Below are 187,505 nucleotides of genomic sequence, written 5' to 3'. Positions count from 1 at the left end.
CGTCGGTACATTCAGAATGGATAGTGACTGAGACATCGCTTTCGCGAGCAAGCCCGCTCCCACAAGGGGATCTCCATTGTTCAGGAGATTGGGTTATTTCTTGGCGACAATCACTGCCCGCATCGGCGCCGGCAGTCCTTCAATGGTTTTGCTGTGATCCTCAGGATCAAGAAAATCACTCAGCGACTGATACTTCATCCACTCGGTGCCGCGTTGTTCCTCCACCGTCGTGGTGCTGACATCCACGCAACGAATCTCGGTGAACCCGGCCCGTCGCAACCACAACTCCAGCGCCGGTACCGACGGCAAAAACCAAACGTTTCGCATCTGCGCATAGCGATCTTCCGGCACCAGCACTTGATGCTTGTCGCCTTCGACCACCAGGGTTTCCAGCACCAGTTCGCCGCCCTTGACCAGGCAATCCTTGAGCGCCAGCAAATGCTCGATCGGTGAGCGACGGTGATAGAACACGCCCATGGAAAACACCGTGTCGAAGCCTTCAAGGTTCGGCGGCAGGTCTTCGAACGGGAACGGCAGATGCCAGGCGTTTGGCTCGGACAGATAGCGTTGCACCGCCTGGAACTGGCAGAAGAACAGCCAGTTCGGGTCAACACCAATCACGCTGTCGGCGCCGGCACCGAGCATGCGCCACATGTAATAGCCATTGCCGCAACCGACATCGAGGATGCGCTTGCCTTTGAGGTCCAGATGCGGGGCGACCCGCGACCATTTCCAGTCCGAGCGCCACTCGGTGTCGACATGCACGCCGAACAGATCGAACGGTCCCTTGCGCCACGGTGACAGGCCCATCAGCGCGGTGCGCATCTGCGCGCGCGTCTCGTCGTCGCAATCGGTGTCGAGCTTCAGGCCGTTGAGCAAGTCGATTTCGCTTGGCTGAATCTTCGGCAAGGCATCCAGCGCACTCTGCCAGCGCTCCAGATCGCCGTGACCTTTCTCCATTTTCTTGTCGAGTTGTGCCTGCAAAGTGTTGGCCCATTCGGCCAGCGGTGTACCGGCCAGACGGCGGGCGAGGGGGGACAGATCAATCATGGCAAGGCAATCAACGAGGCAAAGTTAAGACACTGGAACCACGGCACGACTTTCGAGAACCCGGCGGCCAGCAGGCGTTCGCGGTGTTCTTCGAGGCTGTCGGGCTTCATGACGTTTTCGATGGCGCTGCGCTTCTGGGCGATTTCCAGTTCGCTGTAGCCGTTGGCGCGTTTGAACGCCACGTGCAGGTCGGTCAGCAGCGCGTGCTCTTCGGCATCGTTGAAACGCAGTTTCTCCGAAAGAATCAGCGCGCCGCCGGGCAACAACGATTGGCGAATGCGCGAGAGCAACGCGGTGCGCTGATCCGGGGCGATGAACTGCAGGGTGAAGTTCAGCGCCACTACCGAGGCTGGCTGGAACTCCAATGCGAGGATATCGCCCTCAACCACTTCAACCGGCAGCAATTCCTGAAACATCGAATCCTGACCGTTGAGGTATTCGCGGCAGCGTTCGACCATCGCCGCCGAGTTATCCACAGCAATCACCCGACACCCGTCGGTGCGCACATGGCGGCGCAGGGCCTGGGTCACTGCACCCAGCGACGAGCCGAGATCATAGAGCACGCTGTTCGGCTGGGCGAATAGCGCGGCGAGCACGCCGAGGTTTTCGACGATGGTCGGGTAACCCGGCACCGAGCGCTTGATCATGTCCGGGAACACCCGCACCACGTCTTCGTTGAAGGCGAAGTCAGGCACCTGGGCCAAGGGCTGGGCGAAAAGGCGATCGGGTTCTTTGCTCACGGCGGTTCCGGCGGTATCGGTGGAAAAGGCCGGCATTTTAGCCAAAGTGGGGCGTAGATGCTTGGGTTGTCTGATAAAACGTGGAAGGGTCGAAGATTGTAGGGCCAGGCTCGGAGGGTAAGCCTGGCCTTCCATTAGCGCTCGCGGGTTACTCGGACTGCACTAGTACGAGGTAAGAGGATTTGCCGGCAATGGTGAGTTCCTGATTACGGAGATCGACACCTTTGAAATCAAAATCTATTTTGTAATGCAGTTTCTCGGCTGTCACCTCAACGACTTCTACCTTGAAGTTTCCGCTTTTGGCGCGGTAATTGTACGATCGGACAAAACCGGGGGTAGTACCCGTTTCAAAGTAATAAACATCATCGAAAGGAAAGTTGGAATCGGTGACGGAATAGGCGCCGGGTTTAATGTTCTTGTCGAATACGAGGACCAGGCCTTTTTTACTTCCTCGTGAATAGTCCGACGCATTCGCACGAGTTACCAGCGCGATTGTATTGCTATCGGGATCTGTTTCGTACGCGACAATCTGGCTCTCGAATCGCACCCTGCCAGACACCGTGGCGATTGTTTCTGCACTAACAGTAATATAGGGGGCTACAGCGTTGGCAGTGACTGAATTTTTACCTTTGAAAAAACTCATTGGATTCTTCCTTGTATTTACATGGTTGGTTGAGTAGCGCCAGATAATAGTAGGGAGAGCCACAAGTGAGGGGGTACTGTCATAGGTGACAGTTTTTTATAACTTTTCGAAATAATTCAAGTGGCAGTTATGATGTCTGGCGGGGATTGTCATGGCTGATGAATGCCGCGGCTGCAATGCCAGATGCGCGACCAGAAACGCGCCGAGGCTTAATACAAACAGGTCGCCCGGCCCTGCCAGCAACACATCACCCAGGCACGAAAAAATCAGAACCAGACTGATTCAGCCCCGATATTCGCCGGGTGGCGCATCATGCAGCCAGCCGAGCAGCGCCAACGCCGGCAGGGGTTTGACCAACAGGCAGAGCAAGGCCGCATGGTACTGACACCGTAGAGAAACGCGACCGCCCCATCAACGCCAGAATCAGCCAGCCTACGATCAGTTCACCGAAATGGCGCAGTCAAAGGTTTCCACGGGCAGCACTTCCGGCGCCCACGGTTGCTGTGAGGTCAGGCGCAGACGCCCGGTGCCGGGGGCGGAGGCCTGGAAGCGCCAGGTCGACACACCGGCAGCGCCGACTACACCTGCATCTTCCGGATTGCTGTAAACCTCGGGACTGAGCGCGCGCAACACGCCGCCCGCCGAATCCTGAATCGCCCAGCGGTAGCCGGTGGTCGGGTTGCTCGGCAGCGTAATGATCAGGTTTTGCCCGGTGCTGAGCCGCACGGGGCATTCGCTTTGTTTTTCCACGGTCACGTTGTGTTTCGGTTGCGTGGCGCAGGCGGCCAGCAAGGAAAGGGCGAGGGGGAGAAACAGGCGAGTGGGGGACATAAGATCAGCAGCTCCGGCGGTAACGACGAACGGCGAGCATAACTGAAGATGAGACAGAATGTGACCAAGCCCGCGCAGGCTGAGGCTACGCGGTCTCGTTTCACCTGGTCGGAGGGCGCTTATCCGCTAACGTCGAGTTCGATCTTTATAGGATCAGTATGGCCAGGAAAATCAAGCTCACAGTCGATTTGATATTTCCTGTTAGGGATGTCCAGGTAGGAAGTGAAAGTTCCCCGCTGGGCGTACTGGGTTCCACCTATGTTGAGGTAGAACACTTGTTGTAAATACTTACCTATCTCGAATACGTGATCATCGTTAGGCGTTAACGAGTCAATGGTAAGGCGGATTGCGTGTTGATTCGGAAACGCCAGCTCTTTTGAACCCTCAATGGTTATGTACTGGCCGTTCGTCACCTCTATATGGTCGACCTCGAAGAGCGGTACGCCCTTTTTAGTTGCTCTGAAATAACCGGGAAGACGCGATTGCCTTGGCATAATGAGTTCCCTCAATGAGTCGCTTCGAGAGGGAAGTTTGAAGGGCGGTCTGACGAGGCGCTACTGGTAGACTTGACAGGTTTTTATTGTTTTTTGCGATAGGTTTCTTCGCATCTGGTTATAGAGATAACAGGGCATTGCCAAGAGGCGATGCCCTGTTTGCATCGGGTTAGAACAAGATTTTCGCCACATCCGCAAACTTCTTCGCGAAGTGCACAGTAATCCCTTCCTTCAGATAATCCGGCAATTCCTCGAAGTTACCCCGGTTCGGCTCCGGCAGAATCAGCTCGAAAATCTTCTGCCGCCGCGCCGCGATCACTTTTTCGCGCACGCCGCCGATCGGCAACACGTGCCCGGTCAGGGTCAATTCGCCAGTCATTGCCACGCCTTTTTTCGGTGGCTGATTACGCGCCAGAGACAGCAAGGCACTGGCCATGGTCACGCCGGCGCTCGGGCCGTCCTTGGGGGTTGCGCCTTCCGGCACATGCAGGTGGACGAAGGCTTCGTCGAAGAACTTCGCATCACCGCCGAACTGCTTCAGGTGCGAACTGACGTAGCTGTAGGCGATTTCCGCAGACTCTTTCATCACATCGCCCAATTGCCCGGTGAGCTTGAACCCACGGTTGAGCGTGTGAATGCGGGTGGCTTCGATCGGTAACGTCGCGCCGCCCATGCTGGTCCAGGCCAGACCGGTAATCACGCCAGTGCCGGACAGCACCTGTTCGTTGCGGAACACCGGGTGGCCCAGTGACGCTTCGAGATCCTTCGGCCCGAGTTTGATCACCGCTTTCGGATCGTCGATCAGTTTCATCACCGCTTTGCGCACCAGTTTGCCCATCTGCTTTTCCAGCTGGCGCACCCCGGCTTCACGGGCGTAACCGTCGATCAAGGCTTTGAGCGCGGTGTCGCTGATGCTCAGGCTGCCCTTGGACACACCGGCCTTTTCGAGCAATTTCGGCCACAGGTGACGCTTGGCGATGGCGACTTTTTCTTCGGTGATATAGCCCGACAGACGAATCACTTCCATGCGGTCGAGCAGTGGGCCGGGGATCGAATCGAGGGTGTTGGCGGTGCAGACGAACAGGACTTTCGACAGGTCCATGCGCAGGTCGAGGTAGTGGTCGAGGAATTCGACGTTCTGTTCCGGATCGAGGGTTTCCAGCAGTGCCGAGGCCGGGTCGCCCTGATAGCTCTGGCCCATCTTGTCGATCTCGTCGAGCATGATCACCGGGTTCATCACTTCGACGTCTTTCAACGCCTGCACCAGTTTGCCCGGCTGCGCGCCGATGTAGGTGCGGCGGTGGCCCTTGATCTCGGCTTCGTCGCGCATGCCGCCGAGGCTGAAACGGTAGAACGGTCGGCCGAGGGATTCGGCGATGGATTTGCCGACGCTGGTCTTGCCCACGCCCGGCGGTCCGACCAGCAGCACGATCGAGCCGCTGATTTCGCCTTTATAGGCACCGACGGCGAGGAATTCGAGGATGCGATCCTTGATGTCGTCCAGGCCTGCGTGGTGCTTGTCGAGGATTTTGCGCGCGTGCTTGAGGTCGAGTTTGTCCTCGCCATAGACGCCCCACGGCACCGAGGTGGCCCAGTCCAGATAATTGCGCGTGACCGCGTACTCTGGCGAACCGGTTTCGAGAATCGACAGTTTGTGGGTTTCTTCTTCGAGGCGTTTCTGCACCTGCGCCGGCAGCACTTTGCCTTCCAGACGCTGCTGGAACTGTTCGAGGTCGGCGCTGCGGTCGTCCTTGGTCAGGCCGAGTTCCTGCTGGATGACCTTGAGTTGCTCCTTGAGGAAGAATTCGCGCTGATGCTCGCCGATCTTGCGGTTAACTTCGGCCGAAATCTCTTTCTGCAGGCGTGCGACTTCGACTTCCTTGCGCAACATCGGCAGGACTTTTTCCATGCGCTTGAGCATCGGCACGCAGTCGAGCACTTCCTGCAACTCGGGGCCGGTGGCCGAGGTCAGCGCGGCGGCAAAATCGGTCAGCGGCGACGGGTCGTTGGGGCTGAAGCGGTTGAGGTAGTTCTTCAGCTCTTCGCTGTACAGCGGGTTGAGCGGCAGCAGTTCCTTGATCGCGTTGATCAGCGCCATGCCGTAGGCCTTGACCTCGTCGGTAGGCTCGGTGGGCTGGTGCGGGTATTCGACTTCGACCAGATACGGTGGGCGGTGGTGCTTGAGCCAGGTCTTGATGCGTACTCGGCTCAGGCCCTGGGCGACGAATTGCAGTTTGCCGTTCTCGCGGCTGGCGTGGTGGACTTTGACCAGCGTGCCGTATTCGGGGAGGGCGCCGGTGTCGAAGTGGCGCGGGTCTTCCTGGGGGGTGTCCATGAAGAACAGGGCCAGGGAGTGGTGTTCGGATTTGCTGACCAGTTCAAGGGTTTCTGCCCACGGTTCTTCGTTGACGATGACCGGCAGGACCTGCGCCGGGAAGAACGGGCGGTTGTGGATCGGGATGATGTAGACCTTGTCCGGCAGGTTTTGCCCGGGCAGCGCCAGGCCGGTGCCGGAGGAGGTGTGTTCGATGTGGTCGGTTTCGTAGTCGTCGTGGTTGTCCGGGCGATCTTGCTGGTCGGTCATGGGGCACCTGCGCAATGGGGTATGGGGTCTTAGATGGGGCAGGGGTGGGGTGGTTTCAATGGGGGGGTTGTGTTTCTGCTTATGTGTTCAGGGTTTGGACAGTTTTTGACTTTGGCTGACCTTGGCGGCCTTTGGGCCGGCCAGGTTCTTGGGGTTTTGGGTGAATATCCGTTTTTTTGGGTGTTGCGGCTGGCGGTTTCGCCCTTACGGCGAGTCACCTTTTCCAGACGCCGAAAAGGTAACCGAAAAGGCTTGCTCCTGCGTTCGGCCCTCGCAGGCTCGGGTTCCTTCGCTGCGGGATCGATCCGGGCGCAGCGTTTCCGGTTTGCTTCGCTGCACCTCCTTCCGCTGTGTCTGGCTGCGCCAAACGGTCGCTGCGCTCCCACGCCCGGATCAATCCCTCCGCTCAGCCTTCCGACGTCGCCCGTGGATCAAGATCAAGAGCGGTACTCGAGCTTGCGCTCATTGTTGAGTGGGGCGGCTTTGCCGCGGGCAGCTGCGCTGCTTTGGCTTTTCTGGGGGAGTGAGCCTGCTTGCGAAGGCGGCCTGACAGCCGACCGATGTCTACCGGACGCACTCGGTTTCATTGTGGGAGCGAGCCTGCTCGCGAATGCGGTGTATCAGGCACCATAACGACTGAATGTGCCGACGCCTTCGCGAGCAGGCTCGCTCCCACAGGGATTTAGCTGTGTGTCGGGGATCGGGGGATTTCGTAGTTGTCCAGCACGCGATTCACCGCCAGTTCGGCCAGCATGATTACTTGCTGGATTGCCAGAATGGTATGCCGCTGCGGGCTGTCCACATAGGCCGCAATGTCACTGGCCATCACACTCGCCGATGCGAGGGATTCGCACGCGTGGGCCAGCAGGCTTTCGTTGTCCTGATCCGGGGTGACCTGGAACATGGTGCTGGGTTTGTGGGATTTGTCAGGGCTGGCGGATGGCTTCAGGTAGTGGTCCAGCGCGCGCTCGGCAGCTTCGTGGAGTTTTTTGGATTCGGGAGATTGATACGGGGAGGTGCTTTCGGTTTCGGGTGGATTGGGTGTTGGTTTGAACATAGTGAAGCTCCGAATGAGAATGGAGCTGCCTGGCTTGCTCGCCGCGACGCGATGCAAGGAGGCAGCTGTACGCGGGTTCGCGGACCGAGCCATTCGGAAACCCGGCATACCCGAAGGTATCCCGCGCACAGCCACCATCAAACCAAGCGGCAAGCGCTTGGGCTGGCGATTATGCATCAAATCGAATGGACTGCTCGGGCCGCGACGCCCGGTCGCTGAATTGGCAGCGACCCTACGAGCCTATCTAGCGCATTTCCCAAGCACAACCGACGCGACCTGTCGGAAAACTCCGCGCAATCACCAGATATGTAGGACAAGCACCTTTCCCACAGTCCGAAATAACCCAATGACTGAACCTGACCTGCTGGCTAGATGGGGTAAGTCAGCTCTTGGACAAGAAACGATCCCCCTCCGGTGAGTTCACGCGTTTCATCACCGTGGCGTGCCTTGCCGGAAAGTTGAAAGTTATCGAGGGAGTAGCGATACAGGCGGGGATTGAGCTGAGTTACAGCAATGCTGGAACAGGATGTCACTTCGTAGTCATAAATCTGGGCACCCCGTTCGGTAACAACATATTCTAAGTAGCCAGAGATTGACGGATCCAGCAAGGTGCGAAGCGAGATAGAGAGTTTTCGTTCGCTCGATGAACCGTGGTTATCTTCGAAAGTGAAACTGTAATCACCAAGCGGGTTGAAAGATGCCGAAATTCTGCTCGTCAGAAAACTTGCCAGATCGACCGGCGTGCCGCCAATGATGCCTTTTACAGCAACGTTAAGCGTACCTCTTACCCAGACTGCCGGGGATGCGTTTGGATTTGTCATTGGGAGGCTCCTTGTGACTGATGTCTTGAGACCTGGAAGTCTGCGGGGGGCGCTCAAAGCGGTGAACTGTCATATCTGACAGGCTTTTATACTTGTTCGCGATGAAACCTGTTGATATGGGTTATAGCGGGGGCAGGGTTGATCCGGGTATGGGTGGCCCTGCTCGCGAAGGCGCTGTGTCAGTCCCGCTCAATATTGGATGTTCCGACGCCTTCGCGAGCAAGCTCGCTCCCACAGGGTTTGAGTTCAGCGTGAAAATCAGGCTCACAAAAAAAGGCGATGCCCCCTGCGGGACATCGCCTTTTCATTACCAGCAGCTAACGCTTATTCCGGCAGTTTGTACGCAATGATGTAGTCACCCATCTTGGTGCCCAGCGAGCCGTGGCCGCCGACAACGAGCAGCACGTATTGCTTGCCGTCCTTGCCGGTGTAGGTCATCGGGGTGGCCTGGCCACCTGCTGGCAGACGCGATTTCCACAGCTCTTTACCGGTATTCACGTCATAGGCGCGCAGGTACTGATCGAGGGTGCCGCTGAGGAAGCCGACGCCGCCGGCGGTGACGATCGAGCCGCCCATGCTCGGCACGCCCAGGGTGAAGCCGATCGGGATCGGCGAGCTGTCGCGGCTGGTGCCGTTCTTGCGTTTCCACACGACTTTGCCGGTGGTCAGGTCGATGCCGGCGACGTAGCCCCAGGCCGGGGCCTGGCACGGTACGCCGAGAGGCGACATGAACGGGTGCATGATTACCGCGTATGGCGCGCCAGTGTTGGGCTGCACGCCAGCGGTTTCGCTTTCGCGCTTGCTGTCGGCGGCGACTTCGGCGCGTGGCACCATTTTCGACACGAAGGCCATGTAGTTCGGGCTGGTGAACAGCATCTGGCGAACCGGGTCGACCGAGACGCCGCCCCAGTTGAACACGCCGACGTTGCCCGGGTAGATCAGACTGCCCTGTTCCGATGGCGGGGTGTACTGGCCCTCATAACGCAGTTCCTTGAACTGGATGCGGCACAGCATCTGGTCGAACGGGCTTGCACCCCACATGGCTTTTTCGGTCAGTTCCGGGGCCAGCAGGTTGAGGTCCGAACGGGCCTGGGTCGGAGCAGTGTGGTCGCCTTTCACGGCGCCTTGCGGAACCGGGATTTCCTTGATCGGGATGATCGGCGTGCCGTCACGACGGTCGAGGACGTACAGGCTGCCCTGCTTGGTCGGAGCGATCAGCGCAGGTTTCACGCCGTCGGCGGTTTTCATGTCGAGCAGGGTTGGCTGGCTGCCTACGTCCATGTCCCACAGGTCGTGGTGGGTGAACTGGTAGTTCCAGCGCACTTTACCGGTGGCCAGGTCCAGCGCGACGATACCGGCGCTGAATTTCTCGGCGCCCGGGGTGCGGTTGCCGCCCCACTGGTCCGGGGTCTGGTTGCCCAGTGGCAGGTAAACCATGCCGAGTTTTTCGTCGACACTGGCCAGCGACCACATGTTCGCCGAGTTGCGGCTGTAGGTTTCGCCCGGGGCCAGAGGCTCGGTGGCGTCTGGCTTGTCGCTGTCCCAGTTCCAGACCAGGTGTCCGTCGCGCACGTCGAACGCGCGGATCACGCCCGATGGCTCGTTGGTCGATTCGTTGTCGGTGACGTGACCGCCCATGATCACCAGATCACGGGTAATCGCCGCGGGCGAAGTGGAGTAGTAGCCGCCGGCGGTGAACGGGCCAATACCCTGGGTCAGGTCGACCACGCCGTTGTTGCCGAAGCCTTCGCAGATTTTGCCGGTGTCGGCATTCAGTGCGATCAGGCGGGCATCAGCGGTCGGCAGGTACAGACGACGCGGGCAGGCCTGAGCAACGGCTTTACCCGCTTCGGAAATCACTGCAGAGCCGGCGTTTTCAGACTTGGCATAAGCCGCTTCGTCGTAGTACGACACGCCACGGCAGGTCATGTGGGCAAAGCCCTTGAAGCCGACCGGGCTCTTGATCTGCGGGTCGAAGCGCCACAGTTCCTTACCGGTGTCCGGGTCCAGTGCCAGCACTTTGCTGTGCGCGGTGCAGGCGTAAATCATGCCGTTGGCTTTGAGCGGGGTGTTTTCGTTGGTCAGCTCGACCGGGTCATCCGCGGTCGGCAGGTCGCCGGTCTGGATGCGCCAGGCTTCTTGCAGCTTGCCGACGTTCTGCGGGGTGATCTGCTTGAGCGGCGAGTAGCGGTCACCGAATTCGGTGCGACCGTAAGCCTGCCAGTCGCCATCCGGCATGGCCGGTGCGGTGCTGGTCATGTCTGCGGTGTCGCGGCCCAGTTCGCCGAAGGTTTCGCCCGGGTGGGTGAACAGGCTGGCCAACGCGGTCACACCGGCCAGGATCACGGCGACGGTCAGACCGCCGGTGCCGATTTTTGCCGGGCCGTTGAGCAGCAGCGGACGACGGAACCACGGCAGCAGCATCACGAAGCCGAGGACAAACCACAGCGCCAGACGCGGCACCAATTGCCACCAGTCCAGGCCGACTTCCCACAACGCCCACACGGTGCTGGCAAACAGTACGATGGCGTACAGGCCCAGCGCCGCGCGTCGGCGCATCAACAGCAGAATGCCGGTCAGGGCGATGCCGATACCGGCGAGCAGGTAGTACAGCGAACCGCCGAGCGTGCTCAGCTTGATTCCCCCGGCCAGCATGGCCAGGCCCATCAGTAACAGCAGGATGCCGAGCAGGCCCGGTAGCAGACGGCCCCGACTCGAAGCACTTTCGGTGCTCATAGTGTGATTCTCCGTGACGTTTATGTAGTCCCGCGCTGTAGTCACTTTAGATGACGATTTGGCGTGGGCATGGTTCAGTTGAAAAACTTGTTCGGCTAACGAAATGCATTTGTGTAGGAGTGAGCCTGCTCGCGATAGCGGTGTGTCAGCCACTGGAGAGGTCGCCTGGAACACCGCTATCGCGAGCAGGCTCACTCCTACAGGAGGTTGCGTATTCTTTAGAACGACGACTGGATCTTGATTCCGCCGATCAGGGCGTCGTCGACGTCGTTCACGCCACCGGGGTGGCGGATGTATTGCAGGTTCGGGCGTACGGTCAGCCAGTTCGCCACGTGCACGCCGTAATACAGCTCGGCGCTGTATTCGGTGTCCTGCGGTGGCAGGAAGGACGGATCGTCGTAGTCGTAGACGGCATTGGCGCGGTTGCTCGCTTCGGCGTTCTTGCGATAGGCCGGGTTGACGTGCACGCGGGCGAGGGCGAAACCGATGTCGTCCTTGGCGCGGGCATCAAACGGGCCTTTGTAGGTCAGGCCGGCCTGCACGTAGTTGTCGATAGCGTTGGTTTTCTTGTCGTGCATCGTCGCGTTGGCGAACAGGCTCAAGCCACGCGAGTTGTCGCTGGCGACGCTGGTGATCTGCTGCTGCACGCCCAGCCACACGCCATGCTTGCTCGACGCGCTACGGTAGGCTTCGCCGCTGAGGGCCGCCGGCTGGCCGTTCTGGTCTTTATAAACGTCAGAGGCCTTGGCGTTGCTGTAGTAGTAGCCGGCGCGGTATTCGCCTGGCAGGCCGTTGAGCTTCGGCGTCCACACCAGTTCGATCGGCAGGATTGCGCCTTGAGTGCCGCTGCCGCTGAGTTTGAAACCGTTGCCGCGATCCAGGTTCGACGGATTCTGCTCATAGGCGCCAACCTGCGCGTACAGCTCCGGCGTCAGGTGATATTTGACCCGCAGCGCCCACTGGCTGACCGGCCAGTTGTACCAGATGCCGCCGACCCAGTTACCGACCTGCGAACCGCAGAAGGCCAGGTTCTGAAAGTCGCAGGGGAAACTGTTGAAATCTTCGCCTTCGCCGAAACGGCCAACCTTGATGTCGAGCTTCTGGTCGAGGAATTTCTGCTGGTACCACATCTGCGTCAGGCGCGTGGTCTGGCCACGGCCCCAGACTTCCTGAGCCGAGGTGAAGCCGCCGACGCGCGGGTCGTTGATGCGGTCGTTGCTGATGTTATTGCCGCTGCGTTTGGTGATGGTCAGTTGAAACTCGGCGTCGTCCCAGCCGAGAATTTTTTGCAGGTCAAGATGCGTGCCGAGGCCGAACTGGTCGCTGTAGCGCGCGGTGCGGTCGTGGTCATAGCCGCCGTGCAGGTTGCTGCCCATTTCGCCGGTGTAATCGAGCTTGAAGTCGTAGCCTTTTTCCGAAAATTCCGTGCGCGTGCCGTTCCAGTCACCGAGCATCCACGGTGAGTCATTGTCGAACGCCGGAGCGGCTTGAACACAGGTGGCGAGGCCCAGGGCGGTGCAGCCGCCAAGGGTGCGCAGGATTGAGATAGCGCTGTCTCGGGGTGAGGAAAAATCAGGCATGGATAAGTCTTTTTTTGGTGTTTTCGGGTGCGATTGCGGCGCTTCAATATGACGCAGGCAGTGAAGCGTTTAAGCAGAAGGGCGGCAGGATAATGATCTGTTACAAAAAGACAAAGGCCTTTTATAAACATGCATCCTTTCGGATTTGGTAACAGTGCGAAAAGATCGCAGCCTTCGGCAGCCCCTACCTTGAAATGCGTACAACCTGTAGGAGCTGCGGAACGCTGCGATCTTTTGACCTTGACCTACATTTGCAGGAAGGCCTTCCACCCGATCAGCCCCTCGGCTAAGGTGCGCGGCTTTAAGCATTTCCACTTCGTCCAAAGGCCCGGCATGAACGAACAATCCCCCGATCCGCTGCACGGCGTGACCCTTGAACAGATCCTCAACGCACTGGTGACTCACTACGAGTGGTCGGGGCTGGCCGAGCGCATCGACATCCGTTGCTTCAAGAGCGATCCGAGCATCAAGTCGAGCCTGACCTTTCTGCGTAAAACCCCGTGGGCACGGGAGAAAGTCGAGCGTCTGTACGTGAAGCTGATGCGCACCAAGCGACCGCTCTGACATGGACAGCGCAAGGCGGCGACGCTTGATCACCTGCCTGGCCGTGTTGGGCTGGACAGGACTGGCGATTCAGCTGTACCTGATTTTTTTCGCACGATTGAGCGTCGGCGCCAGCCTGCTGGGCGGGCTGGTGAGCTTCTTCAGCTACTTCACCATATTGACCAATACGCTGGCGGCGACGGTGCTGACCTGTGCCGTGACTGGTCGCGAATCCGCCGTGCGGCGCTGGTTTCGAAAGCCTTGGGTGAGCAGTGGAATTGCCGTAAGCATCGCAGTGGTTGGATTGGCCTACAGCCTGCTGCTGCGGCATCTGTGGCATCCCGAAGGTTGGCAGTTTGTCTCTGATGAATTACTCCACGACGTCATGCCGTTGCTGTTTCTGGGCTATTGGTGGTGGTGCGTCCCCAAAGGCACGTTGCGCCTGTGGCACTTGCCGGTGTGGTTGGTCTATCCGCTGGTGTATTTCATTTACGCCTTGCTGCGCGGGCATTTGCTTGGCGCGTATGCGTATCCGTTCATTGATGTGGCAGTGTTGGGTTATCCACAGGTGCTGGCGAATGCCGGGGGGATTTTGGTGGGGTTTGTGCTGGTGGGCCTGCTGGTGATAGGTCTGGATCGCCGAAAATCATTGTAGGAGTGAGCCTGCTCGCGATAGCGGTCTGTCATTCACAGTTGCATCAACTGATAGAGCGCTATCGCGAGCAGGCTCACTCCTACAGGTGGAGCATTACTCTTCGTCAGAGCCCTCGGCGCGCCAGTAACCGACAGCCTTGATGAACTGTTCATCCAGCCCATGCTCATCGATCAGCCCACGGCGAATCTGCCGCGAAACCCTGGTCTCGGTTGCCACCCAGGCATACAGATTGCCCTTGGGCACTTGCAACTGTCTGACGGTGGTCAGCAGGTTGTCCTGACCACCTTCGCGCAGCACCCAAATCACGTTGACCTGCGCGGCACTGTCCAGCTTTTGCTGCTCGGCGCCGTTTTCCACTTCGATCACTACCAGCGCCTTGCGATTCGCCGCCAGACCTTCGAGGCGGCGGGCGATGGCGGGCAGGGCGGTTTCGTCGCCAATCAACAGATAGCTGTCGAAAATGTCCGGCACGATCATCGAACCGCGAGGGCCGCCGATGTGCAGAAACTGTCCGGGCTGCGCCTGTTCGGCCCAGGTCGAGGCAGGTCCGTCACCGTGCAGGACAAAATCAATGTCCAGTTCCATTTTTTCCAGATCATAACGACGCGGCGTGTAGTCGCGCATCTCGGGTAACGGCCCGTTGTCCTTGCCGGCGCCGAGTACCAGGGTCTCCAGCGCCGCTGCCTGCTCGGCGTTCTGCGGGAACAGCAGTTTGACGTGATCGTCCGTGCCCAGACTGATAAACCCGGCCAGTTCCGGCCCGCCGAGGGTGATGCGGCGCATGCGCGGGGTCAGGTCGGTGACGCGCAACACTTGCAGCTTGCGTCGTTTGATCTCATGCATCACGCGGTGAATGGTTTGGCTATCGACTGCAGTCATTCGGCTTTCTCCGGGACAGGTTGAACGGCAGGGCCGTCGACGATGGCTTTGGCGGTGTCGTTGAGCAGATCGCGTACACGCAGGATTTCTGCCGCGCTCCAGCGCCCGTGATGCATCTGCAGGGCATGGCGCAGGTTATGCACCGCTTCATGGATTTCCGGCGGGCGGTCGTGGCCGCGCAGCGAGCGCTTGCTGACCTCGATGCGCATGCGCACGCCGTCGAGCGCCACGGCCTGTTCGCTTAACGACAAACGACCGGCGTCGGTGACGCGGTAGCGTTTTTTGCCACCCTCGGCGTCGCCGGCAATCAGGTCGCTTTCTTCCAGAAAGGTCAGGGTCGGGTAGATCACGCCGGGGCTCGGACTGTAGGCGCCATCGAACATGCCTTCGATCTGGCGGATCAGGTCGTAGCCGTGACACGGCTGTTCGGCGATCAGCGCCAATAGCAGCAGTTTCAGATCACCGGGGGCGAACACTCGCGGACCGCGTCCGCCGCGTTCGCGGCCGGGGCGTTTCTCGAAGCCGTCGCGGCCATCACCGTGTTCGCGGTGGGGAGAATGAGGGTCTCTCATTTTTCGCTTTCTCTCGTCGTGTTTAGATACAACTTAAGATATATCTTAAAGCTCGCGCAAGGCCTTTTCCCTCTGATCCGAACGCGCCGGACGAGCGGTGGCCAGCTTGAACGCAACAATTTATTTTCCGAATCAATAATTCTGTGGCGTAACCCGAGAGTTAAAGTTAACGCTCTAGTTGTCGTAGAGCTTGTATTCTAAACAGTGCTAAGTTGGCATGCCTGTTGATTAAAGTTGCTGCATGGTTTTTTTCGGATAACTGTATGTAGGGGATAACTTACAGTTACTTTTGCAAGTCTCTGTTTTTCAGTCTTTTTTCTGGCGGGATCAAAGGAGGTTTGGCTACGCGGTTGTCGGAAGTTGCCTGCTTACATTCCAGAGCTAACAGTCGATGATGCCCCGGCGTTGAAGGTTCGAATTGATTTGTCTCAACTAGAGATACGGTCGGTTGGAACTTTGAATGAACTCCCTTATAGACAGAAACAGGTACTGACCGATGTTCAAGAAACTCGCAATCGCTGCTCCTCTGGCACTGGCCATGGCTTCCACTGGCGCGTTCGCCGCCGGTGAAGCTGCGCACTCCATCAGCCTCGTCGCTCACGTGCCGACCAATGGTTTCTATATCGTTCCAACCGACCCTGATCTGGTCAACAAAGACCAGGACATGAGCTATCAGCCGGCGACCGGCAAGATGCGTGACGTGACCGGTTTCTTTGACGTGCGCAACAACAGCGGTTCGGTTCACGCCAGCCTCGACAGCGTGCCGAAGTTGATCTCCGGTTCGAGCAGCATCGATCTGCAAGTGGCGATCAACAACAAGGTTCTGACCCTGACGCCACAGGAAATCGTCGGTGAGGCTGAATCCGACGTGAACTACCGTGCGCCGCTGAAAATCAGCGCCGTTGGTAGCACTTTCACTCCGGGCGATTACACCGGTGTGGTTGCGATGACTTTCGACGCCGTTCCTCCGGCTGGGCCTTGATCGGCCCATTCGGCCTTCAACCCTGACGGTAGTCAGCGTTTACCGATTGGGGCAGACAGCAATGTCTGCCCCGTCGGACTTCCAACCTTCGTAATCAGAGTAAGAGTTCATGTTCCCGATGACACCCATCGCGGCTGCGCTTGCGCTGTTGTTTTGTGCCAGCGCAGCCGTGGCTTCCAATTCCGCCGGCACCACGCCCCGCAGTCTGCTGGCGCAGGCCAAGGGCTTGCCGGCGGATTTCGAGGAGCACTTCTTTGATGTCCCTCTGGCGGTTCGAGTCGAACTCGATCATCAGCCACTGGGCGAGGCCATGGTGGTGCTGTCGCGCGATGATCGCATCACCCTGCTCGAATTTACCGACACCAGCGAAAACCGCTTTGGCCCCTCCGAGCGGGAAAAATGGGCGAGTGTGCTCAAGCCCGGCGTACCGTTGGGGGCGTGCAGCAGCGCTTGCCCCGAGCAGTTACTGGCGGTGCACTACAACCTGGAAAACTCGACGGTGTCGATCCTCACCGAAAACGCCGAGCGCGACGTTTCGGCCAAGCGCTATTACGAGCAGCCCAACGGCGGCAGCAGTGGCCTGATGGTGCGTAACCAGCTCAACCTCAACGGCGGCCAGGAACAGGATCTGGGCGGGCGCTTCGGCCTGGAGGCTACCGGCAGCCTCGGCAACTGGAGCCAGACGCTGAATCTGCAAGTGGCGCGCCTCGGCGGCCCGGATGACAAGCTTTACCACGCGGTACACGAACTTCACACCCAGCGCGAACTGCAAGGCAGTTTTTTCCGTCTGGGCTATTTCACCCCCAATTCCGAAGGGCTGACGCGCCAACCGCGTACGTTCGGCACCAGCCCCGATACCGCCGTGGGCATCATGTACGGCAGCTCCGACAGTCTGGCCATCAACTCGCCGATGCCCAGCGTGTACCCGATCTACGTCACGGCCAACCGCCAGGGTTCAGTAGAAATCTGGCGCGATGGCCTGCTGATCAATACCCAGTCAGTGCCGGCCGGTTTGCAGACCCTCGACACCCGTCCCTTGCCGGGCGGTATTTATGAAGTGGAAGTGCGCCTGATCGAAGACGGCCAGATCACCTCCACCACCCAGGAGTTGGTGTACAAGCCCAACAACTGGCGCAACCTCGATGACCGCTGGCGCTACAACGTGTTCGCCGGCGAAGAAAGCAAGTTGCTGAGCAACTGGGACACGCAATCCAGTGGCAGTCCGACTGGGGGCGCGGCGATCAATTACCTGCTGCATCCGCGGGTGATTCTTGGGATGTCGGCGCGGCAGATCCGCGAAAAACTGCAATACGGCACGTCCATCGACTGGACGCTGGCCAACCACATCAGCCTGTACGCCAACGTCTACAAGACCGAGGACTACGGCACCGGGCTCGACCTGCAAAGCTTGTACAACTACGGCGCCGGCAGCATCGTGATCAGCCACAACCGCAGCTGGCTCGACACCACGGACACCTACGACACCCTGCCCGATGGCACCCGGGTACGGCCGCGCAATGTGTTTATCGGCCAGACCAGCAATTCGTCGCTGGCGCTCAACCACCGGGTCAACAGCAAGAGTTCAATCAACGCTCGGGTGTCGCACAGTGAGGGCAATGTCGAGGGCTTCGGTGTCGACATGGGCTGGACCCAGCGCACCGAGCTGTTCGGCAGCGATGCCAGCTGGCGCTTGTCGATCTTTGATCGGCCGGGCAGCTACAGCAGCGGCGATGCGCGCAATCGTGGGGTCGACCTGAGCGTCAACCTGGCGCTCGGCGCACCTGGCCAGCAGATCACCGGCAGTATCGGTTCACGCACGGCGCGTGACGGCGCGCGCGACAACAATGCTTCGCTCGGCTGGCGCAGGGATTTCAAAGACCACGTGCTGCAGAACGTGTCGGTCACCGCGCTCACCGACACCTATGGCCTGGGCATGTCCAGCCTGGCGAACTTCCGCACCGACACCGTCGGTGGCGATGGCTTTGTCCAGCGATCGTCCTACAACGGCAATTTCACCGGTGGCCTCAACCTCGACAGCACGCTGGTGATCGGCGGCGAGCAGATGCTCATGACCAGCCAGAGCGAGGTGCGCGGCGCGGGAATGATTGTCGATGTCGAGTCGGACATCGACAACATCCTGCTGCGTGCTGACGATTACAGCGGCGGCAGCGCGGCGTTGAAACCGGGGCGCAATTTCATTCCGATCACCGCGTATCAGAACAGCTCGGTGAGCTTCGATTTCGAGGGCAATAACGTCCCGGCCGCGACCATCGAACCGGCACGTACGCGTTATCACCTGAACAAGGGCGGGGTGGAGTATCGCAAGGTTCGCGTGATGAAAACCCTGACGGTGCTCGGGCGTCTGGTCGATGCACAAGGGCTGCCGCTCAAGGGCCACCACGTGATCAACCATGCCAGCCGCGGCGTGACTGAGGTCGACGGATTCTTCTCGATGGAAATGAACGCCGGCTCGCCGACCCTGGAAGTGCGCCAGGGCAATCAGTTGCTGTGTCAGTTCCGCCTCGACGCCGACAGCCACCGGCGTGAAAACAACGTGTTGATGATCGGCGATTTGCGCTGCACGGCAGACACTCTGGCCGACGTGACCTCCACTGAACAGAAGGCGGGTTGAGTCGATGAAATTGTCCACGAAAGTGCTTGGGGTGTGTCTGGCGCTGGCGATGCCCAGAGCGGAAGCGGCGACCCAGGAAATCCGAGCGTTGTTCCAGCCGGATCCGTCCCAACCGAGCAAAAATGTGTTCGTCAACAAGACACCGAACAGTGGTTACTGCGCGTCGTATCCGGGTGAATGTGAGCAGAACAGCATGTTCAGCATCCAGTTGCCGGTTCAATTGTCGTCCCGGGCCCCCTTGCACCCTGGGGACAGTATTCCGATCAGGGTGCCTGCAAACTGGCGGCAATTGACGGTTACCAATGCCGACACCCAGGAAACCGAAGTGGTCGAGGTGCGCATTACGGGCATCGGGTCCAATTTCATCCTCAGTCATACCGCCGCCGAGCTGACGGGAGAGACCGAAAATCTCGCCGCGCATCAGGCGTTATGGGAGGGTAGCAGTTGGGTCTATGCGCCCGCTCCGTGCCGCTATAGCGGAGTCGGGGTATTCACTGCGACAAGCTATCGTTTTTTCTGGAAAGCACCGGTTGAAGCAGACTGCGCCAAGGTGGCGCGGTTCACCATTCCGCAGATGACGTTCAACACAATGGATTTTGCCTATGAACTGCGCACCCCCGATCCGCTGGGGATGTCTTCCGGACTCTACACCGGGTCGATCAACTACACCCTCGGTCCCGCCGGCGATTTCACTTTCGGGTCATCGTTCACGCCCGATGACAGCAACCTGACCCTGGACTTCGTGCTGGATGTGCAGCACACCCTGAAAGTCGAGCTGCCACCAGGTGGCAATAGAGTTTCGCTGGAACCCGCAGGCGGGTGGGCGCCATGGATCGAGAGCGGGAAAAAACCGACCGAGATTTTTCGCGACCAGCCGTTCTATCTGTCGGCGTCGTCGCGCTTCAAGGTCATGTTGCTGTGCAATTCCCCTGGGGGCAACACCTGCCGGCTGAACAGCCCCAAGGGCAACACGACCGACATTCAGGTGGCCATCACCTTACCGCCGGGCATTACCGGCTCGGGTGGCTACAACGTCACCCGGATGCCATTGCAATACAACAGCTGGGTGGGGCCATTCCAGCCCGGACTGTACGTTGATCGCAAGGTCGGTTCGCTGAACTTCTACATGACGCCGTTTGCTATCAACTTTCTGCTCAAACCCGGCATGAACGACAAGCTGCGCGGCAATATCACCATTATCTGGGACTCGGAAGCGTGAGCGTTCCGGGCTGGCCCTTTTCAATTCTTGTGGAGTCGAAAACGATGAACCGTGTTTTTTTGCTGGGCCTGCTCAGTGTGTTTTGTCTGACCGCGCAGGCCGGTCCGCAGATCAATGTCGGCACCGTGTACGACTATCTGGACGCTGATAAAAGCACCTACCTCAAGCGCGTATTCAACAGCGGTGACGCCACCGCGTTCGTCAAGGTCAACGTGCTGGAGATCATCTACGACGCCAACGGTCAGCCCAAGGAAATCCCGGTGGAGGCCGCCGCCGACGGCGCTTCGCGCAACGGCGTGATGGCCAGCCCGGCGCGGCTGATCGTACCGGCCAAGGGCATGCAGGGTACGCGATTGTTGTACATGGGCGAGCGTGACCGCGAGCGTTACTTTCGCGTGCGGTTCGTGCCGGTGGTGCCGGAAAAGGAAGACGAGTTTGCCGTCAGCGGCGAAGAGCGTGAGGACTACAAAAAGACCCTCACCGCCGGGGTCAACGTGATGACCGGTTTCGGCACGATCTTTTTCGTACGGCCCAAGGATGCGCGTTTTGCCACGGTCATCAATGAAACCGACGAGCGTTATGAATTGCGCAACGACGGCAACACCGTGGTGATCGTCGACGAGTTCAAGAGCTGCTCATTGAGCAAGGAAACCGATTGCGGCGCGACCACCAAGCACCATGTGCTGACCGGCAAGACCTTCTCGTTCGACAAGGAAAAGGGCCGCGAATACCGCTTCTTCCTGATCGAAGGCAACGACAAGAAAAACCTCAGGATCGCCCGCCGCTAAGGCGGCTTTCTATTGATGCAACGGGTAACCAACATGATCAAGCAATGCACCGTCGTCGCGCTGATGGCCGTGGCGGCTCTGACCGCCAGCGCTGCCTGGGCGGCTCGGGAAGAACATACCTTCGAAGTGTCCCTGACCATTCCCAGTCGGCCGTTTTACGTGATCCCGGCAGAACCGGACTGGATTCATCGACCGCAGCGCCTCAACTGGGATTACCCCACCTCCACCTTGAGCAGCGTGCAAAAGAATTTCGACGTGCGCCATGACAGCAGCGCAATCGAAGCGCGGCTGGAGGCCGAACCCTATCTGTCCAATGGCCGCCCCGAGGACGATATCAGTCTGCGCGTGACCTTCAATGGCGTTGAACTGAGTGCGGCGATGACGCCGCGGCAGGTGCTGACCCGCGAAGAAGCGGCGGCGGGCAAACGGGTAATGCTGGAGATCGCCCCGATCAAGCCGGCCGCTGGGTACCGCACGGGTGAGTACGCGGGCAACGTGTTGTTGCTGTTCAACGCCCAGACACCGGATGCGGGATGACGCCCATGGCATTTAACCGACCTACCTGGCGCCGGGCAGCGGCCAGCCAATGCCTGGCGTTGCTGTTGGCGTTGAGCGCCACTGAGGCGCAGGCCGTCAATCAAGAAATACGTGCGATGTTTCAGCCGGACCCCTCACAGCCGAACAAGAATCTGTTCGTCAACCAAACGCCTAACAGCGGGTATTGCGCGATATATCCTGGGAGATGTGAGGTAGCCAACATCTTCAGCATCGAGTTGCCGGTGCGTCACGATTCAACTCGTGCTATCGAGCCCGGCGACGATGTCTCGGTCATAGCCCCGGCAGACTGGCGACGGTTGACGGTAACTCATCAGGACACCCGGGAGACGGAGACAGTCGAGGTGCGTATTACCGGGATCGGCTCCAGATTCGTGCTGAGCGATACCGTAGAGAACCTCACAGGCGTCGCTGCCCCCACAGGGCATGACATCCTTTGGACGTCCCGCAGCGGTTGGCTATATGCCCCGGCACCTTGCGGCGGTAGTGGTCTGGCAGGATACAGCGACACTGCTTATCGTTTTTTCTGGCAAACACCGGTGCAAGCGTTATGTACCAAGACAGCCGCTTTTCGTATCCCGTCAATGTACTTTGAGAAACTCGATTTTGCTTATGAGTTGAGAACCCCCGACCCCTTGGGCATGTCGAGCGGTCTGTACACCGGATCAATCGGATACACCATTGGCCCCAGCGGCGATTTCCAGCTGGGTTCGATGATGGAACCGGATGATGGTGCCCTCACTCTGGATTTCGTTTTGGACGTGCTGCACACCCTCAAAGTCGAAATTCCGCCGGGGGGCAACAAGGTCGTGCTGGAACCCGAGGGCGGATGGCAGGGCTGGCTGGAACACGGCCGCCGGCCGACGCGTCTTTATCGGGATCAAGTGTTCAATATTTCCGCCTCGTCGAAATTCACCATGAAGATCGAGTGCGAGCATGACCTGGGCTTTGGCAACGGCTGCGGCATCATGGACCGCGAGACGGGCTACGTCGGCGCCGTAAACGTCAGCGTCAGCCTGCCCAACGGATTGACCGACAGTTCCGGGCAACCGGTCCGGCGCTTGCCATTGCGCCTGACGCCGAGCAGTCCGTTTCAGCCCGGTATCTACGTTGATCGCAAGCCCGGAACGCTGCATTTCGAGGTCGACCAAAGGGACGTCAACTGGCTGATCGACAACGCCCGGGACAAACCCTACAAGGGCAATATCACGGTGATCTGGGATTCGGAGGTCGGTTAGCCCGGCCAGCCTGAAAGCGTACTGTTTTTTGTTCAACTCCAAGACACCGAGAGAGTGAATCCTGTGGCGAATTCCATTTCGAAATCCCGACCATGGGCGGGTTTGCTGCTGGCGCTGTGGGCCGCTACCGCCGCAGCGGAAGTGCATGACATCGAAGCCACTTTCGAGCCGGACTTTGCCAATCCTCAGCGCAATCAGTTCAAGAACCAGACACCGTCCGAAGGGTTCTGCCGTCAGTTGCCGGCGACCTGTGAATCGTTGGGGCTTTTCAGCCTTATCGCGCAAATACCGTTCACGGCCAATGCGCCGATTGAGGCCAACCACTCCGACCCGCGCAAGGGCGGGATGGCCAAGGTGCCATCCGAGTGGCGCGATGTCATGGTCACCCATGCTTCCGGCGACACCCATCGTGTCCAGTTAAGGATTGCCGGTATAGGACATGAGACCGCTTTACCGCGTCCGGTCAGGGAACTGACCGGCGGAGCATGGTGGGATCAATTGTGGGAAGGCGGGGCCTGGGTTTACGCACCTGCCCCGTGTCTGGGCGTCGGCCGGTCGACGGCCGGTGAATACGGCTACAACAGTTTCTGGCGAGTCCCGGAGGGCGCCGGGGTTTGTAGTAAACAGGCGAAGTTCCAGATTCCGATGTCGATGCGCTATCTCTACTTCGTTTACGGCTATGAATTGCGCACCCCCGATCCCTTGAAAATGGAGGCCGGAACCTATACCGGATCGATCAGCTACACCGTCGGCCCAAACATGGATTTCGACATGGGCGACGTGATGATTCCGGCCGACCCGCTGCTGACTCTCAATTTCAGCCTGAAAGTCACACACACCATGAAGGTCGACATTCCGCCCGGCGGCAATCGTGTGGTGCTGGAACCTGCGGGCGGCTGGCAATCCTGGTTGAATCAGGGCCGCAAGCCGACGCGTTTGCTGCGTGACCAGACGTTCAATATCTCGGCGTCGAGCCGTTTCAAAATGAACCTGCAATGCCAGTACTACAGCAACAACACCTGTGCTTTGTGGGAATCGACCTCCGGCCACTCGGCGCCGCTGGAGGTCAGTGTGACGTTGCCCAACGGCCTGACGGATGGTGCCGGCCAGCCGGTCAACCGCCGTCGGTTGTTGCGTGATGGCAGCGGCACGGAGTTGTTCCAACCGGGTTTTTATCTGGATCGCAAGGTCGGCACTTTGCACTTCGAGGTCGCGCAGGATGCGGTGGATGAAATGATCAAGCCCGGCACTGCCCGAAGCTATTCGGGCAGTGTCACGGTGATCTGGGATTCGGAGGTGGGTTAGCGGAGTGAGTCTTCGCGGCCATGCCATTCGGATTCAGCCGTTGCCGCCATCGTTACCTGAGTATTTGCAGCAGGCCGGCATTGCGAGTCGCTGCCCGGTTGCAGGTAGGGCGTGAGGATCGGCGCCATGCCCTTGAGCACCTGTGTGGGCAGGGCCGAGGTGAATTTGAAGGTCTCCGCCGAGCGCCCCGGCACGAACGCGGTGAGAGTGCCGAAATGGTGATCGCCGATGTAGAACACGAAGGTCGCGGTGCGGTTGATCGACTTCGAACTGAGGATTCTGCCGCCCGATCCGATGGCCTGTATGCGGTTATCACCGGTGCCCGTTTTGCCACCCATGGCCAATGGCGTGCCATCAGCCAGTTTGAAACTGCCGGAAACACGTTTGGCGGTACCGGCATCAACAACCTGTGAAAGCGCTTCACGCATGGCCCTGGCGACTTCGACCGGCATCACGCGCTTGCCGACATGCGGGTCGTTGACCAGGCGGGTTTCATAAGGCGTGCCGGCAGCAAAATGCAGGCTGTCGATGCGCAGCGTGGGCAGGCGCACACCGTCATTGAGAATCGTGCCGATCAGTTCGGCCAGTGCCGCTGGGCGGTCGCCGGAGCTGCCGATGGCGGTGGCGAGTGACGGCACCAAGTGGTCGAACGGATAACCGACGCTCTGCCAGCGCTGGTGAATCTCAAGAAAGGCTTCGATTTCCAGCATGGTGCGGATCCGGCTGTCGCGTGCGCCCTTGTGCTTGCTCTTGAACAGCCAGCTGTAGACTTCCTGGCGCTCGAAGTGGCTGGCTTTGACGATCTGGCTGAACGTCGCGTCCGGATGGTTGAGCAGGTAGCCCATCAGCCACAGATCCAGTGGATGCACCTTGGCGATGAAGCCCTGATCCGGTAGGTCGTAGCTGCCCGGGCCGTAGGAGTCGTAAAGCCTGATCAGGCGATCGTCGGTGAGTTTTTCGTTGAGTTTGCTGCCCTTCAGGTGCGAGCGGACAAAACTGTTGAAGTCTTTCTGATCGGCTTCGGGCAGCAGGTAGCGATGCACGGCGGCCAGGCGGATCGGCGTCGGGCGCATGCCGTCGAGGAAGGTCTCCAGTCGCGCCTGGGTGTCCTTGTTCCGGTACTTTTTCCAGAACTTGAGCAGGAACGAGGTGCCCTCGCGGTCGGCAAAACTGGCCAGGTATTCCTGACGGCGCGGGTCGCGGTCGTCCTTGAGCAGTTCGGCACTGCTGTTGGGGCCGGAGTAGGTGACGTAGCGCACCACGTCGCGCATCAGGCGAATGAACGGAAGGTTGATCGACTCGCGCAGGGCATCGCGCAGGGTCGGCAGACGGCCGTTGTCCTCTTTGCGAAAGTTATTGAAGGTGTGCAAGCCACCGCCGGTAAAAAACGCCTCGCCGGGACTCGCCGAGTATTTGCGGTCCAGCGCTGCGCCAAGCATCTTCGACAGGTCGTGGTCCTTGTTCTGGATCAGGTAATCGAGGACCCAGCGGCTCAGGCGATCCTGCTCGGGAATCTCGACTTTTTTCAGTTCCGGCACGCCCATGGTGGCGTACTTGTCGTGCAGTTCGGCAATGATTTGCAGGTAGGTGGTCAGCACGCGCATTTTTGCCGTCGAGCCCAGTTCCAGTTTGCTGCCTTCGTTGATGTCGAACGGCTGGTCGGTGCTATCGGTCTGCACGCGTACGCGGGAGCCGTCCGGGGTCAGCTCGAACAGGGTGAAGCTGTAGCGCACCTGGGTGGTGCTGGTCGGGGTCAGCAGGCGTTCGCCGAGCAGACCGATTTCGGCGGCGTAGGCCGGGTCGGCGAGTTTTTTCAAGTAGACGGTGGCCTGGCTCTGCAAGTCGCCTTGCAGGGTGCTGGTGGCGGAAAGGTCGAGGCGATCGAGGTCATACAGCGGCCGGTTGAGCATGCTCGCCAGGCGGCTGCGGGCGACGCTGATGCCTTTGTTGGTTTCAATCGGCTGCATCGTCGGCTGGGTCTGCCAGTCGCGGTAGCTGACGGTGCTGGCCAGGGCGGCGTCGGCCAGTGCGCTGTCGATCACGCCGTTCTGCTTGAGCAGGCGCAGGTGGCTGTCGGTGAGGTTGGCGAGCTCCTCGCGGCCCTTGGTCAGGTAGTGCGAAGGGCGGCGCTGGGCGATCATCAGCGAGAGCATTTCGCGCAGGGCCAGGCCTTTGGCGGCCATGCTTTGCGGATCGGTGGCCGGGCTGTTGAGTTGTTCGTTGGCCTTGTTGAAGTCGCTGCCATACCAGACCCGCAACCCTTCGGCCATGCCGTGCACTTCACCATGCCCCGGCACCGCCGACAGTGGCACGCTGTTGAGGTAGTCGCGCACAACGTTCTGTCGGGCGCCGAGGGTTTGCGGGCCATCCTGATAGGCGCGCACGCTGGCGGAGATCATCTGGCGAATCTTTTCGGCGCCCGACACGGTCAAGCCATCCGGTGAATGCCGGTACTTTTCCAGTTGCGTCGCCAGCGTACTGCCACCGGCCGACTGTCCCGGCAGGCGCAGCAACTTCGCCACCTGCGACCACGCGGCCATGCCAAAGCGCGGCCAGTCCACCGCCGGGTTGGCCAACGGTTGTTTCGGGTCGAGCAGAAAGCGGTTTTCGATGAACAACAGGCTGTTGACCACCACCGGCGGAATCGCCGCGAAGCTGGCGTACAGCTGTTGCGGATAGTTGTATTGGTACAACGGCGCGGCGCGGCAATCGGTGATCGACAACCCGGCCTGAATCTTTTCGGAGTAGGGCACGAACAGGCCCTTGTCGGTGTAGCTGAGCAGAGCCGGGGAAAAACGTGTCTGCTCGGTAATCACATAATTGCGTTTGAGCAGCCGCGGCAGAAATTCGTCGAGCGAGCTGTAGCCAAGCCGCAGATCGAACGGCCCGTTGCCTGGATAACGAATCGCTTCGCTGGGGCCGGGTTCAAGCTTGTAAGTCAGCGAAGCGGCGTACTGGCTCAATTCCCGGGACTGAAAACGCGAGGTGCGCATTTCCTTGGACGCAGCCAACCCCACGACGACCGCAATGATCACCAGCAACAACCAGAAAGCCTTCCACCCATGCCGGTGACGGCGGGTTTTTTCAGGAATAGGCGCTTCATCCACACGTTCAGTCGGAACCACAGTTTTACTCGAATCGGTTTGCCACAAAGCGCCCATAGTCGACTGATCCATTCACGCAGATTGATCGGACTTGTCTGAAGCTTAGACGGTGGTTGGCGCGGGTGAAAAAAATGTGAAGGGCGGGGGAGGCGGATTATCTGAATAAAACTGGAACGAACAATTGAACGTAACGATGTATGGATTTATGCAACGAGCCGGTTTTCTCCGTCATGTGAAGATTCACCGCGGCGAGGGGATTTATCCCCGCTGGGCAGCGAAGCGGCCCCAAATCCTGGCAGCAGCGTTTTTGCAGGCACACCGCGTGTAGGGGAGTTGCGACTGCTTCGCAGCCGAGCGGGGATAAATCCCCTCGCCACAGAGATGCAGTGCCGCTCAACGCCTCCAGGCATCTCAAGGTGCTGTCGGTGTGACAAGAGGATTTATGCAACGAGCCGGTTTCGTCGTCATGTGAAAATTCACCGTGGCGAGGGGATTTATCCCCGCTGGGCAGCGAAGCGGCCCCGAATCCTGGCAGCAGCGTTTGTGCAGGCACACCGCGTGTAGGGAAGTTGCGACTGCTTCGCAGCCGAGCGGGGATAAATCCCCTCGCCACAGAGATGCAGTGCCGCTCAACGCCTCCAGGCATCTCAAGGTGCTGTCGGTGTGACAAGAGGATTTATGCAACGAGCCGGTTTCGTCGTCATGTGAAAATTCACCGTGGCGAGGGGATTTATCCCCGCTGGGCAGCGAAGCGGCCCCGAATCCTGGCAGCAGCGTTTGTGCAGGCACACCGCGTGTAGGGAAGTTGCGACTGCTTCGCAGCCGAGCGGGGATAAATCCCCTCGCCACAATAAATTCACTTATTGCAGAGAGCTGTTGCGCTCATAGCCAGCAGGCATCCCAAAGCGGGTAGTCACCGATTTTATCGACCAGTCCGGCTCGCAAGGGATTATTGATGAGGTAGCGGGCGAATGGCTCCCAGTCTTCGCCGTCACGGATCGCGCGGTCATGGTAGCCGGATTGCCACAGCGGTCCGTGACGTCCGGTTTTTCTGTTGACCGCGTGCGTGCAGCGAGCCTTGATAGCGCCAATGACTTCGCCAAGTGAGCCGCTTTGCAACTGCATCAACCAATGAAAGTGGTCGGGCATGACAACCCAGGCGATGGATTGCGCGACACCTAGCTCATGAACCCGGCGCAACTCTGCAACCAATAATCGGCCTGTTTGCCAATCTGAAAATACGGGCCGGCGCTTGTGGATAACAGCGGTGATGAAATAGGCACGCCCCTTTTCAGAGAATCGACCTTGGCGTAGACGGTGGGAATTGGGACGGACTGGCACGTGAGCTTCCTTGCTTGTGTTCCTGGCTTCTCCAAAGGTTAGTGGTTGATTGCTTTGGTTGGCGCTGCAACCGTTGAGTGAAATTTCTGAATCCGCTGGGCGATTTATCGGTGATGAAGCGCAAGGAGAGACACAGCACAGTGAATCAAATGCACTGGGCCTGAGACATGACGCTGCACCATTGCTGTGCAATACTCGGCGCCTTTTTCAGTGGCGAGTCTTCCTACGCAAGGCAGGTAATGCCTTCCGCAAACCGCACTTGTGCCCAGAGTTGTCACTGAATGTTGTGGTTTATAGAGTGAAAAGACCTGCCAAAGGCTTTTTATACTGCACGCCCCGCTGATCTTTCAGGTTGCCCTGCAAGACGCGTCTGCCCACGAAGCCGACGCGGTTTCCTGCCCAGCCAAGGCCTATCGGCCGACGCTTCGAGACCCGGTGGTCATATCCAATAACAAAACGAGGTTGCACCCTTATGCCAGTCGGCAATCATCTGCCTCACGGCGAAACCGCTCAGGGCGGTCCGCTCAAACGCGAACTCGGCGAACGGCATATTCGCCTGATGGCGCTCGGTGCCTGTATCGGCGTCGGTCTGTTCCTGGGTTCGGCCAAGGCCATTGAAATGGCCGGCCCGGCAATCATGCTGTCCTACATCCTCGGCGGTCTGGCGATCCTGGTGATCATGCGCGCCCTCGGCGAGATGGCGGTGCACAACCCGGTGGCCGGTTCGTTCAGCCGCTACGCTCAGGATTATCTCGGCCCGCTGGCCGGTTTTCTCACCGGCTGGAACTACTGGTTCCTGTGGCTGGTAACCTGCGTCGCGGAAATCACCGCGGTGGCGGTGTACATGGGCATCTGGTTTCCCGATGTGCCGCGCTGGATCTGGGCCCTCGCGGCGCTGATCAGCATGGGCTCGATCAACCTGATCGCGGTCAAGGCCTTCGGTGAATTCGAGTTCTGGTTCGCCCTGATCAAGATCGTCACCATCATTGCCATGGTCATTGGCGGCGTCGGCATCATCGCCTTCGGTTTCGGCAATGGCGGCGTGGCGCTGGGGATTTCCAACCTGTGGGCGCACGGCGGCTTCATGCCCAACGGCGTAACGGGCGTGCTGATGTCCCTGCAAATGGTAATGTTCGCCTACCTCGGCGTCGAGATGATCGGTTTGACCGCCGGCGAAGCGAAGAACCCGCAAAAGACCATTCCTGATGCGATCGGCTCGGTGTTCTGGCGGATTCTGCTGTTCTACGTCGGTGCCTTGTTCGTGATCCTGTCGATCTACCCGTGGAATGAAATCGGCACGCAAGGCAGCCCGTTCGTGATGACGTTCGAGCGCCTGGGCATCAAGACCGCCGCCGGCATCATCAACTTCGTGGTGATCACCGCAGCGCTGTCTTCGTGCAACGGCGGCATCTTCAGCACCGGCCGCATGCTTTACAGCCTGGCGCAGAACGGCCAGGCCCCGGCCGGTTTTGCCAGGACATCGAACAATGGCGTGCCGCGTCGTGCGCTGTTGCTGTCGATTGCGGTGTTGCTGCTGGGTGTAGTGCTCAACTATCTGGTACCGGAAAAAGTCTTCGTCTGGGTCACTTCGATTGCCACCTTCGGTGCGATCTGGACTTGGGTGATGATCCTGCTCGCCCAACTGAAGTTTCGCAAAGGCCTGAGCGTCAGCGAACGTGCCGGCCTCAAATACAAAATGTGGCTGTACCCGGTCAGCTCGTACTTCGCCCTGGCGTTTCTGGTGCTGGTGGTCGGCCTGATGGCCTACTTCCCGGACACCCGCGTGGCGCTGTATGTAGGGCCGGCGTTTCTGGTGCTGCTGACGGTGTTGTTCTATGTGTTCAAGTTGCAACCGACTCAGGTGTCGCAAGACACGGCGCGTTCGGTTTCGTAACGTTCAATCGCTGAAAACAGAAAAGCCCCGGTCGTGAGTGAGACCGGGGCTTTTTCGTGAGCGCTGCACAGCGGGGAAAACCAGTGTCAGCACATTGCCAGCCTCACGCGGCTGCCACCTCATTCGGTTCAAAACTGTCCGCCCGCGCCATCTGCCACATCCGCGAATAAAACTCGCCGTTCACTTCCCCACTGAGCAATTCCCCCGGTTTCAAAAACACATGCAACTGCGAAAACAACTTGATCTCGGTCGCCGACATACGCCGCACCAGATGCTTGGCCGAGAGCTGCGACGGATGCTCGAGCCCGGCCGCTGCAAGCATTTCAGCCAAGGCCTTGAGCGTGCTGCGATGGAAGTTGTAAACCCGCTGGGCCTTGTCCGGCACCACCAGGGCGCGTTGGCGCAACGCATCCTGAGTCGCCACGCCGGTCGGGCATTTATTGGTGTGGCACGACTGCGACTGAATGCAGCCAATGGCGAACATGAAGCCGCGCGCAGAGTTGGCCCAGTCGGCGCCGATGGCCAGCACGCTGGCGATGTCGAAGGCGCTGACGATCTTGCCGCTGGCGCCGAGTTTGATCTTGTCGCGCAGGTTCAGGCCGACCAGGGTGTTGTGCACGAACAGCAGGCCTTCGCGCATCGGCACGCCGATGTGGTCGGTGAATTCCACCGGTGCGGCGCCGGTGCCGCCTTCCTTGCCATCGACAACGATAAAGTCCGGAAGAATGCCGGTCTCGAGCATGGCCTTGGCGATGCCCATGAACTCCCATGGATGGCCGAGGCAGAATTTGAAACCCACCGGTTTTCCGCCCGACAGCTCACGCAGTTGCTGGATGAACTGCATCATTTCGATGGGCGTGGAAAACGCGCTGTGGCGTGACGGCGAGACACAGTCTTCGCCCATCAGGATGCCGCGGGTGTCGGCAATCTCTCGGGTGACCTTGTGCTTGGGCAGGATGCCGCCGTGGCCGGGTTTTGCGCCTTGGCTCATCTTGATTTCAATCATTCGCACCTGCGGATTCTGCGCCTGGACGGCGAAGCGTTCCGGGTCGAAACGGCCGTCGCTGGTGCGGCAACCAAAGTAGCCGCTGCCCAGTTCCCAGGTCAGGTCGCCGCCGTGTTCGCGGTGATACGGGCTGATGCTGCCTTCGCCGGTGTCGTGGGCGAAATTACCAAGCTTGGCGCCCTGGTTCAGCGCGCGAATGGCATTGGCGCTGAGTGAGCCGAAGCTCATTGCCGAAATGTTGAAGATCGACGCCGAGTACGGCTGCGTGCACTGCGGCCCGCCGACGGTGACACGGAAACCGTTCGGGTCGCTCAACGGCGCCGGGCGCATCGAGTGGCCGATGAATTCGAAGCCGGACTGATAGACATCGATCAGCGTGCCGAAGGGTTTGTCGGCGGTTTCGTTCTTGGCGCGCGAGTACACCAGCGAGCGCTGGGCGCGGGAGAAGGGCAGGGCATCGCTGTCGGATTCGAGCAGGTATTGGCGAATCTCCGGGCGGATGCCCTCGACCAGATAACGGATATTGCCCAGGATCGGATAGTTGCGGCGCACCGCGTGGCGCGTCTGCACCAGGTCGAAGAGGCCAAGCAGGCTCAGCACAGCGGTGACGGCGGTGATCGGCCACAGCCAGTCATGTTCAAGAAAAGGCAGGCTGGCGAGGGTGAAAATCACACAGGCAGCAAAGAAGGCGTAGCGGCTCAGCAGCGACAGGCTCATACGGTTTCCTTGGTTCGGACTCGAATATTCAGCGAAGATTTTGGGATATACACATTCCCCTGTAGGAGTGAGCCTGCTCGCGATAGCGGTATATCAGCTACAAAAGTTTCGCTGACCTGGCGCCATCGCGAGCAGGCTCACTCCTACAAAAGGCAACAATACCCGGCGCTCAGGCGTTCTGCGCCTGCAGAAAAATCGAAAACAGCTCGGACTGGGACTTGATCCCCAGCTTGCTGTACATGTGTTTCTTATGGACTTTCACGGTTTCCACGGAGATTTCCAGCTTACGGGCGATTTCTTTACTGGAGCAACCGCTGAGCATCAAGCGCCCGACGTCCAGCTCGCGCGCGGTCAATTGTGCGCCCTTGAGCTGTTGCACCGACGCTTCCAGTTGCACCCGCCAGTCTGTCTGCGCAGGCGCGGCGGCGAGGGCCACGGTTTCGTTGATCTCGTATGGCAGGCGTTGGCGCAACAGACCCAGCACCCATGGCTGAATCAAAGACAGCAAAGCGATCTGTTCGCCAGTGAAACGTTTTTCACTGCCCAGCGACAGGCACAGCGTGCGCTCGCCTTCGAGCTGGCAATTGAACTGGATTTCGTCGGCCACCACATTCAGACGAAAGTATCGCTGGTAATACTCGGTCAGCTCGAAATGCTCCGGCGCGACTTCCGAGAGGCGGTACAGGCCGGTGCGCGATTGCTCGCGGCAGGCGATGTAGAACGGGTCGAGCAGGTACAGACCGCGCAAATAATCCTGAAACAACGGATCAGGACTGCCGTCCTCACCGGGGCATTCGGCGAAGACTTGCGGATGCTGGTCGGCACTGAACAGCAGCACCACCCAGCTATCGAACACCACGTACTGCTCGAGCAGACGCACCAGTTGTGCCCAGAAATTCGGCTTGTCGAGTGCGTCGATCAATTGCCCGACGGCGCGGTGCCAAGTGATGTCATTCAACGAAAGTGTCATCGATCTACCCCTATCGGGTTACCCCGGCCGCGTGATTCCCTGGCCGGTTGCTTGCTGCGCATACTGGCCCACAGACAGTCACCGGGCAATCTTTCAAGGCCCGGCGCACATAACAAGGAATGCCCATGAAAGTCGAACTCGCCCAACTGGCGGGCCGTGACCACGACACGGCTTACAACCTCGAACGCGCGCTGGCGGCGATTGCTGCCTGCGCGGCTGATACGCAGATGATCGTATTTCCGGAAACCCACCTGATGGGCTTCCCCAACGCTGAAACCGTGGCGCAGATCGCCGAACCGCTCGACGGCCCGACCGTCAGCGCCGTGCTCGCAGCAGCGCGTGAGCGCGATATAGCGGTGGTCATCGGCATGGCCGAGAGCGACAGCGGGCGCTTCTACAACACCACTTTGCTGATCACCCCCGAAGGCATCGCCCTGAAATACCGCAAGACCCACCTGTGGGCGTCGGATCGTGGCGTATTCGAAGCCGGCGACCGTTACGCCACCTGCGTGTGGAACGGCGTGCGCGTCGGCCTGCTGATCTGCTACGACATCGAATTCCCGGAAACCGCCCGTGCCCTCGCGCAACTGGGGGTGGAATTGCTCATCGTCACCAACGGCAACATGGACCCGTACGGCCCCACCCACCGCACCGCGATCATGGCCCGCGCTCAGGAAAACCAGGCGTTTGCGCTGATGGTCAATCGCGTTGAATCGGGCGATGACGGCCTGGTGTTTGCCGGTGGCAGCGCGCTGGTGGATCCGCTGGGGACGCTGCTGTTCGAGGCCGGACGGGAGGAGGGGCAGTTCAGGGTCGAGCTTGATTTTCAGCAGTTGGCGGTGGCGCGCAAGGATTACCGCTATCTGGATGATCAGCGTCTGAAGTTGCCGGGGGAGAGGGTGGAGAAGGCTTCTGGTGTGCGGGAGCTGCTGATTCCTGCGCGCTGATCCGAATGCTGCGGCGTGCCGGCCGACGTCTTCGCGGGCAAGCCCGCTCCCACAGGGGGGCTGTGCGTACAAAAAATGTGTATTCACTACGGACACTGTCCGATCGTTCCCACGCTCTGCGTGGGAATGCAGCCCGGGACGCTCTGCGTCCCAAGAGCGGACGCAGAGCGTCCATTGAGGCATTCCCACGCAGAGCGTGGGAACGATCAGTCACACCCGACATTTTCGCCGAATCCGGCTCTGCCATAAATCCAATAACATTCGGAGTAAGACGCCCATGGCTCGTTTGCAACGCACCCTTTCGCTAGGGTCGGTGGTGCTGTTTGGCATCGCCTACATGACGCCGATCATTGTCCTCGGCACCTTCGGCATCCTCGCCCAGGCCACTGTCGGCATGGTCCCGGCGGCCTACCTGGCAGCACTGGTGGCGATGTTCTTCACCGCCATGAGTTACGCACGCATGGCCGCCGCTTTCCCGGTGGCCGGCTCGGCTTACAGCTATGTACGCAAGGCAATCAGCCCGAAACTCGGTTTCATTGCCGGGTGGGCGGTGTTGCTCGATTACCTGTTTCTGCCCATGGCCATCTGGTTGATCGGCTCGGCCTACCTGGCTTCGGCGTTCCCGTCGATCCCGCAGTGGATCTGGGTGCTGGCGTTCATCGGCATCACCAGTGCGATCAATATCATCGGCTTGAAACTGGCCAATGGCATCAACGCCTTGCTGATGCTGGTGCAGTTCCTCGTGCTGATCGCGTTCGTTGCGCTGTGCATTCACTACATCGGCGGCGATGCCAGCACGCCGCTATGGTCGATCAAACCGTTCTTCAACGGCGACATGCAGATGCCGCTGATCATGAGCGGCGCGGCGATTGCCTGCTATTCGTTCCTCGGCTTCGACGCGGTCAGTACCCTGACCGAAGAAACCCGCGATCCGCGCCGCACCATTCCCCGGGCGATCATGCTGATCACCCTGATCGGCGGTTTGATCTTCGTCGGCGTCTCGTACTTTGTGCAAATCGCACATCCGTCGTTCCAGTTCGACAGCGTCGATTCGGCAGCCTATGAAATCGCCCGCAACATCGGCGGCGATCTGTTTGTGTCGATCTTCCTCATTGGTCTGATCGTCGGCCAGTTCGCCTCAGGCTTGTCGGCGCAGGCCAGCGGTTCGCGGCTGCTGTTCGCCATGGGCCGAGACGGGGTCTTGCCGAAGTCGTTTTTCGGCACCTTGCACGCGCGCTTCGGTACCCCGGTCAACAGCATTCTGCTGTGCGCGGCAGTGGCGTTGCTGGCGCTGAAACTCGACGTCACCACCTCGACTTCGTTCATTAACTTCGGCGCGTTCCTGGCGTTCAGCCTGGTCAACCTGTCGGTGATTTTCCACTACTGGATCGGCGGCGAGAAAAAAGGTCCGCGCGAGCTGCTGCTGTTTTTGTTCTGCCCGCTGATCGGCCTCGTTGCGGATTTGTGGCTGATGGTCAGCCTCGATCATCTGGCGGTCTGGCTGGGGCTGAGCTGGTTGGCGATTGGCGTGGTGTACCTCGCAGTGCTCACCGGTGGTTTCCGTCGTCAGCCGCCGGAACTGGATTTTCAGGAAGCCGGCTGAATGTGCCTCAAACGGCCAGTCGGTTCTGGCGTATGGGCAGTTCGACACGGAATGTCGTGCCCACGCCCAATTCGCTGCGAACCTGAATATCGCCGCCGTGTTTTTTCACGATGCCGTAAGACAGCGACAGCCCGAGCCCCGTGCCCTGGCCGACCGGTTTGGTGGTGAAGAACGGATCGAAGATTTTCTGCAGCGTGTCCGGCGGAATGCCCGAACCGGTGTCGGCGACTTCGATCCAGACGTTGTCGCCCTCGACGCCGGTGCGCAAGGTAATGGTGCCGCGCTCCGGACCCATGGCCTGCGCGGCGTTGACCACCAGGTTCATGATGACCTGATTGATTTGCGAGGGCAGGCATTCGATGTCCGGCAGAGGCTGGTAATCCTTGACCAGATCGGCCTTGTATTTGAGTTCGCTGGCGACGATGTTCAGGGTCGATTCGATGCCTTGCTGCAGATTCGCCCATTGCCATTGCTGCTGGGTGTCGACGCGGGAGAAGTCTTTCAGGTCCTTGACGATCTGCCCGACCCGGCCGATGCCCTCCTTGGATTCACGGATCAGCAACGGGATGTCTTCAAGGAGAAAATCCAGTTCGGCCGCTTCGCGCTGTTGCTGCAAACGGGCGGCGGACTCGCCGCCCAGGCTTTGGCCGATGCTGTGGTAGGCATCGAACAAGGGGCGCAACTGGTTGAAGTAACCGTCGAGCGTGCCGAGGTTGGAAGAAATGAAGCCGATCGGGTTGTTGATTTCGTGAGCGACCCCCGCCGCCAATTGCCCCAGCGAGGCGAGTTTTTCCGACTGCACCAGTTGCCCTTCCAGTTGTTTGCGCTCGTCGATCTCCCGCTGCAAGTCTTCGCTGGCCTGCTTGAACTGGGCGGTGCGCTGATCGACCAGATGTTCCAGGTGGTGCATCTGCAACGAGGCTCTTTCGGTCATCTGCCATTTGGTCAGCAGCGTGTTGGCCATCTGCTGGACTTCGATGTTGTCGAAGGGTTTTTTCAGGATCAGCAAGCGATCGTGGGCCTGGAGTCGGTCGAGCAGTTCGTCCCAGGAGTAATCCGAATAGGCGGTACACACCACCACCTGTAACTGCGGATCGTGCTGCCAAAGGTGTTCGATGGTTTTCGCGCCATCCCAGCCATCGGGCATGCGCATGTCGACGAACGCCAGTGCATAGGGGCGTTGTTCCTGCAGGGCCTGGATCAGTTTGCCCAGGCCTTCCTCGCCGCCGTAGGCCGAGTCCAGTTCGAACAGCGGCCGCTCGGGCCGGGTCTGGGCGCCAAACAGCGCGGCTTCCATTTCGTCCAGCTCTACCGACTGCGGTGTGGCGGGCATGAGAATCTTGCGAAAATCCTCGTGAATCGACGGCATGTCGTCGATCAGCAGAATGCGGCGGTTCGACAGCTCGCTCATGCGTTCTCCGTGACGGTGATCAAGGGTATCTGCAAGGTGAACAGCGCACCTGTGCCCGGCCCGTCGCTGTGGGCGGTGAGATGGCCGTTCATTTCGATGGCTGCCAGCGCACAGCTGTGCAAGCCGAAGCCGTGGCCTTCCTTGCGGGTGGTAAAACCGTGGGCAAAGATCCGCGTCATGTTCTCGGCGGCGATGCCTTCGCCGTCGTCCTTGACGCTGATTTCGAGAAAGCGCTCATCGACAGTCCTGACGCCCAGGGTCATGGTGCGCGGACGATTGCTCAGGTCCGACATCGCGTATTTGGCGTTGCTGATGAGGTTGATCAGAATCAGCAGCAGACGGTGTTTGTCGCCCATCACTTGCGGCACGTCGTCGTAGGCCTTGACCACGGTGACATGATGCCGGGTCAGCGCGCCGGCGTTCATGCGCAAGGCATCTTCGAGCAACTGATCGATGTACAGCGGCTCGGTCATGCTGCTGGCCCCGGCATAGGACTGCTGGGTAGCGACGATGTCTTTGATGTGGTCGACGCTTTTGCTCATCTGGGTCAACTCGTCGGCCATCTCCTGTTGTTCTTGGGCGATGGCGGTGACCAGTTGATTGAGATAGCCGGGCAGCAGTTTGCCCTTGGCGTCTTCGCTGAGAAATACCCCCAGGTCATCGGGATGGTCATTGATCAACTGCATGGCTTTGCCCAGGCCCTGGGTCTTGCTGCTGCGCAATTTGCGCGCGATCAGGTCAGAAGAAATGTTCACGCTGTTGAGGACGTTGCCGACGTTGTGCAGCACATTGGTCGCAATTTCCGCCATGCCGGCCTGACGGGCCGCGTCGAGCAGTTCGCTCTGGGCATTGCGCAGCTCGCGGGTGCGTTCCTCGACCCGTTGCTCCAGCACATCGTTGGCGGTCTGCAACGCCGCGTTGACCCGGTTGATTTCCGCGAAGCTGCCGATCAGACGGATCGCCAGCCACACCAGCGACAACATCAGCAGCACAGAAAACAGCAGCAGGTAGAAGTGATACTGACGGTCGGTTATCTCGACGCGCCGCTGGTCGCGATCGAGCAGGGTGGTGAGGCTGTCCAGCTGTTCGGCGACGGGGACGGCCTCGATGCTTTCGAGTAACTGATTGACCACCGGCTGCTCCCGGGCAATCAGAGCGATGTGGTTGCTGAGGATTCTGATCGGGGCCTTGAAATCCGCTGGCAGACGTTCGGCGTTAACCGCCAGTTTGTTCAGGCCCAGCTCGATTTCGGCGGCTTTTTCCACAGTGGTGACCTGGGCGTATTCCAGCGTGCTGAGCAGCAGGTCGTAGGTGTCGGTGACGATGTTCTGTTGCTGCAGTTTGTCGAAATCGGACAGCGCGGCGAGTTGCTGCTGAATGTCGTCCTCGGCGGTCGGCAGAAACGCCAGTGAGTTGCGCAGCAGGGCGTTATGCGACTTGAACTGTTCGACCAGGAGGGTCTTTTCCTGCATCGCCTGCAAAAAGGCCTCATGGGCGCCGTTCCATTGCGCCAGGTCGTTGCGACCGTGGCCGGACTCAAGCGAATCGAACTGCGCCCAGAGCCGGTTCATCTCGTTCATCGGCGACACCAGCGGGTCGTAGTTGTGCGAGATCGCTACCCTGGCCTTGAGGATCTCGTTTTCCCACAGCGAGTCCTGCTGCTTGATCTGCCGGATCAGATCCCGCGACTCGGTGTAAGTCATGGTCTGCTCGGAGTTGGACTTGAGGTACAGAAACAGCAGCACCGAGGCCAGCGCCAGGGCTATCAGGGCGAGCAGCAACAGGCTGCGCCGGCGTGAAATGTCGATCATGGCTTGCCCTCCGTCTTGCCGGTCAGGGTCTTGAGAAACTGGATGATCAGGCTTTTGTCTTCAGCGCTGGGCATGCGGCCCAACTGGTACTGGAACATGATATCCACAGCCCGCTCGAGGTCGGGTGCCGAGCCGTCATGGAAGTACGGTGCGGTCAGCGCGACGTTGCGCAGGCTCGGCACTTTGAATACCGCACGATCGGCCTCGTCGGCGGTGACATTGAAACGCCCTTGGTCAGCCGATGTCGGGTTGCCGCGATCGGCGATGTAATCGCCGAACACGCCGAATTTCTGGAACATGTTGCCGCCGATATTCACGCCCTGATGGCAGGCGATGCAGCCGTAATCCTTGAAGCGCTGATAACCCTGTTTTTCCTCATAGCTGATGGCGGAGGTATCGCCCAGCAGGTATTGATCGAAGCGCGAACCGGGGGTCAGCAAGGTGCGTTCGAAGGCGGCCAGCGCCTGCTGGATATTGGCCCGGGTCACGCCGTCCGGGTACGCCGCGGCGAAGTCCCGGCGATAACCGGCGTCGCTGGCAATCCGCTCGATCACGGTCTTCCAGTCGCTGCCCATTTCGTGAGGACTGGTGATGACGATGTTGCTCTGTTCCTCCAGCGTTTCGACGCGACCGTCCCAGAACTGGCGGAAGTTGAGGCTGGCGTTGAATACCGTCGGCGTGTTGACCGCCACGGGTTTGCCGTCGAAGCCCAGTGAGAGCGCTCGGCTGTCGGCACCGTTGTGTTCCAGTTGATGGCAACTGGCGCAGGACAAGGTGTTGTTGACCGATAATCCGGGGTCATGAAACAGCTGTCGTCCGAGGGCCACGCGTCCGGCATCCTGGCGGGGCACCTCGGGCAGCGGTTTGAGCGGCTCGTTCAACGGTTCGGCGATGGCGCTGGCAGCGCCGCCGCTCAGCAGCAGCGCGAGGGCATAGGGCACCAGGCCCGTCGACCGATTCATGGTGCGCTCCACGGTGCACATTCTCCCGATGCCAGCCAGCGGGCGAAGGTATCTGCCGGCAAGGCTTCGCTGAAATAAAACCCTTGGCCTTCTTCACAGTGATGGGCCTTGAGAAAGGCCAGTTGTTCGGCGGTTTCGATCCCTTCGGCGATGACGTTCAACCCCAGGCTCTTGCCCAGGTTGATGATTGCGCTGACCAAGGCGGCGTCGTGACTGTCGCTGCTCAGGCCGCGAATGAACGACTGATCGATCTTCAGCACGTCAATGGGAAAGCGGCGTAGATAACTCAGGCTGGAATAGCCAGTGCCGAAATCGTCGATGGCCAGCCGTGTGCCCAGCGCCTTCAACCGATTGAGCGCGGTCAGGGTGGCCTCGACGTTTTGCATCAGCACACCTTCGGTGATTTCCAGCTCCAGCCATTCGGCGGCCAGGCTGTTTTGTTTCAGCGCCTGTTCGACACCGTCGACGAAGTCGCGTTGGCGAAAATCGATGGGCGAGGTGTTGATTGACAGGCGAATCGGCGGCAGTCCGGCCAGTTGCCATTCGCGCAGCTGACGACAGGCCTCATTCAGCACCCACGTGCTCAACGGCACGATCAGACCAGTGTCCTCGGCCACCGGGATAAATGCCGAGGGATACACCCAGCCATGCCCCGGTTTCTGCCAGCGCACCAGCGCCTCGGCCCCGACCACGCGGGCGCTGCGCAGGTCGACCTTGGGTTGATAGTGCAAGACCAGTTCTTGCGCTTGCAGGGCCCGGCGCAGACCTGATTCGATGCTGTGCTGTTCCCGGGCGTGCTGGTTCATGGCTTCGATGAAAAAGCCGATTTCATCGGGACCGTGTTCCTTGACGTTGCGCATCGCGGTTTCGGCTTTTTTGATCAGCTCGATGGCCTCCAGCCCGTCTTCGGGGTAAACGCTGATGCCCAGGCTGGCGGTAACGCTGACGTCATGCCCGGCAATCGTCTGCGGTGCACGAATGGCCGCGAGCAGTTTTTCTGCGACGCCGTGGGTTTGCTGCGGGTGGTTGATGTCGTTGAGGATCACCACGAATTCGTCGGCGCCGTAGCGAAAGACCGAGTCCGAATCGCGCAGGCAAAGCGTCAATTGCCGCGCGGTGCATTTGAGCATCTCGTCGCCCGCCGGATGGCCCAGGGCATGGTTGATGCGTTTGAAGCGGTCGAGACCGAGAAACATCACCACCAGTTGCTTGTCATGGCGCCGGCAGACCGCCAGCGCCTGACTCAGGCGATCGCCGAGCAGCGTGCTGTTGGGCAGCCCCGTGAGGGCGTCGTATTGCAGCAGGTGCGAGACCTTGAGCAGTTCATGCACCCGCGCCTCGATGGTTTGCTCAAGGGCGAGCATCTTTAATGCCGCGTCCTGCGCCAGTTGCCATTTCCAGGTCAGAGCGTTGGCCATCTGACGGATTTCCAGGCTGTCGAACGGCTTTTTCAAAATCAGCAGTTGATCGCCGAACGCCAGCCGTTCGGCCATGGCTTCCCAGCTGTAATCGCTGTAAGCGGTGCATAAGGCGATTTGCAGGTTCGGATCGACCTGCCAGAGCTGCTCGATGGTCTCCAGACCATCCCAGCCGGGCGGCATGCGCATGTCGATGAAGGCCAGGGCATACGGGGTGCCGGCGGCCAGGGCGCGCTCGACCAGGGCCAGGGCTTCCTGGCCCTGATAGGCAGAATCGAGCTGGAAGGTCAGGTGGGCCGACGGGTGGGTGCCGAACAGCGTCTGTTCCAGTTGCTGCAGATCGGCCGGGTCCTGCGCCTGTGGCGCGAGAATCTTGCGAAAGTCAGCATGGATCGCCGGCGTGTCGTCGATGATCAGAATGCGTCGGTTGGTCTGCGGGAACGGGGTCTTCATGCCTCATTCCCCTTCGGCGGCAATTCGCTGTTGCGCAGCAGTTGCTCCGCCTGTTCGGCGCTGACCGCCTCGCTGAAGTACAACCCCTGCGCGCTGGAAAGTGGCGCTTCGCTCCCCTCAATCAGCGGCGCCTCGGGGGCTGTGTGACCTTCGGTAATGATGCCGATGTCCAGATCCCGGGCGAAGTTGACGATCGCACGCAGGGCGTTGGCGCTGGCCGGATCCCTGCTCGCGCTGTCGATGAACGTCTGAGCCAGTTTGAGGTGATTGACCCGGTAGGTTTTCAGGTAATCGAACGATGAGTACTCGGTGCCGAAGTCATCGATGGCGATGGTCACGCCCAGCTCGCGCAAACGCGGCAACACATCGTTGTGGGTCCACTTGGTCTGCGCCAGCGTGGCCTCGGTGACATCGAAGCGCAGGTCCCACGGCGCGAGTTCCCAGCGTGCGGTGGTGCGCAGTACGTCGTAGATCAGTTCCGGACCGCTTTTGAGTTGCGCCAGGGACAGCTTGATCGCCATCACCGGCGGGGCCACGCCTTCATCGCGCCACAGGCGCATCTGGCGACAGGCTCGGTCGAGGACCCAGCGCCCGAGCGCAATGATCGCGCCGGTGCGTTGCGCCGCCGGCACAAACGCGCTGGCCGGCAGCAGGCCCAGACGCGGATGCTGCCAGACGATCTGCGCCTCCATGCCGAGAATCCGGCGGCTGTGCAGATCCACTTCGGGCGCGTAGTTGAGGGTCAGTTCGTCGCCGTCCAGCGCCGTCAGCAACTCGCTGGCCAGGGTCATGCGTTCAGCCACCTCCCGGGAGATCTCGGCGCAATGGAAGTGATATTGGTTGCGGCCCATTTCCTTGGCGCGGTACAGCGCCATGTCAGCCTGCCCGAGCAGGCTGTCGGGGTCGAGGCTGGCCGCGGTGTAGGTGCTGATGCCGATGCTCACCGACACGTGCAGGGCATTGCCGGCCAGGTGATAGGGCGCCAGCAGCGTGTCGCGGATGTTGTTGGCCATGGCCGCCGATTGGGTCGGGTCGCTGACGTCCAGTTGCACAATCGCGAACTCGTCGCCACCGAGGCGCGCGACCACGTCGTTTTCGCGCACGCTGGCCTTGATGCGCCGGGCGACTTCCTGCAGCAGCAGATCACCCACCGGGTGGCCGAGTGTGTCATTGATCCGCTTGAAGTGGTCCAGGTCCAGATAAAACACCGCGAACGGCGCGGCGCCCCGACGCGCGGCAGCGAAGGCCTGGTGCAGCCGCTCAATCAGCGTCGCGCGATTGGCGAGCCCGGTCAGGCCATCGGAGCGGGCCAGCAAGGCGAGTTTTTCCTCGGCCACGCGGCGCTCGGTGATGTCGAGGATAATCCCCTCGACTTCGAGCAGACGACCGTCATCGTCGCGCACCGGGATATAGCGGTTTTCCACCCAGCGCCAGGTGCCGTCCCCGGTGCGCATACGAAACTCGATCGAAGCGCCCAGCGCGTGCCGGTCAAGGACCCGGGCCATGGCCGCATCGACGCTGGCCTGGTCGTCGGGATGAATCAATGCTTGTGCCCAGTTGGGCGAACGCACCAGTTCTGCCGCCACATGGCCATAACGGGTGATGTTGTGGGAAATGTACATCAGCGGAAACGACGGCTCTCCGCGCAGCCGGTAAAGGATGGTCGGGCTGTTCTGCACAATGATGTTGGCGTCGGACAACTCCCGGGTACGCTCCTCGACGGCTTGCTCCAGCAGGTTCATTTTCAGCGCGGCGTCTTCGGTCATTTGCCATTTGACCGTGAGGGCGCTGGCCATCTGGCGGATCTCGATGGCGTCGAAGGGTTTTTTCAGAATCAGCAGGCGGTCGTTCAGCGCCAGACGCTGGTCGATGTCTTCCCAGGAATAATCGGAATACGCCGTGCACAGCGCGACCTGCAATTTCGGGTCGGCCTGCCACAGCCGTTCGATGGTTTCCAGGCCGTCCCAGCCCGGCGGCATGCGCATGTCGATAAAAGCCATGGCATAGGGCCGCTGATTGGCCAGCGAGGCTTCGATCTTTTCCAGCGCCTGGTGGCCCTGGAACGCCGAATCCAGTTCGAAGCGCAGGGTCGGCGCTGCCGACGGGGTGCCGAACAATAGACTCTCGGTGGCGCCCAGCCCGTCATCGTCAAGCGCGACCGGACTAAGGATCTTGGCGAAGTCCTCATGGATCGACGCACTGTCGTCAACGATGAGTACGCGCCGATTGATCTGCGTAAGTGGCGCGTTCATGCCGTGCTGCTTGCGATTTCATACGCGGTTGTCGTCAAGAGCATCCCTTTCCCTTATTCCCTGGCTTATCAGCGGACGGAACCGTTCACTGTGTTGAGCGTAGTTGGCCGTTCGTCACTTTGCCTGCGTATCCAGGCAGAAGTTTTGCGTGAGCAATCGGCAAAATCATCTAGCCTTGAAAGCAGATGCGGGTCGGTGCCGGGGGCAGAGCGCCGCGTCGTTGACGTCCACTGTTGCGCTTGAGGCCATACCATGGAAGAACAAACCACCTCGACGAGCCAGCGCCCCAAGGTGCTGCTGGTCGATGACGAAGAATCGATTCTCAACAGTCTGCGCCGCCTGTTGCGCGGCCAGCCCTACGATATCCTTTTGGCCACCAGCGGTGCCCAGGCGCTGGAGATACTGGCGCAGCAGCCAGTGGACCTGGTGATGAGTGACGCACGCATGCCGAACATGGACGGCGCCTCGTTGCTGGCGCAGGTCCGTCAGCGCTGGCCGGCGACGATGCGCATCATGCTCACCGGCTATGCCGATCCGACGGCGATCATCAAGGCGATCAACGACGGCCAGATTCACCGCTACATCAGCAAACCGTGGAATGACGAAGAGCTGCTGGTGATTCTGCGCCAGTCGCTGGAACACCAGCATTCCGAGCGCGAACGCCAGCGCCTGGAGCGCCTGGCCCGGGTGCAGAACGATCAGCTCAAGCTGCTCAACAGTACGCTGGAGAAGCACGTCGCCGCGCGTACCGCAGAGTTGCAGCAGACCGCCGACATGCTCGATCTGGCTTACGAAGAACTCAAACACAGCTACGTCACTGGCACCGAAGTGTTCTCCCTGCTGGCCAATCTGCGTCTGCCGCCGGCCAAACAGACCAACCGGCAAATCATCGAACTGGTGCGCGGCTACAGCAAGGCGCATGGCCTGGACGAAGCCACCAGCCGCGACCTGGCCATGGCGGCCGCCCTGTATAACATTGGCAAACTTAGCTGGCCCGATACCATGATGGTCACGCCGTCGGATCTGCTGCACTCCGCTGAGCGCGAGCGTTATCGCGGATATCCGAAGCAGAGCGAATCGCTGTTGATGACCCTCGATCCGATGAAGGATGCCGCGCGGCTGATCCTCCATCATCAGGAGCGCTGGGACGGCAGCGGCTTTCCCGATCGCCTCAAGGGCGAGGCGATTCCGTTCGGCTCGCGCTTGTTGAAACTGGCGGTAGACTTTGTCGAATTGCAACGCGGGCTGATTCTCGAACGGCAGATGAACAGCGACGAAGCGCTGCTCTACCTGCGTCAATACAGTGGCCGTCTGTACGACCCGGAACTGGTCGAGGACTTCATCCAGGTGTGCGCGGCGTTCCTCAGCGACATCACTCTGATCGACCCGGACGTCAAGGTCGTGACCACCCGCGAGCTGACAGCGGGAACAGAACTGGCGCGTAACCTCAACGCCGATAACGGCATGCTCCTGCTCAACGCCGGCAAGGTACTCAGTGCTCCGCTGATTGAAAAACTGATTGCTTTCGAGGCGATGGAGGGCGGCAAGTATCAGGTTTTTGTCAAAGTGCCGCAGGACGAGCCGGGCTTGCTGCAGGCTGAGGGCTGAAGGGCATGACGAGACAGGGGCGGGCGTGGGATCCTTGGTTTTTTTGACCCAGGGACTGTTGTCACCCATGACGCTCGCATCTGTCGCTTCCGCTCAAACTATCCACATCGCCGCCGCGCTGCTGCTGAATGCGCAGGGCCAGACCCTGTTGGTACGCAAGCGCGGCACCACGGCGTTCATGCAGCCGGGCGGCAAGATCGAACCCCGGGAATTGCCGGTGCACGCGCTGGCTCGCGAGCTGGAGGAAGAACTGGGCCTGTGCATCGATCCGGCGCAGGCTGCGTTCCTCGGTGAGTTTGCGGCGCCGGCTGCGAATGAGCCTGGGTATGTCGTCTGCGCACAGATTTTTCAATTGACGATCGATGCCGAGGTTTGCCCGGCCGCTGAAATCGAAGAGGTGATCTGGGTCGACCCGGCCACTGATCCGGCGGTTGACCTGGCACCATTGACACGCGACCTGATCCTGCCGTTTTATCGGCGCTCGCTGACCGCACTCGCCTGATCATTCACGCAAAGGACTTTGCCATGATCCCGCTTCCAGACCTGCTGATTTTCGCCGCTGCCGCGTTGCTGATGGTACTGACGCCGGGGCCGAACATGATTTATCTGATCTCGCGCTCGATTTGCCAGGGCCGCCGGGCCGGGGTGACTTCATTGCTGGGCGTAGTTGGCGGGTTCTTTGTGCACATGTTTGCCGCCGCGGCCGGGTTGACGGCGGTGTTCCTGGCCGTGCCGATGGCCTATGAAGTGCTGAAATGGGCGGGGGCGCTGTACCTGCTGTGGCTGGCCTGGCAAGCGGTGAAGCCCGGGGCGCGTTCGCCGTTCGAGGCGCAACAACTGCCGCCGGACTCGTCACGCAAACTGATCACCATGGGCTTTCTCACCAGTGCGCTGAACCCGAAAATCGCCGTGTTCTATCTGTCGGTGTTTCCGCAGTTCATCAGCCCTGAACACGGCTCGGTGTTCGTCCAGAGCGTTGTTCTGGGGCTGACGCAGATCAGCGTCAGTTTTACCGTCAACCTGCTGATCGCGCTGTTTGCGGCGGGCATTGCCTCCTGGTTCGTGCGTAACCCGACGTGGCTGGCGATGCAGCGTTATTTCATGGGGTTGGTGCTCGGCGGTCTGGCCGTACGGCTGATGCTCGAACAGCGCAGGACGGCCTGAACATGTGGATCGAGCGGCTCGATGCCAGCCATGCCCTGGCGTATCGCGAACGCATGCTTGAAGCCTATGACCGCCACCCGCAGGCGTTCACTTCCAGCGTGCGTGAGCGTGCGGTGATGCCGCTGAGCTGGTGGGAAGGGCGCTTGACCAGCAAACTCGATGTGCTGCTCGGCGCCTTTGACGGCGGCACGCTGGCCGGCATTGTCGGCCTCGCGCTCGAACCCAGGGAAAAGGCCCGCCATAAAGTTACTTTGTTCGGCATGTATGTCTCGACTGACTTCCGCCAGCAGGGCCTGGGTTTCGAGCTGGTACAGGCGGCCCTCCTCGAAGCACAAAACCATGCCGGGCTGAAAGTCATCCAGCTCACCGTCACTGCCGGCAACGATGCCGCCTTCAAGCTGTACCAACGCTGCGGCTTCATCCAGTTCGGCCTGGAACCGCTGGCGGTGCGGGTAGGCGAGGATTACTTCGACAAAATCCACATGTGGCGCCAGCTCTGACACAGCGCTGCTCTTGTTTACTTGTGGGAGCAAGCCTGCTCGCGAAGGGGCCCTGTCAGCCGCCGCAAATGTTGCCTGATCCAGCGCTTTCGCGAGCAAGCCCGCTCCCACAATTTGACCGCATTTCTCCAGTCCAAACGCAAATCCCTTGTAGGAGTGAGCCTGCTCGCGATAGCGTCGTGTCAGCCGCCGCAAATGTTGCTTGGTCCACCGCTTTCGCGAGCAAGCCCGCTCCCACAATTTGACCGCATTTCTCCAGTCCAAACGCAGTCCCCCTGTAGGAGCGAGCCTGCTCGCGAAGGGGCCCTGCCAGCCGCCGCAGATGTTGCCTGACCCACCGCTTTCGCGAGCAAGCCCGCTCCCACAATTTTGACCGCATTTCTCTAGTCGAAACGCGGCCCCCCTGTAGGAGTGAGCCTGCTCGCGATAGCGGTCGTTCAGGCACATCACTATTGACTGACAGATGGCTATCGCGAGCAGGCTCACTCCTACAGGGGATCTTCTGCGCAGCGGTTTCAGCGCACGGCGCTGACGCCATCGAGTGTTGAGAACGAGGTGTCCTTGGCGGTCAGCAGGAAGTCGCGCATGTATGGGGCGTCCAGCATGTCCGTGCGGATCGCTGCGTACAGCGTCGCGAACAATCCTTTCTCGCCCAGGCGCTTGGCCTTCACGTAACCGCGCGAGCTGTATTCGTGCAGCGCCCAGTGCGGCATGCCGCAGACGCCGCGGCCGCTGGCGACCAGTTGCATCATCATCACCGTCAGCTCCGAGGTGCGCACTTGCGCCGGCTCGATGTCGGCAGGTTCGAGGAACCGGGTGAAGATGTCCAGGCGGTCGCGTTCCACCGGATAAGTAATCAGCGTTTCCGTCAGCAGATCGTCGGGCACGATGTACGGCTTGCTCGCCAGCGCATGTTGGTTGGCCACTGCCAGCATGGCTTCGTAAGTGAACAGCGGCACGTAGGTAATGCCGGCGATGTCCAGCGGATCGGAGGTCACCACCAGGTCCAGATCACCACGGGCCAAGGCTGGCAGCGGTGCGAAGGAAAAACCCGAGGCCAGGTCGAGTTCGACTTCCGGCCACGCGTCACGAAACTGATCGATGGTGGGCATCAGCCACTGAAAGCAGCTGTGGCATTCGATGGCCATGTGCAGACGCCCGGCGGTCCCGCCGGCCAGTCGGCTGATGTCGCGCTCGGCGGCGCGCAGCAGCGGCAGGGTGGCGTCAGCCAGTTGCAGCAGGCGCAGGCCGGCGCTGGTGAAGCGCACCGGTTTGGTCTTGCGCACGAACAACGCCATGCCCAGGCGCTCTTCCAGTTCCTTGAACTGGTGGGAGAGCGCCGACTGGGTCAGGTGCAGGCGGTCGGCGGCGTCGACCAGGCTGTCGGCTTCGCGCAGGGCGTGCAGGGTTTTCAGGTGACGGATCTCAAGCACCGCAGGTCTCCATGAGTAGAACTCGTGATCAAGTTCAAGGTGGTGAGTTTGTCTCATGTTGAACCGGCTGTCGATGGCGCAACGTAGTCTCCGGGCCAGTGACCGCTCGGCGCTGTTCATCAAACTGTCACGCAACTGTGGCAGCGCGCTCGCACAAATATCATCAGACTCGCGCTCTACTGGGGTTCTGCGTTTTGGTGTTTTTTCATGCGTGTATTGTTCTTTCTGGCCGCGCTGTTGGTCGGCCTGCCGTCGCTGGCGGCTTCGCGTTGTGATGTGAATGTGCCGACCGAGCGGGTCGACCTGCCGGCGGTGAGCATCGCCTATCAGAGCATCGGCCGTGCCTCGGATCCGGCGTTGCTACTGGTCATGGGCCTTGGCGGTCAGTTGATTCACTGGCCGGACGAAGTGGTTGTGGCGCTGTGTCAGCAAGGTTTTCGGGTCATCCGTTATGACAATCGCGATGTCGGCCTGTCGACCTGGCGCCAGCCTCCGGTCGAAGCCAATCTGACGTTTGAAGTGTTGCGCTACAAACTCGGCCTGCCGGTTTCGGCGCCCTACAGCCTGACGGACATGGCCGACGATGCGCTGGGGTTGATGAGCGCGCTGCAGGTCGAGCGCTTTCATGTGCTGGGCGCGAGCATGGGCGGAATGATCGCCCAGCACATGGCGGCGATGGCGCCGCAACGGGTCGAAAGCCTGACGCTGCTGATGACCACTTCCGGGGCCGCTGGCTTGCCGGCACCGAGTGCGGCGCTGGTGCAGCTGTTGTCGCGGCGCGGCGCACCGAATCGTCAGGTAGCACTGGAACAACAGGCTGATTTGCTCGCGGCACTGGGTAGCCCGGCGGTAAGCGATGATCGCCAAGCGTTATTGCAACAGGCCGCGGCTTCCTATGACCGCGCGTTCAACCCGGAAGGCGTCAAGCGGCAGATCATGGCGATTCTCGCCGAGCCAAGCCGGGTGGCGTTGCTCAATCAACTGCGCGTGCCGACGCTGGTGGTGCATGGCACGGCCGATCCGTTGCTGCCAGTGATGCACGGTGTGCATCTGGCGGCGCATATCCAGGGCAGTCAGTTGAAGCTCATCCCTGGGCTGGCCCATCGGTTTCAGGAGGCGTTCAAGGAACCGCTGCTGGCGGCGGTGTTGCCGTATCTTCAGGCGCACCGTGAGGACACTTCGCACTGGGCGCGGGTCGAGCCGGCGGAGAATAGGAATTTGCTTTAACTGAAAGTTTTGCGGTGATCGTTCGGCCCCTTCGCGAGCAGGCTCGCTCCCACCTTTGCAATGCATTCCCCTGTGGGAGCGAGCTTGCTCGCGAAGGGGTCATCATGGTCGCCAACATTGACCTTAGCTGTGAATACGCACCCAAACGGTCACCAATACAGTCGCCGCCATCAACCACGCGACCGCCGCCACCGCGAGCGACGCCTCCAGCCGCATCCGGTCGACCATCACATACAACGTCGCCAGATAGACGAAGTACGGAATAATCGACCACATCCCAAACACGATCGTGGTTTTCAGATCATCGATCGAGCGGCCCTTGCCAACGATGTAATGGGCAATCAGCGCAAAGGTCGGAAACAGCGGCACCAAACCTGCGATGTAATAGTTTTTGGTCTTCGACAGCGCCGCGATCATCACCACCACGGCGGCGCCCAGCAGGGCTTTGAATATCAGGTCCACGTCGTTCTCGCTTAATGGCTCAGGCCGTATTTTTTCACTTTGTCGAACAGCGTGGTCTTGGCCATGCCCAGTTCCAGGCTGGCCTGGGTCAGGTTGCCGCCGCTGCGTTGCAGGGCGTCGCTGAGCAGATTGCGCTCGAATGCCTCCACCGCTTCGGCGAACGCCAGGCCTTGACCGCCGCTGCCGGCGCCGGACTTCTTGAAGGCCGGCAGACCCAGGGCGAAGCGCTCGGCGACGTTGCGCAGTTCGCGCACGTTGCCGGGCCAGTCGTGGCTCATCAGGTGCGACAGGGTCTGATTGTCCAGCTCCGGCAATGCGCGGTCGAAGCGCAGGGCCGATTGCTGGGTGAAGTGTTCGAACAGTTGCAGGATGTCCTCGCGGCGTTCGCGCAAGGGCGGCAATTCCAGCGTCACCACGTTGAGGCGGTAATACAGGTCGCTGCGAAAGGCCCCCGCTTTGCTGGCTTCGTCGAGGTCGGATTTGGTCGCCGCAATCACCCGGCAATCCACCGCCACGCTCTGGTTTGAACCGAGGCGTTCGAGGGTGCGCTCCTGCAACACGCGCAGCAGTTTGATCTGCAACGGCAGCGGCATGCTTTCCACCTCGTCGAGGAACAGCGTGCCGCCGTCGGCGTGCTCGATCTTGCCGATACGGCGCTTGCCGGCACCGGTGAAGGCGTTCGCTTCGTGGCCGAAGATTTCACTTTCAAAGAGGTTTTCCGGCAGGCCGCCGCAGTTCAGCGCGACGAACTGTTTGCCGTGACGGCGGCTGAAGTCGTGCAGGCAGCGGGCGACCAGTTCCTTGCCGGTGCCGGTCTCGCCCTCGATCAACACGTTGGCCGAGGTGTCGGCGACGTTGGCGATCAGTTCGCGCAGGTTCTGCATCGCCGGCGAGCGGCCGATGATCCGTCCTTCCAGAGAATCGCGTTCGGCCAGTTGTCGCCGCAACGACGAGACTTCGCGGGCGAGGCTGCGTTGCTCGAGGGCACGCCGGGCGACGTCCACCAGACGCTCTGGCGAGAACGGTTTTTCCATGAAATCGTAAGCGCCTTTCTGCATCGCGCCGACCGCCATGGAGATGTCGCCATGGCCGGTGATCAGCACCACCGGCAGGCTGCGGTCGCGTTGCTTGAGGCGGGTCAGCAGTTCCAGGCCATCGATGCCCGGCAGGCGGATATCGCTGATGACGATACCGGCGAAATTATCGCCGACCTGCTCCAGCGCTTCTTCGGCACTGCCCACGCCAATGCAGGGAATGTCTTCCAGGGTCAGCGCCTGCTGGCAGCCGAGCAGCACATGGGGGTCGTCTTCGACAATCAGCACACTGAGTTCGTGGTTCATATTGGCTCGGCAGGTGTAGGGCTTACCAACGGTAAACTGAGGACGAAGGTGGTGCCACCGCTGGCCGGGTGTTCGACACCCAGATGGCCGCCGGTGGCGGCGGCGAGGCTGGCGGAAAGCGTCAGGCCCAGGCCCAGGCCTTGCTCGCCGGGCTTGGTGGTGAAAAACGGTTCGAACAAATGTTTGCGCGCCTCGGCGTCGATGCCGTGACCGTTGTCACGTACGCGCAGGCGATATTTGCCGTTGAATTCTTCGCCTTCGAGCCACAGTTGCGGCTGCGCCTGGGCCTGCATGGCATCGAGGGCGTTGCCGATCAGGTTGAGCAGAATCTGTTCGAGACGGGTCTGGTCGATCTGCAATTGTGCGTCGCTGAACTGCCGGTGCACTTGCAGCGCCGAGGTTTCCAGACGCGCGCCGAGCACTTGCAGCGCGGCGTCGACGGCTTTGCCGAGGCTGGCCTGGCCCTTGTTATCGCCGCGCCGGGCAAAGGAGCGCAGGCTGGCGGTGATCCGGCCCATGCGGTCGATCAGGTCGTTGATGGTCTTGAGGTTGGTGCTGGCGACATCGAGCTGGCCGCGCTCAAGAAAGCGCACGGTATTGCCTGACAACGTGCGCATCGCCGCCAGTGGCTGATTCAATTCATGGGCAATGCTGGTGGACATCTGGCCGATCGCGGCGAGTTTGCCGGCCTGCACCAGTTCATCCTGGGCGCGGCGCAAGGTCTCTTCGGCCTGGCGGCGTTCGCGGATCTGGCTCTTGAGCCGTTCGTTGCTGGCACGCAGATCGGCAGTGCGTTCGGTAATCCGTCGCTCCAGCTGGCTGTTGACTTCCTGCAAGGCTTCGCGGGCCGCGAGGCGGGTGGCGAGGACCTTGCGCCGCTCGTTCCAGGCGATCAGCAGGAAGGCGAACAGGGCGAACGCGACCGCCACCAGAATGCCTTGATTGATCGCCTCGCGGCGCAGGTCTTGCAGCGGCGTGAGCAGGGTGAAATTCCACGGCGTGTCGCTCAGCGGCCGGGTCTGCGCCAGGTAACTGATGTCATCTTCGTCGGACGCCACTTCGCTGTTGGCCGGGAAGGTGAGTTTTTCCACGCCTTCGGACAAGCTCTCGCGGGCCAGCGGTTGCAGCTCATTGAGCGGGAACCAGTAGTACTGCAGACTGCGGGCGAGTTTTTCCTTGACCTCGTCGCTCAGCGGAACCACCGATTTCAGCCGCCGGGCCGGATCGCTGGAAAGAATGATGATGCCGTTTTCGTCACTGACAAAGGCTTCCAGACGCGCGCGCTGCCAGCGTTCTTCCATGGCTTCCAGGCGCACCTTGACCACCGCGACGCCGATGATCTTGCCGTGCTCTTCCAGGCCGTGGGCCAGGTAGTAACCGGGCTCGCCGTTGGTGCTGCCGATGCCGTAGAAACGCCCGGGCTGGCCGCGCACGGCGTCCTTGAAATAGGCGCGGAAGGACAGGTCCTCACCCAGGTAACTGTCGACATCGCGCCAGTTGCTGGTGGCCATGACGCGGCCGGTGGTGTCCATGACATAAATGGCCCGGCTGCGGCTGCGGCGGTTCAGGCCCTCAAGGTAATCGTTGACCGTTTGCCGGTGTTCCGGGGTCGGGTCGGCCAGCAACTGCGGCACACTCGTTTCGAGTTCCAGCAGGCTGGGCAGGTAGGTGTACTTGCTGATTTCGCTTTCGACCGCACGGGCGTGCAACTCCAACTGACGCTGGCCGTTCTCGCCGAGGCTGCGGATGCCGAAGTGCTCACTGGTCCAGAAGCCGATAAACCCCAGGCCGATCATCAGGGCGATGACCAGTGGCGGCAGGAACAGATGACGAATCAGACGGGGCTTCACGGCAAGTGATGGCTTTGCAGCGCGATAGAGGGTGGGGTCGCATTTCATCACAGATGCCTTGGGTCAACCACAACACAAATCTCAGGATCAGCATTGATCCAATGTGGGAGCGGGCTTGCTCGCGAAAGCGGTGGATCAGTCAATGATGATGTTGAAAGTGCCGGCCAATTCGCGAGCAAGCCCGCTCCCACAGTTGGTGAGCGGCGCTGTGTCTTAGTGCTGCAAGATTTTCTCGAGGAAGTGCTGCGCGCGTTCGGAACGGGCGCTGATGTCGCCGAAGAATTCCTCTTTCGGGCAGTCTTCGATGATCTTGCCCTGGTCCATGAAAATCACCCGGTCCGCCACTTTACGGGCGAAGCCCATTTCGTGGGTCACGCACATCATGGTCATGCCTTCGTGGGCCAGTTGCACCATCACGTCGAGCACTTCGTTGACCATTTCCGGGTCCAGCGCCGAGGTCGGTTCGTCGAACAGCATGACGATCGGGTCCATCGCCAGCGCACGGGCAATCGCCACACGCTGTTGCTGACCGCCGGACAGTTGCCCCGGATGCTTGTGGGCGTGCGCCGACAGGCCGACGCGCTCAAGCAGTTGCAGACCTTTTTTGGTCGCCTCTTCCTTGCTGCGGCCCAGCACCTTGATCTGCGCGATGGTCAGGTTTTCGGTGATGGTCAGGTGCGGGAACAGTTCGAAATGCTGGAACACCATGCCCACCCGCGAACGCAGTTTCGGCAGGTTGGTCTTCGGGTCGGCAATCGAGGTGCCATCAACCACGACGTCACCCTTCTGAAACGGCTCCAGCGCGTTGACGCATTTGATCAGCGTCGACTTGCCGGAACCCGACGGGCCGCAGACCACGATCACTTCGCCTTTTTTGACCTCGGTGCTGCAATCAGTCAGCACCTGGAAGTCCCCATACCACTTGTTGATATTTTTGATAGAGATCATACGGCGAACCTTTTTTGCAGTTGCTTGACCAGCCGCGAGGCGGCGAAGCTGATAATGAAGTACACAAGACCGGCGATAATCAGGAACTCGTTGGAGCGGCCGATGATGTCGCCGCTGGCGCGGGAGGCATTGAGGAAGTCAACCAGGCCTACGGTGTAAACCAGCGAAGTGTCCTGGAACAGAATGATGCTCTGCTGCAGCAACAGCGGGGTCATTTTGCGGAACGCCTGCGGCAGGATGATCAGGCGCATCATCTGCCCGTAAGTCATGCCCAGCGCTTGCGCCGCGCCCATCTGACCTTTGGGGATCGACTGCACGCCGGCACGGACGATTTCGCAGAAGTACGCCGCTTCGAACATCATGAACGCCACGATGCACGAGGTGAACGCACCGATCGGCGTGTCTTCGCCGGTGATCCAGCGCAGCACGAACGGCACCGCCAGATAGAACCAGGTGATCACCAGCAGCAGCGGGATCGAACGGAAATAGTTGACGTAGGCGCCAGCGATGCTCGACAGCAGTTTGCTGTGCGACAGACGCATCAGCGCGAGAATGGTGCCGAGAATGATCCCGCCGACCACGCCCATGGCCATCAGCTTGAGGGTCATCACCATGCCGTTCCACAAACCGGGAATGGCCGGGACGATGCCGCTGAAATCGAATTCCATTATTTACCCCCCACGGAAATCAGGCCGGGCACGGCGACTTTCTTCTCGACCATGCGCATCAGCAACATCAGGCTCATGTTGAGGGTGAAGTAGATCAGGGTCGCCAGGGTGAATGCTTCAAACAGGTTGGCCGAGAACTCGGCGGTCTGTTTGGTTTGCGCCAGTAGCTCCATGAGGCCGATCAAGGACGCCACGGAGGAGTTCTTGAACACGTTCAAAAATTCCGAGGTAAGCGGTGGAATGATGATCCGGTAGGCCTGGGGCAGCAGCACGTTCCAGTAGATTTGCGGCAGCTTGAAGCCCATGGCGCGAGCGGCCGATTCCTGGCCACGGGGCAGCGCCTGGATACCGGTGCGCACTTGCTCGCAAACACGCGCGGCAGTGAACAGGCCAAGGCACACGACGACGCTCAGGTAGGCCGAGGTAGTCGGGTTCAGGTCCTGTTTGTACCACTCCTGCATATCCGCGGGCAGCAGATCGGGCACCAGGAAGTACCAGATGAACAGCTGAACCAGCAGTGGCACGTTACGGAACAGTTCGACGTAGCAGGTCGCGATGCCCGACACGATGCGGTTCGGTACGGTGCGCATCACGCCCAGTATCGAGCCCAGCAGCAGGGCGATGATCCACGCGACGATGGCGATGGCGATGGTCCAGCCCAGCCCGGAGATGAACCAGTCGAGATAAGTCTCGCTGCCCACACCGGTGGACTTGAAGAACACGCCCCAGTCCCAGTTGTAATTCATTAGGGTCTCCCCTCGATTCGATCGATGTACAAGTGCCCGCCTGGGGAAATTCCGTTCCCGCCTGATGTGAACATCAGGCACACGCGATCGGCTCGACAGCTACCGGTTCGAGTGTTTCCAAAAAAGTGCCAGCAGGGAGTGACCATCCCCTGAAAAGGCAGGCGCCTCCTCAGGGGATAAGGTTAGTCAGAAATCAGGACTTCTTGTCGTCAGCCGCTTTGTCGGTCGGGTTGGCGATCAGGGTCTTGAGCTCGTCGCTCATCGGGAAGTTCAGGTTCAGGCCTTTTGGCGGAATCGGCTGCATGAACCACTTCTCGTAGATCTTGTTGATTTCGCCCGACTTGTAGGTGGCGACGATGGCGTCATCCACAGCCTTTTTGAACGGGGCGTCGCCCTTGCGCATCATGCAGCCGTAGATTTCGTACGACTGCGCGGTGCCGGTGACTTCCCAATCGGCGGCTTTCTTGGCCTTGGCCGCTTCGCCGGCGAGCAGCGCGTCGTCCATCATGAACGCCACGGCACGGCCCGATTCCAACATCTGGAAGGACTCGCCGTGGTCTTTGGCGGAGATGACGTTCATGCCCATCTGCTTGTCGGCGTTCATCGCCTTGAGAATGCGCTCGGAGGTGGTGCCGGCGGTGGTCACGACGTTCTTGCCTTTCAGATCGTCGAAATCCTTGTATTTGGAGTCTTTCTTGGAAAGCAGACGGGTACCGATTTCGAAGATGCCGACGGAGAAGTCGACCTGCTGCTGACGCTCGACGTTGTTGGTGGTCGAACCGCACTCGACGTCCACGGTGCCGTTCTGCACCAGCGGGATACGGGTTTGTGAAGTCACCAGGTTGTATTTGACTTGCAGGTTGGGCAGGTCGAGGTCTTTCTTGATCGCTTCGACAATGGCCAGCTGGATATCGTGGGAGTAGCCGACCGGCTTGCCGGAAGCGTCGGCGATGTAGGAGAACGGAATGGAGGCGTCACGGTGGCCCAGGGTGATGACACCGGACTCTTTGATCTTCTTCAGGGTGCCGGTGAGCTCGGCGGCGAAAACTGGCGTGCTGATCAGAGCGGCAGCAATGGCTGCGCCCAGGATATGGGGAACGATGCGCATCAAATTTTCCTCGACATTGTTTTTTTTATGGAGCCAGTTTGTCGGCCCTTTTTGTGCTTCGAATGCCTGACGGCTCCTGAAGTGTTGGCACAGCAGGCATTCGTCGAGAGAGTGTAGAGCAGAAGTCGTGCCAGACCAGTCGATAATGGTCAACCAATTGATTTTTAACGTTATTAAAGTTTTGTGGCGGTGTTTTTATGCGGAACTGATCCGGTTAACCGAATCGACCGGAGAGTCGCGTTCGGAAAACCGAATGATCTGTAACGCGCAGTCTCAGCGATCCCGGCTCAAAGGCGTTTCGTGCAAATACAGCCACTTCACCCCGTCTGCCTGCGCCCTCAGGATTGCCACCGACACGCGTGAGTGTTCAGTCCCGTTTAACCGCTGGGTTTCTACGTAGCTCAGAGCCAGTGTCTCGTCCTGCTGCCAGACCGTATGCAAATCGCTGATGTCGATATCAAGCCCTGCCTTGGCGCCCACGGCTCCCCTGAACAGTTGCTCGACCTCGGACCGGTTCAACGGAATCGCCGAGATGCCAACCATGCTGAAGTCCTCGGCAAATGCCTGCATCAACGGCTCGATGCTTGCGGCACCAGTGCCGTCGGCATCGGTGAATACGCGATGAATCAGTTCGTGGACGTAGTGAATACTGTGTATGGCTTGTTCAGCCAGATCGTTGCTCATGGGCACTCCTTTCAGGTTTCAATTGGCGCATCTGAAACAGCGGCAGCAGCCCGACCAGCGCCGCAACCGCGAAGGTCGCGTGATAGGCCTGCGTGGTATCGAACTGCTTGAGCAGCACATTGAAAATCATCAGAAACAGCGCGGCGCCGAGGCTGAAAGACATCTGGCGATTGATGTTCCAGATGACACTGGCCTTGTGCGTATCGCCGCCGGCGAAGTCCATCAGTGAGGTCGTCTGCGCGGTATTGGCACCGATGCCGCCGCCGATCCCCATCAGGCTGTAGGCGATCACGATGACCCACAGATCACCGGGTGCATTGACCAGCACCAACGTGGCGATGCCAGCGCTGTGCAACAACATGCCGAGAATGAACAGGCGCTTGGCGCCGACCCGGTTGTAGACCCTGCCGCAAAGGGTCATCGCGATGAACGCACCAATGGCGTAAAGGATCATGAACATCCCGGTCAGCCTGGCGCTGAAGTGCAGAATGTTCTGCAGGAAGAAAATGCTCATCAGGTTGACCCCGGTGAACACACCCGGAATCGCGTAATAGATAAGAATCGAGGTGCTGAGTTTTTTACTTCTGAGCAAGCTCAACTCGATGATTGCGTTGTTGCAACGGCGGTAGTGCAACAGATAAAGGGCTATGAATATCAGGCCCGCGATGACAAAACCCAGCGCTGCCAACGGCGGATAGTCGCCGCCGTACAGCGACATGCCCATCAACAGGCTGGCGAGTGCCGCGCTGACCAGCAACAGGCCTTTGATGTCGGGTCGCTGAAGATCGGCGGGCTTGCTTTCCCTGATCCAGAACCAGGACAAACCGGCGGCGATCAGCGAAAACGGAATGTTGCTATAGAACACCCAACGCCATGAACTGCTGTCGACGATGATGCCGCCCACGGTGGGTGAAATGGCCGGTGCGATCAGTGCGACGGCCATCACCAGCGTGGATATCTTCGCCCGTTGCTCGCCCTGGAAAAGATTGAACGTCAGCGCCTGTCCGACCGGAATCAACAAGCCACCGCCGATGCCCTGGACGAAGCGCCAGATCACCAGTTCCTGGAAACTGTCGGCCTGGCCGCACATCCACACCGAGCCGCTGAATACCAGCATGGAAACGGTCAGAATTTCACGACTGCCAAAGCGTCCGGCCAGCCAGGTGCTGACAGGGATTATCAAGGTCAACCCGAGGATGTAAGCGTTGGCGACCCATGCCACTGCAGAAGTGCTGACTTGCAAAGTGGCCGATATACTTGGCAATGCGACAGCGGACATAAATATATTTATGCAATCAATAAAGAAGCCGATCAAGAAAATCAGCGCGATCTTGTAGCGATAGTTCATGGTGTATCCCCTTTGCCGCGCAGCATAGGGGCGATGGACTTGAAGTGTCGATACGACTATGCTTAAAACAATGTTTGACAGGATTTAACAGTGAGCCCAACCACCATGTACTCTCACCTTAATCGGGTTCAAACGTTTCTCGCGGTGGTCGATTTTGGTTCTTATACCAAAGCGGCTAATTATCTGAGTATCAGCAAAGCCATGGCCAGCCTGCATGTCAAGGCGCTGGAGGAAGTGTTGTCGGCCACGTTGCTGATCCGCAATACACGTAATATTTCGCTGACGGAAATAGGTCAGGAGTTTTATGAAGAGTTCAAGGGGATTATCGCGGACATTGATAATGCTTTTGACAATGTATTGAAGGGTAATAATCGCGTATCTGGAAAGTTGCGCATAAGTTCCACCAGCGAGTATGGTGAGAAGTTTATTCTGCCGTTGATCCCGTTGTTTACCGAGCACTATCCGGATATTCGCCTGTGCTACAACTTCAACTCTTCGCTGAATGATCTGGTGGCAGAGAAGCTCGACCTGGTCGTTCGCTTGGGTAACTTGGCAGATTCGGCATTCAAAAGCCGAAAGCTGGCGGATTACGAAATCGTATTGGTCGCCACCGAAGGATTTCTCGCCCGGCATGCGGTTCGACAGCCTCAGGATCTGAATGGGGTACCATGGATTGCCAACAGCAATCTGCAGGCGCCGACACAGTGGCGCTTACGTGATGGTCTGGGTGGGGAGATCGAAGTCAACGGCACCAGCCACTTCGAGTCGAATTCCTCCACAGCAATTCGATCAATGACACTGTCCTCGCTGGGCGTGTCGGTACTGCCGGCCTGGGTGGTGGAAGACGATATTGCCAGTGGTCGTCTGGTGCGCCTGCTACCCGGTTACTCGCTGCCCTCGCAATCGATCAATGTGGTCTTTCCAAACACCCCACATCTGCCGCACAAATCGCGGGTTTTCATCGATTTTCTGTTGGTGCATCTGGGGCAGTGAGTTCATCCATCAAATGTCGTCAGGGGGGCTGGATTTTGCGGACACAACAAAAAAAGCCCCTGAATCTCTCGATCCAGGGGCTTTCGTTTGAACGGTGAGATCAAGCCGCCTCGATCTTCCGATTCTGCTCAACCTTGCCCAGATACGACGCCAGCTTCTGCTGCTCATCTGCCGTGGTGAACAACCCGAGCTTGGTGCGACGCCAGAGAATGTCGTGCGCAGTGGTCGCCCACTCTTCGCTGCACAGGTAATCGACCTCGCGGGTGTAGAGCCCGCCGCCAATGTGCTCACCCATGTCGGCCAGGGTTTCCACGCCTTCAAGCATGCGCCAGGTGCGGCTGCCGTAGGTGACGGCCCAGCGCCGGGCGATTTCTGTCGGGACAAAATCGAACTTGTCGCGAATCAGCGCGCTCAAGGCTTGCGGTGTGGTCATGTCTTCGCCGCCGGGCAGGGTGGCGGTGGCCGTCCAGCTCGGGCGCATCTGGGTGAAGAACGGCATCAACTGCGCCATCGCTGATTCGGCGAGTTTGCGGTAAGTGGTCAGCTTGCCGCCGAACACCGACAGCAGGGGCGCTTCTTCGCCGCCGCCAGACAACGCGAGGGTGTAATCGCGAGTGACGGCCGAGGGGTTGTCGGATTCGTCGTTGCACAGCGGCCGTACGCCCGAGTAGCTGTGCAGGATGTCATCGCGGCTGAGCTGCTGCTTGAAGTGGGCGTTGACCACTTTCAGCAGGTAATCGGTTTCCCCTTCGGTGATCGCGACTTTGGCCGGATCGCCGGTGTATTCGCGGTCGGTGGTGCCAATCAGGGTGAAGTGGTTCAGGTACGGAATGGTGAAAACGATGCGCTGGTCTTCGTTTTGCAGAATGTGCGCATGCTCACCTTCGTACAGTTTCGGCACGATGATGTGGCTGCCCTGAATCAGACGAATGCCGTACGGCGATTCCATCTTCAGGTCGTCACGGATGAATTTGGCTACCCACGGGCCGGCGGCGTTGACCAGCGCTTTGGCGGTAATCGAAAACAGGCTGCCGTCGGCGCGTTCCAGGTGCAGATGCCACAGGCCTTTGGCGCGACGGGCGCTGACACAACGGGTCTGGGTGTGCACATGGGCGCCTTTTTCGCGGGCGGCCATGGCGTTGAGCACCACGAGGCGGGCGTCATCGACCCAGCAGTCGGAGTATTCGAAGCCTTTCTTGATTTCACTTTTCAGCGCGCTGTCGGCGCCGAACTTCAGGCTTTTCGAACCCGGCAGCTTTTCGCGTTTGCCGAGGTTGTCATAGAGGAACAGGCCGGCACGAATCATCCACGCCGGACGCAGGTGCGGGCGGTGCGGCAGCACGAAGCGCATCGGCTTGACGATGTGCGGTGCCTTGGCCAGCAGCACTTCACGTTCGGCCAGCGCCTCACGCACCAGACGGAATTCATAATGTTCGAGATAGCGCAGGCCACCGTGGATCAGCTTGCTGCTGGCTGACGAAGTGTGGCTGGCGAGATCGTCCTTTTCGCAAAGGAACACCGAAAGACCGCGACCGGCGGCATCCGCTGCGATCCCCACGCCATTGATCCCGCCGCCGATTACGGCAACGTCATAGATCTCGGAGAGAGGGGGCGTACGCAAGGTAGAGGTGGACATCGGCTGGCCTCGGGCTCTTTTTGGTTTTCGATATTTGAAATCGAACATGAATGTTCATTTGCGAAAATGGTAGCCCATAAAGACGCGCGCAGCCAGTCGACTTCGATTGAAAAAACTCATCGAAGGGCAAAGAAAGGAAAATTTTCGAACATGAAGTGCGCGCAAGGGCGCGCAGGGCGTTAACCGATCGTTCCCATGCTCCGCGTGGGAATGCATCCATCGACGCTCTGCGTCGGCTGTTGGGGTGGGACGCAGAGCGTCCCGGGCTGCATTCCCACGCGGAGCGTGGGAACGAGCTACTAGACGACTTCCAGACGAATCTTGTGCTGGCTCAACAACTGCGCCAACGCCGGCACGGGTTGCTGATCGGTGACCAGGCAATCGATCAGGCTGATCGGCCCCAGTCGGATCATCGCGTTACGCCCGAACTTGCTCGAATCCGCCGCTAGAATCACCTGGCGCGCATTGGCAATGATCGCTTGGCTCACCCGCACTTCCTGATAATCGAAGTCGAGCAGGCTGCCGTCCTCATCGATCCCGCTGATGCCGACGAGCGCGAAATCAACTTTGAACTGATTGATGAAATCGACACTGGCCTGGCCGACAACACCGCCGTCACGGCGCACGTTGCCACCAGTCAGCAGCACGTCGAAGTCATCCTTGGCGCTGAGCATCGAGGCGACATGCAGGTTGTTGGTGATGATTTTCAGGTGGCTGTGATTGAGCAGGGCGCGGGCGATCGATTCGGTGGTGGTGCCGATGTTGATGAACAGCGAGGCGTGATCGGGGATCTGCGCGGCGATGGCTTCGCCGATGCGTTGCTTTTCATCGCGCATCTGGTCGGCGCGCATCGCATAGGCGGTGTTTTCGACGCTGGAATCATAGGCGGCGCCACCGTGGTAACGGCGCAGCAGATTGGCTTCGGCGAGCTGATTGATGTCGCGGCGAATGGTTTGCGGGGTGACTACGAACAGCGTGGCCATTTCCTCGATGCTCACATAGCCGCGTTCGCGGACCAGCTCGAGGATTTGCTGCTGACGGGGAGGCAGATTCATGGGGCTTCCTTTGGGCTGCCGTGCAAAATTTGCCCATGATGCCGCAGGAATCCGCTCCCGACCAGTTAGATGCCTATCTGTTACTCAAGCCTGGCTTATTCAGCGTCCTCACGCGCCCAGTCACGGGTGCGGCTGACGGCTTTTTTCCAGCCTTTGTAGAGTTTCTCTTTCTCGACTTCGTCCAGGCTCGGTTCGAACTCGCGCTCAATCACCGCTTTGCCGCGCAGTTCTTCCAGGCTGCCCCAGAAACCGCAGGCCAGACCAGCCAGGTACGCGGCGCCGAGTGCGGTGGTTTCGCGCATTTGCGGGCGTTCGACCTGGGTGCCGAGGATGTCAGCCTGGAACTGCATGAGGAAGTTGTTGGCGACCGCGCCGCCGTCCACGCGCAGGGCCTTGAGGCGTTCGCCGGAGTCCTGCTGCATGGCGTCGAGCACATCGCGGGTCTGGTAGGCGATCGATTCCAGCGCAGCGCGGATGATGTGGTCGACGCGCACGCCGCGGGTCAGGCCGAACAGCGCGCCACGGGCATACGGGTCCCAGTACGGTGCGCCCAGACCCGTGAACGCCGGCACCAGGTACACACCGTTGCTGTCCTTCACCTTATTGGCGAAGTACTCGGTGTCGTGGGCGTCATTGATGATCTTCAGTTCATCGCGCAGCCACTGCACGGTCGAACCGCCGTTGAACACCGCACCTTCCAGCGCATACGCCACTTCGCCACGCGGACCGCAGGCGATGGTGGTGAGCATGCCGTGCTGCGATTTCACTGCCTTGTCGCCGGTGTTCATCAGCAGGAAGCAGCCAGTGCCATAGGTGTTTTTCGCCTGGCCCGGCTCGACGCACATCTGCCCGAACAGCGCCGCTTGCTGGTCGCCGGCGATACCGCCGATGGCGATGCCGCTCTTGGTGCGCCCATAGATTTGCGAGGAGGCTTTGACCTCCGGGAGCATTTCGCGAGGAATGTCGAGGATCTCCAGCATCTTCGAATCCCATTCCAGCGAATGGATGTTGAAGAGCATGGTGCGCGAGGCGTTGGTGTAGTCGGTGACGTGTACCTTGCCGCCGGTAAATTTCCAGATCAGCCAGCTGTCGACGGTGCCGAACAACAGTTCGCCGTTGCGCGCGCGTTCGCGACTGCCTTCGACGTTGTCGAGGATCCACTTCAGCTTGGTGCCGGAGAAGTACGGGTCGGTGACCAGACCGGTAGTGTCGCGGATGTAGTCTTCGTGGCCATCGCGCTTGAGCTGCTGGCAGATCTCGGTGCTGCGGCGGCACTGCCAGACGATGGCATTGTACACCGGGCGACCGGTGGTCTTGTCCCACACCACGGTGGTTTCGCGCTGGTTGGTGATACCGATGGCAGCGACCTGATCATGATGCAGGCCGGCCTGAGCCAGTGCTTCGACCATCACGGCGCTCTGGGTGGCGAAGATTTCCATCGGGTCGTGTTCGACCCAGCCAGCCTGCGGGTAATGCTGGACGAATTCGCGCTGTGCGGTGCAGACCACGTTCGCATCGCGGTCGAAAATGATCGCGCGGGAGCTGGTCGTACCCTGATCGAGGGCAATGATGTAGTTCTTGTTCTGAATGTCGGTCATGTCGATTGCCTTGGACGAAATAAGGGAGAGTGGGCCGGGGCGCAGGCTCTATCGGGCAGGAGCCGGCGCCGACTGTTTCAAGAAGTTCTTGGTTTGCCGTCAATGGCCGGTTCTGCATCCTTTGTAGCAGGTGTGGCGCCGGTCAGGTGGCGGGCGATCAGCCCGCGATACCCGGCAGCGCCGAGGCAGGCACCGACAATCGGTGCAAAAATCGGAATCAGGAAGTACGGAATATTGCGGCCGCCAGTGAAGGAAATTTCACCCCAACCGGTAAAGAAAGTCATCAGCTTCGGACCGAAGTCACGGGCCGGGTTCATCGCGAAACCGGTCAGCGGGCCCATCGAACTGCCGATCACGGCAATCAGCAAACCGATCAGCAGCGGCGCCATCGGGCCTCGCGGCAGACCGTTGTTGTCATCGGTCAGGGCCATGATCACGCCCATCAGGATCGCGGTGATGATCATCTCGACCAGGAATGCCTGAGCCGTCGAGAGCACCGGATTGGGGTAGGTCGAAAACACCGAGGCCAGTTCCAGGCTGGCGGCCGAGCCGCGAACCATTTGGTGAGTCTGTTCGAAATCGAAGAACAGGTTGCTGTACAGCGTGTACACCAACAGCGCGCCGCAGAAGGCGCCGGCGATTTGCGAAAGAATGTAGAACGGCAGTTTGCGCTTTTCAAAGTCAGCGAAGATTGCCAGGGCGATGCTCACGGCAGGGTTCAGATGCGCGCCGGAAACCCCGGCGGTGAGGTAGATCGCCATGCTCACGCCGACGCCCCAGATGATGCTGATTTCCCAAAGGCCGAAGCTCGCGCCCGCGACTTTGAGCGCGGCGACACAACCAGTGCCGAAGAAGATCAGTAACGCAGTCCCCAGAAACTCGGCCATGCATTGGCCCGAAAGCGATGGTTGCGGTAAAGCAGTTGTCATTGAAAACCTCGGTTTTTGTTGTTGTCTGGCGCCTTGCCGTCACGGCAGGGCGCGATTTTCACCGGGTTGGAATCCCCATTCGTTTCCCGGTTTACTGCTGGGTGCTGCGATGTCGCTGATTCTTGCATTATTCAGATTCGAAAAAATATAGACAAGAAACAAACCTGTCAAAGGTCGAAAGTGAACTACCGGTCACAATAAAACTATTCGCTGGGTGAATGATCAGCGCAGAGGCGCGCCCGAATATGTCTACAGGCCACGGCAATCGCGGCCGGAGATAGAGCCTTTTGCCAAGTGATGCCCTAGAATCGACCGCAGGTTTTTCTCTGATTGCCGGACCCGGAGCTGCCATGACCCCAGCGTTGGACTTGTTGAAAAAAGTTCGTGCCGAACATCGCGTGCACAGTTACGAACATGATCCGAAGGCCGCGTCCTACGGGCTCGAGGCCGCGGAGAAACTGGCGCTTGCGCCGGCCCAGGTGTTCAAGACCCTGCTGGCATCCAGCGAAAAAGGTGAGTTGCTGGTGGCGGTGGTGCCGGTCGTCGGAACGCTCGACCTCAAAGGGCTGGCGCATGCCGCCGGAGTGAAAAAAGCCGAAATGGCCGATCCGGCTGCGGCGCAGCGTTCCACCGGTTATCTGTTGGGCGGTATCAGTCCGCTGGGGCAGAAGAAACGCCTGCGCACCTTCATCGATACCTCGGCCCAGGCGTTTGCGACTATTTATGTCAGCGCCGGTCGACGCGGACTGGAAGTCGAACTGGCGCCTGCGATACTTGCGCAACACACACAGGCGACATTTGCCGACATCGGCCGCGCATAGCCTCGCGCTGTATGCAGAAAATTCGCCGGTTCTGTCACTGGCGCTGAGGTCGCAGTCGCTGCAAGCTTGCGCCAACTCACTCAGGGAGAAAGTCATGCAGCTTGCGTTTCATCAGGTCGACGCGTTCAGCGATCGGCCGTTCAGCGGCAATCCGGCGATGGTTTATCGGCTCGAGGCATGGCTGGCGGATGAGTTGATGCAGAAGATCGCCGCCGAACACAACCTCGCGGAAACGGCGTTTCTGGTGCGTGAGGGCCAAGCCTGGCATATCCGCTGGTTCACCCCGACCACTGAAGTACCGTTGTGTGGGCACGCCACGTTGGCCAGCGCATTTGTGCTGTTCGACATCTATAAGGAAAGCGCCGAGCGCATCGACTTCACCTGCAAGTCCGGCCCGTTGAGTGTCAGCCTCGAAGGCGATCGGCTGTGGCTGGATTTTCCGACGATCGTGCCTTCGGAAATCGGCGTGACGCTGGACGTCGAGCGGGCGCTCGGCGTGGAGGCGGTTGACGTACTCGGTTCCAACGAATTGTTCGTGGTGCTGGACTCGGAGCAGGCCGTGCTCGATTGCAAGCCGGACATGGCGGCGCTGGCGAAACTGCCGTGGCTGGGCGCGATCGTCACCGCGCGTGGGAATCAGCACGACTTCGTCTCGCGCTATTTCGCCCCGGCCATCGGCATCGATGAAGACCCGGTGACCGGGTCGACCCACTGCAGCCTCATTCCGTATTGGGCCAAACGGCTGGGCAAGTCGAACCTGACCGCATGCCAGCGCTCGGCGCGGGGCGGGGAGTTATTCTGTCGGCTGGAGGGGGAGCGGGTGAAGATTGGCGGGAATGCGACGCTGGTGGCCAGCGGCACCCTTCACCTGAGTTGACCGCCATCCATTGTAGGAGTGAGCCTGCTCGCGATAGCGGTTTATCGGTCAACATCTTCGGCGACTGATAGACCGCTATCGCGAGCAGGCTCACTCCTACAGGGGTATGGTGTTTGATCAGAGGCTGGTGCTGAACCGGCGCACGCCGTTCTCAACCACCGGAATCTGCGCCGCGGTGCTGCCGGAGGCCTGGAACAGCACCAGATGATCAGCCGCTACACGAATCCCCACTTGCGCCCCGACCAGATGATCGGCATGGCTGGGGAAGATCGATTCCAGTTGTGCACCGGTCGGCAGTTGCAGGCGATACAACGTTGCCGCACCGAGGAACGTCTTGCCGACAATCTGCGCTTTCAAGGCACTGTCCGGTGCATAAACGATGTCATCCGGACGCAACAGCACATCCACCGCACCGCCAATCGGCCAGGTGTAAGCGCGATTGCCGCGCAGTTCACCCAGTTCCGTCTGCACCGATTCCGGGCTGGCGAGCTGGCCGCGAATGAAATAGCCCTGGCCGATGAAACTGGCGACATAAGGCGTCGCCGGTTCGTGGTAGAGGTTGTACGGCGTGTCCCATTGCTCCAGCCGACCCTCCTTGAACACGCCAACGTGATCGCTGACGGCGAAGGCTTCTTCTTGATCGTGGGTGACGAGGATCGCACTGGTGCCCCGGGACTTGAGAATGTCGCGCACTTCATGGCTGAGCTTGCGTCGCAGTTCGCCATCGAGGTTGGAAAACGGCTCGTCGAGCAGCAGCAGTTGCGGTTCTGGCGCCAGAGCTCGGGCGAGGGCGACGCGTTGTTGCTGGCCGCCGGACAATTCGTGCGGGAAACGTTTGCCAAGGTTTTTCAGGTTGACCAGTTCGAGCAGCTCTTCGGTGACGCGGGTCTTGTCGGGATGCTTGCGGATACCGAAGGCAATGTTATCGGCGACACTCAGGTGCGGGAACAGCGCGTAGTCCTGAAACACCATACCGATGCGGCGCTTCTCCGGTGCCAGGGTAAACCCGGCGCTGGACAGCGTCTCGCCGCCGAGGGTGATCTCACCTTCGTGCACCGGTTCGAAACCGGCGATGGCGCGCAGGGTGGTGGTTTTGCCGCAGCCGGACGAACCGAGCAGGCAACCGATGTCACCGGCGTTGAGGTGCAGATTGAGGTTCTGCACCACACGTTGATCTTGATAGCCGCAAGCGAGGTTGCGCAGGTTCAGCAGTAATTCATGGCTCATGCGTGGTGATATGCCGGTTCGACGAGGAACTCGAGCAGGGCCTTCTGTGCGTGGAGACGGTTTTCTGCCTGATCCCAGGCGACGGAGCGCGGGTCATCAAGCAGGTCGAGGCTGATTTCTTCGCCGCGGTGCGCCGGCAGGCAATGCATGAACAGCACGTCCTCGGCAGCGAGGTCGAGCAGCGCACGATTGACCTGGAACGGGGCGAACAGCTTGAGGCGTTTGGCAGTTTCCTCTTCCTGGCCCATCGAAGTCCAGACATCGGTGCTAACCAGATGCGCACCGCGCACCGCGTCTTGCGGGTCACGGACGATGCTCACGCGATCGCCGGCCCGGGCGACGAACTCGGGGTTGGGCTCGTAGCCTTCAGGACAGGCAACGCGTAACTGGAAGTCGAACTGGATCGCCGCTTCTATATAGCTGTTGCACATGTTGTTGCCGTCACCGATCCAGGCCACGGTCTTGCCCTGAATCGAGCCACGGTGTTCAAGGAAGGTCTGCATGTCGGCCAGCAACTGGCACGGGTGCAGGTCGTCGGACAGGCCGTTGATCACCGGCACGCGCGAGTTGGCCGCAAATTCGGTCAGGGTGCTGTGGGCGAAGGTGCGGATCATCACCGCATCGAGCATGCTCGACATGACGATGGCACAGTCGCTGATCGGCTCGCCACGGCCCAGTTGGGTGTCGCGCGGGGACAGGAAGATCGCCTGGCCGCCGAGCTGGATCATGCCGGCCTCGAAGGAGATCCGGGTACGGGTCGAGGATTTCTCGAAGATCATCCCCAGCACGCGGTTTTTCAGAGGCTCGAACAGTACGCCGCGGTTACGCAGGTCCTTGAGCTCAACGCCTCGACGGATCACGCTGACCAGCTCTTCGGGCGTGCAATCCATCAGGGAGAGAAAGTGCCTTGCGCTCATCATTGACTACCTTTTTGCTACAAACCGCAGATGCTCAAAGCCTTGTTTAACGGAACAACGGGCGAGACCTGCGGCGTAAGCCGCACGGGGCGACGAAATAGGGGGAGGCGCGATATTGACACTAAATGTCGCGTTACGCCAATAGGCTACGGTGTTTGCAGGATTCGCAGGGCGCAGTGCCGTGGCACTTGCGCAAATGAAGCCGGATTCAGTAAAGCAGCGAGCCTCTTTGTACACTGGCCCCGCCGGGCTTGGCAATGCGCCGCGGCGGCGACGGTGTGGCCTTGGTCGGTTTACGGCCACGGCGCCGTGTATTCGCTTGGTCGGATGTTCAGATTGAAACATTTGCTAAAGCAAAGTGCTGGGTTATAAATGACTTTCGAGCGACGCAGGAAGCCTCCGCATGGAATCGAAAGAACAACTGTTAATGGAACTGCTGGGCCACACGGCTCGCTCTCTGACCCATCTCACCGCGTCGGTCACCTCGATGTCGTTCGAGTTGCTGCGCAGTGAAGATGAAGTGGTCAAGTCGGCCGGGCGGCACATGATCGACCGCATGGCGACGATCAGCGCCGGGCTTGATGAGCATTGGCGGTTGATCGGCGAACTCACCGGCGTACACGTCGCCCACGAGCAGATCGAAACCATTCAGGAAATCCAGCTGGCCGCGCCACCCCAGTTGCCACCCAACTGATCGCTCCGGTTTATCGGTGCACCTGATAGCCGTCGATTCACAAGACGAACGTCGCTGGCGCGGGATCAGCGCACGGGCCATAGTTTTGTTCCCGCGGGTGCGATTGCCCGCCCAGAACAAGACAGAGACTGGCCATGACCAAGACTCTTCACCACCGTGCTTGCCACCTGTGCGAAGCCATTTGCGGGCTGACCATCGAAACCACAGAAACCGATGGCAACGTCGCGATCACCTCGATAAAGGGCGATGCCCTCGACACCTTCAGCCGTGGCCACATCTGCCCAAAGGCCGTGGCCCTGCAGGACATCCAGAATGATCCGGACCGCCTGCGCCAGCCCATGCGCCGGGTCGGCAGCGAGTGGTTGCCAATCGAATGGGACGAAGCGTTTGCGCTGGTGGCAGAAAAACTGGCGGCGATTCAAGAGCGGCATGGACAAAACGCGGTGGCGGTCTATCAGGGCAACCCGAGCGTGCACAACTATGGGCTGATGACCCACAGCAACTATTTCCTTGGCCTGTTGAAGACGCGCAATCGTTACTCGGCGACTTCGGTCGATCAATTGCCGCACCACTTAAGCAGCTATTTGATGTACGGCCATGGCCTGTTGCTGCCGATTCCGGACATCGACCACACCGATTTCATGCTGATCCTCGGCGGCAATCCTCTGGCTTCCAACGGCAGCATCATGACCGTGCCGGATGTCGAAAAGCGCCTCAAGGCGATTCAGGCGCGCGGCGGCAAAGTGGTAGTGGTCGATCCGCGACGTAGTGAAACCGCAGCGATGGCTGATCAGCATGTGTTTGTTCGCCCCGGTGGCGATGCAGCACTGTTGTTCGGGATGCTCAACACGCTGTTCAGCGAAGGGCTGGCCCGCGACAGTCACTTGCCGGTCGATGGGCTGGACGATGTGCGCAGCGCCGTGGCGTCATTCACCGCCGAGGCCATGAGCCCGCTGTGCGCGGTGCCTGCCGGGCAGATCCGCCAACTGGCCCGGGATTTCGCTGCCGCGCCGACAGCCGTCTGCTACGGACGCATGGGCGTCTCGACCCAAGCCTTCGGCACCCTGTGCCATTGGCTCGTGCAGTTGATCAACCTGGTCACCGGCAACCTCGATCGTGTTGGCGGCGCCCTGTGCACCGAGCCCGCGGTGGATTTGGTGGCCTCGACCTCGGGCGGGCATTTCAACAAGTGGCAAAGCCGTGTATCGGGGCGGCCCGAGTACGGCGGCGAGTTGCCGGTGTCGGCGCTGGCCGAAGAAATGCTCACCGCCGGTGACGGGCAGATTCGTGCGCTGGTCACTGTGGCTGGCAATCCGGTGCTGTCGACACCCAACGGCCGGCAATTGGAGCAGGCGCTGGATGGCCTCGACTTCATGGTCAGCATCGACCTGTACATCAACGAAACCACGCGGTATGCCGATCTGATCCTGCCGTCGACCTCGGCGCTGGAGAACGATCACTACGACACCACGTTCAATCTGTTCGCGGTGCGCAATGTCACGCGTTTCAATCGTGCAATCCTTGCCAAACCCGAAGGCGCGCTGCACGACTGGGAAATCTTCGTCGGGCTGGCCAAGGCGTTTGCCGAGCGGACCGGCAAGGAACTGAAGCCAACGATGCCGCCGGCGAAAATGATTGATATGGGCCTGCGCATGGGCCGCTACGGCGATGCGTCCGAACAGAAACTGTCATTGGCGACCCTGTTCGATCATCCGCACGGCATCGACCTTGGCGCGCTGAAACCGAATCTGGCCACACGCCTGAAAACACCGAATCAGCGTGTTCAGGCTGCACCGCCGGAAATCCTCGCCGACCTCGCACGCTTTGCTGCCTTGCAGGCGCCGGCAGCCGATGAGCTGTTGATGATCGGTCGCCGCCATGTGCGCAGCAACAATTCCTGGATGCACAACTTTCACCGGTTGGTGAAGGGCAAGCCGCGTCATCAGTTGCTGATGCACCCCGATGATCTGGCCAGCCGGGGGCTTGCCGATGGGCAGCGCGTTCGGGTGAGCTCGCGGGTCGGGCAAATTGAAGTGGAGGTGCTCGCCAGTCTCGACATGATGAAAGGCGTGGTCAGCTTGCCGCACGGTTGGGGCCATGCACGGCCAGGCGTGCAGATGGCGATCGCCAGCAGTCAGCCGGGGTCGAGTGCCAATGACCTGACCGATGAATGCCAGCTCGACGAACTGTCGGGCAACGCTGCATTGAACGGCGTGCCGGTGACGGTGGCGGCGGCTTGAGGATGTCTGTCGGGGAGACCGAGCAGGGCGCTCGGGATTCCGTTACAATGCGCCACCGTGCCGACCCATGAGTCGGAAAGTTCAGCCGAGGTGCTCCATGGATATCATCGAAACGATTAAAGAGCAGATTGCCAACAACACCATTCTGCTTTACATGAAAGGCTCGCCGAATGCCCCGCAATGCGGCTTCTCCGCGAAAGCTGCACAGGCTGTGATGGCCTGTGGCGAAAAGTTCGCTTACGTGGACATCCTGCAGAACCCGGAAATCCGCGCCAACCTGCCAAAGTACGCCAACTGGCCGACTTTCCCGCAACTGTGGGTCGGCGGTGAACTGATCGGCGGCAGCGATATCATGACCGAGATGGCTGCTGACGGTTCGCTGCAAAGCACCATCAAGGCAGCTGTCGAAGCGGCTGCGACGAACAAGTCCGAAGCCTGATTCGCCTCCCTGTAGGAGTGAGCCTGCTCGCGATAGCGTTCTGTCAGTTAGTAAAGTATTGACTGACACACCGCTATCGCGAGCAGGCTCACTCCTACAGGGGGTGTGGTGTTGCTTGAATTGCACCAGCCAATAAAAAGCCCCGCACCTCGAAAGAGGGCGGGGCTTTTTAGTGTCTCGGATCTGGCGAATGTCAGATCATTCTTCGCCCATCTGCGACTGCAGGTAGTTTTCCAGGCCAATCTTGTCGATCAGGCCCAGTTGGGTTTCCAGCCAGTCAATGTGTTCTTCCTCGGACTCGAGAATGTCCTCAAGCAATTCACGGCTGCCAAAGTCGCCGACGGATTCGCAATGTGCGATCGCCACTTTCAGATCGGCGTGGCCGGTCTTCTCGATACGCAGGTCGCACTCGAGCATTTCGCGGGTGTGTTCGCCGATATGCAGCTTGCCCAGATCCTGCACGTTCGGCAGGCCTTCGAGGAACAGGATGCGCTTGATCAGCTTGTCCGCGTGCTTCATCTCGTCGATGGATTCTTTGTACTCATGCTTGCCGAGCTTGTTCAGGCCCCAATCTTCATACATGCGTGCATGCAGAAAGTATTGATTGATCGCGACCAGCTCATTGGCAAGGATCTTGTTGAGATGCTGGATGACTGTAATGTCGCCTTTCATGATCGGAGTCCTGCCCTGTAATAACCGTATATAGAGCAGAGTTTGAGCTTCGTGTTTATAAGTGTCAAACCTAAGTTATTGAATAATAAATGAAAATTAATCGGAATAAGAATGTTTGTGTTCCGCGTCTAGCGTCTAAGCAATTGATTTTCAGGCATAAAAAAACCGGACATAAGTCCGGTTCTTGGAAAATGGGGGATTTACGCGGCAGTAAATTCTACCGGGTAGGGGATCGCGGCCTGGGCGGTTTGCAGCTTGGTCAGGGTTTCGCGCACCACTTCCTTGGCAAGGCAGGCGCATTTGCCACACTGGCTGGCGACGCCGGTGGCCTGGCGAACTTCTTTGTAGCTGCAGCAACCTTCATAGATCGCTTCGCGAATCTGTCCGTCGGTGACGCCAGTGCAGAGGCAAACATACATAAGTAAGAACCGTCGCTGGTTGTGACTCAATTGCGATGGATCTTAATGTTAACGAGAATGATTGTCAAAGTGCTTTCTGAAAGCTTCCCGGCCTGATGGGCCTGTGGCTGACGAACGGTATCGATCGCCATTCGCCCGGTCGCTTGAAAGCCGGTTGATCGGTCCGACAGGGAAAATCCGTTAAGGACAGGCCAAAAACGCAGTGTATGATGGTCGTCCCTTGCGAAGAGGGTTCGTGTCACAGGGCTGTCGCCTGAGGGTGACAGGCTGGCCCGGACCCTGAACTTCAAGTCTTTACACCAGGAGATATCAATGAGCGTACTCGTAGGCAAACAAGCCCCTGACTTCACCGTCCCGGCCGTACTCGGCAATGGCGAGATCGTTGACAGCTTCACCCTGTCGTCGGCCATCAAAGGCAAATACGGCCTGGTGTTCTTCTACCCGCTGGACTTCACCTTCGTCTGCCCGTCCGAGCTGATCGCTCTGGACAACCGCATGGAAGACTTCAAGGCACGCAACGTTGAAGTGATCGCGGTGTCGATCGACTCGCACTTCACCCACAACGCCTGGCGCAACACCCCAGTGAACAATGGCGGCATCGGCCAGGTGAAATACACCATGGCTGCCGACATGAAGCACGACATCGCCAAGGCGTACGACGTTGAATCCGAAGGCGGCGTAGCGTTCCGTGGCGCATTCCTGATCGACGACAAAGGCGTGGTTCGCTCGCAGATCATCAACGACCTGCCACTGGGCCGTAACATGGAAGAGCTGATCCGTCTGGTCGATGCGCTGCAATTCCACGAAGAGCACGGCGAAGTCTGCCCGGCCAACTGGAAAAAAGGCGACAAAGGCATGGACGCTTCGCCAGAAGGCGTTGCCAAGTACCTGACCGAGAACGCTGCCGGCCTGTAAGGCGCAACGTCGAGGCACAAAAAAACCGGCTCAGTGAGCCGGTTTTTTTACGCGCGGGATTTGTCCGACCTCGTTCAGTCGTCGAAATCTTCCCAGCCGCCCATCTGCTTCCAGCGGTTGACGATGCCGCAGAACAGCTCAGCGGTTTTCTCGGTGTCGTAACGCGCCGAGTGCGCCTCACGTCCGTCAAAATCGATGCCGGCGGCCTGACAGGCTTTCGCCAGCACGGTTTGCCCATAGGCCAGACCGGCGAGCGTCGCGGTATCGAAACTGGAAAACGGGTGGAAGGGGTTACGCTTCATGTCCAGCCGCGCAACCGCCGCGTTGAGAAAGCCCAGATCGAAGCTGCTGTTGTGCCCGACCAGAATCGCACGCTTGCAGCCGTTGGCCTTCAATGCCTTGCGAATGCCGCGGAAAATGTCGGTCAGCGCGGTTTCTTCACTGACGGCCATGCGCAGCGGGTGATCGAGCTTGATGCCGGTAAATTCCAGAGCCGCCGCTTCAACGTTGGCGCCTTCGAATGGCTCGACACGGAAGAAATAGGTGTGGTCTGGATAAACGAAACCCTTTTCATCCATGGCGACGGTGGTCGCGGCAATTTCCAGCAAGGCATCGGTGGCCGCGTTGAAACCACCGGTTTCTACGTCGACGACCACCGGCAGGTAACCACGAAAACGTGCTGCCATGGGATGACGCGGGCCGCCGCCACTCTGACCGTCCAGTTCGTCGTCGAAATGGTCTTCACTCACGCGTGTTCCTCCAGCAGGCGCCAGCGCAGTTTTTCACCGGCGCGCAGCGGGATAACGGTCAGCTCGCCAAACGGCAGGCTGGTCGGGGCGGTCCATTCGTCACGAACCAGGGTGATGCGATCGGTGTTCGCCGGCAGGCCGTAAAAGCGCGGGCCGTTGAGACTGGCGAAGGCTTCGAGCTTGTCCAGCGCATTGCGCTGTTCGAACGCTTCGGCATACAACTCGATGGCAGCATAGGCGGTGTAGCAGCCGGCGCAGCCGCAAGCGGCTTCCTTGGCGTGCTGCGCGTGCGGTGCCGAGTCGGTGCCGAGGAAAAACTTTGCGCTGCCGCTGGTGGCGGCGTCGAGCAGGGCTTCCTGATGCGTATTGCGCTTGAGAATCGGCAGGCAGTAGAAGTGCGGCCGAATTCCGCCTACCAGCATGTGGTTGCGGTTGTACAGCAGGTGATGCGCGGTGATGGTCGCGCCGACGTTGGCCGAAGCCTCGTTGACGAACTGCACGGCGTCGCCGGTGGTGATGTGTTCGAACACCACTTTCAGCGTCGGGAAGCGTTCGACCACGCGGCGCATGTGCTCGTCGATGAAAATCTTTTCGCGGTCGAACACATCGACGTCGCCACGGGTGACTTCACCGTGGATCAACAGCGGCATGCCGACTTCGGCCATGGCTTCCAGCGCCGGGAAGATCTTGTCGATGCTGGTCACGCCGGAATCGGAGTTGGTGGTCGCTCCGGCCGGGTACAGCTTGGCGGCGTGCACGAAGCCGCTGGCCTTGGCCTCGCGGATTTCTTCGGGCTGGGTGCGGTCGGTGAGGTACAGCACCATCAACGGCTCGAACTGACTGCCGGCCGGGCGGGCAGCGAGAATGCGCTGACGATAGCCGTCGGCTTCAGCGGCGTTGCGCACCGGCGGTACCAGGTTGGGCATGATGATGGCGCGACGGAAGGTGCGCGCAACATCGGCAACGGTATTGGTCAACACGGCACCATCGCGAAGATGAATGTGCCAGTCGTCGGGACGCAGCAGGGTCAGGCGGTCGGACATGAGGGGATTCCAGGCGGGTCAAACTGAGGCGAATGCTACCGGAAAAGACTCTTGCAGGCACTCGCTATCAAGTTTTGCCGACAGTGTCCGATATCCCGAAGGTATGCCGTAAACATTGTGTGAATCGGTGTTTGTGTTTCACAAGCCAATGGAGCCTCCCGTGCGCCAGCGTTATTTAGCCTTGCTCAGTGTGTTTGCCAGCCTTCCCGCGATGGCGCTGACGTACCAGACCCGTCTGGAGAGCATTGAGTGGACGGTCGCCGGCGACAAGTTCGAATGCCGTCTGACCCAGCCGATCACCGATTTCGGCTCGGGCGAATTCGTGCGCAAGGCCGGCGAGCAGGCGATTTTTCGTCTCAACGCTTATAACGCCATGCTCGGCGGCGGATCGGCAACGCTGCTGGCTGCCGCTGCGCCGTGGCAGCCGGGGCGCGGCGACATCAATCTGGGCAGCGTCAGGCTGGGCAGTGGCAACGTGCTGTTCAACAGCTCGCAATCGCAGGCCGGTGGCTTGATCAGTGGTTTGCTGGATGGCCGCAGCCCGGTAGTGCGCCGCGCGTCTGGCGATGGCCGTATTTCGGAAGTACGTCTGCTTCCGGTGAAATTCAGCAAAGCGTTCAACGATTACCAGACCTGTGTGGCGAAGTTGCTGCCGCAGAATTTTGATCAGATCAAGCAATCGCAGATAGGCTTTCCCGGCGAAGGCGTTGACCTGGACCCGGCCGCCAAGGCCAAGCTGCAAGTCATGCTCGACTATATGAAGGCCGATCCGACGGTCAATCACATCGAACTCGACGGCCATTCCGACAACAGCGGCAATCGGTTGACCAATCGTGAGTTGTCGCGTCGCCGGGCGCTGGCGGTGGTCGATTTCTTCAAGGCCAACGGCATTCAGGAATCACAGATCACCGTGCGCTTCCATGGCGAGCAATACCCCATTGTGCCGAACACCAATAAGGCCAATCGCGCGAAGAATCGTCGGGTCAATGTCAAACTGGCACGCGTGGCACCGACAACGGCCCCGGTTCCAGCACCGCAAGCGAGCACGCCGGCCAGCACCGCAGCGACTTCCTGACTCGCCGGTCATCGTCGCGCTCTCGAAACATTCTGTCGCTTTGTCGTCTTAAGCTGTCGCGCCTCTGTAAATTATCGCGTTTGAGCGGTAGACTCCCCGGCTTTCCGTAGAACCCCGTGGAGTGATGGCATGGCGGACGTAAACAAGGTCGTTCTGGCGTATTCCGGCGGCCTGGACACTTCGGTGATCCTCAAGTGGCTGCAGGATACTTATAACTGTGAAGTGGTGACCTTCACCGCTGATCTCGGTCAAGGCGAAGAGGTCGAGCCGGCCCGCGCCAAGGCCCAGGCCATGGGCGTCAAAGAAATCTACATCGACGACCTGCGCGAAGAGTTCGTGCGTGATTTCGTGTTCCCGATGTTCCGCGCCAACACCGTTTACGAAGGTGAGTACCTGCTGGGTACGTCCATCGCACGTCCGCTGATCGCCAAGCGCCTGATCGAAATCGCCAACGAAACCGGCGCCGACGCCATTTCCCATGGCGCCACCGGCAAGGGCAACGACCAGGTGCGTTTCGAGCTGGGTGCCTACGCACTCAAGCCAGGCGTGAAAGTCATTGCGCCGTGGCGCGAGTGGGACCTGCTGTCGCGCGAGAAGTTGATGGACTACGCCGAGAAGCACGCGATTCCGATCGAACGCCACGGCAAGAAAAAATCCCCGTACTCGATGGACGCCAACCTGCTGCACATTTCCTATGAAGGCGGCGTGCTGGAAGACACCTGGACCGAGCACGAAGAAGACATGTGGCGCTGGACCGTCTCCCCGGAGAACGCTCCCGACACCCCGCAATACCTGGAACTGACCTACCGCAACGGCGACATCGTGGCCCTGGACGGCGTCGAAATGACCCCTGCCACCGTACTGGCGACGCTGAACAAGATCGGTGGCGAGCATGGCATCGGCCGTCTGGACATCGTCGAAAACCGTTACGTCGGCATGAAGTCCCGTGGCTGCTACGAAACCCCGGGCGGCACGATCATGCTGCGCGCTCACCGCGCCATCGAGTCGATCACTCTGGACCGCGAAGTCGCTCACCTCAAGGATGAGCTGATGCCGAAGTACGCCAGTCTGATCTACACCGGTTACTGGTGGAGCCCGGAGCGTCTGATGCTGCAACAGATGATTGACGCTTCGCAAGTCAACGTGAACGGCGTGGTGCGCCTGAAGCTGTATAAAGGCAACGTCATCGTGACCGGCCGCAAGTCCGACGATTCGCTGTTCGATGCCAATATCGCAACCTTCGAAGAAGACGGCGGTGCTTACAATCAGGCTGACGCAGCGGGCTTCATCAAGCTCAATGCGCTGCGCATGCGCATTGCTGCCAACAAGGGCCGCAAGCTGTTCTGAGTGACTCAGACTGACGCGCAATGAAAAAACGGCCGTGTCGCAAGACAAGGCCGTTTTTTTTACAGAATTCTTGATCGGGCTGCCATGGGGCAGTTTTTTTCAGCGATCGAGCGAGCGAGTAATGCTTCATTCCCGCCCCAGCAAGGTCAGTGTTTGCGACCCCAAGTTATAAATGATGCAGCGGGGTGAGCCTTTCTTCGTGTGCTTGATGTGCCGCATTGCCTGCCGCATCCGCGAAACATCCGACGCCTGACTGGACAGAAACACGATGGCATGGGCGGTTTTCTTGTCGGTGTGTCGAATTTTATCCAGCAAGATGTCCATCTCTCTAAAAACATCAACCTCTCGTGCATCAATGATATGCAGATGTCTGACGGCGGCGGGCAGCCGGATATCGTGATGTAAGACCGGACTGCTGCCGGGAGCGAGGTTTGTCGGTGGATCAAGCGAGTTATGGGTTTCGTATGCTTCCTTGCATTGAGTGTTATCGGTTTTTGCGGGCACGATGCGGCTGGTTACTTTGAGCGCATAGTGCCGGACAGTCGGGAGGCCGGTCGCAGATCCTTTCTTGTCGCGTTCATTGTTATCGATGGCCTTCAAGAAATTCTTGTCATTGCCAAAATCAGAAGGTGAATAGAGCGAGCGGTGGTTGAAGTTCAGAGTGATGAAGAACAGGAGCAGCAAGTAAAAAGGAAAACTGATCAGAAACCAGACATAGATTGCACGGTCATGGTGGTCGAGGAACGGCAGGGATACCGCTGCTGATGTTTCTGATATGAGCGCGAAGATGGCAATGACGGTCATGGGGTTGGTTATTTTGTTTTTAATTCTTAGTGTGGTCATATTGTTTTTTCTTACTCTCGGAAAGTGTGTGTTTGGGGTAACTTGATTGCAGTATGATGTTTTTCTTGGGTACTTATATTTATAGCAAAAGAATATGTTTAAGTATCGGACTGTGTTTCAGGTTTTTATGAAGTTCCGGCTGCACTAGTATTTATGGGAGAGCCGGGGGGAGGGCGGAGTTTCAGGCTGGCGGGTGGCGGTTCTGCCGCAGGCCAGCGGATGCGATGAGTATTGGCACCACCGCGAGAGGCTGCAAAATCGCGAGCGGAAGTTGTTACGAATTGCAAGCGGAAGTATTCCTTCGGTGCGAAGCGGGTACTGTCCGATAAACAAAGCGAATTTTTGTGGGAATTATCCTCAATCGGTGTAGGGAATGTCTCGCGATGTAAGTGCGTGTCAGACTTGGCATGCCATGGGGCAAGTGACTGGGATATTGTGCGTGTTCTAAAAAATCGAACCGCGAAAACTGGACCTGCCCATGAATAAAGTGCTGATCGTGGATGACCACCCCGTCATTCGGCTTGCAGTGCGTATGCTGATGGAACGGCATGGCTACGAAGTCATTGCAGAAACTGACAATGGTGTCGATGCCTTGCAGATTGCTCGCGAACAAATGCCGGATATTGTCATTCTGGATATTGGAATACCGAAACTTGATGGCCTGGAAGTTATTGCGCGTCTGACGTCCACCGCCATGCCTATCAAAGTCCTGGTTCTGACCTCGCAGGCGCCGGGACATTTTTCGATGCGCTGCATGCAATCAGGCGCGGCGGGATACGTCTGTAAACAGCAGGATCTGACTGAACTGCTTAGCGCCATCAAGGCGGTTCTCTCTGGCTACAGTTATTTTCCCAATCAGGCGCTGCATACCGTGCGTACCAGCCTGGGCAATGCCAGTGAAGCCGACATGGTCGATCGTCTTTCCGGACGGGAGATGATGGTGCTGCAACAGTTGGCGCGGGGTAAAACCAACAAGGAAATCGCCGACGGTATGTTTTTGAGTAACAAGACGGTGAGTACCTACAAAACCCGCTTGTTATTGAAGCTCAACGCCCGCTCGCTGGTTGATCTGATCGAACTTGCACAACGCAACGGACTTGTTTGAGTACTCGCGTAGCTGACAGGGTCATGGGCCGATCGCATTCAGCTAGTCGCAGAAAGTAAAAAGCCTCCGGGTCGGGAGGCTTTTAAAACTCAGAGGTCAAAATCGTAATCGGCCAATTGCCGTTGCAATCGGCGCTCCTCCAGCAGGTTATCGATGGTGCGACGTTTGCTCAGGTTGGTTTTCGCCACCTCGACCACTACAGGTTCCACGTCGTCCGCGTCCGCGACGACAAAATCTTCGTCTACATCCAATTGTTCTTTGTCGGTACTCATCGGTTAACTCCCGGCTAAGACTGCCTTTGGCGCCCCTTATATCGACAATACTGCGGCGGGTAAAAAAGATTTTTTCAATCGATGGGTGCAAAAACCTGATAACGCTCAATCGTCCGAGGTTTTGGCTTTGTATTCGCACAGATCCTCGATGCGGCAGCTGCCACACCGCGGTTTACGCGCCAGGCAGACGTAACGACCGTGCAGAATCAGCCAGTGGTGGGAGTCGAGCAGGAATTCTTTAGGTACAAACTTCATCAGTTTCTTTTCCACCTCGACCACATTCTTGCCCGGTGCAATGCCGGTGCGATTGCTGACGCGGAAAATGTGCGTGTCGACCGCCATGGTCAACTGGCGAAACGCGGTGTTGAGCACCACATTGGCGGTCTTGCGTCCTACGCCGGGCAGGGCTTCAAGTTCTTCGCGGGACTGCGGGACTTCACTGTTGTGGCGCTCAACCAGCAAACGGCAGGTTTCAATGACGTTTTTTGCTTTGCTGTTGTACAAACCAATGGTCTTGATGTACTCGGACAAGCCTTCGACACCCAAGGCGTAGATCGCCGCGGGGGTATTGGCCACCGGGAACAGTTTTGCAGTGGCCTTGTTGACGCCCACGTCAGTGGATTGCGCCGAAAGAATCACCGCGATCAACAGTTCGAAAGGCGATGAGTAGGCCAGTTCGGTCTTCGGTTCGGGATTGTCTTCGTGCAGGCGGCGAAAGATCTCGAGACGTTTTGCGGCATTCATAGATGATGCGTTTCCTTGGTAACAGAGTGCGGGCGAGTCATCGCCTGACGGGCCGCCAACAACAGCCCCAACACTATAAAGGCGCCGGGAACCAGCGTGAACAGATGCAGCCCCTCGCTGAATACAACCAGGCCATGCCAGTGTTCAAACAAGCCCTGACCCAGACTGCCGCGTCCGATGACTTCACGCAGCCCGGCAAGCAGCAGCATCAGGCTGGCGAACAGACCGCAGCGTCTGCAGCGCACGGCCAGCGGATAGCGAAAGAAACCGCTGTGTTCCAGCACCACGCATTGCCAGGCGATCAACCCCGCATAGAGGGCCGAAGTCTGATACCAGGGCAGAAACCAGCGCTGCGCAATGATCTCGGCACAGCTGGTGATTGTGGCTGCGAGTACCACGCTTGCCAGCACTGCGCTTGCCAGCGTCAGGCGCGACCGCAAGGCAGACATGCACACGCCATAGCCGATGAGCACCGCAAAGAATAACAGGGTGGTCCCGAACGCCGCGCCCAGAGAGCCGGAAGCGCCGAGCAACGGCACCAGCATCAAGGCGCTTGCCGAGGTTGCCGCTGAGTTCATGTGCCGTTCTCCAGCAACGCCGACCGATGCGCGTCGAAGTAACGCAGCGCATCACGGATGGCCTCAAGGGTAGCGCGGGAAGTGATGGTCGCCCCGGCCATCTGATCAAACTGTCCCTGATCTTTTTTCAGCGCCCAGCCTGCGTCCGGGGGGGCAGTGAGCGATTTGCCGGTAAACATCTGCAGCCAGGCATTCGGCCAGTCACCGACAGGACCACCGAGGGCCGGTGTTTCGGTGTGCTTGAGCGTCTTCACGCCCATCAGCCTGCCGGTGGAATCGATAGCGATCAGCAATTCAAGCGGGCCCGCGTAGCCTTGGGTCTGACTGCGCAACAGCACCGCGACCGGCAGCCCAGCCTTGGTCGCACGATAGCCGGCTGTCAATTTGCTGTGGAGCAAGGCCGTGTCGACCAGTGTCAGTGGTTGTTCCAGCGGTTGATTGTCATAGCGCTCGGCGGGCAGCACATCGAGCAGCTTGCGGCTGTCGATCAGACGCTGTTCGGCGGCAATCTGCGGCGCGCTGCTGCGCTGTAACAGGTACGTCACGCTCATTCCGGCGATAGCCAGTAAAACCACCGTCAGGACATTTTTCGTACGGCTCATGGGGCAACCTGCGTTTGCCGCCTGGCGGCAAACCGCTCCAGCGTCGGAACACACAAATTCATCAGCAGCACCGCAAACGCGACACCGTCAGGATAGCCGCCCCATGCACGGATCAAATAGGTCAGCAGGCCGACGCCGACGCCGAACAGCAGGCGGGCAAGGGCACTTTTGGCACCGGACACCGGTTCGGTAATGATGAAAAAGGCGCCGAGCATGGTCGCGCCGCTCAGCAGATGGAACAGCGGCGAGCCATTTGAATCCGACCCGGAGCCGTTCCAGCAAAACAGGCTGATCAGCGTCAGGCTGGCAAGCATGCCCAGCGGCGCGTGCCAGCCGAACACTCGGCGCTGGAGCAAAAACAGACCACCGGCAAGAAACGCCAGATTCACCGACTCCACCCCGCGCCCGGCGAAATGACCGAACGCGGGATGTCCGGCGAACAGCTCGTCCATGGTCAGGCTTTTGTTGATGCGCAAAGCGTCCAGCACGGTGGCCTGCACCCACGCGTCCGGCGCTTGCGACGAAGCGAACACCTGTTGCAGGGCGCTGAACAGATCCATGCCCTGGGCAGGCCACTGGGTCATCGGCTGCGGGAACAGCACGATCGCCAGAGCGAAACCGAGCATCGCCGGGTTGAACGGGTTCTTCCCGAGGCCGCCGTACAGGTGTTTGCCGAACAACAAGCCGGCAGCCATCGCCGTCACGGTCAGCCACCAAGGGCAATAGGGTGGCAACGCGGCGCCCAGCAATGTTGCGCTGACCAACGCGCTGCCATCGCTCAGCGTGGCCCGCATGGCCTGACCGCGCAGCTTTGTCACCGCCGCCTCGACGAACAACCCGGTGGTGACGCACAGGGCCAGGTTAATCAATGCCCCCCAGCCATACACCCATAACAAGACCAACAATCCAGGAACGACGGCGAGCAGCACTCGTTTCATCGCCTGCGGCAGGCGATCATCCGTGGACTCAAGGGGCAGCATGGTCTTGCACCAGACGTTCGGCGTTCCGTAGCGCTTGTTCCAGCGTGGCGATCTGTTCCGGTGGCGCTTCTGCTGCCTGGGCTTTTTTCAGTTCGGCGCGGCGCATGGCCAGTTGAATCTTCGCTCGCTTCAGCTCCGCGTCTGCCGCCGGGGCCGGGGTTGCTGCCGGAGCCGGCACAGCCGCGCGTTCGAGTTCAACCAGCGCCTGTTCGGCCGCTTCGAACTGTTGTTGCAGCACGATCAGTTGCGACTGTTGTTCGAATGTCGGCGGGTGGCCGAACGCTTTCAGCGACTTGTGCAGTTGCGCACGGCTCATCGCCACGTCGATTTTGGCTTTTTTCAACGCCGCGTCTGCGTTTGCGGTCTTTTGCGCTCGCACCCGCTCCAGTGCCGCCTGCACGGGATCCGCAGTCGAGACTGGCGGCTGGACTGCGCGTCTGGCCCGGGCTTCGCGCTCAGCCTGCTTTTGCTGTTCCTCGCGTTGCAGGCGAGCGTTGCGCCGCTCGAAGCGCTGGCGGGCATGATCGCGTTTGGCATTGCGCGCGCGTTGCTCGTCGAGGCTGAAGGCCAGGCCCCCGGTGACCGGCAATGCTGTGGGTGGCAAAGGGCGCATTTCGATGCAATCGACCGGGCAGGGCGCCACGCACAAGTCGCAGCCGGTGCACTCATCAATCAATACGGTGTGCATCAGTTTTGCTGCGCCGACGATGGCGTCGATCGGGCACGCCTGAATGCACTTGGTGCAGCCGATGCATTCGGCTTCGCGGATATACGCCACTTGCGGTGGCGCCGCGCCGCGGCTGACGTCCAGTTCCAGCACCGGCACTTTCAACAACTCGGCCAGGGCCGCAATGGTTTCGTCACCCCCCGGCGGGCATTTGTTGATCGGCTCGCCATCGGCGATGCCTTGCGCGTACGGTTTGCAACCCGGATGGCCGCATTTGCCGCACTGGGTCTGCGGCAAAAGGGCGTCGATGCGCTGAATCAGACTCATGTTTTGATCAGTCCACTGAATCCGAGAAAAATCACTGCGATCAGTCCGGCCCCGATCAGATCGATCGGCAGGCCGCGAAAGGGCAGGGGGATATCGTTGTCGGCGCTGCGTTCGCGTAAATCGTTGAACAGGCCAAGCACCAGCCAGAAGCCGAGTCCGGCACCGAGGCTCAGGGCTGTCGCGTGCAGCAGGCCTTTACCGTTTTGGGCGTTGATCAATGCCAGTCCAAGCACACCGGCATTGCCCAGCAACAGCGGCCATAGCCCATCGAATGGCAGGTTTGGCAGCCAACGCGCCAGCCGCTTCACCAGCGGCGCAATCAGTAACACGCTTAACGGCAGGAACACGAACAGGCGCAAGGCTTGCAGCTGCAGTGGCACGAGCAGCCAATGCCAGACCGCGTAACCGATGACACCGACAATCACCATCAGACACAGCGTCGCCAGCCCCAACGCATGCACCTGGCGACGACTGCTCGCCAACAGCGGGTCGACGCCCAGCGGCCAGTGCAACACCAGGTTGTTGAGCAGCGCAGCACTGATAAGCGTAAGCACAAGTTCGGTCATGGTTCTGCCGGCGAAACGGGCGGATTTCTCGTAAGGTCAGGCATTATCCGGTCAACGCGGTGGCAGGGCCAGATATGAAAAATCCCACCGGCATGCGGGGCACGCCGGTGGGATCGATTTACCGCAAGGTCTTACTTGATGCGTTGACCCGGCTTGGCGCCGCTGTCCGGGCTCAGCAGGTAGATTTCTTCACCGCCAGGGCCTGCCGCCATGACCATGCCTTCGGAAATGCCGAACTTCATTTTTCGTGGCTTGAGGTTGGCGATCATCATGGTCAGGCGACCGTCGAGTTTCGACGGATCCGGATAAGCGCTCTTGATTCCGGAGAACACGTTGCGTTGCTCGTCACCGATATCGAGGGTCAGACGCAGCAGCTTGTCGGCGCCCTCAACGTGTTCGGCCTTGACGATCAGCGCCACGCGCAGGTCGATGGCGGCGAATGCGTCGAAGTCGATCTCCGGCGACAGCGGATCCTTGGCCAGCTCGCCGTTGCCCGCAGGTGCGGCGGCGCCGGTGTCAGTCTGGCTGGCGGTCAGGTCTTCTTTCGAGGCGTCGGTCATGGCTTGTACTTTTACCGGGTCGATGCGGGTCATCAACGGTTTGAATTCGTTGAGCTGATGGTTGGCCAGCAAGGTGGTGTGGTCGTTCCAGGTCAGCGGTGCGACGTTGAGGAACGCCTCGGCATCGGCGGCCAGCAGCGGCAGTACCGGTTTGAGGAAAATCACCAACTGGCGGAACAGGTTGATGCCGGTGGCGCAGATCGCCTGGACTTCATCCTGTTTGCCTTCCTGCTTGTTCAGCGACCACGGTGCCTTGTCGGCGATCCACGCATTGGCGCGGTCGGCCAGGGCCATGGTTTCGCGCATGGCACGGGCGAAATCGCGGGCTTCATAAGCGTCGGCAATGCCGGGCGCGGCGGCGAGGAAGGCCTCGGTCAGCTCCGGCGCGGCATTGTTGTCGACCAGCAGCCCGGCGTTGCCCTTGTGGATAAAACCGGCGCAACGGCTGGCGATATTGACCACTTTGCCGACCAGGTCGGAGTTGACCTTCTGCACGAAGTCTTCAAGGTTCAGGTCCAGATCGTCGACGCCACGGCCGAGCTTGGCCGCGTAGTAGTAGCGCAGGTATTCCGGCGACAGGTGATCCAGATACGTCCGGGCCTTGATGAAGGTACCGCGCGACTTTGACATCTTCTGGCCGTTGACGGTCAGGTAGCCGTGCACGTTGATTGCGGTCGGCTTGCGGAAGCCCGCGCCTTCAAGCATGGCTGGCCAGAACAGCGCGTGGAAGTTGACGATGTCCTTGCCGATGAAATGGTACAGCTCGGCGGTCGAGTCCTTGCCCCAGAACGCGTCGAAGTCCAGCTCCGGCGTGCGATCACAGAGGTTCTTGAAGCTGGCCATGTAACCGATCGGCGCGTCCAGCCACACGTAGAAATACTTGCCCGGCTCGCCCGGAATCTCGAAACCGAAGTATGGCGCGTCGCGAGAAATGTCCCACTGTTGCAGGCCGGCATCCAGCCATTCGGACAGCTTGTTGGCCACGGCGTCCTGCAGGGTGCCGCTGCGAGTCCAGGCCTGCAGCATTTCCTGGAAGTCCGGCAGCTTGAAGAAGAAGTGCTGGGAGTCCTTGAGCACCGGGGTGGCGCCGGAGATCGCCGACTTCGGATCCTTCAGGTCGGTCGGTGCGTAGGTTGCACCGCATTTTTCGCAGTTGTCGCCGTACTGGTCTTCAGTGCCACATTTCGGGCAGGTGCCCTTGATGAAGCGATCGGCCAGGAACATTTTCTTTTCCGGGTCGAAATACTGGGTGATCGAGCGCTGGGCAATGTGCCCGGCGTCACGCAGCTTGAGGTAGATCTGGCTCGACAGCTCACGGTTTTCTTCGGCGTGAGTGGAGTGGAAGTTGTCGAAATCGACCAGGAAGTCGGCAAAGTCGGCGCTGTGTTCAGCCTGCACGTTGGCGATCAGTTGTTCCGGGGTGATGCCTTCCTTTTCCGCACGCAGCATGATCGCCGAACCGTGGGCGTCGTCGGCGCAGACATAAATGCATTGGTTGCCGCGATGCTTCTGGAAGCGCACCCACATATCGGTCTGGATGTATTCCAGCATGTGGCCAAGGTGGATCGAACCGTTGGCGTAGGGCAGGGCGCTGGTGACGAGGATCTTGCGTGGCTCGGACATGGGGCTTCGCTACTTGATGAAACGGAGGTCGGCCACTATAAAGCGCCGGCGCATATTTTTCACCCCTGCGCCGCTGGGACTTGTGGCGAGGGGATTTATCCCCGCTGGGTGGCGAAGCCGCCCCAAAACCTGCTTTCTCGGTGTAACAGTCATACCGTGTGCAATGAATTGGCGACTGCTGCGCAGCCGAACGGGGATAAATCCCCTCACCACAGTGGCTTTCCAGCTCGGGTAATCTGTTCGCCTCAGATCGGTCTCCAGCGTAGGATAGCCGTCATCTTTTCCAGTCTTGTTATCGGAGTTGCCCATGAGCGCCGTCACTCGCGCAGCGGTGGAAGCCGTCCTCAGCCAATACACCGACCCCTACCTGAACCAGGACCCGGTCAGCGCCAGTTGTGTGAAAAACATCGAGATCGTCGGTGATCGCGTCAATGTGCAGATGGAAATCGGTTATGCCGCCGGCCTGTTCAAGAGCGGTTGGGCGCAACTTCTGCAACTGGCCATTGAAAACATCGAAGGCGTGGTGATTGCTCGCGTCGAAGTGACCAGCGTGATCGCCGCGCACAAGGCCCAGGCGCAGATTCCGGGGCTGGCCAACGTCAAGAACGTGGTCGCGGTGGCGTCCGGCAAGGGCGGCGTGGGCAAATCGACCACCGCCGCCAACCTCGCGCTGGCGCTGGCCCGCGAAGGCGCGAAGGTGGGCATTCTCGACGCCGATATCTACGGCCCGAGCCAGGGCATCATGTTCGGCATTCCCGAGCGCACCCGCCCGGAGGTCAAGGATCAGAAGTGGTTCGTGCCGCTCAAGGCCCATGGCGTGGAAGTCATGTCCATGGCATTCCTGACCGACGACAACACGCCGATGGTCTGGCGCGGGCCGATGGTTTCCGGGGCGTTGCTGCAACTGGTCACACAAACCGCGTGGGGCGACCTGGACTATCTGGTCATCGACATGCCGCCGGGCACCGGTGATATCCAACTGACCCTGGCGCAGAAAGTCCCGGTGGCGGGCGCGGTGATCGTCACCACGCCGCAGGACCTGGCGCTGCTCGACGCGCGCAAAGGCGTGGAAATGTTCCGCAAGGTCAACATTCCGGTGCTGGGCGTGGTGGAAAACATGGCGGTGCACATCTGCTCGAACTGCGGCCATGCCGAGCATTTGTTCGGTGAAGGCGGCGGTGAGAAACTGGCGACCCAGTACGGCGTCGAATTGCTGGCCTCGCTGCCGCTGTCGATGCTGATCCGTGAGCAGGCCGACGGTGGCAAACCCACGGTAATCGCCGAGCCGGACAGCCAGATTGCCATGGTCTATCAGGAACTGGCCCGCCACGTTGGCGCGCGCATTGTGTTGCAGGAAGCGGCAACGCCGGCGATGCCGAATATCACCATCAGCGACGATTAAACAAACGCTGGATAAAAATGTGGGAGCGGGCTTGCTCGCGAACGCGGTGTGTCATTCAACTGATTAGTCGTCTGACCCAACGCGTTCGCGAGCAAGCCCGCTCCCACAGTTGTTTTGTATCGTCGGTTAGATCCGCAACCCGCCATCCATCTCCAGAATCCGCCCGGTGTAATAGTCGTTTTCGAAGATGTACGCCGCCGAATGGGCGATCTCTTCCGGCCTGCCCATGCGCTTGAGCGGAATCCCCGATGTCATCTTCTCCAGCGCTTCCGGCTTCATGCCCAATGTCATTTCGGTTTCGATGAAGCCCGGCGCAATGCCCGCCACGCGAATGCCGTAACGCGCCAGCTCCTTCGCCCAGGTTACTGTCGCTGCCGCGACGCCAGCCTTGGCTGCGGAATAGTTGGTCTGGCCGACGTTCCCCGCACGGGAGATCGACGAAATATTGATGATCGCGCCGCTATTCTTCAACTCGACCATTTTCGCCGCCACCTCACGGGTGCAGAGGAAAACGCCGGTCAGGTTGACGTCGATCACCGCCTGCCACTGGGCCAGGCTCATCTTGGTCATTTCGCCATCCTTGACCTTCAACAGCAGGCCATCGCGCAGGATGCCGGCATTGTTGATCAGACCGTGAATCGCGCCGAAATCGGCGGCGACCTGAGCAACCATGTGCTCGACCTGCTCTTCATTGGCGACGTTGCACAGGTAGCTGCGCGCTTCGACACCCTTGGCTTTGCACGCGGCCACGGCGTCGTCGAGTTTTTCCTGGTTCAGATCGACCAAGGCCAGTTTCGCGCCTTTGCCGGCGAAATACTCAGCCATGGAACGGCCCAAACCCTGGCAACCGCCGGTGATAATGATTACTTTGTCGTTGAGTTGCATTCGCATGTCTCGCTGGCAGGTCTGAGTTGTTTTTGTTGCCGGCAACGCTCGCTCGGCACCGGTCCAGGCCAGGTTGCCCGTGAGTATTGCCCGATGCGTGCCGGTTACTTTTATCCGCGCGCCTGTCCGTTTTCTAGACGGAATCCATTTAAGGAGTCATAAATTGAGCGTTGAAGTGGCGAAGAATGCCCGAGAATTGCTTCTCAAGGAATACCGCGGAGTGCTGTCGACCCACTCCAAGTCGATGCCGGGATTTCCTTTTGGCTCCGTTGTGCCGTATTGCCTGGACGAGCAGGGCCGTCCGCTGATCCTGATCAGCCGCATTGCCCAGCACACGCACAATCTGCAAAAAGACCCGAAATGTTCGATGCTGGTCGGCGAGCGTGAAGCCGACGACGTGCAGGCTGTCGGCCGTCTGACCTATTTGGCCGAAGCGCAAAAGCTGGAAGATCCTGCCACCATCGACGCCGCCGCCGAGCGTTATTACCGTTACTTCCCGGATTCGCAGAACTATCACAAGGCCCATGACTTTGATTTCTGGGTGCTCAATCCGGTGCGTCACCGCTACATCGGCGGTTTCGGTGCGATCTACTGGGTTGAGAATCTGACCCTGGCCAATCCGTTCGCCGGCAAGGCTGAGATCAGCATGGTCGAGCACATGAACAGTGACCACGCCAAGGCCATCGCCCATTACGTCGAACTCGCCGGGCTGCCGACTACCGTGCCGGCGCAACTGGCCGGGATCGACAGCGAGGGTATGCACCTGCGCATTGGTCAGGCGGTGTATTGGTTGCCCTTCGCAGCGCCATGTAATACGCCGACACAAGTACGTGAGGCCTTGGTTTCTCTGGCTCACGCCGCATCCTGGCCAAAAAATACGGCAGATTAAGCTTGAATTCACGCAAGGGCGACGTCATCTAAGGCTTACTGCAAGGCATTTCTTGCGTTGAGGAAACTTTGATGCGCCCTTTTCTGTTGCTCTTTCTGCTGTTTCCAGTGCTGGAGCTGTTCGTATTCGTCAAAGTGGCAGGGGCGATCGGGTTTTTCCCGGCCCTGCTGCTGATCATTGTCGGCTCGATGTTCGGTGTGTTTGTGTTGCGCATCGCCGGTCTGGCCACGGCACTGCGTGCCCGTGAAAGCCTGAACCGCGGCGAACTGCCCGCACAAACCATGCTCGAAGGCCTGATGCTGGCACTGGCCGGTGGCCTGTTGATCATTCCGGGTTTCATCAGCGATGTGGTGGGTCTGGTGATGCTGTTGCCGTTCACTCGTCGTCTGCTGGCAAACAAAATGCGCCAGCGCGCCGAAGACCAGGCCATGCGCCAACGCGCCTTCGCCGACGACCTGCAATCGCGTGGCGGTCCTGCGCCGCGCGAACCGCTGGGACGCGAGCCGAATGTGATCGAAGGCGAGTTCGAACACCGCGACCACAAGTAACCTCTGCATCGACACGGCACCTTCAGGTGCCGTGTTCGTTTGGGCAATTTTTTACGCTGCCGCGATGAAAAATTTTTTCCGTCAGCCCTTGTAATCGGCTTGTACGCCCCTATGTATCGGTCACCGAAAGGTTTCCGGTATTCAAACCGGACAGACTTGCGCGGTTCGCTCGACGGACCGCAACCGGCGCAGGCCGGATTCGTTAAACCCGCCGGGACTACACCGGCCGATGAAAACCACAATTAGGAGAGATCGACAATGAAGCTTCGTCCTCTGCATGACCGCGTCGTTATCCGTCGCAGCGAAGAAGAAAAGAAAACCGCTGGCGGTATCGTCCTGCCAGGTTCGGCTGCTGAAAAAGCCAACCACGGTGTGATTCTGGCTGCGGGTCCAGGCAAGGCACTGGAAAACGGTGAAGTACGTGCGCTGGCCGTGAAAGTGGGTGACAAGGTTGTTTTCGGCCCTTACTCCGGCAGCAACACTGTGAAAGTCGACGGCGAAGACCTGCTGGTAATGAGCGAGAACGAAATTCTCGCCGTTCTGGAAGACTGATTTCCCGTTCATTTTCCCGTTACTACAAAGTATTTAAGGAATATCGATCATGGCTGCTAAAGAAGTTAAATTCGGCGATTCCGCCCGCTCCAAGATGCTCAAAGGCGTCAACGTTCTGGCTGACGCGGTAAAAGCGACCCTGGGCCCGAAAGGCCGTAACGTGATCATCGAGAAAAGCTTCGGCGCTCCGACCATCACCAAGGATGGCGTTTCCGTAGCAAAAGAAATCGAACTGGAAGACCGTTTCGAGAACATGGGCGCGCAGCTGGTCAAAGACGTTGCCTCCCGTGCCAACGATGACGCAGGCGACGGCACCACCACCGCTACCGTTCTGGCTCAGGCAATCGTCAACGAGGGCTACAAGGCCGTCGCTGCCGGCATGAACCCAATGGATCTGAAGCGCGGCATCGACAAGGCAACCATCGCCATCGTTGCCGAGCTGAAAAAACTGTCCAAGCCATGCGCTGACACCAAGGCTATTGCTCAGGTCGGCACCATCTCTGCCAACTCCGACAGCTCCATCGGCGACATCATTGCCGAAGCCATGGAAAAAGTCGGCAAAGAAGGCGTGATCACCGTAGAAGAAGGCTCGGGCCTGGAAAACGAACTGTCGGTTGTAGAAGGCATGCAGTTCGACCGTGGCTACCTGTCGCCGTACTTCGTCAACAAGCCAGACACCATGGTTGCCGAGCTGGACAGCCCGCTGATCCTGCTGGTCGACAAGAAGATCTCCAACATCCGTGAAATGCTGCCAGTACTGGAAGCCGTTGCCAAAGCCGGCCGTCCGCTGCTGATCGTTTCCGAAGACGTTGAAGGCGAAGCCCTGGCGACGCTGGTTGTGAACAACATGCGTGGCATCGTCAAAGTCGCGGCCGTCAAGGCTCCAGGTTTCGGCGACCGTCGCAAGGCCATGCTGCAGGACATCGCTGTTCTGACCGGCGGTACTGTCATCTCCGAAGAGATCGGCCTGAGCCTCGAAAGCGCCACCCTGGAAAACCTGGGTAGCGCCAAGCGCGTGACCATCTCCAAGGAAAACACCATCATCGTTGACGGTGCTGGCGTGCAGGCAGACATCGAAGGCCGTATCGCTCAGATCCGCGCCCAGGTTGCCGAAACGTCCTCGGACTACGACCGTGAAAAACTGCAAGAGCGTCTGGCCAAGCTGTCCGGCGGCGTTGCAGTGATCAAGGTTGGCGCCGGTTCCGAAGTTGAAATGAAAGAGAAGAAAGCCCGCGTTGAAGACGCCCTGCACGCAACCCGTGCAGCCGTTGAAGAAGGCGTGGTGCCTGGCGGTGGCGTTGCGCTGATCCGTGCTCTGGAAGCCTTGACCGGTCTGACCGGCGACAACGCTGACCAGAACGTCGGCATCGCGGTGCTGCGTCGCGCTGTTGAAGCGCCGCTGCGTCAGATTGCTGCCAACTCCGGTGACGAGCCAAGTGTTGTCGTTAACGAAGTGAAGAACGGCAAAGGTAACTACGGTTACAACGCCGCTTCCGGCGAATACGGCGACATGATCGAACTGGGCATCCTGGACCCAACCAAGGTGACTCGTTCGGCGCTGCAGGCAGCATCCTCCATCGGCGGTCTGATCCTGACCACTGAAGCGGCGATCGCTGATGCACCGAAGAAAGAAGGCTCGGCTGGCGGCGGTATGCCAGACATGGGCGGCATGGGTGGCATGGGCGGCATGATGTAAGCCAGCCCTGGCCCTGTAACGCAAAACCCCGCCTGCGCGAGCAGGCGGGGTTTTTTATTGCCCGGATTTCAGCTTCACACCGATCCCCTGTAGGAGTGAGCTTGCTCGCGATAGCGGTGTGTCATTCAAATAGTCAGTGACTGACACACCGCTATCGCGAGCAAGCTCACTCCTACATTGAATGCGTGTTTCAGGCGTTGATCGGGTGTGGATTCATTACCGTCGCAGCCTTGCTCGCCGGACGATAAAGCACCCAGTAATACGCCCCCAGACAAATCAGCCAGCAGAAGATCGCCGTCCACACGTTGTGCGAAAAGAAGTGCGCGCCCTGCATCATGCGGCTGATCGAGAACACCGAACCCAGCGCAAAGGCAAACACGAACGCTTGCCGCGCCAGTCTTGGACGACGGTCGCGCAGCACGAAAAACAGCGCAAACAAGGTGAACCCTGTTGCGGCATGGCCACCCGGCCAGCACCGTCCCGGCTTGTCGGTGGCCGGGCGATGTTCCATCAGTTTGCTGTAGGTTTCATGGCCGCCGAATTGCTCCAGGCTCCACGGGCATTGCACCGCGGTCACCGCTTTGACGGGCGTCACGAACGAGGTGGCCAAACCGAGCGACAGCACCAGGCAACCCAGTTCGCGCTTGAACGGTTTGAGCCGGTCGAGGAAAAAAGTGCCGACAAAGCCAAGGATGGCAAACACCGAGAACGCGATCACCACCTGTTTGGCACGGTCATGCAGGATGTCTTCGAGGAAGTAGCTATGGCGTCCGATAAAATCACCGGCAACCGGGTCGTAGAACAGGCGCGCCAGTGTCATATCCAGGTCGGTCAGTTCCAGCAACACCAGCATGATCGCCGCGGCGATGGGAATGCCCAGGCACAGCCACAAATTCAAAGGCCTGGAAATGGGGCGGGCAGAGGTCGTTACCATGGGGTTTTTCCTGGGTCGGTCAGTGTGTTCTAAGTGCGCAACCGCGCGGAGTCTGCCGCCCTCGGCGTCGGCGAATCGTTAACCGAAAGTGAAAAAAGCGTTGCGTGCCGCAATCAGCATTTTTCTCGCGAAACAACCCGACACATGCCTAGCTCTGGGCCACACTTGGCCGTAAGCTGCGCGGGCCAAGACGGCCGCTACCCCGTTCGGAGGAGGTACCCATGCGTATTCTGCTGGTTGAAGACAACCGCGACATCCTGGCCAATCTGGCCGATTATCTGGGCCTCAAAGGCTATACCGTCGACTGCGCACAAGACGGCCTGTCGGGCCTGCATCTGGCGGCCACTGAGCATTACGACCTGATCGTGCTCGACATCATGCTGCCCGGTATCGATGGCTACACCCTGTGCAAGCGTCTGCGTGAAGACGCCCGGCGCGACACCCCGGTGATCATGCTCACCGCCCGCGATCAGTTGGATGACCGTTTGCAGGGCTTCAAGTCCGGAGCCGACGATTACCTGATCAAGCCCTTCGCCCTGTCGGAGCTCGCCGCGCGTGTCGAAGCCGTGATGCGCCGCGCCCAGGGCGGCGGGCGGCGTGCCTTGCAGGTCGGTGACCTGAGCTACGACCTCGATACCCTGGAAGTGACCCGCGACGGCAAGCTGCTGAAACTCAACCCGGTTGGCCTCAAATTGTTGGCGGTGTTGATGCAGAAAAGTCCGCACGTCTTGCGCCGGGAAATTCTCGAAGAGGCCTTGTGGGGCGATGATTGCCCGGACAGCGACAGCCTGCGCAGCCATGTCCATCAGTTGCGCCAAGTGATCGACAAACCGTTTGCCAAGCCGCTGCTGCACACCGTGCACGGAGTCGGTTACCGCTTGGCCGATGCCTGATGGAGTTCAGGCAAAGTCTTTCCCAGCGGATCATCATTGCCTTTGCGCTGATGAGCGCGCTGGTGGCGGGGGCCTTCGCCATGGGCATCGTCGCGACGGTGCATCTGGTCGAAGAAAAACTGATCTCGGCAGGCTTGGGCGGCGACCTGCAGCGCCTGCTGTTGATGGACAACGTCTCGGACTGGAGCCATCGGCCGGAGCCGGATCAGTTGTTCTATTTCAGTGGCGGCCCCGGTGATTTCGAGCTGCCCAAGGACCTGCGTCATCTGGATTCGGGTTTCCACGAAGTCTTTCGTGAGCAACTGTCCTACCACGCGATGGTCGAGATCGTGGATGGCCGTCGTTATGTGCTGCTGCAGGATCAAAGCGATTTCGAGGAGCGCGAGCGCGTGCTGTTCGCCGTGGTCCTGGTGGGTTTCGTGCTCAGCCTGGCACTGGCGGTGTTTCTCGGCTGGGTACTCGCGCGCAAGGTGATGGCGCCGGTGGTGCGCCTGGCGCGCCAGGTCCGCCATCGCGACCAGTTGCTCGGATTGGCGCCACCGTTGGCGCCGGATTACGCGGCTGACGAGGTCGGTGAGTTGGCAGTAGCGTTCGATGCCACGTTGGGGCGCTTGCGTCAGGCATTGACGCGTGAGCGCCTGTTCACCAGCGACGTCAGCCATGAGTTACGCACGCCGTTGATGGTGTTGGCCAGCTCCTGCGAACTGCTGCTGGAAAATCCGGGTATCGACCAGCGCGGTCGGGCTCAGGTGGAGCGCATTGCTCGAGCCAGTGAAGAGATGCGCGAGCTGGTGCAAACCTTTCTGATGCTGGCCCGCGCGCAGAACGAAGAACCTGGCGCGGCACCGCAGCAAAACCTCACGCAGGTGGCGCAAAGCTTGCTCTGCCTGTGGCGTGAGCCGATCGAACGCAAGGGCCTGACATTGCTGTTCGAGCCGGGCAACCCAGCGGATAGCCGTTACAACGCGACGTTGCTCAACGCGGTCATGGGCAACCTGCTGCGCAACGCGCTGCATTACACCGAACAGGGTTTCATTCGCCTGACGCTCACTGCCAACGGCTTTATCGTCGAGGATTCCGGCGTTGGCATCCCTGAAGAAAAGCGCGAGGCGATGTTTGAGCCTTTCGTGCGCGGCAGCGAAAAACGCGGCGAGGGCCTGGGGCTTGGCCTGTCGCTGGTGCAGCGCATCTGCGAAAACCAGGGCTGGACCGTGAGTCTCAGCACGATGGAGCCCAATGGCTGCCGATTCGAGGTAGATCTTGGCGGGAATGGACGCGAATAGTCGCTTCAGGCTACTCCCGCCCAGCTGTCTAAATCCTGTATAACGTTGTAATAATTTGTCGGTTTACCTTACATTTTTTTCACAATTGGATGACCTGACGCTGACACGCCACTGATTAAGGTGGCGTCATCAGACATTCAGGAGTCCAGATGATGGCCGACCCGATCAAGCTCGATTTTTCCGAAAAGTACGACGACCAGCACGCACAGCGATATCTGCGCAAGCACAAGGAAAGTCTGGGCCGTCGTCTGTCCCACTGGCGCGATGAGCAATTGGCACGCAAGGCCCTGGCGCTTGCGGGTGACCCTGGCCTGGTGCTGGATCTACCCTGCGGTGCCGGGCGGTTCTGGCCGCTGCTGGCAGAAAAACCCAACCGGGTGATCATCGGCGCGGACAACTCCGAATCGATGATCAAAACGGCGTTGCAAGGGCAACCGGCCGATGTGGTAAAGCGCGTTCAGCCGTTGCACACCTCGGCGTTTGATATCGCCCTGCCGGATAACGCGGTCGACAGCATTTTCTGCATGCGTCTGCTGCACCATATCGGTGAGTCCGAGCACCGTCAGGTGATCCTGCGCGAGTTCGAACGGGTAACCCGCGACAGTGTGATTGTTTCCTTGTGGGTCGACGGCAATTTCAAAGCCTGGAAGCGCAAGCGCGCCGAGCTGGATCGCCCGAATCGCGACTACCAGAATCGTTTTCTGATTCCGGCGGCGACGATCGAAAAAGAATTTGAACAGGCCGGTTTCCGCATTCAGGAACAACTGGACTTTATTCCGCTCTATGCGATGTGGCGGGTTTACGTATTACGCAAGAGGTAGAGGATGGCAGTGCAAGCAGCGGTTGAAGCGGATGTCGCAGCACAGGATCGTTTCGATTACTACTGGAACCAGCGTGGCGAATGGGTTGAAGAACCCAACGTGCGGCGCGGTGGCGAAAGTGGTGTGCAACGCGTGGTCGGGCGTGACGGCCAACTGCTGTACGCCAAGCGCCAGACGGGGCACATCTACCGCAGTTGGCTGCACCCGTTCGGCCGTCCGACCGTATTGCGTGAACTGGATGCGCTGACCGGCGTCAGCAAGCTGGGCGTGCGCGTCCCCGAGATCGTGTTTTGTGGTGCACAGCCTGATCCGCAGCACAAATGGCGCGCGTTGCTGGTGACCAGGTCCCTCGACGGTTTCCAGGAGCTGGAGCACTGGCTGGCCGCTGCTGGCGGTCGCGATCAGTGTGGCGACGGAATCTTTGAGCGGGTGCTCAAGGATCTGGCCGAGAACCTGGCACGCATGCACAAGGGCCGCTGGCAACACAGCTGCATTTACATCAAGCACGTATTTGTCCGGGTGACCGGTGAAGGCGAAGCGGCCAAGGTCGAAGTGGCATTGATCGATCTGGAAAAATGCCGTCAGCGTCTGACCGCCTATCGCGCAGCGCAGCATGACATGAAGCAATTGCGGCGCCATTCGTCGTTCCGCGAAGCCGACTGGAAAAAACTCGTCTATTTTTATGAGACGGCGTTTGGCAGCGCTATCAAAGGTTTATAGCGATGAAACTCGAAATTGCACGAGGTATGTTCCTGGTAGGGGCCTTGGCAGTTGCTTCTCTGGCGGTGGCGGCTTGGGAGCAGCCGCGCATGCAGGTCATCGGCGCGTCTGAAACAGACGCTCACTGCGCGGTACCACGGGTGGCGAAGGCCTCCGTGGCAACCCAGCCAGATCATGATCTGCTGTTGTTCATGTTTGGTCTGTCGCAAGGGATGAGGCCAGCCAGTTGAAACGATCGAAGCCCAAATAAAAGGCCTCGCAAATGCGAGGCCTTTTTTATTGTCGGTATTCGGGCCAATACATATCCCCTGTCTTGATCGTTCCCACGCTCTGCGTGGGAATGCCTCTAGGGACGCTCCGCGTTCCAATGGGACGCAGAGCGTCCCGGGCTGCATTCCCACGCGGAGCGTGGGAACGATCAAACCGCATTCGCGAGCAAGCCCGCTCCCACAGGGGGGACATAGGTGTTATTTGGGATCCGGTTTCGCCAGAAATGTGTAGACGCACGGCAGCACGAACAGCGTAAACAGCGTACCGATCGACATCCCCGTGGCAATCACCATGCCGATATCAAAGCGGCTGACCGCCCCCGCCCCGGTCGCCAGAATCAGCGGCACCATGCCGAACACCATCGCCGCTGTGGTCATGAGCACCGGGCGCAAGCGAATCGCTGCGGCTTCTTCCACCGCCTCTCGCGCCGTCAGGCCCTTGTCCTTGCGCAACTGGTTGGCGAACTCGACGATCAGAATGCCGTGTTTGCTGATCAGGCCAATCAGCGTCACCAACCCGACCTGGGTGTAGATGTTCATGCTCGACCAGCCGAGGAACAGCGGAATCAGCGCGCCGCAAATCGACAGCGGCACGGTGACCAATATCACCAAAGGATCGCGGAAGCTTTCGAACTGCGCCGCCAGCACCAGAAAAATGATCGCCAGCGCCAGGGTGAAAGTCACCCACAAGGCGCTGCCTTCCTGCACGTATTGGCGCGAAGCACCGCCATAGTCGAAGGCAAACCCGGCCGGCGCTTCTTCCCGAGCGATCTGCAGAACGGTGTCGATGGCTTCGCCCATGCTCACCAGCGGGAAGCCGGAAATCTTTGCCGCGTTGAGCTGCTGGAACTGATTGAGCTGGCGCGGCCGCGCACGGTCGCTGACCTTGATCAGGGTCGACAGTGGCAGTAACTCGCCCTGGGTATTTTTCACGTAGTAATTGTTCAGCCACTCCGGATTGTCGCGGTAGGCCCGTTCGACCTGCGCGATCACCTTGTAGCTGCGCCCGTCGATGGTGAAACGGTTGATTTCCGCCTCACCGAGCAATGTCGCCAGCGTGCCGCCGAGGTCGAGCATCGACACACCCATCTGCGCGGCCTTGGCGCGGTCGATATCGACCACCACTTCCGGTTTGTCAAAGGCCAGGTCGAGGTCGACGAAAGCGAATTTGCCCGATTCCATGGCGCGTTTCTTGATTCGGTCAGCGACTTGCAGCAGCAGCTCATAGTCGTTGGCGGTATTGACGACGAATTCGAACGGCAAACCTTCACCGGTGCCGGGCAGGGAGGGCAGGTTGAAACCGAAGATCTGCAAGCCGGAAATGCCTTCCAGTTTGCTCTGCACCTCGGGAAGGATTTCCATCTGGGTGCGGCTGCGCTCGTTCCATGGCTTGAGCAGGAAACCGCCGATCCCGGCCTGCACGCCGTTGTAGCCGTTGATCTGGAACGAGGAGTAGTACTCGGGAAACGCTTTGAAGATGGTAATGAATTCGTCGGTGTAGGCGCTCAGGTACTCAAGGTTGGTCGGCTGCGGCGCGCTGGCCATCATGAAAATGATGCCCTGGTCTTCGTCCGGCGCCAGTTCCGACTTGGTGAACTTGAGGAACACCGGGATCAGGCACAACACGATCAGCGCGAACACCAGCACCACCGGGCGGGTGTTGAGCGTGCCGTGGAGCATGCTTTGATAGCGGCGCTTGAGGCTGTCGAAGAGGCGGTCCAGGCGATGGGCCAGGCCGCTGGGGTTTTCTTCGTGGCGCAGCAAGTAGGCGCACATCATCGGCGACAGCGTCAGGGCGACGATGCCGGAAATCACCACCGCACCGGCCAGGGTCAGCGCGAACTCCTTGAACAGCGCCCCGGTCAGTCCGGTGAGGAAACCGATCGGCGCGTACACCGCCGCCAGGGTGATGGTCATCGATACCACGGGCATGGCTATTTCCCGGGCGCCTTCCAGCGCAGCATCGAACGGCGTCTTGCCTTCTTCGATGTGCCGATGGATGTTTTCCACCACGACAATCGCATCATCCACCACCAGACCGATGGCCAACACCATCGCCAGCAGCGTCAGCAGGTTCATCGAGTACCCCATCATCTGCATGAAGAACATCACGCCGATCATCGACAATGGAATGGTCACCACCGGGATCACCACCGAGCGCAACGCCCCGAGGAACAGGAACACCACGACGATAACGATCAGCACTGCTTCGAACAGGGTTTTCACCACCTCGTCGATGGACGCCTGAATAAACAGCGTGGCGTCGTAGGCGATTTCGCTTTTGAGGTTCGGCGGCAGCTGTGCCTCCAGCTCGGGCATCAGCTTGCGCACTTCCTTGATCACGTCCAGCGGGTTGGCCCCCGGCGTGGCCTTGATGCCGATGTACACCGAGGGCGTGCCGCCGAACGAACTGATCGTGTCGTAGTTTTCCGCGCCCATTTCCACCCGCGCCACATCGCTGAGCAGCACGCGGCTGTCGCCATCGACCTTGAGCGGAATCGCCGCAAAGGCTTCGGCGGATTTCAGTTCGGTGTTGGCGTTGATGCTGGTGACGGTGTATTCACCTTTCACTTCGCCGGCAGCGGAGAGGAAGTTGTACTGGCGCACCGCAGCGGTCACGTCGGCGGCGCTGAGGCCGAAGCCGGCGAGTTTCACCGGGTCGAGCCACAGGCGCATGGCGAACACCTGGTTGCCGAGAATTTCCGCTTCGGCCATGCCCGGCAGGGTTGCCAGTTTCGGCTGGATCACCCGGGACAGGTAGTCGGTGATCTGCGGGTTGCTCAAATCCTTGCTGAAGAAGCTGATGTACATCAGCGCCGAGGCGTCGGCGGACTCTTTGCTCAGCACCGGATCTTCGGCGTCCTGGGGCAGCTTGTTCTTGACCTCGTTGGCCTTGGCCAGTAACTCGGTAAACAAGCGGTCAGTGTTGGCACCGATGCGCGCGTAGATCGAGATCGTCGAGAAGTTCTGCCGGCTGACCGAGGTCATGTAGTCGATGCCTTCGGCGCTCGCCAGGCTCTGCTGCATCGGTTGGGTGATATAGCCCTGAATGGTTTCCGCGTTGGCCCCGGGGTACGCCGTGGTCACGGTGATCAGGGCGTTTTCCATTTGTGGATATTGGCGCAGCGGCAGCTTGCTCCAGGCCTGGAAGCCCAGCAGCACAATCAGCAGGCTGACCACGGTGGCCAGCACCGGGCGGCGGATGAACGGATCGGTAAAAGCCATGGGGATTCCTTGATCAGTCGGCGCGGGGCGGACTGTTCTGCTCGCCGAGGGTCTTGTCGGCGCTGATGGCAATGCGCGCGCCGTTGTCCAGTTTGATCTGGCCGGCCGTCACGACCTGCTCGCCGTTCTGCACGCCCTTGTTGATCAACACCAGGCCATCACGGCGTTCGCCGGTCTCGATAAAGCGCCGTTCGGCGATCAGCACCGGTTGGTCCTTGTCGTCTTTTTCGACGCTGCCGTCCTCGGCCTTCTTCTGTGCGACCACGTAGACCGAGTTGCCGTAGAGCGTGTAAGTGATTGCGCTTTCCGGCACCACGATGTGTTGCTGCTGATCCGGCAGCAGCACCTGGAGGCTGGCGAACATGCCCGGCAGCAGTTTGCCGTCGGGGTTGGCCAGGGTGGCGCGGACCAGAATGTTGCGCGTGGTGCTTTCGACGATCGGGTTGATCGCGCTGATCTTGCCGGCGAAGTTCTGCCCGGGGTACGCGGCGACGCTGATCTGTACGGGTTGGCCGACGGCGAGTTTCGGCACCGATTGTTCGGGCACGTAAAAGTCGGCGTAGAGGCTGCTCAAATCCTGCAATGTGGCGATTCGGGTGCCGCTGGCGAGGTAGTCGCCGACGTCGACCTGACGGATGCCGATGGTGCCGCTGAAGGGCGCGAGGATGCGTTTTTTCGCCAGGGAGGCGTTGAGCTGATTGACCGTGGCCTTGTTCTTTTGCAGCACGGCGGAGAGGCGGTCGTATTCGCCCTTGGAGATGGCGCGGCTGTCGACCAGTTGGCTGCCCCGCGCGAAATCCAGTTGCGCCAGCCCGAGGTCAGCCCGGGCGGTTTCCAGCAGAGCGGTTTCGACGGCGCTGTCGAGTTGCAGCAGCGGTTGCCCGGTCTTGACCTTCTGTCCGGATTCGAATTTGAGCTCGGTGACGGTGCCGGCGACTTCCAGACTCAGCTCCACGCCTTGCAACGCCTTGAGCGTGCCGACGGTGGGCAAGCGCATCTGCCACGGCTGTTCGCTGGCATTGGCGACGGCGACACTGATCGGTGGCTTGGGCTTGGAGAAGCCCTGGATCATCGTGTAGATCGAAAAGGCCTTGTAACCGCCCAGTACCAGGACGATCAGCAAAACAACACCCAACATGATCAGCATGCGGCGACGCAGCATATGTCCAGTTCCTTGGATAAATCATGAGACAGGCGGGCACATTACTCCGAGTGCAGGGGGGATTCCAACTGGCAGTTGTTACAGGTGCTGCACACCGGAACCCTGTGGCGAGGGAGCTTGCTCCCGCTGGGACGCGAAGCGGCTCCTCTTTTTGTGCAAAAGCAGGGCCTGCTGCGCAGTCCAGCGGGACGGTGCGACGATTCGACAAGCTCCCTCGCCACAATTGGGTGGTGCCTAGGCCATCAAGTGAAGATGGTTATCCCAGAGCCCCGCCGGCAATTCCAGCGGCTTGGCCAGCAACTGATCCTGACGGCAATCGTAGTAGCGGCAACGACCCTGTCCCGAGGTCACCACGAAACCGTCCTTCACCGCACCGACGCCAGCGCAATCCGGCAACGGCGCATCAAGGCGAACCTCTGCGCTGTCCAGATCCCAGATAAAGAAGCGGTTGCCGCGCGGAGCGGTCAGGGCGACCAGACGCAGCTCGCTGTGCACGGCGACGCTGGCGGTGTAATGCCCCATCGCCTGCAACTGATGTTCGGCTACCGGGAACGCCACAAACGGTTGCCCTGGCCGCTTGATCGCCAACAGCTCCGAGCGCTCGTGGGACGGGCCCATGAATTGCTGGCCGGCGACGATGGTGCCGTCGCTGGCGATGCCCAGATGGCGCACGCTGTTCATCTGCTGGGCAAGGGTTTCCTTGCTCAGCAGCGTACCGTCGCGTTGCATCAGGACCAGGCTCGGCTCCATGGCGTCGAGGTTCATGTCGACGCGGCTTTCCGCCTCGGTGCGAATCCCGCCGTTGGCCACCACCAGCGTCTCGCCGTCAGGCATCCATGACACCTGATGCGGACCGAGGCCGTGGGTGGAGATCTCGCCTGTGTGCAGCAGCCGTTCGCCGTCGAACTTGTACACCCCGAGCAAACCACGGCCAGGATCGGTCGTGTCGTTTTCAGTGGCGTACAGGTATTCGCCGTCCTTGTGCACCACGGCGTGGCCGTAAAAGTGCCGGTTCGGCTGCGACGTCACGGTCTGCAGCAGCTTGCCGTCGCGCAGGTCGATCAGGTAGCTCTCGGTGCCCGGACGCCGTGCGACGAACAGCGCCAGCGGCTGCGTCGGGTGATTGATGATGTCATGGCAACGCTGACCGACGTGGGTGGCGAACACCCGCGTACCGTCGAGGCGATAACCGACCGCGTAATGCTTGCCATCGGTGTCGTCGCGCGCCGACAGCAACAGCGGGCTCTGATCCTTGCGTTTGAACAGCGTCCAGCCGCCCAGCGTCACTGCTCCCAGCAGTGCACTTCCTAAAGTCAGCACCTGACGTCGCAGCATGGCACTCGCCCTCATCAGTCACCGTCGTTGGCGTTGAAGCCCAGTTGGATGCCCAGCGCCTTGGCCAGCTCGCCTTCATGCAGGCGATGGACGACGTTGAGGCTGTCGTAGATGTCGTTGAGCTGCTGGCGACCGGCGTCGTCCTGAAGCATTTCAGTCAGCGAACGCTGGGTGCTGTCGAACAGCTTCAGCGACGCGGCATAAGCGGCGTCGATCTTGTCCGCGAGCGGCTTCTGCTCGGCGGGCAACAGACCGCGCAGACCTTTGTTGTCGACGCCTTCCCAGACGGTTTTGGCGGCGGCAAGGCTGGCTTCCAGCGCCGTCAGCGACGACTGGCTGCGCCACGCATCGGCCTGGAACGGTTGCGGCACGCCTTTGCTCTGACGGCCCATCGGCGTGCCGAGTTTTTTCTTCAAGGTGTCCAGCGCTGTCACTTGTACGCGCAGCAGATCGGCGATTGCTTCGTGGGAGTCGGCATAGCGCTGGTTAGGGAATTTGCTCATCTGCGCGAGCATGCCGTCGGTGTTGTTCCAGCCTTGCAGAATGTCTTCGGCCAGTTGCTTCTGGCGCTCGCCGATGGCGATCAGCAGCGGGCAGTACTTGGCTTTCTGCGCCTCGTTGGCGACGTCAGGCTTGGCATCGAACAGAATGTATTCGTAGGCCGACAGGCCTTGCACCACGACGCTGGATTTGGCCAGGGCGGCGGCATCGATCTGCGGCTGGGCGGTGACCAATTGCTCGACCTGACGGCCGACGAGGTTTTTCTTGTCCGGCCAGAACTGCACCTGCCACGAACGGTTGCCTTCGGCCAGCGGGCCGATCAGCAGCGGTTGCAGCTCGGCCCAGGCTTTCTGCGCATGCAGGAAATCGGCGCGCGCGGTTTCCAGGGTTTCCTTGCCCTGGCAGTAGGCGAGGGCGCTGACCGCCAGTTGCTTGTCGGCTTCGACCCAGCGGGTGTAGGTCGGCAGGATCACCGATTTGGCGATGGCCGCCGAGGTGACCGCTTGCGGATCCTGCGGCGAGCAGGCGCCGAGGGCGAGCGCGGCAAGGCTGGTGAACAGTAACTTGGGACGGAACATGTCGGGCTCCCGATGCTTTTTCAGAATTTAAAGTGAGTTCAGAAACGCCAGCAGCGCAGCGCGTTGCTCGGCATTGAAAGACAAAACCTGTTGCTGCGCCGCCGTCGCTTCGCCGCCATGCCACAGCACGGCTTCGAGCAGATTGCGGGCGCGACCGTCATGCAAGAATTGCGTGTGGCCACTGACCGCTTGCGTCAGGCCGATCCCCCACAACGGCGGCGTGCGCCAGTCGCGGCCGGAGGCCTGGAATTCACTGCGGTGATCGGCCAGACCTTCGCCCATGTCATGCAGCAGCAAATCGCTGTACGGACGAATCACCTGATTGGCCAGTTCCGGTTCGGCGGCATTGGCGGCGGTGGTGTATTTCGGCGTATGGCACGACTGGCAACCCGCCTGGAAGAACAGATTCTTGCCGGCCAGCACCTGCGGGTTGCCGACGCCACGGCGCGCCGGGACCGCCAGGTTGCGGCTGTAGAACAGCACCAGCCGCAGGATGTTATCGCTGACTTCCGGTTCGCCGTCCGGGCCGTTGCCGTTCGGCGCCTGTTTGCAGGCGGTTTGCGCGTCGGTGCAGTCGTCGAACGGCCGCAGGCTGGTGGTCAGGCCCATGTCACCAGAGAACGCATGAACGTTCTGTTGATTGAGGTTCGGTTGTCCGGCCTTCCAGCCGAATCGACCGATGACGGTTTTCTGTAACTGATCATCCCAGACCCGGTTGGGCCGACCGTTGATGCCGTTTTTCGCTTTGGCCTGGGCAGCGGCGTTGGCAAGGATCGCGTCTTCCGGGATGGCTTCGAGCAGGCCCAGGCCGATCATCGGCGGCGCGACCCGCGCGGAGAAACGTGTGTCCGGGTGCATCGGACCGTAACCGAGCTGAGTGATCTGCAGCGTCGGCTTGCGCAGCTCGATCTCGGTGCCATCCTTGAAGCGCACCGGCACCGGCGTGTAGTCGACCCGCACTTTGCCTTCCGGGGCGACACCGGGCACGGCCATGTCCTGGAACTGTCCGCCATAGACCGGCTCCGGCACCACGCCGAGCTGCTCGATGACCTTGGCATAGGGCGGCGCGTCGGGAATCGACAGGCGCACCAGCATCGACACCGCATTGGTTGCATCAGGTGCGGGCGGATGACCGCGACCGTCCTTGATGTGACAGTTCTGGCAGGCGTTGGTGTTGAAGAGTGGGCCGAGACCGTCGCGCGCAGTGGTGGTCGATGGCGCGATCACCCAAGGGCTGCGAAAGAAGCTGTTGCCGACACTGAAATCCACCCGCCGCGACGGCGGCAGGTTGGCCGAGGGCAGGGAGAAGGCGTTCTGATCGCTCTTGCGCACGGTCGCTGCGCCGCCCGAACGCGCTTCGCCGGGCTCGGCCTCGGTAAAGCGCGGGGCGTCATCGCAGGCACTCAGGCCCAGGGCCAGCAACAGTGCGGACAAGCGAAGCGGCAACGACGGCATCAGACATCCTGCAAACGGGCGAAAACAAAGGCGCAAAGTCTAACAGGGCGAGGGGGATTGAATAAGAGGAATTATCGTTTGCTTGATACAACGCAAATCTGCAGACCGATGTAAAACCCCTGTAGGAGTGAGCCTGCTCGCGATAGCGGTGTCTCAGTTACGAATTCATCAACTGACAGTCTCCTATCGCGAGCAGGCTCACTCCTACAGGGGGCGATGAACATCAGACATTTAGTGGTGATCCCACAAGGATCAGTGGTGCGGCAGGTATGAAAAAGGCGACCCGAAGGTCGCCTCTTTTGACGCGCACGCTTCGATCAGAACTCGTGATCGGCGTTGTCCGGGTTCAGGTCGCTGATGCCCAGTTTGCCAGCCGCGGCTTCGATCGAGCCGGTCTGCTTGACCAATGCGGCGATGGCGTCGCGAACGATCTGGTTGCCAGCGGTGTTGCCGGCAGCGATCAACTGGTCGTAATGCTCACCCTTGTTGGCGTGATCGACCATGACCTGGATTTTCGCTTCGGTCGCGGCCAGATCGGCTTTCAGTGCGCTGTCGGCGGCCGGGTCGGCCTTGGCCACCAGCGACGACAGGCTGGCGCCGGTCAGCTTGGTGCCGTCCACACGGGTGTACTCGCCCAGATAAACGTTACGGATACCCTTGGCGTCGTAGAAGTGCGAGTAGTGGGTGTTGTCGCTGAAGCAATCCTGTTCGTCTTCAGGCGAGTTGGCTTCCAGGGAAACCTTCATGCGCTCGCCGGCCAGTTCACCCAGCGACAGGCTGCCCATGCCGAAAAGCATTTTGCGCAGGCCGCTTTCGCCAGGCTCGGCTTCCAGGGTGGCGCGATAGTTGTCGGCCACGTTCGGTTTCCAGTTGCCGACCATTTCTTCCAGATCGCTGACCAGCAGTTGGGTCACGGCTTTGAGATAGGCACGACGACGTTCGTTGTGACCGCCAGTGGCGCCGGCGCCTTCCAGGTAGTCCGAGGCCGGACGGTTGCCAGCGCCAGGGCCGGTGCCGTTGAGGTCCTGGCCCCAGAGCAGGAATTCGATGGCGTGGTAGCCGGTGGCGACGTTGGCTTCGGAGCCGCCCAGCTCGTTGAGGCTGGCGAGTTTCTCCGCGGTGATGTCTTTGACGTCGACCTTGTCTTCGCCGACCTGGACTTCGGTGTTGGCGATGATGTTGGCGGTGGCACCCGGGTTACCCAGTGCGTGCTCGTAGGATTTGTCGACGTAGTCGATCAGGCCTTCGTCCAGCGGCCAGGCGTTAACCTGACCTTCCCAATCGTCAATGATGGTGTTGCCGAAACGGAACACTTCGCTTTGCAGATACGGTACGCGTGCGGCGACCCAGGCAGCCTTGGCGGCTTTCAGGGTGTCGGCGTTCGGTTTGGCGAGGAACGCGTCGATGGCGCTCTGCAGGGTTTTCGCGGTGGATTCGGCATCGCTGTAGACGGCGAAGACCATGTCGGCGTAGTGCGCGACCACAGCCTTGGCCGCGGCGTCGTCGACTTTACCGGCAGCAGGAGCAGGCGTAGCGGCAGGGGCTGGAGCAGCGCTGCTGGAAGCCGGCGTCATCTCTGAGGCTTTTTCTTTGTCCTTGCCTTCGCCGCAACCGGCGAGGGAAATAGCGATGGCCAGCAGACTGGCGGTAGCCAGAGGCATACGAATCATGGCGAACATCCTGCTTCGGTAGTTGAGTGGACTGGCGCCGGGGGCGCGCAAAACTGCGACATAATGCAAATCTTTCGCATTATGTGTAAAGGGAGTGTCTGGAAATATTTCTTATTTGCGCTTAAAGATCAAAAGATCGCAGCCTCGTTGCCCTGTAGGAACTGTCGAGTGAAACGAGGCTGCGATCTTCTGCTTTTATAAAATAGCCGCATTGCTGCGTTGGGCCTGCTTGAGATAAGCCGTCAGCTCTCGCGCCGGCAACGGTTTGCTGTAGTGATAACCCTGACCTTCATGGCAACCTTCGGAAATGATGTAAGACTCCTGCTCCGCGGTTTCCACGCCTTCGGCAATCACCTGCATGCCCAGACTCTTGCCCAGTTGAATGATCGCGCGAACGATGGTCGCGTCATCGTCGTCATCGAGCAGATCCTGGACGAAGCTCTTGTCGATCTTGATCTTGTCCAGCGGCAGGCTTTTCAGATAGCTCAACGATGAATAGCCAGTGCCGAAGTCATCGATGGCGATCAACGCACCGGAGCGGCGCAGGCTCAGCAGGTGCTGGGCGGCGGTGGTGATGTCTTCCATCAGGCCGGTTTCGGTGACTTCCAGTTCGAGGCTGCGCGGCGGCAGGCGGTACATCTGCAGCAGGTTGTTGACCACTCGCGGCAGCTCGGCGTGATGCAGTTGCACGGTCGACAGGTTGACCGCCATGCGCAGGTCGACAAAGCCCTGGTCGTGCCAGTCGCGCAATTGCTTGCAAGCCTGGTCGAGCACCCATTCGCCGATGGCAATGATGGTGCCGTTCTGTTCGGCCAACGGAATGAACAGGTCCGGCGGTACCAGGCCATGTTCCGGGTGCTGCCAGCGGATCAGCGCCTCGACGCCGACCACGCGGTGATCGCGGTAGCTGATCTGAGGCTGATAGACGAGATAGAACTGGTCGCGGATCAACGCATCGCGCAGGTCTTTTTCCAGTTCACGGCGGCGACGCATCTCGCTGTCGACGCTGGCGATGTAAAACTGATAGCGATTGCGCGACCGGGTCTTGGCCAGCGTCATGGTCTGCTCGGCTTTTTGCAACAGCTTCTCGGTACTGTCGCCGTCCTCCGGAAACAGGGTGATGCCAATGGTCGCGCGCAGGCGGATCTCCTGATGGTCGAGGGCAAACGGTGCCTCAAGGTCATCGAGAATACTTTGTGCCAGTTCGGCGGCTTCGTACGGCTGCTCAATGTCGGCCTGCACCAGCGCGAACTGGTCGCCACCGAGGCGGGCGAGGGCGCCCAGGCGTCCGCTGTGGGCGCGCAGCCGATCGGCCAGGGCCAGCAGCAATTGATCGCCGGTCTGGTAGCTGAACTGCTCGTTGATGCCCTTGAAATCATCCAGCCCCACGCACAGCACGGCGACGCGTCGTTGCAGCTTGCCGGCGTCGACCAGAATCTTGTCCAGTTGCTGCTGCAATTGCTGGCGGTTCGGCAGACCGGTGAGGAAGTCGTACTGGGCCATGCGCAGCAGGCTGTTTTCCGCCTCGTGGCGCAGATGGGTGTTGCGTTCGATGGACTCGAGCAACTGGTTGGCGGTGTTGATCCACAGTCCCAACTCGTTTTTTTCGTGGCCCTTGATCTGTGGAATCTTGTGTTCGCTGGGGCGATCCGGATTGATCTCGGTGAGGTGCTCGATGATGCGCGACAGCGGTTTGGTCAGCAGCCAGTGATAGACCAGATACAACACCAGCCCCAGGGCCAGCGCGCGCAATACCCCGGAAATGAAAATGATCACCGAGCTGACGATGAATCCTTCGCCATAGGTGGCGGTGTCGAGGGTGATGCTCAGGTCGCCGTAATACTCGCTGTACGGCCCGCGCCCCACCAATTGGGTGGTGAAGGTGCGTTCCTGGCCGAGAATAAGGTCGGTCAGCCAGCGGCTGTTGGAATGCTGCAGGTCGCGGGATTTCTGCGCGAGCATGGCTTCGTTGGGATGGCCGATGGACGCCTGACGCACTGCATCATCCTGAAACAGGCCTTCGATCACCTGCATGCCCATTTCCCGGTCCAGGCTGTAAACGGCCTGGGTCGAGGGATCGCGGAACATGTCGAGGATACGTTCGGCGTCGCCGGCCACCGCCTGGCGGGTTTTATAGGCATCGAACACAATTTGCGCGCAGCTCAAGACTACGCCGACGATCAATGCCGACAGGAGCACGACCCGGAGCAACTTCACCGACAAGCTGTTCTTGAGTTCCAGCTTCAAAGGGGTATTCCTTGTTCCGTGCGGGTAGCGTCAAGTTGCCATGAGTATTGGCAATCCCGGGGTAGCAGTCAAAGGGACAATCGGGCCCTGGAAAGATTGCCTGTGGCTGAGGGCGAATTGCTGCTGTCTGGAGTATTAGCCCTATTCGTACTATGTCGGTCGTTTTGGCCTTCAACTTGAGCGGCGGAGGACAATTTTTCCTCTGGATTGATGTTAGTCATCTGTGGCACGGCAGCAAGCGGCGCGTGGCTGCTTTTATCCCGCGACCACCACAACCGCCTGCCGCAGTTACTGCAAGGATCGCTGGCATAAAAAAACACCCTGCGAAGCGTAGCCTTCGCAGGGTGTGTGGAGGACCGTCTGATTAACTTGGCTATGGCCGGTTTGGGCCTGGCACCTTCTGGTCGACGTGCCTTGCTCGCGTATGCAAATTAATCAGGTTGCCGCCCCGGAGCGCGGCGGGTCGATCAATGGACCTTGAGCCAGAGCGATTGCCAGTGACCATTAGGCAACCAGGTGCCGTTACCGAGGAACGAGTTGACTTCATTGGCGGTGCCCGCCTCTTCGAAGTAATCGGTCAGTCCCAAAACCCCCGTGACAGCGAAAGTGAGAGTATTGAGGTCGCCAAAGCCAAACGACTCGGGCAGTGCTTTATAGGTTTTGGTGTTGAACGGGAAGGGCTCTTTCAGGCGAAGGGAGGCGATCGGGTCCATATTCTTGGGTAATTCGACTAGTTCCTTGGAGAGTATTTTTCTGGCCGGTGACAGGGTTGCCATCCGTGCATAAACGTTCTTGCCGACTGCGCCTGTAGTATTGCCAATATAGCGAACGAACTGCGCTGCCTTCTGAGCTAACTTCGCTGCGAACATTGCCCCACCTATGGCCACTCCAAAAGCCAGAGACGCCCAGCCCAATGCTGAGGCCAATTCAGGATTGCTGCCAGCAACGATTTCAGAGGCGATGGCCAGACCTGCCGAAACAACGGCAAAGGCGACTGAAGCGGCATACAGCAGCAACGATGCTCCCCCCGTCATAACAGCTGTCAATACACCAATGGAGGTGAAGATGATGGTGGAGATCAAACTGCCGTTCTCCCCTAAAGACAACGGGCCTGGAACTCTATCGCCCCATATCTTGCTCAGGGATTTACTGGCATCGAAGGAGTGACCACTTGGATCGCTGAAATTGATGGGGTCCCCACCCGCGCAGTAACCATGTGTATGTGGGCCGCCTTTGCCAAAGGGGCTGTCTTTGTCCCAAGCGTTGAACTGTCGTGTCACCGGGTTGAGATAGCGGTATCCGGCGCCCAGAGGATAGTGGTGGTTAATGTCGTCGTAAAACTCTCCCTTGGCGCCTAATAGGGACTCCGAATCTTCAACGAATTGTTCGCCATAAGAGGTATAGGCGTGAAATTTCGTGGTGCCAGCCTGCACGTCGCAGGTAACCCACACGGTGCCATCCTGCTCACGCCACTCGAGCAACGTTCTCTCCACACCAGAACGTCTGACCCGTTGGACGGTGCACGCGGCGCTGCCCGCCTCCAGACGCCGGTTGCTGTCGCCATCCCCCAGCGCATAATCTCCTGTGATCTGGAATTCGTTATACAACGTCTGACGCTGTTCCTGACCATGGTCATAGGTCATCAGACGGTTACTCGGGTCGTAGCTATAGCGGGTACTGCCTGCTTGTATCAGGCGCCCAAGCCAGTCATAAGTGTATTTTTTACCGGTTTGATCCTGGGTGACCCGGCCAGCCCTGTCATAGCTCAAGGTCGCAGAGGGAGGATAGTCCGCATGGCTGTTTTTGATCGTTTGCAGGCGACTATTGCTGGAAGCGTCGTAAGTGTAGGTGGCGGTATTTTGCCCCCCGACAAAGGTCGTGATGCATTTGATGACATTCCCCAGTCCATCATAGGTAAATGCCTCTTTCTCGATCTTTTTCTTTTTCGGAGTCAGAGGACAGCAGACGCCTGTCGTCTGGCATGACTTAAGCCGCCCACCGGCGCTATACGAGAAGCTGCGAGATCCCAGGATTTGGCTACCGTTTTTCAATTGCACCGATCTGAGCTGTCCACCGGCGTAGTAGGTGGACACTATTTCCAGGCTGACCTGGATGTTTCCAGCGGGCTGGAAGAGGCGGCTGATTTCACGTTGTTGAGAATCATAGGTGTAACTGACGTCTACGTTCGCGCCCGAGCCATCCGGGAAACTGATGCTCTCCGCACTCAATTCCCCCATTTCCGTGTAAGAGCAAAGCAAAGCGAGATCGTCGCTGTCGCTTCGAAAACGTCGTGCCTTGTCATCGTAGATAAAATTGGCCGTTTTGCCCAAGGCATCCGTCGCACTGAGCAAGCGTCCCGCCAGTGAAAAGCGGGAGGACACCGTTCTGCTTTCGCCAGGTTGGACTTGCACACGCTGCTCGATAACACGCAACTTTTCGTCATGAATAGACTCAAGACGGCTCTCTGCTTCACTTGCTGTAGACCGTTGCTGGTTTGCGGAGGCATACGTGAAGATTTGCTGTTGGCCGTCCTGAGTGCCGACTTTCTTCAGCTTATTGCCCAACTCCTTGATGTATTCATTTTGCAGGATAACGCCGTCAGCAGTGGTGCTCGAGGCAGGCACCGGGCTGGCACCATCGTAGGTAAAAGTTTCAGTAGCAGTTCCTCGGGTTATAGAGGTTGTACGACCCCAATTATCTAAAGTTCGTTGACCCAATACGTATTTTTTGGCACCGAGTATGAACTCTATACTGGCCGGCTCGTCGCTGGAGAAAGTTTCAGCGTAGGTATATTGATAAGCATGATTAAGGGTTGGCGGAAGCAACCCGTTGTCTATTTCGGTATGAGTTTCTTTCAATAAGCGTGAAGCGTCGTCATAAGTGTAATTAATGGTAGTGACGCCGAAATCTCCTTGGGTCCTCAGGTGTTGCAGTAAATTGTTATTTGTATAAGTAGCAGTCTGGGTCTGGAAGACCTTGCCATCCTGCCCGAACCACTCGATTTTCTTGATCGTGTCATCTGGGTTGTAAGTGGTGACTTTCCGATGCTTGTCGGACGCTTTACCACTCCACTCGGTCCGAGTCATGGCTATCGGGTCATACTGATTGAATGTTTGCAGCCCACCGTTATGGATCCGGCCGGCCGGCTCATTCCATTCGTTATATATTGGATGGCTCCATTCCTCGATTTGTCCATCGAACCGTTGGTAATCGTATTGAATGCTTACTGCCTCACGACCGAGTTCGTCGTATTCAATTTGTTTTGTGAGTTGTCGAGCGCCTGCGGAAGTGAACTCATACTCCCTCACAACACGATCTCGTCCGTCGTATTCGCTTAAATGAACCACGCCGTCGGGCCCGGTGACGCTGATGTGCCCGCGAGCCGGATAGGCGTAAGTCGTAACTTGTTTATACGTTGTGCTTTGTGCGCATAAGGTATGAGTCTTTAATCTTCCAAACGCATCATAGTCGTATTCGGCGCGATTGCCGTCCGTGTCTGTTTGCTGGATAAGCCGGCCACTTAAAATGCTTTGTGTCTGTGATGAAGTGCGCGCGACACTACCAGATCGCTGAGTGGTCACGGTAGTTAATGTGGAGTTGTCGATGCCGTCGAGAGTGTACTCAAAAAAGATATCCGGTTCCGAAACTGAACCACGTCGGCGCGAAACCTGCTTTTTCTGCCCTTTGCGAAAGTCGTCGTCTTCGAAGTAAATAATGTGTTGCTGGGTTCGAAACCCTGACGGGGGGGCGGAAATTTCAACAATGTCTGTGAGTTTTTGTTCGCTAATGCCGTTGATGCTTTTATATGAGTACTGTTTTAGTGATATGGCTGGCGAAAGCAGGGTTGTCGAAAAAATCTGCTCTTCCTTCAAAAGACTGGACGGGAATTTTTCGGTACCAGAATACCTGAAATTTTTTCGCGTGCCGCGTTGTATGTTATTCGTCAGGGCGCCGTCGTTATTGAAGGTGTTGTAGATGGAAATGGTTCGGCTTTTGTTATTTTGTGTGTAAGTGATTGTGCGTTCATTGTCTATTATGGGAGTCGCGGAAATTTTATATTTGGTTGCGGTTTTGGAGGATTTATAAGTTGTTGTCTCTGAGATGATTTCGTTACTTTTATTGTCGTAATTGTACGTTGTGGTTTTTGGGTCGTCGGAAGAGCCTTCCGTTTTTGTTGTTGTGTAAAAACTGTCGCTCGAATTTCTGTCATACCGAAAATTGGCAAGAACTGGACTGCCACCGCCATTGGGGCGGCGACGATGCAGGTTGACACAGGGCAGTGCCGATAACGTGGGATTGTCCGGAAACGTAAGCCCGTCGTCGCTGTACACCAGTTCGTCCACCAGGCCGTGCCAATCGTTAAATCTCGTGAGTAGCCAGCCCGCGGACTCATGGTCCAGATAGTCAAAACTGGCGTTGATGTCATCCGCCAGTGCCACAGACTTCAGGGCATAGTTTTCGATGGTGAGTTGATAACGAAGTGTTTCGGCGGGATCATCAGGCCAGTAGGTAATAATCGCAGGTGTGATGGCTGTTTCTGCGTTTTCATCAGCGAGCGTATATTCAATCTTGAGGAGCGTGCGAGTTTTGTCTTGAATGCTCTTGAGCATTATCTGATAGTAGGTTTTGTCGTCTATCAGATGAGGCGTGGCAATCCAGTCGAATGTCAGATAATTATACCCGTCAGTTGTCAGCGAGTAGGGCAGATAAAAAAGCGTGTCCCCCAGTTTTTTCAATACTTCCGTTCTGCCGCCCTTGCGTTCAACAGTTAGCGTGTCGTCGTTTTGCCACTCCACGATAACAGTAGGCTGCTTCTCATTTTTATTCTTCTCGATAGCGAGCGTTTCCCCGCTGTTAAGGGTTAGTTTTTTATGCTCTTCACTGTAAATGGCGAAACTGAATTCCCAGCCATCCCCTAATGCAAACATGTTGTTGGTCAATGGGCTATAAAATAAACCCATTTCGCACGAAGGGCCGAAGCCGGCATTTCCGGTCACGGGGGGCATTTTTAAATAAGCCTCGAATAGCCCGGTGCGGGTATTGACCATATTGAATTGTTGCGTGGTCGCGTTGAATATCGGTTCGCTTTCGTAATCGGCTGGATCTTTGCCCATCGGATTATGCGCCATGATTAATCTCCTTATAACTGATGTCCTGAATGCCGGGCAGCTATGAGATCCCAAAGTACGCAAGTCTTTGGCGCGGCGTAACTGTAAAATCTGACAGGTTTTTATAGTTTTTCGCGATTAAAGTTTCGTTTCCCTTTTCTATTCGGGAGGCGGGTACGCCTGAGTGTCGTTATCCAGGCATAAAAAAATCCGGACTCCCATCGGGATCCGGATTTTTTATGCCTACGGATTATTCAAATAATCACGTGCGGCCCTGGAGCTTAAGCGGTGAAGGTTTTGCCTTCGAACTGCTCAGCAACGAACTTCCAGTTGACCAGGTTCCAGAACGCTTCAACGTACTTCGGACGCAGGTTGCGGTAGTCGATGTAGTAAGCGTGTTCCCAGACGTCGCAGGTCAGCAACGGGGTGTCGCCGCTGGTCAGCGGGTTGCCGGCGCCGATGGTGCTGGCCAGGGCCAGGGAACCGTCAGCCTTTTTCACCAGCCAGCCCCAGCCGGAACCGAAGGTGCCGATCGAGGTTTTGCTGAACTCTTCCTTGAACTTGTCGAACGAACCGAAGGCTGCGTTGATGGCATCTGCCAGTGCGCCGGTTGGCTGACCGCCGGCGTTTGGCGCCAGGCAGTTCCAGTAGAAGGTGTGGTTCCAGACCTGAGCGGCGTTGTTGAAGATGCCGCCCGAGGAAGTCTTGACGATTTCTTCCAGGGTCTTGCCTTCGAACTCAGTGCCTGGCACCAGGTTGTTCAGGTTCACGACGTAGGTGTTGTGGTGCTTGTCGTGGTGAAATTCCAGGGTTTCCTTGGAAATGTGCGGCTGCAGGGCATCGTGTGCGTAAGGCAGCGGCGGCAATTCGAAAGCCATGATGATTCTCCTAATCAGGTCTGTTGCGGTGAGCGCAAGGCCGATCACGGGCGGCCAGAAATGCACCGGCGAGTTTTTACTCTTTGCGGCGCAGGGTTCGGATCATAGCACCGGGGTTGCGGCTTAACCACGCAACAACTGTGTGGGATAGAGGTTCCAGAGCGCTTTGGAATAAATCACGAGGCCAATATCAACTGTCCCGCAACCGTGAACATCATCAGTGCCACGAGCAGATCGAGGATGCGCCAGGTACTCGGGCGGGCCAGCCACGGCGCCAGCCATGCCGCGCCCAGTGCCAAGGTGAAAAACCACAGAAGCGAAGCGCTCGCCGCACCGACCACATAAGCGCCGGGCACCGATTGCTGCGCGCCAAGCGAGCCGATCAGCAATACCGTATCGAGATAAACGTGGGGGTTGAGCAATGTCACCGCCAAAGCGCTGAGCATGACTGCGCGCAGCGAGCGCACGGTCTGGTTTTCGCCTTGCTCAAGGCTCTGTTTCGCGCAGGCCCGACGCAGTGCCTGGCTGCCATACCAGATCAGAAACGCCGCGCCGCCCCAGCGGGCAATCGCCAGCAATGTCGGATTCTGCGCCAGGATCGTCGCCAAACCGAACACCCCGGCGGCGACCAGCAACGCATCACACACAACGCACAGCGCCGCCACCGGCAGGTGGTGCTCGCGGCGCAGGCTCTGGGCAAGCACAAAAGCGTTCTGCGTGCCGATCGCCATGATCAGCCCGAACGCCACCAACAGACCGTTCACATAGCTTTGCCACATAAGGTTCACTCCGCGTTCGCTGAGAGGTCGCGCAGCACGTGCATGGCGCGTTCGGCGTCGGCCTGGCCGACAAATAAATGGTCGTGGTAGTAACCGGCGATCACGTTGCAGCTGATGCCAGCCTTGCCCAATGCCGTGGCGAAAGCGGCGGTCAGGCCCACCGCTTGCAGCGCCGAATGCACGTTCAAGGTGATCCACGCGGCGACGTAGTCGAAGCTCAAACCGGCCTGTTCGGCGTCGGATCGCTTGAGAATGACCGTCAGGCCTTCCTGTTCACGGAAGCTGCCGATGAGCTCCAGGCCGGTTGGCAACTGAGCGTCGGGCAAGGTGCAAAACACATATTCACCACTGTTGAGTTGCGGGCTCATGCTGCACAGCAGCGTTGAGAGTGAAGTTTCGCCGGCCATGAAAGGAATCCTTGAGAGAGTGCTTGCTGGCTATTCTCTGGGCGATCGCTGTATAAGAAAAACCAATATTGATGATCGCCCATTAGGAAAACTGATGTTCGACTACAAATTGCTTTCCGCCCTGGCCGCGGTGGTCGAGCAAGCCGGTTTCGAACGGGCCGCGCAGGTCCTCGGCCTGTCGCAATCGGCGATCTCACAGCGGATCAAACTGCTCGAAGCACGTGTCGGTCAGCCGGTGCTGATTCGCGGCACGCCTCCGGCGCCAACCGAGATCGGCCGGCGCCTGCTCAACCACGTGCAACAGGTGCGTTTGCTTGAGCGTGACTTGCAGACGCTGGTGCCGGCACTCGACGAAGAGGGGCTGCCGGAGCGTTTGCGCATCGCCTTGAACGCCGACAGCCTGGCGACGTGGTGGGCGCAAGCCGTGGGCGACTTTTGCGCGCAACAGCATTTGCTGCTCGACCTGATCGTCGAGGACCAGACCGTCGGCCTCAAACGCATGCGTGCTGGCGAAGTGGCCGCCTGCCTGTGTGCCAGCGAACGGCCGGTGGCCGGCGCCCGCAGCGTGTTGCTCGGGGCGATGCGTTATCGCGCGCTGGCCAGCCCGGCGTTCATCGAACGGCATTTTCCCGAGGGCGTGCGCGCTGAACAGTTGCCACGCACCCCGGCACTGGTGTTCGGCCCGGACGACTTTCTACAGCATCGTTACCTCGCTGCCCTCGGCGTGGATGGCGCTTTCGAACATCATTTGTGCCCGTCCTCGGAGGGTTTCATCCGCCTGACGGAAGCCGGGCTCGGCTGGGGGCTGGTGCCGGAGCTGCAAGTGCGCGAGCAACTTCAACGCGGCGTGCTGCGCGAATTGTTGCCAGATAAACCGATCGATGTGCCGTTGTACTGGCATCATTGGCGCAACGGCGGGCAGTTGCTCAACCAACTGACCGAGCAATTGGTGCGCTCATCCAAGCAATGGCTAGTGGCTTGAAGGCAGCTGCGAGCGTCAAGCTGCAAGCGGCAAGCAAAGCGCTCGCGCACCGTTTCAACTTGCAGCTGAAAGCTCGTAGCTTGCAGCTGCTTTCCTGGAGTTTTTGATGAAAATTTTGGTTACCGGCGCAAGCGGCTTCATTGGCGGACGCTTCGCGCGTTTCGCTTTGGAGCAGGGCCTGGAGGTGCGGGTCAACGGTCGCCGGGCCGAGAGTGTCGAGCACCTGGTGCGCCGTGGCGCCGAGTTCGTCCCCGGTGACTTGACCGATGCGGGGCTGGCGCGCGATCTGTGCAGCGACGTCGACGCCGTGGTGCATTGTGCCGGCGCCGTTGGGCTGTGGGGCCGTTACGAAGATTTTCATCAGGGCAACGTGCAAGTCACCGAAAACATTGTCGAGGCGTGCCTGAAGCGACGGGTGCGGCGCCTGGTGCACCTGTCGTCACCGTCGATCTATTTCGATGGCCGCGACCACTTCAATCTGACCGAAGAACAAGTGCCCAAGCGCTTCAGGCATCCTTATGCGGCGACCAAATACCTGGCGGAACAAAAGGTGTTCGGCGCGCAGGAATTCGGCCTCGAAACCATTGCCTTGCGCCCGCGCTTCGTCACCGGTGCCGGCGACATGAGCATCTTTCCGCGCCTGCTGAACATGCAGCGCAAGGGCCGACTGGCGATCATCGGCAATGGCTTGAACAAAGTCGATTTCACCAGCGTACAGAACCTCAACGAAGCCATGCTCAGCAGTCTGCTGGCCGCAGGCTCGGCGTTGGGCAAGGCCTACAACATCAGCAACGGCGCGCCGGTGCCGCTGTGGGATGTGGTCAATTACGTGATGCGCAGGATGGAGGTGCCACAGGTCAGCCGGTATCGATCCTACGCGCTGGCCTACAGCGTCGCGGCGCTCAACGAAGGCGCGTGCAAACTGTGGCCGGGGCGTTCGGAGCCGACGCTGTCGCGGCTGGGCATGCAGGTCATGCACAAAAATTTCACCCTCGACATCAGCCGCGCCCGGCATTATCTGGATTACGATCCGAAAGTCAGCCTGTGGACGGCCCTCGACGAGTTCTGCGGCTGGTGGAAAGCCCAGGACGTTCGCTGAAACCGGTTGAAACGAATCGGCTGGCCGGCAATGAACCGCGCCGCCGGTTGGGGGTCAATGCCTGCGGCTGCGGCGGTTATACTTCGCAGCATTTAGCCATCACCGCGTTTCACAAAGGTTGCCTCAATGTCCATGCGTAACGATGCCCACGACGACGATTTCGATAACGTGCCGAGCCTGCGCGCCGACCCCTTCGACGACGATGACATTGCGCCCGACGCACGTACCGCCGTGCGCTCGCGCAGCGCGCCTGTGGTCAAGGTCAAGGCCGCCAGTACCGGGCCGCTGTGGGCACTGGTTGGGGCGCTGTTCTTCGCTTTCGTCGGCCTGGCGTGGTGGAGCTTCCAGCAGATTTCCCTGATGGAGCAGCAACTGGTTGCGACCCAGGAAAGCTTTGCGCGCATCAGCGAAGAAGCGGCCGGACGTCTGCAGGATATTTCCGGCAAGGTCGTGGCCAGCCAGACCAACGTCACCAGCGACAGCGAAGCGTTGAAATTGCAGATCAGGCAACTCGAGGGCAAGCTGCTTGATCAGAGCAAACAGCAGCAGGGCGTGGCCGGGCAGGCCAGCGATCTGGACAAGCGCCTGGCGCAGATGACCGCGCAGACCACCGAACAGCAGAACGCCAATGCTCAATTGCAGGCACAGGTCAAAGCGCTCAGCGCCGAACTGGCGGCGATCAAAAGCACCCCGGCCGATACCAGCAAGGTCGATGCGCAGTTGAAAGCCTTCGACGTGCAATTCAAGAGCCTTGGCGCCGATATCGCCGCGCTGAAGAAGCAGGGCAATCCAAGTGCAGCGATTGATCGTCTGGAGCAGGACATCGTCGTGCTCAAAAGCCAGCAAGACAACCGCCCGGCGGCTGCGCCGGGGGGCGGCAATACGGCTGAGTTCGATGCGTTCCGTGCGCAGATGACGCGCAACCTCAATACGTTGCAGGCGCAGATTCAGAATTTGCAGCAGCAGATCAACGCCCGCCCGTAAGGACTGATCCGTTGTCTGGGGGGCTTTGTGGCGAGGGGATTTATCCCCGCTGGGCTGCGAAGCAGCGCCCAGGCCTGTCACCGCCACCGTTAAGGCAAACGCGTCAGCCGGATTGCGACGGCTGCGCCGCCGAACGGGGATGAATCCCCTCGCCACAGAGGGCGGCAACTTCTGGATTCATCTTCAACTGCCGTCCAACCCCAAGCCGTCTACGCTCTTGAAACACCAACAAGAACGAGGGATGCGCTATGGGGTTTTTGCATAAAGTGGCTTGGCTCGGCCTGATGCTGCTCGCCGGTTTTGGCCAGGCCAGCGCCGCGACCACCGACAAGAACGACAGCCAGGCCGCCATCGCCTTGCTGGAAAAAGCCCTGGCTTACTATCACGAAAACGGCGACAAGGCCTTTGCCGCGTTCAGCCGTCAGGGGGAGTTCGTCGACAAGGATCGCTACGTGTTCGTGCTCGACACCAAAGGCGTCATGCTCGCCAGCGGCGGACCGTCGTCGGCGTTGATTGGCCGCGATGTCAGCGAAGTGCTCGGGCCGGATCTGCAAAAAGCTTTCAAGGAGGCGCTGAAAGTGCCGGAAGGCAACGGCATTCAACAGGCCGAGTACCGTTGGCAAAACTGGGCCGACGGCAAGGTCGAGCGCAAACATGTGTTTTATCAGCGTGTCGGCCAGCGGATTCTGGCGGTGGGCTATTACCTGCCACGGGCTTCTGCCGAACAGGCCAGGGCGTTGCTGGATAAAGCCGCGACGGATCTCACCAAGGACGAGAAGGGCACGCTGATCGCGATCAACTCGCTCAAGGGCGGTTACTTGCAAGATGATCTGTATGTGTTCGTCGTCGACCTCAACACTCGGCGTTACGTTGCTCACGGCACCAACCTGCGCTTGATCAACACCGACTTCGGCAAGGTCAAGGATCCGCAAGGCAAACCGGTGGGCGAGCCGATTCTGGCGTTGATCGGCAAGCAGGATGAAGGCGAATACGAATACCGCTGGAACAACCCGGTGACGGGCAAGGTCGAGGACAAGCATGCGTACTTGAAAAAGGTCGGGCATTTCCTCGTCGCGGTGGGTTACTACAGCCCTTGAGCGAAACACCTTACCCTGTGGGAGCGGGCTTGCTCGCGAAGGCGGTGTGTCATTCAGCAATGATGTCAGCTGACACGACGCCTTCGCGAGCAAGCCCGCTCCCGCAAGGGTTTTGCGGGGGGCGGCAATTATTTCGCGCCGTGCTCGCGCCCGCGCAGCAGATTGTTCGGCATGGCAATGGCCGCCGCCAGACCGAGCAGCGACACCGCCGCGCTGACGCACAGCAAATGCCGGAACGTCACCAGCAGTTCCGCGCGCAAGGCGTTCTGCGCATCGCCGGGCGCAGCGTTGAGGCCGTCCAGCAGGACGTTGCCCGAATGCCCTTCGCTCATCAGCGAACTGCCTGCCAGTTGAGCAAAGCCTGAGTCCTGCAGCAGCGCCAGTAACAGCGCCGACATCAGCGCCACGCCCACCGCGCCGCCCAGTGAGCGGAACAGGTTGGTGGTGCTGGTCGCCACGCCAATGTCGCGTTGCTCCACCGAATTCTGCGTGCCGACCAGCGAGGTCGGGAACTGCATGCCGCCGGCAATGCCGCTGAGCAACATGAACAAGCCGCTGAGCAGCGTCGCCTCTGGCGCACTGAAAGCCATGCCGAGAATCGAGATCGGCATCAGGATCGCGCCGCTGAGGATCTGTGGTTTGTAGCGACCGGTGATCGAGGTGCGGCGACCGGCAAAATAGGCGCCGATCGGCAGCCCCATCGCCAACGGCAGCAAGTGCAGTGCCGCGCTGTCCGCGCCAGCACCGGTGACGCTTTGAAAGCGCAGGGGCATCAACACGATTAATGAAATCGCCTGGAAACTGGTGAAGAAAATCGTGCACCAGCACAGCAGGGCGTTGCGGTTGGCAAACAGGTGCATCGGCAACAAAGGTTCCCGCGCCCGCCGTTCGTGCCAGACAAATACCGCCAGGACCAGCACCGCACAGGCCAGCAATCCGAGCACTTCACGGCTGCGCCACGAATGTCCCTGACCGACCTCGGTGATACCGAGCAGCAATGCCGTCAGGCCGATGATCATCAGCACCGTGCCGAGGTAATCGATCACCGGTTTGCGCTGCGGAATCGGCAAGCCGCGCAGGTTACGCCGCGCCACCCACCAGGCGCCGAGGCCCAGCGGCAGGTTGATCAGAAACACCCAGCGCCACGACAGGTATTCGGTCATGTAACCGCCCAGCACCGGGCCGGCCACGCTGGCCACCGCGTACATGCTGCTGAAGTAGCCCTGATAGCGTCCGCGTTCACGCGGCGGCACGATGTCGCCGATGATCGCCTGACTCACCGAAATCATCCCGCCGGCGCCGATGCCCTGAACAATTCGCGCCAGCACCAATTGCTCCATGCTTTGCGCCATGCCACAGAGCAGCGAGGCGAGGGTGAACAGCCCCATGCCGAACAGCATCAGTTTGCGTCGCCCGTACAAGTCGCCGAGCTTGCCGTAGATCGGCACTGCCACCGTCATCGCCACCATGTACCCGGAAATCACCCAGGCCAGCAGGCTGACGTCCTTGAATTGCGCGGAAATGGCCGGCATCGATACGGCGACGATGGTCTGGTCCAGCGCGCCGAGAAAGATCGCCATCATCAGCGCGACCAGCACGCTGCGAATGGCCGGTTTAGGCGTTTCAGGCTGATTGAGAGTGGTCACGGAAAACCTGCGGACAGTGATTGACCCGCGCGGGCAGGGCGAGCGGGTGAGTGCTCGCCACTATAAGTCGATAGCAGGCTATTCGATAGCCTCGTATGGAAGCCCGACGTAATTTTCTGCAATGGTTTTTCGCCCGGCTTCGGAACTGACGAAGTAGTCCAGCTCCGAAGCGCTGATGCGCTGGCTGAACGCATCGTGCTCCTCGAACCGATGCAGCATCGAGGTCATCCACCAGGAAAAACGCTCGGCTTTCCAGACCCGGCGCAGGCAGATTTCCGAATATTTGTGCAACAGATCGCTGCGGCCGTTGCGGTACACCTTCAGCAGGATATTGAACAGCGTGCTGACGTCGCTGGCCGCCAGGTTCAAGCCCTTGGCGCCGGTGGGCGGAACGATGTGCGCCGCATCGCCGACGAGAAACAGGCGACCGTACTGCATCGGCTCGACGACGAAGCTGCGCAGCGGTGCGATGCTTTTTTCAATCGACGGGCCGGTCACCAGTTTTTCTGCAAGCGCCACGGGCAAGCGCTTTTTCAGCTCATCCCAGAAGCGCTGATCGCTCCAGTTTTCGACCTGTTCGTCGGCTGGAACTTGCAGGTAATAGCGGGTGCGCGTGGCCGAACGCATGCTGCACAAGGCGAATCCGCGCTCGTGGCGGGCATAGACCAGTTCGTCGTGGACCGGCGGCGTGTCGGCCAGAATGCCCAGCCAGCCGAACGGATAAACCCGCTCGAACACCTTCAGGCAATCGGCAGGAATCGACTGCCGGGCGACGCCGTGAAAACCGTCGCAACCGGCGATGTAATCGCAATCGACGCGCCAGGTTTCACCGTCCTTTTCGAAGGTGACGAACGGCTCGTCGCTTTTCATGCCGTGGGGAACCACGTTGCCGGCCTGGTAAATCGTCGTCGCCCCGGCCTCCCGACGAGCGGCCATCAGGTCGCGGGTGACTTCGGTCTGACCGTAGATCATCACGCGCTTGCCGCCGGTCAACGAGTGCAGGTCGATGTGCACTTGTCGCCCGTCCAGGGCCAGGTCAAATCCGCCGTGAACCAAACCTTCAGCGTCCATGCGCTGACCCACGCCGGCCTGCCGCAACAGCTCTACCATGCCTTGTTCAAGTACGCCGGCGCGGATGCGGCCGAGGACATAGTCAGGTGTCTGCCGCTCGAGGATGAGCGTGTCGATCCCGGCGTTGTGCAGCAACTGACCGAGGAGTAAACCGGACGGACCGGCACCGATAATGGCGACTTGGGTTTTCAGCGTTTTCATTGTTTTTATGACTCGCAAGCTTCACGCGGCAAACACCGGTGAATGATATTTATGGATCGAGTGCTTGCATTTTTCCCTTGCGGGTCTGTCAATTGAAGGTGAAAACTGAGCCGATACCTGTACTTTCTGCCAATCGGTGCGATTATCGCCCATAACCCCGAGGCCTGGATTGAAGTGATGAACAAGCCTGACCTGCCTTCGATTCCCGTGTTCAAGCTCTACGGTGAAAGCCTCGACTGGCCGACCCCTGACTTGCTGCACTGTGAAACCATTTCCTCGCGCAGCCGCGAACATCAATGGGAAATCAAACCCCACCGCCACGCGGACCTGTGCCAGTTGCTGTTCGTGTTCAAGGGGCAGGCGCAGCTCGAAATCGAAGGGCAGTGCACGCAGCTTCAAACCCCGGCGATTCAGGTGCTGCCACCGTTGTCGGTGCACGGCTTTCGGTTTTCCGAAGATGTCGAAGGGTTCATCGTCACCCTCGCCACACCGCTGATCAACCACTTGCAGGCGCAGCTGGGCGATTCGGTGCAGGCGCTGGCCCGCGCCGAACACTACGCGGCCGGCGCTGACGGCGATTACCTCAACAGCCTGTTTACAGCGTTGCAGGCCGAGTACAACGGCCATCAACCGGCGCGGGAAATGCTCATGCATTCGCTGGTCAGCGTGATCATGGTCTGGGTCAGCCGTCAGGCAATCGTTCGGCACAAGGCCAGCCAGCGGCCGCAACGCCAGCGCGAATACCTCAATGGCTTTATTCAGTTGGTAGAAGAGACGTATCGCCAGCATGTGAAGGTCGAAGACCTCGCCCATCGCCTGGGCATTTCCGTATCGCACCTTAACGGCACCTGCCGGGAACTGGCCGGGCAGCCGGCGTTGCAGATCATGCACGAACGCCAGCTCCTGGAAGCCAAGCGCCTGCTGACCTACACCAGCATGACGATTTACGAGATGTCGGAGCTGTTGGGATTTTCCGATCCGACCAACTTCACGCGCCTGTTCCGGCGGCGGGTGGGAATTTCGCCAAAGGCGTTTCGCGACCGGTTGAAGGCCGAGCAATAATTTGTGCGTCGCGGCGGACCCTCTGTAGGAGTGAGCCTGCTCGCGATAGCGGAGTGTCAGTCAAATCAACTCTGGCAGCCACACCGCTATCGCGAGCAGGCTCACTCCTACAGTTGAAAATCAGCGCAGCGCGTTGAGCGTCGCATTGTGCGGAATACACCGCTCATAGTTGCAACTGGCGTATTCGCGGGGCAGTTGTCGCAACTGCTCGACCCGCCAGGCAGCGGTGCCGTACAGCGCCAGCGTGGCAGCGCAGGTGATGAAAATCGCGACGTATCTTCTTGTTTTGATGTTCATGGTGTTCGACCTCTGAACGTCTACCTTGCGGTATTACTTTCAGCATAGGTCAGCGGCGAGCACTTGCCAGCGACTGCGCTCAAGGATTTACCCGGTTATTCAGCACACTGATGAATCCCTGTGGGAGTGAGCCTGCTCGCGATAGCGGTATGTCTGTCAGCATTGAGGTGACTGACACACCGCTATCGCGAGCAGGCTCACTCCTACAGGGATCGGGTTTACAGGCCGACATCCCAGGCGGGGTTTTCGGGAAAACGCTGAACAAGGAAATCGAGCATGCTGCGCAGCGCCGCCGGCATGTGTTTGCGCGAGGCATAGACCGCATAGATGCTCAGCTGCCGCGGCTCGGCATGGGGCAGCAAGCGCAGCAATTCACCGTTGTGAATAGGCCCGCCGGCCAGATAGGTCGGCAGCATCGCGACCCCCGCGCCGGCCAGCGTCGCGCGCAACAAGGTACTGGCTTCGTTGGCGCTGATGTTGCCCTGTACTGGCACCGAAACGGGTTCGCCATCCTCTTCGAAATGCCACAGGCTTTTACCGAAGTAGGAATGCGTCAGGCAGTTATGGCGGCTGAGTTCCTCGGCCCGTGATGGCGTCGGATGTTCTTGAAGATACGCCGGCGCCGCGCAGATCACCGAGCGACAGGCGGTCAGGCGTCGGGCGATCAGGTTGGGATCCAGATCATTGCTGGTGCGGATCGCCAGGTCGATGCGCTCATCCACCAGGTTCACCGTGCGGTCGAGCATTTGCAGATCGATGCTGACGCCCGGATGGCGTTTAACGTAGGCCGCCATCGCGTCGGCCAGTTGCGCCTGGCCGAACGAGGTGCTGACACTGATCCGCAGCAGCCCGCGCGGGGTGTCCTCGGGTTCGCTGACGGCGGCCTGCATGTCGCTGGACAGATCGAGCATCTGCCGGCAGCGCGGAAGGATCTCGCTGCCGGCAGCGGTCAGGCTCAATTTGCGCGTGGTGCGGTGCATCAGGCGTGCGCCGACCCAGTCTTCCAGCTCCGCCAGATAGCGCGAAACTACCGGCCGCGACAGTTCCAGATGATCGGCCGCCGCCGATTGGCTGCCCAGATCGACGACAGTGACAAACACCCGCATTGCTTGGAGACGATCCATGATTTGCCCGCTTTCAGAAACAAACTATGTTCAAGCATCGCATTTTTTGTACTGAGTCAGGCAACTAAGCTCTGTCCCATCGCCAGACACGGCATTCGGACCTCGGAGCACCCCATGATCGGCTTCACTTTTTTCAAACGCGTTCTGCTCACCACTGCCTCGCTGGGGTTCGCGGCGCATGCCGCCGCGGCCAGCCTGAGCCTGGACGTCTACAACCCGGGCGCTGCGGCGATTTTTCCGGTGACCTCGGTGCTGGTCAGTGGCGAGAAAGAGGCCATTCTGGTCGATGCGCAATTCGGCAAGGCCCAGGCGGAACAGGTCGTGGAAAAGATTCGCGCCAGCGGCAAGCACCTGACCACGATCTACATCAGCCATGGCGACCCGGATTACTACTTCGGCCTCGACACCCTGACCCGCGCCTTCCCGGACGCCAAGGTCCTCGCATCGCAGCCGACCGTGGATCACATCAAGCAGACCGTCGCCGGCAAACTCGCCTTCTGGGGCCCGAAAATGGGCGCTGACGTGCCGGCAAGAACCATCGTGCCGGGCGTGCTCAAGGGCGACAGCCTGATGCTCGAAGGACAGAAGTTGCAGGTGATCGGCCTTGACGGCAAGCAGCCGGACCGCAGCTTCGTGTGGATTCCGTCGCTCCAGGCCGTGGTCGGTGGCGTGGTGGTCGCCGAGAACATTCATGTGTGGATGGCCGACACGCAGACCGCGCAATCCCACGCCGACTGGCTGCAGACCCTGCACGCGATCGAAGCCCTGAAGCCGAAAGTCGTCGTACCGGGCCATTACCTGGGTGACAGCAGCCGCTCGCTGGCCAGCGTGAAATTCACTGCCGATTACATCAAGGCGTTCGATGCCGAAACTGCCACGGCCAAAGACGCCGCTGCGCTGATCGCGGCGATGAAAAAACGCTATCCGCAACTCGGCGAAGAAAGCTCGCTGGAACTGAGCGCGAAAGTCGCCAAGGGCGAAATGCAGTGGTAGGCCCATCATTGAAAACGCAGCACTCTCAAGCCAACTGGAGAATGTCATGAGCAAGATCGCAATCATTGGTGCCACCGGACGTGCCGGCAGCCAATTGCTGGAAGAAGCCCTGCGCCGCGGCCATAGCGTTACGGCCATCGCCCGCGACACCTCGAAGATCGGCGCCCGCGCCGGTGTGGTCAGCAAGAATGTCGATGTACTGGATGCCGCGGCGCTGCAAGACGCGGTGGCCGGCCACGATGTGGTGATCACCGCTGCGCATTTCGCCACTGTGCCGGCGTCGGCGATTGTCGGGCCAGTGAAACAGGCGGGGGTGAAGCGTTTGCTGGTGGTCGGTGGTGCCGGTTCGCTGTTGTTGCCGGACGACACGCGGGTGATCGACAGTGCGGGTTTCCCCGCCGAGTACAAAGCGGAAGCCAGCGCGGGGGCCGCGTTTCTTGAGGCGTTGCGTCAGGAAAATGAACTGGACTGGACGTTCCTGTCGCCGTCGGCAGAGTTTGTCGAAGGTGCGCGCAGCGGCACCTTCCGTGTCGGCCAGGACCACCTGCTGGTGAGTGCCGAGGGGCGTAGCTGGATTACCTTTGCCGATTACGCGATTGCGTTGATTGACGAGGTGGAAACACCGAAGCATTCGCGGCAGCGTTATACCGTCGGTTACTAAAACCAGGCACCGTTCATTTGTAGGAATGAGCCTGCTCGCGATAGCGGTGGATCTTTCACACCAGCGGTGGCTGACCCGGCGCTATCGCGAGCAGGCTCACTCCTACAAGGATTTGTGTGCTCAGCGCAAATGAGCCTGCTCGACCAGCCAGAGCATCAACTCTTCCAACGGCGGCGATGGCTCGGCGCCGGCAGGCACCACCACGTAATACGCCAGCCCCGTCTTCACCTTCAAATCAAACGGCATCACCAGCCGCCCGGCGTGCAAATCATCGCCAATCAACGACCAGTCGCCGATCGCCACGCCCGTGCCGTGAGACGCCATCGACATCGCCTGATCCAGCGTTTCGAAGTGCTGGCCGCTGCCCAGATTACTCAGTCGCAACCCCGCCGCCTCAAGCCACACCGACCAGTCCTGAAGATCATGGGTCGGGTGCAGCAACAGATGTTCCTGCAGATCCTGCGGAGCATTCAGCGCGGGCGAGCCCTCGAGCAATTGCGGCGAGCAGACCGGTGTCAGTTGCTCGTCGAACAGGTGTAACGCGCCCGGCGAATTGTCCGGCGGCGGGCCATAGATCACCGCGGCGTCGAATGGCTCACGCTGAAAATCCACGCTGTGTTGCAGTGATGCCGTCAGCTTGACCGGCACGTCCGGACGCTCCTTTTGCCATTGCAACAGGCGCGGCAACAGCCAGCGCATCACACAGCTGGGCGCCTTCAGTTGCAGGGTTTCGCGCTGCACACCGATCTGCTCGGTGGCTTCGCCGATCAGGCCGAAGACCTTCTCCACCCGTGGCAACCACTCGCGACCTTCGGCGGTCAACGCCAGGCCGCGAGCCTGACGAATGAACAATGGATAACCGAGATGATCCTCCAGCCCGGCGATCTGCCGGCTCACCGCGCCCTGAGTGATGTGCAGTTGCTCGGCGGCCCGGGTGAAGTTGCAGCACTGCGCGGTGATCAGAAACGTATGCAGGGCGGGGAGGGGCGGCAATCGTTTCATGGGGACCCAAGGTATGACGTGAGGACATGGCTAGTATGACTTTTAATCGATTGTTGCCGCTAGCTGCGCGCCGTTCCAATGGGCACTCCACGGACCCTGTGGGAGCGAGCCTGCTCGCGAAGGCTGCTTCAAGCTCGACATGGATATTGGCTGGACCGCCTATTCGCGAGCAGGCTCGCTCCCACAGGGGGTGTTTCAGTGAATGAAAGGGCAAGTTAATGGCAACGTGCGGCGAAGTACTGGTCAAGCTGTTGGAAAATTATGGCGTCGAGCAGGTGTTCGGCATTCCTGGGGTGCACACCGTTGAGCTGTATCGCGGGCTGGCCCGTTCGACGATCAACCACGTCACGCCTCGGCATGAGCAAGGCGCCGGTTTCATGGCCGACGGTTACGCGCGCACCAGCGGCAAACCGGGCGTGTGCTTCATCATCACCGGGCCGGGCATGACCAACATCACCACCGCCATGGGCCAGGCCTACGCCGATTCGATCCCGATGCTGGTGATCTCCAGTGTGCAATCGCGCAGTCAATTGGGCGGCGGGCGCGGCAAGCTGCACGAACTGCCGAACCAGAGCGCACTGGTCGGCGGTGTCGCAGCGTTCTCCCACACACTGATGTCGGCGTGCGAATTGCCCGGCGTCCTCGCCCGCGCGTTTGCCCTGTTCCAGGCCGGGCGACCGCGTCCGGTGCACATCGAAATCCCGCTGGACGTGCTGGTGGAAGAAGCCGATGAGCTGCTCGCCAGCGTCCCGGTCAGCATCGACCGCGCGGGTGCCGCACCCGCCGCCGTGAGCCGCATGACCGAGCTGCTGGCCGGCGCACAACGACCGTTGATTCTCGCCGGTGGCGGTGCGATCGATGCCGCTGCCGAACTCACCGAGCTGGCGCAGTTGCTCGACGCGCCGGTCGCGCTGACTATCAACGCCAAAGGTTTGTTGCCGTCCGCTCATCCCCTGCTGATCGGCTCGACGCAAAGCCTGGTCGCCACTCGCGCACTGGTCGCCGAGGCCGATGTAGTGTTGGCGATTGGCACCGAACTGGCCGAGACCGATTATGACGTGACCTTTGCCGGCGGCTTCGAGATTGCCGGCAAGCTGCTGCGCATCGACATCGATGCCGATCAGACCGTGCGCAATTATCCGCCCTACGTCGCGCTGGTGGCCGATTCGCGCAACGCCGCCCAGGCATTGCTCAGCGCCTTGTCACACAAGGCGCTGGCCGAGCGCCGCAACGACTGGGGCCAGGTGCGCGCTGCGCGTCTGCGCGAGGAGCTGGCCGCGAGCTGGGATGCGCCGACGCTGGCGCAGACGCGCTTTCTCCAAACCGTACTGCACGAATTGCCCGACGCAGTGTTCGTCGGCGACTCCACACAACCGGTGTACACCGGCAATCTGACGTTCAATCCGCAACGTCCGCGCCGCTGGTTCAACTCATCCACCGGCTACGGCACCCTCGGCTACGCGTTGCCCGCCGCCATCGGTGCGTGGCTCGGCGGCAGCGTGGAAACCGGCGCTCGACCACCAGTGGTGTGCCTGATCGGCGATGGCGGTCTGCAATTCACCCTGCCGGAACTGGCCAGCGCTGTCGAAGCGCGCACGCCGGTGATCGTGCTGCTGTGGAATAACCAGGGCTACGAGGAAATCAAGAAATACATGGTCAACCGTGCGATCGAACCGGTGGGTGTCGACATTTACACCCCGGACTTCATCGGCGTCGCCAAGGCGTTGGGCTGTGCTGCCGAAGCGATCGGCTCGGTTCAGCAATTACAAAGCGCGCTGCGTGCCGCGAGTGATCGCCAGGGCCCGACGTTAATCGAAATCGACCAGACCCAATGGATGCAGGCGGTGGCCCCATGATCAGTTTTCCAACCACACTCGACGGCCTCTTCATCAACGGCCAATGGTCGGCTGGTCGCGAACATCTGCGGGTGATCAACCCGGCCAGCGAAGCGCTGCTGACCACGGTCAATAGCGGTGACGAGCAGGCCGTCGATCAAGCGATCAGCGCGGCGACCGAAGCGTTCAGGCACTGGTCGCAAACCACTGGCGCCGAGCGTGGGGCGATCCTGCGCAACATCGCCGACGGCGTGCGCAACGGTCGCGACCGCCTGATGAAGTTGCAGTCGAGCAACAACGGCAAACCGCTGTTTGAAGCCGCCATCGACGTCGACGATGTGATCGCCACCTTCGAGTATTACGCTGAACTCGCCGCAGGCCTCGATGCACAACAGGACAGCCCTGTGGCGCTGCCCGGCAATGACTTCAGTGCACGCCTGCGCCGCGAACCGTGCGGCGTGGTCGGGCTGATCGTGCCGTGGAATTTCCCCATGGTCACCACCGCCTGGAAACTTGCGCCAGCGCTGGCGGCCGGTTGCTGCGTCGTACTGAAACCGTCGGAAGTCACGCCGCTGGCGGAACTGGAACTGGCGTCGATCATCGCCGAGTCCGGTTTGCCCGACGGCGTGTTCAACCTGGTCTGCGGCACCGGCCTGGCGGTGGGCGCGCCGCTGTCGGCGGATCCGCGAATCGCGAAAATCTCTTTTACCGGCAGCAATGCGGTTGGCGTGCAAGTGATGCAGCGCGCGGCGGAAACGGTGAAGGGCGTGAGCCTGGAACTGGGCGGCAAGTCTTCGCTACTGGTGCTCGACGACGCCGATCTCGAACTGGCTGTCGAACTGGCCTGTGGCGGCGGTTTCTTCAACGCCGGACAGATGTGCTCGGCCACCAGTCGCGTATTGGTTGCCGATGAACTGGCGGATGAATTCCTCGAGCGTCTGCAAAAACGTGCGCAGGCGATTCGCGTCGCTGACCCGTTCGACCCGGATGTGGAGATGGGTGCACTGGTCAATCAGGCGCAATACCAGCGCGTGCTCGGGCACATCGATCGCGGCCTGAGTGCCGGGGCGAAGCTGGTGTGCGGCGGCAATCGTCCGGCGCATCTGCCGCGCGGTTATTTTTTGCAGCCGACGGTCTTCACCCAAGTGCCTCTGGACAGTGCGCTGTGGTGCGAAGAGATCTTCGGGCCGGTGCTGTGTGTGCGCAGTTTCAGCAGTGAAGCCGAGGCGATTGCGCTGGCCAATGACAGCCAGTTCGGCCTGGTCGCCACGGTGGTGACGCGTAACGCCGAGACCGCCGACCGTGTCGCCAATGCCCTGCAAGCGGGACTGGTGTGGCTCAACGCGCCGCAGGTGATCTTCCCGCAGACGGCGTGGGGCGGTTACAAGCAAAGCAGCATCGGCCGCGAATTGGGGCCATGGGGCTTGCAGGCTTTTCAGGAAATCAAACATGTGATCCGGGCGGTCTGATCACAGATCTTCTTCGCCTGTACCGGCCCAATCGCGAGCAGGCTCACTCCTACATTTGGAATGCGTTCCACTGTAGGAGTGAGCCTGCTCGCGATGACGTCATCAGCCACGCTGCACAATTGGCATCAGACAGAAAGCCGCAACCGCGCCAGATCTCTTAAGGGTGGCGCACCAAACAAGCGGCTGTACTCGCGGCTGAACTGCGACGGACTTTCATAGCCGACCCGATACCCCGCCGCCGAGGCTTCCAGGCCTTCGGTCAGCATCAACCGCCGCGCCTCTTGCAGACGCAGCTGCTTCTGATATTGCAGCGGGCTCATGGCCGTCATCGCCTTGAAGCGGTGATGCAACGTCGAGACGCTGAGGTTCACGGTTTTGGCCAGATCATCGATGCGCAGTGGCTGCTCGAAGTTGCTGTTGAGCCATTTGATCGCCTGGCTGATGCGGTGGCTCTGACTGTTGGCAATCGCGATCTCATACAAGCGATGACCCTGGGGACTGCGCAGCAGGCGATAGAGAATTTCCCGGCGAATCAGCGGCGCGAGCATGGCGATGTCTTTCGGTGCATCGAGCAGCCGTGCCAGACGCAGCACGGCGTCGAGCATTGAACTGTCGATCTGCTCGACGTACAGACCACGCCCGGTCGGCCGGGTCGGCACGCCCATCGGTCCGGCGTCGGCGATCAGGGCGGTGATTTCCGTCGGGTCGATATCCAGACGCACGGCGAGGATCGGCGCTTCTGGCGACACGTTGACCACGCGCCCGCTCAACGGCATCGAAACCGACACCACCAGATAATTCAGCGGGTCGTAATTGAAGTATTCATCGGCCAGTCGCACCTCTTTGCGCCCCTGGGCCATGATGCACAGCGCCGGCTGCGCGAGCACCGGGGCGAAGTCGTGGGACCGGGTGTGGCGCGACATGTACAGCGAACCGATGGCGGTTTCATAGCTGCCGTCTTCGCGGGTGTTGCGGCGAATGATCGCCGCCAGCTCCGCGCGCTGCTTTTCCATGTCAACGGTGGGTTGGGCTTGAAAATGATCGAATGACGTCATGCACGGCATCCTCGGCAGGGGAGGTGGAATGCAGCAGAGCATATGTTTGTGCAAGCAGCGGCGGTAGACACATTCTGCCAAATGCTTGCCTGATTCTGCCCGGAGCGGTGCCTGCGTCCGCCGCCATACGAACCTGTAGGCGCTGCCGAAGGCTGCGATCCGTTGATCTTCAAGACAAAATCAAAAGATCGCAGCCTTCGGCAGCGCCTACACAAAACGCGTATGACAGACGTGTGACTCGGGTTTACAGGTTGTTACAGGTCGTCTGCACGGTCTCGCAGGATTGTGCAACGCGACGGCAGGAATCGACTAACGGCGCAGACGCCCCGGCCCTTAACCTTTGCTCCAGTTGCAGCCCTTCCCCCGGCTGCCACGCGATTTCATGGAGGGTTGATCATGTCCAAGCAGATGCCTGTCAGTCATATGGCCTTCGTTCGTGCCCAGGCCGGGCGCTCGGCAGAACTCGGCGTGCGCCTGAGCGCGTTGATCGAAGTCTCGCGCGCCGCGCCCGGTTGCCTGAGTTTCTCGTTGCAGCAGTCGCAGTGCGACACCGACCTGTGGCTGGTCAGCGGCTACTGGAGCAGTCAACAGATGATGACCGCGTATTTCAACAGTCCTTCGATGGAGGTCTTCGCCGAGTTGGTCCAGGACCTGGTGGTCAATAGCCTCGATTTCCACACCTTCAAGGACGTCTCGGCAGCGCAAGCGCTCGGTCAGTGCCCGTCAGCGATACACAAACTGGCCGGTTGAGGGTTTAATGTCCGGCTTAATTGATTGAGCCAGGAGCCGCGACATGGCACGTAAAGAGTTTGAACGCTTCGAAGCAGTCTCCGCCGTCGTTCCCGTCGAACTGGGCGGCAACAAGGGGTATTACGCGGCAATCGCGGTCAAGGCCCTGGTCGATGGCGGCGCACCGCGCTTTCACAAATTGCTGGATGAGCAGGTGTTTCCCGGCGCCATCGCCGCCGATGACGCAGCGACCGCCGAGCTGGATAAACTCAAGGGCGTCACTGATGACGCCGAGTTGATCTGGTAATCACTTCTGCGCCCCCGGGCGCCACATCTTGAACAGCGCTTCAGGCCCCAGCTGGAAATAATCCGCCGGCCCGCCGCCGCGCAGAATCGGTTCTGCCGCGGCGGTGTCGTAGATGCCGTCTTTGAGCAGCCATTTGGCAATGTGCACAGCGACCACTTCGCCGAGGACCAGCCAGCTCGGCACGGTCTGGCCATCGGCGCGTTGCAACTGAATGATCTGCGTGACCTTGCACTCGAAGGACACCGGGCTTTGCGCGACCCGTGGCACTGAAATCACCCTTGACGCCACCGTCGTCAGCCCCGCCAGTTCAAACTCGTTGACCTCAGGCGCAACCATTGCGCAGCTCTGGTTCATCTGCTCGGCCAGCGGGCGGGTGGCGAGATTCCAGGCGAATTCACCGGTCTGCTCGATGTTGTTCAGGCTGTCTTTGCGCCCGACGCTGGAAAAACCAATGATCGGCGGGACGTAGTTGAAGGCATTGAAGAAACTGTACGGCGCCAGATTGAGCTGGCCGTTGGCATCCTGCGAGGAAATCCAGCCGATCGGGCGCGGGCCGACGATGGCGTTGAACGGGTCGTGGGGCAGACCGTGGCCGTGGGCGGGTTCGTAGAAGTGGATGTCATCGGGCATGGGCGGGTGTTCCTCAAAGGCATAGGGCAGAGGCCAATAGTGCTGGCCCGCAGAACCGATTTCCAGTCGATCACAAATATTCCTCTCCACGGCATGACCCTTGTGGAGCGAGCTCTGCGCGAAAGGGTCGTCACCTTCGACATTGATGGCGACTGACCTGTGGCTTCCGCGAGCAAGCTCGCTTCCACAGGTTTTGCGCTAACCGCGAAATCTGCAAACCCGGGAACGAATAAGCCCGGCCGAGGCCGGGCTTTGGTATCCAGCACAGCATTAGCTGATGGCAGCGGCAGTACCGGTTTTTTCGAAACCGTCGGCAGCAATCGCATTGGCAGTGCCGGTCTTGTCGAAGCCGTCAGCCGCGTAATGGGCAGAGCGGCCGCTGTCGATGGCAGCGCTGGCGCCGGAAATGAAGTCGGCTGATTTGGTGCGGTCCGAACCGTCGGCAGCGTAGGTGTTGGCGGCCAGTACGGACAGGGTCAAGGCGAGGATCAGTTTGGTTTTCATGGTGGTTACTCCGGATTCGTTGGCGATGCGTGTTTCATGGGATTAATGCTACGCCAACTAAGTTGATTAAAAATCGCAAAATAATGCTAAAAACAATCGATTAAGTTGATGTTAAGAGCGGTGCGTTGAGTTCGCTTACGGCTTGGCAGCGAGCGTTGCGCGGTTCATCGATCAGAAGACGGCAGGATGCGCGAGCAAGATTAATCAGCGATTAATTGCTTCTTGGCGGGGGTTAAGGCGGGAGATTGCGGTGGACTCATTCGCGAGCAAGCCCGCTCCCACAGGATTAGTGTCAATCATTGATCCAGTGTGGGAGCGAGCCTGCTCGCGAAGGTGTCCGAACAGCCACCGTTGCAGTGGCTGTGTAATGCGGTCAGTCAGTCACGATGCGCGAGTGTTTCTGGGTGTCTTTCATGGTGATGTACACCAGCAGCGACACGGCTATGCACGCGGTGACGTACCAGTAGTAACCGGTTTCCATGCCGATGCTCTTGAACCACAGCGCGATGTACTCGGCGGTGCCGCCGAAGATCGACACGGTCAATGCGTACGGCAGGCCGACGCCCAGCGCACGGATTTCGGTCGGGAACAGCTCGGCTTTGACCACCGCGTTGATCGAGGTATAGCCGCTGACGATGATCAGCGCCGCCATGATCAGGAAGAATGCGCCCCACCAGGTCTGGATGGTGTGCAGGGTCATCAGGATCGGCACGGTGAAGATCGTGCCGAGCACGCCGAAAGCGATCAGGATCGGACGACGACCTATCTTGTCCGACAGCCCGCCGATGATCGGTTGCAGGCACATGAACAGAAACAGCGTGGCCGCCGAAATGGTGGTCGAGTCGGAAATGCTCATGCCGACGGTGTTCACCAGGTATTTCTGCATGTAGGTGGTGTAGGTGTAGAACGCCAGGGTGCCACCCATGGTCAGGCCGACCACGGTCAACAGTTCCTTGGGGTGGCGCATCAAGGTGCGCATAGCGCTTTCTTTGGACTTCTCTTTCTTGGTGAACGACTCGGTCTCTTCCATGCCGCGACGCAGGTACAGCGCCACCACTGCACACAGCGCGCCGATGGCGAACGGAATGCGCCAGCCCCATGCGTACAGCTGTTCGGTGGTCAGTGTGTTTTGCAGCACGATCAACACGCCCAGCGCGATGAGCTGACCGGAGATCAGCGTTACGTACTGAAAGCTGGAGAAGAAACCGCGACGTTCCTTGGTCGCCATCTCCGAGAGATAGGTCGCCGAGGTGCCGTATTCGCCACCGACCGACAGGCCTTGCAGCAGGCGCGCGAACACCAGCAGGATCGGCGCGCCGATGCCGATGGTTTCGTAGTTCGGGCTCAGCGCGATCAGCAGCGAGCCGAAGCACATCAGGTACACCGAAGCCATCAGCGCTTTCTTGCGTCCGACCTTGTCAGCGTACATGCCCATCAGCCAGCCACCGATCGGGCGCATCAAGAAGCCCACGGCGAAGATCGCAGCGGTGTTCATCAGTTGCGCGGTGGTGGAACCGGCGGGGAAAAAGGTCTTGGCGAAGTACAGGGAGAAGGCGGCATACACGTACCAGTCATACCACTCGACCATGTTGCCGACAGAGCCGCTGAAGATCGATTTGATCCGGCTGGCGGTGGTTCTTGGTTTCGCCGGCGCGGCAGCCGACCCAAGGGGCAGGGCGTTGGAGTTATCCATTGAAGGATCCTTCATTTAATTGTTTTTGTGGAGCGCGTCGAAACGCAGCCTGCCTGAGCTATAGCAGGAGCTGTGCCAATGGGCAGAGGGCCGGTTTAGAGGGGGCGGCGGGATCAGGTGAGCGGAAATCCGCTTACTGAGAGCTCAGGGTGAGCGGGAAATTGCTCATCGGGCTGAGCATTGTGCTGAGCCGGCTTCCCTCTTCGCGAGCAAGCTCGCTCCCACATTGGATCTGTGACCGGCACAAATCCCCTGTGGGAGCGAGCTTGCTCGCGAAAGGGCCTGTCCAGTCACCGCCAAGCTCAACTGTCAGGAACAAACATCTCCCGACTCAACCCATGCCGCTGCATCTTTTCATTGAAGGTCCGGCGCGGCAGTTGCAGCTCTTCAAGTACCGCTTTTACATCACCTTTATGCCGAGTGAGCGCCGATCGCAGGCACTGCGCTTCAAACGCTTCCTGCTGCGCCGCCAGCGATTGCCCCGGATCGATTCCCGGTGCCGGCTCGTCCAGGCCCAACACCTGACGCTCGGCGACGTTCGCCAGTTCGCGCACGTTGCCTGGCCAGTCATGGCTGAGCAGATGACTCAGTTGCGCTCCGGTCAGCGGCGGGAATGTCCGCCCCAGACGTTGAGCGGCGCTTTGGGCAAAGTTTTCGAACAATAGAGGAATGTCTTCACGCCGCTCACGCAGCGGCGGCAAGCGCAGCTCGGCGACATTCAGGCGATACGCCAGGTCTTCGCGAAAGCGTCCGGCTCGCGCTTCGTCGAGCAGGTCGGGCTTGGTTGCCGCGACGATGCGCAGGTCGACGCGGATACTCTGGTTCGACCCCAGTCGCTCAAGTTTCTGTTCCTGGAGGACGCGCAGCAGTTTCACCTGTTGGGCCAGCGGCATGCTTTCGATCTCATCGAGAAACAACGTGCCGCCATCAGCGTATTCGAGCTTGCCGATGCGCTTGCCGGAAGCACCGGTAAACGCGCCGCTTTCGTGCCCGAACAACTCGGCTTCAAACAGTTGTTCCGGGATCGCCGCGCAGTTCAGGGCCACGAAGGGTTTGTCGGCGCGCGGACCGAAATCATGCAGGCAACGGGCAACCAGCTCCTTGCCGCTGCCGGTTTCGCCACGGATCAGCACGTTGACAGGCAGCGCCGCCAGATCCAGCACTTGTCGGCGCAAAGTCTGCAAACCCCGGGACACACCGAGCAATGTCGCATCGAGCCGGGCGCGGTTGTCGGCCTGTTCGTGCAGGGCGCGGTTTTCCAGGACCAGTCGGCGTTTCTCCAATGCCCGACGCAAACTGCCGAGCAAGGTTTCCGGGCTGAACGGTTTTTCCAGAAAGTCGTAGGCACCGTCACGCATGGCAGCGACGGCCATTGGCACATCGCCGTGGCCGGTGAGCAGGATCAGCGGCAGGTCGGCATCGCGTCGCTGCACCTGGGCGAGCAATTCCAGACCGCCCATGCCAGGCATGCGCACATCGCTGAGGATGACGCCGGGAAAGTGCGCGGGCAGGGCGGCGAGGCATTCCTCGGCGCGGCTGAACAGTTGCACCGCGAACCCCGACAGGCTCAACCACTGTTCGACAGCGCTGCGAATGCTGCTTTCGTCGTCGACCACCATTACCGAATTGAGCATCAGACAGGCCCCTCCAGATCGATCGGCAAGGTCAGCGTGAACACCGCGCCGCCGTCGCCATTTTCGACGCTCAGGCGGCCGCCGGATTCATGCACGATGGCAAAGGATACCGCCAGCCCCAGGCCCAGACCGTCGCCCACCGGTTTGGTCGTGAAGAACGGGTCGAACACCTGATTCAGATGCTCGTCGGCAATGCCGCCGCCATTATCCATAACGCTGAGGCGCCACAATTGCTCGTCGGCTTCCAGACGAATTTCCAGACGTTTGCAGACTTTGCCCTGCATCGCATCCAGCGCATTGCGCAGCAGATTGATCAGCACTTGTTCGAGACGAATCGCATCACCGCGCATCCACGCCGGGCGCGCCAGGTGCAGGACCAGACTGACCTGCTCATCACGCAGCCGCGCATCGAGCAACTGTAGCGACTGATCGACCACTGTCGCCAGATCCAGCCGTTCGCGCAAGCCGCTCGGGCTTTTGCGGGCGAAGGTCTTGAGGTGGCCGGTGAGCGCGGCCATGCGCGTGAGCATATCGTCCACCGGTTTGAGCGCCTTGTACGCGTCATCGACGCGGCCATGTTCGAGTAGCAGGCGCAAGGTTGCCAATTGCATACGCTGAGCGGTCAGCGGTTGATTGATTTCATGGGCCAGTGCCGCCGACATCTGCCCCAATGCGGCAAGTTTGGCCGACTGCACCAGCCCCTCCTGCGCGGTGCGCAGGTCGCGGGTGCGTTCTTCGACCAGGCGCTCCAGTTCTTCGCGGTTGCGCTGACGGATTTTTGCCAGGCGCCAGCGCTGGCTGAGAAACAACAACAGAAACACCAGCGCCAGCCACACCCCGGCGGCGGCGAGCCCGGCATTGCGCTGGTCTTCGAAGGCCACTTGCGGGCGCCGCAGCAGGTGCAAGGTCCAGCCTTCCGCCGCCAGCGGCAGTGATTCCCACAGATAATCCGCGGTGCCCTGTGGCCCTTCGACCCGGCGCAGATCGCTGTTGTCATCGAAGCGGCGCAGCGACAGATGCGTCAGCGGCACCAGCGATTGTTTGTCGTACTGACGGGTCGCCTTGATCTCGGCCAGGTCATCGGCGTCCAGCGGGCGTAACGCCCGATAGCGCCAACCCGGCTGGTTGGCGATGAAGATGATGCCGCGGGCGTCGCTGACCAGCAGGGTGTCGCTGCCCTGGCTCCACTCACGCTCCAGCTCGGGGAATTCCAGCTTGACCACCATCGCCCCGAGAAACGCATCGTTGTCGCCAAGAACAGCGCTGGACAGAAAGTACCCGGGAATGCCACTGGTCACGCCGACGGCATAAAACCGCCCGCTGCCCTGGGTGCGGGTCTGCCTGAAATAAGGCCGAAAGCCGTAGTTGTGACCGACGTAACTGCTGGGCAGGCGCCAGTTGCTCGCGGCTACGGCCAGACCGGTGTGATCGAGCAGCTCAAGCGTCGAGGACTGCGCCGCGCCATTGATCTTTTCCAGCTTGAGGTTCAACGCCGCCTGCTCCTCGGCGTCGACCGTGCCAGCCAGCGCCGCGCGTAATTGCGGGTCGAGCGCCAGCACGGCGGGCAGGGCGCGATAGCGGTCGATCAGGGTGTGCAGCGAGTTGGCATAGAGCGCCAGTTGCTGGTTGGCGCGCGCGGCATCCTCTTCCAGCGCCTGACGTTCGGCGTGGCGGATGGCCAATGTCGCGACGAGCGCAGCACCGGCAATGATCAGCAGGGTATACAACGACAGACGCAGGAAACGGGAAGTCGGCAGCATGCTGGGCAAACGGATGGCAGGTCGGGCGGGCACGATAGCATGTCGCTCGGCAGGGTTGTCGTCACCCGTAAAAACCGGCTTGGCAGGTAATCGAGCGCACGGACAGGCCACGGCCGTCGCTCACCGCAAGTGTTGGCGTGTGCCAGTGCACTGACTGATCCATCGCCCGTGGCCTTCGGTCCTGTTCAGGCGGCCTTTTTCCTGGCGGCTGCGTGTCTTTGCTTGAGCAAAAACTGATTGTCAGTGGTTCCCATCTCTTTGTACGCGCCCAGCCCGGCCTGTGCCCTGGCAATGTTCGCCAGTATTGCCTGGCTTTTCTGGCGCAGTGCCGAACGGCTGATGGGTGCCAGGGTTTCACTGGAGGTGGTGCCGTTGACGTTGGGCAGCACGCTGGCTGGAGCGACGACATCACTGCCCAGCGCATCGAAAGCGTTCTCGGCCCAGGTGGAACGTTGCTCGACGGCGGCTTTCCAGCCATCGAGCATTTTTTCGATTTTCTGAATTTTCGCCGGGTCCAGGCGGTTTTTTATGTCTTCGGCTTCCTGAGCGCGAGCGCCCATATTGAGCGCGCCGGGAATGATCCCGATGACTGAGGCCACGACCCTGTTCATAAGAAAAACCGGATTGAGTACTGCGTTGAGCGCCGGGTGCATTACCTCGTCCTTGAAGTCTCGCCAGGAGGTGATTTCCTTGACGGGGTCTTCGACTCCCAGACTTTTATCAATCGCGCTGACAGACATCTGTGAGGTTTGTGGAATTAATGGGCCGAAACGCGCGCCAACGCTCTTCACCACCTGATCCGCCATTGCACCGGCAAGGTCACCACCAATGTTGCCCCCGATCAATCCTCCCGGGCTCACAAAAGCCTGCACGTCTGCCAGCGAGGGAACCATGGCATTGAATTGATTGGTTCCCTGCCCCCCGCCTTCGTAGGCGGCTATACCGCTTAAAGTTTCCCCCAACAGATTCAGCGCCAGATTGGCCGCGATGTTTTTCTGATGGATGATGTCGTGCAGTTGCCCCAGGAGCAGTTCGGAGTTGTCGTGAACGGCTGAAGCGAACTGCGAATACAGCATGATCACGAACTCGGCCCGCGAATGGCCATCGGGGTCGGTAAAGCGCATGGGATTGTTGCCCACAAACCCATACAGATTCAGCCCGTCCACGTCCCCCGCCGAATCTGGACTGATCCAGCGCTGCAACCAGGGCGCGTAATAGCGTGCGCCGTAGTGAATCAGCCCGCTGACGTCTGTCTCCTTGCCCGAATAACGGACGAACCTGTAACTGACTTCAATGGCCGACTCGGCCGTCAGACACGCGGTAGCGCCGAACGGGTAGTAGCCTTCGTGGCTGATGATCCGGGCGTTCTGATCCAGCTCCATCGCATAGGAACCCAGGTGATCGTCGAGGCTGAAGCGCAGCTGGTTGTTGGCGATTTCCCTTGGCGGATTCTTCGCCCAATGCAGGCAGCGTGCACTGCCCACGCTGATGACGTGCAGTTCTTCGCCGTTGTCCTTGCTGCGAATTTCCAGGCCCGGCAGGTAGCGCACCTGATGGAAATGTTCAGTGCTGGCGGTGAAGGTTTCGTGGCGTTTGAACACCCGCACGCCCTGGCTGTATCCATAGTGCTCGGCGTCGTCGCGACCGCCGCGATCGACCAGCGTGATGGTTTGTACTTCGTCACGGACGTTCCAGGTCAGCGGTTGACCGGCCTGTACGTTCTGCTGGTTGCCATGGCGGTCGAACAGTTTGACGAAGTCCGGCGGCGGATCGTCGGGTTTGCAGCGCACGGCGCGGTTGCTGGTGGGGTCAATGCACATCTGTACGGTGTGACTGGCGCCGTCCCGTACGTGCACCAGTTTTTCCAGGTTGCCGCCCGCGTCGTAGGCGTAGGTCTGGGTGTAATTGAGGCGGTTGTTGGGGTCAGTCGGTTGTGGCAGGCCGGGGATGTCCGAGAGCGGGCCATCGTCGTAACCGCTGGCATGGATCAGGCGGTACAGCGAGTCATAGACAAAGTTGCGATGGCCATCGACCCGCTGGTTGGCAAACCAGCTCGGCTGGAAAGCGTGGTCTTCGATGCGGGTGATGTTGCCGACGCGGTCGTAGAAATACTCAAGGTTTTGCAGCACCGTCCCGGCGTCTTTACGGCTGGACTGGGTGTGCAGACGCCCATCGGCCGGATCGTAAGACCATAGGCTGCGCACACCGTTGCCGGCCTGTTGCTCGATGATCTGGTCGGCGGCGTTGTAGTGGGCATCGAGCAGCACGGATTGCCAGTCTGACTCTCCGTTGATCAGCAACTGCACCTGCCTGAGTTGCCCGGCCAGCCCGTAACGCGACTGCTGGCGGTGTTGGCCGGCATCGGTCTGTTCCAGCACGGCGCCCAGTGGGCTGAACACCCAGTGGCTGGTGAACGCCTCGCCATCGCCAAAGGTGCGGGTTTCGCGCAGTGGCTGACCGGTCAGGGCGAAGCTGTCGGTGCGCAGGGTACCGGAGCGGTCTTGCTGCTCGAGCAACTGCCCGCGCAGGTTGTGCCCGGCGTCGGCCTGGGCATCGGCGTAGGTAAATATCTCGACGTCGGCTTCACCGTTTTCCTCGACCACGACCACGCGCAACTGCTCGTCGAAGGTCGTGCGCCACTGATTGCCACGGGCATCCCAGCGCCGCAGCGGCTCGCCCGCCAGCCCCGGCAGATTCAGACGCCATCCGGCGTCGACGCTGGTGGATTTGAGTACGGCGCCGTCCAGGCCATAAATCGTAGTCAGGCAGGGCTCGGGCAGGCGCGGATCCCACTGCGATACGAGTCGTCCAGCCAGATCGTGTTGCTGACGGTTGACCCGTGATTCGATCTCGCTGGCCGTGCGCAGATAGCCAATCTGGCGCACGGGCAGGCCACGGCCGTCGCTCACCGAAAGTGTTGGTGTGTGCCAATGCTCGCCGGTGTTCATGATGCTTGCGCCTTCGCTCTATCAGGTGGCGAGGCGGTGTCGTTAAAGTCGAGGTGCGTCTTATACCAGGGATGGTGGTGATCGAGGGCATAGTCGCCCTTGGCATTGACGACTCTGATCAGCCGGCCCAGGGCGTCGTAGAACAGCTGATCGAAATAACCCAGTTCACGCATGGACCGGTCATTGACGTAGCCGTGCACATCGGCGAAAAACGGCCGGAACTGGCGAATCGGCAAACCCTTGTTGTTGTATTCGACGCGCTCACTGACACGCCAGCGCGGATCGGCATACACCTCGACATACTTGCCATCCTCAATGACCAGCCAGCCATCCACGACCTTATATGCCAGGCCCGGATCGACCAATTGCTGGGTCTGCAACGCCCGGCCAAAGCCATCCACGCACGCCTTGATGATCTGGATCTGTGCGGGCGTCTCGTCGTAGTAATCGCGGTCGGCACTGAGCACCACGCTATGCACGGGCTCGCGATGAGCCGCTTCGATTGCCGCCAGTAATTGTTGTTCAGCCGGCGCCAGGGTGGCGCGCCGTGTAAGCCGCTGGCGGGCACTGGCGCGAATATGTCCGCTGGGCAGCAGATAGCCGTCAACGGCCCATTGGGCGAGCGTATCGGCAGGGGCGGCAATCTGTCCCATCCAGCTGAACAAATCGCGGCGCAGGGCGCTCGCGGCGTATTGCACGGCCGCTACCGGATCGGCAATGGCCGGGTCGGGTCGGTGATCTTGCGGGGGAACATATTCATCCAGCGGCTTGAATCCAGCGGCGACGGTGTTTTCAGTGCCATGAAAACTGGTCGCCAAAGGCTGCCCGGAAGGCGCGTAAATGGCTTCTTCGATATTGTCGTTGGGGTCAGTGATGCGCGACGGTTGCAGGGCGTGGTAGTCATAGGTGATCTGTGTCGTGCAGCCATCGGGCAACTCGACACGGACGATTGCCAGCCCGTGGGCGTCGTATGTGGCGCAGGTGAAACCGTGGCTGAGGGTTTCGCGGTAGCGCAGGACCTTGTAAAAGCCGTCGAGGCCAGCGTATTCGGCGAAGCCGAAATGCGCCGAATACAGCGCTGGATCGGCACCGGGTGGGGCGGTGGGTTCAAACAGAAACGCCATCGGCGTATAGCCGATTTTGATCAATTCAGTATGGATGTTGAACGGCTCCGGCAGGTCGCCGTACGCCGCCAGCGCGACGTTGTCCAGTTGCGCCAGTTCCAGCCGTCCGCGCAGGGCTTCGAACTCGGCAACGCCATCGTCCAATGGTGTGCCGTCCTTTTTTACATAGCGCTGCACGGACTGAGTCGTCAGAACGCGCTCGGTACGCCAGTGCGGCGAATCCTGATGAAGCTTCAACTGCTCATACGACACCTGCCCGGCACTGAGACCGGTCGGCAGTGTGCCCTTGGGCAAGACCAGGGCGTTACCGCGTTGCAGGTAAGGTAAGCCCAGCCGCCACTGCTGCGGATCGTTCAGGTCAATAAATTGGGCAAGCATTTCGCTCAGATAAAACGATTGCTGCGCCGGGTCATGAGCGTCGCGCCACCATTGCTGTTCGTCTGGATCGGTAAATGGCGGCGGGCGGTCTTTCGTCAGGCGCCGGGCATAGCTCACGGTCAGGGCGTGGATCAGCGAGCCGAACGCGTTCCAGCGCATGTTGGTCTCGTGACGGCACAGTGGGTCGTCGATCACCCGGTCGTACTGATAGTTGATGCTTTCCACCAACAACGGCAGCAACACCGCGGCAGCATACTGGCCCTGTGGCCGGACCTCGCGTACCAGATAGCGCCGCTCTTCAACGCTAAAAAGAGTGGCGACTCCCGGCTCGGCCACGTCGTTGTCGGCATAGGTTTCGATGCGAGTGACCGAACCGACCAGCGCCCGCGCAATCTGGTATTGCGTATCGGCGTCGTGCGGGGGGAGAGGGTCATCGAAATCGTTTTCGTGCGGCGGCGTAAGGCTGAACAGCGTAGGGCCCAACGCAATGGCGTCCTTGTCGTCATTGAAGTAGTCGTCACGGGGGCGATCCATCACTTGGCCGGTATGAAACCAGGTACACACCCGCACCGGCTGGCTGAAGCCGATATCGTCGTCGCCCGTGGCGCTTTCGCTGTCGACTTGCTGTAACTGGCCGAAGCCGCGGAACTCACGTTCCCGACTGTCGTAAACGCCTTCACGCCAGGTAAACAACTGCGTCAGGCAGTTACCGGTGATTTCATCCAGTTGTTGCTGTTTTTTGACCACGGCCACCGGGAACGGCAGGTATGAGGCCGGTGGACGGCCGAGCTTGAGCAAGTTGTGTTTTTCATCGAGCCACTCCTGCGCCGAACTGCGATAGACCACGCTGGCACTGCACCCCATGTTGTTGTTACTGGTGGTCAACAGATACGGCTTGGCCGCGACGAAATCGTAACGCCAGTGCTGCGGATGAACATGCGTCACCGTCAGAATCAGGCTGGCGCAGCCCAACCCCTGAAGGTCGGCGAAGCTCACCTGGCACAGTGAGTCATAGCGCACGCCTTCGGGCCAGGGCACGCTGACCGGAATCTGCTCCAGTCCATTGCCACCGCGGTTCAGGTAGATCTCGAAGGCGTCGGATTTCAGATAAATCAGCGCCGGAGCCCCGGAACCATCGAGGTCGGCCAGACGCACCCGCGAGGAATCGAACTGTTCATAGGCGAAGGGCAGTGCGCTGATTTTTTGACCTTCGCCGAACCTGCCGTGGCCGAGGTTGGCCCAGCAGCGAATTTCATCGTGGCGAATGCGGCACAGTTCAGGCATGTCGCTGCCGAGCAGGTTGCCGAGTACCACCAGTTCTGTGCGCGAGTTGCTGAGCAATGGCAGGCGGTCGCGCTGATGGGGCACCTCTTGCGCTGCCGCGAAGCCTTGCTCGCGCTCGTTGCGATAAAGGCGCACAGCGTGCGTGCCGATCAGTGCCAGTGAAATCAAGCCATCGCCGCCGAAGTCACCTTGGGTCAACAAGGCGTGTGAATACTCCAGCGGGAATTTGTTGAACAAGACAAACCGCTCGAACTCACGCTCTGGCGTCAGGGCATGGAAGCCGCTCGATCCGGGCTGCGAAATGAGCAGATCGAGACGACCGCTGCCGGTCATGTCGATCAGTTGCGCACTGGCCCGGCCACGATCCGCGACGGGAATCTTGTCCAGCAGGGCCCAGGGTCCGTAGCTGATCTGGTCGGTGTCAGGCTCTGAGCGCATCGGTTCGCGGTAATACCAGGCCTGATCGTAGCGGCAGAGAAATCCCGGTAGACCCTCCCCGTAAAGATCGACGCACTGGTAAAACCCGCCGTCTTCCACGCCCGGCTGGTGGTCGGCGTCAAGCAGGCGCTGTGGGGTTTTGTTGATCTCGAATGTTGAATAATCGAACTCCACCGGCGGCATATGTTCGACTTTGCCATTGGCATCAAAGGCCTGGTAATGCGCGGCGCTGATCTGGCTATAAGCCCACTGAGTGACATTTTGCGGGGTGTGATATTCCAGCAGCAGGCGTCGGGCCAGTAGCGGTTTTGCCCCCAGGTTGGCCGGGTTTTGATGAAACATCAGCACTTGTCGGCAAAGCCGCCGCGTGCCGATTTCAAAGCCTTGACCGTAAGTCGAAAAAGGATCCGGGCGAAGTGACCACGACCCTGATATGTCTGCATCGAACGGCGGGGTTTCGGTGAGCGAAGTCGTACGCTCGCCGTAGTCGAAGATCAATTGAAACTGCCAGGCCAGATCGCCCGGGTCGGCCACGGTCCAGGCGAACAGTTGCGCGCTGGCTGTGAAGTTGCCATAGCACACCCGCTCCAGATAACGCTGGGCGCGGTAGTCATGGATCGGATCGGGCTCCTCGTCATCGGCCTTGTAAAGGAAGCAGATGTGTTGGCCATGAGCGTTCATGCTCTCGCACAGCAGCCAACTGGCAATGCGTTGCGGATCATCCGGATCCTCGCGCCGGGACGCTGCGGTTTTGCCGTAGACGTGCAGCGAGCCATCCGCGCCATGGATCAGCCAGAACGTCGGCGGAGCGGCCTCGCGGCTTTGCCGTTGCCAGAGCTCGCGCAAGGCAAAGTCACTCTCGACGCGCGGCCAGTAACGCACCACGCGGTGCAGGCCGATGTATTCACCGTTATAGGTCGATTCAACACGCCACTTCAGCGAGCCATCGGCTTCCAGTTCGGGCATCCACACTTCGCCGTCGTGACCGATGATTTCATCGTGTTCGGTATAGCGCGGCACGCCCTTATTGGTACGTCGGCTGATCTGACTGAGCCCCAAGCCCCAACCGACACCGAACGGCCCGTTTCCGGTCTGGCTGCTGTAAGACAGGGACAATGTCGGCGCCAGGCCCCAGCCGCTGGTCAAGGGGATTGGCAGCTCAAACGCCGCCGCCCCCGTCGGCCCCACGGCGCCCCAGCTTTTGCCAACGGTGGCGATCGATGAGCTCTTGGCGATGGACGGGGTGACGATACTCAGCTCGGGTTCGGCCATGATTGCGTCCGTTGCAGGTTCGGTGGCGTAGGTGAGTTGACGCTAACAAAAAAAAGGTGGGACGTGACCTGTCAGATCTGACAGGTGCGCAAGATCGATTTGTGTGCTTGCCGGGATTTGTTATCACGAAACCAACCGTGTGGGAGCGGGCAAACTCCCACAATTGGATTTGCGTGTTTGCGCGATTCTGAATACACCGATAAAAACTGTGGGAGTGGGCTTGCTCACGAATGCGGGGTGTCAGGCAACGAATTCATTGAATGACACCCCGCATTCGCGAGCAAGCCCGCTCCCACAATGGGATTTTCGAGTTGGCGCGATTCTGAGTACACAAGCTAAAAACTGTGGGAGTGGGCTTGCTCACGAAGAGGGCGTGTCAGGCAACGAATTCGTTTAATGACACCCTGCATTCGCGAGCAAGCTCGCTCCCACAATGGGATTTGCGTGCTGGCGCGATTCTCAGTGCGCCGCTAAAACTGTGGGAGTGAGCTTGCTCACGAAGAGGGGGCGTCAGGCAACGAATCTGTTGACTGACACCTCGCATTCGCCAGCAAGCCCGCTCCCACAATGGGTTTTGTGGGCTGTCGCGAATCTGGATACCACCCGCCCACAGGTTTTGGGCAGGGTGATCCTGGCACAAAAAGGCCGCCCCGGCGTTTGCCGGGGCGGCCTTTTCATTTCGGTGTCAGTGCTTACTGCACTTCGACCGCCAGGCTTTCGCTGATCTTCTGTTGCCAGATCGCGGGACCGGTGATGTGTACCGACTCACCTTTGCTGTCCACCGCCACGGTGACCGGCATGTCCTTGACCTCGAACTCGTAGATCGCTTCCATGCCCAGCTCGGCAAACGCCAGTACCTTGGACTTCTTGATCGCTTGCGCAACCAGGTAGGCGGCGCCGCCGACGGCCATCAGGTACACGGCTTTGTTGTCCTTGATCGCTTCGATTGCGGTCGGACCGCGCTCGGACTTGCCGATCATGCCCAACAGGCCGGTTTGCTCGAGGATCTGACGAGTGAATTTGTCCATCCGCGTCGCGGTGGTCGGGCCGGCCGGGCCAACCACTTCGTCTCCGACCGGATCAACCGGGCCGACGTAGTAGATGAAGCGGCCCTTGAGGTCCACCGGCAGGGTTTCGCCCTTGTTGAGCATCTCGACCATGCGCTTGTGCGCGGCGTCGCGACCGGTCAGCATCTTGCCGTTGAGCAGCACGGTTTCGCCCGGCTTCCAGCTCTGCACGTCTTCCGGGGTCAGGGTGTCGAGGTTGACGCGACGGGCCGACGGGCCGGCTTCCCAGACGATTTCCGGGTAGGCGTCCAGCGGTGGCGCTTCCAGCGAGGCCGGGCCGGAACCGTCGAGCACGAAGTGTGCGTGACGGGTGGCGGCGCAGTTGGGGATCATGCACACCGGCAAGGATGCGGCGTGGGTCGGGTAATCCATGATCTTCACGTCGAGCACGGTGGTAAGGCCACCGAGGCCTTGGGCGCCGATGCCCAGCTGGTTGACCTTCTCGAACAGTTCCAGACGCATTTCTTCGATGCGGTTCTGCGGACCACGGGCCTTGAGTTCGTGAATGTCGATGGACTCCATCAACACTTCCTTGGCCATCACCGCGGCTTTCTCGGCGGTGCCGCCGATGCCGATGCCGAGCATGCCCGGCGGGCACCAGCCGGCGCCCATGGTCGGCACGGTTTTCAACACCCAGTCAACGATCGAGTCGGACGGGTTGAGCATGGCCATTTTCGACTTGTTCTCGGAACCACCGCCCTTGGCCGCCACGTCCACTTCCACGGTGTTGCCCGGGACGATGGAGTAGTGAATCACCGCCGGGGTGTTGTCCTTGGTGTTTTTACGCGCACCCGCCGGGTCGGCCAGAATGGATGCACGCAGGACGTTTTCCGGCAGGTTGTAGGCGCGACGCACGCCTTCGTTGATCATGTCGTCCAGGCCCATGGTGGCGCCATCCCAGCGCACGTCCATGCCGACACGGACGAACACGGTGACGATACCGGTGTCCTGGCAGATCGGGCGGTGGCCGGTGGCGCACATGCGCGAGTTGATCAGGATCTGCGCCATCGAATCACGGGCCGCTGGCGATTCTTCGCGCAGGTAGGCTTCGTGCATCGCCTGGATGAAATCCACGGGGTGGTAATAGGAAATGAACTGCAGGGCGTCGGCAACGCTCTGAATCAGGTCGTCTTGCTTGATCACGGTCATGAGTCGCGCTCCTCTAAAAGACGGGAACATTCTATGGGGCAGCTTGAGGCTTGCGGCTCACAGCTGATCCTCTGGCACGCCGGGGCTGCTGGCGCGACGCTAAAAAGGCGCGGCAGTATAGCGCGCCTCGGTGGCAGGCACACATTGGCTTTTGGTCGGATGACGACCGTGGCGAGGGGATTTATCCCCGCTCGGCTGCGCAGCAGTCGTAAAACCTGTGAGCCCCGTGTGATCGACAGGTTGCAAGAGGCCGCTGCGCAGCCCGTCAGGGATAAATCCCCTCGCCACAGGGACCTCGTGCGGGCATCGATACAGCTCGGTCAGGTCATGCATTTGACGTCAATTTTCGAGCCTGAAAATCGGTGGTCATTTAGCGACCGGGCCTCTAAAGTGGCAGCCGGTCTGTGGAGTAGGACACTCGGTCAGCCTCTTATCGCACGGTGAGTCAACGATTGACCCATAACGCCATTCAACGCCTTTTGCTCAAACGCTTTGCCCTCGCTGCGGCCACCTACGGATTGGCTTTGCTGCTGCTGTGGCTGGCGTTTTTCACCGGGCATTACCAGCAATCCCTGAACGGAGTGGCCATCGGCAGTGCCCTGGTGGTCATCAGCCAGGCGACTCTGTTCGGACTGTTCTGGAGCGGTCGCAACCAGCGCTTTGCCGACCCCAGCCTGACCGAAGCGCAAGTGCTGATGGGGCTGGGTTGGCAAACGTGGCTGATCGCCCATGTCGACGAGGCGCGCGGTGCGTTCCTGGTGTTTTATGTGCTGATCCTGCTGTTCGGCCTGTTCCATCTCACGCGACAGGTGTTCATCCGCTGCGCGCTGCTGGTGTTCTTCAGTTTCTCCGCGATTACCCTGTGGGACGCTTACCATTTCCGCCTGGCCGAGCCTGCGCTCGCGGCGCTGCAAGTGTGCATTCTGGCGATGGTGCTGGCATGGCTGGTGCTCTACGCGCGCTTCGTCCAGGTTTCCCGGCAACGCCAGCGTCAGCGCCGCTTTGCCCTGCAGGCGCATCAGGACACCTTGCGCGGGATGATGCGCCAGCTCGAAGACCTGGTCGCCACCGACGAACTGACCGGCCTGTTCAATCGCCGACACTTTCTGCGCATCGCCTCACGCGAGCTGAATGCGCTGGACAGTGATGTGATGCACGGTCTGGCCCTGATCGATCTGGACCACTTCAAACGCATCAACGATCTGCACGGTCACGCCGCCGGCGATCAGGTGTTGCAGGCGTTTGCCGGCGTGGCGCAAGCGTGCCTGCGCGACGGCGATGTCCTGGCGCGCTATGGTGGCGAAGAATTCGTCGTGCTGGTGCCCGACTGCGATGCCGAGCGGCTGACCGCCTGCTGCGAGCGTTTGCGCATCGCCTTCACCGAGGTTGAATTGATGGGCCTGCAAGTGCGCAACCTGAGCCTGTCGGCCGGCATGACCCTGTTGGCCGTCGGCGATGATCTGGACGAGGCCTTGCAGCGTGCCGATCAGGCGCTTTACCGGGCCAAGCGCGACGGACGCAATCGCTGTGCAGCCGCGTGGGAGAACGTCGATGCCTGAACTTCGTGTCGGTGAACGGCAATGGTCGGTGGCGGCGGGCAGCAACCTGCTCGATGCTCTCAACCAGAACGGCGCGACCGTGCCTTACAGCTGCCGCGCCGGCAGTTGCCATGCGTGCCTGGTGCAATGCGTGCGGGGCTTGCCCGCCGACAATCGCCCGGATGCCTTGAGTGCCGAACAACGTCAGCAAGGCTGGCGCCTGGCGTGTCAGTGTCAGGTGGTCGAGGATCTGCAGGTGCATACTTTTGACCCGCTGACTGACGGGCGCCCGGCGCAGGTCGAGGCGCTGGACTGGCTCAGCGACAACCTTCTGCGCCTGCGCCTGATCCCGCAGCGACCACTGCGCTACAGCGCCGGGCAACATCTGGTGCTGTGGATCGATCACATCGCCCGGCCGTATTCGCTGGCGAGCCTGCCGGAAGAAGACCGCTTTCTGGAGTTTCATCTCGATTGCCGCCAGCCCGGCGAATTCGTTGATGCCGTGCAAAAGTTGCAGATCGGCGACTCGATCCGGCTCGGCGAACTGCGTGGCGGTGCGTTGCATTACGACCCGGACTGGCATGACCGGCCGCTGTGGCTGCTCGCTGCCGGCAGCGGTTTGGGGCCATTGTTCGGGGTACTTCGCGAAGCCTTGCGCCAGAATCACCAAGGCGCCATTCGCGTTATTCACCTGGCCCATGATGCACGTGAGCACTATCTGGCCAAACCCCTGGCGGCATTGGCCGCCCAGCGGGAAAACCTCAGTGTCGAGCTGTGGACGGCGGCCGACTCAGCCGCTGCTTTGGCGCAACTGCGCCTTGTTTCCCGGCAAACCCTGGCCTTAGTCTGCGGCTCGACCGCCAGTGTCGACGCCTTCGCCAAGCGTCTGTACCTGGCCGGACTGCCGCGCAATCAACTGCTGGCCGACGTATTCCTGTCCCGCAGTTAAGCGCTTGACTTTTTAGGGGCGAAGTTTGCTTGTGGCGAGGGAGCTTGCTCCCGCTTGAGTGCGCAGCGCTCATGGATTTTTTGCGACCGCTGCGCAGCCCAGCGGGAGCAAGCTCCCTCGCCACAGTTGATTTTCTTGAGCCCGACATCGTTGAGAGACGCCATGACCGAAGCCATTGTGCTGGAGCGCGAACGCGGTTTACTGACCCTGCGCCTCAATCGTCCGGACAAGAAAAACGCCCTGACCCGCGCGATGTACAGCCGCCTCGCTGAAGCGCTGAAACAGGCTGACAGCGACCCGCATATCAACGCCGTGCTGATCACCGGCGGCGTCGAATGCTTCACCGCCGGTAACGACATCGCCGACTTCATCCAGCAACCGCCGAGCGACCTCGACAGTCCGGTGTTTCATTTCATGCTAAACCTGCTCGAATGCCGCAAACCGGTGATTGCCGCTGTGGCCGGTGCAGCGGTGGGCATCGGCACGACGCTGTTGCTGCATTGCGATCTGGTCTACGTCGCGGGCGATGCGCGCCTGCGCATGCCGTTCGTCAACCTTGGTTTATGCCCGGAGTTCGGCTCCAGCCTGATTTTGCCGCGCTTGCTCGGTCAGGCCCGAGCGGCGCAGTTGCTGTTGCTTGGCGAGGGCTTCAGCGGTGAGCAGGCCGCACAGTGGGGCCTGGCCACCGAAGCGTTGGCCAATGGCGAGGCAGCGTTGCGCAAGGCGCGGGAAGTGGCGCTGCGTTTTGATGAGCTACCGGCTGAAGCCGTGCGCATCAGCAAGCAATTGATGCGCGCGCCGGATCGCGAATTGATCCGCAAGGTGATCGAGGAGGAGGGCGCGTTGTTCACCCAGCGGTTGCGTACGCCCGAGGCGTTGGCGGCGTTGAGCGGGTTCATCAAACGGCATTGAGAACTTTGTCGTTCGGGCCGGCCCTTTCGCGAGCAAGCCCGCTCCCACAGGTTGGAATGCATTCCAGATGTGGGAGCGGGTTTGCTCGCGAAAGGGGACGATCGGTCAAGACCTCTGCTGGATCAGAAAACAAAAAGCCCCGCCATTCACATGGCGGGGCTTCGCGTTTCAGCAAACGTTCACTCAGACCTGCGGGTCACCGACATGCAGAATCTTCATGCCGTTGGTGCCACCGGTGGTGTGGTAGCTGTCGCCCTTGGTCAGAATGACCCAGTCGCCTTTCTCGACCACGCCGCGCTTGACCAGCTCGTCGATGGCTTTCTGGCTGACTTCGTGCGGTTCCAGCGAAGCCGGATCGAACGGGATGGTGTACACGCCACGGAACATCGCGGCGCGCGCCTGGGTCTCGCGGTGTGGCGAGTAGGCGTAGATCGGTACCGAGGAACGGATGCGCGACATGATCAGCGGCGTGTAGCCACTTTCAGTCAGGGCGATGATCGCTTTCACGCCCGGGAAGTGGTTGGCCGTGTACATGGTCGCCAGTGCGATGCTTTCGTCGCAGCGGGTGAATTCCTTGCCGATGCGGTGGCTGGAGGTCTTGCCGGTCGGGTGCTTCTCCGCGCCGACGCAGATGCGCGCCATCGCTTGCACAGCTTCCAGTGGGTACAGGCCCGCAGCGGATTCGGCCGAGAGCATCACGGCGTCGGTGTAGTCGAGCACGGCGTTGGCCACGTCGGACACTTCGGCGCGGGTCGGCATCGGGTTCTGGATCATCGACTCCATCATTTGGGTCGCGACGATCACCGCTTTGTTGTGACGGCGTGCGTGCAGAATGATTTTCTTCTGGATGCCCACCAGTTCGGCGTCGCCAATCTCTACACCGAGGTCACCACGGGCAACCATTACCGCGTCAGAAGCCTTGATCAGGCCGTCGAGGGTTTCGTCGTCGGCCACGGCTTCGGCGCGCTCGATCTTCGCCACCAGCCAGGCGGTACCGCCGGCCTCGTCGCGCAGTTGACGGGCGTATTCCATGTCGGCGGCGTCACGCGGGAAGGACACCGCGAGGTAGTCGACTTCCATCTCGGCAGCAAGCTTGATGTCGGCCTTGTCTTTTTCAGTCAGGGCCGGAGCGGTCAGGCCGCCACCGCGACGGTTGATGCCTTTGTGGTCGGACAGCGGACCGCCGATGGTCACGATGCAATGCAGTTCGGTGGCGGTGGCGGTTTCGACGCGCATCACCACGCGGCCGTCGTCGAGCAGCAGCTCGTCACCGACGCCGCAGTCCTTGACCAGATCCGGGTAGTCGATGCCGACCACTTGCTGGTTGCCTTCGGTCAACGGATGGCTGGTGGAAAAGGTGAACTTGTCACCGATCTTCAGCTCGATCTTTTTGTTGGCGAATTTGGCGATACGGATTTTCGGGCCTTGCAGGTCACCGAGCAGGGCGACAAAGCGGCCGTGCTTGGCCGCCAGATCACGCACCAGCTTCGCGCGAGCCTTGTGCTCGTCGGGGGTGCCGTGGGAGAAGTTCAGACGGGCGACGTCCAGGCCAGCCAGAATCAGCTGTTCGAGAACTTCCGGCGAGTTACTGGCCGGGCCAAGGGTAGCGACGATTTTGGTACGACGGACGGACATGCAAAGACTCCTGAGTTCAAGCGCAGGCAGAGGCTACTATGCTCGAAGGGTGTAGTCATTGTTCGTTTGCACTACTTATTCGTTTTTATTTCTTATCGAACATGCTGAGGTGCTTCGGCGTAAAAACACACCGTTGGTCGGGACTGTCATTTATGTCAGGTAGGCAGATGTCAGCAGGATGGTTGTAATGCTCCGGCACTCGTCAATGACTGACGAGGATATGGAGATGAAGAAAATGACTGCGGAAAAAAACGATCTTCCCGTTCCGGTAATCATTGAACCAGTGGAGGGGGCAAAAGTGGGGCGCCGACCACTGATTTCAGGGACGGCAGAGCCAGCGGGCGATATCGTAGAGGTTTTCAAGGTCGCAGGAACTCAACTGCTTCGGGCAACGGTCGCCGCCGATGGTCTGTGGTCAGGAGCGCTGGAGAATCTGGCAACAGGACAGCATACGATCACGGCTAAACTCGTTAGAGGTAATCAAAGCTCAGCATGGTCACCCCACCGTAGTTTTACGGTTGAATAGACTCAAAGTGTTCGACTTATTGCCCTTGTGTCCTCGTGGATCAGGGGCCTTGTTGACGCAGAATGTTCAGCGCTGATGCTCCCGGCACGGTCGCACTCCCTTCTATACTTTTGCATCGTTCATCGCTGACTGAAGATTTCTGTGCAGGTGTCGATACAAAGCACAAGACAGGAGATCCCCCATGCGATTGTTGCCCATTGCCGCCCTTGCCCTTAGCGTTCTCGCCGTCACGGGCTGCACCCGTTGGTCGATGAACCATCATTTGAACAACGCTTACAGCGCCTATGATCGTGGCAATTGCGAGCAGGTCATGCTCGAACTGTCCAAAGTCGAGCGCGCCAGCCGTGCCCGGCCGTATGTGTGGCCGGAAGTGTCGATGATGCGCGGCCAGTGCCTGGAGCGGCAGAAGCTTTTCATCGACGCGGTGCAGACCTATCAGTTCATCATCGCCTCGTACCCCAACAGTGAATACGCCTACCGCGCCCGTGCGCGCCTGGAAACCCTGCAGAGCCTGGGCCATTACCCGACCCGCAGCGCGGCAGCCGTGGTGCGGCCGACCCGTTTCTGATCGGTTCGTCCTACAAAATCTGGCTGCTTGTACAAGCTGGGCTATAGTCCAATGAACCGGGTTTAGAGTCGGGTCTCTAACCGGGGCAACACCTGCAACTGGCAGTAGTAAGGTGACGGCGATGTCGCGACCGTCACACCGGAAGCGGGGAGAGCGTGCCTGCCACACCGGCGCGTTCCGAAGCAAAGGTGCGGCTCCGTGACGGGGCCTTGCATGGCGAACTGCGCATGTTTACCGACCGCCGGATCGAACGGCATCAACTGCCGTATTTCCTCAGAGTGTTCAACAGCGTTACCGACAAGCCCATCGGCTTTCTCGGTAACGTGTCCAACGACGGATTGATGCTGATCAGTCCGCTGCCGATGTGGGTTGGCGTGGATTTCCGATTGCGCTTGAAGATCCCTTGCGGCGACGGTTGCCAACAAATCATCGACTTGACCGCCTGTTGCCTGTGGTGTCACGAGGACGTCACGCCACTGCATTACGACGCCGGTTTCAGCCTGCAACAACCGCCGGCAGAATACGCGCAACTGGTCGGGGCGCTGCGCCAGTATTTCAGCTTCCAGCCACTGCCGGCCTCGGCCTGATGCATAACCGTTAAAGCTTCGCGAGCAGGCTCGCCTCCCACCTTCAATCGCATTTGCAACCGTAGAAATGCAGGCAACTGTGGGAGCGGGCTTGTTCGCGAAAGCGCCAGTACCGGCAACGCCTTTCCAGGCCCAGGCCAGCGTAACCGCCGCTCGTGTCCCAGCGCCTTCTGCGCAAGCAACAAACCCGTCTCGCTCAATTGATAGATCGCCATCGCCAGGTGCCGCGGTTTACCTCGTCGCGACCTGAACGAACGAATGGGGTGGCGGCTGTAGGCAGGTTAGTCGGCCGGGAGTGCACAAACCGGCGCGCCCAAGGGCGCCCTGCGAACAGCCACCATCGAGTGCGGGGATAGGGAGTACCCGACTGGATGACGCTTATACGCAATGCACATGACCCGGGCGACTAAACCCGACCACTGATTGGCAGCGGCACGGATCACGTTACGGGGCATCGGCAAGGCGCGCAAGCCGGCGGATTCTGAGTGATGTGTAGGCAAAGGCACAAGGCGCTGTGATTGTGTAGGACTGGCTGAAGGACGTTGCTGTATAGACACGTGGGAATACTTACTGCTGGCCGGGGCTTTAAACCGCAGCTCGTGCTGAACCAGAATAACCACGGCTTCGTCTTTCGGACGAACGGTATTTTGACCTGTCAGATCTGACAGTAGTAACAGGATGGGTATGCGCCTATGTTGATTGCAGCGCCTCAGTCATACATACCCCGGATTTACCGAAATGAACGACAACATTGATGACAGTGAGAAAAGTGAATCTTTGCCTGATAAAACAAGTAACCCGCCAAAACGCGATGTGAGCGGCACTTCACAGGCAGATGCCTCGTTCGAGGAAATAAATGCAGAAGAGGCATTCTCAGAGGTCTCGTGGGACGATGCGGTGACAACGACTATTCACCAGACGCACCCCCGTGTTCCTCAATTGACCACTCAGCTGGAGTGTCAATACAAATTTGAGAACGCCCGGCTCTATGTAAAAACACTGCGTTACAAGATGACCACGCGTTATGGGAACTGGAACAGGGCCAACATAGATCTCTACCTTTATGCCCATGAAGTCGGCGAGATTAAATCCCCCGATTCACTGTCCCAGGACGCACAGTGGCATCTATACGAAAACGTCATCAGTGTCCCCTATCGCTCCTCTGCAGCAGGAGGGCTGCGCAACAGAATGAATATCCGGGTCGATTATGACGGGACGAATAATGATGTCGAACCCCATGAGGGGTGGGGTCTTGAAGTTTATCCGGCGGCGACGCCGATCATTGCCAACGTGGAGGACGGCGACCAGGTTCCTGATACGTTCGTTATCAGTGGTTACAATGGTTTGCGTGACGGCAGAATCCGAATCTATCTGTTCTACGGCTCTGAGTCTGAACTCGGGGTAGAGCATGTGTTCAGCGATGGGAGCTGGTTTTCAACTGTCCGGTTTCCCGCGTCTATGGAGCAAGGATATTTATCCGCTGAGCAACAAGTCGGCAATGAAACCTCAACGCGGTCCAGGCGTATCAGAATCAAGCATTACATTGCTCCCAAGATTGATTATCCGCCTCCGGGTTCGGTGTTTTTGGCAGGCTCCGCTCTTAAGGTCAAGGGAGTGGGGACACCGGGAAGAGATATCGACGTCATGAAGCCAGGGGGAAGTATTCTTCACGCATCAGCCAAAGTAGAGGCTGATTTGACCTGGGAGGGGGACTTCAATTCAAAGAACTACCCCAATGGTGGTCAGGTTGACATGACCGCGGGTCACCGCGGTTTGCCTGACTGGACACTTGCGCAAACCTTCGTATTGCTGGGTTTGCCTATCATCGAAGCACCGGTGCCCTCGAGTGAGACTGATCGGCGTGGTCCCATATCTGGTTTTGGAGTTCCGGGAGCCAATGTCGAAGTGTTCAAAGATTTGAACCATGCGATAAGAATCGGTCAGGCACAGGTCAGGAGTGACAGCACCTGGAAGATCGAGTCGTTCGAAAATGACATGACGCCTGGTCCGTTTTCGATTGTTGCACGTCAATCCTTGTCCACTATCACCACCGACGTCGGTGAGCCCAGAGGATTCAAGGTTCGTCCGCCGATGCTGGACGTACCTGATGTCACGTATTCCTCTGCCGGGACGGTAATTTTCAACGGCACGGGTCATCACAGCCCCGACCGCGAAACCCAAGTGCAGTTCGCTGTAAAGAGCGGTTCGGGCACTGCACCACCCAACGCCGTTGTTAAAGCGATCGGCACGTGGGAAACGACAGCGACGGACTGGTCGTTTGGTTCCTACACAGTGGAGGTGATACAGAAAATTGGCGACGGGGCCAACGGCTGGATCGAGTCACTGCCCTTGACCCTCGACGTTGAAAAAGCCCTGCCCGACGTCAGCGACGTCGGTTACACCAAGGACTACCAGCCCACGTTCAGCGGCAAGGGTCACAACGGCGCCACGGTGCAACCGCGCAAACCCAATAGCGCCGATCTGGAAGCCCCCGCCGTGGTTGTCGCCAGCGGCCAATGGTCGAGCAAGGCGTTGGCAGTCTGGGGGCCTGTGTTCGAACGTGAAGTTCACATCAAGCAGGTTCTCGACGAGCACGAGTCGCCCAACTGGGTCGTCCTCAAAGTCACCATTCCCCCTTTGGCTCCCGGCCTGGAACCGCCAGTCGAAGAGGGCCTTTCACCGTTTTTCAAAGGTACCTGCTGGCCGGGCGCTACGGTCAATATCACGTTCAGCGATGACCCCACCTCTTACGCGGCAACGGTTCAAGGTGAACTCTGGACCTTCAGACGGTCCACAGATTTTGACCCGGGTGTGCACACTGTTTCCGTCACCCAGCGTTTCGCTGAGCAAGACTCGCTGGCGGCCGACGCAACCTTCACCGTCCAGATCCCCATGCTCAAACCGCGCATCACCGCACCCGCGGCGGGTGACGAGGTGGGGAGCGACGTTGAAATCTGCGGCAATAACGGTATGCAATTCGCCACGATGCAGTTGTACAACGCTCTGTTCGATCGGGCTGTGGGAAATCCCCTGCACCTGGAAAACAGCGGTGAGTGGCGCATAACGCTCAGCGACCTGGAGTTTGGTCAGTTCACGGTTTATGCCGTACAGACACTCGACTCACGCGATTCCGAGCGCAGCGAAAACCATGCTTTGAAGGTGGTGCTGTTGCCGCCGCGGATCACCACGCCGGAGGCTGGCGGCAAGTTGGCTCGCGAGGCAGCGCTTGAAGGCACCGGCAGGGCGGGAGGATGGGTCGACGTCTGGCTCGATGGCGATGACGAACCGTTGCAGCGCAATATTACCGTCGGCTGGAACAGTCTCTGGCGGCGCGAGGTGGAGTTGCCGGTGGGTAGCCATACCCTCCGGGTGCGGCAATCGTTTGATGACAACGGCACGGTGCACGAGTCCGCTTGCACCGATTGGATGTCATTCGATGTCGTCCCGGCCGCGCCTTTTATCGAGACTCCGGTCGAGGGCGAAGCGATTGGACGGCAAGCCGTGGTATCGGGTTTCGGGGTGCCTGGCGACACCGTCACGGTGACGCTGGCAGAGGGGGCGCGCTCAGTGCTGGCCAGCACCATTGTGCGTGAGGATCGCACCTGGTCGGTGATGTGCGACTGCGCTGCGGTGGCTGGAGGGCGTTACCAACTGCAAGCTGTCGCGTCTCTGGATACCTTCGAATCGGTTGAAGCGCGCCGAGCGGTTGTGCTGGGTATTTTTCTGCCCATCCTCGACGAGCCGGCCCCGGGAAGCTGGGTGGTCCATCCGTTGCAGTTTGCCGGTCGCGGCCGTCAGGGCATCGGCACCCTCGTGAGCTGGTACAACCCTGAGGTGCTCCTGGCGCCGGAGTTGGCCATTGTCGGTGGGCAATGGCGCGGCGAGTCGATAAGGGCGCTCCCCGAGGGGGGTAACTGGTATCGGTTCAGGCAGACCATTACGGACGGCGCGGCTGGCGAGACGATTTCCGCCAGGGTCGTCAGCGCACGCTTTGAAGTCGAACTCACGCGTGCGCCTGGGAAATATCGTTGATACATTTCCGATGAGCGGTCTTTAAACCTGTCAGAACTGACAGTAGACACGGCGGCGGCCCAAGCGCTCAATCTTACTTATTGAACAGGCAGCCTGACGCGCTTCGTCAAGCCGCCAGGGCCAGTTGCTGCCTCAAGGAATCTGATCATGGCTGATCCGCGTCGTCCCGCTCTTCGATTGTTTACTGAATTGTTTGGTGAAGGGCAACAAATACATGACACCGGCCTGGCGAAACTCAAGGCCTACCTGACAGACAATGGATCGATTTTTCCTTTGGTGGAAAAGGGCGTCCAAGGTCTGAGGAGCGATTATCAGCTCGACCTGGAGGCCGCGCAGCGATTCGCACGCGGGGCCAACAGTATGGCCACGTATCTGCGCCGACAGTTCATCGAGCAGACGCTGACTGGCAAGACCGCCGTACCACGCAATGGCAGCGGTTTGCTTTCAATGGTTAATGGCCCCGATTATCAAGGCTTGATCGGCACCGATTTCGCGCTGCTGTGCCCGCCGGACGCACTGGAGTCGATCACTTCGCCGGTGGCCTATCTGATTGACTTGTTACGGTGGATTCGCGACCGTATCGACAACAAGAGCCCGGAAGAAAAGTATCGGCTGCACAGTCGCCGCACCGATCTGTTGGCGTTGAATGTCGATTACAACGCGGTCTATCAGTCGGTTTCGTCGGTCGACATCATCGTGGCAGTAATGGAAGCGTTCATCGACGAAAATACAGAGTCCGCAGAAACCGTGTCGATAGAAGATGGATTGATCGAGGCGCGCTATCCCAATGGTCTGCCGTACTACCAGCATTGGGTCACGATTGACAGCATTGCGCAGTCACATGGCTTGTCGGTGGGGGATTTCGAGCACCGGACTGACCTGACTTTTCCCTATTTTCTTCAGGCCAACGCCCGTGGCCCCAACACCCGCGCCGGTTTCGCCCATGCGACGCGGTTGGGGCCCTATCAGCGGCAATTGCTCACGGAGGCGCGTGAGCAGTTTGACGATCGGGAGCTTTTTTATAACCGAAACTTCGGTACCGACAATCTCCAGAAGTACGGGAATCTCAATCAGGTGAAGTTTCTGGGCGAGCGCACCAAGCTCGACAGCTCGCAGATCGAAGCCTTGCTGTCTATTCGAGACTTTTCCCCGGTGCGCTCAGCCAATGTCAAATTTGCGGATCAGAAACCCTCGGCTCCGGAGAGTGAACGTTCAGGGTCGGTCTACATCAACAACGGCACGTCACCTGCGGTGCGGATTGACGACGAGATCGTATCGTTCCATCGATTGACCGAAAGTCCGGATGAGGAAATCGGCTTCAGTCGTTATTACCGGATAAACCAAATGGTGCGACTGGCCAGTTGGACCGGATTGCCGTTCGACCAGGTGGATGCTGTATTGGTGGCAGCCATCAGGGCAGCAGCGCTTGGTAATTCACCGAAACTTCTTCCGTCCGATCTGGATATATCGAGCGGCGTCGTGCACGCACTGGGGCTGTTTCAGGCGTTGCGCGAGCGCTACGACTGCCCGGCCGCGGACTTCGCGGCGTTTATCGGTGATCTGTCGGTTTACGGGCGGGGCGAATCGCTCTCCTCGTTTGACCAGGTCTTCAATAATCAAGCGGGTTATCGCGAGTCCTTGAAGCTCGACGACGGTACGTTTGCGGTGACGCCGACGCCGGGCGAAGTGGATTTGACGGTCAGCCAGCTGTGCAGTGGCCTGGCGATCGACCTGCAGACCTATGCCTTTCTGGCTGCCACGGTAGCCATGGCTCATGGTCAAACCGATAAGCTGCCGCGCAGTTTGCCGATCATCTCGAGCTTTTACCGTCTGGTGAAACTGCCCCGGCTATTGAACATCACACCGGTCGAAGGTGTGCTGATGCTGTCGCTGCTGGGCGGGGATGCCTGGCTTGAGCGCTTCGCGGGCATTCCTGTCATTCACGATGAGCCGGCGGATTTGCCGGATGCGCTGGAACTGATCGAAGCCATGCAAAGTTTCGTGCAGTGGTGCGCGCAAGGCAACTTGACAGTGTTGTGGGTGCTGCAACATGCCGTTGCGGCGCAACCGGCGCTGGAACCCACCACACAGGACCTGCAGTTTTTCGAGCAGGTTCGCAATTTGTTGCCAACGACCCTGTTATCCAACAGCGTATTCCTGATGGCTGGTGTACCGCCGGCCGGTGCTGTCGACTGGCTCGATTTTCTAGCGACATCCGCTGATGGCCTGAACCCGATTGTCGACGCCAATGGCGTGGTATTGCACCTGGAGGGGACATCCGAGCACTTCCTGTCCATCGTCCGCTCGAAAGTCACTTGGGCGGTCGACAATGCCTTGGGTCTCAGCGATACGATCCTGCGTCAGAGCATCATCGACATCATGGTCAGCGTGGTGGTGCAGATGCGCGATGCTCAGACATCGCTGGTCAGAGAGACCCTGGCTGTGTATGCCGAAGTGGGAGTGGAGCAAGCCATACCGATTTTGTACTGGGCACAGGCTACTGTTCCTCAATTCCTTAACCTTGTGCATGAACAGGGGGGGATGAGTTCCGTGGGCTCGGGCCGCAATTCTGGCCGCAATGCCAATAAGCTGCTCGACCTGTTGGCTGAAGTGCGCCGACGCAGCGAGGTGGTATTGACGCTTGAACTCAGTGCCGAGCTGTTGCAGGACTATCTGGATTACGGCTATCTCGCCTGGCTCGATCAGTCGGACAAGTATGCGTTGACGGTGCGCACACTCTATTACCTGACAACACTCAACCGTGCTTTCGCCCTGGGCGACCAGCCGCCGCAGAAACTGTTGGATTACCTGCGCCAGGTCAATGCGTTGCCGTATGTCACGGGTGACGCCGCTGCGCTGGCGCGGCAGGCAGCTGCGATCAAGCTGGCTGACTTTTTTGGCTGGAGCGTGCAGGAGGTGCGCGAGTGTGTCAGCCGCATCGATTCCACCGATCTCAAAGTATTGAAAAACCTCACTCAGCTCGATTTTCTGATACGTGTTCTAGAACTGTCCCGCGAAACCGGCATGGATGCACTGACGATTTTCCTGATCGGCAATTTGCCCGAGTCCATTGACAAACAAGCCTATGCCGATGCCGCCGAACTTGCTCTGCTGGGCGCGTCCGGTGCGCGAGCACCGTTGATGCCAGTGCCGGGTGATCTCAACGCGTTGGTCACGATCGTCTGCGAGGTGGTGGGTGACAGTACCGTCGTTGCCAACAAGCCAGGGGAAAAAGTCACCTATAAAGTGACCCTCAAAAACGCCGCAGGGAAGGCGCTAAGCGGCGTCAACGTCTACTGGCGGGCGACTCTGGGCACGATTGCAACCGGCCACACCGACCTGGACGGAGTACTGCTTGCCACGTTTACCCCCGGCAAGATCATGGGCATTGACACGCCACTGTTATGGCTGGACTTGTTCGAGCCGCAGTACGCGCGGCCTGTCGAGATCACCACCGATCACTCTTCGTTCTCTTTTCCGCTTGCCGAACTGTCGCCGACTCCTTTGACGGACGTGCCTGCCGGGCAGGAAGTCGAACTCTACGCGGTGCTGGAAGACGACTATGGGAACCGCGGGCAAAACTCGCTGGTGGAATGGTTTGGGCAAAGCACTCCGCCTTCAAAAATCAATGGCGCAACGATTCGGCCATCGCAGGGGTTCACCGATCACCAGGGACTCACGCGGGTTTTTGTGTCCAGCGCGTCGGGCGGCACGTTCACTTTTAAAGTCCGCACTCAGGCGGGTGACGCCGAAAGAAATTTCGTCGACCCCATCAAATTCGACGCTCCGTCGAACCCCGAGTAAGCGCGATCGCCTGACAAATGTTTGTTTCCGGGTCATAACTCAGGAGCTGGATCATGACAGTGAGCAACCTTAGGGAGCTGCTGGAAAAACGCCGTTCGGCGCTGCTTGAATATTGCATCGGCAGAGCGGGCAGAGAGCATTATCCTTTCCTGAGAACGCCGGCAGATCTGTTCGAATTGCTGCGCATGGATCCGCTGGATACTTACCAGGTGCAGAGCTCGTGGGTGGCCGAAGCAACGAGTTGTGCTCAGCAGTACATCCATGCGGTCTATCGCAAGCTGGAACCCGGATTTGAGAAGCAGGAGTTCGACAAGCGTCACTTGCTCGAATGGGAACTCTATAACAACTACCCCGACTGGGCAGCAGTGCAGATGATTGCGTGCTACCCGGAAAACTTCATCAATCCGTTTGTGCGTCTGCGCAAGACCAGCCTGTTCAAGAATCTGGAAAACAACCTCAACCAGGCGCGCTTGAGCGACGATTCCGTGCAGGCGGCATTGCAGGAATATCTGCAGGAATTCGAGCAAACCTGCGACCTGGACGTGATCAGTTGCTACATGGACGGGACGACGCCTGCCAGAGCCGATTATTACTTTGTCGGGCGCCAGCGAGTGCAGCCGTTCCAGTATTTCTGGCGCAAGGCCGAGATTGAACTGGGTACCACCAGCACGGCGGTCAATCCGGCGGCCTGGAGTGAATGGCAAGCGGTGGATATCCCGACTGCCGACCAGGTGCTGGATGTCCGCCCGGTGTTCTGGAATGGCCGCCTGTGCCTGGTCTGGGCGCAGTGGCGCGACAAAGTCATCGCTCGGGAAGAGACGGATTCTGTCCCGTACAAACTGGATATCAACCTGGCGTTCAAGACGCAGAGTGGCCAATGGTCGCCGCCGTTGAATGTTCACAGCTCGGAGCACGATCATGCACTTGCGCCGGGCACACGCTTGATTGCGAGCGTGCGCATCGATTACCTGAATCCCAAGGGCAAGCTGGGTATTTTGATGACGGGCAGGTTTACTGAGGTAAAGCTTGCAGACTTCTGGGTGCATGCGGTTTACGACGTGCTGATGCGCCCCGATCCCTATGATCCCGGCGACTGGCTGGCGCAGGCGTTGAATCGATTCATCAGTCGCGAAACCGTGCAACATTCGCTGAACAGTCAAGTGCCGGTGATAACCCGTACGAAGCCTGCGGGTAGCCTCACACCGTACCTGGGTCTGCAAGTGACGGCTCTGCGGGTATTTGATGAGGTTGACAAGCGTGAAAAAGATGTACTGACCGTGCGTGGTTTTTGCTGGCCTACGGGGCTGCCCTCCGGGCAGCAAGAGCTGACACTCGAGCTGCTGCTGCCAGCGGGTGGAGACCCGGCACCGATAAAGATGAATTTCGATCAGGCGGGCGGCTGGGTCACCGAGCCGCTGACCTTCAAGCGGGACGAAAGCACATGGCCGAATCCGAGCACTTTTTCATTTGGATCCTCCACTGCCGCGCTGGGAGTAAAGCTGTTTGATCTGACGGTCATCGATCTGCTGGACTTCGTCCCAGTGACGCTGCACAAAAACAGCGTCGATGCTGCACAGTTTCTATCCTTCAATCAGGATAAGCTGAAGCTGAAGTTTGTCCGGCTCAACTCATTGTTTGGCTCGGAGTTGGTGCGCAGTTCGCATATTTCCGTCGATGCTGTACTGGACTGGCACCTGCAGTTCATTCAGGAGCCTGCGCCGGTCGGACATAGTGTCGATGAACCCAATGGTGCCTTCAACGGCGCCAATGGTTTGTGCTTCTATGAGCTGTTTTTTCACCTGCCGCATTTGATGGCGACGCGCTTGCGCGATGAAGATCGCTTCCGGGAGGCGCAACGCTGGCTACACTACGTGTTCGATCCCCAGGCGCCTGCCGACCCGCTCGACGATCCAGCCTTTCCCAATCCGAAACCAGCGTACTGGCGTTGCCGGCCTCTGGACGTCAAAAAGGGTTCCGGGGATCCTGGGTGTGAGAGCCAGAACCCCACGGATCCGGATGCTATTGGCTATGCGGCGCCGGCGCATTTCCAGATCCTGATGTTCACCGAATACGTGAAAAACCTGATGGCCTGGGGCGACTGGTATTACCGGCAACTGACCCGTGACAGTCTGGTGGCGGCCAAGTTGTGCTACGTCCAGGCCGGCTTTCTGATGGGCAAGGCGCCTACCGCCAACACGGCCACCCGCTGGAAAACCGACACGGTTGCAAGCCTCCTGGCCCAAAGCGCCTCGCGGCCCTGGCTCGAAGCCTTGGAACAGGAGCTGGACTTCAGTCTGGAGGACTATCCCGCCGCCTCCGACATACCGCCGATGCTCGGGTTGCTGGGGTGCGAGCCCTTTAAAATTCCCATCAATCAAAGGCTGCTTGACCTGTTTGCCGCGCCTGAACTTCGGCTGCATAACTTGCGTAACAATCTCACTCTCGACGGCACGCCCTTGTACATTCTGCTGTTCAGTCCGCCCACGGACCCGAATCAATTGCTGCGCGATCTGGCGGCCGGTGGCGCGGCCGGGCCGAGACCGATGGGCGGGCGACTGGTGGTCAATGCTTTCCGTTGGCGCGTGACATTCGAAGTCGCATTGCGAGCGGTGCAGGCATTGCAGGAGTACGGCAATCAGGTACTCAGTCTGCTGGAGCGCCGCGATCGCGCCGAACAGGAAGAGTTGCAGCAAAGTCATCTGGTCGAACTGGGTCACTATGCCCAGACGCTTCAGGAACAGTCCATCGCCCAGTTGGAGGCCTCTGTGACGGCGCTGCAGCAGAACCGGGCACTGGCGCAAGAGCGGGCCAGCGCTTACGCAGCGCGTTACGACGAAAACGTTTCTGCCATCGAGTATCAGGTCATGGCAAGCCTGAGCCAGTCGAAATCCCTGGCGTTGCAATCCAGGATCCTGAAAACCGCAGGAGGCGTCGTCGCGGCGTTGCCAAAAATCTTTGGCATGTCCAATGGCGGCTTCAAACCCGAGCATGCGCTGGATGCCGCTGCTTTTGCCTTGGAGGTCAATTCGTCATTGCTGCAAATCGACGCCGACCGACAGGCCACCACTGAAGGATACCGTCGGCGCCGCGGTGACTGGGCACTGCAACGCAATCAGGCGTTGGCGGAAGTGCGTGCCATCGATGCGCAGATTGTTGCGCAGGGCCACGCGGTCAGCGCGGCACGAACCAGCCTGGAACAGGCCGTGAGGGCCAACAGCCAGGTATTGACGGTGTTCAACTACCTGAAAAAACGCGCGGCCAACGCCGAGTTATTTGACTGGATGCTTGGTCAGCTCAAGGCGCTCCATTATCAGGCCTACGATGCGGTCATCAGTCTGTGCCTCAGCGCTCAGGCCTCGCTGGCTGCCGAAACCGGAGACTACGATGCACAAGCACCCTTGCCTCAGGTCTGGCTCGATCACCGCTATGGTCTGACCGCCGGTGACCAACTGCGTCACTTCATGATGGGTCTTGAGCAAAAATACGTGCAAAGCCGGGAGCGGCGCCTGGAATTGGTAAAAACCATCTCCTTGCGGCAGTTGTTCGAGGATTCGATCGATCGTCAAGCCGGCATTGCCGACTGGGCGCAAGCGTTGCAGCAACTGCGCGAAACGGGCGTGCTCGAATTCAAACTGACCCAACTGCTGTTTGATCGTGATTACCCGGGCCATTTCTGCCGGCAGATCAGTGCGGTAGAGATCGATCTGCCCGTGCTGACCGGACCGTTCGAAGATGTGCGGGCGACCTTGCTCCAGATCAGCAGCATGACGGCTACCCGGCCAACCACGCAGTCTGTGCAGTATTTGCATGACCCTTCAGGGGTAGCGCCTCTGGATGTGCTGATCAACCTGCGCAGCGCCCAGCAGATCGCGTTGTCGAAGGGGATTGCCGACGACGGCATGACCCACGTGAAACCTGATGAAGGGTTGCTCAATCCGTTTGAAAACACTGGTGTGATCTCTCGTTGGAGACTGACTTTCCCTTGGCCGAAGAAACAACCGCAAGCCGGCATGCTTCAGTCGTTGCCCGACATCATTATGCGTATTCGCTATACCGCCAAGCCTGGTGAACCCACCTTCGAGCAAAAAGTCGCAGATCTGGTCACCCAGGCTGAAACCCCTGGCCTGAATAGGCCCGGCAAAGGAGTGAGCAGTCATGACTGAACCCGCCATCCAGGCGAATGAAAGTCTGGTACGCAATGGTTATTTCACCGAGGCGCTCAGTGAGTGGAGGCGTAAAGGAATCGTCGGCCGGGGCAGTGAAATGTATGAAGGGTGGTTAACCGCATTTATGGAGCTAAATGCCGGGGGCTCGGCCACTCAGGTCATTACGCTCCCTAAAACATCCGCTGCCAACGCGAGTTACCGGTTTTCGTTTCTGTGCGAGCTGCGCAAAGGGGCGCAATGGTCGGGACAACCAGGCTGTTTGCGCATCCTCAATGGTGATGACGAACTGCTGAGACTGGAACTTGTCGAGGGGCACGATCGCGACCCCGAGCAAGATCAGGCACGCCTGGCGGAGGGGCAGCCGCTGGTTTTCGAGCCGCTTTACTATGAGGCCTCACTGGATCCTTTTGGCTTGGTCAGCGGTGACAAGATAACCGTGGAGGTCAACGGTGTTCCGGCCAATCCGCCAGATAATCGCTCGTCAGTCTGCATCACTCACATTGACCTCCAATTGAAGCTGGAGGCATTGGAACTCAAGGAAATAGATCTGGATGAACAAACCTTGGCACCGGGTTCAACCGTGTATCTGTGCCTGGGGGCCTCGCTCGGTAGCGGCCAGGGCAACCCACTTTACATGCCGCACAATCTGTCCGTTAAACCTGTGCCAGGCAACGCCTGGCTGGATACCAAAACTGCCTTGATCCAGCACGGTAACCCGATGGAAGCGGTTAAGGCCACCCCTGATTGGGGCGTCGAACATGAACTGACGTCGCGTTGGGTACTCGACTGCCCGGTAATCGGTGAAGAAAAAAGTCACGACTTCTCGATCAGCCTGGTTAATCAGTACAACGCTGAACCTTATGTAATCGATGTGTCGTTGGGACATCACCGTCTGGCTATCCGCAACGTGCAGGAAGCGGCTTATTACCCCGTTCTGGAATTGAAACAAAGTGTCCAGTTGGGCGTGCAAGTCATCTCGTTCTACACCAGTCAGGCGCTTGATGACCGGCAGGTCAGGTGGACGAGTGCAGCGCAGGGATTGCTGGGCACCGGCACTACCAATGAACAGGGTTGGGTGTACTTCGATTTTGTCCCTGAGCAAGCGGGCAAATTTGTCATCACGGCGTCGGTCGACAGCCCTTACTACGCCAGTGGCGAGGTGACTCACGAATTTCCGGTGACAGTGCTGCAAACCGATCCCTGGAACGAGTTGCGTTGCGTTGTCGAGGAGCAAGTTACCCTCTGGAATGTAACCGGCTATCCCAATCGTGGCACCGATTATCCCTTCGTCGTGCATTGGCCGGTCGGCAGTGCTTTGCTGGGGACTGCCCTGTCGTTGCACTGGAGCGGCGTCGGATATGAAGAGCTGAAGGTCACGATCGCCCCGCCCCTCAAGCAACCGGTCGCCTTCGATGGGGACGATACTGTCTGGACGCTGGCCTGCGAGGACTGGCTCGACGGCCGCTTTGGACTGTCACTGGTCTGCTCGAAGCTGTTGTTGCCATCGCCGCGTAAACCCATGTCGCTGGCGCGCAACAAGGTCAGGATCGTTGACACGCGCGGACCGAACCTTTCGCCGGTAGTCGAGGACTCTGGAAAGACATTGATGCGGGTGCAGGTGGTGCATGTCACCGACAAGGGGGCCGGTGAGCCAGTGATTGATGCGCTGGTCGACTGGCAGACACCCGAGAGTATTGTCACGTCTCGTACCGGCAGTGGGGGCTGGGCCAGCCTGTACTACCAGCCCTTGACGGCTTTGAACAACGAGCCAGTCAGCGCAAGGGTCAGTGCCTACGAAGGCGGACCGGTAGATGAACACCTGTTTTTTGTTACGGCGTTTGAACGCGACGAGTGGAAAGACAAGATCAGCATCACCTTTGATGGCGGGCGACCTACCCAGGCAGGAATCGTTTGCAAGCGGGGCCAGACGCATATCCTGGCGGTCCGCGCGCTTGCTGACAGCCCGCTGATTGGCCAGGCAATCACGCTTGAATGGCGGGATGAAAAACCGGAGATCGGTCTGGAGGTGGGCGACCTGGGCGTACCCAAAATATTGCGCGAAGGGGAGGAACTGGAATGGACGTTCAGTTCTGATCGTATTGGAAGTACCAGCAGTATTTTCGAGGTGCAGTTGATGACCGACACTCTCGTGGATCGAGAGTTTTTTTGCCGACTGTTATCAACCGACATTCATGACGAAATGACCGTGGTCCTGGATCAACTGACCGACCTGAGAGGGCAGCCGCTCTTTCCGTGTATTGGCGCTGTGCATCGCTATATCTTCCGTACAAATGCGCTGAGTCCCTTGGTGGGTCTCGCCATCGATCTGGTATGGAGTGGAAGCTCGGCCGAAGAGCTTGGAATCGCATTGAACCCACCACCGAAAAGCGTAAATATCGTAGATGACAGCGGGTTTTCCTGGACGCTGGACTGTTCAAAAAGTACGCACCCCGGGGTGTTCAATATTTATTTCACCAGTCCCTCTGGCTCGAGCGACGTTAACAAAATGTCCCTGGCCCACAATAAAATCACGATTGAGGACGCACGCGGAACTGCGGTGGATCCGGTCATTGGACAAGAGCCAGCGTGGATGTGGCTGAAAGTAAGCTCCCCCTTTCTCCCCGATCTGGCTTTGGATCAAATACCTGTTCAATGGACGGTGGACGGCAACACCAAGGAGCATACGACGGGCGCCGACGGCTGGAGTGGTTTTCCCGTTGTGCCAGACATCCCAGGTGAGCAGGTGGTGACCGCGTCGATTCGCAGCCCTTATGACGGTTTCGAAGAAAGTCGCTCGATGAAAGTCGTATCGCTGGCGGAGGATCCGTGGGCCGGGTTTGAATACAGTTTCGACTCCAGGCCATTCAAGCCGTTGGGGCAAAGCACTGAGTTCCCGCGGCGCAATGGTCAGCACAACCTGCGCGTGAGAGTCACGGATGGCAACGCCTTGCTTGATCAATACCTGACATTGGGAATGACGGGCACCGGGCCGACGAAGCTAGGCATACGCTTTAAGGAACCACGTCTGGGTGAACCCCGGTTGTTTTCAGGCGCTGGAATGACCTATCAGTTTGAGGCAAGCGACGTCATGGATGGGAGTTTTGCCTTGCTCTTTTCCTCTGCTCGGTTGGCGCGTTTGTCTCCTGTTATTGCAATGTCTCTGGGGCAGGGCAAACAGACGGTGAAAATTGCGGAACGTTCGCGAAGCAGTCAGACGCTGTTGTGGGGCGAGGCTGTGTCGGAGCAGATCACGCTTGTTTCCGCTATCAGTGGCAGGCCTATGGCTGGGATGAAGGTCCTTTGGCACAGTCCGGACCTTGGCGAGGTGACCACCACGACCAATTTCCATGGCGAGGCGCGGGTTCGGTTTGTGCCCACGACACCGGGAGCGGCGCAACTGACCGCCACGGTGGGTGGTGAGCAATATTCGGAGTCGATTTCGTTGCCGTTTTTTCTGCACGAGCCTCGAGAAATCAAAGAACTGCTCAGCGACTCTCTCTCCGGTTATCCGGGGCAACAGATGACAGCACAGGCGCTGGTGGTGTCGGCAATCACTGGGGAACCATTGGCCAATGTCGAAGTGATGTGGGAGTACGACGATACGCCATTGCCGGAAACAATGACGGGGGACGATGGCAGGGCGACGGTTCGTTTTACCTTGACGGTGTCGGGGGAGGCCTCGTTATCGGCAACGGTAAAAGGAGGTCGGAGTGGCTGGGAGGTGGCAAGTTTGTTGACGACTGTCAATGAGGAACTTCCTGCGGCAGTGGCCTCAGTGACTGCCTCGCCAAATCCCGTTCCAGTTGAGACCTACGTAACCCTGACGGCACTAATCGTGGCCAGGGAATCGCGGGAGCCAATGCCGGGTCGCAGAATCTTCGTTTCCCTCAACGGGTTGCAACCCTACATAAGCGCTACTGATCAGCGCGGGCAACACCAGACTCATTTCAGGCCGATGCGCGTGACGGAACAGGTCTCGCTTCGCGTCGAAGTCAACAATGGTGATGGGACCTCGGACAGCGGTTTTGTCGAGGTCAGAGTCATCAATTGACGTGAACCCTCAAATGGCAGCGCTCCTTTTCCAGCCGAGGTATTGCGTTACCAGTTCGGCGCCCAGCTCGGCGGGCCGTACATCCACCACCTGAACTCCATGAGCGCTCAACCGCTCATGGAGTTCTGCGCGCTCATTCAAATAGCTTGCGGTGCCACAGTAGGCCAGCGCTTCGGGCAGGGTTTGCACCGGTGCATGGCGTAGCGTATCGAGTGCTGCTTCGCGCAGACTCGCGACCAGCACACGATGTCGGGTACTCAGGCGCTTCACCGCGTTCAGCAGTCCGTCATCGTCTTCCTCGCGCAGGTTGGTGATCAACACCACGAGTGCACGGCGTGTCTGACGAGTCAGCAACTGGTTGGCCGCCGCCTGATAGTCGGCGGCGCGCTGGCTGCTGTCGAGATCGTAAATCCTGTTGAGCAAGACATTGAGCTGCCCTCTGCCCTTGACCGGTGCGACATGGCGCGGTGGATCGCTGGCAAAGGTACTCAGGCCCACCGCATCGCCCTGGCGCAGCGCCACATAACCGAGCAGCAGACAGGCATTGAGCGCGTGATCGAAGTGCGACAGCTCATCGTCCTGGCTGCGCATACGGCGGCCGCAGTCGAGCATGAAGATAATCTGTTGGTCGCGCTCGTCCTCGTACTCACGGGCGATCGGCGTGCGCTGGCGGGCGGTGGCTTTCCAGTCGATCTGGCGCAGGCTGTCGCCTTCGCGAAACTCGCGCAATTGATGGAATTCAACACCCAGTCCACGGCGTTGCCGCTGGCGTACGCCCAGCTGGCTCAGCCAGTTGTCCACGGCCAGCAGCTCACCGCCGTAAAGTCGGGCGAAATCAGGGTACACGCGAGTCTGGTCGATTACGCTGAGCAGGCGCTTGCCCGACCACAGACCCAGCGGGCTCGGCAAGTTCACTTCACAGCGCTCGAAGCAGAAGTGGCCGCGCTTGAGCGGGCGCACGCGGTAGCTGATCCGGCTGGATTGCCCGGCCTTCAACTCGACGTTCAACGGCAGGTTTTCGAAACTCAGGCCGTCCGGGACATGGTCGAAAAGCTGCAGGTGCAGTGACGCGGCGAAGTCGTGTTCAACCTGCAGCTGCACCTCGCCCCAGCGACCCAGCGCGAGGCTGCCGGGCAACTGCCGTTTGACGCGGGGCGAGGGCCGCCGTTTGAGCCGCAGCGCGTCGAGCAGCGCCAATGCCAGCAGGGCCAGCAGCAAGCCCCAATTGATTGAAACCAGGCTGGGCGGGATATCGGCACCCAGGGCCTGCAACGTGCCGAGCACGAGGCTGATGACCAGCAGCAAGGCGAGCCAGATCAGCAGCAGGCGCGAGGGTTTCACAGGCGCGGCGCCGGCACTTGGTCGAGCATTTGCGCGAGCACTTGATCGATCTGCAGGCCTTCGATATCGAGTTCCGGCGCGAGGCGCACGCGGTGGCGCAGTACCGCCAATGCACAGCCCTTGACGTCATCCGGAATCACGAATTCGCCACCGCGCAGCAACGCCCGGGCGCGGGCACACCGCACCAGCGCAATCGAGGCCCGTGGTCCGGCGCCGAGCGTCAGTCCCGGCCAGGTGCGCGTGCTGCGTGCCAGTCGTACGGCGTAATCGAGTACCTGATCATCCAGCGGCAAGTCACTGGCGATGCGCTGCAAGGCTTGCACGTCCTTGGCCTGCAACACCGTGCGCAGGGGTTGCACATCGAGCATGTCGGCGCGGGTCGAACGACAGACCTGGCGCACCATGTTCAACTCCTGATCCGCGTCGGGGTAGTCCATGCGCACCTTGAGCATGAAACGGTCAAGCTCGGCTTCCGGCAGGGGATAGGTGCCTTCCTGTTCAATCGGGTTTTGCGTGGCGAGCACCATGAACGGTTGCGCGATCGGTAACGCCCTGCCTTCGAGGGTGACCTGACGCTCCTGCATTGCTTCGAGCAGCGCTGCCTGGGTTTTCGCCGGGGCGCGGTTGATCTCGTCGGCCAGCAACAGGTGGGTGAACACCGGGCCCTTGCGCAGCTTGAACTGCTCGGTCTGCAGGTCGTAAACGGCGTGACCGGTGACGTCGCTGGGCATCAGATCCGGAGTGAATTGAATCCGCGCGAACTCGCCGCCGAAGCAGCGCGCCAAGGCCCGCACCAGCAGGGTCTTGCCCAGTCCCGGCACACCTTCGAGCAGCACATGGCCGCCAGCGATCAGCGCCGTCAACACGTCGTCGATCACGGCGCTCTGGCCGATCAGCGCTTTGTGCAACTCGCTGCGCACTGCCTGCGCCAGTTGACTGGCGCGCTGACGTTGCTGGGCCGCATGACTGGCGCTGCCGGGCTCGATGTGTTCACTCATAGCGTGTTCCTCAAGGTTTGCAGGTGGGCCACCTGACGGCAGAACTCGGCGCTGGACAGACGCAGGTTCCGGACCGGGCTCAGGGCCTGACTGATAGCGCGGGTGGGCTGGCGCGTGAGGCGCGATAGCGCCAGCCATTGTTCGGCAACGTTCAACTGATCGAAACCCGGGTGGCGGCGTCTGGCGCGACGCAGCACGTCCTGTTGCAAGGCCTGCAACAGCGCGCGCTGGCCATTGTGGCGCAGCAGGAAGTCGGCGCTGGCGCGCAGGTGTTCTTGCAACTGCCGTCGACCCGCAGGCGCAGGCATTTGCACGGGGCCGTGACGCACGCTGGCCTGCCACAACCACAGGCCGAGCAAGGCGAGCAGCGCGACCATCGCCTGCGCAAAATAGCGCCAGAGCAACGTCCACAAGCCATCGTGCGTCGTACTGAAAATCAGCGTGACGTCGGTGTCGGCGCTCAGATACCACAGTAGCCAGGCGTTGTCGTATTTGCCGATGTGCGGGTTTTTCCACAGCTCGGCATCGGTGACCACGGTGATGGTGCCGAGGCCGTACGCCAGTTGCATCATGTGCGTGGCCTTGGCGCTGTTGGCCCACGCCTGAGCAAGATTGTGCGGATCGTCGAGATGAAAATCCGTGTCGAAACCGGCGTAGGCCGGCGCGTCTTCGTCTTCCAGATACAGCTTGGTCAGCGCCGGGTAGCGATCTTTTTGCAGATCCTCTGCTGGGGCCTTGAGGTCCTTGCTCAGTGACTGCTGCACTTGCACCCGATCGAGCAACAGGTCGTGGCTTTGTTGGCTGCGCGCATCCCACAGTGACTCGGCAACAAACACCAGACGCCCGCCGGCGCGGGTCCAGTTGAGCACCTGATCGACCTCACGCGGCGTCATCCGCGCACGCTCGCCAAATAACAGCAAGGTGTGGCCGTGGGGATCGGTCTGCGGCAAGACCGCCAGCGTCTCGGCGTGGTTGACCGCGAGGCCGCGTCCGCGCAGGAACAGTTCGGCCGCCAGATAAGGGTTGGCTTGTGCGGCGGGCGAGGGACCGTGATCGATGACTTGCTGATACGGCCGGGCCTTGAGGTACAGCAGCAGGCTCAAGCCGCCGACCAGCAAAACGGCCAGCGCGCCCAGCCACCACGCGGTGCGCCGGTTCAATGCGCACGACCTTTGGCGAACAATGCACGCCAGCCGTTGCACAACTCCGCTTGCAGGTGCGCAGGCGGAATTCGGTGCCCGTAGGCCATGTTCTGCCAGTGGCCGGTCAGGCTTTTGCTGTAGGCGAGCAGGTCCGGTCGCTGCAAGTGTTCGATGCGCTTTAGTATCTGCTGCTCGGTGTCGGCGGGTTTGAGCGTCAGATCGAAGTCATGCAGCAAATGGCTCAGCAGCCCGCGGTAGAGCAGACCCAGCGCGGCACGCGGCTCGCTCAGCCACAACCGTTCGGCGCTGGCGGCGATGTCGGCGGGCAGGGTTTCGCGGCCCAGATCCAGGCCGAACACCTGTGGCGGCGCCGATGGTTGGCTGCGCTTCGGCAGATTCGGGCGGCGGCTGACGAAGGCCTGGAGAAAGTCGCGGTAGCGCCAGATCAGCCAGCCCAGCCCGGCAAGCAGCGTGGCCCACAGCAGCACTTCGATGACCTTGGCGAAGGCGTTGAGGTGTTGGCCGTCGAGCCAGTCCAGCAGGGTCTTGAGCCACTGCGGTGCGTCTCCCGCTTGGGCATCCCTGGCCGGGCTCGCCGGGTCGCCGCCAAAGCGGTAGCGGGTGACGGTTTCCTCGTTCTTGAACGGCGGTTGTTGCAGCAACGACTCGATGCTGTCACGCGAGGCCTGACTGCTCAGCGGCTGATTCAACAGGCGCGGCGCGTTCGGCGCGTCAGCGGCGCTGTCCGGCTCGGCGGCCCACGCCGGCTGCACGTTTGGCAACAACAGACAGGCCGCCAGCAACAAACCGAGTACGCCGTTATTCAGGCGTTGGCGCAAACGCCGGAAGACCAGTTCGATGTCCCAGGCTTCCAGTTGCGTGCGACGGTTCAGGTAGAGGCTGAAACCACAGGCGACATAGATCGGCCCCCACAGCACCAGGATCAGTGCATAAAAAGCATTGGTCAGGTGTTCCAGCCAATGCCAGTCCCGATCGACCGCGAACAGCAGCGACTGCCAGTCCCAGTCGGTTTCGATCTGCTGGGGCAACAGCATGTAGAACAGCAGCATCAGGCCGATCCACAGCGCGGTTTCCAGGTGCATGCCGATGATCGTCAGCCATTGCGCGGCGCCGCCGTTGCGTTGCAGCAGCACCTGTACCCGTTGCTGTCTGTCTTCGCCGCCGAGGCCTTCGAGTTGCTGCACCGGCAGCACAAAGCTGCGACTCAGACTCAGGCGCCGCCATGTCAGGCTGGCCAACAGTTGCGGCCGGAGCAAACGTGGCCATTCGCGCAAGGCTTGCTTGAGTGTCGGCGTTTCGCCAAACAGCGCTTTGGAGAGGATGTACAGCGGCAGGCGCTCATAGGCCGGCTTCAGCCACCAGAAAATAAACACCGCCAGCGACGGCGAATCCCACAGCAACAGACTGAGCAGGGCAAACAGCGGCAGGGTGAGGATCGCCCAACTGGTCATCAGCAGACGGCGATGCTGCTGGCTCATCAGCACACCCAGGTCCATGGCTTCCCAGGTCGTGCGCGGGCGGATCACTACGCTGGCGTCACTCAGGCGCATGACGGGTCCTTCCGGCGAACGACAAGTAAACCGCCACGGCCAGCCAGAGCGCGCCGCCGACCGCATATTTGGTCAGCGGTGTGACACTGGTTTTCGACGACCAATAGGCCTCGACAAACGCGGCGATCAACAGAAACAGCATGGCCCCGCACACCAGCCCGACGCTGGCACGCGCGGCCAGCCGCAGTGCCTCGCCGCGGGGCAGGCGTCCCGGAGCAATCAGCGCCCAGCCCAGCTTCAGACCGGCCGCCCCCGCCAGCGCAATGGCCGGCAATTCAAACGCTCCGTGACCGATCACGAACGACCAGAAGGTCTGGCCGAAACCGATCTCGCTGAGGTGCCCGGCCACGGCGCCGATGATCATGCCGTTGTAGAGCAGATAAAAGCCACTGCCCACGCCCATCAACAAACCGCTGGCGAAGGTCTGGAAGGCAATGCCGATGTTGTGCATCACGTAGTAGCCGAACATCACCCAATTCTCACTCGCGGCGCGCTCGGCCGAGCGTCCGAGGTGACCGGCGACGGGATCGTACATGCCTTGCATTTCGCGCACCTGCTCGGCCGGGATCAGGTTGTAGATCAGTTCGGGAAACAGATAAACCAGCACAGCGAAACCGCCCAGGCTGCCAAAGAACAGCAGGCTCGCGACTAGTATCAAGCGCCACTCCTGACGCACGCGTCGCGGGAAGTCGGCGAGGATGAACCCCAGCAGATTAGCGCCCAGATGGCTGCGGTGGCGGTAAAGCTGTTGGTGGCCGCGCAGTACTTGTTGTTGCAGCGAGTCGATCAGAAAACTGCTGTAGCCGCGTTCCTGAGCCAGGGCCAGGTGCTGGCACACGTGCCGATAAGCCTTGGGGAAACCGGTCACCTGGGCGGTGTCCTTGCCGCGTTCAAGGCGTTCGAGCGCCAGGGCGAAGCGCTCCCATTCAGCCTTGTGGCGGGTTTCGAACAGGCTTTGCTTCATGTCGGCCCCAACAAACCGCGAGCGATGCCGTTGAGTTCGGCCACGGCTTTGGGCGCGGAAATATGCAGGGGCTGGGCCAGTAAGGCCGCCAGTTCGCTGACTCGCGCCGGTGACAGTTCGGTCTGACGTTCGGCGAAACCGAGCAGGGCGCGTTGTTCGGCGAGCGTGAGGGACACCGGAGAGCGTCGCGGTTCGGCGTCAGGCAATGGAGGGCGGGCCAGCGGGCGTTCGCTGTAGACCACCAGGGTGCCGGCGGCCAGGTCGCCCAGGCGTTTGAAGGTCGGGTGTTGCAGGCAACTGATCGCGCCGAGGAAATAGCCGAACGGCAGCAGGTCGACGAACCGCAGCAGGTTACGCAACAACGAGGCCGACCAGCCGACCGGCGTGCCGTCATCGTGCACCACCCGCAGGCCCATCCATTGTTTGCCCGGCGAGCGGCCCTGACGCAGCACTTCGAACAGCACCATGTACCACCAACTGATGGCGAACAGCAGCAGCGAACCGAGGCCCATGCCCAGCTTGCCGAGAAACGCCAGGACGATAAACAACACCCCGGCGATCACTGCGCGAATACCCAGATCGATCGCAAAGGCAATGCTGCGCACCATCAGCCCGGCCGGCCGCAACGGCAGATCGATACCCTCCGGCGTTTCGACCTGATGGCGCGTATCCAGCGGTGCTGTCCTTGGCGGTGCTGTGGGTTCGAGCATGAGCTTCCTGATGTTCGCCTGTTCGGGATGCAAGTGAGCCCGATGCTAGCAGCCTCTCGGGGGGAAACGACATCACTATGTATTGCACAGGATGTAACGCCGTCAGTTAGATGTCCTTTGTGGGAGCGAGCCTGCTCGCGAATGCGGTGGGTCAGTAAGCCCATTTGCAACTGACAGAAAGCTTTCGCGAGCAGGCTCGCTCCCACAAGGGAAATGTATTTACCTGTAGGAATCTGGAGAAATTGCTGTTCGAAGGCTGCAAGACTGGCCCTTGCATCCCTGTAAAGCCTAGACTTCGCCGATCTTCAGTTCAGGACCCGCCCGTGACTTCCATCTTCTGGTACGACTACGAAACCACTGGCATCAATCCTCGTAATGATCGTCCGTTGCAAGTGGCTGGCATTCGCACCGACCACGCGCTCAACGAAATCGACGCGCCGGTCAATCTCTATTGCCAGCCCAGCGAGGACATCCTGCCGCACCCTGCCGCGTGCGCCATCACCGGGATCACCCCTGGCCAGCTCGCGGAGCACGGTTTGAGCGAAGCCGATTTCATGACTCGCGTGCATGCGCAACTCTCAGCGCCGGGCACCTGTGGCGCGGGTTACAACACCTTGCGTTTCGACGACGAGATGACCCGCTACAGCCTCTATCGAAATTTCTTCGACCCCTACGCCCGCGAGTGGCAGGGCGGCAACAGTCGCTGGGACCTGATCGATGTCGTGCGCGCGGCCTATGCATTGCGCCCCGATGGACTGGTCTGGCCAACAGATGACGAAGGCCGCGTGACGCTCAAACTCGAACGTCTGACCACCGCCAATCATATCGACCACGGGCATGCCCACGAGGCGTTGTCGGACGTGCGCGCAACGATCGCGCTGGCACGGCTGATCCGCGAGAAACAACCGCGACTGTATGACTGGCTGTTCCAGTTGCGCAGCAAACAAAAGGTCATGGACCAGATTCGCCTGTTGCAACCGATGGTGCATATTTCCGGGCGCTTCTCGGCCGCACGCAGTTACGTCGGCGTGGTGCTGCCGCTCGCCTGGCACCCGAAGAACCGCAATGCCCTGATCGTCTGCGACCTGCACCTGGACCCGCAGGGTCTGCTGGACGAGGATGCGCAAACCTTGCGTCAACGCTTGTATACCCGTCGCGAGGCATTGGCCGACGGCGAATTGCCGGTGCCGCTCAAGCTGATTCATATCAACCGCTGTCCGGTCGTCGCTCCGTTGTCGGTATTGCGCGCGCAAGATCAGCAACGCCTGGAGCTGGACATGGCGCTTTATCAGGAACGGGCGGTGCGGCTAACTGACGCACAACAAGTCTGGAGGGATAAAGTTGCAGCCATTTATGCCAGTGAAGATTTCATCCCGAGCGAAGACCCTGAGCAACAGTTGTACGACGGATTTATCGGTGATCGCGACCGGCGTCTATGTGAGCAAGTGCGAATGGCGGATCCGGCGCAATTAGCGCAAGAGCAGTGGCCTTTCGATGATGAACGTTTGCCCGAATTACTCTTTCGATATCGAGCGCGTAACTTTGCGCAGACGTTGAGTTCGGCAGAGCAAGAACGTTGGGAAATATTCTGTCGGCAACGTTTGTCGGACCCGCAAGCGGGCGCGCCAAATACCTTGGCAGCATTTATCGAGGCCGCCGAGCAATGGGCGCTTAGTGCGACACCGATGCAGAGAGAGGTGCTCAATGAATGGCAGAATTATGTCCAGGCATTACGCAAACGTTTGAATCTTTGAAATCGAACAGAGGTCCGGGCGATCGCCAGGCATAAAAAAACGCCAGCGAATGCTGGCGTTCCTTTTAGCGCAGACGGGGCTGCGCAGACGTTGCGGCTTAGCCCAGCAGGGTAGCCCAGCCTTCAACCACATCACCGCCCCACTTGGCTTTCCACTCTTTCAGAGTCTTGTGGTTGCCACCTTTGGTTTCGATGACTTCGCCGTTGTGCGGGTTTTTGTATTGTTTAACTTTGCGCGCGCGCTTGGTGCCGGTAGTTTTTACTGCGCCGCCACGAACGTTTTTGGTTTTTGCTTCCGGGTCCAGCAGCGCGATGATGTCACGCAGAGACTTGGAGTATTCGCCCATCAGGGTGCGCAGTTTGCCTTCGAATTCCAGCTCGGCTTGCAGTTTGTCGTCTTGCGACAGGTTCTTCAAACGGGCTTGCAGCTCTTTGATGGCTTCTTCGGTGGCACGGTATTCGTTGATCAAGGACATGATTACTACCTTTTGTAGAATGCTGAACGGCAGGGATACAGTGCCGCAATAATAGTCAGGCTGTTTCATCAAGTAAACATTTGTCCGAAGGTTTTATTTAATTTAGTTACGAGAATTAGCGCTGAATTGATTATTCAGTTAAATAATGTGATCCAGTCATCAGCCTATTCACAGTTATGCGATCAGTCGCTGCCTCATGCGCCATTGGCTTGACGATGAAGGGCGTCAAAAAGTCGCTTAGCCCCAGCGCTGCTCATCCCGCGGTCATCGATACTGCAGTTTTCCTGCGCAGTCGCTAGAATGGCGGCCTTTGCGAAGTTCTGGAGTTCCCCCCTCATGCGCACTTTTCGGCTGGTGATATCTTGCCCGGACCGCGTTGGCATCGTTGCCAAAGTCAGTAATTTTCTGGCAGCCCACAATGGCTGGATCACCGAAGCGAGCCACCACTCGGATAATCAGGTCGGCTGGTTTTTCATGCGTCACGAAATTCGTGCCGATTCGTTGCCGTTCGGTATCGAAGTCTTGCGCGAGAAGTTCGCGCCGATCGCTGAAGAGTTCTCGATGGACTGGCGCATCACCGACACCGAGCAGAAAAAGCGTGTGGTGTTGATGGCCAGCCGCGAATCGCACTGCCTGGCCGACCTGTTGCACCGCTGGCACAGCGATGAACTGGACTGCGAGATCTCCTGCGTGATCTCCAACCACGACGACCTGCGCAGCATGGTCGAATGGCATGGCATTCCTTATTACCACGTGCCGGTCAATCCGCAGGACAAGCAGCCGGCCTTTGCCGAGGTGTCGCGTCTGGTCAAACAGCACGACGCCGAAGTGGTGGTACTGGCGCGCTACATGCAGATCCTGCCGCCAGAACTGTGCCGTGAATACGCGCACAAGGTTATCAACATCCACCACAGCTTCCTGCCTTCGTTCGTTGGCGCCAAGCCTTATCACCAGGCGTCCCTGCGCGGCGTGAAACTGATTGGCGCGACCTGCCACTACGTCACCGAAGAGCTGGACGCCGGCCCGATCATCGAGCAGGACGTGGTCCGGGTCAGCCACAGCGACAGCATCGAAGACATGGTGCGTTTCGGTCGTGACGTCGAGAAGATGGTGCTGGCCCGCGGCCTGCGTTATCACCTCGAAGACCGCGTGCTGGTACACGGCAACAAGACCGTGGTGTTCTGATCGGACACGATGTGCTTGAAATAAGAAGGGCCTGGGCGTTGAATCGCTCAGGCCCTTTGTTATTTCTGCGCGAGAAAAACCCATGAGCGATCCACGCGACAAAGCCACGTCGAAAGCACCCGCCACCCTTGGCGAAGGTTGCCTCAGTCGCTACGATCCGGACGACATGAGCCCCGAGGACGGCACCGAGTTTCCCGGCGCCGCCGAGTTGTGGGAGCAGCTTCAGCAAGAGCCGGACGAACCTAAGAAGCCTGCCTGACTTTCAGCAACTTCTTCAGCAGCGGCTTGCCCAGCATCAACACGAACACAGGCCCACCGACCAGCAGATAAAAGTAATAGGTCACCACCCGCCAGATCAGGATGGCCGCCGCTGCGGTGGATTTACCCACCATCGGCGCGAGCAGCGCAGCCGATGTCAGTTCCGCCGCGCCCGCGCCGCCCGGCAACAGGCTGAACTGGCCCGCGCCCAGCGAAAGCATCTGCACCAGAAAGCTCCAGGCCCATTGCAACTCCGCGCCCAGCCCGCGCAAGGCCAGGTACAGCACGCTGTAACGCAGCAGCCAATGTACACAGGTCAGAGCGAAGACCTTGACCAGTGTCTGCCAGGGCAACTTCAACGTATCGGTGAACGCTGCGAGAAAGTGCAGCAGCTTGCGTGCCCAGCGGCGTCGGGTGCGGGCCGCAACATTCAGTTGCGCCAATACGCGTCCGCTCAGGCGAATCAATGCGCGGTGGTAGCGTGCAATCAATACGCAACTGAACAATCCGCCGAACAGCGAAACGGCGCTGACCATCAGCAGCCACTCCAGGCGATCGCTCAGGTGCTGGAACAACGCATAAATCAAAATCCCGCTGAGGGCGCAAAGGAAGAACAGCAAGTCGCTGAGCTGATCCATCGCGAACACCGCGCTGCCCCGTGCCGGACGTACGCCGCAACGAGCCAGCAGGGCCATGATCGTCAACGGCCCGCCGCTGCCGCCGGGTGTGGCGCAGTAGGCAAACTCGGCGGCCATGACCACGCCGAGACTTTTGAGCGGCGGTACTTGCTCACGCTGATCGCCGAGCAACAAGCGCAAGCGCAAGGTGTTGATAACCCAGCACAGCAGGATCATGCCAAACATGATCAACAGCCAGCTCAGCGGAAACCGTTGCAGGCGCGCCCAGGTTTCGCCGCCGCCGAGCACCACCGGAATCAGCACCGCCGCCAGCAGGCCGAGCAGCAATAACAGGCTGCGTTTCATGCGGCACGTTCCGATTGATTGCGCTGTCGTTGCGTGAGCCAGTCGATCTTGGTCATCGGCACGCGTCCCTCCGCCAGCAGGCGTTGCAGCGTGCGTAGCCAGTAGTCGCGGGAAAAATGGTGACGCATATCGACCGGATGCAGGCCCAGGCGAATCACCGGTGCCTGACGCCAGCGCTGTTCACGCTGGTCGCTGACGATTTTCGACACGCCGCGCCGCCAGGCACTGCGCGCACTCCAGACCAGGCCGGGGGCGGTGATTGCGGTGAAATCCGGCAAACGGTAGAGGTGGCGGGGATCGCTGGTATAGCGCAGCGGCGTTTCGCGCAGGGCCTGGCGGGTGCCGTCGCTCATCAGCCAGGCCGGGGCGACGAAACCGTGCAGCGGCCAGTCGTAGCGCTGGAATAGCTCAATGCCGGCTTGCAGGCGGGCGCGGGCGGCCTCTTGTGACAACCGGTAAAACTCGCCTTCGTGGGTATAGACCCGGCGCATGAACCAGTCGCGCGGGGTGGTCGGCGCGGGCTCGCCGTCGTCATGGTAGTAGCCGTGCAAGGCCAGTTCGTCACCACGGGCGACGCGCTCGTCGAGCAATCGCCGAAACTGCGGGTGACCGGCGAGGGCATCGCGGCGATGGAAGTCCGGCACCACCAGCCAAGTCATCGGCACGTTATCCAAGGCGTCGACGGCCTCGACGAAAGGCCGGTAATCGGCCCAGGTCGACGGGGCGACATCGTGCAAAACCAGCAGCACCGCAGGGCGGGTCGTCGATTCAAGCATTGGCCACCCGCGGCAGTGTGTGGCCGAGCACGGCGTGATAATGGCTGAGCAGGCTGTCGACCACGGTGTCCCAGGCGTAATGCCGTTCGACATGCCGGCGCGCTTGTTTGCCGAGTGTTGCACTGCCGCGACTGAACAGCTCGCGCACGGCATTGGCCATCGATTGCGGGTTGTTCGGCGCACACAGCAGGCCGCAGGCATCGTTGACGATCTCTTCGAACGCCCCGGCCGCCACTGCCACCACGGGAATCCCGCAGGCCATGGCTTCGAGGATGACCAGTCCGAAGGTTTCCTGATCGCCGGCATGCAGCAATGCGTCGGCGCTGGCAATCAATCGCGCGACCTGGGGCGCCGGGCGGAACTCATCGATCACGCTGACATTGTCCGGCACCACGGCCGGCATCGACGAGCCGACCAGCAGCAAGTGATAACGCGGACCGAGGCGTTGCATGCACTTGAGCAACACCGGGAGGTTTTTCTCCTTGGAACCGCGCCCGGCAAAAATCAGCAGACGGGTGTCCTCGGCAATGCCCAGTTCGGCGCGCAGGCCCGGATCGCGGGCATCCGGGTTAAAGGTCTGCAGGTCGACACCCAGTGGCTGTACATAGACATTGCGCACCCCGAGCCCGGTGAGCTTGTCGGCCATGACCTGGCTGGGCGCGAGGACCCGGTCGAAGTTGCCGTAGAGCCGGGTCACGTAGGCCTCGACATTCGGCGTAACCCAATGCCCCATGCGGTTGCCGACCAGTAACGGCAGGTCGGAGTGGTAAAAACCGATTACCGGCACGTCCAGCTGACGCCGGGCGTCCAGTGCCGCCCAGGCCGTCAGATAGGGATCGCCGACTTCGATCAGGTCCGGCTGCAAATCCTGCAGCACGTTGCGCCACGGCGCCAGGCGCAGGGGAAAGCGATAGCCTTTGCCGAAAGGCAGCGCGGGGGCGGGAACCGTGTAGATGCCGTCGTGTTCACCCAGGCGCGCGCCGGGGACCAGCAAGCTATGGCGAATTCCGTTTCGGTCGCCGAGGCGACGGTGTTTGGCGTCCAGATAAGTGCGTACGCCGCCGCTGGCCGGGGCGTAGAACATGGTGATGTCGGCGATATGCACGGTGAGCAACCCTCCGCTGTGTTGTTCTCCCTTGGTTGACCGTTATCCAGAATAGATGTTCGGTCGGGATTGCGCGGTGGGGTGTCAGTCGGTTTTTTGTGTTGTTTGAAGGGCCGTCTTCGCGAGCAGGCTCGCTCCCACAGGGATCTTTGGTGTTTACACAATTTGTGTTGCAACACAAGACACTGTGGGAGCGAGCCTGCTCGCGAAGAGGCCGGTAGGTGCGCCTCAGATTTTGAAGCTGCCTACCAATTGCTTCAACCGCGAAGCCTGCTGCTCCAGATCCGAACACGCGCGCAACGTCGCCTGCAGGTTTTCTACGCCTTCCTGGTTCAGGGTGTTGATCTCGGT

The 187,505-nt window shown here is 59.8% G+C and carries 149 protein-coding genes and 3 pseudogenes; 61 read left to right on the top strand and 91 right to left on the bottom strand.

Features of this window, described 5'->3' with window-relative positions; all coding sequences use genetic code 11:
- Positions 1 to 93 precede the first annotated feature (93 nt).
- The 12 genes and pseudogenes from cmoB to HU755_RS15145 all read right to left on the bottom strand — a co-directional run bounded on the left by cmoB (position 94) and on the right by HU755_RS15145 (position 12,536).
- A complete protein-coding gene (gene cmoB, locus HU755_RS15190) occupies positions 94 to 1,050 on the bottom strand; it encodes a tRNA 5-methoxyuridine(34)/uridine 5-oxyacetic acid(34) synthase CmoB (RefSeq protein WP_186623655.1) in 957 nt (318 codons plus the stop codon).
- The gene (gene cmoA, locus HU755_RS15185) at positions 1,047 to 1,826 is read right to left on the bottom strand and encodes a carboxy-S-adenosyl-L-methionine synthase CmoA (protein WP_186633977.1); all 780 of its coding nucleotides are present in this window, start codon (positions 1,824 to 1,826) and stop codon (positions 1,047 to 1,049) included. Before cmoA ends, cmoB begins: the two co-directional genes overlap by 4 nt.
- Positions 1,827 to 1,938: 112 nt before the next feature.
- Positions 1,939 to 2,433, bottom strand: a complete 495-nt coding sequence (locus tag HU755_RS15180; protein ID WP_186633974.1) for a hypothetical protein — start codon at positions 2,431 to 2,433, stop codon at positions 1,939 to 1,941.
- A gap of 177 nt (positions 2,434 to 2,610) precedes the next feature.
- Positions 2,611 to 2,845, bottom strand: a pseudogene (locus HU755_RS27480) (lysoplasmalogenase family protein); the annotation flags it as partial.
- A 26-nt stretch (positions 2,846 to 2,871) separates the two neighbouring features.
- A complete protein-coding gene (locus HU755_RS15175; RefSeq protein ID WP_186633971.1) occupies positions 2,872 to 3,264 on the bottom strand; it encodes a protease inhibitor I42 family protein in 393 nt (130 codons plus the stop codon).
- Positions 3,265 to 3,383: 119 nt separating this feature from the next.
- Positions 3,384 to 3,758 carry a hypothetical protein gene (locus HU755_RS15170; protein ID WP_186633968.1) on the bottom strand — a complete coding sequence of 125 codons (375 nt, stop codon included), beginning with the start codon at positions 3,756 to 3,758 and terminating at the stop codon, positions 3,384 to 3,386.
- A 169-nt stretch (positions 3,759 to 3,927) separates the two neighbouring features.
- Positions 3,928 to 6,342 (bottom strand): endopeptidase La, encoded by a 2,415-nt coding sequence (lon, locus tag HU755_RS15165; protein ID WP_238344762.1) that lies wholly within the window; start codon positions 6,340 to 6,342, stop codon positions 3,928 to 3,930.
- Positions 6,343 to 6,928: 586 nt separating this feature from the next.
- Positions 6,929 to 7,024, bottom strand: a pseudogene (locus tag HU755_RS27795) (metal ABC transporter ATP-binding protein); the annotation flags it as partial.
- Complete coding sequence (locus tag HU755_RS15160; protein ID WP_186633965.1) at positions 7,025 to 7,399, bottom strand: DUF6124 family protein; 375 nt, start codon at positions 7,397 to 7,399, stop codon at positions 7,025 to 7,027.
- A gap of 368 nt (positions 7,400 to 7,767) precedes the next feature.
- Positions 7,768 to 8,220 (bottom strand): hypothetical protein, encoded by a 453-nt coding sequence (locus HU755_RS15155; RefSeq protein WP_186633963.1) that lies wholly within the window; start codon positions 8,218 to 8,220, stop codon positions 7,768 to 7,770.
- Positions 8,221 to 8,544: 324 nt separating this feature from the next.
- Entirely contained in the window at positions 8,545 to 10,956 is a 2,412-nt protein-coding gene (locus HU755_RS15150) for a glucose/quinate/shikimate family membrane-bound PQQ-dependent dehydrogenase (protein ID WP_186633960.1), read from the bottom strand.
- A 218-nt stretch (positions 10,957 to 11,174) separates the two neighbouring features.
- Positions 11,175 to 12,536, bottom strand: coding sequence for a carbohydrate porin (locus tag HU755_RS15145; protein WP_186633957.1), 1,362 nt, complete (start codon positions 12,534 to 12,536; stop codon positions 11,175 to 11,177).
- 333 nt (positions 12,537 to 12,869) lie between these two features.
- Here HU755_RS15145 and HU755_RS15140 point away from each other — a divergent pair, with 333 nt between their 5' ends.
- Both HU755_RS15140 and HU755_RS15135 read left to right on the top strand, forming a co-directional pair.
- Positions 12,870 to 13,100 (top strand): VF530 family DNA-binding protein, encoded by a 231-nt coding sequence (locus tag HU755_RS15140; protein ID WP_016773359.1) that lies wholly within the window; start codon positions 12,870 to 12,872, stop codon positions 13,098 to 13,100.
- A 1-nt stretch (position 13,101) separates the two neighbouring features.
- Positions 13,102 to 13,734 carry a Pr6Pr family membrane protein gene (locus HU755_RS15135; RefSeq protein WP_186633954.1) on the top strand — a complete coding sequence of 211 codons (633 nt, stop codon included), beginning with the start codon at positions 13,102 to 13,104 and terminating at the stop codon, positions 13,732 to 13,734.
- Between the two features lie 93 nt (positions 13,735 to 13,827).
- Here HU755_RS15135 and HU755_RS15130 read toward each other — a convergent pair whose 3' ends face one another.
- Together HU755_RS15130 and HU755_RS15125 are read right to left on the bottom strand one after the other, a co-directional pair.
- Positions 13,828 to 14,613, bottom strand: a complete 786-nt coding sequence (locus HU755_RS15130; protein WP_186633951.1) for a siderophore-interacting protein — start codon at positions 14,611 to 14,613, stop codon at positions 13,828 to 13,830.
- Positions 14,610 to 15,185, bottom strand: coding sequence for a PadR family transcriptional regulator (locus tag HU755_RS15125; protein ID WP_186633948.1), 576 nt, complete (start codon positions 15,183 to 15,185; stop codon positions 14,610 to 14,612). Before HU755_RS15125 ends, HU755_RS15130 begins: the two co-directional genes overlap by 4 nt.
- A gap of 496 nt (positions 15,186 to 15,681) precedes the next feature.
- Between HU755_RS15125 and HU755_RS15120 the strand changes: the two genes are divergently transcribed.
- The 7 genes from HU755_RS15120 (at position 15,682) to HU755_RS15090 (ending at position 23,904) form a co-directional block, all read left to right on the top strand.
- The gene (locus HU755_RS15120) at positions 15,682 to 16,167 is read left to right on the top strand and encodes a CS1 type fimbrial major subunit (RefSeq protein WP_186633945.1); all 486 of its coding nucleotides are present in this window, start codon (positions 15,682 to 15,684) and stop codon (positions 16,165 to 16,167) included.
- Between the two features lie 109 nt (positions 16,168 to 16,276).
- Positions 16,277 to 18,799: a CS1-pili formation C-terminal domain-containing protein gene (locus HU755_RS15115; protein WP_186633942.1), complete on the top strand. Its 2,523-nt coding sequence runs from the start codon at positions 16,277 to 16,279 to the stop codon at positions 18,797 to 18,799.
- Between the two features lie 4 nt (positions 18,800 to 18,803).
- Complete coding sequence (locus HU755_RS15110) at positions 18,804 to 20,018, top strand: hypothetical protein (RefSeq protein ID WP_186633938.1); 1,215 nt, start codon at positions 18,804 to 18,806, stop codon at positions 20,016 to 20,018.
- A gap of 44 nt (positions 20,019 to 20,062) precedes the next feature.
- Positions 20,063 to 20,806 carry a molecular chaperone gene (locus HU755_RS15105; protein WP_186633935.1) on the top strand — a complete coding sequence of 248 codons (744 nt, stop codon included), beginning with the start codon at positions 20,063 to 20,065 and terminating at the stop codon, positions 20,804 to 20,806.
- A gap of 33 nt (positions 20,807 to 20,839) precedes the next feature.
- Positions 20,840 to 21,343 (top strand): CS1 type fimbrial major subunit, encoded by a 504-nt coding sequence (locus HU755_RS15100; protein WP_186623677.1) that lies wholly within the window; start codon positions 20,840 to 20,842, stop codon positions 21,341 to 21,343.
- A gap of 5 nt (positions 21,344 to 21,348) precedes the next feature.
- Complete coding sequence (locus HU755_RS15095) at positions 21,349 to 22,599, top strand: hypothetical protein (protein WP_186633932.1); 1,251 nt, start codon at positions 21,349 to 21,351, stop codon at positions 22,597 to 22,599.
- Positions 22,600 to 22,662: 63 nt separating this feature from the next.
- Complete coding sequence (locus tag HU755_RS15090; protein WP_186633929.1) at positions 22,663 to 23,904, top strand: hypothetical protein; 1,242 nt, start codon at positions 22,663 to 22,665, stop codon at positions 23,902 to 23,904.
- Here the strand turns inward: HU755_RS15090 and HU755_RS15085 are convergent.
- Both HU755_RS15085 and HU755_RS15080 read right to left on the bottom strand, forming a co-directional pair.
- Entirely contained in the window at positions 23,901 to 27,065 is a 3,165-nt protein-coding gene (locus HU755_RS15085; RefSeq protein WP_186633926.1) for a transglycosylase domain-containing protein, read from the bottom strand. The genes HU755_RS15090 and HU755_RS15085 overlap by 4 nt on opposite strands.
- A gap of 825 nt (positions 27,066 to 27,890) precedes the next feature.
- Positions 27,891 to 28,349 carry a transposase gene (locus HU755_RS15080; RefSeq protein ID WP_186633923.1) on the bottom strand — a complete coding sequence of 153 codons (459 nt, stop codon included), beginning with the start codon at positions 28,347 to 28,349 and terminating at the stop codon, positions 27,891 to 27,893.
- A 472-nt stretch (positions 28,350 to 28,821) separates the two neighbouring features.
- Between HU755_RS15080 and HU755_RS15075 the strand changes: the two genes are divergently transcribed.
- On the top strand, positions 28,822 to 30,243 hold the full coding sequence (locus HU755_RS15075) for an amino acid permease (RefSeq protein ID WP_186633920.1): 1,422 nt from the start codon (positions 28,822 to 28,824) through the stop codon (positions 30,241 to 30,243).
- A 103-nt stretch (positions 30,244 to 30,346) separates the two neighbouring features.
- Here HU755_RS15075 and HU755_RS15070 read toward each other — a convergent pair whose 3' ends face one another.
- Both HU755_RS15070 and HU755_RS15065 read right to left on the bottom strand, forming a co-directional pair.
- Positions 30,347 to 31,966 (bottom strand): FMN-binding glutamate synthase family protein, encoded by a 1,620-nt coding sequence (locus HU755_RS15070; protein WP_186633917.1) that lies wholly within the window; start codon positions 31,964 to 31,966, stop codon positions 30,347 to 30,349.
- Positions 31,967 to 32,135: 169 nt separating this feature from the next.
- Positions 32,136 to 32,936 (bottom strand): LuxR C-terminal-related transcriptional regulator, encoded by an 801-nt coding sequence (locus tag HU755_RS15065; RefSeq protein WP_186633915.1) that lies wholly within the window; start codon positions 32,934 to 32,936, stop codon positions 32,136 to 32,138.
- Between the two features lie 125 nt (positions 32,937 to 33,061).
- Between HU755_RS15065 and HU755_RS15060 the strand changes: the two genes are divergently transcribed.
- Both HU755_RS15060 and HU755_RS15055 read left to right on the top strand, forming a co-directional pair.
- Positions 33,062 to 33,883, top strand: coding sequence for a carbon-nitrogen hydrolase family protein (locus tag HU755_RS15060; protein ID WP_186633912.1), 822 nt, complete (start codon positions 33,062 to 33,064; stop codon positions 33,881 to 33,883).
- A gap of 277 nt (positions 33,884 to 34,160) precedes the next feature.
- Positions 34,161 to 35,486: an APC family permease gene (locus HU755_RS15055; RefSeq protein ID WP_186633909.1), complete on the top strand. Its 1,326-nt coding sequence runs from the start codon at positions 34,161 to 34,163 to the stop codon at positions 35,484 to 35,486.
- A gap of 7 nt (positions 35,487 to 35,493) precedes the next feature.
- On the opposite strand, the gene HU755_RS15050 is transcribed toward HU755_RS15055, so the two are convergent.
- From HU755_RS15050 to HU755_RS15030, 5 genes are read right to left on the bottom strand one after another with little or no spacing between them, the layout of a single operon-like run.
- Positions 35,494 to 36,897, bottom strand: coding sequence for an ATP-binding protein (locus tag HU755_RS15050; protein WP_186633906.1), 1,404 nt, complete (start codon positions 36,895 to 36,897; stop codon positions 35,494 to 35,496).
- Positions 36,894 to 38,708, bottom strand: a complete 1,815-nt coding sequence (locus tag HU755_RS15045; protein WP_186633903.1) for a DAHL domain-containing protein — start codon at positions 38,706 to 38,708, stop codon at positions 36,894 to 36,896. The genes HU755_RS15050 and HU755_RS15045 overlap by 4 nt, the downstream gene beginning before the upstream one ends.
- Positions 38,705 to 39,670 carry a cytochrome-c peroxidase gene (locus tag HU755_RS15040; protein WP_238350000.1) on the bottom strand — a complete coding sequence of 322 codons (966 nt, stop codon included), beginning with the start codon at positions 39,668 to 39,670 and terminating at the stop codon, positions 38,705 to 38,707. The genes HU755_RS15045 and HU755_RS15040 overlap by 4 nt, the downstream gene beginning before the upstream one ends.
- Positions 39,667 to 41,541 (bottom strand): bifunctional diguanylate cyclase/phosphodiesterase, encoded by a 1,875-nt coding sequence (locus HU755_RS15035; protein ID WP_186633897.1) that lies wholly within the window; start codon positions 41,539 to 41,541, stop codon positions 39,667 to 39,669. Before HU755_RS15035 ends, HU755_RS15040 begins: the two co-directional genes overlap by 4 nt.
- On the bottom strand, positions 41,538 to 43,793 hold the full coding sequence (locus tag HU755_RS15030; protein WP_186633894.1) for an EAL domain-containing protein: 2,256 nt from the start codon (positions 43,791 to 43,793) through the stop codon (positions 41,538 to 41,540). Before HU755_RS15030 ends, HU755_RS15035 begins: the two co-directional genes overlap by 4 nt.
- A gap of 252 nt (positions 43,794 to 44,045) precedes the next feature.
- Between HU755_RS15030 and HU755_RS15025 the strand changes: the two genes are divergently transcribed.
- From HU755_RS15025 to HU755_RS15010, 4 genes are all read left to right on the top strand, one after another.
- A complete protein-coding gene (locus tag HU755_RS15025; RefSeq protein ID WP_186633891.1) occupies positions 44,046 to 45,401 on the top strand; it encodes an HD domain-containing phosphohydrolase in 1,356 nt (451 codons plus the stop codon).
- 67 nt (positions 45,402 to 45,468) lie between these two features.
- The gene (locus HU755_RS15020) at positions 45,469 to 45,903 is read left to right on the top strand and encodes an NUDIX domain-containing protein (RefSeq protein WP_186549983.1); all 435 of its coding nucleotides are present in this window, start codon (positions 45,469 to 45,471) and stop codon (positions 45,901 to 45,903) included.
- 23 nt (positions 45,904 to 45,926) lie between these two features.
- Positions 45,927 to 46,565: a LysE family translocator gene (locus HU755_RS15015; RefSeq protein ID WP_186622582.1), complete on the top strand. Its 639-nt coding sequence runs from the start codon at positions 45,927 to 45,929 to the stop codon at positions 46,563 to 46,565.
- Positions 46,566 to 46,567: 2 nt separating this feature from the next.
- A complete protein-coding gene (locus HU755_RS15010; protein ID WP_186633888.1) occupies positions 46,568 to 47,065 on the top strand; it encodes a GNAT family N-acetyltransferase in 498 nt (165 codons plus the stop codon).
- Between the two features lie 515 nt (positions 47,066 to 47,580).
- Here HU755_RS15010 and metR read toward each other — a convergent pair.
- On the bottom strand, positions 47,581 to 48,498 hold the full coding sequence (metR, locus tag HU755_RS15005) for a transcriptional regulator MetR (protein WP_186549989.1): 918 nt from the start codon (positions 48,496 to 48,498) through the stop codon (positions 47,581 to 47,583).
- Between the two features lie 207 nt (positions 48,499 to 48,705).
- Between metR and HU755_RS15000 the strand changes: the two genes are divergently transcribed.
- Positions 48,706 to 49,725, top strand: a complete 1,020-nt coding sequence (locus HU755_RS15000) for an alpha/beta fold hydrolase (RefSeq protein WP_186633885.1) — start codon at positions 48,706 to 48,708, stop codon at positions 49,723 to 49,725.
- A gap of 123 nt (positions 49,726 to 49,848) precedes the next feature.
- On the opposite strand, the gene HU755_RS14995 is transcribed toward HU755_RS15000, so the two are convergent.
- From HU755_RS14995 to HU755_RS14955, 9 genes are all read right to left on the bottom strand, one after another.
- Positions 49,849 to 50,178 carry a GlpM family protein gene (locus HU755_RS14995; RefSeq protein WP_186550135.1) on the bottom strand — a complete coding sequence of 110 codons (330 nt, stop codon included), beginning with the start codon at positions 50,176 to 50,178 and terminating at the stop codon, positions 49,849 to 49,851.
- 20 nt (positions 50,179 to 50,198) lie between these two features.
- Positions 50,199 to 51,527: a sigma-54 dependent transcriptional regulator gene (locus tag HU755_RS14990; protein ID WP_186549994.1), complete on the bottom strand. Its 1,329-nt coding sequence runs from the start codon at positions 51,525 to 51,527 to the stop codon at positions 50,199 to 50,201.
- The gene (locus HU755_RS14985) at positions 51,524 to 53,425 is read right to left on the bottom strand and encodes an ATP-binding protein (protein ID WP_186633882.1); all 1,902 of its coding nucleotides are present in this window, start codon (positions 53,423 to 53,425) and stop codon (positions 51,524 to 51,526) included. Before HU755_RS14985 ends, HU755_RS14990 begins: the two co-directional genes overlap by 4 nt.
- A gap of 165 nt (positions 53,426 to 53,590) precedes the next feature.
- Complete coding sequence (locus tag HU755_RS14980; protein ID WP_016773390.1) at positions 53,591 to 54,325, bottom strand: amino acid ABC transporter ATP-binding protein; 735 nt, start codon at positions 54,323 to 54,325, stop codon at positions 53,591 to 53,593.
- The gene (locus HU755_RS14975; RefSeq protein WP_186549998.1) at positions 54,322 to 54,993 is read right to left on the bottom strand and encodes an amino acid ABC transporter permease; all 672 of its coding nucleotides are present in this window, start codon (positions 54,991 to 54,993) and stop codon (positions 54,322 to 54,324) included. The genes HU755_RS14980 and HU755_RS14975 overlap by 4 nt, the downstream gene beginning before the upstream one ends.
- Positions 54,993 to 55,739, bottom strand: a complete 747-nt coding sequence (locus HU755_RS14970) for an amino acid ABC transporter permease (protein WP_186622590.1) — start codon at positions 55,737 to 55,739, stop codon at positions 54,993 to 54,995. The genes HU755_RS14975 and HU755_RS14970 overlap by 1 nt, the downstream gene beginning before the upstream one ends.
- A 193-nt stretch (positions 55,740 to 55,932) precedes the next feature.
- Positions 55,933 to 56,847: a glutamate/aspartate ABC transporter substrate-binding protein gene (locus HU755_RS14965; protein ID WP_186550002.1), complete on the bottom strand. Its 915-nt coding sequence runs from the start codon at positions 56,845 to 56,847 to the stop codon at positions 55,933 to 55,935.
- Positions 56,848 to 57,120: 273 nt separating this feature from the next.
- Positions 57,121 to 57,531, bottom strand: a complete 411-nt coding sequence (locus HU755_RS14960) for a DUF4440 domain-containing protein (RefSeq protein ID WP_186622593.1) — start codon at positions 57,529 to 57,531, stop codon at positions 57,121 to 57,123.
- On the bottom strand, positions 57,512 to 58,879 hold the full coding sequence (locus tag HU755_RS14955) for an MFS transporter (protein ID WP_186633879.1): 1,368 nt from the start codon (positions 58,877 to 58,879) through the stop codon (positions 57,512 to 57,514). The genes HU755_RS14960 and HU755_RS14955 overlap by 20 nt, the downstream gene beginning before the upstream one ends.
- 105 nt (positions 58,880 to 58,984) lie before the next feature.
- Here HU755_RS14955 and HU755_RS14950 point away from each other — a divergent pair, with 105 nt between their 5' ends.
- The gene (locus HU755_RS14950) at positions 58,985 to 59,872 is read left to right on the top strand and encodes a LysR family transcriptional regulator (protein ID WP_186633991.1); all 888 of its coding nucleotides are present in this window, start codon (positions 58,985 to 58,987) and stop codon (positions 59,870 to 59,872) included.
- A gap of 100 nt (positions 59,873 to 59,972) precedes the next feature.
- Here the strand turns inward: HU755_RS14950 and glpD are convergent, their stop codons facing one another.
- From glpD to HU755_RS14930, 4 genes are all read right to left on the bottom strand, one after another.
- Positions 59,973 to 61,508: a glycerol-3-phosphate dehydrogenase gene (glpD, locus tag HU755_RS14945; protein WP_186633876.1), complete on the bottom strand. Its 1,536-nt coding sequence runs from the start codon at positions 61,506 to 61,508 to the stop codon at positions 59,973 to 59,975.
- 299 nt (positions 61,509 to 61,807) lie between these two features.
- On the bottom strand, positions 61,808 to 62,563 hold the full coding sequence (locus HU755_RS14940; RefSeq protein WP_007953179.1) for a DeoR/GlpR family transcriptional regulator: 756 nt from the start codon (positions 62,561 to 62,563) through the stop codon (positions 61,808 to 61,810).
- 95 nt (positions 62,564 to 62,658) lie between these two features.
- On the bottom strand, positions 62,659 to 64,161 hold the full coding sequence (gene glpK, locus HU755_RS14935; protein WP_186633873.1) for a glycerol kinase GlpK: 1,503 nt from the start codon (positions 64,159 to 64,161) through the stop codon (positions 62,659 to 62,661).
- 77 nt (positions 64,162 to 64,238) lie between these two features.
- Positions 64,239 to 65,090 carry an MIP/aquaporin family protein gene (locus HU755_RS14930; protein ID WP_186633870.1) on the bottom strand — a complete coding sequence of 284 codons (852 nt, stop codon included), beginning with the start codon at positions 65,088 to 65,090 and terminating at the stop codon, positions 64,239 to 64,241.
- 350 nt (positions 65,091 to 65,440) lie between these two features.
- Between HU755_RS14930 and ybaK the strand changes: the two genes are divergently transcribed.
- Complete coding sequence (gene ybaK, locus HU755_RS14925) at positions 65,441 to 65,911, top strand: Cys-tRNA(Pro) deacylase (RefSeq protein WP_186633867.1); 471 nt, start codon at positions 65,441 to 65,443, stop codon at positions 65,909 to 65,911.
- Between the two features lie 94 nt (positions 65,912 to 66,005).
- A complete protein-coding gene (locus tag HU755_RS14920) occupies positions 66,006 to 66,788 on the top strand; it encodes a PhzF family phenazine biosynthesis protein (protein ID WP_186633863.1) in 783 nt (260 codons plus the stop codon).
- Positions 66,789 to 66,905: 117 nt separating this feature from the next.
- On the opposite strand, the gene HU755_RS14915 is transcribed toward HU755_RS14920, so the two are convergent.
- Both HU755_RS14915 and argF read right to left on the bottom strand, forming a co-directional pair.
- The gene (locus HU755_RS14915) at positions 66,906 to 68,015 is read right to left on the bottom strand and encodes an ABC transporter ATP-binding protein (RefSeq protein WP_186633860.1); all 1,110 of its coding nucleotides are present in this window, start codon (positions 68,013 to 68,015) and stop codon (positions 66,906 to 66,908) included.
- Positions 68,012 to 68,932: an ornithine carbamoyltransferase gene (gene argF / locus HU755_RS14910; RefSeq protein ID WP_186550020.1), complete on the bottom strand. Its 921-nt coding sequence runs from the start codon at positions 68,930 to 68,932 to the stop codon at positions 68,012 to 68,014. Before argF ends, HU755_RS14915 begins: the two co-directional genes overlap by 4 nt.
- Before the next feature lie 403 nt (positions 68,933 to 69,335).
- Here argF and HU755_RS14905 point away from each other — a divergent pair, with 403 nt between their 5' ends.
- From HU755_RS14905 to grxD, 3 genes are all read left to right on the top strand, one after another.
- On the top strand, positions 69,336 to 69,626 hold the full coding sequence (locus HU755_RS14905) for a hypothetical protein (RefSeq protein WP_186550022.1): 291 nt from the start codon (positions 69,336 to 69,338) through the stop codon (positions 69,624 to 69,626).
- 134 nt (positions 69,627 to 69,760) lie between these two features.
- Positions 69,761 to 71,866 (top strand): molybdopterin oxidoreductase family protein, encoded by a 2,106-nt coding sequence (locus HU755_RS14900; RefSeq protein ID WP_186633858.1) that lies wholly within the window; start codon positions 69,761 to 69,763, stop codon positions 71,864 to 71,866.
- Positions 71,867 to 71,963: 97 nt separating this feature from the next.
- Positions 71,964 to 72,305, top strand: a complete 342-nt coding sequence (gene grxD / locus HU755_RS14895) for a Grx4 family monothiol glutaredoxin (protein ID WP_186550026.1) — start codon at positions 71,964 to 71,966, stop codon at positions 72,303 to 72,305.
- Positions 72,306 to 72,503: 198 nt separating this feature from the next.
- Here grxD and bfr read toward each other — a convergent pair whose 3' ends face one another.
- Positions 72,504 to 72,977 carry a bacterioferritin gene (bfr, locus tag HU755_RS14890; RefSeq protein ID WP_186550028.1) on the bottom strand — a complete coding sequence of 158 codons (474 nt, stop codon included), beginning with the start codon at positions 72,975 to 72,977 and terminating at the stop codon, positions 72,504 to 72,506.
- 200 nt (positions 72,978 to 73,177) lie between these two features.
- A complete protein-coding gene (locus HU755_RS14885) occupies positions 73,178 to 73,396 on the bottom strand; it encodes a bacterioferritin-associated ferredoxin (protein WP_003227725.1) in 219 nt (72 codons plus the stop codon).
- A gap of 312 nt (positions 73,397 to 73,708) precedes the next feature.
- Between HU755_RS14885 and HU755_RS14880 the strand changes: the two genes are divergently transcribed.
- Positions 73,709 to 74,311 (top strand): peroxiredoxin, encoded by a 603-nt coding sequence (locus HU755_RS14880; protein ID WP_186550030.1) that lies wholly within the window; start codon positions 73,709 to 73,711, stop codon positions 74,309 to 74,311.
- Between the two features lie 74 nt (positions 74,312 to 74,385).
- Here the strand turns inward: HU755_RS14880 and rnt are convergent, their stop codons facing one another.
- Both rnt and pyrC read right to left on the bottom strand, forming a co-directional pair.
- Positions 74,386 to 75,060, bottom strand: a complete 675-nt coding sequence (gene rnt, locus HU755_RS14875; protein WP_186550032.1) for a ribonuclease T — start codon at positions 75,058 to 75,060, stop codon at positions 74,386 to 74,388.
- Positions 75,057 to 76,103, bottom strand: a complete 1,047-nt coding sequence (gene pyrC, locus HU755_RS14870) for a dihydroorotase (protein WP_186633855.1) — start codon at positions 76,101 to 76,103, stop codon at positions 75,057 to 75,059. The genes rnt and pyrC overlap by 4 nt, the downstream gene beginning before the upstream one ends.
- Before the next feature lie 160 nt (positions 76,104 to 76,263).
- Here pyrC and HU755_RS14865 point away from each other — a divergent pair, with 160 nt between their 5' ends.
- A complete protein-coding gene (locus HU755_RS14865) occupies positions 76,264 to 77,178 on the top strand; it encodes an OmpA family protein (RefSeq protein ID WP_186633851.1) in 915 nt (304 codons plus the stop codon).
- A gap of 129 nt (positions 77,179 to 77,307) precedes the next feature.
- On the top strand, positions 77,308 to 78,525 hold the full coding sequence (locus HU755_RS14860) for an argininosuccinate synthase (RefSeq protein WP_186622245.1): 1,218 nt from the start codon (positions 77,308 to 77,310) through the stop codon (positions 78,523 to 78,525).
- A 126-nt stretch (positions 78,526 to 78,651) separates the two neighbouring features.
- Here HU755_RS14860 and HU755_RS14855 read toward each other — a convergent pair whose 3' ends face one another.
- On the bottom strand, positions 78,652 to 79,368 hold the full coding sequence (locus tag HU755_RS14855) for a hypothetical protein (RefSeq protein ID WP_186633848.1): 717 nt from the start codon (positions 79,366 to 79,368) through the stop codon (positions 78,652 to 78,654).
- A 478-nt stretch (positions 79,369 to 79,846) separates the two neighbouring features.
- Between HU755_RS14855 and HU755_RS14850 the strand changes: the two genes are divergently transcribed.
- Positions 79,847 to 80,473, top strand: a complete 627-nt coding sequence (locus tag HU755_RS14850) for a response regulator transcription factor (protein WP_186550040.1) — start codon at positions 79,847 to 79,849, stop codon at positions 80,471 to 80,473.
- A gap of 89 nt (positions 80,474 to 80,562) precedes the next feature.
- Here the strand turns inward: HU755_RS14850 and HU755_RS14845 are convergent, their stop codons facing one another.
- The 8 genes from HU755_RS14845 to metG form a co-directional block, all read right to left on the bottom strand.
- Complete coding sequence (locus tag HU755_RS14845) at positions 80,563 to 80,745, bottom strand: PA3496 family putative envelope integrity protein (protein WP_186633845.1); 183 nt, start codon at positions 80,743 to 80,745, stop codon at positions 80,563 to 80,565.
- A gap of 105 nt (positions 80,746 to 80,850) precedes the next feature.
- Positions 80,851 to 81,489, bottom strand: a complete 639-nt coding sequence (gene nth / locus HU755_RS14840) for an endonuclease III (RefSeq protein ID WP_186622248.1) — start codon at positions 81,487 to 81,489, stop codon at positions 80,851 to 80,853.
- Positions 81,486 to 82,067 carry an Rnf-Nqr domain containing protein gene (locus HU755_RS14835; protein ID WP_186633842.1) on the bottom strand — a complete coding sequence of 194 codons (582 nt, stop codon included), beginning with the start codon at positions 82,065 to 82,067 and terminating at the stop codon, positions 81,486 to 81,488. Before HU755_RS14835 ends, nth begins: the two co-directional genes overlap by 4 nt.
- Positions 82,064 to 82,669 carry an RnfABCDGE type electron transport complex subunit G gene (locus HU755_RS14830; protein WP_186633839.1) on the bottom strand — a complete coding sequence of 202 codons (606 nt, stop codon included), beginning with the start codon at positions 82,667 to 82,669 and terminating at the stop codon, positions 82,064 to 82,066. Before HU755_RS14830 ends, HU755_RS14835 begins: the two co-directional genes overlap by 4 nt.
- Entirely contained in the window at positions 82,666 to 83,649 is a 984-nt protein-coding gene (locus tag HU755_RS14825) for an RnfABCDGE type electron transport complex subunit D (protein WP_186633837.1), read from the bottom strand. The genes HU755_RS14830 and HU755_RS14825 overlap by 4 nt, the downstream gene beginning before the upstream one ends.
- On the bottom strand, positions 83,636 to 84,643 hold the full coding sequence (rsxB, locus tag HU755_RS14820; RefSeq protein WP_186633834.1) for an electron transport complex subunit RsxB: 1,008 nt from the start codon (positions 84,641 to 84,643) through the stop codon (positions 83,636 to 83,638). The genes HU755_RS14825 and rsxB overlap by 14 nt, the downstream gene beginning before the upstream one ends.
- Positions 84,640 to 85,209 (bottom strand): electron transport complex protein RnfA, encoded by a 570-nt coding sequence (locus HU755_RS14815; RefSeq protein ID WP_186633831.1) that lies wholly within the window; start codon positions 85,207 to 85,209, stop codon positions 84,640 to 84,642. Before HU755_RS14815 ends, rsxB begins: the two co-directional genes overlap by 4 nt.
- Before the next feature lie 131 nt (positions 85,210 to 85,340).
- Entirely contained in the window at positions 85,341 to 87,392 is a 2,052-nt protein-coding gene (gene metG, locus HU755_RS14810) for a methionine--tRNA ligase (protein WP_186550056.1), read from the bottom strand.
- A gap of 307 nt (positions 87,393 to 87,699) precedes the next feature.
- Here metG and apbC point away from each other — a divergent pair.
- A pseudogene (gene apbC, locus HU755_RS14805) lies at positions 87,700 to 88,749 on the top strand (iron-sulfur cluster carrier protein ApbC); the annotation flags it as partial.
- 171 nt (positions 88,750 to 88,920) lie between these two features.
- On the opposite strand, the gene HU755_RS14800 reads toward apbC, so the two are convergent.
- On the bottom strand, positions 88,921 to 89,679 hold the full coding sequence (locus tag HU755_RS14800) for an SDR family oxidoreductase (protein WP_186633825.1): 759 nt from the start codon (positions 89,677 to 89,679) through the stop codon (positions 88,921 to 88,923).
- 163 nt (positions 89,680 to 89,842) lie between these two features.
- Between HU755_RS14800 and HU755_RS14795 the strand changes: the two genes are divergently transcribed.
- The 4 genes from HU755_RS14795 (at position 89,843) to groL (ending at position 93,364) form a co-directional block, all read left to right on the top strand.
- Complete coding sequence (locus tag HU755_RS14795) at positions 89,843 to 90,568, top strand: HugZ family protein (RefSeq protein WP_186633822.1); 726 nt, start codon at positions 89,843 to 89,845, stop codon at positions 90,566 to 90,568.
- A gap of 71 nt (positions 90,569 to 90,639) precedes the next feature.
- The gene (locus tag HU755_RS14790) at positions 90,640 to 91,116 is read left to right on the top strand and encodes an FxsA family protein (RefSeq protein WP_186633820.1); all 477 of its coding nucleotides are present in this window, start codon (positions 90,640 to 90,642) and stop codon (positions 91,114 to 91,116) included.
- 258 nt (positions 91,117 to 91,374) lie between these two features.
- Positions 91,375 to 91,668: a co-chaperone GroES gene (locus HU755_RS14785; RefSeq protein WP_057723898.1), complete on the top strand. Its 294-nt coding sequence runs from the start codon at positions 91,375 to 91,377 to the stop codon at positions 91,666 to 91,668.
- A gap of 49 nt (positions 91,669 to 91,717) precedes the next feature.
- The gene (groL, locus tag HU755_RS14780) at positions 91,718 to 93,364 is read left to right on the top strand and encodes a chaperonin GroEL (RefSeq protein ID WP_186530161.1); all 1,647 of its coding nucleotides are present in this window, start codon (positions 91,718 to 91,720) and stop codon (positions 93,362 to 93,364) included.
- 190 nt (positions 93,365 to 93,554) lie between these two features.
- Here groL and HU755_RS14775 read toward each other — a convergent pair whose 3' ends face one another.
- Positions 93,555 to 94,298 (bottom strand): phosphatase PAP2 family protein, encoded by a 744-nt coding sequence (locus HU755_RS14775; protein WP_186550065.1) that lies wholly within the window; start codon positions 94,296 to 94,298, stop codon positions 93,555 to 93,557.
- A gap of 221 nt (positions 94,299 to 94,519) precedes the next feature.
- Here HU755_RS14775 and colR point away from each other — a divergent pair, with 221 nt between their 5' ends.
- From colR to HU755_RS14750, 5 genes are all read left to right on the top strand, one after another.
- On the top strand, positions 94,520 to 95,191 hold the full coding sequence (colR, locus tag HU755_RS14770) for a two-component system response regulator ColR (protein ID WP_186622274.1): 672 nt from the start codon (positions 94,520 to 94,522) through the stop codon (positions 95,189 to 95,191).
- Positions 95,191 to 96,474 (top strand): HAMP domain-containing sensor histidine kinase, encoded by a 1,284-nt coding sequence (locus HU755_RS14765; protein WP_186633817.1) that lies wholly within the window; start codon positions 95,191 to 95,193, stop codon positions 96,472 to 96,474. The genes colR and HU755_RS14765 overlap by 1 nt, the downstream gene beginning before the upstream one ends.
- A 152-nt stretch (positions 96,475 to 96,626) precedes the next feature.
- Positions 96,627 to 97,295: a class I SAM-dependent methyltransferase gene (locus HU755_RS14760; RefSeq protein WP_186550071.1), complete on the top strand. Its 669-nt coding sequence runs from the start codon at positions 96,627 to 96,629 to the stop codon at positions 97,293 to 97,295.
- Positions 97,296 to 97,298: 3 nt separating this feature from the next.
- Positions 97,299 to 98,015 carry a lipopolysaccharide kinase InaA family protein gene (locus tag HU755_RS14755; protein ID WP_186622279.1) on the top strand — a complete coding sequence of 239 codons (717 nt, stop codon included), beginning with the start codon at positions 97,299 to 97,301 and terminating at the stop codon, positions 98,013 to 98,015.
- Positions 98,016 to 98,017: 2 nt separating this feature from the next.
- On the top strand, positions 98,018 to 98,245 hold the full coding sequence (locus HU755_RS14750) for a hypothetical protein (RefSeq protein ID WP_186633814.1): 228 nt from the start codon (positions 98,018 to 98,020) through the stop codon (positions 98,243 to 98,245).
- Between the two features lie 237 nt (positions 98,246 to 98,482).
- Here HU755_RS14750 and HU755_RS14745 read toward each other — a convergent pair whose 3' ends face one another.
- The 11 genes from HU755_RS14745 to HU755_RS14695 form a co-directional block, all read right to left on the bottom strand.
- The gene (locus HU755_RS14745; RefSeq protein WP_186633811.1) at positions 98,483 to 101,509 is read right to left on the bottom strand and encodes a multidrug efflux RND transporter permease subunit; all 3,027 of its coding nucleotides are present in this window, start codon (positions 101,507 to 101,509) and stop codon (positions 98,483 to 98,485) included.
- A 13-nt stretch (positions 101,510 to 101,522) separates the two neighbouring features.
- A complete protein-coding gene (locus tag HU755_RS14740) occupies positions 101,523 to 102,671 on the bottom strand; it encodes an efflux RND transporter periplasmic adaptor subunit (RefSeq protein WP_186633807.1) in 1,149 nt (382 codons plus the stop codon).
- Between the two features lie 234 nt (positions 102,672 to 102,905).
- Entirely contained in the window at positions 102,906 to 104,006 is a 1,101-nt protein-coding gene (locus HU755_RS14735) for a DUF1513 domain-containing protein (RefSeq protein WP_186633804.1), read from the bottom strand.
- 14 nt (positions 104,007 to 104,020) lie between these two features.
- The gene (locus HU755_RS14730) at positions 104,021 to 105,085 is read right to left on the bottom strand and encodes an imelysin family protein (protein WP_186633801.1); all 1,065 of its coding nucleotides are present in this window, start codon (positions 105,083 to 105,085) and stop codon (positions 104,021 to 104,023) included.
- 27 nt (positions 105,086 to 105,112) lie between these two features.
- On the bottom strand, positions 105,113 to 106,540 hold the full coding sequence (locus HU755_RS14725) for a di-heme oxidoredictase family protein (protein WP_186633798.1): 1,428 nt from the start codon (positions 106,538 to 106,540) through the stop codon (positions 105,113 to 105,115).
- Positions 106,541 to 106,857: 317 nt separating this feature from the next.
- Positions 106,858 to 108,210: an imelysin family protein gene (locus tag HU755_RS14720; protein WP_186550088.1), complete on the bottom strand. Its 1,353-nt coding sequence runs from the start codon at positions 108,208 to 108,210 to the stop codon at positions 106,858 to 106,860.
- Between the two features lie 195 nt (positions 108,211 to 108,405).
- Positions 108,406 to 110,457 carry a bifunctional diguanylate cyclase/phosphodiesterase gene (locus HU755_RS14715; RefSeq protein ID WP_186550090.1) on the bottom strand — a complete coding sequence of 684 codons (2,052 nt, stop codon included), beginning with the start codon at positions 110,455 to 110,457 and terminating at the stop codon, positions 108,406 to 108,408.
- Between the two features lie 467 nt (positions 110,458 to 110,924).
- Positions 110,925 to 115,586: an RHS repeat domain-containing protein gene (locus HU755_RS14710; RefSeq protein WP_186633795.1), complete on the bottom strand. Its 4,662-nt coding sequence runs from the start codon at positions 115,584 to 115,586 to the stop codon at positions 110,925 to 110,927.
- Positions 115,587 to 115,846: 260 nt separating this feature from the next.
- Complete coding sequence (locus HU755_RS14705; RefSeq protein ID WP_016773431.1) at positions 115,847 to 116,443, bottom strand: superoxide dismutase; 597 nt, start codon at positions 116,441 to 116,443, stop codon at positions 115,847 to 115,849.
- Positions 116,444 to 116,619: 176 nt separating this feature from the next.
- The gene (locus HU755_RS14700) at positions 116,620 to 117,222 is read right to left on the bottom strand and encodes a LysE/ArgO family amino acid transporter (RefSeq protein WP_186622285.1); all 603 of its coding nucleotides are present in this window, start codon (positions 117,220 to 117,222) and stop codon (positions 116,620 to 116,622) included.
- A gap of 5 nt (positions 117,223 to 117,227) precedes the next feature.
- Positions 117,228 to 117,629: an ACT domain-containing protein gene (locus tag HU755_RS14695; RefSeq protein WP_186633793.1), complete on the bottom strand. Its 402-nt coding sequence runs from the start codon at positions 117,627 to 117,629 to the stop codon at positions 117,228 to 117,230.
- Between the two features lie 94 nt (positions 117,630 to 117,723).
- Here HU755_RS14695 and HU755_RS14690 point away from each other — a divergent pair, with 94 nt between their 5' ends.
- The 4 genes from HU755_RS14690 to HU755_RS14675 all read left to right on the top strand — a co-directional run bounded on the left by HU755_RS14690 (position 117,724) and on the right by HU755_RS14675 (position 121,791).
- On the top strand, positions 117,724 to 118,611 hold the full coding sequence (locus tag HU755_RS14690; RefSeq protein ID WP_186633790.1) for a LysR family transcriptional regulator ArgP: 888 nt from the start codon (positions 117,724 to 117,726) through the stop codon (positions 118,609 to 118,611).
- Between the two features lie 106 nt (positions 118,612 to 118,717).
- A complete protein-coding gene (locus HU755_RS14685; RefSeq protein ID WP_186633788.1) occupies positions 118,718 to 119,710 on the top strand; it encodes an NAD(P)-dependent oxidoreductase in 993 nt (330 codons plus the stop codon).
- A 126-nt stretch (positions 119,711 to 119,836) separates the two neighbouring features.
- Complete coding sequence (locus HU755_RS14680) at positions 119,837 to 120,694, top strand: ATPase (protein WP_186633785.1); 858 nt, start codon at positions 119,837 to 119,839, stop codon at positions 120,692 to 120,694.
- A 248-nt stretch (positions 120,695 to 120,942) separates the two neighbouring features.
- Complete coding sequence (locus HU755_RS14675; protein WP_186622293.1) at positions 120,943 to 121,791, top strand: cache domain-containing protein; 849 nt, start codon at positions 120,943 to 120,945, stop codon at positions 121,789 to 121,791.
- A 128-nt stretch (positions 121,792 to 121,919) separates the two neighbouring features.
- On the opposite strand, the gene HU755_RS14670 is transcribed toward HU755_RS14675, so the two are convergent.
- Together HU755_RS14670 and pobA are read right to left on the bottom strand one after the other, a co-directional pair.
- On the bottom strand, positions 121,920 to 123,437 hold the full coding sequence (locus HU755_RS14670; RefSeq protein WP_186633782.1) for a DHA2 family efflux MFS transporter permease subunit: 1,518 nt from the start codon (positions 123,435 to 123,437) through the stop codon (positions 121,920 to 121,922).
- Positions 123,438 to 123,515: 78 nt separating this feature from the next.
- Positions 123,516 to 124,700, bottom strand: coding sequence for a 4-hydroxybenzoate 3-monooxygenase (gene pobA, locus HU755_RS14665; protein WP_186633988.1), 1,185 nt, complete (start codon positions 124,698 to 124,700; stop codon positions 123,516 to 123,518).
- A gap of 186 nt (positions 124,701 to 124,886) precedes the next feature.
- Here pobA and HU755_RS14660 point away from each other — a divergent pair, with 186 nt between their 5' ends.
- On the top strand, positions 124,887 to 125,771 hold the full coding sequence (locus tag HU755_RS14660; protein ID WP_186550108.1) for a helix-turn-helix domain-containing protein: 885 nt from the start codon (positions 124,887 to 124,889) through the stop codon (positions 125,769 to 125,771).
- Between the two features lie 120 nt (positions 125,772 to 125,891).
- Here HU755_RS14660 and HU755_RS14655 read toward each other — a convergent pair whose 3' ends face one another.
- Both HU755_RS14655 and HU755_RS14650 read right to left on the bottom strand, forming a co-directional pair.
- Positions 125,892 to 126,068, bottom strand: a complete 177-nt coding sequence (locus HU755_RS14655; protein WP_178113631.1) for a hypothetical protein — start codon at positions 126,066 to 126,068, stop codon at positions 125,892 to 125,894.
- A gap of 218 nt (positions 126,069 to 126,286) precedes the next feature.
- Positions 126,287 to 127,192, bottom strand: a complete 906-nt coding sequence (locus HU755_RS14650; protein ID WP_202885362.1) for a LysR family transcriptional regulator — start codon at positions 127,190 to 127,192, stop codon at positions 126,287 to 126,289.
- Between the two features lie 114 nt (positions 127,193 to 127,306).
- Between HU755_RS14650 and HU755_RS14645 the strand changes: the two genes are divergently transcribed.
- Positions 127,307 to 128,185, top strand: a complete 879-nt coding sequence (locus tag HU755_RS14645) for an MBL fold metallo-hydrolase (protein WP_186633779.1) — start codon at positions 127,307 to 127,309, stop codon at positions 128,183 to 128,185.
- Between the two features lie 46 nt (positions 128,186 to 128,231).
- Entirely contained in the window at positions 128,232 to 128,846 is a 615-nt protein-coding gene (locus tag HU755_RS14640) for an NAD(P)-dependent oxidoreductase (protein ID WP_186633776.1), read from the top strand.
- A 120-nt stretch (positions 128,847 to 128,966) separates the two neighbouring features.
- Here HU755_RS14640 and HU755_RS14635 read toward each other — a convergent pair whose 3' ends face one another.
- A complete protein-coding gene (locus HU755_RS14635; protein ID WP_186550114.1) occupies positions 128,967 to 129,848 on the bottom strand; it encodes a LysR substrate-binding domain-containing protein in 882 nt (293 codons plus the stop codon).
- 218 nt (positions 129,849 to 130,066) lie between these two features.
- Here HU755_RS14635 and HU755_RS14630 point away from each other — a divergent pair, with 218 nt between their 5' ends.
- Positions 130,067 to 131,704 carry a 5-guanidino-2-oxopentanoate decarboxylase gene (locus HU755_RS14630; RefSeq protein WP_186633773.1) on the top strand — a complete coding sequence of 546 codons (1,638 nt, stop codon included), beginning with the start codon at positions 130,067 to 130,069 and terminating at the stop codon, positions 131,702 to 131,704.
- Entirely contained in the window at positions 131,701 to 133,152 is a 1,452-nt protein-coding gene (locus tag HU755_RS14625) for an aldehyde dehydrogenase family protein (protein ID WP_186633770.1), read from the top strand. Before HU755_RS14630 ends, HU755_RS14625 begins: the two co-directional genes overlap by 4 nt.
- A gap of 125 nt (positions 133,153 to 133,277) precedes the next feature.
- On the opposite strand, the gene HU755_RS14620 is transcribed toward HU755_RS14625, so the two are convergent.
- Positions 133,278 to 134,207: an AraC family transcriptional regulator gene (locus HU755_RS14620; protein ID WP_186633767.1), complete on the bottom strand. Its 930-nt coding sequence runs from the start codon at positions 134,205 to 134,207 to the stop codon at positions 133,278 to 133,280.
- 396 nt (positions 134,208 to 134,603) lie between these two features.
- On the opposite strand from HU755_RS14620, the gene HU755_RS14615 reads away from it, so the two are divergent.
- Complete coding sequence (locus HU755_RS14615; protein ID WP_186633764.1) at positions 134,604 to 134,957, top strand: putative quinol monooxygenase; 354 nt, start codon at positions 134,604 to 134,606, stop codon at positions 134,955 to 134,957.
- Positions 134,958 to 135,000: 43 nt separating this feature from the next.
- Positions 135,001 to 135,243 (top strand): hypothetical protein, encoded by a 243-nt coding sequence (locus HU755_RS14610; RefSeq protein WP_186550122.1) that lies wholly within the window; start codon positions 135,001 to 135,003, stop codon positions 135,241 to 135,243.
- Here the strand turns inward: HU755_RS14610 and HU755_RS14605 are convergent, their stop codons facing one another.
- From HU755_RS14605 to HU755_RS14570, 8 genes are all read right to left on the bottom strand, one after another.
- Positions 135,244 to 135,873 (bottom strand): flavin reductase family protein, encoded by a 630-nt coding sequence (locus tag HU755_RS14605; RefSeq protein WP_186633761.1) that lies wholly within the window; start codon positions 135,871 to 135,873, stop codon positions 135,244 to 135,246.
- Positions 135,874 to 136,143: 270 nt separating this feature from the next.
- The gene (locus tag HU755_RS14600; protein ID WP_186633758.1) at positions 136,144 to 136,377 is read right to left on the bottom strand and encodes a hypothetical protein; all 234 of its coding nucleotides are present in this window, start codon (positions 136,375 to 136,377) and stop codon (positions 136,144 to 136,146) included.
- Positions 136,378 to 136,750: 373 nt separating this feature from the next.
- Positions 136,751 to 138,070: an MFS transporter gene (locus HU755_RS14595; protein WP_186550127.1), complete on the bottom strand. Its 1,320-nt coding sequence runs from the start codon at positions 138,068 to 138,070 to the stop codon at positions 136,751 to 136,753.
- Positions 138,071 to 138,372: 302 nt separating this feature from the next.
- Positions 138,373 to 139,704 carry a sigma-54 dependent transcriptional regulator gene (locus tag HU755_RS14590; RefSeq protein ID WP_186633755.1) on the bottom strand — a complete coding sequence of 444 codons (1,332 nt, stop codon included), beginning with the start codon at positions 139,702 to 139,704 and terminating at the stop codon, positions 138,373 to 138,375.
- Entirely contained in the window at positions 139,704 to 141,464 is a 1,761-nt protein-coding gene (locus HU755_RS14585) for an ATP-binding protein (RefSeq protein WP_186633982.1), read from the bottom strand. Before HU755_RS14585 ends, HU755_RS14590 begins: the two co-directional genes overlap by 1 nt.
- A gap of 185 nt (positions 141,465 to 141,649) precedes the next feature.
- Positions 141,650 to 144,412: an RHS repeat domain-containing protein gene (locus HU755_RS14580; RefSeq protein WP_186633753.1), complete on the bottom strand. Its 2,763-nt coding sequence runs from the start codon at positions 144,410 to 144,412 to the stop codon at positions 141,650 to 141,652.
- Positions 144,409 to 148,908 carry a SpvB/TcaC N-terminal domain-containing protein gene (locus HU755_RS14575; RefSeq protein ID WP_186633751.1) on the bottom strand — a complete coding sequence of 1,500 codons (4,500 nt, stop codon included), beginning with the start codon at positions 148,906 to 148,908 and terminating at the stop codon, positions 144,409 to 144,411. Before HU755_RS14575 ends, HU755_RS14580 begins: the two co-directional genes overlap by 4 nt.
- 692 nt (positions 148,909 to 149,600) lie before the next feature.
- Positions 149,601 to 151,124 (bottom strand): fumarate hydratase, encoded by a 1,524-nt coding sequence (locus HU755_RS14570; protein ID WP_007916251.1) that lies wholly within the window; start codon positions 151,122 to 151,124, stop codon positions 149,601 to 149,603.
- A 452-nt stretch (positions 151,125 to 151,576) separates the two neighbouring features.
- Between HU755_RS14570 and HU755_RS14565 the strand changes: the two genes are divergently transcribed.
- From HU755_RS14565 to HU755_RS14555, 3 genes are all read left to right on the top strand, one after another.
- Positions 151,577 to 152,683 (top strand): diguanylate cyclase, encoded by a 1,107-nt coding sequence (locus tag HU755_RS14565; RefSeq protein WP_186633748.1) that lies wholly within the window; start codon positions 151,577 to 151,579, stop codon positions 152,681 to 152,683.
- Positions 152,676 to 153,611 (top strand): iron-sulfur-binding ferredoxin reductase, encoded by a 936-nt coding sequence (locus HU755_RS14560; protein WP_186633745.1) that lies wholly within the window; start codon positions 152,676 to 152,678, stop codon positions 153,609 to 153,611. Before HU755_RS14565 ends, HU755_RS14560 begins: the two co-directional genes overlap by 8 nt.
- A gap of 162 nt (positions 153,612 to 153,773) precedes the next feature.
- Positions 153,774 to 154,523 carry an enoyl-CoA hydratase-related protein gene (locus HU755_RS14555; RefSeq protein ID WP_186633742.1) on the top strand — a complete coding sequence of 250 codons (750 nt, stop codon included), beginning with the start codon at positions 153,774 to 153,776 and terminating at the stop codon, positions 154,521 to 154,523.
- Between the two features lie 183 nt (positions 154,524 to 154,706).
- On the opposite strand, the gene pyk is transcribed toward HU755_RS14555, so the two are convergent.
- Positions 154,707 to 156,158, bottom strand: coding sequence for a pyruvate kinase (gene pyk, locus HU755_RS14550; RefSeq protein WP_123530057.1), 1,452 nt, complete (start codon positions 156,156 to 156,158; stop codon positions 154,707 to 154,709).
- 205 nt (positions 156,159 to 156,363) lie between these two features.
- Between pyk and HU755_RS14545 the strand changes: the two genes are divergently transcribed.
- The 7 genes from HU755_RS14545 (at position 156,364) to HU755_RS14515 (ending at position 173,892) form a co-directional block, all read left to right on the top strand.
- On the top strand, positions 156,364 to 156,684 hold the full coding sequence (locus HU755_RS14545; protein ID WP_186633740.1) for a hypothetical protein: 321 nt from the start codon (positions 156,364 to 156,366) through the stop codon (positions 156,682 to 156,684).
- Between the two features lie 181 nt (positions 156,685 to 156,865).
- Entirely contained in the window at positions 156,866 to 157,252 is a 387-nt protein-coding gene (locus HU755_RS14540) for a tol-pal system YbgF family protein (protein ID WP_186552220.1), read from the top strand.
- Between the two features lie 227 nt (positions 157,253 to 157,479).
- Positions 157,480 to 157,839: a PilZ domain-containing protein gene (locus tag HU755_RS14535; protein ID WP_186621579.1), complete on the top strand. Its 360-nt coding sequence runs from the start codon at positions 157,480 to 157,482 to the stop codon at positions 157,837 to 157,839.
- A 738-nt stretch (positions 157,840 to 158,577) separates the two neighbouring features.
- On the top strand, positions 158,578 to 161,871 hold the full coding sequence (locus HU755_RS14530; RefSeq protein WP_186633737.1) for a hypothetical protein: 3,294 nt from the start codon (positions 158,578 to 158,580) through the stop codon (positions 161,869 to 161,871).
- Between the two features lie 147 nt (positions 161,872 to 162,018).
- Entirely contained in the window at positions 162,019 to 165,675 is a 3,657-nt protein-coding gene (locus tag HU755_RS14525; RefSeq protein WP_186633734.1) for a Tc toxin subunit A, read from the top strand.
- A 53-nt stretch (positions 165,676 to 165,728) separates the two neighbouring features.
- Positions 165,729 to 169,838 carry a neuraminidase-like domain-containing protein gene (locus tag HU755_RS14520; RefSeq protein WP_186633731.1) on the top strand — a complete coding sequence of 1,370 codons (4,110 nt, stop codon included), beginning with the start codon at positions 165,729 to 165,731 and terminating at the stop codon, positions 169,836 to 169,838.
- The gene (locus HU755_RS14515; RefSeq protein WP_186633728.1) at positions 169,831 to 173,892 is read left to right on the top strand and encodes an Ig-like domain-containing protein; all 4,062 of its coding nucleotides are present in this window, start codon (positions 169,831 to 169,833) and stop codon (positions 173,890 to 173,892) included. The genes HU755_RS14520 and HU755_RS14515 overlap by 8 nt, the downstream gene beginning before the upstream one ends.
- 9 nt (positions 173,893 to 173,901) lie before the next feature.
- Here HU755_RS14515 and HU755_RS14510 read toward each other — a convergent pair whose 3' ends face one another.
- From HU755_RS14510 to HU755_RS14485, 6 genes are read right to left on the bottom strand one after another with little or no spacing between them, the layout of a single operon-like run.
- Positions 173,902 to 175,233: a DUF58 domain-containing protein gene (locus HU755_RS14510; RefSeq protein WP_186633726.1), complete on the bottom strand. Its 1,332-nt coding sequence runs from the start codon at positions 175,231 to 175,233 to the stop codon at positions 173,902 to 173,904.
- Positions 175,230 to 176,231 (bottom strand): MoxR family ATPase, encoded by a 1,002-nt coding sequence (locus HU755_RS14505; RefSeq protein WP_186633723.1) that lies wholly within the window; start codon positions 176,229 to 176,231, stop codon positions 175,230 to 175,232. Before HU755_RS14505 ends, HU755_RS14510 begins: the two co-directional genes overlap by 4 nt.
- The gene (locus HU755_RS14500) at positions 176,228 to 177,391 is read right to left on the bottom strand and encodes a DUF4350 domain-containing protein (protein WP_186633720.1); all 1,164 of its coding nucleotides are present in this window, start codon (positions 177,389 to 177,391) and stop codon (positions 176,228 to 176,230) included. The genes HU755_RS14505 and HU755_RS14500 overlap by 4 nt, the downstream gene beginning before the upstream one ends.
- Complete coding sequence (locus HU755_RS14495; RefSeq protein ID WP_186633717.1) at positions 177,388 to 178,944, bottom strand: DUF4129 domain-containing protein; 1,557 nt, start codon at positions 178,942 to 178,944, stop codon at positions 177,388 to 177,390. The genes HU755_RS14500 and HU755_RS14495 overlap by 4 nt, the downstream gene beginning before the upstream one ends.
- The gene (locus HU755_RS14490) at positions 178,931 to 179,908 is read right to left on the bottom strand and encodes a stage II sporulation protein M (protein WP_186633714.1); all 978 of its coding nucleotides are present in this window, start codon (positions 179,906 to 179,908) and stop codon (positions 178,931 to 178,933) included. Before HU755_RS14490 ends, HU755_RS14495 begins: the two co-directional genes overlap by 14 nt.
- Positions 179,905 to 180,618, bottom strand: coding sequence for an RDD family protein (locus tag HU755_RS14485; RefSeq protein WP_186633711.1), 714 nt, complete (start codon positions 180,616 to 180,618; stop codon positions 179,905 to 179,907). Before HU755_RS14485 ends, HU755_RS14490 begins: the two co-directional genes overlap by 4 nt.
- Positions 180,619 to 180,941: 323 nt before the next feature.
- Here HU755_RS14485 and sbcB point away from each other — a divergent pair, with 323 nt between their 5' ends.
- On the top strand, positions 180,942 to 182,372 hold the full coding sequence (sbcB, locus tag HU755_RS14480; protein ID WP_186633707.1) for an exodeoxyribonuclease I: 1,431 nt from the start codon (positions 180,942 to 180,944) through the stop codon (positions 182,370 to 182,372).
- Positions 182,373 to 182,469: 97 nt separating this feature from the next.
- Here sbcB and mvaT read toward each other — a convergent pair whose 3' ends face one another.
- The gene (gene mvaT, locus HU755_RS14475) at positions 182,470 to 182,847 is read right to left on the bottom strand and encodes a histone-like nucleoid-structuring protein MvaT (protein WP_186550510.1); all 378 of its coding nucleotides are present in this window, start codon (positions 182,845 to 182,847) and stop codon (positions 182,470 to 182,472) included.
- A gap of 336 nt (positions 182,848 to 183,183) precedes the next feature.
- Between mvaT and purU the strand changes: the two genes are divergently transcribed.
- On the top strand, positions 183,184 to 184,032 hold the full coding sequence (gene purU / locus HU755_RS14470; protein ID WP_186550512.1) for a formyltetrahydrofolate deformylase: 849 nt from the start codon (positions 183,184 to 183,186) through the stop codon (positions 184,030 to 184,032).
- An 82-nt stretch (positions 184,033 to 184,114) separates the two neighbouring features.
- Positions 184,115 to 184,291: a hypothetical protein gene (locus HU755_RS14465; protein ID WP_186550514.1), complete on the top strand. Its 177-nt coding sequence runs from the start codon at positions 184,115 to 184,117 to the stop codon at positions 184,289 to 184,291.
- Here the strand turns inward: HU755_RS14465 and HU755_RS14460 are convergent.
- The 4 genes from HU755_RS14460 to HU755_RS27475 all read right to left on the bottom strand — a co-directional run.
- Positions 184,275 to 185,273, bottom strand: a complete 999-nt coding sequence (locus tag HU755_RS14460; RefSeq protein WP_186633704.1) for a lysylphosphatidylglycerol synthase transmembrane domain-containing protein — start codon at positions 185,271 to 185,273, stop codon at positions 184,275 to 184,277. The two genes, HU755_RS14465 and HU755_RS14460, sit on opposite strands and share 17 nt — an antisense overlap.
- A complete protein-coding gene (locus HU755_RS14455; RefSeq protein WP_186633701.1) occupies positions 185,270 to 186,049 on the bottom strand; it encodes a DUF2334 domain-containing protein in 780 nt (259 codons plus the stop codon). Before HU755_RS14455 ends, HU755_RS14460 begins: the two co-directional genes overlap by 4 nt.
- A complete protein-coding gene (locus HU755_RS14450) occupies positions 186,042 to 187,133 on the bottom strand; it encodes a glycosyltransferase family 1 protein (protein WP_186633979.1) in 1,092 nt (363 codons plus the stop codon). The genes HU755_RS14455 and HU755_RS14450 overlap by 8 nt, the downstream gene beginning before the upstream one ends.
- 249 nt (positions 187,134 to 187,382) lie before the next feature.
- A partial coding sequence (locus HU755_RS27475; protein WP_238350001.1) for a hypothetical protein occupies positions 187,383 to 187,505 on the bottom strand: 123 nt, incomplete at its 5' end.

This window comes from Pseudomonas sp. SWRI111 (assembly GCF_014268555.1).
In the GTDB taxonomy this organism is placed as follows: domain Bacteria; phylum Pseudomonadota; class Gammaproteobacteria; order Pseudomonadales; family Pseudomonadaceae; genus Aquipseudomonas; species Aquipseudomonas hamedanensis.
This window is presented reverse-complemented; position numbering and strand designations above follow the sequence as displayed.

What these genes read in the sequence shown, in the direction of transcription:
- cmoB (WP_186623655.1), bottom strand. Translation starts at nt 1,050, where the DNA reads ATGATTGATCTGTCCCCCCTCGCCCGCCGTCTGGCCGGTACACCGCTG.
- cmoA (WP_186633977.1), bottom strand. Translation starts at nt 1,826, where the DNA reads ATGCCGGCCTTTTCCACCGATACCGCCGGAACCGCCGTGAGCAAAGAA.
- HU755_RS15180 (WP_186633974.1), bottom strand. Translation starts at nt 2,433, where the DNA reads ATGAGTTTTTTCAAAGGTAAAAATTCAGTCACTGCCAACGCTGTAGCC.
- HU755_RS15175 (WP_186633971.1), bottom strand. Translation starts at nt 3,264, where the DNA reads ATGTCCCCCACTCGCCTGTTTCTCCCCCTCGCCCTTTCCTTGCTGGCC.
- HU755_RS15170 (WP_186633968.1), bottom strand. Translation starts at nt 3,758, where the DNA reads ATGCCAAGGCAATCGCGTCTTCCCGGTTATTTCAGAGCAACTAAAAAG.
- lon (WP_238344762.1), bottom strand. Translation starts at nt 6,342, where the DNA reads ATGACCGACCAGCAAGATCGCCCGGACAACCACGACGACTACGAAACC.
- HU755_RS15160 (WP_186633965.1), bottom strand. Translation starts at nt 7,399, where the DNA reads ATGTTCAAACCAACACCCAATCCACCCGAAACCGAAAGCACCTCCCCG.
- HU755_RS15155 (WP_186633963.1), bottom strand. Translation starts at nt 8,220, where the DNA reads ATGACAAATCCAAACGCATCCCCGGCAGTCTGGGTAAGAGGTACGCTT.
- HU755_RS15150 (WP_186633960.1), bottom strand. Translation starts at nt 10,956, where the DNA reads ATGAGCACCGAAAGTGCTTCGAGTCGGGGCCGTCTGCTACCGGGCCTG.
- HU755_RS15145 (WP_186633957.1), bottom strand. Translation starts at nt 12,536, where the DNA reads ATGCCTGATTTTTCCTCACCCCGAGACAGCGCTATCTCAATCCTGCGC.
- HU755_RS15140 (WP_016773359.1), top strand. Translation starts at nt 12,870, where the DNA reads ATGAACGAACAATCCCCCGATCCGCTGCACGGCGTGACCCTTGAACAG.
- HU755_RS15135 (WP_186633954.1), top strand. Translation starts at nt 13,102, where the DNA reads ATGGACAGCGCAAGGCGGCGACGCTTGATCACCTGCCTGGCCGTGTTG.
- HU755_RS15130 (WP_186633951.1), bottom strand. Translation starts at nt 14,613, where the DNA reads ATGACTGCAGTCGATAGCCAAACCATTCACCGCGTGATGCATGAGATC.
- HU755_RS15125 (WP_186633948.1), bottom strand. Translation starts at nt 15,185, where the DNA reads ATGAGAGACCCTCATTCTCCCCACCGCGAACACGGTGATGGCCGCGAC.
- HU755_RS15120 (WP_186633945.1), top strand. Translation starts at nt 15,682, where the DNA reads ATGTTCAAGAAACTCGCAATCGCTGCTCCTCTGGCACTGGCCATGGCT.
- HU755_RS15115 (WP_186633942.1), top strand. Translation starts at nt 16,277, where the DNA reads ATGTTCCCGATGACACCCATCGCGGCTGCGCTTGCGCTGTTGTTTTGT.
- HU755_RS15110 (WP_186633938.1), top strand. Translation starts at nt 18,804, where the DNA reads ATGAAATTGTCCACGAAAGTGCTTGGGGTGTGTCTGGCGCTGGCGATG.
- HU755_RS15105 (WP_186633935.1), top strand. Translation starts at nt 20,063, where the DNA reads ATGAACCGTGTTTTTTTGCTGGGCCTGCTCAGTGTGTTTTGTCTGACC.
- HU755_RS15100 (WP_186623677.1), top strand. Translation starts at nt 20,840, where the DNA reads ATGATCAAGCAATGCACCGTCGTCGCGCTGATGGCCGTGGCGGCTCTG.
- HU755_RS15095 (WP_186633932.1), top strand. Translation starts at nt 21,349, where the DNA reads ATGGCATTTAACCGACCTACCTGGCGCCGGGCAGCGGCCAGCCAATGC.
- HU755_RS15085 (WP_186633926.1), bottom strand. Translation starts at nt 27,065, where the DNA reads ATGGGCGCTTTGTGGCAAACCGATTCGAGTAAAACTGTGGTTCCGACT.
- HU755_RS15075 (WP_186633920.1), top strand. Translation starts at nt 28,822, where the DNA reads ATGCCAGTCGGCAATCATCTGCCTCACGGCGAAACCGCTCAGGGCGGT.
- HU755_RS15070 (WP_186633917.1), bottom strand. Translation starts at nt 31,966, where the DNA reads ATGAGCCTGTCGCTGCTGAGCCGCTACGCCTTCTTTGCTGCCTGTGTG.
- HU755_RS15065 (WP_186633915.1), bottom strand. Translation starts at nt 32,936, where the DNA reads ATGACACTTTCGTTGAATGACATCACTTGGCACCGCGCCGTCGGGCAA.
- HU755_RS15060 (WP_186633912.1), top strand. Translation starts at nt 33,062, where the DNA reads ATGAAAGTCGAACTCGCCCAACTGGCGGGCCGTGACCACGACACGGCT.
- HU755_RS15055 (WP_186633909.1), top strand. Translation starts at nt 34,161, where the DNA reads ATGGCTCGTTTGCAACGCACCCTTTCGCTAGGGTCGGTGGTGCTGTTT.
- HU755_RS15050 (WP_186633906.1), bottom strand. Translation starts at nt 36,897, where the DNA reads ATGAGCGAGCTGTCGAACCGCCGCATTCTGCTGATCGACGACATGCCG.
- HU755_RS15045 (WP_186633903.1), bottom strand. Translation starts at nt 38,708, where the DNA reads ATGATCGACATTTCACGCCGGCGCAGCCTGTTGCTGCTCGCCCTGATA.
- HU755_RS15040 (WP_238350000.1), bottom strand. Translation starts at nt 39,670, where the DNA reads ATGAATCGGTCGACGGGCCTGGTGCCCTATGCCCTCGCGCTGCTGCTG.
- HU755_RS15035 (WP_186633897.1), bottom strand. Translation starts at nt 41,541, where the DNA reads ATGAAGACCCCGTTCCCGCAGACCAACCGACGCATTCTGATCATCGAC.
- HU755_RS15030 (WP_186633894.1), bottom strand. Translation starts at nt 43,793, where the DNA reads ATGAACGCGCCACTTACGCAGATCAATCGGCGCGTACTCATCGTTGAC.
- HU755_RS15025 (WP_186633891.1), top strand. Translation starts at nt 44,046, where the DNA reads ATGGAAGAACAAACCACCTCGACGAGCCAGCGCCCCAAGGTGCTGCTG.
- HU755_RS15020 (WP_186549983.1), top strand. Translation starts at nt 45,469, where the DNA reads ATGACGCTCGCATCTGTCGCTTCCGCTCAAACTATCCACATCGCCGCC.
- HU755_RS15015 (WP_186622582.1), top strand. Translation starts at nt 45,927, where the DNA reads ATGATCCCGCTTCCAGACCTGCTGATTTTCGCCGCTGCCGCGTTGCTG.
- HU755_RS15010 (WP_186633888.1), top strand. Translation starts at nt 46,568, where the DNA reads ATGTGGATCGAGCGGCTCGATGCCAGCCATGCCCTGGCGTATCGCGAA.
- HU755_RS15000 (WP_186633885.1), top strand. Translation starts at nt 48,706, where the DNA reads ATGCGTGTATTGTTCTTTCTGGCCGCGCTGTTGGTCGGCCTGCCGTCG.
- HU755_RS14990 (WP_186549994.1), bottom strand. Translation starts at nt 51,527, where the DNA reads ATGAACCACGAACTCAGTGTGCTGATTGTCGAAGACGACCCCCATGTG.
- HU755_RS14985 (WP_186633882.1), bottom strand. Translation starts at nt 53,425, where the DNA reads ATGAAATGCGACCCCACCCTCTATCGCGCTGCAAAGCCATCACTTGCC.
- HU755_RS14980 (WP_016773390.1), bottom strand. Translation starts at nt 54,325, where the DNA reads ATGATCTCTATCAAAAATATCAACAAGTGGTATGGGGACTTCCAGGTG.
- HU755_RS14975 (WP_186549998.1), bottom strand. Translation starts at nt 54,993, where the DNA reads ATGGAATTCGATTTCAGCGGCATCGTCCCGGCCATTCCCGGTTTGTGG.
- HU755_RS14970 (WP_186622590.1), bottom strand. Translation starts at nt 55,739, where the DNA reads ATGAATTACAACTGGGACTGGGGCGTGTTCTTCAAGTCCACCGGTGTG.
- HU755_RS14965 (WP_186550002.1), bottom strand. Translation starts at nt 56,847, where the DNA reads ATGCGCATCGTTCCCCATATCCTGGGCGCAGCCATTGCTGCCGCTCTG.
- HU755_RS14960 (WP_186622593.1), bottom strand. Translation starts at nt 57,531, where the DNA reads ATGAGCAACGATCTGGCTGAACAAGCCATACACAGTATTCACTACGTC.
- HU755_RS14955 (WP_186633879.1), bottom strand. Translation starts at nt 58,879, where the DNA reads ATGAACTATCGCTACAAGATCGCGCTGATTTTCTTGATCGGCTTCTTT.
- HU755_RS14950 (WP_186633991.1), top strand. Translation starts at nt 58,985, where the DNA reads ATGTACTCTCACCTTAATCGGGTTCAAACGTTTCTCGCGGTGGTCGAT.
- glpD (WP_186633876.1), bottom strand. Translation starts at nt 61,508, where the DNA reads ATGTCCACCTCTACCTTGCGTACGCCCCCTCTCTCCGAGATCTATGAC.
- HU755_RS14940 (WP_007953179.1), bottom strand. Translation starts at nt 62,563, where the DNA reads ATGAATCTGCCTCCCCGTCAGCAGCAAATCCTCGAGCTGGTCCGCGAA.
- glpK (WP_186633873.1), bottom strand. Translation starts at nt 64,161, where the DNA reads ATGACCGACATTCAGAACAAGAACTACATCATTGCCCTCGATCAGGGT.
- HU755_RS14930 (WP_186633870.1), bottom strand. Translation starts at nt 65,090, where the DNA reads ATGACAACTGCTTTACCGCAACCATCGCTTTCGGGCCAATGCATGGCC.
- ybaK (WP_186633867.1), top strand. Translation starts at nt 65,441, where the DNA reads ATGACCCCAGCGTTGGACTTGTTGAAAAAAGTTCGTGCCGAACATCGC.
- HU755_RS14920 (WP_186633863.1), top strand. Translation starts at nt 66,006, where the DNA reads ATGCAGCTTGCGTTTCATCAGGTCGACGCGTTCAGCGATCGGCCGTTC.
- HU755_RS14915 (WP_186633860.1), bottom strand. Translation starts at nt 68,015, where the DNA reads ATGAGCCATGAATTACTGCTGAACCTGCGCAACCTCGCTTGCGGCTAT.
- argF (WP_186550020.1), bottom strand. Translation starts at nt 68,932, where the DNA reads ATGAGCGCAAGGCACTTTCTCTCCCTGATGGATTGCACGCCCGAAGAG.
- HU755_RS14905 (WP_186550022.1), top strand. Translation starts at nt 69,336, where the DNA reads ATGGAATCGAAAGAACAACTGTTAATGGAACTGCTGGGCCACACGGCT.
- HU755_RS14900 (WP_186633858.1), top strand. Translation starts at nt 69,761, where the DNA reads ATGACCAAGACTCTTCACCACCGTGCTTGCCACCTGTGCGAAGCCATT.
- grxD (WP_186550026.1), top strand. Translation starts at nt 71,964, where the DNA reads ATGGATATCATCGAAACGATTAAAGAGCAGATTGCCAACAACACCATT.
- bfr (WP_186550028.1), bottom strand. Translation starts at nt 72,977, where the DNA reads ATGAAAGGCGACATTACAGTCATCCAGCATCTCAACAAGATCCTTGCC.
- HU755_RS14885 (WP_003227725.1), bottom strand. Translation starts at nt 73,396, where the DNA reads ATGTATGTTTGCCTCTGCACTGGCGTCACCGACGGACAGATTCGCGAA.
- HU755_RS14880 (WP_186550030.1), top strand. Translation starts at nt 73,709, where the DNA reads ATGAGCGTACTCGTAGGCAAACAAGCCCCTGACTTCACCGTCCCGGCC.
- pyrC (WP_186633855.1), bottom strand. Translation starts at nt 76,103, where the DNA reads ATGTCCGACCGCCTGACCCTGCTGCGTCCCGACGACTGGCACATTCAT.
- HU755_RS14860 (WP_186622245.1), top strand. Translation starts at nt 77,308, where the DNA reads ATGGCGGACGTAAACAAGGTCGTTCTGGCGTATTCCGGCGGCCTGGAC.
- HU755_RS14855 (WP_186633848.1), bottom strand. Translation starts at nt 79,368, where the DNA reads ATGACCACACTAAGAATTAAAAACAAAATAACCAACCCCATGACCGTC.
- HU755_RS14850 (WP_186550040.1), top strand. Translation starts at nt 79,847, where the DNA reads ATGAATAAAGTGCTGATCGTGGATGACCACCCCGTCATTCGGCTTGCA.
- HU755_RS14845 (WP_186633845.1), bottom strand. Translation starts at nt 80,745, where the DNA reads ATGAGTACCGACAAAGAACAATTGGATGTAGACGAAGATTTTGTCGTC.
- nth (WP_186622248.1), bottom strand. Translation starts at nt 81,489, where the DNA reads ATGAATGCCGCAAAACGTCTCGAGATCTTTCGCCGCCTGCACGAAGAC.
- HU755_RS14835 (WP_186633842.1), bottom strand. Translation starts at nt 82,067, where the DNA reads ATGAACTCAGCGGCAACCTCGGCAAGCGCCTTGATGCTGGTGCCGTTG.
- HU755_RS14830 (WP_186633839.1), bottom strand. Translation starts at nt 82,669, where the DNA reads ATGAGCCGTACGAAAAATGTCCTGACGGTGGTTTTACTGGCTATCGCC.
- HU755_RS14825 (WP_186633837.1), bottom strand. Translation starts at nt 83,649, where the DNA reads ATGCTGCCCCTTGAGTCCACGGATGATCGCCTGCCGCAGGCGATGAAA.
- rsxB (WP_186633834.1), bottom strand. Translation starts at nt 84,643, where the DNA reads ATGAGTCTGATTCAGCGCATCGACGCCCTTTTGCCGCAGACCCAGTGC.
- HU755_RS14815 (WP_186633831.1), bottom strand. Translation starts at nt 85,209, where the DNA reads ATGACCGAACTTGTGCTTACGCTTATCAGTGCTGCGCTGCTCAACAAC.
- metG (WP_186550056.1), bottom strand. Translation starts at nt 87,392, where the DNA reads ATGTCCGAGCCACGCAAGATCCTCGTCACCAGCGCCCTGCCCTACGCC.
- HU755_RS14800 (WP_186633825.1), bottom strand. Translation starts at nt 89,679, where the DNA reads ATGCAACTCAACGACAAAGTAATCATTATCACCGGCGGTTGCCAGGGT.
- HU755_RS14790 (WP_186633820.1), top strand. Translation starts at nt 90,640, where the DNA reads ATGCGCCCTTTTCTGTTGCTCTTTCTGCTGTTTCCAGTGCTGGAGCTG.
- HU755_RS14785 (WP_057723898.1), top strand. Translation starts at nt 91,375, where the DNA reads ATGAAGCTTCGTCCTCTGCATGACCGCGTCGTTATCCGTCGCAGCGAA.
- groL (WP_186530161.1), top strand. Translation starts at nt 91,718, where the DNA reads ATGGCTGCTAAAGAAGTTAAATTCGGCGATTCCGCCCGCTCCAAGATG.
- HU755_RS14775 (WP_186550065.1), bottom strand. Translation starts at nt 94,298, where the DNA reads ATGGTAACGACCTCTGCCCGCCCCATTTCCAGGCCTTTGAATTTGTGG.
- colR (WP_186622274.1), top strand. Translation starts at nt 94,520, where the DNA reads ATGCGTATTCTGCTGGTTGAAGACAACCGCGACATCCTGGCCAATCTG.
- HU755_RS14765 (WP_186633817.1), top strand. Translation starts at nt 95,191, where the DNA reads ATGGAGTTCAGGCAAAGTCTTTCCCAGCGGATCATCATTGCCTTTGCG.
- HU755_RS14760 (WP_186550071.1), top strand. Translation starts at nt 96,627, where the DNA reads ATGGCCGACCCGATCAAGCTCGATTTTTCCGAAAAGTACGACGACCAG.
- HU755_RS14755 (WP_186622279.1), top strand. Translation starts at nt 97,299, where the DNA reads ATGGCAGTGCAAGCAGCGGTTGAAGCGGATGTCGCAGCACAGGATCGT.
- HU755_RS14750 (WP_186633814.1), top strand. Translation starts at nt 98,018, where the DNA reads ATGAAACTCGAAATTGCACGAGGTATGTTCCTGGTAGGGGCCTTGGCA.
- HU755_RS14745 (WP_186633811.1), bottom strand. Translation starts at nt 101,509, where the DNA reads ATGGCTTTTACCGATCCGTTCATCCGCCGCCCGGTGCTGGCCACCGTG.
- HU755_RS14740 (WP_186633807.1), bottom strand. Translation starts at nt 102,671, where the DNA reads ATGCTGCGTCGCCGCATGCTGATCATGTTGGGTGTTGTTTTGCTGATC.
- HU755_RS14735 (WP_186633804.1), bottom strand. Translation starts at nt 104,006, where the DNA reads ATGCTGCGACGTCAGGTGCTGACTTTAGGAAGTGCACTGCTGGGAGCA.
- HU755_RS14730 (WP_186633801.1), bottom strand. Translation starts at nt 105,085, where the DNA reads ATGTTCCGTCCCAAGTTACTGTTCACCAGCCTTGCCGCGCTCGCCCTC.
- HU755_RS14725 (WP_186633798.1), bottom strand. Translation starts at nt 106,540, where the DNA reads ATGCCGTCGTTGCCGCTTCGCTTGTCCGCACTGTTGCTGGCCCTGGGC.
- HU755_RS14720 (WP_186550088.1), bottom strand. Translation starts at nt 108,210, where the DNA reads ATGATTCGTATGCCTCTGGCTACCGCCAGTCTGCTGGCCATCGCTATT.
- HU755_RS14710 (WP_186633795.1), bottom strand. Translation starts at nt 115,586, where the DNA reads ATGGCGCATAATCCGATGGGCAAAGATCCAGCCGATTACGAAAGCGAA.
- HU755_RS14705 (WP_016773431.1), bottom strand. Translation starts at nt 116,443, where the DNA reads ATGGCTTTCGAATTGCCGCCGCTGCCTTACGCACACGATGCCCTGCAG.
- HU755_RS14700 (WP_186622285.1), bottom strand. Translation starts at nt 117,222, where the DNA reads ATGTGGCAAAGCTATGTGAACGGTCTGTTGGTGGCGTTCGGGCTGATC.
- HU755_RS14695 (WP_186633793.1), bottom strand. Translation starts at nt 117,629, where the DNA reads ATGGCCGGCGAAACTTCACTCTCAACGCTGCTGTGCAGCATGAGCCCG.
- HU755_RS14690 (WP_186633790.1), top strand. Translation starts at nt 117,724, where the DNA reads ATGTTCGACTACAAATTGCTTTCCGCCCTGGCCGCGGTGGTCGAGCAA.
- HU755_RS14685 (WP_186633788.1), top strand. Translation starts at nt 118,718, where the DNA reads ATGAAAATTTTGGTTACCGGCGCAAGCGGCTTCATTGGCGGACGCTTC.
- HU755_RS14680 (WP_186633785.1), top strand. Translation starts at nt 119,837, where the DNA reads ATGTCCATGCGTAACGATGCCCACGACGACGATTTCGATAACGTGCCG.
- HU755_RS14675 (WP_186622293.1), top strand. Translation starts at nt 120,943, where the DNA reads ATGGGGTTTTTGCATAAAGTGGCTTGGCTCGGCCTGATGCTGCTCGCC.
- HU755_RS14660 (WP_186550108.1), top strand. Translation starts at nt 124,887, where the DNA reads ATGAACAAGCCTGACCTGCCTTCGATTCCCGTGTTCAAGCTCTACGGT.
- HU755_RS14655 (WP_178113631.1), bottom strand. Translation starts at nt 126,068, where the DNA reads ATGAACATCAAAACAAGAAGATACGTCGCGATTTTCATCACCTGCGCT.
- HU755_RS14650 (WP_202885362.1), bottom strand. Translation starts at nt 127,192, where the DNA reads ATGGATCGTCTCCAAGCAATGCGGGTGTTTGTCACTGTCGTCGATCTG.
- HU755_RS14645 (WP_186633779.1), top strand. Translation starts at nt 127,307, where the DNA reads ATGATCGGCTTCACTTTTTTCAAACGCGTTCTGCTCACCACTGCCTCG.
- HU755_RS14640 (WP_186633776.1), top strand. Translation starts at nt 128,232, where the DNA reads ATGAGCAAGATCGCAATCATTGGTGCCACCGGACGTGCCGGCAGCCAA.
- HU755_RS14635 (WP_186550114.1), bottom strand. Translation starts at nt 129,848, where the DNA reads ATGAAACGATTGCCGCCCCTCCCCGCCCTGCATACGTTTCTGATCACC.
- HU755_RS14630 (WP_186633773.1), top strand. Translation starts at nt 130,067, where the DNA reads ATGGCAACGTGCGGCGAAGTACTGGTCAAGCTGTTGGAAAATTATGGC.
- HU755_RS14625 (WP_186633770.1), top strand. Translation starts at nt 131,701, where the DNA reads ATGATCAGTTTTCCAACCACACTCGACGGCCTCTTCATCAACGGCCAA.
- HU755_RS14620 (WP_186633767.1), bottom strand. Translation starts at nt 134,207, where the DNA reads ATGACGTCATTCGATCATTTTCAAGCCCAACCCACCGTTGACATGGAA.
- HU755_RS14615 (WP_186633764.1), top strand. Translation starts at nt 134,604, where the DNA reads ATGTCCAAGCAGATGCCTGTCAGTCATATGGCCTTCGTTCGTGCCCAG.
- HU755_RS14610 (WP_186550122.1), top strand. Translation starts at nt 135,001, where the DNA reads ATGGCACGTAAAGAGTTTGAACGCTTCGAAGCAGTCTCCGCCGTCGTT.
- HU755_RS14605 (WP_186633761.1), bottom strand. Translation starts at nt 135,873, where the DNA reads ATGCCCGATGACATCCACTTCTACGAACCCGCCCACGGCCACGGTCTG.
- HU755_RS14600 (WP_186633758.1), bottom strand. Translation starts at nt 136,377, where the DNA reads ATGAAAACCAAACTGATCCTCGCCTTGACCCTGTCCGTACTGGCCGCC.
- HU755_RS14595 (WP_186550127.1), bottom strand. Translation starts at nt 138,070, where the DNA reads ATGGATAACTCCAACGCCCTGCCCCTTGGGTCGGCTGCCGCGCCGGCG.
- HU755_RS14590 (WP_186633755.1), bottom strand. Translation starts at nt 139,704, where the DNA reads ATGCTCAATTCGGTAATGGTGGTCGACGACGAAAGCAGCATTCGCAGC.
- HU755_RS14585 (WP_186633982.1), bottom strand. Translation starts at nt 141,464, where the DNA reads ATGCTGCCGACTTCCCGTTTCCTGCGTCTGTCGTTGTATACCCTGCTG.
- HU755_RS14580 (WP_186633753.1), bottom strand. Translation starts at nt 144,412, where the DNA reads ATGAACACCGGCGAGCATTGGCACACACCAACACTTTCGGTGAGCGAC.
- HU755_RS14575 (WP_186633751.1), bottom strand. Translation starts at nt 148,908, where the DNA reads ATGGCCGAACCCGAGCTGAGTATCGTCACCCCGTCCATCGCCAAGAGC.
- HU755_RS14570 (WP_007916251.1), bottom strand. Translation starts at nt 151,124, where the DNA reads ATGACCGTGATCAAGCAAGACGACCTGATTCAGAGCGTTGCCGACGCC.
- HU755_RS14560 (WP_186633745.1), top strand. Translation starts at nt 152,676, where the DNA reads ATGCCTGAACTTCGTGTCGGTGAACGGCAATGGTCGGTGGCGGCGGGC.
- HU755_RS14555 (WP_186633742.1), top strand. Translation starts at nt 153,774, where the DNA reads ATGACCGAAGCCATTGTGCTGGAGCGCGAACGCGGTTTACTGACCCTG.
- pyk (WP_123530057.1), bottom strand. Translation starts at nt 156,158, where the DNA reads ATGTCCGTCCGTCGTACCAAAATCGTCGCTACCCTTGGCCCGGCCAGT.
- HU755_RS14545 (WP_186633740.1), top strand. Translation starts at nt 156,364, where the DNA reads ATGACTGACGAGGATATGGAGATGAAGAAAATGACTGCGGAAAAAAAC.
- HU755_RS14540 (WP_186552220.1), top strand. Translation starts at nt 156,866, where the DNA reads ATGCGATTGTTGCCCATTGCCGCCCTTGCCCTTAGCGTTCTCGCCGTC.
- HU755_RS14535 (WP_186621579.1), top strand. Translation starts at nt 157,480, where the DNA reads ATGTTTACCGACCGCCGGATCGAACGGCATCAACTGCCGTATTTCCTC.
- HU755_RS14530 (WP_186633737.1), top strand. Translation starts at nt 158,578, where the DNA reads ATGAACGACAACATTGATGACAGTGAGAAAAGTGAATCTTTGCCTGAT.
- HU755_RS14525 (WP_186633734.1), top strand. Translation starts at nt 162,019, where the DNA reads ATGGCTGATCCGCGTCGTCCCGCTCTTCGATTGTTTACTGAATTGTTT.
- HU755_RS14520 (WP_186633731.1), top strand. Translation starts at nt 165,729, where the DNA reads ATGACAGTGAGCAACCTTAGGGAGCTGCTGGAAAAACGCCGTTCGGCG.
- HU755_RS14515 (WP_186633728.1), top strand. Translation starts at nt 169,831, where the DNA reads ATGACTGAACCCGCCATCCAGGCGAATGAAAGTCTGGTACGCAATGGT.
- HU755_RS14505 (WP_186633723.1), bottom strand. Translation starts at nt 176,231, where the DNA reads ATGAGTGAACACATCGAGCCCGGCAGCGCCAGTCATGCGGCCCAGCAA.
- HU755_RS14495 (WP_186633717.1), bottom strand. Translation starts at nt 178,944, where the DNA reads ATGCGCCTGAGTGACGCCAGCGTAGTGATCCGCCCGCGCACGACCTGG.
- HU755_RS14490 (WP_186633714.1), bottom strand. Translation starts at nt 179,908, where the DNA reads ATGAAGCAAAGCCTGTTCGAAACCCGCCACAAGGCTGAATGGGAGCGC.
- HU755_RS14485 (WP_186633711.1), bottom strand. Translation starts at nt 180,618, where the DNA reads ATGCTCGAACCCACAGCACCGCCAAGGACAGCACCGCTGGATACGCGC.
- mvaT (WP_186550510.1), bottom strand. Translation starts at nt 182,847, where the DNA reads ATGTCCTTGATCAACGAATACCGTGCCACCGAAGAAGCCATCAAAGAG.
- purU (WP_186550512.1), top strand. Translation starts at nt 183,184, where the DNA reads ATGCGCACTTTTCGGCTGGTGATATCTTGCCCGGACCGCGTTGGCATC.
- HU755_RS14465 (WP_186550514.1), top strand. Translation starts at nt 184,115, where the DNA reads ATGAGCGATCCACGCGACAAAGCCACGTCGAAAGCACCCGCCACCCTT.
- HU755_RS14460 (WP_186633704.1), bottom strand. Translation starts at nt 185,273, where the DNA reads ATGAAACGCAGCCTGTTATTGCTGCTCGGCCTGCTGGCGGCGGTGCTG.
- HU755_RS14455 (WP_186633701.1), bottom strand. Translation starts at nt 186,049, where the DNA reads ATGCTTGAATCGACGACCCGCCCTGCGGTGCTGCTGGTTTTGCACGAT.
- HU755_RS14450 (WP_186633979.1), bottom strand. Translation starts at nt 187,133, where the DNA reads ATGTTCTACGCCCCGGCCAGCGGCGGCGTACGCACTTATCTGGACGCC.